Raw genomic sequence first — 228689 nt, forward strand, 5'->3', positions numbered from 1 at the left:
TCGGGCGTGATGGTGCGTGGTTCTGGCGCTGCCTGGGACCTGCGCAAGAGCCAGCCTTACGAATGCTATGCCGAGATGGATTTCGACATTCCGATTGGCAAGAACGGCGACTGCTTCGACCGTTATCTCATCCGCATGGAAGAGATGCGCCAGTCGACGCGTATCATGAAGCAGTGTGTGGACAAGCTGAACGCCGCCGATGGCAAGGGCCCGGTGTCCTCGCTCGACGGCAAGGTCGTTCCGCCCAAGCGCGGCGAAATGAAGAAGTCGATGGAAGCCCTGATCCATCACTTCAAGCTTTACACCGAGGGCTTCAAGGTTCCGGCCGGCGAAGTCTATGCCGCTGTGGAAGCCCCCAAGGGCGAATTCGGCGTCTATCTGGTCAGCGACGGCACCAATAAGCCCTACCGCTGCAAGATTCGTGCGCCGGGTTTTGCGCATTTGTCGGCCATGGATTTCCTGTGTCGCGGCCACATGCTGGCTGACGTCTCGGCCATCCTTGGTTCGCTCGATATCGTGTTCGGAGAGGTTGACCGCTAATGGTTTCGCGTCGCCTTGCGGACGAGTCGGTTCAACCGGCCCAGTTCGCGTTCAGTGCTGAAAACGCCAAGTGGGCGGAATGGAAGATCGGGCTTTACCCGGCCGGCCGTCAGCAATCTGCTGTTATTCCGCTGCTCATGCGGGCGCAGGATCAGGACGGCTGGGTCAGCCGCGCCACGATCGAGTCCATCGCCGATATGCTCGGCATGGCTTATATCCGCGTGCTGGAAGTCGCGACGTTCTACACGCAGTTTCAGCTGCAGCCGGTTGGCAAGCACGCGCATATTCAAGTTTGCGGCACGACACCGTGCCAGCTGCGCGGTGCGGAAGCGCTGATCGACATCTGCAAGTCCAAGATCCACCACGACCCGCACCACCTCAATGCCGATGGCACGATGAGCTGGGAAGAGGTCGAATGCGCCGGCGCCTGTGTCAACGCGCCGATGGTGACGATCTACCACGACACCTACGAAGACCTCACGCCCGAGCGCTTCGAAGAAATCGTCGACGCCTTCCACGCCGGCAAGGGCGACACCATCAAGCCGGGCCCGCAAATCGCGCGCCTGCATTCGTCAGCCGAAGGTGGCCAGACCACGCTGCTCGAAAAGCCGACTGCCAAGCGGGAGAAGTTCATTCCACCGGCTCCACCGCCGGAGGCTGCTCCCCCAGCGCCAGCCGCTGCACCGGCGCCGACCGCTGCAGCACCCGCTGCTCCGACCACGGCAGGCAAGCCCAAGGACGTTGCCGAAGAAAACGCTCCTGCGCTCAAGGGTACTCCTGCCAGTGCCAAGGTATCCGAGGCCAAGGCTGAAGGCGAGCGCAAGGCTGCCAGCGCTTCTGCCAAGGCCAATGGCAAGCCGAACAAGGCGATGCGCGAAGGCGCAACGGGTGCCGAGACCGATGCGGCCAAGGTCGATGGTGGCAAAGCGCCAGGCAAGGCAACGACTGAAGCTGCCGCCGATGGCGCCGCAGCGGCCGGTACCAAGAAGACCCGCACGATCATCGCGCCCAAGGCCAATCCGGCTGAAGTTGTGCCAACGGCCGAAAAGGGTGGCGCAGCTCCGCTGTTTGCCGCCCCCGCTGGTGCCCCGGACGACCTCAAGTTGATCTCAGGCGTCGGTCCCGTGCTCGAAGGCCGCCTCAATGCTCTTGGCATCACCAAGTGGAGCCAGGTTGCAGCGCTTACGCCCGAGCAGATCGACCAGGTCGAGGGCTCTCTGAACTTCAAGGGCCGCGTGGCTCGGGACAACTGGTTGCAGCAAGCCGACGTGCTCGCACGCGGCGGTGTTGACGAATATCGCAAGGTGTTTGGGAAGGATCCCCGATAAATGGCACTGGATCGCAGCAAGCTTACCGTCAAAGACTATGTCGTTGGTGCAGTGATTGTTGCGGTCTGCTTTATCGTGGTGTTTTTCCTGGCGGCATGGCTGGTTCCAGCTGCGCCGCAATGGATTTTGAGCGCGATCGCCGCTGTTATCGGCGTCGTGATCTGGACGAGAGTTGTGGGGCGGAATACGTAATGCTCGCTGACAAAGATCGCATTTTTACCAACCTCTATGGTCACCACGACTGGACGCTGGCTGGCGCGCGGGAACGCGGCGCTTGGGCTGGCACGCGTGAGTTCATCGATTCTGGTCGCGACTGGATCACCAACGAAGTCAAAGCCTCCGGCCTTCGTGGCCGTGGTGGCGCCGGTTTCCCGACGGCACTCAAGTGGACCTTCATGCCCAAGGTCAACGACGGCCGCCCGCATTACCTGCTAGTCAACGCCGACGAATCTGAGCCCGGCACTTGCAAGGACCGCGACATCCTGCGCCATGATCCGCACCACCTGGTCGAGGGCTGCCTCCTGGCTGCCCGCGCCATGGATGCGCACCTCGCCTTCATCTATGTGCGCGGTGAATTCATCCGTGAGCGCCAGCATCTTGAGCACGCGGTGCAGGAAGCCTACGACGCCAAGCTGATCGGCAAGGACAATATCCACGGTTGGGACCTGGACATTATCGTCCACCACGGCGCCGGCGCTTACATCTGCGGCGAAGAAACCGCGCTGATGGAATCGCTTGAAGGCAAGAAGGGCCAGCCGCGCCTCAAGCCGCCATTCCCGGCCGGCATGGGCGTCTACGGCAACCCGACCACCGTCAACAACGTCGAGTCGATCGCCGTTGTCCCGGAAATCCTGCGCCGCTCGGGCGCCTGGTTCGCTTCCATCGGTCGTGCCAACAATACCGGCACCAAGCTGATGTGCGTCTCTGGCCACGTGAACAAGCCTGCGACCTTCGAAGAGGCCATGGGCGTCACCTTCGAAGAGATCATCGAGAAGCATTGCGGCGGCATCCGCGGCGGCTGGGACAACCTGCTAGCCGTTATCCCTGGCGGTGCGTCTGTCCCTTGCGTGCCCGGAGCCAAGATCCGCAATGCGGTCATGGACTTCGACGGACTTCGTGAAGTGGGGTCTTCACTCGGAACCGCCGCCGTGATCGTCATGGACAAGCAGACCGACATCATCAAGGCCATCTGGCGCCTCTCGGCATTCTACAAGCATGAGAGCTGCGGCCAGTGCACGCCATGCCGCGAAGGCACCGGCTGGATGATGCGCGTCATGGAACGCATGGTCGAAGGCCGCGCCCAGAAGCGCGAAATCGACATGCTGTTCGAAGTGACCAAGCAGATCGAAGGCCATACCATCTGCGCCCTCGGCGACGCTGCGGCCTGGCCGATCCAGGGCCTGATCCGCAACTTCCGCCACGTCATCGAAGAACGCATCGACCAGTACACATATTCGTCCACCTCCGACGGCGCCGTACCGTCGATCGCGGCGGAGTAGGGACATGGCAAATATCAAAGTCGACGGCGTACTCGTCGAGGTTCCGGACTACTACACGCTGATGCAGGCGGCTGAGGCCGCTGGCGCTGAAATCCCGCGCTTCTGCTATCACGAGCGCCTGTCGGTCGCCGGCAATTGCCGCATGTGCCTTGTCGAGGTCAAAGGTGGTCCGCCCAAGCCGCAGGCAAGCTGCGCCATGTCGGTCAAGGACCTGCGTCCCGGCCCCAATGGCGAGCCGCCCGAAATGTTCACCAACACGCCGATGGTCAAGAAGGCCCGCGAAGGCGTGATGGAATTCCTGCTGATCAACCATCCGCTCGATTGCCCGATCTGCGATCAGGGCGGCGAGTGCGATCTACAGGACCAGGCCATGGCCTATGGCGTGGACAAGAACCGCTTTGCCGAGAACAAGCGCGCCGTCGAGGACAAGTATATTGGCCCGCTGGTCAAGACCTCGATGAACCGCTGCATCCACTGCACGCGTTGCGTCCGCTTCACCACGGAAGTCGCCGGCATTGCAGAAATGGGTCTGCTGGGCCGAGGCGAGGATGCCGAGATCACCACCTATCTCGAGCAGGCGCTGACCAGCGAGCTGCAGGGCAACGTCATCGACCTCTGCCCGGTCGGCGCGCTGACGAGCAAGCCCTATGCGTTCAACGCCCGTCCGTGGGAACTGATCAAGACCGAGTCCATCGACGTGATGGATGCCGTCGGATCGAACATCCGCGTTGACAGCCGTGGTCGCGAAGTGATGCGCATCCTGCCGCGCATCAACGAAGCCATCAACGAGGAGTGGATTTCCGACAAGACCCGCTTCATCTGGGACGGTCTCAAGAGCCAGCGGCTCGATCGCCCCTATGTGCGCAAGTCCGGCAAGTTGCAGGCAACGTCGTGGGACGAGGCTCTGGCTGCCGTCGCCGCGCGCATCAAGAAAGCCGGCAACAAGGTCGGCGCGATCGCTGGCGACCTGGCCGGTGTCGAAGAGATGTATGCGCTCAAGGCGCTGCTGACCTCTGTTGGCTCGGGCATGACCGACGTTCGTCCGGCCATGTCGGGCATTGATCCGTCCATGCCGCGCTCGGCCTATCTGTTCAATCCAACCATTGCCGGCATCGAACAGGCTGACGCCATCGTCATCATCGGCGCCAATCCCCGCAACGAAGCCGCGCTGATCAACGCCCGCATCCGCAAGGTGTGGCGCGCCAGGAACACCCCGATCGCTGTCATCGGCGAACAGGCAGACCTGACCTACGCCTATAGCTACCTGGGCGAAGGCTTCGAGTCGCTGGCCGACCTGGCCGCCGGCAAGGGCTCGTTTGCCGAGATCCTCGGCAATGCCAAGAACCCGCTGATCATCGTCGGCGAAGGCGCCGTTTCGCATGCAGCTCTGGGCAAGCAGGCGGGCCGCGACGTGATCGCTCTCGCCTCCAAGCTGGCCACCGGCGCCAATGTCGCCGAAGGCTGGAATGGCTTTGCGCTGCTGCACAACGCTGCCAGCCGCGTCGGCGGCATCGACATCGGCTTCGTGCCGCATGACGGTGGCGTCTGCTCGGCCGACCAGATTGCGCTGGCCGGCAAAGGCGAACTCGACGTGCTCTTCCTGCTTGGTGCCGACGAGTACGACACCGCTGCCATGGGCAAGGCGTTCGTGGTCTATATCGGCAGCCACGGCGACAAAGGCGCACACCGCGCCGATGTCATCCTGCCGGGTGCGACCTATACCGAAAAGTCGGCGACCTACGTCAATACCGAGGGCCGCGTGCAGGTGACCAGCCGCGCTGTGTTCCCGCCGGGTGATGCCAAGGAAGACTGGGCCATCATCCGCGCTCTGTCTGGCGCAATGGGCAAACCGTTGCCGTTCAACTCTCTGAACCAGCTGCGCGCCGCTATCTACGCCGAATTCCCACATCTGGCTCGTATCGACCAGATCGCTTCGGGTTCGGTGGCTGATGTGGCCAAGCTCGCCAAGGCCGCCATCAAGACCAAGTCGGCTAAATTCGTTCTGCCGGTTTCCGAATTCTATCTCAGCAATCCGATCGCCCGCGCCTCCGCCGTCATGGGCGAATGCGCTGCGACGGCCGCTGGCCTCAAGCAAGCTGCGGAGTAGGGAGCATAATGGACTTCGTACTCTCCGCACTCGACTACCTGCTCGGCATCCCGGTCCTCGGCTGGGGTGTGCAGGTTGGTTTTGTCTACAAGGCACTGCTGCTGCTTGTCGCGCTGCTGGTCTTCACGGCCTTCATCCTGCTGGCCGATCGCAAGATATGGGCGGCCGTGCAGCTGCGCCGTGGTCCGAACGTCGTCGGTCCCTTTGGCTTGCTGCAGAGCTTTGCCGACCTGATCAAGTTTGCGCTCAAGGAGCCGGTCATCCCCGGCGGCGCCGACAAGATTCTGTTCCTTGCGGCGCCGCTGATCACAGCGACACTGGCGCTCGCCGGTTGGGCTATTGTGCCTGTCGGTGCTGGCCTCGCCATCGCCAACATCAATGTCGGCATACTCTACCTGCTCGCAATCTCGTCACTCGGCGTCTACGGCGTCATCATCGGCGGCTGGGCGTCCAACTCCAAATATCCGTTCCTCGGCTCGCTCCGCGCTGCCGCGCAGATGGTGTCCTACGAAGTCTCCATTGGCCTGGTGATCATCACGGTGCTGCTGTGCGTCGGGTCGCTGAACCTCAACGACATCATCCTCGCGCAGTACGAAATGGGCCTGGCCCACATGATCGGCCTGCCGCAGCTGACCTTCCTCAACTGGTTCTGGCTGCCGCTGTTCCCGATGTTCGTGGTGTTCTACATATCGGCCCTCGCCGAGACGAACCGCCCGCCCTTCGATCTGGCGGAAGGTGAATCCGAACTCGTTGCCGGTTTCATGACCGAATATTCGGCCACGCCCTACATGCTGTTCATGCTGGGCGAGTACATCTCGATCCTCCTGATGTGCGCCATGACCACCATCTTGTTCCTGGGTGGCTGGACCTCGCCGATCGACCTGCCGCCCTTCACCTGGATCCCAGGTGTGGTGTGGTTCGTACTCAAGGTTTCCGCGGTGTTCTTCATGTTCGCCATGGCCAAGGCCATCGTACCGCGCTACCGCTACGACCAACTCATGAAGATCGGCTGGAAGCTCTTTCTGCCGCTGTCGCTTCTGATGGTCGTCATTGTTGCTTTCGTCCTCCAGCTTACGGGCTGGGGCTGGCATGGAGGGATGGCCTGATGCGCGCCGCCCAGTTCGTCAATACGCTGCTGCTCACGGAGCTGGTGAAAGCCTTCTTCCTGACCATGCGGTATTTCTTCACCGCCAAGCCGACGATCAACTATCCCTTCGAAAAGGGCCATGTGTCGCCACGCTTCCGTGGTGAGCACGCTTTGCGTCGCTATCCAAACGGCGAAGAGCGCTGCATCGCTTGCAAGCTGTGTGAGGCCATCTGTCCCGCCCAGGCCATCACCATCGAAGCCGGCCCGCGCCAGAATGACGGCACTCGCCGCACGGTGCGCTACGACATCGACATGGTGAAGTGCATCTATTGCGGCTTCTGCCAGGAAGCTTGCCCGGTCGACGCCATCGTAGAAGGCCCGAACTTCGAATTCGCCACCGAAACGCGCGAAGAGCTCTACTTCTCCAAGGAGAAGCTGCTCGCCAATGGCGACCGCTGGGAGCGCGAAATCGCTGCCAACCTGTCCGCCGACGCACCGTATCGCTGAGAGGGAAGAGCATGACCCTTCCACTGTTCTTCTTCTACCTGTTCTCGGCCATCGCCGTGGCCTCGGCCTTCATGGTGATTTCGTCCAGGAACCCCGTGCATGCCGTGCTGTTCCTGATCCTGACGTTCTTTAACGCCTCGGGTCTGTTCATGTTGGCCGGCGCCGAGTTCCTCGCGCTCATCCTTATCGTCGTCTATGTGGGCGCCGTGGCGGTGCTGTTCCTGTTCGTCGTGATGATGCTCGACGTCGACTTTGCCTCGCTGCGGTCCGGCTTCCTGCAATACGCGCCGATTGGCGCCATTGTCGGCATTGTGCTGCTCCTCGAACTGTTGCTGGTCGCTGGCAGCTTCGTGGTGTCGCCCGAGGTTGCAGGCGGTGCGGCTCTGCCCATCGATGGCAGCGTGGACAACATCCGCGCGCTCGGGCAGGTGCTGTATACGCGCTATGTGTTCCTGTTCCAGGGCGCTGCGGCAGTGCTGCTGGTCGCCATGATCGGCGCCATCGTGCTGACTTTGCGCCATAAGCCGAATGTGAAGCGCCAGGATACTTATGCGCAGGTCGCACGTCGGCCGGAGCAAACGCTGGAAGTCGTCAAGGTCAAGAGCGGGCAAGGGCTGTAGGAGGCAAACATGGGCTTGGGTATCGGGCTCGGTCACTACCTGACCGTAGCCGCAATTCTGTTCACGCTGGGCGTGTTCGGCATCTTCATCAACCGCAAGAACGTCATCGTCATCCTGATGTCGGTCGAGCTGATCCTGCTTGCCGTGAACCTCAATTTCGTGGCCTTCAGCGCGCAGCTCAATGACCTGCAAGGGCAGGTATTCGCGCTGCTGATCCTCACGGTGGCTGCGGCTGAGGCCGCCATCGGCCTCGCCATCCTGGTTATTTTCTACCGCAACCGCGGCTCGATCGCGGTTGAAGACGTCAACATGATGAAGGGCTAAGAACCACCGCTATGATTCAGGCGATTGTTTTCCTGCCCCTTATCGGCGCGCTGATTGCGGGCCTCCTGGGCCGCACCATCGGGCACCGCCCAAGTGAGTACCTGACCACAGGGCTGCTGCTGATCGCGGCTGTGCTGAGCTGGGTCGTCTTCCTGCCGGTTGCCTTTGGCGGCGGGTTGGTTGGCGCCGAGACGGACGGCCACACTGCCGTGCTCAAGGTTGAAGTCATGCGCTGGATCCAGGTCGGCGACGTGGATCTGCGCTGGATCCTGCGTGTCGATACGCTGACCGCCATCATGCTGGTCGTGGTCAACACCGTGTCGGCTCTGGTTCACGTCTATTCGATCGGCTACATGGCCGACGATCCGCATCGCAACCGCTTTTTCGCCTATCTCTCGCTCTTCACCTTCGCCATGCTGATGCTGGTGACGGCCGACAACTTCCTGCAGATGTTCTTCGGCTGGGAAGGCGTGGGCCTGGCGTCCTACCTGCTGATCGGTTTCTGGTACACCAAGCCATCCGCCACCGCGGCTGCAATGAAGGCTTTCATCGTCAACCGCGTCGGCGACTTCGGCTTTGCCCTCGGCATCTTCGGCGCCTTCATGGTACTCGGCCATGCTGACTTCGACGGCGCATTCCATGCGGCAGGAGAGTTTGCTACCACCGGCCTGCCGATCATGCAGTTCCTGGGCTGGCAGCTCGACGCCATGACCGTGATCTGCCTGCTGCTCTTCATGGGTGCCATGGGCAAGTCGGCGCAGTTCCTGCTCCACACCTGGCTGCCGGACGCCATGGAAGGCCCGACACCCGTGTCAGCGCTGATCCATGCCGCGACCATGGTGACGGCCGGCGTCTTCATGGTCGCCCGCCTGTCACCGCTGTTCGAGACCTCACCGACGGCCATGACCTTCGTGCTGGTCATCGGAACAATAACTGCCTTTTTCGCGGCAACCGTTGGCCTCGTGCAAAACGACATCAAGCGCGTCATCGCCTATTCGACCTGCTCGCAGCTCGGCTACATGTTCGTGGCGCTCGGGGCAGGGGCCTATTCCGCCGGTATCTTCCACCTGTTTACCCACGCCTTCTTCAAGGCGCTGCTGTTCCTAGGCGCTGGCGCGGTGATCCACGCCATGCACCATGAGCAGGACATGCGGAACATGGGCGGCCTCCGCCACAAGATCCCCGTGACCTATGCGATGATGATCATCGGCACGCTGGCGCTGACCGGCGTTGGCATTCCGGGCTCGGAATTCCTCGGTTTCGCTGGCTTCTTCTCCAAGGACTCGATCATTGAGGCGGCCTATGCCGTCGGCGGCAATGCAGGCACCTTCGCCTTCTGGTCGCTGGTCATCGCCGCTCTGTTCACCAGCTTCTACTCCTGGCGCCTGATCCACCTTACGTTCCACGGCACGCCGCGTCCGGCTGGGCATGGCCACGACGATCACGCTCACGATGACCACGCTGCCCATGCGCATGACGACCACACGCATGATGATCATGGCCATGACGACCACCACCATGGTTCGGCATACGACCATGCCCACGAGCCGCCGCGCGTCATGCAGATTCCGCTCTATGTGCTGGCTGTCGGTGCGGTCCTGGCGGGTGCGGTGTTCTACGGCATGTTTTTCCACGATGTGCAGCACATCGAGCACTTCTTCGCCGGTTCACTGGTCGTCGACCACGAGATCATCGAAGCGGCCCATCACGTCCCGCTTTGGGTCAAGTGGAGCGCCACCATCTCGATGCTCGTCGGTGCAGGCGTCGCCTATTTCATGTACATCCGCCGTCCGAACCTGCCGGGCAAACTGGCGGCCCAGAATCCGGGCCTCTACCAGTTCTTGCTCAACAAGTGGTACTTCGACGAGCTCTACAACGCGATCTTCGTCAAGCCGGCTCTGTGGATCGGACGCGCCTTCTGGAAGGGCTTCGATGACTGGCTGATCGACGAAAAGATCACCGAGGGCCTCGGCCGCCGGGTGCAAAACGTGACCTCCTGGGTCACCAAGCTCCAGTCCGGTTATGTCTACCACTATGCCTTCGCCATGCTGATCGGCATTGCGGCACTGCTGACCTGGGCCATTGCGGCCGGGGGACTGATCTGATGACCTTCGACAACACCATCCTCACAGTCCTCACCTGGCTGCCCATGGTCGGCGCCATCGTGCTGCTGTTCACGCCCAAGACCTCGCTCGACGTCATCCGCTGGTTGACGCTTGCGTTGACGGTTGTCACCTTCGTGCTGTCGCTCTGGATGTGGAGCGCGTTCGATCCGTCCAATGCCGGCTTCCAGTTTGTGGTCAATTACGCCTGGATCGGCGACACCATCGGCTACCGGGTCGGTGTCGACGGCATTTCGGTGCTGTTCGTAGTACTGACGGCGCTGCTGATGCCGTTCGCGATCCTGGCCAGCTGGGAAAGCATCGACACCAAGGTCAAGGAATACATGATCGTATTCCTGATCCTGGAGACGCTGATGATCGGCGTTTTCACCACGCTCGATCTGGCGATGTTCTACGTGTTCTTCGAAGGCACGCTGCTGCCGATGTTCCTGATCATCGGCATCTGGGGCGGCTCCAAGCGCATCCAGGCCAGCTACAAGTTTTTCTTCTATACCTTCATCGGGTCAGTCCTGATGCTCCTCGCCATCATGGCCATGTACTGGAATGGCGGCACCACCGACATTTCCAAGCTGCTGACCCATGATTTCCCCAAGGATTGGCAGCCTTGGCTATGGTGGGCATTCTTCGCCTCGCTCGCGGTCAAGATGCCGATGTGGCCGTTCCATCGCTGGCTGCCAGAGGCCCACGTGCAGGCGCCGACCGCCGGCTCGGTGATCCTGGCCGCCATTCTGCTCAAGCTCGGCGGCTACGGCTTCTTGCGCTTCAGCCTGCCGATGTTCCCGGACGCCTCGCTTCAGTTCGCCAACATCGTCTTCTTTCTCTCCGTCGCCGCCATCATCGTGACCTCGCTGGTCGCCCTGGTGCAGACCGATATCAAGAAGCTGATTGCCTATTCGTCCGTCGCCCATATGGGCTTCGTGACCATGGGCATCTTCGCCGGCAACGCCCTGGGCATCCAGGGCGCGATGTTCCAGATGATTTCGCACGGCATCGTCTCCGGCGCGCTCTTCCTCTGCGTCGGCGTCATCTATGACCGCGTGCATACCCGCGACATCGAGGCCTATGGCGGCCTGGTCGAGCGCATGCCGCGCTATGCCTTTGCCTTCATGGTCTTCACCATGGCCAACGTCGGCCTGCCGGGCACGTCGGGCTTTGTCGGCGAGTTCCTCACCATGATCGGCGTGTTCCAGGTCAATACCTGGGTGGCGTTCGGCGCCGCTTTCGGTGTGATCTTCTCGGCTGGCTATGCCCTCTGGCTCTACCGCCGGGTGATCTTTGGCGCACTGACCAAGGACAGCCTCAAGGGCATCCTTGATCTCAATCTGCGCGAGAAGGTGATCCTTTATCCGCTGATCGTGCTGACCATCGTCTTTGGTTTCTATCCGGCGCCGATCCTCGATACGACCGCCGCAGCCGTCAACAATCTCGTCTCGCACTACGCGACCTCGGTTGGGCTTGATCCGGCAGTCTCGCTGGCCGACGCGCGGGCACCGCTGGTTCTCGCTGAACCTGTTGCCGCCGAAGGCGAACACGCTGCTGAAGGCGAGCATGCCGCCGAAGAGCCGGCGGCCGCGCCGGCTGCCCACTAGGAGTATAGACCCGTGAACTCAGACGTTACCGATTTCGCGAGCCTGGCTCCGGCCTATCCGGAAATGCTCCTGGCCGTGGGCGCAATCGTGTTGCTGCTTGTCGGCGTAGTGATCAACAAGGAGCGCTCGCTTCTGGTCTCCTACGGCGCTGTTCTGCTGTTGCTCATTGCCGGCGCGCTGATCCTGTTTGCTCCGGCCGATGGCGTGCTGTTCAACGGCGTATTCATTGCCGACAGCTTTGCGCGCTACATGAAGGTCCTGGTGCTGGGCGGTTCGGCCTTCTCGCTACTGCTGGCGTTGCCGCGCGCCGAAGAGAACGGCACCCACAAGTTCGAATATGCTATACTCGTCGTGCTCGCGACGCTCGGCATGATGATGATGGTGTCGGCCAACGATCTCATGAGCCTCTATGTCGGCCTTGAGCTGCAGTCGCTGTCGCTCTATGTGCTCGCCGCCATCAAGCGCGACGACAGCAAGGCGACTGAAGCGGGCCTCAAGTATTTCGTGTTGGGCGCTCTCAGCTCCGGCATGCTGCTCTACGGTGCTTCGCTGGTCTATGGATTTACCGGCCACACCAACCTGCAGGAGATCGTTCTTGCTATCGCATCAGAAGGCCGCTCCATTGGCCTGATCTTCGGCGTGGTGTTCCTCCTCGCTGGCGTTGCCTTCAAGATTTCCGCCGTGCCGTTCCACATGTGGACGCCCGACGTCTATGAAGGCGCTCCGACCCCAGTCACTGCGTTCTTCGCCACGGCACCCAAGGTGGCGGCGATGTCGCTGATGGTCCGCCTGGTTATGGATACCTTCCAGGGCATCACGCATGACTGGCAGCAGATCGTCATCTTCCTGTCCATCGCGTCCATGGTGCTGGCTGCCTTCGCCGCCATCGGCCAGAAGTCGCTCAAGCGACTGATTGCCTACTCCTCGATCGGCCACGTTGGTTTCGCACTGGTCGGCCTGTCGTCTGGCACCCAGGTCGGTGTCGAAGGTGTCGCCATCTACATGGCCATCTATGTCGCGATGACAGTGGGCCTTTTCGCCTGCCTCCTGTCGTTCCGCACCGAGAACGGCTATGTCGAGAACATCTCCGATCTGGCCGGCGCGGCGCAGAACCGCCCGTTCGTCGCGGCCATCATGGCGATCCTGATGTTCTCGCTGATCGGCATGCCGCCGTTGGCCGGCTTCTTCGCCAAGTGGCACGCCTTCCTGGCCGCCATCGATGCCCAGCTTTATGTGCTGGCCGTCATAGGCGTTCTGGCTTCAGCGGTTAGCGCCTTTTACTACCTGCGCGTGGTCAAGGTGATGTACTTCGACGAGCCCGTGCACAAGTTCGAAGTCGTGCCGGCCGAGCTCAACATCATCATGGCGGTGAGCGGCTTCCTTGTTGTGACCTACTACTTCACGGTCGGCAGCCCGCTTGCAAGTTACGCGCACACCGCCGCCGGAAGCCTGTTCTAGGTGACGGACTTCTCTCTCGGACCCAAGGCGCGCGCGGCCGGATACCGGCTGCGCGGCTTTGACACCATAGGTTCGACCAACTCCGAAGCGCTGGCGGCGGCCGCTGCCGGCGACCATGGCGGCCTCTGGTTTGCCGCGCGCCAACAGACAGCGGGCAGGGGCCGTCGCGGTCGCCAGTGGGAAAGCCCCCACGGCAATTTGGCAGCGACCCTCTTGATGGTACCCGAGGCCGACCCCACTTTGGCAGCAACGCTGGGCTTCGTCGCCGGCGTTTCGCTCAACCGCGCGCTTTCGGCCATCCTTCCTGGTGGCATCGTCAAGATCGGTATCGACGGTGCCGACGGCGTGGGTGGCAACTCCCGTATTGCGCTCAAGTGGCCCAATGATGTGTTGGCCGATGGCGCCAAGTTGGCTGGCATCCTGCTCGAAGCCAGCAAGCTACCCGATGGACGCCACGCCATCGCCATCGGCTTTGGCGTCAACGCCGTTGCAGCGCCCCAGGGGTTGCCCTATCCGGCTACGAGCCTGGTTGATCTCGGCGTGGCCCGTGACGCCGAGGCTGTGTTCGAGGCGCTGAGCGACGCCTGGGTCGATACCTTTGGTCTTTGGGCCGATGGCCGGGGCATCGGCGATGTACTCAAGCATTGGCGGGCCGCTGCCGCTGGTATTGGCGCGCCTGTCGCCGTCAACCAGAACGGCGACGTGCTGCGCGGCATTTTCGAAACCATCGACGACGAGGGACGATTGATCGTTCGCGCCGACGACAACCGTCGCATCGCGATTACTGCTGGCGACGTGCACTTTGGGGCAACGGCCAGCGCCCGAAGCTGACCACAACTATTGCGCAGGCGACCGGCGACCAAAGATCGATCCGGCGTTGCGCTCGAAAGGACTGAACTGACCCATGGCTAAAAACCAAAGGGATGAACTCGTCTTCGTGCCGCTTGGCGGCGTTGGCGAGATTGGCATGAATATGGGCGCCTACGGCTTCGGCCCGGAGCGTTCGCGCAAATGGATCGTGGTCGATTGCGGGGTGACCTTCGGTGGGCCCGACCTGCCGGGGATCGAGCTGATCATGGCCAACCCCGAATTCCTCGAGGAACGCGCCGACGATGTGTTGGCGCTGATCCTCACTCACAGCCACGAAGACCACTACGGCGCCGTGCTGGACCTGTGGCCCGGCTTTGAAAAGCCGGTCTTCTGCACGCCCTTCACCGCGGCCATGCTGGCCGCCAAGCGGGCAGGGGACGGCATCGTCGAAAACGTCGACGTCACCATCATGCGTCCGGGCAAGCCATTCGAGATCGGCCCGTTCACCATCGAAGCGATCAACGTCGCTCACTCGATTCCTGAGTCCAACGCCTTGCTGATCAGCACGCCGATCGGCCGCGTGCTCCACACCGGCGACTGGAAGCTTGATCCCACGCCAGTGGGCAACGCTCCGACCGATGTCGCCCGCCTGCAGAAGATAGGCGAGGATCGCTCCACCCCGCTCGCCCTGATCTGCGACTCGACCAACGCACTCAAGGATGGCGAAAGCCCGAGCGAGGCTGAAGTCGCGGCCAATCTCGCCGCGATGATCGCCGAGGCGCCCAACCGCGTTGCCGTGACCACCTTCGCGTCGAACGTGGGCCGCGTCATCTCCATCGTCCGCGCCGCCGAGAAGGCTGGTCGCCAGGTCGTCATGTCGGGCCGTTCACTGCACCGCATCACCGGCATCGCCCGCGAACTGGGCATGCTGGAAGGCCTGCCGCCGCTGCTCGACCAGGACGCCTACAAGTCCATTGCCCGCAACAAGATCGTGCTGATCTGCACCGGCAGCCAGGGCGAAGCCCGCGCCGCCATCGCCCGAATTGCCCGCGGCGAGCATCCAGTGATCGATCTCAACGCTGGCGACCGCATGATCTTCTCGTCCTGGGCCATCCCCGGTAACGAGCGCGAAGTCATCGATATCCAGAATATGCTGATCGACAAGGGCGTCGAGGTCATCACGCAGAATGACGGGCTGGTCCACGTCACCGGCCATCCGCGCCGCGAGGAACTGCGCCGGCTCTATGAATGGGTGAAGCCAGAGGTGCTGGTGCCCGTGCATGGAGAAGCGGTGCATCTGACGGCCCACGCAAAGCTCGGCCGTGAATCAGGCATCGCCAATGTCATCGATGCGCGCAATGGTGATCTGGTGCGCCTGTTCCCTGAGCCCCTGGCTTTCCCAGCCGAAGTCCGCACCGGCGAGCTGTATCTCGACGGCCTCGTGCTTTGCACGCCCGAGGAGTCGGGCGTAAAGGGCCGTCGTCGTCTGTCTTTCGGTGGCCACGTCGTTGTCAGCCTTGCCGTCAATGGCGGTGGGCAGGTCGTGTCAGGCCCGGATCTGGTGATCGAGGGTCTACCGGAAACGGAAGACGAGTCGTTGAGTGACCTGGTAGAGGACACCATTGCCGGCGTGCTCAAATCCATGCCGCCCAAGCGCCGCAGCGACACCGAGGTGCTGAATTCGGCCCTGTTCAAGGCCATTCGCAACGAGGTCAATTCCTACTGGGGCCGCAAGCCGAACGTTTCGGTCTTCGTCCACCGGGTGTAGCCAACCAACGGGAGATTCCCGCGAAAGCGGGAATCTCCCTCGGGCTGCGACACTATGAAGGGAGATTCCCGCTTTCGCGGGAATGGCTCGGGGCGTATTGAAAGCGCATCGCAGCGTCAGGAAAAGCCATGCAGATCGGCTCCATCATCGCCGTCTTCTTCGTCGTCTGGTGGCTGTGCTTTGTCGCGGTACTGCCCATCGGCAACCAAAGCCAGGCCGAGGCCGGCAATGTCACTGCCGGGACAGACCCCGGCGCGCCGGTTGCACCACGCATGCTGCGCAAGCTCCTCTTGGCCACCGCACTCGGCATCCTGTTCACGGGACTGCTGTTCTGGGCCCTGACAAACGAAACCCTGCACCACTACTGGAACCGCTGACCCCCTGAGTATGGGGTGCCACCGGGCTGGCTTATGCTAGCGTGCGGACCTCGGAGGTGAATATGCGGGCTCTATCCACAGCATTGGCAGCCGTTGCGCTGACCGTTTTCACGACTGCGCCTGCATTGTCATGGGAGTTTGGCATCAGCGAAAGCGGCGACGTTTTTTGGACGATAGCCATGGACCAGACTGGTGAGACCAAGCTGGCTTTCTTCTGCAGCCAGGCCTTTCCGGGCGCCATCCTCACCCAGATTGCCATCGATCAGCCAGGTCCTTCCAGCACAGTGCCGGTCGAACTTGGGTTCGAAGTGGCCGGTCGGAACTATGGTCCGATTTCGGCCAATGCCGAGTCAGTGGATGGGAACCTTGTGGTGTCGTCCAACGGTGATACCGCGGCGATCGGGGAAGTCGCGCGGGCCGTCTATGCGCACGATGGCACCATCGTCCTGAACTACTACGAAAGCGTGTGGCGCTTCGAGGGGGCCGCCTACTCGGAATCCTTCGGGGCAATACTCGACGCCTGCGGTTAGGCCAATGCCTGTACGCTGCAGATTTCACCTCCTCATCGGACTGGTTGCCTTTGCATGTGGCGCCGTTCAGGCGTCTGCGGCCGAGTGGGACTATATGACCAATGGTCCGGGACAATATGACGGACATTCGACGGGCGTGCTGGACGATACCGGGACGGCGGTCATCGTCTTCAATTGCAACCTGGCGAATAGAGGCAGCATCACGTTTGAAATCGCCACAGGCACACTGGCTTTTGCCGACCAGGTGAACGCCGAAGTGCCTGTGGACGTCGATGACACGCGTTATGAGATTGTCGCCATGATGCTTGATTCGGACGGCAAGCAAATGGCCATGACCTGGGGTTCACAGAGCGCGGTCAACGACGCGGCCAATGCAATCTTCGAAAGCGCTGGCCCGGTTACCGTCGCCCTGGGTGAGCACGTCTATAATTTCGTCGGAGCTGATCGCAGCGAGAATTTCGCCCGCATGCTCGACACCTGCGGAGGGCGCTACTAGCGGCGCTTCTTCGGCTTGCCGACCGCATGGGCATGCGCCATTGCCAGCGCGGCAGCCAGATCATCCTCGGTGGCGTCGGCGAGCGTTATCGTGGTCCAGCCCTGGCGTTCCCAGGCATTGTCGATTGGGGAGAACACAGTTGGCGCCAGCATGCACTTGAACGCCTGTTCGTCCGGCGTGAATTTCAGGTTCGCCGTTAGCCCATCTGCGGCCAGCGTCGCATAGATGCGGTCGACCTTGAACGCTGCGCGATCGAAATGCGGCGCTTCGGTCGTGCCGGGCAGCGCGTGAGCTATGCGTTTCAGATCTGCCGCACTCTGGGGCATTTTGGGGCTCCGTCATTTCGTTCGACGACAGAAACAAAAAAGCGGGGCACAAGGCCCCGCTGAATTAAGTTTGTTCGACAATACGCTGGTCTTAGGCACGCTATACAGCGGCAGCCAACGCTCCTCCCTTGACGTTGTCGACGTCCGGCGGTTTGTGACCGCCTGTGCTTTATTGCGACGGACCCTAACAACAAGATTTGGCCCTGTCACGTAGATTCTGCATGCCTTCCATGCTTGCATCGGATGGACGAGTAGGATTTGAGTGGGCATCAAGAAATGCCTAGAGTCGTCGGCTGTTTTGCGGAGTTCACATGCGCCTGTCCCAATACTTTTTGCCGGTGCTGCGCGACGTTCCCAAGGAAGCCGAGATCGTTTCCCACCGCCTCATGCTGCGCGCCGGAATGATCCGCCAGCAGGCCTCCGGCCTCTATTCCTGGCTGCCGCTCGGGTACAAGGTCTTGATGAAGGTCCAAAAGATCATCGAGGAAGAGCAGAACCGTGCCGGCGCTATTCAGCTGCTGATGCCGACCATCCAGTCGGCCGATCTGTGGCGCGAATCCGGTCGCTACGACGCCTACGGCAAGGAAATGCTGCGCATCGAGGATCGCCACGAGCGCGAATTCCTCTATGGCCCGACCAATGAGGAGATGATCACCGACATCTTCCGCAGCTATGTGAAGTCCTACAAGGATTTGCCGCTGAACCTCTACCACATCCAGTGGAAGTTCCGCGACGAGGTGCGTCCGCGCTTCGGCACCATGCGTAGCCGCGAATTCCTGATGAAGGACGGCTACTCGTTCGACCTGACCAAGGAAGATGCGGTCAAGGCGTATGAGCGCGTGTTTGCGTCCTACCTCCGCACCTATGCCCGCATGGGCCTGACGGCCATTCCGATGCGCGCCGATACAGGTCCCATCGGTGGCGATCTCAGCCATGAATGGATCGTGCTGGCCGACACCGGCGAAAGCGCCGTGTTCTGCGATCGGCGCCTGCTGGAAAAGGCCATCCCCGGCAAGGACACCGACTTCCGCGACGACCTCAAGCCCATGTTCGACGACTGGACCTCGCTCTATGCGGCGACCGAGGAAATGGTCGATATGGCCGAGTATGAAGCAGCGGTGCCAGAAGAATTTCGCGTTTCGGCACGTGGCATCGAAGTCGGCCATATTTTCTACTTCGGGACCAAGTATTCCGAGCCCATGAAGGCCAGCGTCACCGGGCCCGAGGGCAAGGAAATCACCGTGCATATGGGCTCTTACGGGATCGGGCCGACTCGCCTCGTGCCTGCCTTGATCGAGGCGTTCCACGACGAAGCCGGCATCGTGTGGCCGGTGTCCGTTGCGCCGTTTGAAGCCGTGCTGATCAACCTCAAGGCAGGCAATGCCGAGGTCGATGCTGCATGCGACGCACTCTATGCCGAGTTGACCGCCGCTGGGCTCGATATGCTCTATGACGATCGTGATCAGGGGGCAGGGGCCAAGTTCACCACGGCCGACCTGATCGGCATCCCCTATCAGATCATCCTGGGACCGCGCGGACTGGCCTCTGGCGAAGCCGAGATCAAGCATCGCAAAACCGGCGAGCGTGAAACGCTGCCGATCGCGGCCGCCGTCGCGCGCCTCAAGGACTTGATCGAACCGCAGAGAAAGACCGACATTTGACCGATACGGCTGCGCCTGCGCTGAACAAGGGCACGCGCGCCTTTTCGCGCTTCGAATGGATTGTTGCTGGCCGCTACCTGCGCGCCCGCCGCAAGGAGGCGTTCATCTCGGTGATCGCCAGCCTGACCATGGTGGGTGTCGCTATCGGCGTGGCGACGCTGATTGTCGTCATGTCGGTGATGAACGGTTTCCGCGCCGAGTTGCTGACCAAGATTCTCGGCCTCAACGGCCATTTTACTGCCTTTCCGATCGAGCGCCAGTTTACCGACTACAAGGAAACGATCGCGTCTCTTCAGGAGATCGACGGCGTCAAGTTTGCCGTCTACTTCGTCGAAGGTCAGGTGCTGGCGTCCGGCAAAGGCAGTTCCACCGGCGTCACCGTCCGCGGCATGGACGAGGAAAACATCAAGAAGCTCGACCTCCTCTACAAAGCTAATATTGAGGGCGGATGGGATCAGTGGGACACGAGCAGGGGCGTGGCCATCGGCTATCGCCTTGCTCAGACCCTGGGCGTCTCCCTGGGCGACCAGGTGCAGATCATCAACCCGGATGGGGCCATGACCCCCTTCGGCACAACCCCGCAGATCAAGTCCTACCCGGTCAACGTCATCTTCGACCTTGGCATGGTCGAGTTCGACAGCTTCTTCATGTACATGCCGCTCGAGCCAGCGCAGGATTATTTCAAGATGTTCCAGGACGTCCTGAAGCCAGGCGCGGAACTGCCAAATCCAGGACCGCTTGATCCGCCACTGACCGACGAACAGATCGCAGCTGCCTATGAACGCGTCGGGCAGGCGACGGCCGCCGAAATCTTCATCGACGACCCAGATGCCACCAGCCTCATGCGCGAGCGTCTGCAGGCCGATCCGACGACACGTCCCATGGTGCTGACCGATTGGCAGCAGCGCAACGAGACGTTCTTCTCGGCCTTGCAGGTCGAGCGTGTCGTCATGTTCACCATCCTTTCGATGATCATCCTCGTCGCTGCCTTCAACATCATCTCCAGCCTGATCATGCTGGTGAAGGACAAGAGTTCCGACATTGCCGTATTGCGCACCATGGGCGCGACCCGCGGTGCGATCATGCGGATATTCTCGATCACGGGAACGACGATCGGCGTTATCGGCACGCTTGCGGGTACTGGGCTCGGCCTGATCGTTGCCGCCAATGCCGAGCCACTGCGCGCCTTTGTGTCCAACACGCTGGGCGTCGCAATCTTCCCGCCGGAAGTCTTCTTCCTGTCGTCACTGCCATCCAAGACCGACCCGGTCGAGGTGACGGTGGTCGTCTGCCTGGCCCTCGGGCTCAGCTTCCTTGCCACGCTCTATCCGGCCTGGCGCGCCGCCCAATATGACCCGGTCGAGGCCCTGCGTTATGAGTAAGCCGCATCTGGTCCTGACCGATGTCCATCGGCATTATGGGCAAGGCGATAAGATCGTCAGCGTGCTCGAAGCCGCCAACCTTACTGTCAAGAGCGGTGAACTGGTTGCGCTCGTCGCCCCATCGGGCGCCGGCAAGTCCACGTTGTTGCATCTGTCGGGCCTGCTTGAGAGCCCCCAGAGCGGCGAGGTGGAGATCATTGGCATACCCACAAGCAAGCTCGGTGACCGGGGCCGTACCCAACTCCGGCGTTCCACGGTGGGCTACGTCTACCAGTTCCACCATCTGCTGCCCGAGTTCACCGCACTGGAAAACGTCTCGATGCCGCAGCTGATCGCCGGCAAGTCGCAGCAGGAGGCCGACAAGCGCTCCATGGAACTGCTGGACCTGCTGGGCATCGCCCCGCGGGCCAGCCATCGCCCGGCGGAACTGTCGGGCGGCGAGCAGCAGCGTGTGGCCATTGCTCGCGCCGCCGCAAATCACCCCAAGGTCATCCTCGCCGACGAGCCCACCGGTAATCTCGATCCGGAGACCAGCGAGGTCGTTTTCGGCGCCCTGGCCGGCCTGATTAAGAACGAAGGCGCCGCAGCGCTCATCGCAACGCACAACCACGATCTCGCCCGGCGGGCCGATCGCGTCGTTACCCTGAAGAACGGATTAGTGGTCGATCACCAATTGTGATCGAACCGGATCGGCGTATGCTGTGTTCTCCTTGTCCAAGGAGAACGGCAATGACCCTGCTGATGATCATCGGGACTATGGCTATCGTAGGTGCGCTGACCGCCAAGAGCGGCGTCTGGCACTAGAGCGCCGCGGCAATCGCCTTTGCCAGCGCGGCCAGCTCCGCGTCGTCCGCCTTGCCGCCGCCATGGGCACCCAGTGCCACGCCTTCGTAAGCGGGGATCACATGGAAATGCAGGTGGAACACCGTTTGCCCTGCCGGCGCTTCGTTGAACTGCGCCACGCGAATTCCGTCCGCATTTGTTGCCGACTTGACCGCATTGGCCACCCGCTGGACCAAGGGTATCACCGCCGCCAGCGATGCCGGATCGGCATCGAGCAGGTTACGTGACGGCGCCTTTGGGATGATCAGCGTGTGGCCGCGCGATTGCGGAAAGATGTCCATCATCACCAGCGCGGTCTCGTCCTCGTAGACCTTATGAGCCGGGATCTCGCCACGCAGGATTTTGCCGAAGATGTTGGACGGATCATAGGTCATGGTTCACTCCGCCGGCTGCGAGACGTCCGGCTGGCCCTTCTGGAAGAAACGGAAACGGAAGTAGTTGAGCACCGCTAGTCCTGTCACGGTGACGGGCACGTAACGGAAGCCTCGGTGGATAAAGAACAGCGCGATGTTGACCGCCGTGTTGGCGCTCATCGCGCCCTTACCCATCGCCGACGTGAATGACGACGGCACGATGTGGCGGTAGATCAGCGCATCGGAGCGATAGTAGTCCAGGGCCTTTGCCGCAAACGCGCGCTTGGAAGCCGAGTAAGCCTTGAGCTCGTCCATCCCCATATCGCCATGAAACTCGACCTCCGAGCCCAGCGCCCAGACCTCGGGCGGCGCCAACCGGCTCTTGCCGATCTCGGCGAGCAGCTCTGTCAGGTCGCGAAACGTCACATAGTTGGCGTTCCAGCAATCCTCGCTCTTGGCACCATGGGACAGGATCAGCACATCCGCCCGTTCTAGCTTCTCGCGCATCGCCGCGTAGTCGCTGGCCTTGAAGTCCACTCCCGACTTCGCCGTTTCAACGATACCACCAAGCCTGGTCAGCTTTGCCACTATGGCTGACCCAAACGCCCCGCTTGCGCCGGTCACCAGGAACCGCCGTCCTTCGATCTGGCAGGTCGTGCCGGCGATCATGTCGAACACATTGGCAAACGACGAGAAGAAGTTGTGCGGATAGACGTGGTGCATGGCGTGGTAGTTGTTACCCACCCAAAATAGGCCCTGCTGCCCGCCGACGCGGTTCATCGACATGTGGTTGTAGTCCAGGCCCTCCTCACGCAGCGTCATCACCAGCATGACAGTACGGACAGCCGCCACCGCCGTAATGACGGGCCACGGTAAGACAACGAGAAAGATCAGCGTTCCCGCCAGCGAGGTCAGGTATTCGGGCAGGATGTGAAACCAGATATTGGCCCGGGCATAGGCCGGGTTGATCTGCATATCGAGGCCAAGGAACTTGTGATGCACCCAGTGCCAGGACGACAGCGTCCGCAGCAGCGGGATCTTCGAGCTTTCCCACTTGTGCAGCGTCCAATGCAGCGCGTCGAACAGCGCGGTCGAAACCACGAAGACAAGGGCGGCCTGCAGCAGGAAGACGATGATATCGACGATCATGAGTCTCTACATAAAGTGCCAGGGCAGGTGGGGGAAGTGGAGATGCTGCAACGCCCTCGTGGGTCGAGGCCCGCGAAGAGCTCGCACCTCACCATGAGGACTACTGATACTTCGCACTAACAACGGCCCTCATGGTGAGGTGCGCTTCTTCAGCGCCTCGAACCACGAGGGCGTGGCACTATCGATCCGTTCGCTCGCCCTTTCGAAACGGCGTGAACTGATCCAGCATCTCCTGATTGCGCTCCACCGATGCGCGCTCATGCTCCAGATAGTCCGCCACGGCCTCGCGCAGGCCGGGATGGGCGATCCAGTGCACTGAATACGTCGTTGCCGGCGCATATCCCCGGGCCAGCTTGTGCTCGCCCTGCGCCCCAGCCTCGACAACCGCAAGCTTGTGCGCGATGGCGTAGTCGATCGCCTGGTAATAGCAGAGCTCGAAATGCAGGAACGGCACCTCGCGGGTGCAGCCCCAGTTGCGGCCGTAAATCCTGTCCTTGCCAACGAAGTTGATCGCCCCGGCAATCGGCGTCTGCCCGTCATAGGCCAGCATCAGCACGATTCGGTCTGCCATGGTCTCGTTGAGCCGCGAGAAGAACTCGCGATTGAGATACGGCCGACCCCACTTGCGGGCGCCAGTATCCTCATAGAATTCGTAGAAGGCGTCCCAATGCTCCTCGCGAAGATCAGAGCCGCTGAGCCATTTGACCGTCAGCCCATCTGCCAATGCATCCCGCCGCTCGCGGCGGATGGTCTTGCGCTTGCGCGATGACAGCGTCTCGAGGAAGTCGTCAAAGCTGGCAAAGCCCTCATTGTGCCAGTGAAACTGAGTGTCGAAGCGCTTGAGCCAGCCATCGGCTTCAACCTCTGTGGCCTCCGCTTCCGGCACGAACGTCGCGTGGACCGAGGAGGCGCTGCGCTGAATGGCCAATTGCTGGGCCGTCGACAGCAGCGCGGCCCGGATCGCCGGATCGCCCGATGGCACCAGCAACTTTGGTGCGGTCACCGGCGTGAACGGCACCGAGCATTGCAGCTTGGGATAGTAGCTGCCACCGGCCCGCTCCAGTGCATCGGCCCAGCCGTGATCGAACACATACTCACCCATCGAATGCGACTTGAGAAACAGCGGCATCAGCCCGACGGCCTGCCCGGATTCTTCACTCAGCAGGACGTGTTGTGGTTGCCATCCGGTGCGTTTCGTCGCGCAGCCGGATTCTTCGAGCGCCAGGAAAAACGCATGATCCAGAAACGGGTTATCGGTTTTGCCGTCGGTCGATGGCACAAGCCCATTCCACACCGCAGCATCGATGCCGGCAGTGCTAGGATTGACAGTGGCGCGAAATGTAGGCTGGTCAGCCAAGGGAGGTCCCGGCGGGGTCAACAGGTCTGATAGAAATAGGACGGTTCGCCAGCCATTGTAAGGTTCCGATCGCGCCGGATCACGGAGATTTGGTGCCCCTGTGCTGCGCAGGCCCTGTCGAAATAGGCGGCACCGGTATCGGTGTACTCGATCTCCAGCACATTTGCGCCGAATACGGCGATGTAGTCGCTGCACTCGTCATAGACCTGGCACCCTTCGACGATGGCAAAGTCGAAACCAATAGCCCTGCCGCGATCCTCAAGTTCGGCACCATTCTTCTGCCCAAAGGCCAAGCCGAGCCGGTGCGCACGTTCGATCAGCGCTGACGCAAACGCCAGGTTGTCCTCCATGCTCAGCGCACCGTTTGAACGTGAATAGGTGTCGAGATTATCGGCTTCTATGGCGTCGTAGCCGTCAGCGGCACATTGGTCGATCCAGCCACCAACCACTGCCAGCAGGCCAGCCCGCTTGGCTTCGCTGCTGGTATCGAGCAGGATTTCCCCCGGCCAGTTCGGGTCCTCCGCCAACGCTTCATTGTTGTGCAGCAACAGGTCCGGATGGTTGGCCAGCCACCAGGCGGTTTCCTGAGGTTGGGTCTGGAAGGCATTGACGTAGCATATGTTGTAAAGCCCCTGCGCCGGTGGCGCCGTTCGGTCGCGGCTCACGATGAGTGTACCAGCAGGGGGCTGGTAGGCCCCACCGAGCTGCGAGTCGTACTGGCCGCGCGCGGGTGGAGGGACAACGTCCTGCACCGCCGCTGGGCCCGCCAGCAGCGCGGCGACCACAAGTGCCCAGCTAGGCAGGATCGAACCCCTCGAACACCAACTGGTCAACAAACGGCCGGGCCGCATCGGCTTCTGCCTGCGACCGGATGGTCCAGGCCGTCACCGGCTTGCCCAATGCCCGCCAGAAGATAATAGCCGGCAGCTCAAGCGCATCCTTTGCGCAGGAGATGAAGTCGAACTGAGTCTCGTGCCAATGCAGCAGGTGCCGCAGCGTGTAGCGTTGGTCGTCGGTGAGCTGCACGTCTTCACCTGCGTCGGCATAATCATACGTGATGATGCCGCGCTGACCGGTAAAGCCGAACTGGCGGATGGACGTCAGCAGGTTCGGATCAAACGACTCTATCGTCACCGGCCCGTCATAGGCCTTGAGGGCTTCTGCGACCGAGCGGGCCAGCAATTGCGTGCCCGTATTGTCGCGCTGATGCTTGAGCTCTATCTGCAGCAGCGTGCGACCGCCGATCTGCGCCAGGAACTCGGTGAAGCGCTGCGGCCGGTCACCAGCAACGCTGCCAAGCAAGGGCAGGGCGGTGATATCGGCCGCCGTGGTATCGGCAACAGCTCCAGCCTTGCCGAGCAGGCGACGCATGTCGTCGTCGTGGAATATCACCGGCACGCCATCACTGGTCAGCTGCACATCGCATTCGATGGCAAAATTGCCTGCAATGGCTGCCTCGAAGGCGCTGGCAGAGTTCTCAATGATGCCATTGCCGCGATTATGCAGGCCCCGATGCGCGATTGGACGGGGGAACAGAGCTTCGGTCATGACGGGCCTCGTCTTGGTTGAGGTGCCTGAGTGGCACCGGACTGTGACGATGGTGTTACGCGTCAGACTTCAACCACGGCCTCGATCTCGACGGCGGCGCCAAAGGGCAGCGAGGCCACGCCAAAGGCGGCGCGGGCATGCTTGCCCTTGTCGCCCAGTACGCCAACCAACAGGTTCGAACAGCCGTTAGCTACTAGGTGCTGTTCGGTGAAGTCGGGTGTCGAGGCGACCAGCACTGTCACCTTTAGGATGCGCTTGATCTCGTCGAGCGGGACGCCGCCCATATGGACGATTTGCGACAGCACGTTGATAGCGGCGAGTTCAGCAGCGTTGCCGCCCTGCACGACATTCATGTTTTCGCCCAACAGGCCGGTGACCACGCCGTTGGCGTCGGCAGAAATCTGGCCGGAGACATAGATGATGTTGCCGGTCCGGGTAACGGGAACGTAGCTGGCCACCGGCGCCTTGGGCGCGGGAAGTTCGTAGCCATACTCGCGGAGTTTCTCGATCGCACTGGTCATCTGGTCTCGCCTTCGCTTTGGTCGTCGTCTTGTTCTGCCGGCTTGGCCGGCGTCTTGTTGTAGAGCCTGCCCCGCACTACCGCCTCGCGGCCGAAGCGGGTACGCACCTTGTCCATCGCCCGCTCTGCCGCCGCCGCCTTGCGGGCAATCGCTGGCTCCAGCAAGTCCGCTGGATCGGTGCCATCGGCCGTATCGATACCCGATACACCGATTCCAATCAGCCGGAATGCGGTGCCGTCGACTTCGCGCTCGAGCAGCGACAGGCCGGTCTCGTAGATCACATTGGCTAGCTGCGTCGGGATCATCAGGTGCCGCGCCCGCGTACGCAAGCGGAAACCGGCGGATTTGAGCTTGAGCGTCACCGTGTCGCCGACAATGCCCTTGGCTTTGAGGCGTTCCGACAGGCGCTCGGTGACCTTCAGGAGTTCCGTGGAAAGCGTCTCCAGCGACGCAATGTCGGTGTTGAACGTCGTCTCCGACGAGACGGTCTTCATCTCGTCGTCGGAAGAAATCTTGCGGCTATCCTCGCCACGGGCCAGACGCGCCAGCCTGGCTCCGGTTTCGCCATAGCGCCGCATCAGGTTTTCAGGGGGCTCATCCTGCAGCTGTCCGATGGTGATGAGCCCATCCTTGCGCAGGGTCTCGGCGAACACCTTGCCAACGCCATAGATCAGACTGATCGGCTTGGGCGCGAGGAACGATAGCGTCTCCGTCTTGCCGATCACGGCAAAGCCCCGCGGCTTGTCGAGATCGGACGCCACCTTGGCGAGAAACTTGTTGTGGCTGAGGCCCACCGAGATGGTAACGCCGATCTCGGATTCGATGGCCCTGGCAAACCGGGCCAGCACCACGGCCGGCGGCGCCTTGTGCAGCGCCTCTGTGCCGGCGAGATCAAGGAAGGCCTCGTCGATGGAAAGCGGCTGTACCAGCGGCGTCAGCGCATCCATATGCGTGCGGATCTGTCGGCTCACATCCACATACTTGGCCATATTGGGCTTGATGATCACGGCATCAGGGCACAATTGCCTGGCTTTGAACATCGGCATCGCTGACCGAACGCCGGATTGGCGGGCGATGTAGCAGCAGGTGGAGACCACGCCACGCACGCCGCCACCGATGATCAGCGGCTTGTCGCGCAGGCTGGGATCGTCGCGCTTCTCGACCGAGGCGTAGAAAGCGTCGCAATCGACATGGGCGGTCGAGAGGGCGAAAAGCTCGTCATGGCTGCGCAGCCGCGGCGATCCGCAGGCGGGACACCGCAGGGGCGCACTGGGGCTCGATCCATGCTCCAGGCAGTCGCGGCAGAGCCAGGCGAGGGCCATCTTCTAGCCCGACGGATTGAGCCGATGCCAGACCCGCATGAATTGTTCGGGCGACAGCCCCATATTCGCGCAGAGGGCGAGCAGAATCGGTTCGTTTGAGGCAAAATAGTCGATGAGGCCGTGCTGCAGGGCAGGGGAACCCACTGACCGGCGCAGGGCATCTGGATCGAGACCGGCATATTGCATGAAGGCCAGCAGTTCCTCGGCGTTTTCCGCCAGATAGCCTAGGCAGGCATCGGCGAGCGAAGCTACGGAACTTTCGACTTTCTCGGAACGGGGCACAGCCGGGGCTCATTTGGTGTTTTGTAACAGATTCAATGCTAGCTGAATGATGCGGCAAAGCGAAGGGCCGCAGCGCCTTAGCGGCGCGAGGAAGGATCAATGCCCAAGACTGTAATGATCGTCGAGGACAACGAGCTCAATATGAAGCTCTTCAATGATCTCCTCGAATCGCGCGGCTACTCCGTCATCCAGACCCGCAATGGCATGGAAGCGCTTGATCTTGCTCGCGCCCACCATCCAGATCTGATCCTGATGGATATCCAACTACCCGAGGTTTCCGGGCTGGTTGTGACCAAGTGGCTCAAGGACGACGACGAGTTGGCCCATATCCCGGTCATCGCCGTCACTGCCTTTGCCATGAAGGGCGACGAGGAGCGGATTTTGCAAGGCGGTTGCGAGGGTTACATCAGTAAACCCATCTCGGTGCCTCACTTTCTGGAAACTATTGCCCGCTACATTGGACCAGCCTGAGCACCCAGAGCCGAGTATTCGGCCTGCGTGATCAAGCCGCTCGATGCCCGATGGTGGACGCCACGGGCCGGTGTACTGGTTCTGGGGCTCTGAGTGACCGCGCGCGTTCTGATCGTTGACGATATTCCCACCAATGTCCGCCTGCTCGAGGCGCGGCTGACGGCTGAATACTACGATGTCGTAACGGCGTCGTCGGGTCCGCAGGCGCTTGCCATCTGTGAGAGCCAGGACATCGACATCATCCTGCTCGATGTGATGATGCCCGACATGGACGGGTTCGAGGTCTGCAGGCGGCTCAAGGCCAATCCAAAGACCCATCACGTCCCTGTCCTGATGATAACCGCCCTCGACCAGCCCTCCGACCGCGTAAAGGGCCTCGAGGTCGGCGCAGACGATTTCCTGACCAAGCCGGTCGACGACATGCAGCTGATGGCACGCGTCAAGAGTCTGGTGCGTCTCAAATCCCTCACCGACGAACTACGCGCTCGCGCCATGACCGGGCAACAGATCGCTATCGAAGATGCCTTGCGCTCGATGGACAAGATTACAGCTAAGGGCGGCTCCATTCTGGTCGTCGATACCGATCAGCGCCATGCTGAGCGCATCAAGAGTTATCTCACGCCCGAGCACGACGTGGATATCTTGACTCAGCCGGCCGATGCCGTGTTCCAAGTCACTGGCGCGCATTACGAATTGGCGCTAGTCGCCATGGCATTGACCGATTTCGACCCGCTACGGGTCTGCTCCCAGATTCGCACGCTCGAGCACACGCGCAATCTGCCCATCATTCTGGTCGCCGACGAGAGCGACAAGCCCAAGGTGGTGCGAGCCCTCGATTTGGGGGTCAACGATTTCATCACCCGGCCCGTGGAGCGCAACGAGCTTGCCGCCCGCGTCCGGACGCAGATACGGCGTCAGCGCTACGCCCTGGAGCTTCGGCAAAGCGTCAACAATACCATGGCTTTGGCCGTGACCGACGACATGACCGGGCTCTATAACCGCCGCTATTTCGATCGCCATCTGGGCGTCATGCTGGGCAAGGCGCAGAGCCAGGATCGCGATATGGCGCTGATGATCCTCGACATCGACCACTTCAAGTCGGTCAACGATTCCTGGGGTCACGACATCGGCGATGCCGTGCTTAAGGAGTTCGCGGCCCGGTTGAAGCGGAACATCCGCGGCGTTGATCTTGCTTGCAGATTCGGCGGCGAAGAATTCGTCGTGCTGATGCCCGACACCGATTTCCGCCAGGCCGAAATGGTGGCCGAGCGGGTGCGGCAATCGATCTCCGACCGCGCGTTCGAGGTCGGTAACGGAAGGCCGCTATCCGTGACGGTGTCGGCCGGGGTGACGCTCAACGAGAGCAAGGCCGATACGCCGGAATCGCTGATCAAGCGGGCCGACGTCGCGCTCTATCGAGCCAAGCGCGAGGGGCGGAACCGGGTCGTGTTCGACGCGGCGTGATCGGAACGGCTGCCCTTGCGAAACCCGGCGCAATTGGACGCGTTAGGGTTATTCGTTATAATTAACAAAGGTTTGCCAGGCTGAAAGGCCCGGATTTCCTTGAGTTTCCAGCGACTGAGAGTAGGTTGCCTTCAACACCAGCACGCACCCCCAAAGAGTGCGCTGAAGGTTCCCTACGGCTCGTCTCAGGTCCGCCGCAACTCCTGAGTCCCGTAGGGCGGTTGGTCCGGAAGCGGACAGAGTGGCCTCTTCGACATGCCGCTCCGGACCAGCCACTCCACATTCGATGTGACGCCGCATACCAGGGCAAAATGCTCACATGCTGCGACGCCAGATCGCCTCAGGTTCCCGCTCCCGTTACAGAGCAACAAAAAGCCCCGCATCATCGATGCGGGGCTTTTCGATTCTCGGTATCGAGCAGGCGCCAGATTACTTGATCTTGGCTTCCTTGAACTCGACATGCTTGCGGGCAACCGGATCGTACTTGTTGTACGAGAGCTTCTCGGTCTGGGTGCGAGCGTTCTTCTTGGTGACGTAGTAGTAGCCAGTATCAGCCGTCGACACGAGCTTGATCTTGACGGAAGCGGCTTTGGCCATGGTCAGTCCTCACAATACAAAAGGCGCCGCGGAATCCCCGGCGCCGGAATTTGGCCGCAACCTACGGATTTTGGCCCGGAAGTCAAGCCGCAGTGTATTCTCACACCGTGCCACGCCCTCGTGGTTCGAGGCTCGTGAAGAACTCGCACCTCACCATGAGGGCTACGTTAAATTCGGCGCTCCAGTAGCCTCATGGTGAGGTGGGAGCGCAGCGACCCTCGAACCACGAGGCGTGGCAGAGTTAGTCCCGCTGCCCGGTGCCAAAGCCATACATGCCGTTGGCCCACTGCAGCCCGACGATGGCGCCCTTGATGGATGGCAGCATGGCCAGGGGCATGATCACGGCAAGCGGGATCAGGGTGTAGAGATAGGTCAACGGGTCGACGTGCCAGACCATGTCCATATGCAGCATTATGCCGACCAGCAGGTGGCCGACGATCATGATGGCGATATAGGGCGGGAAGTCGTCGGCGCGGTGCAGGTCGAGCTGCTCGCCGCAGGTATCGCAATGATCGGCGACCTTGAGGTAGGCCCGGAACATCTTGCCCTGGCCGCAATGCGGACATTTGCAGAGTGTGCCGCGCCACATGGCCTGACCGACGCTGCGTTGGGGAAGAGCCTTACCTGGCATCACATCACCTCTTCTTGCGGCCCTTTGGACCGTAAGACCTAGATGGGCGCTTCTTCTCCCGTCTCACAGATGACGGATTGACGCGTGCGCCTTCCGACAGGAGCTCGAACCGCAGGGCCCCAGCCACTGGGGCGGCCTCCAGCAGCCGGACGGTGACGCGATCGCCAAGCGCGAACTTCTCGCCAGTCTTGTCGCCGATCATGGCCTGCCGTTCTTCAACGTAGCGATAATAGTCCTGCCCCAGGGTCGAGGCCGGAATAAAGCCGTCAGCGCCGGTTTCGAGCAGGCGGACGAACAGGCCCGAGCGAGTGACGCCGGAAATGCGGCCTTCGAACTTGGCGCCGATCTTGGCGGCCAGGAACTGCGCCAGGAGGCGATCGGCGGTTTCCCGCTCAGCATTCATGGCCCGCCGCTCAGTGGCCGAGATGTGCTGGGCGATGCCGGGCAGCTTGAGGGCCTCATTCTCGGTCAGGCCATCGTCGCCGAGGCCCAAAGCCTTGATCAACGCGCGATGCACGATGAGGTCGGCATAGCGGCGGATCGGCGAGGTGAAGTGGGCGTAGCGATCGAGATTGAGCCCGAAATGGCCGACATTCTCGTTGTCGTAGATGGCCTGGGCCTGCGAGCGCAGTACCATTTCCGAAACCTGCTCGACGTTCCCCGCCTTGCGGGCCTGGCCAAGGATGCCATTGAAGTCGCTGGCGCGAACGCTGTCCGATTTCTTGATCGAGAGATCGAGCGAACCAAGGAAGTCCCGCAATGCCTGAAGCTTCTCGGACGATGGCTCGTCATGGACTCGATAGAGCAGCGGTGTCTTCTTCTGTTCCAGCGTCTCGGCGGCGGCAACGTTTGCCGCGATCATCATCTCTTCGATCAGCCGATGCGCGTCGAGACGTTCGGGAATGCGGATATCCTTCACCATGCCCTTGTCGTCGAGCACGATCTTGCGTTCGGGCAGATCGAGATCGAGCGGTCCACGCTGGTCCCGCGCCTTGGTCATGGCGTCATAGGCCGCATAGAGCGGGCGCAGGATGGGTTCTAGGATTGGGCCGGTCTTGTCGTCGGCATTGCCGTCGATCGCCGCCTGGGCCTGCTGGTAGCTCAGCTTGGCGGCCGAGCGCATCAGGATGCGATGGAACGTATGGCTGCGCTTCTTGCCATCGGCGCCGATAATCATCCGAACGGCCAAGGCAGCGCGCGGTTCGCCTTCCTTGAGCGAGCACAGCTCGTTGGAAATGCGCTCGGGCAGCATGGGCACGACGCGGTCGGGGAAATAGACCGAATTGCCGCGCAGATAGGCCTCGCGATCGAGCGCAGTCCCCGGCCGGACGTAAGCCGCGACGTCGGCAATGGCTACGGTGACGATGTGACCCTTGGGATTCGTCGGATCGGCGTCGGGCTCGGCATAGACCGCGTCGTCGTGATCCTTGGCGTCGAATGGATCGATGGTGATCAGCGGCACGTCGCGCCAGTCCTCGCGGCCCTTGAGATTGGTTTCTTGGGCTTCTTCTGCCTCGCGGATGACACTGGCTGGGAAGCGGTACGGGATTTCGAGATTGTGGATGGCGATCAGGCTGAGAGCGCCTTCCGACATTGGATTGCCGATGACGACAGTCACCTTGGCGCGCGGAATCATCAGCCGGCCGCTGAGCTTGACCTCGACCTCGACGAGATCACCATCCCTGGCATCCAGAAGGTCGCCCAGCGGAATGCGCATTTCCTTGTTTTTGCGATCGACCGGGATAAGCCGCGCACCGTCGTCGTCCATGCGGACGATGCCGATCTGGCCACGGCGCGGCTTGTCGAGGATCTTCATCGCCTTGGCGGTATAGACCGGGATATCGGCCTCGCCCGCGTCGATGCGGGCCAGGATGCGATCACCCGGCGCGGGTACGACGCGGGCATCGCGGCCCTGCAGCACAGCGACACGCGGCTTGTCGCCCTCTTCCTCGTTCCACTGTGCCGGGTAAGCGTGAAGATCGTCCGGATCGGCATCAGCAGGGATATCGAGCACGGTCACATGGGGCAGGGCGGCCGTGCGGCGTAAAGCCTTGCGGGTACGGGTGATGACGCCGTCGCCCTCAAGCTCTGCCAGCATCGCCTTGAACGGCCGACGCATGTCGCCGCGAATGCCGAACACCTTGGCAAGGTCGCGCTTGCCCTTGATGTCGGCCTGTTCGGCGAGGGCGGCAAGAAGTTGTTCGCGGGTGGGAAGTTCGGACGCCCGCGGCTTGAGGGCGCGCTTGGGGCCGGAGAGATTTTTGGGTTTTGAATTTGGTGGCTTGGCCATTGGGTCGTTTCTGAAAAGTTAGTGGATAGATAGGGCAATCCGGTGCGGATTGCCAATTTGGATTAGTGAGAGGGCGTTAAGCACCGGCGGGCATTGCACTGGCCGGAGCGCGGGCTGCGTGCTTCCTGAGCGCCACCATCAGATGGAGGCAATCGTGTACATTGTTCTTGGACTGCTCGGCGTGATCTGCACCGTTTTCGGCGCGGCCTTGTTTGGAATGCGGGTGTGGCTGGCATCGGTTGGCTCGTTCCCGGAGCCCTCGGCTACGCCCGGCTTCACACTAGGCCTCGGCCTTGTGTTTCTCTTCTTGGCCTTCAGGAGCTACAGGGCCCGTCGCGGCGTCTAGTCGGACCAGTCGAGCCCGGTGCTAGGATGGGCGGACCAAACGCCCGATTCTGAGGTTCATCCCATTGTCCGCCATTCCTTTCTTCGACGGCCACAACGACACCTTGCTCAAGCTGCTGGAGGTCGAGGGCACCGACAAGGAGCGGTCGTTCATCGAGGGTAATCCGGGTGGTCAACTCGATCTGCCGCGGGCGAAGCAGGCCGGCATGGCCGGCGGATTTTTCGCCATGTTCCCGCCGCCGCTGAAGAGCAACCTAGCCAAGGTCAGTGGCAGCACCGCCGGCCTCGATCCGAACCTGCCGCCGGAACTGGCGCAGACCGATGCATTGGCCGTCACCAATGGCATGGCATCGGTACTGTTCCGTCTGGAACGGGCGGGAGCGCTGGCGGTATGCCGTTCGGCCGCGGAGGTCCGTGCCGCGATCGACCGGCAACAGTTGGCCGCGATGTTCCACATCGAGGGCGCCGAAGCGATCGACACCGATTTCCGCTCGCTCGACGTGCTCTACGCGGCTGGCCTGCGATCCGTTGGCATCACCTGGAGTCGCGCCAATGCCTTTGGCACCGGCGTGCCGTTCCGCCACAATGTCGATCCCGACATCGGGCCGGGGCTGACCGATGCTGGCAAGGAGCTGGTCCGCGTCTGCAATGGCCTGGGCGTGATGATCGACCTCAGCCATCTCAATGCGGCGGGTTTCCGCGATGTCGCCTCCATCAGCACGCATCCGCTTGTGGCGACGCACTCCAATGTCCATGCCATCAGCCCGCATGCGCGCAACCTGGTGGATTGGCAACTCGCCGCCATCCGCGACAGCAAGGGCGTGGTGGGGCTGAATTACGCGACCGGTTTCCTGCAGCCCGATGGGGTCTTCCGCCCGGATACACCGATCGAACTCATGGTCCGCCATGTCGACGCGCTGGTGGAAGCCCTGGGCGAGGATGGCGTGGCCCTTGGCAGCGATTTCGACGGCGCGATGATGCCCGCCGAAATCAAGGACGTCACCGGTGTGCCCAAGTTGCTGCAGGCGTTGCTGGACAAGGGCTATGGCGAGGAACTGGTGCGCAAGATCGCACTGGGGAACTGGGTGGCGATGGTTGAGCGCGTGATGGGGTGAGGCGAACTACCCCCACCTGACCTCCCCCTGAAGGGGGAGGGACTGATCGAGTATCGGTTGCGATTTGGTCCCAACCCCAGCGCGGCTCCTCCCCCTTCAGGGGGAGGTTGGGTGGGGGCTCCCCTAGAACGGAACGTCTTCCGCCTTCACCGTCTTCTTCGGCGCCGCCTTCTTGGCAGCTGGCTTTTTCGCGGCGGTCGCCTTGGCGGCCGGTTTCTTGGCTGCGGCCTTCTTCGCCGGAGCCTTCTTGACCGTGGTGCCGGTGGCCTCGGCTCGCGCTGCGATCCAGGCAACAGCCTGATCCAGCGTCACATCCTCGGGCTTCACGTCCTTTGGAATCGTCGCGTTGATCTTGCCTTGGTTGACATAGGGGCCATAGCGGCCGGCGCGAACGGCGATAGGGCCGTTGTCGTGCTCGAAGGTCTGGATGGCGGCGATGGCCGCGCCGCCGCCGCGCTTGAAGCCGCCGGCAGCCTTCTGGGCCAGCAGATCGACCGCCCGGTTGATGCCGACGGTGAAGATTTCCTCGAAATCGGGCAGGTTGGCATATTTGCCGTCATGCAGGATGAACGGACCATAGCGACCCAGGCCCGCGACGATGGGCAGGCCACCATCAGGGTGCAGGCCCACATCGCGCGGCAGTGACAGCAGCTGCAGCGCCTTTTCCAGCGTCAGCGATGCAGCTTCCCAACCCTTTGGCAGGGAGCTTCGCTTGGGTTCCTTGCCGTCGCCGAGCTGGACATAGGGGCCGAAGCGGCCAGACTTGAGGAAGACCTCGTCGCCCGATACCGGATCGGTGCCGAGCACGCCATCGCCTGCGGCGGCTTCGCTGGACTGGCCGGAGGCCGCGTCCGAAAGCTGCATCGTGTGCTTACACTCGGGGTAGTTCGAGCAGCCGATGAAGGCGCCGAACTTGCCGAGTTTCAGCGAAAGCTGGCCGGTACCGCAGGTGGGGCAGCGGCGCGGATCGGACCCGTCTTCCTTGGGTGGGAAGATGCGGCTGGCAAGCAGCTCGTTGAGGGCATCGAGGACTTCGGAAACGCGGAGATCCTTGATCTCGTCGGTGGCGTGCGTGAAGTCCTTCCAGAAATTGCGCAGCACGACCTTGTAGTCGAGCTCGCCGGCCGAGACCTGGTCGAGCTGCTCTTCGAGGCCGGCGGTGAAGCCGTATTCCACATAGCGGGTGAAGAAGCTCTCGAGGAACGCCGTAACGATGCGGCCGCGATCTTCCGGATGCAGCGCCTTGCCCTCGAGACGGACATAGTCGCGGTCCTTGAGTGTGGTCAGCGTTGCCGCATAGGTGGACGGCCGGCCGATGCCGAGCTCTTCCATCTTCTTGATCAGGCTGGCTTCGGTGTAACGGCTCGGCGGCTGGGTGAAATGCTGCTCGATATCGACCTGCTGGAGGCTGGGCTTATCGCCCACGGCCAGCGGCGGTAGCTCGCGGCTTTCTTCATCCTCGTCATCCGGCTCGTCCGACTTGGCCTCAACGCCATAGAGCTTGAGGAAGCCGGGGAAGGTCACGACCGAGCCGACGGCGCGCAACTCGACAGCGCGGGCGGGGACGTTGACCGCGATATCGACGGTGGTGCGATCGATCTCGGCAGAGCGCATCTGCGATGCCAGCGTACGGCGCCAGATCAGGCCGTAGAGCTTGGACTGGTCGGCATCGAGGCTCAGCTGCTCGGGACGCTTGAACATGTCCGTGGGTCGGATCGCTTCGTGCGCTTCCTGGGCGTTCTTGGCCTTGGTCTGGTAGATGCGGGCCTTTTCGGGGAGGTATTCCTCGCCAAAATACTTGCCGATGACAGAGCGCGCCATGGCGATGCCCTCAGGGGCCATCTGCACGGCGTCGGTACGCATATAGGTGATAAGGCCGTCTTCGTAGAGCCGCTGGGCGATCTGCATGGTGCGATTGGGCGACAGGCCCAGGCGCGAAGAGGCATCCTGCTGCAGGCTCGACGTGGTGAAGGGCGCATAGGGATTGCGCTTGGTCGGCTTTTTTTCCACGTTGGAGACGTTGAACTGGCCGGCTTCGATGAGCTTCTTCAGTTCGGCGGCGTTCTCGCCGGTCTTGATGTCGAGCTTGTCGGTCTTCTTGCCGTCGACCGAGAACAAGCGGGCGAGGAAGCTCTTGCCGGACTGGGCCAGCTTAGCCTCGACGGACCAATATTCGTCCGCCTTGAACTTCTCGATCTCGGCTTCGCGGTCGGAGACGAGGCGCAAAGCCACCGATTGCACGCGCCCTGCCGAGCGAGATCCTGGCAGCTTGCGCCACAGGATCGGCGAGAGGGTGAAGCCGACGAGGTAATCGAGAGCGCGGCGGGCCAGGTAGGCATCGACCAGCGGCATGTCGATTTCGCGCGGTTTGGCCATCGCTGCGGTGACGGCGTCTTTGGTGATGGCGTTGAACACCACGCGTTGGACGGTCATGTCCTTCTTGATGGACTTCTTGGCCTTGAGCACGTCGAGCACGTGCCAGGAAATGGCCTCGCCTTCGCGATCCGGGTCAGTCGCCAGGATCAGGCCATCGGCGCCCTTGAGCGCATTGGCGATATCGGCGAGGCGCTTCTTGGAGGCGGTATCGACCTCCCAGGACATGGTAAAATCTTCGTCCGGACGGACCGAGCCGTCCTTGGCGGGGAGGTCGCGGACATGGCCGAAGGAGGCCAGGACTTCATAGCCCGAGCCCAGATATTTGTTGATTGTCTTGGCTTTAGCCGGACTTTCAACGACAACGACCTTCATGCCAATACCCGTTCCGCAACACTCGATAAGAAGTGGCGGAACATGGTGGAGCAGGGAACCCGTGTCAATGTGGGCAAATGGGCGGCCAATGCACTCTCTCTTAGAGAGAGAAAATTTCATTGATCGCATCAATCGCCATTCTGCGTCTTGCAACTGCCATACTAGATGTGCAGGAATGGTGCTGCGCGTTCTGCGCCCGCCCTTTCTGTGCATTGCTCCCTGATTGACCGGTCCGCGCCGTGGCGCCCGCCGTCCCTGAGCAACGCCGGGCGTTTCAGGAGGATTTTGATATGGAATATCGCAAGCTCGGTAATAGCGGCGCTATTGTTTCGGCCTACTGCCTCGGCACCATGACCTTTGGCGCGGAATCCGACGAGGCCACCTCGTTCCGGCTGATGGACGACTATGTCGCCGCGGGCGGCAACTTCATCGATACGGCTAATGTCTATAGCGCGGGCGTTTCAGAAGAGATCGTCGGCCGCTGGCTCAAGACCAAGCCGACCGGCCTGCGCGACCTGGTGATCACCACCAAGGGTCGCTTCCCTATGGGCGACGGGCCCAACCACCTGGGCCTGTCGCGCAAGAACCTGCGCGAGGCGCTCGATGCGTCGCTCAAGCGGTTGGGCGTCGAGCATATCGACCTCTACCAGATGCACGCCTTCGACGCGTTGACGCCATTGGAAGAGACGCTGCGCTTCCTCGATGACTCGATCGGTAACGGCAAGATTGCCTATTATGGCTTCTCCAACTTCCTCGGCTGGCAGCTGACCAAGGCGGTGTGGATTGCCAAGGCCAACGGCTACCAGCCGCCGGTGACGCTGCAGCCGCAATACAATCTGCTGGTCCGCGACATCGAGCATGAAATCGTGCCGGCTTCGCTGGATGCCGGGATCGGCCTCTTGCCATGGTCGCCATTGGGTGGCGGCTGGCTGTCGGGCAAGTACAAGCGCGACCAGATGCCCACAGGCGCAACGCGGCTGGGCGAAAACCCCAAGCGCGGCATGGAGGCGTTCGAGAAGCGCAATGCCAGTGCCATGACCTGGGAGGTCATCGGCGCAGTCGAGGATATCGCCAAGGCACGCGGTGCCACCATGGCCCAAGTCGCGCTGGCCTGGGTCGCCGCTCAGCCGGCTGTGACATCGGTGATCCTCGGGGCCCGCACGACCGAGCAGCTCGCGGACAATCTGGGTGCCGCCTCGCTGACCCTTGGCGGTGAGGAGATCGAGAGGCTTAGCGCCGCCAGCAAGCCGGAAATGTCGGACTATCCTTACGGCACCGGCGGTATCGGTCAGCGCAACCGCAAGATCGAAGGCGGCCGTTAACCGGCCCAATGCACGTTCGAGGCGGTTGGGCATTGCTCAACTGCCCCGAACAATGGTGTTTAGGCGCCGCATGACAGATCCGAGCCTCGCCTTGATTCCCGATTTTGATCTCTCGGCCCACAACACGCTGGCGCTGAGTGCCCGTTCGCACCTGGGCACCCGCATCACAGAGCCGGCCATGGTGCCACAAGTGATCGCCGAAGCAGCGGCGCTGGGCCTGCCGCTGCGTATCCTGGGTGGAGGCAGCAACGTGGTGCTGGCTCCCAGCTTTGACGGCATCACCGCACTGATCGCGATCAAGGGCCGGCGCGTGGTCGAGACGACGGAACAGGGCGTCCTGGTCGAAGCCGCCGCTGGCGAGACCTGGCACGAGCTGGTGACCTGGACGGTCGGGCAGGGGCTCGGCGGTATCGAGAACCTTGCCCTCATTCCGGGTACTGTCGGCGCCGCTCCGGTGCAGAATATCGGGGCCTACGGCGTCGAAGTGGCGGATGTGCTCGAGTCGCTGGTGGCTTACGACTGTTTCGACAAGCTGGAGCGCACCTTCCGCAAGGACGAATGCGCCTTCGCCTATCGCGACAGCATGTTCAAGCACGAGCCGGGCCGCTACGTCGTGCTGTCGCTCCGCCTGCGTCTGCCCACGCCATGGGTGCCCAAGCTGAACTTTGCGGGCCTGTCGGATATTGATGGCGAGCTGACGCCACAGGCCGTCATGGATCGCGTCGTAGCCCTGCGGAACTCCAAGCTCCCGGACTGGCGGGTCACGCCCAATGCCGGCTCCTTCTTCCAGAATCCGATCGTGTCGCCTGTTGATGCGCAGGCTGCGCTGACCGAGTTCCCCACGGCGCCAGCTTTCCCTCAGCCGGATGGGCAGTTGAAACTCTCAGCCGGCTGGCTGATCGAGAAAAGCGGCCTCAAGGGTTTCCGGCTGGGTCCTGTGGGGATGTCAGAGCGGCATGCGCTGGTGCTGGTCAATCATGGTGGCGCGGTGCAGGCAGACGTGGCTGCACTGGCCGAACATGTGAAGCGCACGGTGCGCGAGCGGTTCGGCGTGCAACTGCATGAAGAGCCGGTGTTCTGCTAGGCGTATTTCAACGCCACCAACTGCCCGCTCGACCATTCGATCTGCCCCGCCAGATCCAGCTCCAGGAGCAGCATCTGCATCGCCGAAGCTGACAGGCCCGACTGGCGCACCAACTCATCCACCTCGACCGGCGTAGAACTCAGCGCCGACAATAGGCGAGACTTGTCATCCTCGCTGGGTGGTGGCGTCTCTGGCGCCAGGTCTGGCTCCCAATCGCGGTCGAACAGGGCGCTGCGGCCGGGGTCGGCGCTACCCAGGGTCTCGATGATGTCGTCGGCGCAGGTGATCAGCTTAGCGCCCTGCTGGATCAGCGCATTGCCCCCCTCGGCACGCGGATCGAGCGGCGAGCCGGGGACGGCGAAGACGTCGCGGTTCTGTTCCAGGGCAAGGCGCGCAGTGATCAGCGAGCCACTGCGCTTGGCTGCCTCCACCACCACGATGCCAAGCGATAAACCCGAAACCAGTCGGTTACGCCTCGGGAAATCGCGGGCGCGCGGTTCCCAGCCAAGCGGCATCTCGGTCAGCAGCGCGCCGCCCTGGTCGAGAATATCGTGCGCCAGCGGAATGTTCTCATCAGGGTAAATCTTGTCGAACCCGCCGGCCAGCACGGCAATGGTGCCCGTTGCGAGCGTTGCTCTGTGGGCGGCAGTGTCGATACCGCGAGCGAGGCCCGAGACAACGGTATAGCCGCGTTCGCCCAGATCGGTCGCCAGCATGCGAGTCATCTTGATGCCGGCTGAGGAGGCGTTGCGCGCACCGACAATGCCGACCGTACGGTGCCAATCGAGGTTGGCCCCACCGGCCATGGTCAGTAGCGGCGGCGCGGCAGAGATATGGTGCAGGTGGTCGGGATAGTCTGGCTCGCAACTCGCCACCAGCCGCGCGCCGTACCGCGACAGGCCAGCGATTTCATCCTCGGCCTGGCTCTGGCTGGTGATCCGAACCGGCTTGCCGCCGCGCTTCATCAGCTCGGGCAGGGCCTCCAGCGCGGCCTCGGCCGAGCCGAACCTGTTGAGCAATTGGCGGAACGTGGCTGGCCCGACATTGTCGGTACGCAACAGCCGCAGCCAGGCGGTGCGTTGGGCCGGCGTCAGCAATGCGGCACCCGCTACAGGCGCCAAGGCTTAGGAGGCCTTCTTCTCGGAGCCGATCCTGGGCTCAGTGCCCTGTATCAGCCGGGCGATGTTCTCGCGGTGCTGGTAAAACAATAGCAGCGCCATGATCGCGGCGGCGCCGGCCAGCCATTCGTTGACGATGACATAGGCGAAGATCGGCGAGGTGGCGCTGGCCGTCAGCGCAGCCAGCGAGGAAAACTTGCGGGCAACGGCGATCAGCAGCCAGACGGCGCAGAAGATGAGACCCACCGGCCAGCTCAGCGCCAGCAGCGAGCCGATCGACACGGCGACACCCTTGCCGCCCTTGAAGTTGAGCCAGACCGGAAAGCAATGGCCGGCAAAGGCGGCGATGCCGGCCAGCATGGCGGCGTTTTCGCCCCAGTAGTAGCGCGCGATCAGCACCGGCACGGCGGCCTTGGCTGCATCGAGGATCAAGGTGGCCAGCGCCACCCAGCGATTGCCGGTGCGCAGCACATTGGTGGCGCCGATATTGCCCGAGCCGATGGTGCGGATATCGCCGAGGCCGGCGGCTCGCGTCAGAATAAGGCCGAAGGGTATGGAGCCGCAGAGATAGCCCAGGACGACGGCATAGATCAGGCTGACGGTCACGGCTTAGTCCTCCGCATGCGTGTGGACGGTTTGCCCGGCCACGATTGTGCGCATCACCTTGCCAGCAAGCCGCGCGCCTTCAAAGCTGGTATTGCGCGATCGCGAGCGGATTTCGCGCTCACTGACCTGCCAGGGATAGTCGAGATCGAACAGGATCAGGTCTGCTGGCGCCCCGATGGCGATGCGGCCCGAGGCGAGGCCAAGGATATCGGCGGGCCGGCTGGTCATGGCGCGCAGCACCGTCATGAGGTCCACGTCGCCGGAATGAACGAGGCGCAAGGCGGCGGCGAGCAGCGTCTCAAGGCCGATGGCGCCGTCCGAAGCCTCAGCGAAGGGCTGGCGCTTGACCTCCGTATCCTGCGGATCGTGGTCGGAATGGATGGTGTCGATAGTGCCGTTGCGCAGGCCCTCGATGACCGCCTGGCGATCGTCCTCCGATCGCAGCGGCGTCGACAGCTTGAAGAAGGTGCGGTAGCGGCCAATGTCGTTTTCGTTGAGCGCCAGGTTGTTGATCGAAACGCCAGCCGTAACATGCGGATTACGCTTCTTGGCCGCTGCCATCAGCTCGATCGAGGCGGCACAAGAGATTTGCGCGGCGTGATATCTCGTACCGGTAAGGGCGGCGAGCTGGAGGTCGCGGGCCAGCGGGATGGTCTCGGCCTCACGTGGAATGCCCTTGAGACCGAGAATGGTGGCGAACAACCCTTCGTTCATGACCCCGTCGCCCGTCAGGCTCGTGTCAGACACGTGGTGCACGACCGTCATGCCGTAATTGGCGGCATAGCTCATCACGGTGCGGAGCAGGGCGGTCGACTGGATGGAATGGCGGCCATCGGTGAGGCAGACGGCACCCGCTTCCTGCAGCAGGCCGAACTCGGTCATTTCCTGCCCAGCCAGCCCCTTGGTGATGGCGCCGGCCGGGAGGACATTGACCTTGCTCGTGGCCTTGGCGCGGCGGATCAGAAAGTCCACCAGCGCGCCATCGTCCACTACGGGGGCAGTATCGGGCATCATGACGAAGCTGGTGACACCACCAGCCGCTGCCGCATCGCCAGCCGATTGCAGCGTTTCGCGATACTCCTTGCCGGGCTCGCCGGTGAAGACGCGCATATCGATCAGGCCGGGCGCCAGGATCAGGCCCTTGGCGTTGATCACAACGGCATCGTCAGGCACGCCGATGGGGCCGCCGATGGCGATATGGGCAATGACGCCATTCTCGACCAGTACGGCACCCTTGGCATCGGTATGCGAGGCGGGATCGACGATGCGGGCATTTTCGATGAGAAGAGGCCGGGTCATTCTTCATTCCTCGCCGGCAGAAGTGCATCGAGCACGGCCATGCGGACGGCGACGCCCATTTCCACCTGCTCGTTGATGACCGATTGCACGCCATCGGCAATGGCCGGGTCGATCTCGACGCCGCGGTTCATCGGCCCCGGATGCATGACGATGGCGTCGGGTTTGGCGTGGCTCAGCTTTTCAGTGTCGAGGCCGTAGAAGCGGTAATACTCGCGCACCGAGGGGATCATGCGGCCATTGGCCCGCTCATGCTGCAGGCGCAGCATCATCACCACGTCAACGCCTTCCAGGCCTCGGCGCATGTCGGTAAACACCTCGGTGGCGAGGTGTTCGATACCCGCCGGCAGCAGGTTGCGCGGGGCAATGACGCGGGTGCGGACATTGAGCGCGCCGAGCAGCAGCAGGTTGGAGCGGACGACGCGTGAATTGGCGATGTCGCCACAGATGGCCACCGTCAGCCCGGAAATACGGCCCTTGTGGCGGCGGATGGTGAGGGCATCGAGCAGCGCCTGCGTCGGGTGCTCGTGCGCACCGTCGCCGGCATTGATCACCGCGCAGCCAACCTTCTGGCTCAGCAGTTCCACGGCGCCGGCAGCCGAGTGGCGAACCACGATGACGTCGGGCCGCATCGCGTTGAGCGTTGCGGCCGTATCGATCAGCGTCTCACCCTTGGAGACCGAACTGGACTTCACCGACATGTTCATCACCAGCGCGCCCAGGCGCTTGCCGGCGATTTCGAACGAACCCTGTGTCCGGGTGGAGGGTTCGAAGAACAGGTTGATCTGGGTCTTGCCTGTCAGGGTGGGGTGCGATTTCCGCTCCTGTCGCGACACCGGCACCATGGCTTCGGCGCGGTCGAGCAGGTCGATGATCTCATGTTGCTTGAGATCGGCGATCGACAGCAGATGCTTCTGGCTGAAAGGGGGAAAGTCGCCGGACGGACCGGCGGGCGTGTTGGTCTTGCTGGCGCGAGCTTGGGCCATGCGCTCCCATCCCTGATATTTGCTGCGGTCTAGCGGAGGGGGGCCGGGGATTCAACCGTTTGTTGACTTATCAACGACGAAGACGGTCGAGCGCGCCCTGCAGGATGTAACTGGCCGCCAGCTTGTCGACGACTTCGGCGCGACGATCGCGGCGCAAATCGGCCTCGATCATCATGCGGGTCACGGCGCTGGTGGAGAGGCGCTCGTCCCAGAAGGCGATGGGCAGTGTGATGCGCTGGGCCAGGCTGCGGGCGAAAGCCCGGGTCGACTGGACGCGCGGGCCTTCCGATCCGTCCATGTTCAACGGCAACCCGAGAATGATGGCGACGATGGCATTCTGCGCGATCAGCTCGTCCAGCCGGATCGCATCCTGCGTGAACTTGGTGCGCTTGATGATCTCGAGCGGCGTCGCCGAATAGCGCATGCCATCCGAAATCGCGACACCAATGGTCTTGGTGCCGAGGTCGAGGCCCATGATCCGGCCGGTTGGCGGGATCGATTCGAGGGGATTGGCGAAGTCTTCGGTCAATGGGGTCTCGCTTGCCACGGTCGGCTCGTCCTATAGGCTGCAGCCGGATTTGGCGACAGGAAACGATGGATGAAACTGACCTGGTTCGGCGGGACGACGGTGCGGATACACATTGGCGGATCGATTCTGGTGATCGACGCTGACCGTGCACCCGCCGGCATCGATGCGGCCGAACTTGTATCGGGTGCGGATACGGTGGTGCACGGCTTTGGTGCCGAGCTTGCCCTGGTCGATACGGCCGCATGGGCGCCTCGCAAGGCGCCGCGGGTGCTCGATGAGGCGGATCATCTGCCGGTCGTCGAGGTCTGGTCGGCCGGAGCCGGTGCAGTGCTCGTCGATGCGGTCGGTGAGCCGCCGCTGCTGCTGATTGCCGGCGAAGTACCGCCCCTGGCGCGCTGGGCGGAGAGTGCCGTCGTGGCGCTGTTCGGGGACGGCGCGGGCCTTTCCCGCATGGGTTTGGCGCTGCTGGCCGAAACCGCGCCGCGCCTCATTGCCTTGGCCGGAGACGAGGCCGCCATCGACGCGGCCATTAGTGCCATCCGTGGCGCCCTCGACGGGACCGGCGTCGTCTCGCTGGAAGCGGGGTTGGCTGTGGAAGTCTGATGCGTCGCATCAGCCATTTTCATTGTCTTTTTTGGCGCGCCGTTGCTAATACGCCATCAATACGCCTCGTATCGCTGGAGTTCTCATGTCCGTCGACGCCACCACCGTAAAGCGCATTGGTCGCCTGGCGCGCATTCGCATCGAAGAGGGCGAAGTTGCTGCCTACCAGGAAGAGCTCAATGCCATCCTGGGCTTCGTCGAACAGCTGGGTGAGGTCAATGTCGATGGCGTCGAGCCGATGACGTCGGTGACGCCGATGACGCTGCGCCGCCGCGACGACGTCATTTCTGATGGCGGCTACCCCGAACAGATCGTCAGCAATGCGCCGCTGAGCGAAGACAACTTCTTCATGGTCCCCAAGGTGATCGAATAGATGAGCGTCACGATCGCCATCGAGACCCCGCTGCAGGATGACGTTCGCGACCTCGTGGCGCGGCTCAACGATCATCTGCTGCCGCTGTCGCCGCTCGAATTCCAGTTCAAGATGACCGTGGAGCAGATGGCTGGCAGCGATACGACGCTGTTTGTTGCCCGCGACGAGAATGGTCGCGCCATCGGCATGGGTGCCCTCAAGGTGCATTCGCCCGAAATGGGCGAGGTCAAGCGCATGTTCACCGACCCCTCCGTGCGCGGCCAGCGCGTCGGCTCGCGCCTGCTCGATGCCATTGTCGGCTTGGCGCGTGACAAGGGCCTGTCCGTCGTCATGCTCGAAACCGGCACTGGCCCCGGCATGGCCGAAGCCCATCGCCTCTATACCCGCGCCGGCTTTGCGGTCCGCGGTCCGTTCCTCGATTATCCAGATAGCGAATGGTCGGCATTCTTCGAAATGCCGTTGCAGCAGGAGGTTGGCGTATGATTCGCGTTCTGGTTGGACTTGTCCTTATCGCCCTGTCGCTGCCGGCGGTCGCGCAGGAAGACTATGTCGAACCCCAGATCGACCAATCCAAGGTCTATGTCTCCGATCCGGCAGCCTGCCAGGCGCTGGAGCAAAATGGCGTCCAGGCTCTGTTCGAGGGCGAGGGCTTCACCATGCTCAGCTTCCCGCGCGGGATCGACGGCATGGAATTCAACTGCCACTTCTTCGACGTGAAGGAACGCAAGGGCAACCGGTTCCTGTTCGTCGACGCCGTCTGCGAACTGCCCGGCGAAGTCTATCCCGACACGCTGTCCATCAGCCCCTGGGACGAGACGCAAATCCAGGTGGTTTCCACCTATGACAGCATGATGGTGATGTCTGGCGGCATGGAACCGCCGGGCCCGACCACCAATCCCGGCGTGACCATGTACACCCGCTGCGACAATCTGAGCGAGATTCCCCGTTGACCGAACTGACGAAACTGAGCCTGGCCGATGCCCGCAAGGGCCTCACCGCCAAGAGCTTCACCGCCACCGAACTGACCGGCGCCTATCTCTCGGCGATCGAAAAGGCCAATCCCAGCCTCAACGCCTACGTGGCGGTGACTGGAGACCAGGCACTAACAATGGCCAAGGCCAGTGACGAAAAGCTGGCCAAGGGGCAGGGCGGTTCGCTCGAAGGCATTCCGCTCGGCATCAAGGACCTGTTCGGTACCAAGGGCGTCCATACCCAGGCTGCCAGCCACATCCTCGACGGCTTCAAGCCGGAATATGAGTCGACCGTTACGAGCAATCTCTGGCGCGACGGCGCCGTCATGCTGGGCAAGCTCAACATGGATGAGTTCGCCATGGGCTCGTCCAACGAGACCAGTTATTACGGCCCGGTTATCAACCCGTTCCGCGCCGAAGGCAGCAATGCCAACCTGGTGCCCGGCGGCTCGTCCGGCGGCTCGGCTGCGGCGGTTTCGGCTTGGCTCTGTGCTGGTGCCACGGCCACCGACACCGGTGGCTCGATCCGCCAGCCAGCGGCCTTCACCGGCACCGTCGGCATCAAGCCGACCTACGGCCGCTGCTCGCGCTGGGGCGTGGTGGCGTTCGCATCGTCGCTCGACCAGGCCGGGCCGATCGCCCGCACGGTGGAAGACGCGGCGATCATGATGACCTCGATGTCAGGCTTTGACCCCAAGGATTCGACCAGCGTCGATCTGGCAGTGCCGGATTTTGCGGCCGCTGTCGAACGCGGCGTCAAGGGCCTGACCATCGGCGTGCCGCGCGAATACCGCATGGACGGCATGCCCGACGAGATCGAAAAACTGTGGAGTCAGGGCCTCGAATGGCTCAGGGCCGAAGGCGCTACGGTCAAGGATATCAGCCTGCCGCACACCAAATATGCCCTGCCTGCCTACTACATCGTGGCTCCTGCCGAAGCCTCGTCCAACCTGGCGCGTTATGACGGCGTGAAGTATGGCCTGCGCGTATCCGGCAAGGATATCACCGACATGTACGAGCTCACCCGCGCTGCCGGTTTCGGCCGCGAGGTGAAGCGCCGCATCATGATCGGCACTTACGTGCTGTCGGCCGGCTATTTCGACGCCTACTACGTCAAGGCGCAGAAGGTACGGACGCTGATCAAGAAGGACTTCGAAGACGCCTTCAATGCCGGCGTCGACGCGGTGCTGACGCCCGCCACGCCGTCGGCCGCCTTCGGTGTCGGCGACGAGGCGCTCGCCGCCGATCCGGTTGCGATGTATCTCAACGACGTCTTCACCGTGACGGTCAACATGGCCGGTCTTCCGGGCATCGCTGTGCCTGCCGGCAAGGACGCCAAAGGGCTGCCGCTGGGCCTGCAGCTCATCGGCAAGCCCTTCGACGAAGAGACGCTGTTCGCAGCGGCGCGGGTTATCGAAAAAGCTGCTGGCGGGGATTTTGCGCCGAAGGCTTGGTGGTAGCGACGCCGTTCCGCGCGTGAGGCTACCCCCACCCTCATTCCCTCCCCACAAGGGGGAGGGAGGCCGCACCGAGGCCGCTAAACTCTCAGTCGACTACCTCCCCTAGATGGGGAGGGATCAAGGGTGGGGTGGGCAGCAAGCACCGGCCTGCAGTTTACCCCAAACTCCCACGCCACTTGATCCACAGCGCATTCCGCCTTATTTGGCGCCAATGCACAAATTGAAATTGGTTGTGACGTCGCCCCACGTGGCGTCCGGGCCGACAAGGGTTTCTCCGATGGCCGCTGACATTTTCTCCTCGCTCGACTGGTCCGAGCCGCCCAAGGATATGGGCAAGGCCCTGCAGGCTTTGTGGTGGCTCAAGAAGGGCGAGCTGCGCGTTGGTCCGGAATGGGAGCAGGCGCACAACATCGTCCAGGCGATGGAAGGCGTGCAGGCATTCGACTGGGTTCATGCATTGATGCACTGGATCGAAGCCGACATGGGCAATGCCGACTATTGGTACCGCCGCGCCGGCAAAAAGCGCGCCACCGCCAGTGTGGGCGCCGAGTGGGAACACATCGCTGCCGCGCTGAGCGAAGTCACGAAGCACTAGGCCGGAAATAGCCCCGCAAGATCAGCGCGCCGGCCACCATGTACCAGATGGTGTGCGGCCAGGCGGCGATGCGCTCCATGACGCCGCGGCCCAGGCCCAGGTAGATTTCGAGTGCATAGAGAATGAAGGCCAGCAGGGTGACCGCGCCCGTGGCCAGTGTGTATGTGGCGAAGGCCCGGTAGTCGCGCCACAGCACGGTCCCCATAGCTAGCATGCCGAAGCCGGCCACAAAGAGGGCCAGGATCGCGCCGACCATATGCAGTGGCAGGAAGACGTTCAGCGGAAACAGCCCGACAAGCATGCTGCCATCGCCGCCGCCAACGGCCAGCAGCCATAGCGCAGCCGTCGTCATCGCGCCGCGCGGCCAAAGCGTGCGGGTGAACCAGACGCCGAGCACGACCAGCACACCGTTCAGCACCATGCCGCCGTTGAAGACCCAATGCAGCGGCGAACAGTGCGGGACCCCGCCGTCCGGAATCAGGTCCCCACACGCTGTGAGGCCGAGATTGCTGATATCCTCGTGGATCATCGAATAAGCGGGCCACGCCTGCTGGGCGAGATACTGGGCAATGAAAAACTCGACGGTCAGCAGCCAGAACACGGCACCGAGGCGAATCTGGTTGGTCATGCTCGGCTCCCTTGCAGGCAGCAGTCAGCGGCGTGGCGCCGGATTTGTCAAATCACGCGGAAGAATCGGTAGCTCTACAGCTACCGATTGTCATACTCGCTCCGCACCAGCTCGAGACCGCGCCTTGTAATACGGTACGGCTGGCCGCCGGACGACTTGATCGCCTTCTTGGCTTTGAGCTTCCTAAACAGCGCCAGGCTGCAATTGCTCATCAGCCAGCCTTCGCGGTTGAAGAATTCGAGACCGGTGATCTTACCGGCGTCGTTTTTGAGCAGCGCAATGCGGCCGCCCTGCGCGAGTGCGTGCAGCACCCGCTGTTCGTCTCGGGAAATGTCCATTGTAAGTCGGATGCCTGTAGGCGGCGGATCATGGATCCGCGAACAAACTTGACCACCCGACGGCATCGCGCTCGGCGGGCAGCTGGTTCATTCATGCCCCGTCGCACGGACGGGGCTTCAGGCGAGCTCGGACTTGCTAAACATTCGGGTTTGATAGCGCCGGATAGACCAATTGCGCAAGCCGGGCGGTTGAAATCGCAGCCCGGTCGGTGCAAACCAGCAACAGCAAAACTGACTGGACCCTGCCGTGACCGCTCCCAAGCCGCCTGCCGAATGCCAAACCAAGGATGACGTCCGCGCCGAGATCGACCGGGTCGATCAGGCATTGCTCACCCTGTTTGCCGAGCGGCATCGCTATGTGACCCGCATGGCGCAGATCAAGACCGATCCGCACGAGGCCTATGACCCCGTGCGTATCGAGGCCATCATCGCCAAGGTCCGCGACCGCAGTTTGGGCCTTGATCTTGACGAGGATCAGGCCGAACTTGTGTGGCGGACCCTTATCGATTGGAACATCAATTACGAGAAGGGCATCATCGCGGCGCGGCGCCGCAGCTAGGCCCGTTGGGCCAAGGAGGCCCAGCATGCCAGGCATTTCCATTCGCAAGGCGGAAACATCCGATGCCCGCCGCCTCGCCGATATCGCCTACCGCGCCTGGGAAAGCGGCATCTATCCGCTGCTGACCGAGCAGGCGGGTGTCAAGGAAGCCGAGCAGCGCCGGCTGGCACAAGCGGTGAGCGAGACGCTGAGCCGGATCATCGTAGCCGAGGTCGACGGCATTGTCGTCGCCTGGTGTTCGCGCTCGTCGCGGCGTGCCTATATTCCGTTCCTCTTCGTCATGCCGGAACTGCAGGGCCACGGCCTCGGCTCGATGCTGCTGCGGCGCATGGAATCGATACTGGAACTGGAAGGCGCCGACCGCGTGCATCTCGAAACGCCGGCCGACAACGTGCGGGCTGTGCGGTTCTACGAGAAACAAGGCTATCGAATCCTGGCGCTGCGGCCCGACGGCCGCGCGGCGCACGAGCCCTTCATGAGCGTGCACCTGGAAAAGCAGCTGATGCCGTTTGAGGGCGATATCGACGACGAGGATTAGTCGTCTTAACAAACACGGTCGTCACCCTCGGGCCTGACCCGAGGGCTCTTCACTTATGAACGCACCGCAAGTGTAGACCCCTCGGGTCAAGCCCGAGGGTGACGCACGGTGGTTGGGCATTGCATCGCGCGCCGCTCATAAGTAAGCACTTACTCAACCTTGCCTCGCCTCAGGACGTCCAATTGACCCTCATCGACACGCGCACGCCCAATCCCAAGAGCTTCATCGCTGGCTCGACCGGTGACTGGGAAGTCATCATCGGCATGGAAGTTCACGCGCAGGTGACGTCCGAGAGCAAGCTGTTCTCCGGCTCGTCGACCGAGTTCGGCAATCCGCCCAATTCCAACGTTTCTTTCGTCGATGCGGCCATGCCCGGCATGCTGCCCACCATCAACGAGGAATGCGTGCGCCAGGCCGTGCGGACGGGGCTGGGCCTCAAGGCGCAGATCAACAAGCGCAGCGTGTTCGATCGCAAGAACTACTTCTATCCGGACCTGCCGCAGGGCTACCAGATCAGCCAGTTCAAGGACCCGATCGTCGGCGAGGGCATCGTGCTGCTCGACATGCCCGAAGGGCAGATCGAAATCGGCATCGAGCGCCTTCACCTCGAACAGGATGCCGGCAAGTCGATCCACGACCAGCACCCGAACATGAGCTTCGTCGACCTCAACCGTTCCGGCGTGGCGCTGATGGAAATCGTCAGCAAGCCCGATCTGCGCTCGTCCGAGGAAGCCAAGGAATATCTGGGTAAGCTTCGCACCATCCTGCGCTACCTAGGCACCTGTGACGGCAACATGGAGCAGGGCTCCATGCGCGCCGACGTCAATGTCTCGGTCCGCAAACCGGGCGGTGAATTTGGTACGCGCTGCGAGATCAAGAACGTCAACTCGATCCGTTTTGCCGGTCAGGCCATCGAATACGAAGCTCGCCGCCAGATCGATATCCTCGAAGATGGCGGCAGCATCGACCAGGAAACTCGCCTCTACGATCCCAAGACCGGCGAAACGCGCTCGATGCGCTCCAAGGAAGAAGCGCATGACTATCGCTACTTCCCCGATCCGGACCTGCTGCCACTCGAATTCGACGACGCGTTTGTTGCCAAACTGGCAGAGGGCCTGCCGGAACTGCCGGACGAGAAGAAGGCCCGCTTCGTTGCCGACTACGGCGTCACCGCCTACGACGCCATGGTGCTGACGCTCGATCGCGAAACGGCGGATTATTACGAGTCCTGCGTCGCCTTCGGCGGCAACAAGCGCGACGGCAAGGCCGTGGCCAACATCCTCAATGCCGACGTGGCGGCCTTTGCCAACAGCCAGGGCCTGGCTGTGTGGGAAACGCACCTCAAGCCGAGCCAGATCGCTGGCATCGTCGACCTCGTTGCCGCGGGGACGATTTCGTCCAAGGGCGCCAAGGACCTGCTGCAGGTGATCATCGCTGAGGAGCCCGAGGGCGAGCCGGCAGAGATCGTCGAGCGTCGCGGCATGAAGCAGGTGACCGACATGGGCGCCATCGAGGCCATTGTCGACGAGATCATCGCCGCTAATCCCGACCAGGTTGCCAAGGTTCTGGCCAAGCCGACCATGATCGGCTGGTTCGTTGGCCAGGCCATGAAAGCCTCTGGCGGCAAGGCCAACCCACAGGCGCTGAACGACCTGATGAAGAAGAAACTCGGCATCGAGTAGTCAAAAGAACGGCGCCACAGGGCGCCGTTCTGGTTTTCACATCCGCGTTGGGGGCTGGTCAGAACCCGGCCCCGGAACCGGTGCGGGCTGCCCCGGCGTTGGGTCTTCCACCGGTTGCGGCGTGTCGGGTAGTTCCTGCGGCTGCGGTGGCACTGGATCGACCGGCTGTGGCTGTGACGGTTCGGGCTGCGGTACGATTTCAGGGATCGGACGCGGATCGATATCGGGCCGATTGGGCTCTTGGCTCATGGGACGCTCCTTCGCATCAGGAACGCCCCATAGGGCCGTCTGTTCCGCTCAGGCTGCGGCGCGGCGCCAGAGCTTGCCGATACGGCCGTCGATCAGCAGCAGGCCGGCAAAGATCACGAACATCCCCAGGATCTGGATCGGCAGCACGGTTTCCCGCAGGATCGTCACGCCGAGGATGACCGCCGAGATCGGGGCGATGAAGGTGGTCGTGGCAAAGTTGGTGGCGCCGACGCGCGGCAGGATGCGGTACATGATCTGGAACGTGAAGGCGGTCGACACCAGGCCAATGGCAGCGGCGGCCAGCCAGGTTTCCGGGCGCACCATGATCGGCGTACCTTCGGTGATGAAGGCGACCGGAATGGCCACGATAGCCGCCCCGGTCAGCGCGATTGCGGCTAGGGCGGTGGGCTCGATCGCCTTGAAGCTGCGGGTGATGTTGAGCGATAGGGCGTAGCAGAGAGTCGCCAGCAGGCACGCACCGACGGCCCAGAGCTGCGACTGTCCACCCGAGGTCAGCGCGGGCGAAGCGAGAATCGCAGCGCCGACAAAGCCGACCGCGACACCGGCACTCTTGATGCGGCTGGCCTTCTCGCCGCCGACCCAGAAATGACTGACGATAACGGTCATGATCGGGGTCAGGGCATTGATGATCGCGGCGACGCCGCTGGCGAGGTTGGCCTGGGCCAGCGGGAACAGCGCAAAGGGGATGGCATAGGCCAAGACGCCCAGCGCGCCGAGCTTGAGCCACAGCACTGGATGGCGCGGGATGGGCTTGCGCAGCGCCACCATGACCGCCCAGCAGCCGACCGCACCGATGCCGACGCGAAAGGAGGTGACCCAGAGCGGCCCGATCTCGCGGATCAGCACGGCATTGAAGATGAACGAGCAGCCCCAGATGGCGCCAAGAAAGATGATCCAGAACCAGTCGCGACGATCCATGGGAGACTCCCGAGTTGAGCCGGGACGCTACGCCTGATGAGAACAAAGGTCGAACCGATTTTGACGATGGGTTCGATCAAATCTGGTGATGTCAGGCGTAGTTGATCTCGCCCGCGGCCAGCATCCGCAGGGCCTCGGGATAAAGCTGATGCTCCGCGACCAGCGTCCGCGCGGCCAGAGATTCTGCATCGTCACCGGGAAGGACAGGCACCTTGGCCTGCAGGATTACCGGGCCTTCGTCCATGCCATGCGTCACGAAGTGCACCGAGCAGCCGTGTTCGACGGCGCCATCGTCAAGCGCCTGCTGATGCGGGTGCAGGCCCTTGTAGAGCGGCAGCAGCGAGGGGTGGATGTTGATCATCCGACCCAGCCAGTGGTCGATGAAGTCATTGCCCAGAATGCGCATGAAACCGGCAAAGCAGACGATCTCGGCGTCCCAGCTCTCCAGCGTCTGGGTCATGACATCCTCGAACATGTCGCGGCTGGGGAATTTGCTCTGGGCGAGGGAGGCTGTGGCGATGCCATGACTGGCAGCAATGGCCAGGCCCGGTGCAGCGGCCCTGTTGGAGAAGACACCAACGATCTCTGCCGGATAGTCGGATGCCTTGGCGGCCTCGATCAGGGCTTGCATATTCGAGCCGCGACCAGAGATCAGGATGGCGACGCGTTTGCGGCTCACAGCGCCAGCTTGCCTTCGAAGGTTACAGGTTCGCCGCTGCGCACGGTGAGCGAGCCAACCACCGAGGCGATTTCCCCGGCGGCATTGAGATGATCCACCAGCGTCTGCGCATCATCGGGCGCCACGGCCACCAGCATGCCGACGCCGCAGTTGAAGGTGCGCAGCATTTCGCGCTCGGTCATGCCGCCGACATGGGCAAGCCAGCCGAAGACCTTGGGCACGGTGACGGCATTGAGATCGACATGTGCCGCCAATTCGTCGGGCAGCACGCGCGGAATATTGTCGATGAAGCCACCGCCGGTGATATGGGCCAGCGCCTTGATGCCGATGCCGGCCTTGAGGGCCGAGAGCAGCGGCTTCACATAGATGCGGGTTGGCGTCAGCAGGGCCTCGGACAAAGCCGTGCCCGGCTGGAAGGGCGCATCCATGAACCAGTCGAGACCGCTGAGCTCGACGATCTTGCGTACCAGGGAGTAGCCGTTCGAATGCACGCCCGACGACGCGATGGCGACCAGCGTGTCGCCTGCGGCGATATCGGGGCGGGGCAGGAGGGTGCCGCGCTCGGCCGCGCCAACCGCGAAGCCCGCCAGGTCATAATCCTTGCCGTGATACATGCCTGGCATTTCGGCGGTTTCGCCACCAATCAGCGCGCAGCCGGCAATACGGCAGCCTTCGGCAATGCCGGATACGATGGCGGTGCCCTGTTCGACGTCCAGCTTGCCGGTAGCGAAGTAGTCGAGGAAGAACAGCGGCTCGGCGCCTTGCACGATGATGTCATTGACGCACATCGCCACCAGGTCCTGCCCGATGGTCGAGTGATTGCCCGTATCGATGGCGATCTTGAGCTTCGTGCCGACGCCGTCATTGGCCGCGACCAGCACAGGATCGGTGAAGCCGGCCGCCCTGAGATCGAACAGACCGCCGAAGCCGCCGATTTCTCCATCGGCGCCGGGTCGGCGCGTGGAACGAACTGCCGGCTTGATCGCTTCTACAAGTGCATTACCAGCATCGATGTCGACGCCGGCCTGCTTGTATGAGAGCCCGTTTGATGTCAGGTTTTGCGGATCGGACATTGGCCTCGGACCATATTGGGGAAAGCGTGCGCAAAGCCTCGACCGGAAGACCAAGGCGGTTGCCAACTCCGGAGCCGGAAGCTAGACGGCCTGATAGCTTCTCCACCACACCGACGCAAGGCCCGCCAGGCACCATGACACTACGAAATCAAGTGCTGATCTGGACCGCGTTCCTCGTGGTGCTCATTCTGCTGCTGTGGCTGTTCCGCGGCATCCTGCTGCCATTCGTGGTCGGGGCGGCATTGGCTTACCTGCTCAACCCGCTGGTCAATCAGCTACAGAAATGGCGATTTAATCGCGGCTGGGCGACCGCGGTCGTGCTGCTGAGCGTCATCACCATCGTCGTCAGCCTGTTCTTCATGTTCGTTCCGTTGATCGGCCAGCAGATCATCGGCCTGATCCAGCGGCTGCCCGGCTATGTGACCGATTTGCAGGAACTGGTGGTCGTCTGGTCGCCAGAGATCAACGAATGGCTCGGACCCGAGCGCGCGGCGCAACTGCAAGCCAGCATCAGTGGCATGGCCAGCCAGGCGCTTGGCTTCATCGCTACGCTGCCGGCCGAACTGGTCAATATCGGGCTCACGGGGGCCGGCGTGATCGGCTTCACGCTCCTGACCCCCGTCGTCGCCTTCTACCTGCTGCTTGATTGGGAAGGCATGGTGCGCGGCCTGCAAGGCCTGCTGCCGCGCGACTCGCGTGGTGAAATAAACCAGATCCTCAACGACATCGACAAGTCGATGGCCGGTGTGATCCGCGGGCAGGGCGGTGTGCTGCTGATTGATGCGGCCTTCTACGCCACGGCGCTGAGCCTGATCGGTCTCAACTTCGGACTCGCCGTCGGCCTGATCGCCGGGCTGCTGAGCTTCATCCCCTATGTCGGCTTCGTGGTCGGCTTCGCACTGTCGCTCGGTATCGCCATCGTGCAGTTCTGGCCCAACTACTGGATGGTCGTGGCCGTCTGCGGCATTTTCCTGGGCTGGCAGTTCATCGAGGGCAATATCCTCTATCCCAAACTGGTCGGCGGCTCGATCAACATCAACCCGGTCTGGCTGATGTTCGCCTTGCTCGCCTTCGGCGCATTGTTCGGCTTTGTCGGCCTGCTGCTGGCCGTGCCGCTGGCCGCCATTGTCGGCGTGCTGGTGCGTTATGGCGTGGCCAAATACAAGGCCAGCACGCTCTATCTTGGGCAGAATGGTGGTCCCGGTGGCGACGCCAACGCAGCCTGAGGGCGACGGCCACAAGGGCCAGCTGGTCTTCGAACTTGGCCACACACCTGCCCATGGCGAGGCCGACTTCATGGTCGGCGAGGGCAATGCGCTCGCCCATGGCCGTATTCTCGCGTTTCCCCACTGGTCGGAACCCGTGACGCTGCTGGTCGGGCCGGCGAAGTCGGGCAAATCGCATCTGGCCCGCATTTTCGCCGATCGCAGCGGCGCTGGCTTTGCCGGCATCGACGATCTTGAAACCCTGGCGACGCAGGGCGGGCAGGGGCCCGTGATCGTCGAGGACGTAGATCGGCTCGACTATGACGAGGCCGGCCTGTTCCACCTGCTCAACCAATCGTTGCGCGACGGACGCCCGATCCTGCTGACGGCGCGAGAAGACGTTGCGAATTGGCCGCTGGCGACCGATGATGTGCGCTCGCGGGCCCGGCGGGCGACCGCGTTCACCCTGGAGCTGACGGACGACATTCAATTGTCACAGATGTTCGTGAAACTGTTCGGGGACCGGCAGATCAGGGTCGATCCCAAGATCATCGGCTATCTGGTGGCGCGCATGGAGCGCTCCGCCGAGGAAGTCGTGCTGCTGGCCGACCTCATGGACCGGCTGGCTCTGGGCAAGGGCACCGCCATCACCCGCAGCATTGCCGCACACGCTCTGGATCGCCGCCGCGCCGATCGCGGCGAAGCGAGCGGCCAACAGGATTGGGATATCGAAGACGATGAATGAAATGAGCGAGTTCAGCGAGACCGACGTTTCGGTCCCCGATATCGAAGCCTTGCGCAAGAGCCCGGCGCGCTTCGTCAATCGTGAGGTGAGCTGGCTGCAATTCAACATGCGCGTGCTGGAAGAGGCGGGCAACGAACACCATCCGCTGCTGGAGCGGCTACGCTTCGTCTCGATATCGGCCAACAATCTGGACGAATTCTACATGGTCCGCGTCGCGGGCCTGAAGGGCCAGGTGCGCGCCGGGCTCACCAAGCAGAGCGCCGACGGCCTGTCGCCCGCCGAGCAGCTCGAGGAAATCGCCACCCTGGCCCAGCACCTGCAACTCGAGCAGCAGGACCACTGGCAGGACCTGCGCGAAGAGCTGTTCGCCCAGAACGTGGTGATCCACGAGGCCGACGACCTGACGCCGGATCAGGTGAACTACCTGCAGAAGCTGTTCCGCGAAGAAATCTTCCCGGTGCTGACTCCCATTGCCGTCGATCCAGCGCATCCATTCCCGTTCATCCCCAATCTGGGTCTCGCACTCGCCTTCGAGCTGCGTCGCCCGGATAACGATATTCCGTTGACGGCCCTGGTCCGCATCCCCGGCAACCTCGACCGCTTCATCAACCTGCCCGGCGGGCTGGTATCGGAAGGCCGCAGCGAGGTGGTGACCATCGACACGCTGGTCAAGCTGTTCTTCCACAAGATGTTCCCCGGCCACGAAGTGGTCGGCTCCGGCGCCTTCCGGGTGATCCGCGACAGCGAAATCGAAATTGACGACGAAGCCGCCGACCTCGTGGTGGAGTTCGAGAGTGCCTTGCGGCAGCGCCGTCGCGGCCAGGTGATCCGCCTCGAAATCGAAAGCTCGATGCCGCGCGCGCTCAAGCGCCAGATCGCTGAGCAGCTCGGCGTCAAGGATGGCGACGTGTTCGAGGTGCAGGGCTTCCTCGGCCTCGCCGACGCCCGCAAGATTTGCGACGTCGACCGCCCGGACCTGAAGTTCACGCCTTATCATGCCCGCTTCCCAGAGCGCATCCGCGACTACAACGGCGACAGTTTCGCCGCCATCCGCGCTAAGGACATCCTGGTCCACCACCCGTTTGAAAGCTTCGACGTGGTGGCGCAATTCCTGATGCAGGCGGCACGCGACCCCGATGTCGTCGCCATCAAGCAGACGCTGTACCGCACCTCCGCCGACAGCCCGATCATCAAGGCGCTGGTGTTGGCCGCCGAAGCCGGTAAGTCCGTCACCTGCCTCGTCGAACTCAAGGCGCGCTTCGATGAAGAGGCCAATATCCGCTGGGCCCGCGACCTGGAGCGGGCTGGCGCGCAGGTCGTGTTCGGCTTCATCGAACTCAAGACCCACGCCAAGCTCAGCCAGGTGGTGCGGCGCGAAAAGGGCAAGCTGGTCAGCTATTGCCATATCGGCACCGGCAACTACCACCCGATTACCGCCAAAATCTATACCGACCTCAGCTACTTCACCATCGACCCGGCCATCACCCGGGACGTGGCCCGTGTGTTCAACTTCATCACCGGCTATGCCCGGCCAACCGAACTCGAAACCATCGCCGTGTCGCCGGTCAACCTGCGCCTGACGTTGCTGGACAACGTTGCGCGCGAGATCGAATTCGCCCGCAATGGTCAGCCGGCCAGCATCCTGCTCAAGATGAATTCGCTGGTCGATCCCGATGTGATCGACGCGCTCTATGACGCCAGCCAGGCCGGCGTGAAGGTCGATCTCATCGTGCGCGGCATCTGCTGCCTGCGGCCGGGCATTCCCGGTTTCTCGGAGAATATCCGGGTCAAATCGGTGGTTGGCCGCTTCCTCGAGCACTCCAGAATCTACTGCTTCGGCAATGGCGAGGCCATGCCCAACCCGCGCGCCAAGGTCTACATTTCCTCAGCCGACCTGATGGGCCGCAACCTGGATGGGCGTGTCGAAGTGATGGTGCCGATCCTCAACAAGACCGTGCACAAGCAGATCCTGGACGTGATTTTGGTTGCCTATCTGCGCGACAACCAGCAGAGCTGGGAAGTGCTGCCCGATGGTAGCTCACATCGTTTGCGCATCGGCGAAGGCGAAGAGGCCTTCAACGCGCATGACTACTTCATGACCAATCCGTCGCTGTCCGGACGCGGCAGCGCCGGCGGAGTCGAAGGTGACGAGGGTTCGGCTTGAATCAATTCTGGGGCGTCGACGCCGATCCGACGGCACAGGGGCGCATCAAAGGCGCCAAGCCTGTCGCCGTGCTCGATATCGGCTCGAACTCGGTTCGCCTGGTCGTCTATGAGCGCCACGCCCGGGCGCTGACGCCGCTCTACAACGAAAAGTCTGCCTGCGCCTTGGGACGCGGGGTCGGCCAGACCGGCCGTCTCGCTGATGCTAACGTCGCGCAGGCCCTGAACGCCATCAAGCGCTTTGCCCTGGTGGCCCGCATGATGCGCGTCGGCAAGGTCTATGTGCTGGCGACGTCAGCCGTACGCGACGCCGCCAACCGGCAGGAATTCGTGGACGCGGTCGAAGCGCTGATGGACAGCAAAGTCCAGGTGCTGAGCGGTGAGGAAGAAGCCCATTTCGCAGCGCTTGGCGCCGTGGCCGGCATTCCGGGATTCTCCGGTGTCGTTGGTGATCTGGGCGGCGGCAGCCTCGAGCTGTCGAGCATCCTTGGTGGCAGTGACACGGACGGCCAGTCGTTCGAGCTGGGTGTGATCCGCCTTCAGGACGACAGCAACGGCTCGCCCAGCAAGGCGGCCGGCATAGTCCGGGAACAGTTGCAAAAATCGTCGCTGACCAAACAGGGCAAAGGCGCGTCCTTTGCTGCCATCGGTGGTACCTGGCGCTCGCTGGCCAAACTGCACCAGATCGTGCGCGGCTATCCGCTGCACATGGTGCAGCACTACATCGTGTCGTCAGAGGACATGATCGGCTTTTGCAATGGCATCGTGGGCGCCGGTTCGCTCAAAAACTACCCGGGTGCCGACAATGTCAGCTCCTCCCGCCGCGAGCTGGTGCCATTCGGCGCCGCGGTTCTGGCCGAAGTCCTCAAGGCAGGCCAGTTCGCCAATGTGGTGTTTTCGGCCCTCGGCGTGCGAGAGGGCTATCTCTACGGCATTCTCGACAATCGCGAACAGTCGATCGACCCCCTGATCCAAGGGGCCGAGGAGCTTTCGGTGCTCCGCTCCCGCTCGCCGGCCCATGGTAGCGACTTGGTCGAATTCACTGGCCAGTTTTTGGCCGTGTCAGGGGCCACCGAAACGGCGGAAGAAGCCCGGCTGCGGACTGTGGCCTGCCTTCTCGCCGATATCGGCTGGCGGGCCCATCCGGACTACCGCGGCCCGCAAAGCGTCGACGCTGTGGCCTATGGCTCGCTGAGCGGCATCGACCACCCCGGCCGGGCCTTCCTCGCCCAGGTCATCGCTATCAGATATGACGGCCTCAAGAGCAAGTCAGCGGCCTCGTTGATGCCGCTCGGCAATGCCGAAATGACCCAGCGAGCCCGCCTGCTGGGCGCTCTGTTCCGCGTCGCCTATCCGATGACCGCCGCCATGCCCGGCATCCTGCCGCGCATCCGTTTCGAGGTGAGCGGCAACGACCTCGCACTGATCCTGCCTGGCGATCTGGCCTTTCTCGACGGCGAGCACCTACGCGGCCGGCTGGAGCAGTTCGTCGGTGTGGCAGGGCTGAAGACCGCTAAGGTGCGGGCGGAGTAGTTATTCAGCCGCAGCTGCCGCCTCTTTCACCGCAAACTCCACCACGCCCTTGCGCGTCGCGACCAGACCGACGCGGCCGTGCTTGATATCCAGGGCCTTCTCGCCGAACAGCTTGCGGCGCCAGCCCTTGAGGGCAGGGACGTCGGCTTCGTCGTCGAGCACCAGGGCGTCGATATCGTCTGATGTGGCAAGGATACGCGCGGCGACGCCATTCTGTTCGGCCACCGACTTCAGCAGCACGCGGATCAGGTCGCCAACCGCACCCTTTGGTGACGGGCCGCGATAGCGTTCCGGCATAACAGGCAATTCGGCCTTGCCCATATCCTCGACAACGCGCAGCAGCGTCATGATATCGGCGGCTGCCGAGCTGCGGCCGAAACCGCGCGGCACGGCGCGGAGCTTCTCGAAGGCATCTGCTGTCAACGGGCGCTGCATGGCCAGCTCGAACAGCACGTCGTCCTTGAGAATGCGGCTGCGCGGCTGATCGCTGTCCTGCGCGCGCTTCTCGCGCCAGGCGGCGAGCTTCTTGAGCGCTGCCAGGTCACGCGGGCGATTGATCTTCATCTTGAGGCGTTCCCACGCCTGCTCGGGCTGCACCACATAGGTATCGATGCTGCGCAGCACGCCCAGCTCGTCCTCGACCCAGTCCCAGCGCTTGGTCGCGTCTACCTGCTTGCGCAGCTCGCGGTAGATGTCGCGCAGGTGGGTGACGTCGGCAATGGCGTAGAGCCGCTGCTTCTCGGATAGCGGCCGGGCCGACCAGTCGGTGAACCGGGATGACTTGTCGAGTTCGACATTGGTGATGGCGCGCACCAGGTTGTCGTAGGACACGCTGTCACCAAACCCGCAGACGCTGGCAGCGATCTGGGTGTCGAAGATGTTGACGGGTACCTTGCCGGTGGCCTTGACGAAGATTTCGATGTCCTGCCGGGCCGCGTGGAACACCTTGGTTATGTTCGGGTTGGCCAGCAGATCGTAAAACGGCGTGAGATCAAAGCCGGGCACCAGCGGATCGATGAGCACAGCTTCGTCGTCGGTCGCGACCTGGACGAGACAGAGCTTGGGCCAATACGTCGTTTCGCGCAGGAACTCTGTGTCCACGGTCACAAAATCGAACTTCGCAGCGCGCTCGCAAAAGGCAGCGAGCACATCTGTGGAAACAATGAGGTCCATACCGGATTCCGTCTCAAATTCGTCAATATTGTTACTAGCAGGTGAAGCTGGTTCGCTCCAGACCGGATTTGTTGAGCTTTTGGACACGGTTAGCCGCGCCGGCACCGGGCAGGGTGGCGATGGGCCGTTCAGCTTGACAATCAGGGCCTCGCATGCGCTTTTCCGGCCCAAGATTCAGGCCTTTTCCAGAGCTTTCAAATGACTTCACATCGCTATCGCTCGCATACCTGCGGGGCCCTGACGGCCGCGCAAGCTGGTGAAACCGTCCGCCTCAGCGGCTGGGTGCATCGCATTCGCGATCATGGTGGGCTGCTGTTCATCGATCTGCGCGACCACTACGGCATCACCCAGGCCGTCATCGATCCCGATTCGCCCGCCTTCGCGCAGGCCGAAAAGGTGCGTTCGGAGTGGGTCATTCGCATCGACGGCGAAGTGAAGCTGCGCGACGCCGCGGCGGTGAACCCCAACCTGCCCACCGGCACGGTTGAGGTGTTCATCCGCGAGATCGAGGTACTGTCCGCGGCCAAGGAATTGCCGCTGCCGGTGTTCGGCGATCAGGATTATCCGGAAGACGTGCGCCTCAAGTACCGCTTCCTCGACCTGCGCCGCGAAAAGCTGCATGCCAACATCGTCAAGCGCACCAAGGTGATCGCGGCGATGCGCAATGGCATGACCGAGCAGGGCTTTACCGAATATTCGACGCCGATCCTGACGGCATCCTCGCCCGAAGGCGCGCGTGACTTCCTCGTGCCGTCGCGCATCCATCCCGGCAAATTCTTCGCGCTGCCGCAGGCGCCGCAGCAGTATAAGCAATTGCTGATGGTGGCGGGCTTCGACCGCTACTTCCAGATCGCGCCATGCTTCCGCGACGAAGACCCTCGTGCCGATCGCCTGCCGGGCGAATTCTACCAGCTCGACCTGGAAATGAGCTTCGTTACCCAGGAAGACGTCTGGAACACCACCCAGCCTGTCATCACCTCGATCTTCGAGCAGTTCGCCGAAGGCAAGGCCGTGACCAAGGACTGGCCGCGCATTCCCTATGACACGGCCATTCGCAAGTATGGCTCGGACAAGCCCGACTTGCGCAACCCGATCGAAATGCAGGCCGTCACCGAGCACTTTGCCGGTTCGGGCTTCAAGGTGTTCGCCGGCCAGATCGAAGCCGATTCCAAGGTCGAAGTCTGGGCCATCCCGGCCAAGAACAAGGCCGGCGCCGAGCCGATCGGCCGTGCCTTCTGCGATCGTATGAACGCCTGGGCGCAGGGCGAGGGCCAGCCGGGCCTGGGCTATATCTTCTTCAAGGATGGGCAGGGCTCCGGCCCGATTGCCAAGAACATTGGCGAGGAGCGTACCGCCGCCCTCAAGGCGCAGTTGGGCCTCGAGGATGGCGATGCCGTCTTCTTCGTCTGCGGTCGTCCCGAGAAGTTCTACAAGTTCGCTGGCGAGGCCCGCACCAAGGCCGGCACCGATATCGGCGTGGTCGACACCGAACGTTTCGCCCTGTGCTGGATTGTCGATTTCCCGTTCTACGAGTGGAGCGAAGAGGAAAAGCGCGTCGACTTCGCGCACAACCCCTTCTCGATGCCTCAGGGCGGGCTTGAGGCGCTGAACAGCCAGGATCCGCTGACGATCAAGGCCTATCAGTATGACGCCGTCTGCAACGGCTACGAAATCGCCTCCGGCTCGATCCGTAACCAGCTGCCCGACCTGATGGTCAAGGCATTCGAACTGACCGGCAAAAGCCGCGACGAGGTCGAGGAGCAGTTCGGCGGCCTCTATCGCGCCTTCCAGTACGGCGCTCCGCCACACGGCGGCGCAGCGTTCGGCATCGATCGCATCGTGATGCTGCTGTGCGGGGTCGCCAACCTGCGCGAAATCACGGCCTTCCCGATGAACCAGCAGGCCGAAGACTTGCTGATGGGCGCACCGAGCCCGGCATCATCAAAGGCCCTGCGCGAGCTGAGCATTCGGCTGAACGTACAGTCGTAAAATCTTGTAGTCGGCGTCTCCCTCCCCCTTGTGGGGAGGGTGGCCCGAAGGGGTCGGGTGGGGGGCTCGCCGCCAACGCGGTGTCGGGGGCCCACCCCCACCCTTGCTCCCTCCCCACAAGGGGGAGGGAGACGACTGCAACTCCAGCGTCCCCCTACCTCACCTCCTGCACATAGTCCTGCAGCCGATCGATGATCGGCCCTTGCTCCTCGTCGCGCCACTGCATGCGGATATGCCGCTCTTTGTCGCCGATCTCGACGAACAGCGAGAGGCCATCGTCATAGGGCAGGAAGGCCGAGCCGATATAGGTCCAGCTTTCGCCCACCGGATGCTCGCCGTGGTCGAAATCCTTGAATGCCTTGATCACCGCGTAGCGCCGGCCGCTCACCAGATGCTTGAAGTCGCGGGTGGGAAGTTCATAGGCCATGCTGTCTCGCAATCCCTGTCGTTTTCCGATGGTTAACCAGCATTAATGATCCGTTAAACGCTGATTGGTACCGATGAAGGGTGAAATTGGCCCTTTTCGGATTCGTTCATTGAAGTCCCGCTACTCCCATGTCCTGATGCTGCTGGGCGCCATTCTGGCGTTCCTGCCCATTGTGGCTGTGGACTATCTGCTGGACGCCTATGTTCGCGTCCGAGAGAAAACAACCACACAACAATACGTTGGCGCGATAACTTCGCAAATCGGTATCGGTGCGAACGACGCAATTGCCTCGCTCCGCACCATCCTGGCGGATAGCCCGTCGCTGTGCACGCCGACTTTCGTGGCCAATGTGCAGGTCGCAATCGAATCCAGCCTCAATATGAAGCAGGTGCTGGTCGAGAACGCTGATGGTGTCCAATATTGCGACGCTTTCGGCCGGACCGTCGTCTATTCGCCGATGTCGGAAAGTCTGCCTGTGCCCGGCCACACCGAAACGATTACGGTCGTGAAGCTGGGCGACATGGCCATGCCGGCGCTCAAGATCACCCAGGCCTTTGGCCAGACGCGCCGTGTGTCGGCTTTCGTGCCCCTGCTCGGACAAACCGAGGCGGCACTGGCGGAAGGCCTCGGCACCGGCGGCATGCTGCGGGTCACCTTGACCAACGGCACCGCCATCATGACCGTGGGCGACGCGACCGGTTTTGACCGTCGCACGTCCACGACCGAATTCGTCTATGCCCAGGGCTTTGCCGGCGAGCTGCCGCTCAAGGTCGAATATGCCATGCCCTTTGCCATGGCACGCGCCGGCTATACCGATCTCGATGTCGGCTTCACCATCATCGCCTGCCTGATGAGCGGCGCCTTCCTCATCCTGTCGCTGCACTATGTCCGCCGGTCACGCGTGCCGGCCTTCGACCTCGAACGCGCCATCGCTCGCGGCGAGATCAAGCCCTACTACCAGCCTGTCATCAACCTGCGCACCGGCCAGCTCGAAGGCTGCGAAGTGCTGTGCCGCTGGGAGAAAAAGAACGGCAAGGTCATCCCGCCCGGCGCCTTCATCGACTATGCCGAGGTGACCGGTCTTGCCATCCCGATGACGCTGTCGCTGATGCAGCAGGTCAAGGTCGATCTCGGCGATCTCTGCCAGCTGATGCCCGAGATGAAGGTCTCGATCAATCTGTTCGAGGGCCACTTCCGCGACGCCAGCATCGTCGAGGACGTGCAGGCAATCTTCGGCAATTCGCAAATCTCGTTCCGGCAACTGGTGTTCGAAATCACCGAGCGCCACCCGCTGGCCAATTCGACCGTGGCCGGCAGCGTGATCGCCGGCCTGCATGCTCTGGGCTGCCGCCTGGCGCTCGACGATGCCGGCACCGGCCACTCCAACCTCGCTTATCTGGCGACGCTGGGCTGCGACATCATCAAGATCGACCGCGTCTTCGTCGACATGGTCAAACCCGGTACGACGCAGGTTCCGGTGCTCGACGGCCTGATCGCCATGGCCACCGATCTCGATTGCGAAATCGTGGCTGAAGGCGTCGAGACCGAGGCGCAGGCGCTCTACCTGCGAGCCCGCGGCGTGCTGCAGGCCCAGGGCTTCATCTTCGCCCCGGCACTCAAGATTGGCGCCTTCCGCGAGCTGGCCATGGCCCTGCATGCCACCCAGGCGCCACGTAGCCGGATCGAAGCCATCATCGGCACCGACAACGAGATTATCGGCGAGGCCACAACCGTCGTCGGCAGCCGGGCCGCATAGTCGCTTTCGGCATCATAAGCTCTTTTCATCGCTCGAATTTGGTGGCACCAACGCGGACCCCCGCTTGTTCTTTCATCATATGAATGCGGGTTAGGAGGATTGCGTGTCCACTGACGTCAATGAACAGCGGAAAGCCCTGCGCGAAGCCGCGCTGCATTTCCACGAGTTCCCCAAGCCCGGCAAGCTCGAAATCCAGGCCACCAAGCCGCTGGGCAACCAGCGCGACCTGGCGCTTGCCTATTCCCCCGGCGTTGCCGCGCCCTGCGAGGAAATCGCGGCCAATCCGGAAACGGTGTCACGTTACACCTCCCGCCAGAACCTGGTCGCAGTGATCTCCAACGGCACGGCCGTTCTCGGCCTGGGCAATATCGGCGCGCTGGCCAGCAAGCCGGTGATGGAAGGCAAGGCCGTCCTATTCAAGAAGTTCGCCGGCATCGACGTGTTCGACCTCGAGATCGACGAGATCGACCCCAAGAAGTTCATCGATGCCGTAGCGCCACTCTGGCCGACCTTCGGCGGCATCAACCTTGAAGACATCCGCGCGCCCGACTGCTTCGAGATCGAAGAGACGCTGCGCGAGCGCATGCCTATTCCCGTGTTCCACGACGACCAGCATGGTACCGCCATCATCGTTGGCGCTGCCGTCCTCAACGGCCTGGAGCTCAAGGGCAAGAAGATCGAGGACGTCAAGATTTGCGCGTCCGGGGCAGGGGCTGCGGCCATTGCCTGCCTCAACGTGCTCGTGGCGCTCGGCGCCAAGTACGAGAATATCTGGGTCGCCGATAAGGATGGCCTGGTCACCCACAAGCGCAACGATGTGAATGACAAGTGGCGCGGCCAGTTCCGCCGCACCAGCGACGCCACGACGCTGGCCGAAGTGATCGACGGCGCCGACATCTTCCTCGGTCTGTCGGCTGCCGGCGCCTTGAAGCCGGAAATGCTGGCCAAGATGGCGCCCAAGCCGCTGATTCTGGCGCTGGCCAATCCGAACCCGGAAATTATGCCCGAAGTCGCCAAGGCGACGCGTCCGGACGCCATGGTTTGCACCGGTCGGTCGGACTATCCCAACCAGGTCAACAACGTCCTCTGCTTCCCCTTCATCTTCCGCGGCGCGCTCGATGTGGGCGCGACCACGATCAACGAAGAGATGAAGCTGGCCGCCGTCCGCGCGATCGCCAAGCTGGCGCATGAGCCGGGCTTGGAAGTCTCTCCCTCAGGCGCGCCGGCCGTCTTCGGGGCCGACCACATCATTCCCAATCCGTTCGATCAGCGCCTGATCCTGCGCATCGCGCCAGCCGTGGCGCGAGCAGCAATGGAATCGGGCGTGGCCAAGAAGCCGATCGCAGATTGGGACGCCTATATGGACGGGCTCAATCGCTTCGTCTTCCGCTCGGGCCTGGTGATGAAGCCGATCATCGATCGCGCCCAGGGCCAGAACAAGCGCATCGCCTTTGCCGATGGCGAAGACGAGCGCGTGCTGCGCGCTACCCAGGTGCTGCTGGAAGAAAAGATCGCCCGGCCGATCCTCATCGGCCGTCCCTCGGTCATCGAGGCGCGCATCGAACGCTTCGGCCTCAGCCTTAAGCCCGGCCGCGACTTCGACGTGATCAACCCCGAGGACGATCCACGTTATCGCGACTACGTCAGCGAGTTCCACGCGCTGGTCGGCCGCAACGGCGTGACGCCCGATACCGCTCGGCAGATGGTCCGCACCAATACCACGGTCATCGGTGCGCTCGCCGTGCGTCGCGGCGACGCGGATGCCTTGATCTGCGGCCTCCAGGGCCGCTTCATCCGCCACGTCCGCGACATCCGCTCGGTGATCGGCCTGCAGGATGGCGTTGCCGACGTATCCGCCCTGTCTCTGCTGATCATGCCGCGCGGCGCCTTCTTCCTCGCCGACACCTATGTGAACATCGATCCGTCGCCCGACGAGATCGTCGGCATCACCCTGCAGGCCCGCGACCATCTCAAGCGCTTCAATATCGAGGCCAAGGTGGCGCTGCTGAGCTACTCCAACTTCGGCTCGCGCGATGGCGACAGCGCCTACAAGATGCGCGAAGTCTATAAGAAGCTCAAAGCCATCGACCCCGGCCTCATCGTCGAAGGCGAAATGCAGGGCGACCTGGCGCTCAACCACGAACTGCGCGAGCGCTACATCCCCGACACCATCCTGGGCGGCGAAGCCAACCTGCTGATTTTCCCCAACCTCGACGCCGCCAACCTGTCGATGACGCTGCTCAAGGAAATGAACAACGCCCTGTCGGTCGGCCCCATCCTGATGGGCCCGAAATCGCCAGCCCATATCCTGGCGCCATCCACCACCAGCCGCGGCATCGTCAACATGGCGGCGATTGCGGCCACGGAAGCTATTGGAGCGCAGGAATGATCCGTCACAGCGTCATCTTCACCCTGAAGCATCCGGCCGGCTCGGCGGAGGAGGGGGCCTTCCTGCGCGATGCGAAGATCCTCGCCGCGATCCCAGGCGTCGAGAAGTTTGAGCAATTGCGTCAGGTCAGCCGCAAGAACGACTATGCCTTCGGCTTCTCGATGGAATTTGCCGACCAGGCGGCTTATTCGGGCTACAACGATCATCCGGACCATGTGGCGTTTGTCCGCGACCGCTGGATGCCCGAGGTGGAGCGGTTTCTCGAGATCGATTACGTGCTGATTTAGGATCGTGCCACGCCCTCGTGGTTCGAGGCTCGCGAAGAGCTCGCACCTCACCATGAGGTCTACTGGTATATAGAGGCGATCGCGACCACCCTCACAGTAGCCCTCATGGTGAGGTGCGCTTCTTCAGCGCCTCGAACCACGAGGGCGTGGCACGGCAACCCCATGTTAAACCCTTCTCACTCATAGTGGTCTGGTCCAAACTCGGTCCTGCCCATGCCCACCCGTCTCAAACGCCCCGCTATCTGGCGCCCGCTCGCCCTTACAGTGGCTTTGCTTGGCTTTCAGGGCTATCTCGGCTTTTCAGCGATCGGTGGTCAGTTCGGCATTGAGAACCGCACGCAGATCATGCTCGATATCGATCAGCTCAAGGGCAAGTCGGCTGCACTTCAGGCCGAGATCGACGCCTACCGACATCGTGCCACGCTGATGGATACCCGCCGGCTTGATCCCGATATAGTCACGGAACGGGCACGCGCCATGCTGAACATGGCCAATGCGGACGACGTGATCGTCATGGTCGACCCGCATACTGGTGAACCACTTTCCGGTAAATTCCGTGAATTAGCCTCAGATGAGTTAATGCAACTTATCGAAGCGGATTCAACGCTTTAGTCGGCGCCCATCGCTCCAGTGGAGCATTGCTTTCCGTCCATCGCTTGCACTATGATGCGCAACTGTGGCCAACTCGGGCCAAGCGGCAAATCCATTTCGATGCGGAGCGTTCCCCATGGCGCGTAAGGCTGTGGCCACCAAGGCCAAGACGCAATCCAATGTCCCTCAGTTTACCGGGGAACAAGACCTCGAAGCCTACCGCGAAATGCTGCTGATCCGGCGTTTCGAGGAAAAGGCCGGCCAGATGTATGGCATGGGTCTGATCGGCGGCTTCTGCCACCTCTATATCGGCCAGGAAGCCGTGGTCACCGGCATCACCATGGCCAGTGAGAAGGGCAAGGACGCCCAGATCACCGGCTATCGCGACCACGGACACATGCTGGTCATGGGCCTCGACCCCAAGGGCGTTATGGCCGAGCTGACCGGCCGCGAAGGTGGCCTCAGCCGCGGCAAGGGCGGCTCGATGCACATGTTCTCCAACGAACACCGCTTCTATGGCGGCAACGGCATTGTCGGCGCCCAGGCGTCGCTCGGTACGGGCCTGGCCTTCGCCGCCAAGTACAAAGGCGACGGTTCGGTGTCGCTGGCCTATTTCGGCGACGGCGCGGCCAACCAGGGCCAGGTCTACGAGAGCTTCAACATGGCCAAGCTGTGGAAGCTGCCGGTCGTGTTTGTCATCGAAAACAACAAATACGCCATGGGCACCTCGATCGAGCGTGCTTCGGCGACGACCGATTTCTCCCAGCGCGGCGCTTCGTTCGACATTCCAGGCGAACAGGTCGACGGCATGGACGTTCGCATGGTCTATGACGCTGCCCGGCGCGCCATCGAGCATGCCCGCTCGGGCAAGGGCCCGTATATCCTCGAAATGCTGACCTACCGCTATCGCGGTCACTCCATGTCCGACCCGGCGAAGTATCGCTCCAAGGACGAAGTGACCAAGTATCGGCAGGAGCGTGACCCGATCGAGCAGGTCAAGGCTCGCCTGATCGAGTCGGGCGCCCAGACCGAAGAGACGCTCAAGGCCATCGAAAATGACATCCGCGCCATCGTGACGGCAGCGGCCGACTTTGCGACCGAGAATCCGGAGCCGGATGCGTCCGAACTCTGGACCGACATCACCGTCAGCGCCTGAGGCCACCATGCTCATCCTTGCGGGTGTAATCGGGCTGTTCGCATCACTGTCCTGGATCGTCGCGGTGATCCAGGCGATCCGCATCGTGCAGCTAACGCCCAAGGGCGAAAAAATGGGTTCCTATTTCGCGCTCGGCTGGTGGAAGTTCGACCAGATCGCAGCCAAGGCCGGCCCTGCTTCGGTGCCGGTGCTGGAGACCTACAAGCGCGCCGTGATCGCCTTCCTGGTCTTCGTGATCCTGGGCGTGTTGCTCAGTGGCTGGATGGCCTCTCAAACGCCGCCGGCAACTGCCACCACCACCGGCCTGATCAACGATCCGCGGATCATTCCCGCTGAGTTTGCCTTCAATTCCGAATTCCGCCGCGTGGCTATGCCCGGCGCCTCAAATATCCTGGAGAGCTGATATGCCCCAAATCCTGATGCCCGCGCTCTCGCCCACCATGGAAGAGGGCACGCTGTCCAAATGGCTGGTCAAGGTCGGCGACAAGGTCAAGTCCGGCGACGTGCTGGCCGAAATCGAAACCGACAAGGCGACCATGGAAGTCGAGTCGGTTGATGAAGGCACCGTCACCGAGTTGCTGATCGAGGCCGGCACCGAAGGCGTCAAGGTCAATACCCCGATCGCCATGGTTCTGGCCGAAGGCGAAACCGCCGATGCTGCCCCGGTTGCCAAGACGGCAGCCGAGCCCTCTGAAGCGCCGGTCGTCGCCGCCGAAAAGGCCGCAGACGCAGCGCCATCGCAGGCGTCTGTTCCAGCCGCCCCCAAGTTCGAAGCCCAGAGCGATCCGGACCTGCCCGAAGGCGTCGAGATGGTCGAGATGACCGTGCGCCAGGCGCTGAACGAGGCCATGGCCGAAGAACTGCGCCGCGACAAGGACGTCTTTGTTATGGGCGAAGAGGTTGCCGAATACCAGGGCGCCTACAAGATCACCCAGAACCTGCTGCAGGAATTCGGCCCCGAGCGCATCATCGATACGCCGATCACCGAGCACGGCTTTGCCGGTCTGGCCGTCGGCGCCGCCTTTGCCGGCCTCAAGCCGATCGTCGAATTCATGACCTGGAACTTTGCCATGCAGGCAATCGACCAGATCATCAACTCGGCCGCCAAGCAGCTCTATATGTCGGGCGGGCAGGTCAAGGCGCCGATGGTGTTCCGCGGCCCCAACGGCGTCGCCTCGCGCGTCGGCGCCCAGCACAGCCAGGACTATTCGGCCTGGTACAGCCACGTGCCCGGCCTCACCGTCATCGCGCCCTATAGCGCCGCCGACGCCAAGGGCCTGCTCAAGGCGGCCATCCGCTCGCCCAATCCGGTGGTCTTCCTCGAAAACGAAATTCTCTACGGCTCGACCGGTCTCGTTCCCAAGATGGACGATTTCGTGCTGCCGATCGGCAAGGCCCGCATCGCCCGCAAGGGTGCCGATGTCACGATCGTCTCCTTCTCCATGGGCATGCGCTACGCCACCCAGGCCACCGAAAAGCTGGTCGCGGCCGGCGTCGACGTGGAACTGATCGACCTGCGCACCCTGCGCCCGCTCGACAGCGATACCGTCATCGCCTCGGTCAAGAAGACCGGTCGTCTGGTGACAGTCGAAGAGGGCTGGCCGCAGGGCGGCATCGGCGCCGAAATTTCGGCCCGCGTCATGGAACAGGCCTTCGACTATCTCGATGCCCCTGTCATCCGCGTCACCGGCAAGGATGTCCCCATGCCCTACGCCGCCAACCTCGAAAAGCTGGCGCTGCCGAACGTCGATGAAGTGATCGCGGCCGTCAACGCCGTGACCTACCGCTCGTAAGGAGAACCCGGATGCCGATCAATATCACCATGCCGGCGCTCTCTCCGACGATGGAAGAGGGCAAGCTCGCCAAGTGGCACGTCAAGGAGGGCGACAGCGTCTCTTCCGGTGACGTGATCGCTGAAATCGAAACCGACAAGGCCACGATGGAAGTCGAGGCCGTCGACGAGGGCAAGATCGGCAAGATCCTGGTCGCCGAAGGCACCGAGAACGTCAAGGTCAACGCCGTCATCGCCGTGCTGCTGCAGGATGGCGAAAGCGCCGACGCGGCGGCTGCGCCCAAGACAGAAGCACCCAAGCCTGCTCCTGCCGCTGAAGCACCCAAGGCGGAGGCCCCCAAGGCCGCCGCCGCGCCGGCCCCGGCCGCGACCAACAGCAATTCCGGCAGCAGCGCTCCTGCTGCCGCGCCCGCTCCGGCCAAATCGGAAGGCGGCAAGACCTTTGCCTCGCCGCTCGCCCGCCGACTCGCCAAGGAAGCCGGCATCGACGTTTCCGCGATTTCCGGCTCCGGTCCCAAGGGCCGCGTCGTCAAATCCGATGTCGAAGCCGCCAAGTCCGGCAAGACCCCGCTCAAGGCCGCTGCCTCGGCTCCTGCCGCCACGCCCGCCGCTGGCGGCGCAGCGCCATCAGGGCTGACCAAAGCGCAAGTGCTCGCCCTCTATCCGGAAGGCAGCTATGAGCTCGTGCCCAACGATGGCATGCGCAAGGTCGTCGCCGCACGCCTCACCGAATCCAAGCAGACCGTCCCGCACTTCTACCTGACGCTCGATTGCAAGATCGATGCGCTGCTGGCCGCCCGCGAGCAGATCAACGCCGCCGCGCCCAAGGGCAAGGACGGCAAGCCAGGCTACAAGCTCTCGGTCAACGACTTCGTCATGAAGGCCTGGGCCGTCGCCCTGCAGCGCGTGCCCACGGCCAACGCTACCTGGGCCGGCGACTCGATCCTCTACCACAAGCGCTCTGACGTCGCGGTTGCTGTGTCCGTGCCCGGCGGCCTGTTCACCCCGGTGGTCAAGTCCTGCGATACCAAGACGCTTCGCGAGATCTCCGAGGAGGTCAAGGATCTGGCCACTCGCGCCCGTGGCAAGAAGCTGGCGCCGCATGAATACCAGGGCGGTTCTACTTCGGTCTCCAACCTGGGCATGTTCGGCATCAAGGAATTCGCCGCCGTCATCAACCCGCCGCATGGCACCATCCTCGCCGTCGGCGTGGGCGAAGAGCGCGTCTATGCCGACGCCGGCCAGGTCAAGATTGCCAACTTCATGACCGTGACCCTCTCCTGCGACCACCGCTCCGTCGACGGCGCCCTGGGCGCCGAGGTGCTCGGCGTGTTCAAGGGCCTGATCGAAAACCCGGTGATGATGCTGGCCTAAGGGGCAGGGCGGATGAAAATCATTCTTGCTTACGGCGACAGCCTGACCTTCGGCGCCAATCCGCAACCCGGTGGTCCGCGCCATGCCTATGACGATCGCTGGCCTACGGCCCTCGAAAAGGGACTAGGCGGCAAGGCGCGCGTCATTGCCGAAGGTTTGGGCGGCCGCACCACAGTCTCCGACGACTGGTATGCCAATGCCGATCGCAACGGCGCCCGTATCCTGCCGACGCTGCTCGAGAGCCACTCGCCGCTCGACCTCGTCATCATCATGCTGGGCACCAACGACCTCAAGCCCGCCATCTGCGGCTCGGCGCTGGAGGCCTCGTTCGGCATGCGCCGGATGGTGCAGCTTATCCGGGGCCACTATGCGGGCAAGGGCGAAGCCGCGCCGCAGATCATCCTCGTGGCGCCGCCACTGCTCTGCGACAGCGACAATGCCGACATGATGGGCCATTTCGGTGGCTACGCCCATGGCCTCGAACAATCCAGCCAGTTCGCCACTCACTATGCGCGCCGCGCACAGGAGTGGAATACCGGCTTCTTTGATGCCTCGACGGTGGCAAAGGCCGATCCGCTCGACGGCGTCCATCTCGACGCGACCAACACTCGCGCGATCGGCGAGGGGCTCGTGCCGGTCGTCAAATCCATGCTCTCGCTCTGAGAGCCAATCGACTTTCTGGAGGCCCAAATGGCTGACCAATACGACCTTCTCGTCATCGGCGCCGGCCCGGGCGGCTATGTTGCCGCCATCCGCGGCGCGCAGCTCGGCATGAAGGTGGGCATCATCGAACGCGAGCACATGGCCGGCATCTGCTCCAACTGGGGCTGCATCCCGACCAAGGCGCTGCTGCGTTCGGCCGAAATCTACGGCCATATGAGCCATGCCAAGGACTATGGCCTGACTGTCGAGAAGTTCGGCGTGGACATCGACGGCGTGGTGAAGCGCTCCCGCGCCATCGCCGCGCAGATGAACAACGGCGTCCAGTTCCTCATGAAGAAGAACAAGGTCGACATCATCTGGGGCGAGGCGGTCATCACCAAGCCCGGCGAGGTCAAGGTCGCGCCAACCAAGAAGGCCATCCAGCAGCCGCAGGTGCCGCCGCCCAAGAATGCGCTGGGCGAGGGGACCTATAAGGCCAGGAACATCATCATCGCCACCGGCGCCCGCCCGCGCGTGCTGCCCGGCATCGAACCCGATGGCGACAAGATCTGGACCTATTTCGAGGCGATGAAGCCGGCTGCCATGCCCAAGTCGCTGGTGGTCATGGGCTCTGGCGCCATCGGCGTCGAGTTCGCCTCCTTCTACCGCTCGATGGGCGCTGAAGTGACCATCATCGAACTGCTGCCGCAGATCATGCCGGTGGAAGACGCCGAGATTGCCGGTCTGGCGCGCAAGCGTCTCGAGAAGCGCGGCATCAAGATTCTGACGGGTGCCAAGGTCGCCAAGGTCGAAAAGACCAAGGATGGCGTCACCGCCCATGTCGAACTCAAGGACGGCAGCAAGCAGCAGATTTCCGGCGACAAGCTGATTTCGGCCGTCGGCGTGCAGTGCAACATCGAAGGCCTCGGCCTCGAAACGGTCGGCGTCAAGACCGAGCGCGGCGCCATCGTCATCGACCACTATGGCGCGACCAACGTTGCCGGCATCTGGGCCATTGGCGACGTCGCCGGCCCGCCGATGCTGGCGCACAAGGCCGAGCATGAGGCGGTCATCACCGTCGAGAAGATCGCGGGCCTTAAGGTCCATGGCCTCGACAAGACCAAGGTGCCCGGCTGCACCTATTGCGAGCCGCAGGTGGCCAGCGTCGGCCTCACCGAAGCCAAGGCCAAAGAAGCCGGTCGCGAGATCAAGGTCGGTCGCTTCCCCTTCGTCGGCAACGGCAAGGCCATTGCGCTGGGCGAACCGGACGGACTGGTCAAGACCATCTTTGACGCCAAGACCGGCGAGCTGCTGGGTGCGCACATGGTTGGCGCCGAAGTGACCGAGTTGATCCAGGGCTTTGTGATCGCCATGAACCTCGAAACCACCGAGGAAGACCTGATACACACAATTTTCCCGCATCCGACATTGAGCGAAACGATGAAGGAAAGCGTTCTGGATGCTTACGGGCTCGCGCTGAATATCTAGCGCGGCCATCCCAAGGGCATCACACAAGGAGTTATCCACATGGTCAAGGCGATCCAAGTCGGCCTGGGACACTGGGGATTCAGCTGGACCAAGGAAGTTATCCCCAAAGTTCCCAACATTCACATGGTGGGCTACGTGGACAGCAATCCCGAGGCCATCAGGCGTGTCCAGACGGAACTTGGCATCGACGAGAAGCGCTGCTTTCTGAGCCTCGAAGAAGCGGCCAAGGGCGTCGAGGCAGATCTCGCCATCTGCACTTTGCGGACCGAAGCGCATTATCCGGTGGTCAAGCGCTGCCTGGAACTGGGCTTCAACGTCATCGTCGAAAAGCCCTTCGCCTCGACCATCGCCCAGGCCAAGGAGCTGGTCGCCATCGCCAAGGCCAATGGTCGCGTGCTGATGGTCAGCCAGAACTACCGCTTCCAGCCGGCACCGATTGCGGCCGCCGAGCTGATCGGCGCGCAGAGGTTCGGGCCAGTGAACCTGGTGTCCATCGATTTCCGCCGCCACGCGCCGAGCCAGGGCTATCGCTATTGGGACATGCCCGATCCGTTGCTGGCCGACATGTCGATCCACCATTTCGACCTGATGCGCATGGTGCTGGGCGACGAGCCCAAGCGCGTCTCCTGCCGCACCTGGAATCCAGATTCCAGCCCCTTCGGGCATCACCCCATCGGCGTAGCGACCCTCGAATTCGAGAAGGGCACCATCGTGTCCTACCGCGGCTCATGGATGAGCAGCGGCCCCGTGACACCGTGGGCTGGCGAATGGACCATGGATTGTTCGGAAGGCGAGATCATCTGGAGCTCGCGCGATCACTTCATGGGCAAGGCCGGGCCGGACAAGCTGAGCCTCCGCCAGCGCGACGGCGAAGCCGTGCCGTTCGCGCTGGAGCCGATCGAGCTCGCCGACCGCACCGGCACGCTGGGCGCCATTGCCAAGGTCATCGAGACCGGCTCAATTCCCGCGCGCTTCAGCTCGGGCGAAGATAATCTACATTCGCTTGCGCTGGTGCAGGCAACCATCACATCCGCATCACGCGGCGGCGAATGGGTCGAAATCGCGGAGATCATGCAATGATGCATGGTCCCAACCACGGTGTCGTTCCTACCCACGATGTCATTCCGGCGAAGGCCGGAATCCAAATCCGGTGGGTTCCGTTGACTCAGAGCATGGGGCTACCACCGGACATGGATCCCGGCCTTCGCCGGGATGACCCGGTGATTGACGAGCATTTGGAGCACAGAATATGAGCGTCGGAACACAAGAACTCCTGATATTCCTGGGCATCGGCCTCGTTGCCGGCTGGTTGGCCGGCCTCGTGCTGGGCGGCGGCGGCTTGCTGCGCAACCTGATCGTCGGCGTCATCGGTGCCTTTGTTGGCGGCTGGCTGCTGTCGGTGGCCAATATTTCGCTGCCTGTCGGCAATGTGCTGGTCAGCCAGATCATCACTGCCACGATTGGTGCTATTGTCGTGATTGCGGTCGCACGAGTCATCGCGCGATAAGGGCAGGGGCCTTGAAGCGGCGCGAGCGAGACGCGATATCTCGCGCGAGAGCTTCAGGGGACGAAACATGGCACTACCAGAACGGCAAACCACGGGCGGCGGCTTCACCATGGGTGGGAACAACAACAGGGCGATGATCTTTTTCGTCGCCATAGGCCTGCTGGCGGGGTGGCTTGCCAGCTGGATCGTCGGAGGCGGCGGCCTGATCACCTACCTCATCAGCGGTGTGATCGGTTCGTTCGTCGGAGGGTATCTGTTCACGGCGCTGCGGGTCGATCTCGGTATCCGCAACGATCTGGCCCGCCAGATCGTGACCTCGACGGTCGGCGCCATTATCGTCGTGATTATCGCACGGCTGATTGCATAAGGACTCCACTTCCGTGGTCACTCTGATCGACAATTCGGCGCTCAAGCCTCGCCATCCCGAAAAGGCCAACCGGCCCGACAGCGTGGTGCTGCGCAAGCCCGACTGGATCCGCGTCAAGGCGCCGGGCTCCCCGATCTACAAGGAAACCCAGCAAATCGTGCGCGAGCACGGGCTGGTGACGGTCTGCGAAGAGGCCGGCTGTCCCAATATCGGGGAATGCTGGTCCAAGAAGCACGCCACCATGATGATCATGGGTGAAATCTGCACCCGCGCCTGCGCCTTCTGCAACGTCCGCACCGGCATGCCCGGGCCACTGGATGCCAGCGAGCCCGAAAAGGTCGCCAGCGCCGTGCAGAAGCTCGGCCTGGAGCATGTGGTGATCACCTCGGTCGACCGCGACGACCTCGCCGACGGCGGCGCCCGGCATTTTGCCGACGTGATCCTGGCCATCCGCGCGAAGAATCCGCGCACAACCATCGAAATCCTGACGCCGGACTTCCTGCGCAAGGACGGGGCACTGGAGATCGTCGTGGCCGCCAAGCCCGACGTGTTCAACCACAACCTCGAGACCGTGCCATCCAAGTATCTCAAGGTCCGTCCGGGCGCCCGCTACTTCCACTCGATCCGCTTGCTGCAGAAGGTCAAGGAACTCGATCCGACCATGTTCACCAAGTCCGGCATCATGGTCGGCCTGGGCGAAGAGCGGAACGAAGTCCTCCAACTGATGGATGACTTGCGTTCGGCCGATGTCGATTTCCTCACCATCGGTCAGTACCTGCAGCCGACCAAGAAGCACTATCCGCTACAGCGCTTCGTGACACCGGACGAGTTCAAGTCCTACGCCACCGTCGCCACCGCTAAGGGCTTCTCACTGGTCTCGTCCAGCCCCCTGACCCGTTCGTCGCATCACGCCGGCGAGGATTTTGCCGCACTCAAGGCCGCCCGCATGGCCAAGCTGGGTCATTGATGAAACGCTTCTTCGAGCGGCACGTGCCGCACCTGCCGCAGCGCATGTTCGAGATCGTCGCCGACCTCGCCGACTACCCGCGCTTCATTCCCAATGTGAAGGGCATGGAGGTCCGGCCGGACCCGGCTGCCCACGGGGCCGACATCCGCCTCGCCAAGATGACGCTGTTCTTCGGCCCCATCACCCAAGCCTATACTAGCCGCGTGGTAGCCGATCCGCAGGCGCTGACCATCAAGGCCAAGGCGGTCGACGGCCCTTTCGCCTATCTCGACAGCGTCTGGAGCTTCGAGCCCGAAGGCATGGGCACCCGCGTCCGCTTCGAGGTCGACTTCAAGATTTCCAATCCGCTGATCGCAGCCGTGGCGGAGCCCGCTTTTGCCGCCAAGCAGGACGAGATCATGCAAGCATTTGCCGATGAGGCCGATCAGCGGTTCGGGGACTAGATCCGGGGCCACGCCCTCGTGGTTCGAGGCTCGCGACGGCTCGCACCTCACCATGAGGGCTACTGCTACTCCGAGCTAACAAAGGCCCTCATGGTGAGGTGCGCTTCTTCAGCGCCTCGAACCACGAGGGCACGATCGTCGCCTAGTCCTCGTCGCTGGTCAGCACCTGCACCACCAGCTCCAGCGCGGCCCTGACGCTGGCCTTGCGGATTTCCTCGCGGCCGATATCGCCGAAATTGTGCTCGATGACGACAGTGGCCAGTTCCGACGACACAGCGACATAGACCAGCCCGATCGGCTTTTTCTCACTGCCGCCGTCCGGACCGGCAATACCCGTCACGGCCACGGCATAGTCGACATGGGCAGTGTTGCGGGCCCCATCGGCCATAGCACGGGCGACTTGATTGCTCACAGCGCCATAATCGCGGATCAGCCGGGCCTGCACATGGATCATGCGCGACTTGGCGGTATTGGCATAGGTGACGTAGCCGCCATAGAACGCGGCCGAGGAGCCGGGAATGTCGGTTAGCGCCGTGGCAATCATACCGCCGGTGCAGCTTTCGGCAGTAACGATGGTTTCCTTGGTCCCCTTGAGGAGGTCGATGATCTGCTTTGCCGGATCGACGGCTTTCTCTGGTGCCTTGGCCATCAGTCGACCCTCGGCAGTTCAACACTTGCGCTTGCCATCGCCACGATACCTTCCTCCCGCCCGGTAAACCCGAGCTGCTCGCTTGTCGTTGCCTTGATCGCGATCCTTGTCGTCGCGATCTCAAGTGTTTCGGCAATGACCTCCCTCATCGCCGGCACGTGTTGAGCGATCCTCGGCGCTTCGCAGACGATTGTCACGTCAAGATTGACAATCCGCCCGCCGGCTTGCGCGACAAGACCTCCAGCATGCTTGAGAAACACCGTTGAGGCGGCACCTTTCCACTGCATGTCCGAGGGTGGAAAATGCACCCCGATATCGCCCTCGCCGATGGCGCCAAGAATGGCGTCGGTCAGCGCATGCAAAGCCACGTCTGCATCCGAATGCCCCTTAAGCTTGGCCTTGTGCGGAATGCGGACCCCGCCCAGCCAGACGGCATCGCCGGGCTCGAACGGATGGACGTCAAAGCCCGTGCCAACGCGGGTTTCCATGGGCAAATCTCCGGACAGGATGCGCTCGGCGCGAGCAAAATCTTCGGGGTGGGTAATCTTGATATTGTCGCGGTCTCCCGTCACCAAGGCGACGCGCAATCCTGCCCATTCGGCGATTTCGGCATCGTCGGTGAACTGCCGGTTGCGGATCGTTGAGGCCCGCATATGCGCCGAGAATATCTGGCCAAAGCGAAAGCCCTGCGGGGTCTGTGCTGCCAGCAGCTGCTTGCGATCTTCGGTCGTCGCTACCTGCTGCCCGTCGAGGCTGCGCTTGATCGTGTCCGTGACGGGCAATGCGGGCAGGGCGCCGTCGAATTCACCAAGCGCGGCAATGACATCGCCGATAACCTGCGGTGATGCGAATGGCCGCGCCGCATCCTGGATCAGCACGAAGTCGGGGCGAATAGGCGCCAGTGCCTTCAAACCCTCCAGCACCGACCCCTGCCGCGTCTCCGCGCCGATGACCGGCGGCATCATGCGCTCGTCGACGAGGCCAAGTTCTTCATATCGCGCCACGTGATCGGGATGGATGACCGCAACAACCCGAGAAATCTGCGGCAAAGCGAGGAATGCCTGGACGGTTTGCGCCAGAACGGGCTTGCCGCCAATCCTGCGATACTGCTTGGGATCAAGGGCGGCGCCAACGCTGGCCCGCTCGCCCTTGCCTGCGGCGACGATAATGACGGCTATAGATTTCTGACGCATGGAAGGCGGGAACTCGAGACTTGAAAACGTCATGTTTTCTTGGTCTAGCGCCGGTACCGGCATGCGGCAAGTGCAGGGCTGCCGCACCGTCGCTCTCGCCATTTAAGGTGTTGCGCTGGCAGTTGTTTTGACTATTGTGCAGGCAATCTTTTCGAAATGACCATTTCTGGGGCAGTTTGTGTCTGAAGGTGCCTTTAAGTTGAGCATCGGGAACCACGTGGTTCGCAACAATGCTTTCCTGGCGCCGATGGCCGGAATTACCGATGCCCCATTCCGCAAGGTCGCCGAGCGCTTTGGCGCGGGCATGGTGGTGTCGGAGATGATCGCCAGCAATGCTCTGGTGGTCGGCAATCAGGAAATGGCCCGTCGCCTGCGCAAGCCTAACACCTTGCCGCATATGGTGCAGTTGGCCGGCTGCGAGGCGGAATGGATGACGCGCGGCGCCAAGGTGGCGCATGACGCTGGCGCCGATATCATCGACATCAATTTCGGCTGCCCGTCCAAGCGTGTCACCAATGGCTTTGCGGGATCAGCGCTGATGCGCGTGCCGGACCATGCCATGACGCTGATCGATGCCGTGGTTTCAGCCACGCCGCTGCCGGTAACGGTCAAGATGCGGCTCGGGTGGGACGACGACAGCCTCAATGCCGCCGAGATGGCGCGCCGTGCTGTCGATGCCGGCGTTAAGATGATCACCGTGCATGGCAGGACCCGTCAGCAATTCTACAAGGGCACCGCCCGCTGGGAGCTGGTTCGCGCCGTGGTCGAGGCCGTGGATGTGCCGGTGGTGGTCAACGGCGATATCATCGACCTGGCAGCGGCTCGCGAGGCGTTGAAGCTGTCGGGCGCAGCCGCCGTAATGCTAGGCCGTGGCGCACAGGGCAAGCCTTGGGCCATTGGGCAGATCGGGGCAGGGCTGGCGTGCCAGGACGGGCCGGATGCGCCTGAGAGCGACGAACTGATCGCCATCATCTCCGAGCAATACGAGGACATGTTGAGCGAATACGGCATGGCCGTTGGCCTGCGCGCGGCCCGCAAGCACCTCGACTGGTATGCGGAGGCTGCCGGCATTGCGCTCGACAAGCCGACACGCACCGCTTTCCTCAATAGCGAGGCGCCGGCCGAGGTTCTCGGCATGATCCGCACCATCTTTTCCGGCGACTGGAAGGCAGCAGCATGAATTCGATGCAGAAGGCCGCTGCGGCCGACGCAATCCCTTCGATGTCGGTGCTGCAGGCCCTGCCGCAGCCCATCATCGTCTGTGGGGAAGATCACCAGATCGTCTTCGTGAACTACGCCGCCGAGGCCTTTTTTGGTGCATCGCTGAGCGTTCTGGCCCGGCAGAGGCTGGACGACCTGATTGCTTTTGGCTCACCGATCATCTCGCTGGTCGAGACGGTGGCGCTGCGCCGTGCGCCGATGACCGAATACCGTGTCCGCGTCGGCTCCTCCCGCTTTGGCGATGAACGTATCGCCGACGTCTTCGCCAGTCCGTTGTCCGACAGCGATGGCCGCGTGGCCCTGCTGATTCAGGAACGCACTATGGCCGACAAGATCGACCGGCAAATGGTGTCGCGGGGTGCGGCGCGCTCGGTGACGGGCCTCGCCTCGATGCTGGCGCATGAGATCAAAAACCCGCTTTCCGGCATCCGTGGCGCCGCACAACTGCTGGAACAGACCGTCAGCAGCGACGAAATCCCGCTGGCGCGGCTGATCCGAGAAGAGACCGATCGCATCGTCCATCTGATCGATCGGGTGGAGGTCTTTGGCGACGAGCGCCCGATGGAGCGCGAGCCGATCAATATCCACGTCGTGCTCGACCGGGTGAAACTGCTCGCCCGCAATGGTGTGGCGCGCGGCGTCGCCTTCTCTGAGGAGTATGACCCCTCGCTGCCGCCCGTTTATGGCAACCGCGACCAACTGATCCAGGTCTTCCTGAATTTGGTGAAGAACGCCTCTGAAGCCCTTGAACGGACACAGAAACCGGAGATCAAATTCTCCACCGCCTTCCGTCCGGGCATCCGCATCAGCGTGACCGGTGTTTCCGAGCGCATTTCGCTGCCGCTGGAAATCGTCATCGAGGATAACGGCCCAGGCGTCCCTCCTGACATCCTGCCCTTCCTGTTCGATCCTTTCGTCACCACCAAGCAGAACGGCTCCGGTCTCGGGCTGGCGCTGGTAGCCAAGATCGTCGGCGACCACGGTGGCGTCATCGACTGCGATAGCCGGCCGGGCCGCACAAAATTCCGAATTCTCCTTCCCGTTGCGAGCGGGGCTTTCCAGACACCTGTTGAAGAGGAAATGGCACCATGAGCCATGTCGTCCTGCTCGCCGACGATGACGCCGCCATCCGCATGGTGCTCAACCAGGCCCTGACCCGCGCCGGCTACGAAGTCCGCCCTACCGGCAATATCTCGACCATGTGGAACTGGGTCAGCCGCGGCGAGGGCGACATCCTGATCACCGACGTCGCCATGCCCGATGGCAATGCATTCGAGGTGATGCCCAAGATCAAGAAGCTGCGCCCCGATCTGCCAATGATCGTCATGAGCGCGCAGAACACCTTCATGACGGCCATCCGGGCGTCGGAAGTGGGCGCCTACGAATACCTGCCCAAGCCCTTCGATATCACCGAGGTTCTGTCGGTGGTGGCGCGGGCTTTGGCCGACGCCAAGAAGCCGACCACGGCCGAGCGCAAGGCCGAAGAGCCGGGCGAGACCATGCCGCTGGTGGGTCGTTCCACTGCCATGCAGGACATCTACCGTGCCCTGGCGCGGCTGATGCAGACCGACCTCACGGTGATGATCACCGGCGAGAGCGGCACCGGCAAGGAGCTGGTGGCCCGGGCGTTGCATGACTTCGGCAAGCGCCGCAATGGCCCCTTCGTCGCCATCAACATGGCCGCCATCCCGCGCGACCTGATCGAGGCCGAACTGTTCGGCCACGAAAAGGGGGCTTTCACCGGCGCCAATACCCGCTCCTCCGGCCGCTTCGAGCAGGCCGAGGGCGGCACGCTGTTCCTCGACGAAATCGGCGACATGCCGATGGACGCCCAGACCCGCCTGCTGCGTGTGTTGCAAGAGGGCGAATACACGATGGTTGGCGGACGATCCTCGATCAAGACCAACGTCCGCATCGTCGCGGCGACGCACCGCGATCTGAGCCAGATGATCCGCCAGGGCCTGTTCCGCGAGGATCTCTACTACCGCCTTAACGTCGTGCCGATACGCCTGCCGCCCTTGCGCGAGCGCGTCGACGACGTGGGCGATCTGGCGCTGCACTTCCTGCGCGTGGCGCAGCGCGAGGGCGAACCGGTCAAATCCATCTCGCCTGAAGCCATCAAGCTGATGCAGAACTATTCCTGGCCCGGCAACGTGCGCGAGCTGGAAAACCTGGTTCGGCGGCTCTCGGCGCTCTATGCCGACGAAAGTATCTCGGCCGAGATTGTGCAGAACGAACTCAACATCGCCGATCGTCCGTCTGCACCCGGCGTCGCGGGGCCGATGGATGTCTCGATGGCAGTGGAAACCCATGTCGGGCAGTTGCTGCGCGAATATGAGCCCAACCTGCCGCCGGCTGGCCTCTATCAGCGAGTCATCGATCGGGTAGAAGCGCCGCTAATCGCCATGGCGCTCAATGCGTGCGGCGGCAACCAGATCAAGGCGGCAGACCTGCTAGGCCTCAACCGCAATACGCTGCGCAAGAAGATCCGCACGCACAGCATCGAGATCGTCAAGCACAGCCGACGGAATGGGTGAGGGCCACAAGCCCATTCTCTGTGTCGGCGCGTTGACGCTCGACACAATCTTCCAGATGGCCGAGCTGCCAGCTGGCCCGGGCAAGTTCCTGCCGCTGATGGCGGTCGAGAATGCGGCCGGAATGGCCTCAAGCGCTGCAACCGCCATCGCCCGATTGGGCGGTCGGGCGGCGCTCTGGGCGTCCGTGGGTTCGGACGACAATGGTCGCCGTCTCATCGACGAGATCGTCGCCGAGGGCGTTGATTGCACGGCCGTTCGGATCGTCGAGGGCGCCAGGTCGGCCTTTGCCACCATATTGGTGGACGGCCAGGGGGAGCGGATCATCGTCCCGCGCTACGACCCCACTCTGCTCGCGCCGCCAGCGACCATGCCCGACGTCACAGCGCACTGCCACGCCGCTGTCATGACCGACGTGCGCTGGCCGCACGCTGCCGCCAAAGCACTGCAGGCCGCACGTGACGCTGGCATACCGGGCATTCTGGATGCCGATGTCGCGCCGCTGGATACGCTCAATCTCTTGTTGCCGCTGGCCAGCCATATCGTTGCGTCCGAGCCGGCTGCCGCCCGTATCACCGGGCTGGCGAATGCTGCTGACGCCGTCGTCGACCTCGCGCACCGCCACGGCGCCTTCATCGCGGTGACAGCAGGCCCCGATGGCGTCCATTGGTTTGACAGGGATTCTGGAGTCGCCATGCATGTTGCGGCGCCTCCCGTTGCGGTCGTTGACACGCTGGCGGCGGGCGATGTCTTTCACGGCGCCTTCGCGCTCGGCCTGGTTGAAGGCATGCCGATGTGGACCATCATGCGGTTCGCGGCCACCGCCGCGGCCCTCAAGTGCGAAACATTTGGTGGTCGACTGGGCGTACCTCGCCGGGCCGCCGTGCTGGCACGGATGGCCGATTAGGGCGCGTCGGTGATTTCCCGACGGTTGCGCCGTTCGCTGAGCGCGAGCGTCAGGCCAGCCGCGACGACGAGGAAGGCCCCGACATACACGGTGCTATCAGGCAGTTCTGCCCAGAACAGATAGCCGAAGATAAAGCTCCAGATCAGCGCACCATATTCTACCGTGCCCAGCACACTGGCCGGCACCCGCCGCGCCGCTTCGACGAGCGTGAACTGACCCAATCCGCCCACCAGACCCGCGGCGATACAGAGCGCGATTTCCCGCAGCCCCATACCCTGCCAGAACGGCAGCGAAACCGCGCCCATGATGACAAGCTGGATCGAACTTTGCGCGAAGACCTGGACCAGCGTGCGCTCGCTCCTGGAAATCGTCCGCATCAGGATCATCGCCACAGCCCAGCAGAGCGCCGCCAAGAGCACCAAAACCACCGGCCAACCGACGCTGAAGCCCGACGGATTTGCCGCAACCACAACACCGAAGAACCCGATGGAGGCAGCGCCGACACGAGCCAGCGTCAACTGCTCCTTGAGGAAGACTACCGCCAGGATGGTCGTCAGCACCGGCGCGAAATAGTAGAGCGTTGTCATCTCGGCCAGCTGGAGCTCGCGGCCGGCACTGTAATACATCACCCATGCCGCCATGGTCATAAGGCCGCGTCCCAAGATCAGCAGACGGTTCCGCGACCTCAGGAGCTCAGGAACGATGCCCGTCCCGCCAATGGCCAGGCACAGGGCAACGATGACGGCGCTGCGCACGAACAGGATTTGCGGCGCGGGCAGGGCCGTGATCACCCCCTTGATCATCGCGTCGTGCAGCGCAAACAGCGAATAGGCGCCGATGCCGAGGGCCATCCCCTTGAGGCTGGCGGCTTCGACGGTGGTTTCGGGGGCGGACACGGATGGACTCGAAGGAAGGAGCGGGGCACGGCCTGTGTGCGCCGGGTGCCGCGGGTTGTCCAGTGGAAGAAGATCGCGTTTGCGGCGCATCTGGGCCCTGCGCGCGTAGCGCTTCGGGCCTCAGTCGCGGAAAACGCTCCACCGGAGCATTTTCTCATCGCGACTGAGTGTCACATTTTGGCAACAATTGTCTTGAAGGGTCGGCGTTTATGGGTCAGACTCCGCCCTTCGTGGCGGAGATGGAGTGCCATCAGGCATTTATGAGTGAAGCGGCAACACTAGACGAGGGGGCACGGACGCCCAAAGGCGATGCGGGAAAGCCTGCTCGCTCGCCGTTTTTCAACGTCCGCAGCAATAATCCTCTGCGTGTGCTCGGCTTCGTCGTCGTGTTCGCCTCGGTGCTGATGTCGTCCATCTCATTCCTGATTCTGTCGGGAACGACCAATATCGAGCCATCGACCACGGTCTGGACGGTCATCTGGATCGTCACTGGCCTGCTGGTCCTGCTGATGATCGCTTTGGTGCTGACCGAAGCGACGCTGCTGATCCAGGCGCGGGTGCAGAAACAGGCCGGTGCCGGCATGCAGATCCGCATGGTGACCATGTTCGCGCTGGTCGCAGCGATCCCGGCAGCAATCGTGGCTGTCGTCGCCACCATCGCGCTCAATCAGGGGCTCGACCAGTGGTTCTCCGAGCGCACGCGCGCCATGGTAGAGAGCTCCCGCCTGGTGGCGCGCTCATACATGCTCGAACACGCCCAGGTGCTGCGCGACGATATCATCTGGACAGCGACCGAGCTGGAACAGGCGCATGGCACCTTCGAAGAAGACCGCGACCGCTTCCAGCGTATCCTGACCGCTCTGGCCGTAACCCGCTCATTGCCCTTCACGTCGCTCGTCAACGCCCAGGGCGAAACGCTGATGCGCGCCCAGATTGCGGTGCAGGGGGCGTATCCCAAGCTGCCCGAGGGGATCACCGAAGGACTGGTCGAAGGCATTCCTGCGGCCATTGCGCCAGGCCGGGTGAACCTCATCGGCTCAGTCATCAAGCTGCGCGGCTACGAGGACACGTACCTTTTCGTGGCGCGGCCGATGGAGGCCGAAGTCCTCGAATATATGCGACTGACCGACGAGAACATCACCGAATACCGCGAATATGCCTCCAATCGGCTGGTGTTCCAGATCACCTTCACCATCATGTATGTCGGCCTGGCCGTGGTGCTGCTGCTGGCCGCACTGTGGATTGGCATTGCCTTGGCCAACCGCTTCGTCGACCCCATCCGTAACCTGATGATTGCCTCCAATCGCGTCAGCGGCGGCGACCTTGACGTTCAGGTGCCGGTGCAGGAGGGCAGGGGCGACCTGCGTGACCTGAGCAACGGCTTCAACACCATGACGCAGCAGCTCAAGACCCAGCGCGAGGCGCTGCTGACCGCCAACGAGATGAACGAAAAGCGTCGTCAGTTCACCGAAGCTGTGGTGGAAGGCGTGTCTGCCGGCATTATCGGCCTCGATCCCTTTGGAACGGTGACGCTGGTCAATGCGCGCGCATGCGAGATGCTCAGTCGCAACGAAATCGCCCTGATGGGGGAGCGCATCGAAGCAGTCATGCCGCAGCTGACGCCGATTCTCGAGCGGGCCCGTTCGGCCCGCCGTGGCCAGGTGCGCGACCAGATCCACCTCGGCAACGAAACAGACCGTCGCATCTACCAGGTGCAGTTGACGCGCGAAGGCTCGATCACCGAGTCAAAGGGCTATGTGCTGACCTTCGACGACATTACCGACCTCGAATCGGCGCAGCGCACCAGCGCATGGGCCGACGTGGCGCGCCGCATCGCCCATGAGATCAAGAACCCGCTGACCCCCATTCAGCTGTCGGCGGAACGCCTGCGCCGTCGCTACGGCGAAAAGCTCGAAGGCGACCGCGACGTTTTCGACAAGTGCATCAACACCATCGTCCGCCAGGTCGGCGATATCGGCCGCATGGTCGACGAATTCTCGGCCTTTGCCCGCATGCCCGAAGCAGCGCCCGAGATGGCCGACCTGTCCGATACGGTGCGCCAGGCCGTATTCCTTGAAAGCGTGCGTCTGCCCGAGATCACCATCCATACCGAGCTGCCGGAAGACGCTATCCTGGCCTGGTTCGACAACCGCCTGATCTCCCAGTCGCTGACCAACCTGATCAAGAATGCCGTCGAGGCCTTCGAGTCGGTCGAACGAACCGAAGGCTGGCATCCGACCATCACGGTGCAGGGGCAGATTGAAGGCAACCACGCACGCATCGCGGTCTCCGACAACGGCAAGGGCTGGCCGAGTGAAAATCGCCAGCGGCTGCTTGAGCCCTATATGACCACACGCGAGAAGGGCACGGGCCTGGGCCTCGCCATCGTGGCCAAGATCATCGAACAACATGGCGGCATCGTCGAATTGATCGACGCAGAACCCGATCCAACTGGCCGGGTCGGTGCCTGCGTGACATTCACGCTGCCGTTGCAGTCCCCCATCAAGACGTCAGAGGCAGAAGAGCCGGCCGCCGCGGCCGATATATCTGTCCAACAGGAGGAACCGCTCGTACCAGCGGTGGTTCACAAGTAATGGCACTCGACATTCTCATCATCGACGACGAAGACGACATTCGCGACCTGATCGCCGGTATCCTGGAAGACGAGGGGTTTGAGGCCCGTCAGGCCCACGACGCCGATAGCGGACTCAACGAGATCGCGCGCCGCCGGCCAAGTCTGGTGTTTCTGGACATCTGGATGCAGGGCTCCCGCCTCGACGGCCTGCAACTGCTCGACGTGTTCCAGAGCCAGCACCCGGATATGCCCGTGGTGATGATTTCTGGTCATGGCAATGTGGAAACCGCCGTCTCGGCCATCCGCCGGGGCGCCTACGACTACATCGAGAAGCCGTTCAAGATCGACCGCCTGCTGCACATCACCCAGCGGGCGATGGAGGCGACTCGTCTGCGCAACGAGGTGGCGGAGCTCAAGGAGCGCTCGGCGACCAAAAGCGCCGACATGGTCGGCACCTCGCCCGCCCTGCAGCAGATACGCGGCACCATCGAGAAATCTGCACCCACCAATTCGCGCATCTTCATCTCTGGTCCGTCAGGCGCAGGCAAGGGCCTCGTCGCCCGCCTGATCCATCAGCGCAGCCCGCGGGCGGACTCGCCCTTCGTCGAGATCAACGCCTCGCTCTACGCGCCCGAAGAGGTCCCGGTGGTGCTGTTCGGCCGCGAGGCTCGCGAAAAGACAGGCATCCTAAAGGTCGAAGTCGGCGCCTTGGAAAAGGCTCATGGCGGCACGCTCTACCTGTCGGAGGTCACGACCCTGCCGCAAGCCACGCAGGCGGCGCTGCTCCGCACGCTGGTGGAAAACCGCTTCAACCGAGTCGGCGGCACCCAGGCCGTGCCCATTGATGTCCGCATCATCTCGGCCAGCTCGCAGAATGTCGCCGCGCAGATCGAGGCCGGCGAGTTTCGGTCCGACCTGTTCCATCGGCTGTCCATCGTGCCACTGCCGCTGACCCCGCTCAAGGAGCGCCGCGAGGACGTTCCGCCGCTGGTCAATGTCTTCATCGAACAGGTCTGCCGCATGCACAATCTGCAGCGCCTGACGGTCGGCGAAGATGCCATGGCCGTCCTGCAGGCACAGGAATGGCCCGGCAATGCGCGGCAGTTGCGCAACTCCATCGAGCGCCTGCTGATCCTGATGAAGGACCAGCAGCCCGAGGATGGTGTGATCTCCGCCGCCATGCTGCCATCCGATATCGGCGAAGTTCTGCCGACCGTTGGCGATACCGACGCCTCGGCTCACCTGATGAGCCTGCCGCTGCGCGATGCGCGTGAAGTGTTCGAGCGCCAGTATCTGCTGGCGCAGATCGAGCGGTTCGGCGGCAACATTTCCAAGACGGCCGAGTTCGTTGGCATGGAGCGCAGTGCATTGCATCGTAAGATCAAGTCTCTTGGGCTTTGAAAATGCTCTGAAAATTTACGAGGTGCCATGCAGTTGGCGCGGGTAGGCACCCCCTTCGATCTGTGCCATAGTGCTTAATGTGTGATGAATGACACTGGCGGGGACTGGGCGGCAGTCCTGCTGAATGGCAGCAAACGCAACGACAAAACAGCGACAAGCAATGCCGCGAAGAAGAGGCCTAAATGGCGAACGAAAAGCAACAAAACCTTCAGGACTCCTTTCTCAATCACGTTCGCAAGCAGAAGGTGCCAGTCACAATCTTTCTCGTGAATGGTGTGAAACTGCAGGGCGTGATCACCTGGTTCGACAATTTCTGTCTGCTGTTGCGTCGCGATGCACAGTCACAGCTGGTGTATAAACACGCCATCTCGACCATCATGCCTGGCGCACCAATCCAGCTGTTCGATCCTGAGCATAGCAACGACAGCGACTAACGAGACCATATGAGCGATTTCGACGACGACGAGGCCGTCCACAAGGGCGGCCCGCAGGCATTTGTGGATCACCAGCAGCATCAGACCCGCGTGGGTCTGGTCGTGCCCGACGTGCGCGGGCTGATGTCCCAGCACTCGATCGAGTCCCGCAAGTCCGAATTCGAAGGATTGGCCGGGGCGATCCACCTCGACATCGCCTTCTCCGAAGTCATCAAGGTCCGCGAAGTCAAGCCGGCCACCTTCATCGGCGGCGGCCATACCGAAACGCTGGCCAAGCGGGTGAAGGCTGAGGATATCGACCTGCTGGTCATCGATGCATCCCTGACAGCGATTCAGCAGCGCAATATCGAAAAGGAAACCGGCGCAAAGGTGCTCGATCGCACCGGGCTGATCCTTGAGATCTTTGGCGAGCGCGCCGCAACCCGCGAAGGCGTGTTGCAGGTCGAGCTGGCCCATCTCAACTACCAGAAAGGCCGGCTGGTCCGCTCCTGGACCCACCTGGAGCGCCAGCGCGGCAGCGGTGGCTATGGCTTTATGGGCGGCCCCGGCGAAACCCAGATCGAAAGCGACCGTCGCCAGATCACCGACCGCATCGTCTTGCTCGAAGACCGGCTGGATAAGGTCAAGAAGACCCGCGCCCAGCAGCGCAGCCAGCGCAGCGGCACGCCGGTCGTGGCACTTGTCGGCTATACCAATGCCGGCAAGTCGAGCCTGTTCAATGCGTTGACCGGCTCGGAGGTCTTCGCCAAGGACCTGCTATTTGCCACGCTCGACACCACCGTGCGAAAGATGGAACTGCCGCATGGCCGCGAGATCATGCTGAGCGACACCGTCGGTTTCGTCGCTGACCTCCCGACTGACCTGGTCGCCGCCTTCCGTGCCACTCTTGAAGAGGTGCTGGACGCCGACGTGATCCTGCACGCACGCGACATCGCCAACCCAGACCATCTGGCACAGGCGCTCGATGTGATGAAGGTGCTGGGCGATCTCGGTGTTTCGGCTGAAAAGACACCGATCATCGAGGTCTGGAACAAGGTCGACCTGCTCGCGCCAGAAGGTCTGCCGATCGCGGACTTGCTCGCCGTCATCAGTCCGACCGGCAAGGTCGCCGGTATAGTACCGGTTTCGGCGGTGACGGGGCAGGGGCTCGACGACCTCAAGCTGGCCATCGAGAAGGCACTCGGCGAGAAGAGCCGCACCTACCACGTGCATGTACCGCACACGGCCGGCGCCGATATCGGCTGGCTGCATTCACATTCGGAAATCATCTCGCGGGATGAACCCAATGAGCAGGGCTCGGGTTTCGTGGTGCGGATCGATCCGCGGCACAAGGCAGCCTTCCTCGAACGCTTCAACGGCCGGATCGAATTGTCGGAAGCTTGAGCGCTTCCATCAAGGACGCGATTTCTCGAGCCGAATTTCAGTACCGTCGACATCCGTTTCATTGCCCCAACCAAGGTGGCGATAGAAACCTGCCGCACGTGTTGTCTTGCCTGTCTTGAGCCATGCGACCTGATGGCGGGCAAACAGTGCATCCTCAGCCGCTTGGACGAGCTTCCTGCCGAGTCCCTTTCCCTCGTAGGAGGGCAATACGAACGCGGCAAAAAGCGATGCTTCGTCGACGTCAATCATCGAAAAGCCAACGACTTTCTCGGCATCCACCGCCACCCAGGCACACGGAGCGCTCAAGATCATCTCGGTAATCGACGCTTTCGTTATGCCAAACCCGGCAAGTTGAGTGACTGTCAGAACATTTTCAGTGACCGAGGTTCTGACATGAAAGATGCTGCCAACATCGTTTGGCTCTGCCGACCGAATTGAGACCGTACCAGGTTGCTTATCCGCGGCCCGGATTTCGTTCCAATACCCATCCAGCCGCTCCAAACCGGCATCCTTGGGCTCGATCCCATCCTCTCGGCAGCGCTCTTCGACATAGTGGAACCGGCGGGTGAACTTGAAATTGGCGTCCCGAAGCGCACCTTCGGCATCGACACCGGCCTTGCGGGCGAGATTGGCGATGGCGAAGAGTAGATCCCCGATTTCCTCATGTGTAGCCGCCTGATTGCCGCTCGCCTGGGCCTCGGCGACTTCGGCCAGTTCCTCCTCGACCTTGGCTTTCACCGCGGCAAAGTCCGGCCAGTCGAACCCGACCTTGGCGGCGCGTTTGGTGAGCTTTTCAGCGCGGGCGAGGGCAGGGAGAACATTGGGGACGTCGTCAAGGATCGACGGCGTCGTCTCGCCCTTGCGGGCGGCCTTGGCGGCACGCTCTTCGACCTTGATGGCCTCCCAGCGGCCCTTGGCCATTTCCGCGTCGCGCGCGGCCTGCTCGCCGAACACATGCGGATGCCGGCGGATGAGCTTTTCGGTGATGCCGTAGATCACGTCGCCGATATCGAAATGCCCGGCCTCCTGGGCCATCTGCGCGTGGTAGATCGGCTGCAACAGCAGATCGCCCAACTCCTCGCGCAGGTCGCCCATGTCGCCACGCTCGATCGCGTCGGACACCTCATAGGCTTCCTCGATCGTGTAGTGGCGAATGGAAGAGAAGTCCTGCTCCAGATCCCACGGACAGCCGCCGACCGGATTGCGCAGGGCGGCCATGATTTCGATCAGCCGGGAAATATCGCGAGAGGGTTGCATGGCTACGCTCGCTCTTCCCAGACGCGCGCAAGCTCGACCAGCGTCTTGACCGCCTTTTCCATGTCTTGGCGGCTGATCCATTCCAGCGGCGAGTGGAAGGCGTGGCCACCGGCGAAGATATTGGGGCAGGGCAGTCCCATGAACGACAGGCGCGAACCGTCGGTGCCACCACGAATGCTGCCGCGCTTCGGCTCCATGCCCGCCCGACGGATCGCTTCCTCGGCGTTGGCCACGATCTCCGGGTGCTTGTCGAGCACCTGCTTCATATTGCGATACTGTTCCTTGACCGTGAACTGATAGGACGAGCGCGGAAACTCCTGCATCACCTCGCGCACGATGGCTTCGAGCAAGGCTTCCTTCTCGACGAGCCCGGCAGTGTCGAAATCGCGAATGATGAAGCTCAGACTGGCCTTCTCCATCGACCCACTGACACCCACCGGATGGATGAATCCCTGACGCCCCGACGTCGTCTCGGGCCCCATGTCACTGGGCAGGCGGCTCAGTATCGTCCCGGCGATCTTGGCTGCGTTCTCCATGCGGCCCAGGGCAAAGCCCGGATGCATCGCAACGCCGGTTAGGCTGATCTCGACGCCGTCTGCCGAGAATGTTTCGTCCTCAACATCGCCCGCAGTTTCACCATCCACGGTATATCCGAACTGTGCGCCGAGCTTGCTCAGGTCCACCTTGTCGACGCCGCGCCCGATTTCTTCGTCTGGCGTGAACAGCAGCTTGATCGTGCCGTGCCGGATGTCCGGATTGTCGATCAAATATTTGGCAGCACTCACGATTTCAGCCAACCCGGCCTTGTCGTCTGCGCCGAGCAGGGTGGTCCCATCAGTCGTGACGATCTCATTGCCAAACTGGTTCGCGAGCTCGACATGGTCGCTGACCCGGATTACCCGCGTCGTATCGCCAACCAGCGTGATGTCGCCACCGGCATAATTCCGCACGATCTGTGGCTTGACGTTCAGCCCGGAAGAATCCGGCGCCGTATCCATATGCGAGCAGAAGCAGATGACCGGCACCGCTTTGTCCGAATTGGACGGCACGGTGCCATAGACGTAGCCATGCTCGTCCAGATGCGCATCGGCAACGCCGATCTCCAAAAGCTCCGACACCAGCAAGCGACCAAGGTTCTTCTGCTTTTCCGTCGACGGCTGGCTTGCCGACTCTGGATCGGACTGGGTGTCAATGACGACATAGCGAAGGAAGCGGTCAAGGACAGTATCGGTCAAGGCAAGGCTCCGCGAATTGGTGCCGGAACTCTATCGCAATCGGCTGGCGCCGATAGAGAGGAGGCGGCGTTTTTCCCGCGCCGTAGCCGATCCACACAGCATTCCACCATTCGCATAATATATATTATGGAACTATTTTGGATACAGAATCCCAAGGAATGCCTGGGTTTTCGCATTTATCGGCCGGCTGTCGCCTCGGCCACTGCGATATCGGCCATCGCGATCGCCGCTTCGCGCGTCTTGGCGGCGGCAACGAACCGGCCGTTGTGGCAGAAGCTGGCACCAGCCACGCCGCTGACCTTTTCGAGTTCGGGACCCGTCAGGCCGGCCCAGCTTGCCGGCAGATCGGCGCGCACATCGAAGCCGTCATCCGATGTGCGGATCGTGGTCAGGCACCAATCCTTGTCCCGCGGATGCACGACGAACAGCAGATGATCGGCACCGGCCTTCTGGATGGCCGGACGGAACGGCATGCCCATCGGCAGTTCCAGCACGCGACCCTGCCCGGTTACTTCAATAGCCCGCCGCACGACCGACTCGGCGCGAAGCTTGGCAGCCCGACGACCGACGCCGGCCTCGACGAAACTGCGTGCTACCGCCAGCGCGGCCTGAAATGCGCGGTCGTCCGCGTCCGGAGCGACGTCATCAAAGTCAGGCTTCAGCGTTTCGAGCAGCGACGACAATGACAGCCCAGCCAATGGACCGGACGGGCTGAGTGCACCATTGTCCACGAGGTCGATGGGCAGCACGAAGTTGCTGTCGAACGATGCATGCACGTCCTCGATATGAGGCGTCGGAACACCAGCTACCGCCAGATAGTCGCGACCATAGTGCTTCCAGATCAAGCCAAACGAGCTGTAAGGCTGCCCATCTTCACGCAGCGGCGCGCCACGCTGATGATGGTCGAAGATTCGCGCTTCGGCGTCATAGGCGCCACCGACATCGTAGATGATGCGGTCCGCGGCGGGCATAATCCACTCCGGCGCCCGGCTGCGCACGATCTTCGCCTGCGGGAACAGCCGCGTCAGGACAACGCTCGACAGCAGTTCGTCGGCATGGAAGCCACCGGAATGGGTGACGAGAAACTGTGGATTCATGCCGCAATACGCCCTATCTATCCCGCTTGACCGCCGACGCGGTGGCTCCAGATAGCCGCAGACGGCAGCCACCTCAACCCGGCATGCGCATCATGCACGAATCCGATGGACAATTTTGACCATTTGGTCAAAAGTACGTCAATGCCACTGAGCATTTGGGAGAATGGCCGTGCGCTTCGGATACAAGGCTTCGGCCGAACAGTTCGCCCCCACCAAACTGCTCAATTTCGCCGTCGAGGCCGAGCAAGCCGGCTTCGATTCGGTGTTTGTCAGCGATCATTTCCAGCCGTGGAAGCATACAGACGGCCACGCGCCGTTTGCGCCTGCATGGATGGCTGCCGTACTTGCCAAGACGGAACGCGTTGTTCTCGGCACGTCCGTGCTGACGCCAACCTTTCGCCTGCATCCATCCGTCGTCGCCCATGCTTTCGGCACGCTTGGCGCCATGTTTCCCGGCCGTGTGATCCTGGGCGTCGGTACCGGCGAATCGCTCAACGAGGTTCCATCCACCGGTATGGTCTGGCCCGAGCTCAAGGAGCGTTCCGCCCGTCTGCGTGAGGCCGTGACGCTGATCCGCAAGCTATGGAGCGAAGAGCGCGTCACTTTCGACGGCGAGTTCTACAAGACGCAGAACGCGACCATCTACGACAAGCCCGACGAGATGGTCCCGATCTATCTGGCTGCCGGCGGACCGCTCAACGCCAAATATGCCGGCCGCGCCGGCGATGGCTTCATTTGCACGTCGGGTAAAGGCGCCGAGCTCTATGTCGACCAGCTGCTGCCCAATGTGGATATCGGTCGCGCCGAGTCCGACCGGTCCGACAAGCCGTTCGAGCGCATGATCGAGGTCAAGGTATCCTTCGACACCGACCCCGAAGCCGCACTCAACAATACGCGCGGCTGGGCCGCTCTGTCGCTTTCGGCCGAAGAAAAGCACTCGGTGGAAGACCCTGAGGAAATGGAGCGGCTGGCCGCGCAATTGCCGATCGAGCGCATTGCCAAGCGCTGGATCGTCTCAAGCGACCCCGACGAGCATGTGGCCGCGATCAAAACCTATATCGACTACGGTTTCGACCACCTGGTGTTCCACGCGCCAGGTGACGACCAGAGCCGGTTTCTGCAGCTCTACGCTCGGGACATCCTGCCCCGGCTGCGAGCACTGTAGACGGCCCCTGCCCCACGCGGAAATTCATCATGTCGATACCGAGATACACCGTCTGGGGCGTAACAGGGCTGCCGGAGATCGATGCGGGTGATGATCTCATCGGCCTGATTGCCGATGCTGTTGCCGCCCAGGCCACTGACGATCCCGAGTTGGCCCTGCGTGACGGCGATATTCTGGTCGTTACCAGCAAGATCGTGTCCAAGGCCGAAGGTCGGCAGGTGCCCGCCGCCGATCGGGAAAAGGCCATTGCCGCCGATACCGTGCGCGTCGTCGCCGAACGCGTGCATCCGGGCGGCGTGACCCAGATCGTCGAGACGCGCCAGGGGCTGATCATGGCGGCCGCTGGCATCGACACATCCAACGTGCCCGACGGCATCGCGCTGCGGTTGCCGGAGGATCCGGATGCCTCCGCGCGTGCCCTCTGTACTGGCCTGCGCGAACGGCTGGGCGTGCAGCTTGGCATCGTCGTCACCGATACGCTGGGCCGGCCATGGCGAGTCGGACAGACCGACGTCGCCATCGGCGCCGCCGGCATCATCGTCACCGACGACCTGCGTGGTGGTGTCGATGCCAATGGCCGCCCGCTGCAGGTAACGATAACCGTGCTGGCAGACGAACTGGCCGGTGCCGCCGACCTGGTCAAGGGCAAGGCTTCCGGCATCCCGGTGGCCGTCGTCCGTGGCCTGGAGCGACTGGTGACAACAGTCGACGCCCCGGGTGCCCGCACGTTGGTGCGCTCGGTGGATGACGACATGTTCCGCTTTGGCTCAGCCGAAGCCTACCGCCTCGGCTATGATGCCGCGCTTGCCGAATTGCGCGACGGCGACCAGACCCCACCAAAACGCGTCACCCAACAGCAGGATTGATCCATGCGTCTCCCATCCAGCGTCGCCGGCCTTGCGCTTCTGGCACTATCGTCCGGCGCGGCCTTCGCCCAGGCCGCCTACCCACTGGCTTTTGACAATTGCGGCTTCACCGTTGATCTGGGCGCCGCACCCAAGCGGGTGGTCACTATAAAGTCCACCGCTACCGAAATGCTGCTAGCGTTGGGCCTGGAAGATAGGATTGTCGGTATCGCCTTCCAGGATGGTCCGGCTCCGGAGCCTTGGAGCGCCACAGCGGCCAACCTCCAGGTGCTTTCGGACAAGCTGCCCTCGCAGGAAGTGGTGCTCGAAGTCGAGCCCGACTTCGTCTATGGCGGCTGGGAAAGCAATTTCGCCGCCGACGGCGCCGGGGAACGTGCGACGCTGGCAGGTCTGGGCGTCAACACCTACGTCTCGCCGGCCGCCTGCCGTTCGATCAAGCCGGCCAAGTTGACTTTCGACGAGCTGTTTGACGAAATCGCCGAAGTCGGCCTTATCTTTGAGGCCACTACCGCAGCCGATACACTCATCGCCGCGCAGAAGGCAGAACTGGCCGCCATTGCGCCGGATACGCGCGGCCTGACGGCACTCTGGTACTCATCCGGCACCAAGGCACCCTATGTCGGCGCCGGCAGCAATGCTCCGGCCATGATCATGGAAGCGCTGGGCCTCAACAACATCATGTCCGGTGTAGACGACGGCTGGGTGGCAGCCAGCTGGGAAGCCGTCGTCGATGCCAATCCTGATGTGATCGTGCTGGTCGACGCCACCTGGAATTCCGCCGAGCAGAAGAAGAAACTGCTGGCCGAAAACCCCATCACCAGCCAGCTCAACGCCGTGGTCAACGAGCGCTACCTCATCCTGCCATTCCCGGCCTCCGAAGCCGGCGTCCGCAATGTCGGCGCAACGGCCGATATGGCCGCGCAACTCGCCGCGCTCAGCTTCTAGCCATGGCACCAGGCCGGCCCACGCGATTGCTGCTTGGTGCCGGCCTGTGGCTGTTGCTCGCTGCGAGCCTGGTCCTGGCGGTGACGTTCGGGCCTGCCGACATTGCGCCAACCGAAGTCTGGCAGACCATCGCCAACCATCTCGGTTTGCCCGTCGAGAAAACCGTCAGCCGCCTGCGCGACGCCATCATTTGGGAGCTGCGCCTGCCGCGCGTGCTGGTGGCGGCTGGCGTCGGCGCCGGCCTGGCCCTCTGCGGCGCCGTCATGCAGGCTATGACGCGCAATCCACTGGCCGATCCGTATCTATTGGGCCTGTCTTCGGGCGCATCACTCGGCGCTGTACTGTTCCTGCTATCAGGCGCCGCGCTGCTGATGCCGCTGGGCGCCTTCCTCGGCGCCGGTGCCGCCATGGCGCTGACCCTGCTGGTCACAAGCATGCTGGGTGGAGCGACGCCATCCCGCGCCATCCTGGCCGGCATCTCCATCTCGGCCTTGGCCGCCGCGGCGACGTCATTCCTCATCTTCTGGTCCGCCACCGGCGATTCCTACCGCGAAATCCTGAGCTGGCTCATGGGCTCGCTCAGCGGCGTGGTCTGGGTCGACGCCCTGATCGTCCTCGGCGCGACTCTGATCATCGGCCTGCCGGTGTTGTTGAGTGGCCGGTCGCTGGATGCGTTCGCCTTTGGTGATGCAGCCGCGGCCACGCTGGGCATCGATGTCGAGCGCCTGCGCTGGCTGCTGCTCGGCGCCACGGCATTACTGACCGGCGTGCTAGTATCGATCGGCGGTGCCATAGGCTTCGTTGGCCTGATCGTGCCCCATATTGTGCGGCTCGCAACCGGATCGCACCATCGCACTCTGCTGCCGGTCTCTATGCTGCTGGGCGCCAGTTTCATGATCTGGACCGATACAGCCGCGCGGAGCCTGTTCGAGCCGCGCGAATTGCCAGTCGGCATCATCACCGCCTTACTCGGTGCCCCGATCTTTCTCCTCGTCCTGCTGCGCTATCGGCGGATGACATGAGCACAGGATTGGCCGTCCGGGGCATCAGGGTCGAAATCGGCACGACAATCCTGCTCGACGACATCAGCCTTGCGGCGCCCGCCGGTTCGCTGACCGGACTGATCGGCCCCAATGGCGCCGGCAAATCGACGCTGATGCGCGCCGCCCTAGGCCTCGTGCCGCTGAGTCTGGGGTCGATCACCTTCGACAATGCGGACCTGCTCGGCATGCCCCGTCGCGACAGAGCCCGGATGGCTGCCTTTGTCGAGCAGAGCGGCACGACCGAGGCGCGCCTTTCCGCCCGCGAAGTGGTCGCGCTTGGCCGCATCCCCTTCCAGTCCGTCTGGCAATCCGCCCCCTCCCCCGCTGACGCTGCTGCGGTGGAGGAAGCGCTTGATGCCGTGGGCATGTCTGGCTTCGCTGAGCGTCCCTACCACACGCTGTCGGGTGGCGAACAACAGCGCCTGCAGATCGCCCGCGCCCTGGCCCAGCAGCCGCGTCTGTTGATCCTGGACGAACCCACCAATCACCTGGACGTGCATGCGCAACTGGCCGTGCTGGGTCTGCTGCGCCGTCGGGCACAGGCCGGCGTCACGGTCCTCCTGGCGCTGCACGATCTCAACCTCGCGGCCGCCTTCTGCGACACGCTCGTCGTGCTCGATCAAGGCCGCCTGGTCGCGTCCGGAACGCCGGAAACGGTGCTCACCCCTGCCCTGCTGCGATCGGTCTACCAGGTCGATGCTACCCTGCTCCGCCACCCCGTGACCGGTCGCCCGACGATCGTCTACGACTTGCCCTCGGAATAGCGATTGACATTCGAGCGGCGGCAACTCAAAATTTTGATCGACTGGTCAAATTTCTGATCGCGGCAGGCGGAGGGCACTATGGAATTCGGCATCACCTTCAAGGGTTTCATCGAAGCCGAACGGGCACGCTACCTGGTTCGTGCCGCCGAATATGCCGGCTTCAGCTATTGCTGGTTCTACGACAGCCACATCCTTTGGCGCGACTGCTACGCTGCCATCGCCATGTGCATGGAACACACCACCGACATGCGCTTCGGCCCGCTGGTGACCAATCCAGACGTCCGCGACTGGTCCGTCGCAGCCTCCATTTTCGGCTCCCTCTCAAAGCAGAGCGGCGGCCGCTTCGATCTGGCTGTTGGTCGTGGCGACAGCTCCATGCGCGTCATGGGCAAGAAGCCCGCGACGCTCGCCCGCGTTGCCGATTTCATCGCCAAGACCAAGGCGATGGTACGCGGAGAAGAAGTGACCTATGGCGAAATACCCGCCGCCGTGAAATTCCCATGGGCCGTGGGCCACGAGATGCCGAGCTGGATCGCAGCCTATGGCCCGCTGGCTCTCAAGACCGCCGGCGAACACGCCGACGGCGTCGTGCTGCAGCTTGCCGATCCCGGCCTCTGCAAGTGGTTCACCGACCAGTGCATCGACGCCGGCAAGGCAGCGGGCAAGGACATGTCAAAGTTTCGCTCGATGGCCGCCGCCCCCGCCTATTTTGGCGACAAGGCTCGCGCCATCGAAGCCACCAAGTGGTTCCCAGCCATGGTCGGCAACCATGTCGCCGACATCGTCGAAAAGTACGGCGCCGACAGCGACAAGGTCCCAGCCAGCCTCACCAGCTACATCGAGAAGCGCCGTGGCTACGACTATGCCAAGCACGGCCAGTCGGATAACCCGTTCCTCGATTTCATTACGCCCGACGTGGTCGAAAACTTCTGCGTCCTCGGGGAGCCGGAAGACCACATCGCCAAGATGCACGCCCTCAAGGAAGCGGGCGTCACCCAGTTCAACATCTACCTCGATAGCGGCGACGAGGAAGAAATCATCGCGGGCTATGGCCGGCATGTGATTCCGGCGTTTCGGTAGCCGATAGACGACTTCGTCACCGATGCCTCAGTCGTCCACCCTTCCCCTTGTGGGGAGGGAAGCGAGATAGGGGGGACCGATCCGAGAGCTCGGTGGGCGTGGCCACCCCCACCCTTGATCCCTCCCCACAAGGGAGAGGGTATCGACTGAGCAACCTCGGACCAAAGCGCACTACCACACCACCGGATGCGTCTCCCCCGTCGCCACGTTGACGAACCCCTCGGGCGCCAGGGGCGACGGCGCGACCAGAACCCAGCGCCATGGCGCGCAGGTCAGGGTGGCAAAGGCCAGTCGCTCGGGAAAGCCCGGCCACCAACGTGGCGAGAATGTCGGTTCATACATCCACTCTACGCTCGCGCCTTCGCGATAGAGCGTCTGCATCTCCGCATCCAGTTCATGCGCCGGACGGCAGGTCATCAGCCCGCCGACCTCGTAGCGCACAGTCGCAACCAGTTTGCCGCGCGTCACTAATGCCCAGCCGCCCTGCGTCTCACGCAGCGCGTTGACCGCCTTGGCCATAGCCGCGTCCGACGAGCCGACGACCCAGATATTGTGCTTGTCATGGCCCATCGAGCAGGCCAGCGCCGTATCCTCGGTGCTGGGCCCGGTCCCCAGCCAGAACATCCGCGACGTTTTCCCCTCGCCCGAAAACCGATCGACGATAGCGAACTTGGTGATGTTGCGGCCGGAGTCGCGCTGCACCACACCGTCCACCACTGGTAGCTCGGTCGTGATGAACGCATCGGACCAATGGAACGGCCGCAGCAGCGCGGCGCTGACTGTATGCCGGCCTTCAGGCGCGGCGATCGCAAAGTCGGCCGCCGCCAGTTCCCGATCGATCCTGACGGTTTGCGTCGCCCAGCTTGGCCAATCGATCTTTGGCACCGGCTTGGCATAGTCCCTGCCCCGCGACACCTGCTCGCCGTCTGCCCAGACCTCGGCGATCGACAGGCTCGCGACATCATCCAACAGCACCAGATCGGTAAAACGCCCCGGTGCGATCGAGCCCACCCACGGCGTCAGCCGCATATGCCGCGCCGGGTTGATCGTCACCAGTTGGATGGCGATTTCCGGCGACAGGCCCGCCTCAATAGCCAACCTGACATTATGGTCCGTCGCCCCAAGCTTCATCGTGTCCGAGCAGGACCGATCGTCGGTACAGAGAGCGAACTGGCTCCAGTCCTCCTGACCGTTGGCCAGCAGCCCACCCACGATCTCCTTGAGCGAATGCGGACGTATCTCCATGAACAGTCCGCGCCGCAGCTTGTCCGCCACTTCCTCGGGCGTCCACGCTTCATGGTCTGATGCCATGCCGGCCGCCGCAAAGGCATTGATATCGTCGATGGCGCGCATGCCCGCCGCATGCCCCTCCACCACACCGCGCTGTTCGAACGTCGCCCGGATCATCCCCCAAAGCCGCTCGTAGGACGGATTGTCCGGGTTCCACACCGCCGGCCAATCCATGACCTCATCGAGCCCAGCCACCATCATCTGGCTAGTCAGGAATTCGCGCTGCTCGTCATAACCGAAATGGCCCCCGCCCCACTCATAGGCTGTTGGCGGCACGGCCGAACCCGGCAGCGGGAATATCTTCATGGGCGACCCGGCGAGCCGTGCCGTCAGCCAGAATTCGAGGTTGTTCGGCCCGTTGACGTTGGAGAATTCGTGGCTGGCCTCGCAGGTCCAGGTGCAGCCATGTGGCAGCACCAGCGCCGCCTCCCATTCAGGCGTCAGGTGGCTGGACTCGATATGCTTGTGCACCTCGCCAAAGCCAGGCACCGCCGCCAGATGTGACCGATCCACCCGCTCATCAACGGAGCCGGGATACTTGCCCGCCGGGCCGACCCAGGCGATGCGGCGCCCAGAGATCACGATCTCCTGGTCATTATGCCAGCGCCGACCATTCACATCGAGCAAACGCCCGACCCGGACTGCGCGCGTCGCCGGACGCTTGCCCAGCGCCACAAGCGCCAGATGCTGGCGGATGCGGACCTCGTCGGCGGCATTGATGATGAGATCGTCAGGCAATTCTCTCACTCTGAACACCCACCGACGACGGAGTGCGTTTGTTGAAGCGTTTTATAAAACAATGCGTTGAACAACATTTCTAAGACGTCACCTGACAGCCATGCGTAGGGAGGGCTTGGTTTGGCGCTGAAACCGATTTATCAGCTTTGCACGTTCATCCGATCTTGTCTTGAGACCGTGCCCATTCCAAGCGGCGCGAACAAGATACCGAAGCACAATAATCTATACCGTACAATGAGATACCATCTCCAATTGAAGCGGTGCGAAAGGTAATGCAATTGACCAAGACCAAACTGATCCTGGATACCGACGGCGGCGTCGATGACGCTCAGGCGCTGCTGATGCTTATCGCCGGCGGCCGCGCGCCCGACGCCATCACCACGGTCTTCGGCAATGTCGGGCTGGACGCTGCCACGCGCAATATCCTGTCGACCCTGGCCGTCGTCGGTGCCACCATTCCGGTCCACAAGGGCGCCGGCCGTCCGCTGACGCAGCCCGTGATCGATGCCAAGTATATCCACGGCGAGGATGGCCTGGGTGGGGCACCGCGTCCGCTCCACACCGCGGACGTAGCCAGCGACGACGCCATAGGCTTCCTGCGCACGACCTTCCGCGAAGCAGGCGATCGCGGCGAAAAGGTCGATATCTTGATGATCGGGCCGCTGACCAATCTGGCCCTGGCTTTACGACTGGAGCCGTCCATCATCAACGGCATCGGTCAGCTCACCATCATGGGCGGCACCGTCTATGGCCGCGGCAACACGACACCGGCAGCCGAGTTCAATATCTATGCCGATCCCGAAGCCGCAGCGATCGTCTTCAGCGCCGATATCGAGATTGTCGTCGCCCCCTGGGAGCCCTGCGTCACCCACAATATGAGCGGTGCCGACGTGGACAAAGCCTTCGCCAACATCTCCAGCGGCCCAGAGAAAGCGTTCTCAGAAGCGCTGGCCCACCACGCGCGGCGCACCAACGAGAGCTACGGTGGCGGCGACGTCTTCCGCTTCGTCGACCCGCTGGCCGCCGCTATCGTCATCGAACCCGGCATCGTCATCAAGTCGATCCGTGCATCGGTCGACGTTGCACTGGCTCCTGGCATCACCCGTGGCATGACCGTGGTCGACCCCTCGGGTCGTCTCGGCACGCCAATGGTCACACTGGTCGAGGAAGCCAAGATCGACCGGCTCGTTGCCCTCTACACGGCCTCGATCGCCTACGTGCCCACCAGGAACTGACAGCCGGCGAATAAACCGGCCCACCAGTCACTTAGCCTAAAGATTGGGCTTGCGGTTGCATCGCCGCAAAAATAGGCTTCGGTAACTCGGACCTGTGGACGCAAAGGAAGCTGCTATGAAGAATGTCATCATTACCGTGTTGGCGGTTTCGGCCGCTGCCCTGCTGTCGGCGGTACCGGCCTCTGCCCAAGGCAAGACGCTGACCATTTCCTGGTGGGGCTTCAATGGTGAAAAGCTCGAAGCGATCGTGCTGGCGCCATTCCGCGCACAATGCGGCTGCGAGATCGTGTTCGAAACCGGCAATAATGGCGAGCGCCTGAACAAAATCCAGATTCGCAACGGCGCCGGCGTGGACGTAGCCTATTTCTCCGACAGCTTCAGCCAGCAGGGCATTGAGGCGGGTCTGTTCCAGAAAATCGACCCGTCCAAGCTGCCCAACCTCGCCGGCATCTACGACCTAGCCAAGGATCCGCAAGGCGGATATGGCCCCGCCTACACCATCGGTCGCGTCGGCATCGTCTACGACTCGGCCAAGGTGACGACCCCGATCACCTCATGGAACGATCTGTGGCGCGAGGACCTCGCGTCGTCCCTCTCCCTGCCCGGCATCACCACTACGGCCGGTCCAATGGTCGTGATGAAGGCCGGCGAACATGCCGGCGTCGATGCTTTCGCCGATCCGGATGCGGCCTTTGCTGCGGTCGATGCGCTCAAGCCGAATGTGGTCAAGAACTACAATACCGGCTCTGAGATGATCAACCTGTTCTCGACCGGCGAGGTTAGCGCCGCCATCGCGCAGGACTTCACGCTTGGCCAGATTCAAGCTGCGGTTCCAACGGTGGTCTGGGCCGACCTTGCCGAGGGTTCGATCGCCACACTCAACACCGTCAACATCCCGGTCGGCGCCGCCGAACCTGAGTTGGCGTATGAGTTCATCAACTTCATCCTGTCCCCGGAAATCCAGCAGCAACTGGCCGAACAGGGCGTCGATGCGCCGGTCGTGACGTCTGTCACCCTGACGCCGGAGCAAGCGGCCCTGTGGACCTATGGCGCCGACCTCATCGCCGGGCTGCAACGTATCGACTATGTCCAGATGAACGCCGCCAAGGGCGGCTGGGTCGATCGCTGGAACGAAATCTTCGGCATGTAGCCGCCGTGGCGGGGCTGCCATTGCTGCCCCGCCGTTCTCACGTCCAAGGCCCATTTCCATGAAACGCTTCGCCGGCTGGACCCTGGCCTCCCCTGCGACAGTTCTGGTCGTGGTTTTCCTCGTCCTGCCGGTCCTGGCGACCATCGTCACCACCTTCACCACGCCAGACGGTCCCTTTGCGACCTATGCTGCGTTCTTCGCCAGCAGCTTCCGCCGCACCGTCCTGTTCCGGACGATCCAGATTTCTCTCGTCACTACGGTCATTGCGTTAGTGGTCGGTTTCCTAACCGCCTACGTTGTTTCGCGTGCGCCCGGCTGGCTCAAGTCCATCCTCATCATTGCGGCCGTTTTCCCGCTCCTGACCGGCGTCGTGGTGCGCTCCTTCGCCTGGCTCATCATCCTGGGCAAGAACGGCATCCTCAATTCCACGTTGCTGAACCTGGGCTTGATCGGCGAGCCGCTGACCATGCTCTACACTCAGGGCGCCGTTATCGTCGCCATGGTCTACCTCTTCGTGCCGTTGATGATCCTGACCCTCGTCGGCGTCCTCGAATCCATCCCCGACGACCTCATTCAGGCCTCCGCCTCACTCGGCGCCAAGCCGATTGCCACCTTCATGCAAGTCACCCTGCCGCTGGCCGTACCCGGCCTTATCGTGGGCGCCGTCCTGGTCTTCACCGGAAGCTTCACCTCCTACGCCACGCCCCAGCTGCTAGGCGGCGAACAGGTGATGATGATGGGAACCCTGATGTACCAGCAGGCCATGGTTACCTTCGACTGGGTCGCCGCCTCGACCATTGCCGCTGTCATGGTCGTGATCACCATCGCCATCGTGCTTCTGATGACCCGCGTCGCCCGCCGCCTCAACCCGATGGTCACGTAATGACGCGTCAGATCCATCCGCTGCTGATAGCAGGCACCGTTCTCGTCTTCATGTTCCTGGTCGGTCCGCTGATCATCGTGCTCGGCGCCGCATTGAGCGACACAACCTACCTGACCTTCCCGCCGCAGGGCCTTTCGCTGCGCTGGTTCGAGAACATCTTCCAGATCGATGCTTTCCGTCGGACGATCCTCACCAGCTTGCAGATCGCGCTACTCTCGACCACGATCGCCCTGATCATCGGCATCCCGGCCGCCTATGCCCTTAACCGCTACCGCATCCAGCTGCCCGGCTGGCTCTCGACTCTATTCGTACTGCCCGTCCTCGTGCCGGAGCTCGTACTCGGCTTCTCGCTGCTGAAAAACCTGGCTGTTCAGTTCAACAGCCCGATCTACATCGCGCTGCTGTTCGGTCACGCACTCTTGGTTTTGCCCTATGTGGTGCGGGTAATCGGCGCTTCGCTGGCCTCGTTCGACTTTTCCATCGAGGAAGCAGCGATCAGCCTTGGTTCGCCACCGCTCAAGACGTTTTTCACGATCCTGCTGCCCAACGTGCGCTCCGGCGTCATCGCTGCCTTCATCCTGGCGTTCATCACCTCGGTCAACGACGTGTCGATCTCGATTTTCCTGACTGGGCCGGGATTGAGCACGCTGCCGATCCAGCTGCTGGCGCATATGGAGCAGTTCTTCGACCCCACCGTGGCATCGGTCTCGGTATTGCTGATGATCCTGACCGTGGCCGTGATGGCCATTGTCGAGCGCACGCTCGGCCTGACCTTCCTAGCCAAGTAGAACCATGACCCAGGCTCTCACACTGCACGAGATCACTGCCCACTACGGCACCACCCAGGTGCTGGAAAAGCTATCGTTGAGCGTCGCAGAGGGGGAACTCGTTTCGCTCCTCGGCGCCAGCGGCTGCGGCAAGACCACGACCCTCCGCCTGGTCGCCGGCTTCCTGCAACCGACATCGGGGACCATCACCCTTGGCGGTCGCGACCTGACCCGCCTGCCGCCGCATCAGCGCGACATCGGCCTCGTCTTCCAGAATTATGCCCTGTTCCCGCATCTGTCGGTGGCCGACAATGTCGGCTTTGGCCTCAAGCAGCGCGGCATTTCCGGTGACGCCAAGGCCAAGCGTGTCGGTGCCATGCTCGACCGCGTCGGGCTTGCACAACTGGCTGATCGCCTGCCGGCCGCGCTGTCCGGTGGCCAGAAGCAACGCGTTGCCCTCGCCCGTGCCCTGGTCATCGAACCGCCGCTGCTGATGTTCGACGAGCCCCTGTCCAACCTCGATGCCAAGCTGCGCATCGATATGCGCGTCGAAATCCGACAACTGCAGCGCGCCAATGGCACGACCTCGGTCTATGTGACGCACGACCAGGAAGAGGCGTTCTCGATCTCCGATCGCGTCGCCATCATGCATCAGGGCCGCATCATGCAGCTCGACACGCCGGAACGGCTCTATCAGCGCCCCGCCAACGCCTTCGTCGCCCGCTTCGTCGGCTTCGAGAACCTGATCCCCATGAGCGTGGTGGCGCGCGATGGCGCGAAGATCACCGCCGAAGCCGCAGGCGGTGTCAGGCTGACGCTGTCGCTTGAGCAGTTTGGCACCATCCCCGACCGTTTCGTGCTGGCTTGCCGGGCCGACGGCCTGGCCGTGACCGACAATGCCGGCATGGAGGGTGTTCCAGCCAATCTGGGACTTCGCACTTATCTGGGCCGCGCCTACCAATACCAGACAGAGACGCCAGCCGGTGCGCTGGTGGCCAATGGCCCCCTCACGCGGCCGCTGGAGCCCGGCACCTTGGCCAAGCTCGTGCCGGTGCCCGAGCAATGCACCATCCTCGCGCCGGAATGACAACGCTGCTGACGAATGCCTGGCTGCTGACCATCGACGACGCCATGACCCAGCACGCCAATGGCTGGCTGCAGATCGACGGCACAACCATCACCGCCCTCGGCTCCGGGGCACCGCCCACTGTCTCCGGTGCCGAGCTCATCGACTGTGGCGGCGATATCGTCATGCCCGGCATGATCAATACCCACTGCCATATGGGCATGTCGGTGTTCCGCGGCCTGGCCGAAGATATCGATGATCGCCTCTATCGCTACATCCTGCCACTGGAGCGCAAGTTCGTCACGCCGGAGATGGTCCGGATCGGCTCTGCCCTGGCCGCGCTGGAGCTGATCGAGGGCGGCGTCACCACCGTCGCGGACATGTACTATTTCGAAACCGAAGTCGCCAATGTCGTAGCGCAGGCTGGCCTGCGCGGCATTGTCGGCCAGACACTGGCCGACTTCGACCCACCCGACCACAAGAGCTTCGACGAGGGGTTTGCCCGTGTCGAGCAACTCGCATCCGAATTCGGCACCCACCCGCTGGTGACGCCGTCCATCGCCCCGCACGCCCCCTACTCCACCGGGCTCAAGGTGATGGAGCGGGTCGCCGACTGGTCGCATGTCCATCCTGACATACCGGTGCAGATGCATCTGGCGGAGAGCGCGCTGGAGGTCAACTGGGCGCGCGAGACGCACGGCAAATCCACCGTCGCCGTGACCCGCGATGCAGGCCTGCTCAAGCCAAACCTCATTTGCGCCCATTGCCTCCAACTTGACGATGCCGACATCACCATGATGTCCGAGCATCAGGTCTGCGTCGCCACCAACCCGCGCTCTAACGGCAAGGCCGGCCGCGGCATCGCGCCGGTCGATAAGCTGCGCAATGCCGGCCTGCCTGTCGGCATTGGCAGCGACGGCGCCATGAGCGGCAACACGCTCGACCTGTTCAGCCAGCTTGCCCCGGTCTCGATGTTTGCCAAGCTGCTTGGCGGCTCGCGCAAGCCGCTGCCGGCGATCGACGTGGTCCGCATGGCAACCATCGAAGGCGCGCGCGCTCTCAGCCTCAATCTCAAGACCGGCTCGCTCGAAGCGGGCAAGCAGGCCGACCTGATTCGTGTCAGCCTTGTTGCGCCCCGCCTGCACCCGATCTACGACCCCTATTCAATGCTGGTCTTCGCCGCCAGCCCGAGCGACGTCACCGATGTCATCGTCGCTGGCCGCTGGTTGAAGCGCGATGGCACCGTGCAGACGCTGGAGCCGAAGAAAGTCTTGCGCGACGCCATGCAGATCGCCCATGCCTTCCAGACCGAAATGAAACTGATCGACAGGGGCGGCCCATGACGTCAGCTTGTAAAACCTGCCGAAATCGGGCTGGCTCCGCGTCATGAACAGACGAGTCGTCATTGACACAGATCCCGGCCTCGACGATGCGGTCGCCATCCTCTTCGCGTTGAACAGCGGGCGTTTCGACGTTCTCGGCATCACTACGGTCGCTGGGAACATCGGCCTCGAGCGGACGACGCGCAATGCCGGCGGGCTGCTGGCGCAACTAAGTCTCAGCGACATCCCCGTGATCTCGGGCTCCAGCGAGGCCATGCTGCGCACCAATATAGACGCCCTGGTCATCCATGGCAGCGATGGCCTACGTGGCGTCACCTTCCCCGAGCCGCTGACGCCGCCGCGCACTGGCGCCGTGGCCTGGCTCGCCGAGACCCTGGTGAATGCACCGAGTGGCTCCATCGACATCCTGGCGCTGGGACCGCTCACCAATATCGGCCGGCTGATCAACGAGTATCCCGAGGCCGCCGCTCGGATCGGCCGGGTTATCTGCATGGGCGGCACCATCCATGAGCCGGGCAACGCCGGCCCCGGCTCGGAGTTCAATTTTGCCTCCGATCCCGAAGCGACGGCAATCGTGCTGCATGCCGCGATCAAGTGCGTGGTCATCCCGCTCGACGTGACACGCAAGGTCCGCGCTAGCGCTGCCTATGTCGAGGCCCTGCGCGTCACGCAGGCCGGGACCGTGGCAGCCGATCTGCTGCTGGCCTACATGCAGGACGGCAAGCAGAGCCGCCCTCTGCACGACCCCTGCGTCATGCTGTTGGCCTTGGCGCCAGAATTGTTTGACATCGAAATGCGTCGCCTGGCCGTCGATCTCAGCGACGGTGCGGATGCCGGTGCCTTGCTGGAGCGATCCACTGGCCAGCCGGTGTCCATTGCCATGCGCGTCGATGCGGATGGCGCACTCGACCTCCTGGCCAGCGGCTTCCGCTAGCGCAACTGCTGCTCGACCAGGGCCGTCCAGCAACGCGCACCCGTCATGATGGCGGCATCGTTGAAGTCGTAGCGCGAATTGTGATGCAGCGCGCCATCCACAGCCGGACCATTGCCTAGCCAGACGTAGCAGCCCGGCACACGCTTGCTGAACTCGGCAAAGTCGTCCCCGGCCGTGGATGGCGGAAAATCGGTAACGATGGCTCCACCTGTTGCGGTCTGTGCCGCTGCTAGTGCGGCGGCCGTGGCCGTGGTGTCGTTGACCACAGGCGGGATACGGCGCTGAAAGCTATAACTTGCGCTGATGCCGAAAGCGGCGGCGATGCCTGTCGCCAGCAGGCCAATTTCGGCTTCGAGCTGATCCCGCACGGCGGCTGAATAGGCACGAGCCGTGCCGCCGATGCGGACATCATCAGGGATGACGTTGAGCGCCCGGAAATCGCCCGCAGCAATAGCGCAGGCGCTGACGACAGCCGGCTGCAGCGGATCGACGCGGCGGGCAACGATGGTGTGGAGTGCGCCAAGGAACTGGGCAGCCGCCGTGATCGCGTCACGCCCCAGATGCGGCTTGGCGCCATGCGTGCCGACACCATGAAAGGTCACCTCCCAGCTATCGGACGATGCCAGTTGCGGCCCGGCAACCACGGCCATTTCGTCAGGCGCCAGACCCGGCATATTGTGCAGACCATAGACGGCGTCCGTTGGGAAGCGATCGAAGAACCCATCTTCGATCATCGCCCTGGCGCCACCGCGCCCTTCCTCGGCAGGTTGGAAGATGAAATGCACCGTGCCGGAAAACCGCTTCGTCCGCGCCAGATGCCGCGCGGCGGCCAGCAGCATGACGGTATGACCATCGTGGCCGCAGGCATGCATGGTGTTCGGCGTGGTCGATTTGTAGGCCGGCTCGCCGAGTTCGGGCATGGCCAGCGCATCCATATCCGCCCGCAATGCGATGCGACCGCTACCGTCACCTACCTTGAGCGTGCCGACGACACCGGTCTTGCCGAGCCCCAGATGCACCTCGATACCCGCCTCGGCCAGAAGCCTGGCGACAATCTCGCTGGTCCTGTGCTCCTCGAAGCCGAGCTCGGGATGGGCATGCAGATCACGCCGCAGTGCGATCATCGCCTCCAGCTCGAATGGATCGTTGTCGCCATGGGCCATCGGTTGCTAAGCTCTTGAAAATCCAGTCGTGCCAGCATCCCTCATTTGCCGGCGAAAGCCAAGGAAGAGCAGCCTTTGCCCCTCGAACCGCACCAGTTCTGGCAAATCATCGAGCCACCTGGCACGTTCGAAACTGCCCCACCGGAAGGGTTCGCCGATGGCTACCCGGCCACCCTGCCCGACGGCCGGCAGCTCCTGCTGCCGATCCGCGAACTCCCCGGCGATGGCCTGTCGGCTGTCGCCTCGCTCATCATCAACCAAGCCAGCTTTGCAGTGGAAGACGATTTAGCGAGTGCGCTGGCGCAATTGCTGCAGCCATTCGCACCCGAGGTGATCGTCGGCGTACCGACCCTGGGACTGCCGCTGGCAAACAACGTCGCGCGCCGGCTGGGCCATGGGCGCATGGTCGCCCTCGGGACTTCGCGCAAATTCTGGTATCGCCAGGACCTATCGGCCCCGATCTCCTCCATCACCAGCCCCGATCAGCAGAAAACGATCTTCCTTGATCCTCGCTCCCTGCCGTTGCTCGCGGGACGGCGGGTGGTCGTAGTCGACGACGTGATCAGTTCCGGCACATCCATGGCCGCCGTGCTGACGTTACTGGACAAGGCCGGCATTGAGCCCGTGGCCGTTGTTGCGGCCATGCTGCAGGGCAGCCGATGGCGCAGCGGACTGGCCCATTGGCAGGAACGCATTGTGGCGCCGTTAGCCTCGCCGCGACTGGCACGGACCGACACCGGACGCTGGTTGCCTACCGATTGAGGATCGTCCCGGTCAGCACGTCGATCTGCAAGCCATCGAAAGCCGGCGTCACGCTATCCGGCGTTTTGGCCTCGACCTGCCGGTAGTCCAGGTCGATATGCATATTGGTCAGCACCGCCTGCTTTGGCGCGAACCGCTCGATCCAGTCCAGCGTCTCGGGCAGGCTCAGATGGCTCGGATGTGGCGTGGGCCGAAGCGCATCAATGACCCAGAGATCCAGCCCCGAAATGGCTGAATAAGAGGCCTCAGGAAACCCCGATAGATCACACGAATAGGCGAAATTGCCGACGCGGAACCCCAGCGACGTGATGTTGCCATGCGTCTGCTCGAAAACCATGACGGAGATGCTGCCGCCAGGCCCGTCGATTTCGAGCACATCACCAGAGTCGATTTCATGGGCGTTGAGGATCGGCGGATAGTCGCTGCCCTTGGGCGCCTCAAAGCAATAGCCGAACGCTTCTCGGATACGCGCGCCAGCGGGCGCCGAGAAATACACATCCACCCGCTTGCGATTATGCAGTGCGAGCACCCGCAGGTCGTCTATCCCGTGCGTGTGGTCGGCATGCTCGTGGGTATAGAGCACTGCCTCGACGCGATCGACAAGGGCATCGAGCAGTTGCTCGCGAATGTCGCAGCCGGTGTCTATGACAATGCGCGTCGGCGCCTCGCTGCCCTCGGTCCAACCCTCAAGCAGCAGCGCGCAGCGGCGGCGGCGGTTGCGCGGTTCATCGGGGTCGCAGGCGCCCCAGACGTTGCCGATGCGCGGAACGCCGCCGGACGAACCGCAGCCCAGGATGGTCGCAATGATCCGTTGGGCCGCGGGCATAACTCAAGCCAGCCCAGTCTTGGCGAACAGTCGGGCGAAATTGGCGGTAGTTTCGGCACCCAGCTGCTCAAGGCTAATGCCGCGGACCTCGGCGACCTTCTCGGCCGTATGGCGCACGAAGCTGGGCTCATTGGATTCGCCGCGATGGGGTATCGGCGCCAGATAAGGTGCATCAGTTTCAACGAGATAGCGGTCGGCCGGAACGAATTTGGCGACGTCGCGGATTTCCTCGGCATTGCGGAAGGTGATGATGCCGGAGAACGAGATATAGCCGCCCAGGTCGAGCGCCGTGCGAGCCAGGTCTGCCCCGGCGGTGAAGCAATGCAGCAGAAACGGGAAGGCCCCCTGCCCGGCTTCTTCCCTGAGGATGGCGGCCATGTCGTCGTCGCATTTTCGGCTGTGGATAACCAGTGGAAGACCGGTGATCCGGGCAGCCGCGATGTGGCGGCGCAAGCCGGTGGCCTGCGCCTCGCGCGGGGCGTTGTCGTAGAAGTAGTCAAGCCCGGCTTCGCCGATAGCAACGCAGCGTGGATGGGCACTTAGCCGGACAAGATCATCCGTTGTGATATGGAGTTCCTGATCGGCATGGTGCGGATGCGTCCCCACCGAGCACCAGACGTTCGCGAAGCGTTCCGCGAGCGCGGCATAGGTGGAGAACTTTTCCACATGTGTGGATATCGTCACCATTCCGGTGACGCCGGCTGCAGCCGCGCGCGCCATTACCCCATCGATATCATTGGCCAAGGCCTCGAAATCGAGGTGGCAATGGCTGTCGATCAGCATGGCTACTCGGCCTTGCGTTCGATGCGGGCAAACACGCCCTGCGGCACCGGCAATTCGGTCCCCGGCACCAGCATGCTGGACGTCTTGCTGTCAGCGAGCAGGCGCTTGTCTTCCGGCACGGCGAGCTGGTCGAGCAGCCGCGCCGCCGACGCCGGAACGAAGGCGAGCATCGGGATAGTGAGGCGACGAACCGTGTCGGCCGTAACGTAGAGTACGGTCGCCATGCGCTCGGGATCGGTCTTCTTCAGTGCCCAGGGCTCCTGCCCGGCGAAATAGTTGTTGGCGGAGCTCAGCGCCGCGACGATGGCGCCGGTCGCTTCATGGACGAGCTGTTCGTCCATTGCCCGCTGTGCTGCCTCGATGGCCTCGCCCACTTCGGCGATGATCGCCTCGTCGGCCTCGGTCAGCGCGCCGGGCTGCGGCACCTTGCCGTCGCAGTTCTTGTTGATCATCGACAGCGAGCGCTGCGCCAGGTTGCCCAGGTTGTTGGCGAGGTCGGCATTGACGCGGTTGGTCAGCTTTTCGCGGCTATAGTCGCCATCCTGCCCAAACGAGACTTCGCGCAGGAAGAAGTAGCGCGCTGCGTCCTGGCCGAACTCTTCGATCAGCTCGAACGGATCGATCACATTGCCCAGCGACTTGCTCATCTTGTGGCCGTCCACCGTCAGGAAGCCATGGGCAAAGACGCGATGCTGCACCTCGATGCCGGCGCTCATCAGGAAGGCCGGCCAGTACACCGTGTGGAAGCGGATGATGTCCTTGCCGATGACGTGCAGGTCCGCGGGCCAGAACTTCTTGAACAGCTCGCTGGCCTCATCGGGGAAGCCGACGCCGGTAATGTAGTTGGTCAGCGCATCGACCCACACATACATCACGTGACCGGGCGCACCGGGAACCGGAATGCCCCAGTCGAAGGTGGTGCGGGAGATCGACAGGTCCTGGAGGCCGCCCTTCACGAACGAGATGATCTCGTTGCGGCGTTCCTTCGGGGCGATGAAGTCGGGGTTGGCCTCGTAGAGATCGAGCAGCTTCTGCTGATAGGCCGAGAGGCGGAAGAAGTAAGTCGGCTCTTCGACCCAGCTGACTTCGGCGCCCGAGGGGGCAAACTTCTTGCCGTCCTTGTCAGTCAGCTCGTCCTCGTCGAAGTAAGCCTCGTCGCGGACGGAATACCAACCCTTGTAGGTCGACTGGAAAATGTCGCCATTGTTGCTGGCGGCCATCTTGTTCCAGATCGCCTGGCTGGCCTCGTGGTGGCGCTGCTCGGTGGTCCGGATGAAGTCGTCATTGGAAATATTCAGCGCCTCCGCCAGCTTGCGGAACTCGGCTGAGTTGGTGTCGGCCAGCTGGCGCGGCGTCACGCCCTGCGCGGCGGCCGTCTGCACCATCTTGATGCCGTGCTCGTCGGTGCCGGTGAGGAAATAGACCTCGCGGCCCTCCAGCCGCTTGAAGCGGGCAATGGCGTCGGTCGCGATCATCTCATAGGCATGCCCGATATGAGGGGCGCCATTGGGATAGGAGATCGCGGTCGTGACGTAGAAGGGCTTGCTGGTCATTGGGGCTCGGCGGAAACAGGGGCAGTCAGTGAAGCATGCTTCCGGATCGCGTCGAAAATCGCGACGAGGGTCTGCTTCATGTCCAGATTGATTTCATCGGCCTCGGTGAGGAGGGCATGGGCCTTGTCCCATAGCTCGTTTGCCGAGGCAAGGCGCATCCGGTTGCCCTTCTGCATGGCCGCGTTGCGGGCCTCGTCAGCAATCCAGTCGTCGAGCATTTCGCGGGCGAAGGACAGTTCCGGGCTCTGCGTGTTGGCGCCGAGCGCATCGGCCAGCGACAGCGCGACGCTGGCAGGATGCTGACTTGGATTGAGCAGCCAGGCCTGCAGGGCGCCGAGAGCAGACTCCGGCTCCAGCGCCAGCGTCTCGAAGGCCCGGCGCGGACGGCCTCCGGAGAGGGCAACGGCTCGATCGAGCTCGGCCTGACCCAGCGACGGATCGTGCTCCGTCAATACCGCACGCACCAGATCGCTGGCGATCGGTCGCAGGGCCAGGTTGTGGCAGCGCGACTTGATGGTGGGCAGCAATTGGCCTGGGCGATGTGACACCAGCAGGAACGTCGTATCGGCCGGGGGCTCTTCCAGCGTCTTGAGCAGCGCATTGGCGGACGAGGGGTTGCAGTCGTCGATGCTGTCGATGATGGCGACGCGGTGCCCGGCCCGGCCGCGGGTGTGATGCAGCGAGTCCCTGATATCGCGGACGTCTTCCACCCGAATGACGGTGTAGTAGCCTTTGCCGTCCTTGGGCCTGCGGCGGAGCAGGAAGAGATTGGGGTGGGAAAGCGCCCCGACCTGTTCCTCGACCCGATGGCCGTCTTCATCGCCCGTGGCGGTCAGGATCGCTGCTGCGAGTTCGAAGGCAAACGTCGCCTTGCCGATGCCCTGCGGTCCATGCAGCAGGATGGCGCCGGGCAGCCTGCCACTGGCAATCTGGCTGCGGATAGCGCTGCGGGCGGCGTCATGCCCCTTCGCCCGCTGCCGGCGCTCCGGCGGCGTCGCGCCCTCGATGGCATCGGGATCAGTCACGCCTGCGAACCGCGCAGCAGCTCGGGGAACCGCTGGCTCACGGCCTCCCAGATGGCCGCCTCAAGCGATTCCTCCGACTGCGCCGCCGAGATGACGATGCAACGATCGGCATTGTCCCTGGCGATGGCCAGAAAGCCATCACGCAGCCGCTTGTGCCACTCGAGCTCTTCCTTCTCGAAGCGATCACCGGTCAAGGCGAGGCCATCTTCGACGGCGCGTTCGGCGACGCGCTTGAAGGCGTCCTCGGGATCCATGTCAAGAATGATGGTCAGGTCGGGCGCGTGCCCGTCGAGCGCCAGCGTTTCGAGCGCGGCGATAAGCTTATCGTCGACGCCCCCGGTCAGGCCCTGATAGGCGCGGGTCGAATCGTGAAATCGATCCGACAACACCCAGGTGCCGTTGCGCAGATTCGGCGCGATCAGCTGATTGACGTGGTCAAGGCGAGCGGCAGCGAACAGCACCGCCTCGGCCCCGGGGCCCCAGCTTTCCGAGCGGCCCTGCAGGATGAAGGAGCGGATGGCTTCGGCCTTGGCGGTCCCACCAGGCTCGCGCGTGCGTACGGCCTCGACCGCATGCCGCTGCAGGTTCTGCAGCAGGCGCTTGACCTGTGTGGACTTGCCGACACCTTCACCACCCTCAAAGGTGATGAAACGGGCGCGACTGGCTTTGGGCGCTTCGAGCATAGGAGCGTTGTATCCGAGTCTCAGAGCCAGCCAAGGGCCAGTTGCTTGAGCGCATCGGTGGCCTGGCGAACGATATCGCCCTTTTCGACGCTTTCGGCGGCATAGAGGGGCGCGACCTGCACCAGTTGCTCGTCGCAGAACACGCGAAGCTCGGCAACCTCATCGCCCTGCGCGACCGGCGGCAGCAAGGGTCCGCTATACACCACCTGCGCGTTGAGGCATTTGCGCGAGCCACGCGGCAGATAGAGCGCAACCTCGCCCTGCCCGACCAGCCCGACACTGCCGGTGACGCCGCCATAGACGTTTGCATAGGCCACGACCGCGCCATCCGGGTAGGCCGCGACGCGCTCGAAAGCGCGGGCGCCCCAGGTGATCAGCTTGCGTCCTTCCTCGGTGCGCTCGGCCATCGAAGTCAGCCCGTGGATGACGGCAACCAGACGACGACCGCCCTCTGCAGTGGAGATGACCGAACCATAGCCCGCAGCTTCGGTATGACCGGTCTTGAGACCATCGACACCGATCCCGAGCTCAACCAGCGAGTTGCGGTTGGCCTGCTTGATGCCGTTCCACTCCATCTCGGGCTCTGAGAAGTAGTGGTAATATTCGGGGAATTCGCGAATGAGATAACGCGCCAGATCGGCCAGGTCGCGGGCGGTGACATACATGTTCGGATCGGGCAGCCCGACCGGATTGGTGAAATGCGAGCCGGTCAGCCCGATTTCCTCGGCCAGTTCGTTCATCATCGCGGCGAAGCTGCTTTCCGATCCGGCAATGCCTTCCGCCAAGACGATGGCGGCGTCATTGCCCGACTGGATGATGACCGAGCGAACCAGATCCTCCACTTTGATCTTGGAATTGAGATCGGCAAACATGGTGGAACCGCCCGATGAGGCACCACCGGTGCGCCAGGCGTGTTCGGAGACAAAGAACTCGTCGGTGAGCTTGACGCGACCGCTGCGGATTTCATTGAAAACCACCGCAACGGTCATGAGCTTGGCCATGCTGGCCGGCTCCATCGGCAGATCGGCATCCTTCTGGAAGATCACCGTGCCGGATTGCTCGTCCATCAAAATGGCGAACTTGGCCTTGGTGTCGAAGTCGGCCTGCGCGGCGGCCGGCGCCACCAGCGAGAGCATTGCCGCCAGAATGAGCCAGATCCGTTTCACGTCGCGCCTATCCCGTCTATTGCCGGCATTCTTGCCAGCCATAAGAACTAATAGAGAATTATGTCATTGAGGCCAAGTTGCCGTGCCAGGTCGAGAGCGTCAATTCTGGCCACGCCGGGCTTCAAATGTGTGAGAGTGAGCCGTGTCGCCGGCTTGCCATTGACGGTGACTTGTTCTTCGTCGACCGAACCAAGCAACGCAAACTGTTCTGCCAGGGCCACCGCATTGGTCTGATCGGCGAAGATACCGAGGCCAAGCTTGATGTCGCGGGCGTCAACATCGACCGACTGCACCCACCCGTCGAGACTGCCAGTCTGCGCGGCCACGGCATTCACTGCGGCGAAGGCTGTACCGATATTGGCATCCTGCGCCTCGGGCGTCGTGTCGGCGTAGGAGAACAGACCACCAAAGAAGTCGCCTGCCATATCCGTCAGGCTGTTGGTGCCGTCGGCATAGCGGGTCGTGCTTTGCACCGGCGGACCGGAATAGCTGGCCAACAGCATGCGCGTGTCGTCGCCTTCCAGCGGCGCGCGGCCCACATACTCGGCCTTGATCGAGGCATGGCCATTGTTGACATAGCCCAGCATCTCGGCGGCGCGATGCGACAGATCCATGATGCGACCGGGCATGTAAGGCCCACGATCATTGACGCGGACAATCACCGAGCGGCCATTTTCCTGATTGGTGACGCGAACATACGACGGAAGCGGCAAAGTCGGGTGAGCGCCAGTAATGGCGTTAGCCGAGAATATCTCGCCATTGGCCGTCCGGCGGCCGTGGAAGTCGGCGCCATACCACGAGGCATCGCCGGTCGCGACATAGCCCGGTTGCTCGGCGGGCGTATAGACGCGGCCATTGACGGTGTAGGGCCGTCCAACCTGGTAGCGTCCGCCGCCCTTGGGTGGATTGGGATTGTTGGTCACGCGCGGCGAGGACGAGCCGTATTCGGAGCCGAAGGCCGCACGTTTCACAGTGGCGCCCAGACCACCCCCGCCGCAGGCTGCGATCATGGGTGCGACAAGGGCCGCGAGGGCGACAAAGCGGATGGCATGGCGCCAAGGGGTCGTCGTCACGGTACGCATTACTCTTACGCTGGTCACAGATGAGAATGCCCATGATATCGCGATCACGCGGCATTCGATCCTAAAGAACAGATTTCTGGTTTCGGTCAGGTTAAGGGGAACAAAGTGTTAGCGCCGCGAGTCGCATTTTCAGCAGCATGGCGGCCGAGAGCTGATTGCTGGAAAGCGTGACCGCAACCTTGCGCTAAGCGGGATATAAAGATATCTTTATGTCATCGGATAACCGATCGAACCGAGGTGAATGGCGATGAGCCCTTCTGACAAGCTGCCCCACATCCCCGACTGGAACGAAGTCCGTGCCACGTTGGCGCAGACGATGCGCGAGCGCATCCTGATCCTGGACGGGGCCATGGGCACCATGATCCAGCGGCTCAAGCTCGAGGAAGAGAACTTTCGCGGCGACCGGTTTAGGGATTGGAAGCTGCCGCTCAAGGGCAATAACGACCTGCTGATCCTGACCGAGCCGCAGCGGATCGAGGACATCCATCTCGAATACTATCTGGCCGGCGCTGACATCGTCGAGACCAACACCTTCTCGGCCACCTGGGTGGCGCAGGCCGACTACGCCTGCGAAGAAGCGGTTTATGATCTGAACTATCACGGCGTGCTGGTCGCACGTCGCGCGGCCAAGCGGGCCGAGGCCATCGACGGCAAGCGCCGCTATGTTGCCGGGGCGCTAGGGCCAACCAACAAGACCTCGTCCATGTCGACGGACGTCAACAGCCCGGGCCATCGGGCGATCACCTTTGACGAGTTGGTCGACGCCTATGGCGAGGCGATCCGCGGCCTGGTCGATGGCGGCGCCGATCTGCTGCTGTTCGAGACCATCACCGACACGCTCAACACCAAGGCCGGCATTTTCGCGGCGCAGCGGCTGTTCGAAGAGCGCGGCATCGACGTGCCGATCATGATTTCGGGCACCATCACCGACCTGTCCGGCCGCACCCTGTCTGGCCAGACGCCGACAGCGTTCTGGTATTCGGTGCGTCACGCCAATCCGCTGACCATCGGGCTCAACTGCGCACTCGGCGCCGACCTGATGCGCGATCACATTGCCGAGCTGTCGGCTGTCGCTGACACGTTCATCTGTGCCTATCCCAATGCCGGCCTGCCCAACGAATTCGGCGGCTATGACGAGACGCCCGAACTGATGGCGGCGCAGTTGGAAACCTTCGCCCGCGAAGGCCTGCTCAACATCGTGGGCGGCTGCTGCGGCTCGACGCCCGACCATATCCGCGCCATTGCCGAGATGGCCGAGCAGCACAAGCCGCGCCAGGTGCCGGAAATCGAACGCCTGCTGCGCCTGTCGGGCCTCGAAGGCTTCACGCTGACGCCGGAAATCCCCTTCGTGAATGTGGGCGAGCGCACCAATGTCACCGGCTCGGCCCGGTTCCGGAAGCTGATCACCGCGGGCGACTATAATGCCGCGCTCGAAGTGGCGCGCGACCAGGTGGCCAATGGCGCCCAGATCATCGACATCAACATGGATGAGGGCCTGATCGACTCCAAGCAGGTGATGATCGAGTATCTCAACCTGCTCGCCGCCGAACCCGATATCGCCAAGGTGCCGCTGATGATCGACTCCTCCAAATGGGAGGTGATCGAAGCCGGTTTGAAGTGCGTCCAGGGCAAGGCGCTGGTCAATTCCATCTCGATGAAGGAAGGCGAAGAGCAGTTCCTGCACTATGCCCGGCTGGTGCGGGCCTATGGCGCCGCCGTGGTGGTGATGGCATTCGACGAGCAGGGCCAAGCCGATACGCTGGAGCGCAAGGTCGAGATCTGCACCCGCGCCTACCAGCTTCTCACTGAGGTCGTCGGCTTCCCGCCGGAAGACATCGTATTCGACCCCAACGTCTTTGCGGTCGCCACCGGCATCGAGGAGCATAACGGTTATGGCGTCGCCTTCATCGAGGCGACCAAGATCATCACCGACACCCTGCCCCATGTGCATATTTCGGGCGGTATCTCCAACCTCAGCTTCTCGTTCCGCGGCAACGAGCCGGTGCGCGAGGCCATGCACGCGGTGTTTTTGTACTATGCCATCCAGAACGGCATGGACATGGGCATCGTCAATGCCGGGCAACTGGCGGTCTACGAATCCATCGATCCGGAACTGCGCGACGCCTGCGAGGACGTGATCCTCAACCGTAACCCTGAGGCTACCGATCGCCTGCTGGCTTTGGCCGAGCGCTATCGGGGTACGGCGGGCAAGGATGTTGCCGCCAAGGATTTGAGCTGGCGCGAGAAGTCAGTCGAAGACCGCATCGCCCATGCACTGGTCAACGGCATCACCGAATATATCGATGCCGACACCGACGAGGCCCGCCTCAAGTCCGCACGACCGCTGCATGTCATCGAAGGCCCGCTGATGGCGGGCATGAGCATCGTCGGCGACCTGTTCGGCTCGGGCAAGATGTTCCTGCCGCAGGTGGTCAAATCCGCCCGCGTGATGAAGCAGGCCGTGGCCTTGCTGCTGCCCTACATGGAAGCCGAGAAGAATGCCGACGGCAACGCCACCGGCCGCAAGAGCGCCGGCAAGGTGCTGATGGCGACGGTCAAAGGCGACGTGCACGATATTGGCAAGAACATCGTCGGCGTCGTCCTGAGCTGCAACAACTACGAGATCATCGATCTCGGCGTAATGGTGCCGACTGCCAAGATCTTGCAGACGGCCAAGGAGCAGAATGTCGACATCATCGGCTTGTCCGGCCTGATCACGCCGTCGCTCGACGAGATGGTCCATGTGGCCGCTGAGATGGAGCGCGAGGGTTTTGACATCCCGCTGCTGATCGGCGGGGCGACGACCAGTCGCGTCCATACGGCGGTGAAAATCCACCCACGCTACGAGCGCGGCCAGACCGTCTATGTCAACGACGCCAGCCGCGCCGTGGGTGTCGTGGGCAACCTGCTGTCATCAGACACCAAGGTCGCGTTCATCGAAGATATCCGCGCCGAATATGCCAAGGCGGCGGCGGCGCACCTGCGGGCTGAGGACGAAAAGCAGCGCATTCCGCTGGCCAAGGCTCGCGCCAACGCGTTCAAGGCCGATTGGGCGAGTTACACCCCGCCCAAGCCGAGCTTCCTTGGCACCAAGGTTTTCGAGGATTTCGATCTCAAGGAGCTGTCGAGCTTCATCGACTGGACCCCGTTCTTCCAGACCTGGGAACTCAAGGGCCGCTACCCAGCCATTCTCGAAGATGAGCGCCAGGGCGAGGCCGCACGGCAGTTGTTTGCCGATGCGCAGAAGATGCTGGCCCAGATCATCGACGAAAACTGGTTCAAGCCACGCGCGGTCGTTGGCTTCTGGCCGGCCAATGCCGTGGGCGATGACATCCGACTCTACACCGACGAAGGCCGCGCCGAGGAACTGGCCACGCTGTTCACCCTGCGCCAGCAGCTGACCAAGCGTGATGGCAAGCCCAACATGGCGCTCAGCGACTTCGTGGCGCCGGAGGGCATCGATCGCCCCGACTATATGGGTGGGTTCGTCGTCACCGCGGGCATCGAGGAAGTGGCGATCGCCGAACGCTTCGAGAAGCAGAATGACGACTATTCGTCCATCCTGGTCAAGGCGCTGGCCGACCGTTTCGCGGAAGCCATGGCCGAATACATGCACCTGCGCGTCCGCAAGGAGTTCTGGGGCTATGCGGCCGATGAGACGCTGAGCAATGATGACTTGCTCGGCGAAACATATCGCGGCATCCGTCCAGCCCCCGGCTACCCTGCTCAGCCCGATCACACCGAGAAGACGACGCTGTTCCGCCTGCTCGACGCCGAGAAGAATGCCGGCGTAACACTGACCGAAAGCTATGCCATGTGGCCGGGTTCGTCGGTATCGGGCGTCTATTTCGCTCACCCGGACGCGTACTATTTCGGCGTCGCCAAGGTGGAGCGCGACCAGGTGGTGGACTATGCCCAGCGCAAGGGTATGGCGTTGGCCGAGGTCGAACGCTGGCTCGGGCCGATCCTGAATTATATTCCGGGTCCGGCGATCGTCGCGGCGGAGTAGCGTTCTTAGCGCCCCCACCTAACCTCCCCCTAATAGGGGGAGGAATCCGGGCGGTGGCTCTGGCGTGATCGTGCCAGACACTCGATCAGTCCCTCCCCCTTCAGGGGGAGGTTAGGTGGGGGTATCCTTACTGTGGCACGCATTGAACCCATCCCCGTGACCGTCGTCACCGAACCCCGTCGCCTGCTCGCGCTCGACGCCGATACCGCCCTGCTCCGCCTGCCCGCCAATACCGGGCATGGCCACGAGGACGGCGGCAACTGCATAGCCTGCGCCACGCGGACCGATGTCCGGGCGCTGCTCTACGACATGCTGGAAGGCGCCAAACTGGGCTTGCGGCCGGCGTTCAAGCGCGTCGTGGTGGATGCGAGCGCCGTGCCGGATACGTCAGTGGTGATCGCGGCTTTGACCGGCAAGCTGCCAGCCCAGGCGCTGCGCGACCACACCGTCGCGCGGCTCTTCTATCTGGCCGGAGCCGCCTAGAGGTTCCAGCGCACACCGACTGATGCCGCGTTCGCGCCATCGCGCATATTGCCCAGGCTCTCCCATCCGCCTGAGCGATGATGGACGCGGGCAAAATACTCGAGGTCAGGATTGTTGGCGAAGGACACGCTGACTTCCGGCGCGAGATAGTACAGCAACGTGGAATCGCCACCCATTTCAATTTCGCGCGCGCGCTCGATGCCGATTGTGTCCGTTGTGACCGACAGTCCGGCCGTGACGCTGACGGAAACCTTGACCTGATGGGTCTGAATGAGCCCATCGGCGCGGAGGACCGGACCAACCCAAAGCTCACCAGAGGTCTGGTTACCCAAACGCAAGGCGGCGCCCAGCTCAACGCCCAATTTGAGGCCACCATCATGCCCTAGCGCGAACTGCTGGTAGCCTGCGCCCAAGACATAATTGTCCTCGTAACCCACCGTGAATGGGTTGAACGTGTATTCAAAATACTGATTGGTGTAGCGGCCGCCGAAAGCGAAAATGTTCTGCTCATCGGCAAAAGCGTGGCCCGTGGCGGCCGCGACGCAGCACGCCAACACACAGCGATAAATGTGTCTCAAAATTCAACCTCTCGCCGCCCCCGGCAAGAGGCCAATGGTTCGAGGCGTCGATAGTTCCCAGCTTAAGTGCTGATGTGATCGGGATATTTAATGAGCGGCGTATCGGTCCGCAGGTAGAGCGGATGCTTGGGCGAACCATCAGCATTGGTGCCGAAACACCAGAGCTCAACCCCGTCGGCCCGCAGCGCATCGACCACCGATCGTCCCCCAGCAGCCAGCGCCTTATTGAGCTTGCCGTGGCACAGCACCACCCTGTCCGCCCTTGCGGCCGCCGCGCGGATTGCGGGCAGATTGGCATCCGACACCGCCACCACGCCAGGCGCCAGCAGCACCTTGGGGTCGGTGGCGCGATAGTCTCCGACATTGGCCTTGACCATAGCTGAATAGCCCTCACGCTTGGCAAAGGTCCATTCCCGCGCACAGGTCGGATCGTTGACCGTGGCATCGGCCGTGCTCGGATTCATCCCGATGAACATGATGTAGCGATCGGGGAATGCATCGCCCGTCCAGCGGCGCATCAGCTGGCGATGTTCCCTGTCGCTGAATACGGCGTCACCCTTGACGCCAGGCATCAAGGGCAAGCGGACCTTGCCGCCTGGGTCGTGCCCGACGCCATCACTCATGCGGTGAGGTCGCTAGGCGGCACGAGACCGTTGATGAGCGAGGCGGTGGTGACGGTATTGGCCAAGAGGCAGGCAATGGTCATCGGGCCGACGCCGCCGGGGACCGGCGTGATGGCGCCTGCGACTTCCTTGGCCGAAGCGAACTCGACATCGCCCAAGAGGCGCGTCTTGCCCGCGCCGCGCTCCGGCGCATCGATACGGTTGATGCCAACATCGATCACCGTGGCGCCCGGCTTGATCCAGTCGCCCTTGATCATCTCGGGGCGCCCGACGGCGGCGATGACGATATCGGCCTGCCGGATGATGTCAGGCAAATCCCGGGTGCGCGAGTGCGCCATGGTCACGGTGCAATTCTCGCGCAGCAGCAATTGGGCAATCGGTTTACCGACGAGGTTGGAACGGCCCACCACGACGGCATGCAGCCCGGACAGATCGCCAAGCACATCGCGCAGCAGCATCAGGCAACCCAATGGCGTGCAGGACACCGGACCCGGTAGGCCGATGGCGAGTTTGCCGACGCTTGCCGGCGTGAAGCAGTCCACGTCCTTGGCGGGGTCGATCGCGTTGATGATCTTGAGCGGATCGATCTGCTGGGGCACCGGCAGTTGCACCAGAATACCGTGGATGGCCGGATCGGCATTGAGCTTCTGCACTAGGGCCAGCACGTCCGCCTCACTGGTGTCCTCGGGCAGTTCATACTTTTCCGAATGCATGCCCATTTCAACGGTCTGCTTGGCCTTTTGCGCCACATAGACCTGACTGCCGGGATCATTGCCCACAATCACCACGGCCAGCCCGGGTGTGATCCCGTGATCCGCCTTGAGGCGCGCCACATGGGCCGCGATACGGCCGCGCAGGCCCTGGGCAAAGGCTTTGCCGTCAATGATCGTGGCTGTCATGGGGGCTCCGGGTCGGAATGAACTGAGTGCGACGCACCAATAGAAAAAGCCGCGCCCTTCGTCCACAGCCCCTCGGCATTGGCCGCAAATAAAAGGACCGCAGTGACTGGGTCACTGCGGTCCTGGGGAATGCCGGCCTGCCGCGCTGTTGAGGGCTTGGGGGACAAGCGGCCTGCACAGCACTCCTCGCTCACCGGTTGCATGGGTCGCTTGCCGTGCCAGTGAACTGCATAGGAAGATGGTGGCGAAATGCGGCGAGAAAAGAGCCCATCACTGCCTTGTGAAATGGGCACCCGCTCAGCCCGTCAGTTGATGCCGCGTCGGGAAGCTGTCATTCAAAGAGGCTAGACGCAGCGCGACATGCAACGCGATTCCGCCGATGGCGGGCTCAATCCGGAGCCCGCATGATGATGAAAGAGAAACATGACCACGATCAGTCCGCCCCGTCTCGAAAAGCAGTCCTTCACCGACCCCGAGCAGGCATGGCAGTACCTGGCCGATCTCTATCATCGCAATACCGGCTTCATCCGCCAGCACCTGGCCGACCTCGCCAAGGGCGTCGTGCCAGAAGGCCGTGTGCGGGCCTGCTACCCGCAGGTTGAGGTGCGCTCCACCAGCTTCGGCAAGGGCGAGAGCACCCTGCCCTATGGCTACCTGCACACGCCGGGGCTGTATCGTACCACGGTGACAGCACCCGATCTGTTCAAGCAGTATTTCCAGGAACAGTTCACCGTCATCCTGAAAAACCACGGCGGCACGATCGACATCGCCGAGAGCGATACGCCGATCCCGTTGCATTTCGCGGTCAATCCAAGCGAGCGCATCGATGGCGAGGCGCTCAACGCCCTCAACATCCCGCTCCGCGACGTGTTCGATGCACCAGACCTCGGCAATACCGACGACGAGATCGCCAATGGCACCTTCGTGCCCCCCAAGGGCGGCCCCTACCCGCTATCGGCGTTCACCGCGCCACGGGTGGACTACTCGCTGTTCCGGCTGAGCCACTATACCGGCACCGATGCCAGCCATTTCCAGAACTTCGTCATCTTCACCAATTACGCGTTCTACGTCGAGGAATTCTGCCGCGTGGCCAAGCGCTACATGGCGGATGGGCATCCGCATTACGAGAGCTTCATCGAGCCGGGCAATGTCGTCACCGACAATGCGCTGAAGGGCGGCAATACGGCGGGCTCAGCGCCGGTGCGCGCGCCTCAGATGCCGGCCTATCACCTGACGGCCGATCGCGGGCGGGGCATCACCATGGTGAATATCGGCGTAGGCCCATCCAACGCCAAGACGATCACCGACCACATCGCGGTGCTGCGTCCGCATGCCTGGATCATGCTGGGTCACTGCGCCGGCCTGCGCAATTCGCAGGAGCTGGGCGACTATGTGCTGGCCCATGCCTATGTGCGCGAAGACCACGTGCTCGACGCCGACCTGCCGCTGACCGTGCCGGTCCCGGCCTTGGCCGAAGTACAGGTGGCGCTGGAGCAGGCGGTGGAGGAGATCACCCAGACCGAGGGCATCGAGACCAAGAAGATCATGCGCACCGGGACCGTAGCGACGTTTGATAATCGCAACTGGGAACTGCGCGACCAGGCCGAGATCACCCAGCGACTTAGCCAGTCGCGCGCCGTGGCGCTCGATATGGAAAGCGCAACGATCGCGGCCAACGGGTTCCGGTTCCGCGTGCCGTATGGAACGCTGCTGTGCGTGTCGGACAAGCCGTTGCATGGGGAACTCAAGCTCCCGGGCATGGCGTCGGACTTCTACCGCACGCAGGTCAACCGGCATTTGCAGATCGGGCTGCGGGCGATGGAAATCCTGCGCGATCAACCGGCGGAACGGCTGCATTCGCGCAAGCTCAGGAGCTTTGCGGAGACCGCGTTTCAGTGAGCGCGGCTTAGCTCGAAACAGACAACGTCGCCATCTTCCGGGTCGTGCCGCAAACCCGTTTGGCCAAAGCCGCAGCGGCGCAGCACCGCCTGTGACGCGACGCCGTCCAGCAACGTTTCGGCGCGAATTGCGGTCACTCGCTGATCGCGAAAGGCGCGCGCCGCAAGCAGCTCCACGGCCTCGCTGGCAAAGCCACGGCGCTGCGCCTCCGGGATGACGGAATAGCCGATCTCGACGCTGCCATCGTCACCCGGCGGCCCCTTGAAGCCGGCCGTGCCGCAGAGCATGCCGCCGCCGACGATAAACCACGTGTTGTAGCCCGTTTCGCCGGGGTACTGCTCGATCAGCCTGCGCACCCAGGCAAACATGGACGCGTCATTGTGTTCAGGCGGCCACGCAACCGGCGGCAGCGCACCGATAGCCGCAGCGAGCTCGTCACCACGCTCGGCAATATCGAGCAAAGACAAGTTCGCGGCGACAATGGTGACATTGCCGCCGCGTTCAATGATGAGATCGGTCTCTACCGGCAAGGGCCTAGCGGCCCTTGACCACCGAGTAGCCAGCATACTTGGCCGAGGTGCCGAGCTGCTCTTCGATGCGGATCAGCTGGTTGTACTTGGCCAGGCGATCGGAGCGGCTCAGCGAGCCGGTCTTGATCTGACCGCAGTTGAGCGCCACGGCGAGGTCGGCGATGGTGGAGTCTTCGGTTTCGCCCGAGCGGTGCGACATCACCGAGGTGTAGCCTGCGCGATGGGCGGTATCGACGGCATTGAGGGTTTCGCTGAGCGAGCCGATCTGGTTGACCTTGACCAGGATCGAATTGGCAACGCCCATCTTGATGCCCGAAACGAGGCGCTGGGTGTTGGTGACGAACAGATCGTCGCCCACCAGTTGCACCTTCTTGCCGATGGCGTCAGTCAGGGCCTTCCAGCCATCCCAATCGTCCTCAGCCATGCCGTCTTCGATCGTGATGATCGGGTAGCGGGCAGCGAGGTCCGCAAGGAACGCAACATTCTCTTCCGATGACAGCGACTTGCCTTCGCCGACCATCTCGTATTTGCCGCCCTTGTAGTATTCGGTGGCCGCGCAGTCGAGGCCGAGGAAGATGTCCTCGCCCGGCTTGTAGCCGGCCTTTTCGATCGAGCGCATGATGAAGCCCAGCGCGTCATCGGCCGACTTCAGGTTCGGCGCAAAGCCGCCCTCGTCGCCGACAGCGGTGTTGTGGCCCTCGGCCGAGAGGCCCTTCTTGAGGGTGTGGAAGATTTCCGAGCCGATGCGGACGGCGTCAGCCAGGTTCTCAGCGCCGGCTGGCAGGATCATGAATTCCTGCATGTCGATCGGATTATCGGCATGCTCGCCGCCATTGATGATGTTCATCATCGGCACAGGCAGAACATGGGCGTTCGGGCCGCCGATATAGCGGTAGAAGGGCAGCTCGCTGGACTCGGCAGCGGCCTTGGCCACGGCCAGCGACACGCCGAGAATGGCATTGGCGCCGAGGCGCGACTTGTTCGGGGTGCCGTCCAGCTCGATCATCGCCTGGTCGACGCCGAGCTGGTCGAGTGCGTCCATGCCCTGGATTTCGTCGAAGATCACCGAATTGACGTTCTCGACGGCCTGGGTGACGCCCTTGCCGTTATACTTCTTGCCGCCATCGCGCAGTTCGACGGCCTCATGCGCACCCGTCGAGGCGCCCGAGGGAACGGCGGCGCGGCCGAAGCTGCCATCATCGAGCACCACATCGACTTCGACCGTGGGATTGCCGCGGCTGTCATAAATCTGGCGGCCGGTGACGTGGATGATCGAAGACATGGAAAGCCCCTTCCCTGGCGGGATTGCACAGTGTTTGCGACTGTCTAGACGCAGAGTGTGACAAGGAAAAGGGGCTGTCGGCAAATAATTGCCGGGCCCGATCGCTACGCCGGCTCCGGCGCCTCGACCTGGCCATCTGATATCAGCCAGGTGACCGCCTCCTGCACCGCCTCGAGCGAGGTATAGCGCGGCACATAGCCGAGCAGCCGGCGCCCCTTCTCGATCGAGCAATTGGGCGAGCGGGCGACATGTTCCCAGGTTGCCTTGGCCTCATCGGCGTCCTGGGTCTTCGCCCATACGTCAAAGCCGGCAAAGCTGAGCTTGGGCGCATGGCCGAACCAGCGATACATCGCCTCGGCATAGCCGCGAAGGCTCACCGCTGCGCCGGAAACCGCGTGAAAGCTCTCGCCGATGGCGGAGGAGCGATTGTCTATGGATCGCATGACAACCTGTGCCACGTCGTCGGCATGCACGTGATGCACCGTCTCGAGGCCGAAATTCGGCAGCGCCAGCGTCTCGTTGCGGGCAATGGTGCTGAAAACGGCCGGATTGAAATGCCCCGCCGGATTGAGCGGCGCCCAACCGGGTCCGACGATATGTCCGGGATGGACGATGGTCGCCGGAAAGCCCTCAAGATGCGCGCGACGCAGCAGGTCGGCCTCGATAGCCGCCTTGGCGACACCGTATTCGCCGAACGGGTGCTTCTCGCCCGATTCCAGCGTCGGCACGACGGCGGCGGTTCCATGCGTCCAGATGGTACCGATATGGACGAAATGGCTCACGCGACCGGCCAGGGCATCGGCGAGCTGCCGGTTGCTGGCTTCGGTGAAGCAGATCAGGTCAATGACGATGTCGGCTTCAAGCGAAGCGATGGCTTGTCCAAACCGGCCAGCGGCCTCCTCGGCTGTGCGATCCAGCACGACCGCCTTCACATGCCGCCACACCGCGCTTTGCTGGTACGGCGAGGCGACGCCACGGCTGACGACGGTCACATCGTGGCCAGCCATCACCAGCCTTGGCACCAGATAGGTCCCGATATGGCCGGTAGCCCCGACAACGACAACCTTACTCATGCGTCTCATCCTTCTTGTGGCCATCGATATGCTTGTCGGCCAAGGCCCTCTCCGCCGCCTGCTGCAACTTCTCGGCCTTGGTGCGTCCGAACAGCACGCGGTTCTGCTGCGCCTGCGCGTCCTTGTCGGCGCGGGCCTTCTGCTTGCGGACGTTGCGAAGATTGATGATGTCGGCCATGGCGGGACTCGTGGTTCGTCCCACCATTCATAGCACAAGGTAGCGTCAGTAGATGAAGAGGCAATAGACCGGAATGATGTCGCCCTTCTTGGTCCGGACCTCGACCGCGTAGGCGAATTCATCTTCGAGCATCCGGGCGCCTTGCACGACGGCGCCGAACGAAATGTGTTCGGTGAACGCATCGTCGAACTTCACGTCGTCCGGGTTGGAAAGGTCCAGTGGAAACCAGGCATCCACGGTGGCCGCCTGGGTGAGGAAGCCAAAGCTGGTGGGCTCCTCAATCCGAGGTGTGCCTTCGTAGGTTTCGGGGCCTTGACGGTCGGATACGCATTCGAAATCGCCCAGCAGCGGCGCGGCATTCGCACTGACGATCGCGCCCGTCAGGATACTGGCAACAAGCAAGCTACGGATCATGAGACCTCTCCTCTTCGGTCGGACCATGGGCCGGCGCAGCCTGTCCGGCTACCCCTGTTCCGGGGGACGGGACAGTGCGAGATAGATGCTGTCGCACCATTCGTCGCCTAGCAGGAACGTGCGCTCGGCACGGCCTGTTTCCGCGAAACCGAGACGGGCCAGGACACGCAAAGATGCGACGTTGCGGGGATCGACATCGGCCAGCAGTTCGGTAGCGGTTGTGTTACGGAATGCGTAGTCGATGAAGGCACGCGATGCTTCTGTGGCAAACCCCTTGCCCCAGCAATCCTGCCGCAGCATGAAGCCAAAATCGGGCAGGCGCCCCGCCCCGACATCGCCGATGACGCGACCTTCATGCTCGATGATGAAATCCTCGCCGCCTGCGGCGGTGCGGGCGATCATCCGTTCCAGCCAGGGCCGCGTGACGTCCTTGCTGGCATGGGGCAGCGTCGACCAGTAGCGCATGGCCAGCGGGTCGGACATGATCTCAAACATGGCGTCGAGATCGTCCATACGCGGACGACGGAGCAGCAAACGATCGGTGGTAATCACGGGAGGCATGATGAAATCCTCACACGAGGCCGAGGGCGAGATGATATCTCGTGTAGGTCTCGAACCTGGCCACAGACACGAAGCCGACGCGCTCCAGTAGCGCGCTGCTCCGCAGATTGCCATGTGTCACCCCGGCGTAAAAATCGGACATGCCGGCATCACCTTGAGCAAAGACTATCAAGGCACGCAGCGCTGCGGAGGCATAGCCATGCCCTGTGGCATTTTCGGCCAACCAGTATCCGATGCCGTATCTGGGCGGATCGACAGCGATAAGGTCCACCCTGCCTATCAGCTGCCCTTTGAGCAGGATGCCAAAGCGCAGATGGTCACCGCCGTCGCCCGACAGCTCGGTTTTAAGGTCCGCGCGGGACAGCGCAACAAGATCCATGTAGTCGCCATGACGCGTAAGGTGCGTCGCGTTTTCTGCAACGAGGCGGTGGAGCAGAGGTGCGTCCGCAGTCGTCAGAAGTCGTAGCTGTAGATTAGGCCGGTCGGTTTGGAGCGAGCGGGCCGAAGGCGCACCTTTGGCCTGCACCATCTTGTTCTAGACCAACCGGCTCTGGTCCATCGCCGCGGCAATGAAGCTGGCAAACAGCGGATGTGGTTCGAATGGCTTGGATTTGAGTTCCGGATGGAACTGCACGCCGATGAACCACGGATGGTCGGTGCGCTCGACAATCTCGGGCAGCTTGCCATCGGGCGAAACGCCGGAGAACAGCAGGCCGTTCTTTTCGAGCAGCTTGCGATAGTCCATGTTCACTTCGTAGCGGTGACGATGGCGCTCGGAAATCCGAGTGGAGCCGTAGATATCGGCAACGCGGGAACCGCGCGTGAGCTGGGCAGGATAGGCGCCGAGGCGCATGGTGCCGCCGAGATCGCCTTCGGAGCTGCGCTTCTCGGTGTCGTTGCCCTTCACCCACTCGGTCATCATGCCGACGATCGGCTCCTTGGTCGGGCCGAACTCGGTGGACGAGGCATTCTTGATGCCAGCGGTGTTCCGCGCCGCTTCGACGCAGGCCATCTGCATGCCGAAGCAGATGCCGAAATAGGGCACGTCCTTGACGCGGGCGAAGCGGGCCGCCTCGATCTTGCCGGCTGAGCCACGCTCGCCGAAGCCGCCGGGCACCAGGATGCCGTGGACATGCTCAAGGTAGGGCGCGGGATCATCGCGCTCGAAGACCTCGGAATCGATCCACTGCAGGTTGACCTTGACCTTGTTGGCGATGCCGCCATGGGTCAGGGCCTCGGACAGCGACTTATAGGCATCCTTGAGGCCGGTATATTTGCCCACGATGGCAATGTTGACCTCGCCCTCGGGATTGTGGAGGCGGGTCGACACATCCTGCCAGGCGGCGAGGTTGGGTTCAGGCGCGTCCTTGATACCGAAGGTGGCCAGGACTTCGCGGTCGAGGCCTTCCTTGTGATAGGCCAGCGGCACATCGTAGATCGAGCCGACGTCGAGCCCCTGGATCACGGCGCTTTCACGCACGTTGCAGAACAGGGATAGCTTCTTCTTCTCGCCATCCGGAATTGGGCGGTCGCAACGCACCAAGAGGATATCCGGCGCGATGCCGATGGAGCGGAGCTCCTTGACCGAGTGCTGGGTCGGCTTGGTCTTGAGCTCGCCGGCGCTGGGAATATACGGCATCAGCGTCAGGTGCAGGTAGCAGGTGTCGCCGCGCGGCAGGTCGTTGCCAAGCTGGCGGATCGCCTCGAAGAATGGCAGGCCCTCGATATCGCCGACGGTGCCGCCGATTTCGACCAGCACGAAATCGAACTCGTCATTGCCTTCGATGACGAAATTCTTGATGGCGTCGGTGACGTGCGGGATGACCTGCACGGTGGCGCCGAGATATTCGCCGCGCCGCTCCTTGGCGAGGATGTCGGAATAGATGCGACCGGTGGTGATGTTGTCACGCTTGGTCGCGGCCCGGCCGGTGAAGCGCTCGTAATGCCCCAGGTCGAGATCGGTCTCGGCACCGTCGTCGGTGACGAACACCTCGCCGTGCTGGGTGGGCGACATGGTGCCCGGATCGATGTTGAGATAGGGGTCGAGTTTCCTCAGGCGGACCTTGTAGCCGCGCGCTTGCAGGACCGCGCCGAGCGCCGCCGATGCAAGACCTTTACCCAATGAGGAGACCACGCCTCCGGTGATGAATACGTACCGAGCCATGGGCGTTCACCTTAATCACATCAGCGTCGATTCGTAGAGCTGGCAAGCGGCTCTACACAAAAAGAAGAAGGGGATGTTTCCATCCCCCTCTTTGGTCTCGCCTCGCGGCGCTTAGTTCGTCGTCGGCGTAGCCGGCGACTCTGCCGGAGCGGCCGGTGTTTCGGTCGGGGCCTCGGGCACCGGCAGATCGCTGCTGGTTGCCGGGGCAGCCGCATCGGCAGCAGGCGCAGTTTCAGTGGCGGGAGCCACGTCTTCAGTCACCGGGTCAGTGCCGGCAGGTGCAGCCGGGTCACCAGCCGGAACCGGCAGGTCGGTGGTTGTGCCGCCATTGAGCGAATTGAGGGCATCGAGCACGCTGGTCGGCGCCGTACCGTCTTCGGTTGCCGTGGCACGATCGAGAATGCTCGATGTGCCGCGATCCAGTTCACTCAGAATCGTCAGGCCGATCGCCGTGGCAAAGAACAGGGTCGCCAGGATCGCCGTGGTCCGGGTCAGCAGGTTTGCCGAGCCGCGCGCGGTCATAAAGCCACCGCCACCGCCACCAATGCCCAGCGCGCCGCCCTCGGAGCGCTGCAGCAGGATGACTGCAATCAGCGCCAGGACGATCAGCAGATAGGCCACAATCAGGACATTCGCCATCGTGTCTCAGTCTAAAAAGCTATGCAAAAGATGGCGCGTCATACACGCCTCGCATGGCAAAGGCCAGAGCCCAGCCGGAATTTCCGGCCGGTCTCGGGTTTGCGGTTGAACTACACCGCGGAGATAATGGTGTAGAAGTCCTTTGCCAAGAGGCTGGCACCACCGACGAGCCCACCATTGACGTTCTCGACCTGCAGGATCTCCCGCGCATTCTGCGGCTTCAGCGAACCACCATAGAGAATGCGGACCGTAGCGCCCTTGTCGCCGAAGCGCTCGACCAGCTTGTGGCGGATCGAGGCATGCATCTTGGCGATGTCGTCATTGGTCGGCGTGCGACCGGTGCCGATAGCCCAGACGGGCTCATAGGCCACGATGACTTCATGCTGGCTGGCGGCATCGGGAATCGAGCCGGCGAGCTGACCGGCCACGATAGTCTCGGCCTGCCCGCTGTCGCGCTGCGCTTCGGTTTCGCCCACGCAGATGATCGGCTTCAATCCGGCGCCAATGGCAGCCTCGGCCTTGAGCCGCACCAGGTCGTCGGTTTCCGCGTGATTGGCGCGGCGTTCGGAGTGACCGACGATCACATATTGGGCACCCGCATCGGCCAGCATGCCTGCCGCAAGATCGCCGGTGTGGGCACCCGACGCCGCCGGATGGCAGTCCTGCCCGCCAGCCTGAATGCCGGCTGACGCACCCTGCCGGGCGACGGCCGCAAGGATGGTTGCAGGTGGGCAGATAACGACCAGGGCGCGCGGGGCTTCCCCCGTGGTGAGCATGCCGGCCAGGGCCGTCAACTCGTCGAGCGAGGCCCGGGTACCGTTCATTTTCCAGTTGCCCGCGATCAGCGGCGAGATTGTTGTCGTCACTCTTTGCTACTCCTGCCTCTTGCACCGGAACTGGGATTGCCCTAACCCCGGCAGTCAAATTGGATTACTAGTGCCTTGCCGCCATTGCGGTAAAGCCTGGGTTGCTGAACGGAACGTCTGAAATGCTCGATAGTTTGCGTGGTTTTGCAAAATCCTGGCCCGGCAAGATCATGGGCGGCTTCCTTCTGGTGGGTATCGCCGGATTCGGCATCAACAATGTGATCACCGATCTGGGCACCAATACCGTCGCGCGCGTTGGCAATGAGGAGATCAACTCCCGCCAGTTTCTGCGCGCCTATCAGAGCCAGCTCAACGAAGTCGCCCAGCAGATCGGCTCCGTGCCGACCACCGAGCAGGCAACCAGCCTCGGCATCCCCGGTATGGTGCTGCAGAATCTGGCGCAGGACGCGGCCCTCGATCAGATGGCCGACACTTTCGGCCTCGGTGTCTCGGACGACAAGCTGAGCGAAATGCTCCGCGCCGATCCATCCTTCCAGGGCACTCTGGGCACGTTCGATCCCAACGCCTTCACCCAGGTTCTGCAGATGAGCGGCCTCACCGAGGCCGAGTATTTCAAGGACCAGGGCGACGCCGCCCGGCGCCAGCAGCTGATCCTGAGCCTGTTCGGCGATACCGAGCTGCCGGCAACGGCATCGCAATTGATCAACCGCTACTCGGCCGATCAGCGCACGGTCGACTATTTCGTGCTCGACTCGTTCAACATCGAAACGCCCGCTGCCCCGACCGAAGCAGAGCTTGCGGCCTACCTGACCGAGCACCAGACCGAGTTCCGCACCGTCGAAACCCGCTCCGTGCAGATGCTGCGCCTGTCGCCCGCTGACCTCGCCAAGAACAAGGTCATTTCGGACGACGCCATCGCCGCCGAATATGAGCGCACCAAGGCCAACCTGACCAAGCCTGAGCGCCGCACCATCCAGCAGGTCGTACTCACGCCCGAGCAGGTCACCGCCTTCGAGGCCGGCCTCACCGCCGGCACACCATTCGAAACCCTGGTGACCGATGCCGGCCTCACCGCCACCGATCTGGGCACGCTGGCACAGGCCGACATCACCGATGCGAGCCTCGCCACCGCCGCCTTCGGCGTGGCGCAGGGCGGTTTCGTCATCATCGACGGCGCGACCGGCAAACGCGCGATCCACGTCTCCGCTATCGAGGCCGGTGGCGTGCCGACACTGGACGAAGTCCGCGACCAGATCGCGCAGAACCTGGCGCTGACCGAAGCCCGCAACGAGCTGGCCGACGTGCAGGACGGCATCGAGGAACTGCGCGCCGCCTTCCGGCCGCTGTCCGAAATCGCCGAGCGCTACAAGCTCGACCTCTATGAGGCCAATGTCACCGCCAACGGCACCGAGCTGGCCGTGCTGCCCGACCTGGCCGCCGAAGACACGCCGCGCGTTTCGCAGGCCATCTTCAAGGCCACCGAGGGTGCCCTCACGGCTGCCATCCCGCTGGCCGGCAACGGCAACCTCTATTTCGACCTGACCAAGGTGGAACCCGCCCGCGACCAGACCCTGGACGAAGTCCGTGATGCAGTGACCGAAGCAATGACCACCGAACGCACCAATGACGCGATCCTGGCGGCCACCGAAGAGGCAGTAAAGCGCCTCGACGCCGGTGAGGCGCTGGCCGATATCGCCGCCTCCTACAACGTGTTCCCGCAGCTCAGCGCCCCCTTCACGCGCTTCGGCGCCGCCGATGGCAGCATCGATGGCACGGTGGCCTCTGCGGTCTTTGCCGGTGACGCCACCCATCACGGCTCGGCTGTGAGCGGCAATGGCGAGTTCATCGTGTTCCAGGTCGTCGATCTCGTGCAGGCCGAAGGGCCGCTCGAAGCGGCGGCCAACGATCAGCTCGAGAACGAAGTGCGCATCGGCCTCTATGGCGATTTCGTTTCCGCCGTCCGCGACGAAGCCGGGCTGCGCATCAACCAGCAGGCTTTGAGCCAGGCGCTGGCACTCACCACCGGCCAGTAGTCACTGGCCGGACCACCCTCGAAACTGGACACAACACCGATGGGCGACGACGTCTTTCAGCGCTTCTCCGAGCAATATGCTGCTGGAAAGTCGCAGATCGTCTGGCGTCGCATCGTGGCCGACCTGGAGACGCCCATCGGCACCTATCTCAAGCTCGCCGAGGGCCGCAAGAACACGTTCCTGCTCGAATCCGTGCAGGATGCGGCGGTGCGGGGTCGCTATTCGATCATCGGTACCCAGCCCGACGTGATCCTCAAGGTCGAAGCCGGGTCCGCCGCCATCAACCGCTCGGCCCAGATCGACGAGACCGCATTCGAGCCCCTGCCCGATCTGCCGCTCGATGCGCTGCGCGGCCTCGTGGCCGACAGCAAGATCGATGTTCCCGCCGGTCTGCCGCCGCAGTCCGCCGGCGTCTACGGCTATCTCGGCTACGAGATGGTCCGCTACATGGAAGTGCTGCCCGACAGCAATCCGGACCACCTGCAGACGCCCGAAGCGGTATTGATGCGGCCATCGCTGCTGGCCATCTTCGATACGCTCAAGGACGAGCTCTATCTGACCGCGCCTGTTTACGTTCGAGACGGAGTCTCAGCGAAGCAGGCTTACGAGGCTGCCGAGGCGCGCATCGACGATGCCATCGGTCGGCTCGGTCGAGCCATGCCAACCACGCCTGCCCTGCCCGATCTTGAGTCTATCGCGGTCACCAGCAACACTTCGAAAGACCAGTATTTCGCGATGGTCGCCAGGGCCAAGGACTACATCACGGCCGGGGATATCTTCCAGGTCGTACTGAGCCAGCGCTTCTCGGCCGATTTCACCCTGCCCCCGACAGCGCTCTACCGCGCCCTGCGCCGCACCAATCCCAGCCCCTACATGTATTTCCTCGATTTCGGTGGCTTTGCCGTTGCCGGATCGAGCCCGGAAATCCTGGTGCGGGTGCAGGATGGCGAAGTCACCATCCGCCCCATTGCCGGCACCCGCAAGCGCGGCTCGACACCGACCCGCGACCAGGAACTGGCGGCAGAATTGCTCGCCGACCCCAAGGAACTGGCCGAACACCTGATGCTGCTCGATCTGGGCCGCAACGATGTCGGCCGCGTCGCCAAGACGGGCACCGTCAAGGTCACCGACAAGTTCTTCCTGGAATACTATTCCCACGTCATGCACATCGTTTCCAACGTCGTGGGCGTGCTCGATCCGAAATACGACTTCGTCGACGCTCTCTCCGCCGGCTTCCCCGCCGGCACCGTCTCCGGCGCCCCCAAGGTGCGGGCCATGGAGATCATCGACGAGCTCGAAAAATCCCGTCGCGGCATCTATGGCGGCTGCGTGGGCTATTTCGGCGCCGACGGCACCATGGATACCTGCATCGTGCTGCGCACCGCCATCCTCAAGGACGGCAAGCTCTATGTGCAGTCCGGCGCCGGCATCGTTGCCGACAGCGTGCCTGAACTCGAGCAGATGGAATGCGAAAACAAGGCCCGCGCCCTTTTCAGCGCCGCCGAGGAAGCGCTACGCTATGCCGGCGAGGCGAGGATCGGGCAATGATGGCGCAGCCAGTGTTTCAACATCGATGGCGGAACTGGTTCTGAGCACTGAACCCGTTTCCCACAGCCGCGCTGGAGCCACCAAATGACCCGCACGCTCGTCATCGATAACTACGACAGCTTTACCTACAATCTCGTCCACTTCCTGGGCGAACTCGGCGCCGATATCACGGTGCACCGCAACGACAAGATCACCCTCGACGAAGTCGCGGCCATGGCGCCCGACGCCATCGTGCTGTCGCCCGGTCCCTGCACGCCGAATGAGGCCGGCATCTGCCTGGCACTCATCGAGCGCTTCGCCTCCACCACACCGATCCTGGGGGTCTGCCTCGGCCACCAGGCCATCGGTCAGGCCATGGGCGGCGACGTGATCCGCGCGCCGCACCTGGTGCATGGCAAGACCAGCAAGATCCACCATACCGGCAAGGGCCTGTTCCGCGGCCTCAACAACGATTTCGAAGCGACACGCTATCACTCGCTGATCGTCAAGCAGGACACCCTGCCCGCGACGCTCGAAGTCACGGCCACAACCGCTGACGGCCTGATCATGGGCATGCAGCACAAGACGCTGCCAGTCCACGGCGTGCAGTTCCACCCCGAAAGCATTGCCAGCGAAAACGGCCATGCCCTGCTGCAGAACTTCCTGAACCTCGCCCGCGACTTCAACCAGAAGCGAGCAGCGTGATGGATATCAAGGCAGCCCTCCACAAGATCGCCGACCGCCGCGACCTGACCGGCGAGGAAATGCGCGGCGTCATGCGCGTCATCATGGCGGGCGAAGCAACGCCCAGCCAGATCGGCGCCTTCCTGATGGGTATGCGCGTCAAGGGCGAGACTGTGGTCGAGATCGCTGCGGCCGTCTCGATCCTGCGCGAGCAGATGGTCCCGGTTTCGGCCCCCGAACACGCCATCGACATCGTCGGCACCGGCGGCGATGGTGCCGGCACGCTCAATATATCCACCGCCAGCGCCATCGTGGTTGCCGCATCGGGCGTTCCCGTGGCCAAGCATGGCAATCGCGCCTTGTCGTCCAAATCTGGCGCATCGCAGGTGCTGGAAGCGCTTGGCGTCAAGCTCGACCTGACCCCGGAGCAGATAGGCGCCTCGATCGACAAGGCCAGCATCGGCTTCATGTTCGCGCCCAGTCACCACCCGGCGATGAAGCATGTCGGCCCGTCACGCGCCGAAATGGGCACGCGCACACTGTTCAACCTGCTTGGTCCACAATCCAACCCGGCCGGCGTCCGCCGCTACCTGCTCGGCGTCTATGACGAACAATGGGTCGAGCCCGTGGCCGCGGCCTTGCTGGCCAACCGGGCCGTCAAAGCCTGGGTTGTCCATGGCAGTGATGGCCTTGACGAAATTACCACGACAGGGCCGACGCATGTTGCCCAGATCGCGGGCGGGAGCCTCACCACGTTCGAGATCAGCCCCGAGCAGTTCGGCCTGCCCCGCGCCACGCTCGACGACCTGCGCGGCGGCGATCCGGCCGACAATGCGCTGGCCCTGACGGCCCTGCTCGATGGTGCGCCCGGCGCCTACCGTGATATCGTCCTGCTCAACAGCGCCGCAGCCTTGTTCGTGGCGGACCGTGTAGACACCATAGACACCGGCATTGCCCTGGCGCGCGCCGCCATTGATTCAGGCAAGGCCAAGCAGACCCTCGCCCACCTCGTGGCGGTATCCAACGGACGAGATTGATGACCGACATCCTCAAGCAGATCGAAGCCTATAAGCGCGAGGAAATCGCCGCCGCCAAATCCATGCGCCCCTGGGCCGAAGTGGTGGCGCAGGCGCATGATCAGCCGCCGACGCGGGGCTTCGTCAAAGCCATCAAGGCCAAGCGCGCCCAGGGCAAATATGCCCTGATCGCCGAGGTGAAGAAGGCAAGCCCGTCCAAGGGCCTGATCCGCGCCGATTTCAATCCGTCCGAGATTGCCCGGTCCTACGAACTGGCAGGCGCCGCCTGCCTCTCCGTGCTCACCGATCGCCCCAGCTTCCAGGGCTCGCCCAGCTATCTGATCGAGGCCCGCGCTGCCACTCAGCTCCCCGTGCTGCGCAAGGACTTCCTCTTCGAGACCTACCAGGTCGCCGAAGCCCGCGCCTGGGGCGCAGACTGCATCCTTATCATTCTCGCTGCCGTGGGTGACGACGTCGCCCGCTACCTGCTCGACGCCGCCGAAGAGTGGAAGATGGACGCGCTGGTCGAAGTGCACGACCAAACCGAGCTCGATCGCGCCGTGGCGCTTGGCGCGGAGTTCATCGGCATCAACAACCGCAACCTGCGCACCTTCGAGACCACGCTCGAAACCTCGGTGAACCTGGCCATAGGCGTGCCGAAAAGCACGCTGCTGGTCAGCGAGAGCGGCATCGTCAATCATGACCATGTCGTGATGCTCGACCAGCGCGCCGGCATCGGCACCTTCCTCGTCGGCGAAAGCCTGATGCGCCAGGAGGACGTCACAGCCGCTACCCGCGCCCTGTTGATGGGCGCCCCGCAGGCCGTCCGCTGATGGCCGCAGGCCTGACCCATCTCAACGCCAAGGGCGAAGCCCATATCGTCGATATCGGTGACAAGGCGGTTACGCGTCGCCGCGCGGTGGCCCAGGCCCGCATCGTCGCCCGGCCCGAAACCGTCGCCACCATCATGGCCGGCGGCCTCAAGAAGGGCGACGCTCTTGCTGTGGCCCGCATCGCCGGCATCATGGCCGCCAAGAAGACATCCGACCTGATCCCGCTCTGCCATCCCATCCCCCTGACCAAGGTCAGCGTCGAGATCGAAGCGGATGGCACCGAGGCGATCCTGATACACGCCACCGCCGAAACCACAGGCCAGACCGGCGTCGAGATGGAAGCGCTCGTCGCTGCCTCCACGGCTGCGCTCACGCTCTACGACATGGCCAAGGCCATCGACCGCGCCATGGTGGTGACCGACATCTGCCTGCTGGAAAAATCCGGCGGCAAGTCTGGCGACTTCGTCCGCGCATGAGCCTGCTCCCGGTCGACGACGCCATCGCCGCCATTCTTGACCGAGTGCCGACGTCGCAGGCGGAGACAGTACCGCTGACCGAAGCCATCGGCCGCGTCCTGCTCGAGCCCGTCATAGCCACCCACGACCAGCCCCCCTTCAATGCCAGCGCCATGGACGGCTACGCCATGCGCGCCGCCGATGTGGTGGACGGGCACCGCCTCGCCGTCATCGGCACCTCGCAAGCCGGCATGGGCTTCGAGGGCACCGTCGAGCCCGGCCTGGCCGTCCGCATCTTCACCGGCGCGCCGCTGCCAACCGGCTCCGATACCGTGATCATGCAGGAAGAAGCCCGCGCCGCCGACGGCTTCGTCAGCTTCACCGCCCCTGCCCGCCTTGGCCACAGCGTCCGCCCTAGGGGTAACGACTTCGCTACCGGTCAGGAACTGCTCGCTGCCGGCACCCGCCTCACCCCCATGCAGATCGCCGTGGCCGCCGCCGCCAATGCCGCCCACCTCACCGTCGCCCGGCGGCCGCGCATCGCCATCCTGGCCACCGGCGACGAACTCGTGCTCCCCGGCTCCCCCCTCGGCCCCGACCAGATCGTCGCCTCCAACAGCATCGGCCTCGCGCCGCTCCTCGCCCCCTATGCGGAAGAGATCGTCGACCATGGCATTGCCCGCGACGACCGCGATCACCTCCGCGCCAAGTTGACCGCCATCTTCGCCACCGAGCCCGACATCGTCATCACCACCGGTGGCGCCAGCGTCGGCGATCACGACATCGTCCAGCAGCTGCTCGTCGAACTGGGAGTCGGCGTCGATTTCTGGCGCATCAACATGCGCCCGGGCAAACCGCTGATGTTCGGCACCCGCGGCAAGACGCTGATCTTCGGCCTGCCGGGCAATCCCGTCTCGGCCCTTGTCACCGCCCATGTCTTCATCAAGCCGGCTTTGCGGCACTGGCTGGGCCATGCCGAACCGCAAGCCTGGCAGTTGCCGCTGGCCAGCCCGACGCCGCCCAACACCGCCCGCCGCCACTTCATGCGCGCCCAGCTCGTCCACACGCCCTCGGGCCCCGAGCTGCAGCCCATCTCCCAGACCGATAGCGGCCACACCTCGTCCCTAGCCCATGCCGACATGCTGATCGTCCAGCCGGAAAACGATCCCGGCCAGGCCGCCGGAACGATCGTCGAAGCCCGCCCCATCGACGCCTTCTGATATCGGCGGCATCTACTACGCGGTGTTTCTTGGGATATTGCAGAACATAACTAGAACAAGTATAACTGTTCTGCCTACGTTCCGATTCTCTCCCCGAGGGGCCCATGCTAACGCGCAAACAACACGAGCTGCTGATGTTCATCCACGAACGGATGAAGGAAAGCGGCATCCCGCCATCGTTCGACGAGATGAAGGATGCGCTCGATCTGGCGTCCAAGTCGGGCATTCACCGGCTTATCACGGCGCTGGAAGAACGCGGCTTCATCCGACGCCTGCCCAATCGGGCGCGAGCCCTCGAAGTGGTGAAGCTGCCGGACTCGATGAACCCGTCGCTCGGCGGCCGCAAGGCGCGCTTCGAGCCATCGGTGATCGAAGGCAATCTGGGCAAGGTGGCGTCACCGCCATCCCGCGTGACATCCATGGACGACTATGCCCGTCCGATCGCCATTCCGGTCATGGGCCGCATCGCGGCCGGTACGCCGATCGAGGCCATCCAGACCCATTCGCACACCATCATGGTCCCACCCGAAATGCTGGGATCAGGCGAACATTATGCGCTCGAAGTGCGCGGCGACTCGATGATCGACGCCGGCATCTTCGATGGCGACACCGTGCTCATCAAGAAGCAGGACGCTGCCTCGACCGGCGAGATCATCGTCGCTCTCGTGGATGATGAGGAAGCCACCCTCAAGCGCCTGCGCCGCAAGGGCAATACGGTTGCCCTCGAAGCCGCCAACCCGGCCTACGAAACCCGCATCTTCCCGCCTGATCGGGTCAAGGTCCAGGGTCGGCTGGTCGGGTTGCTGCGCAAATATTGATGTAGAAAGGCAAGGCCACGCACCAGCGTGGCCTTTTTGTTTGCCTAGTCCCGCGCATCCGGTGGCGGCACGTCTGAACTGACCTTGCACTCGATCAGCCACACATCATAGACGGCATGGTCGACCGCATTCAGCGCCGGGCTGTCGGCGAACATCCAGCCGGTGAAGATGCGCCTGGATGTGCCGGTCAGGCTGCGCTGGTCGACTTCAAGAAAGGCCGACACACGCTGGGTCTCGGTTGGCGGGCGGCTGTAGCAGGCCCGTGGCGTGATCTCGAGCGCGCCGAACAGCACCGTCTCATCGATATAGACATCGAAGCGGGTGATGCGGCCGGTGATCTTGTCGAGGCCGGCAAAGGTCGCCACCGGGTTGGCGATCGGCTGCGCCATAATGGGAACGACAAGGCCAGACACCGCCAGCGCTGCCGACAGCGCCAGGCCCTTCAGCATTGAAAACGGGGCGATGCGGCGCAAGGCGCCGTCCTTATTCCGGCGACCAGGCGTCGTAATCGCCGGTCACGCGCGGGCGCTCGCCGGATTTGAGCAGGCTGCCTTCCGGGCGATAGGCGGCGGCCGTACCGGTCAAGTTGGCCTCATGCGGCTTTTCCCAAGCCTTGGCGACATACTTGGCCTGGCTGGGAACGACGTCCGTGCGGTGGTGCATCCAGCCGTGCCAGCCCGCGCCAATGGTCGAGGCATCGGCATAGCCGGCATAGGTCACATAGCGCCGGTCGGCCTTGCGATCCTGGTAGTATTTGTTGCCGAACTCGTCGCTGCCGACATAGTCGCCGAAGCGCCAGATCCACAGCCGCGTCCCCCAGGTCTGCCCGCTCCACCAGGAGAAGATTTCAGTGAGGAACTGGGTGATACCGGATTTGGCCAATTGTCGATTCCGCCGTCGAGATATTCGAGTTGAGGCGGTTTAGCATGGTCGCTCCCGTCAGCATAGGGCCGCCGGGATGGTGTGATCCGGAAATCATGCCTGCAATCTCAGTCGCCCCATGACCTTGGCCGGTACGGTCAAGTCTGCGACAAGGCAACACGCACCTGGGAGGCAATGATGCAGGGTATCGAGCTGTCGCGCCACTTCTACGTCGATGTCGTCTGCCCATGGCTCGACGCAGCTGCCCCTAACCTCCAGCATGCGGCCGCGCTGATCGGCTACGGTTCAGAGCTCCTCGGCTTTGACGACGAGATGTCACAGGACCACAATTGGGGCGCCCGGGTGCATCTCTTCCTCTCGCAGGATGACTTCGATGTGCATGCCCATCGCTTGGTCGATGCTTTCACCACCGAGGCGCCCAGGCAGTTTATGGGCGAGCCGATCCAATGGCGCAGTCGGCCCCATCCCGCGGCCAGCGGACGCTGGGCCGCAGGCGCGGTAGAGCACGGCCTCGAAATTCACACCATCGAGGCGCGCCTTGCCGGGGGTCTGGCCCTTGAGTCCGTGGATTCGATCACGCCGCTGCAATGGCTCGGCCTGTCCGAGCAACGCCTTCTCGGCTTCACGGCGGGTGCCGTCTTTCATGACGATGGCGACCGCCTCGGCAAGGTCCGTTCGGCCCTGTCCTACTTTCCCCGCGACATCTGGCTGTACAAGATCGCCTGCCAGTGGCGCCGCATCGGCGAAGAGCAGGCCTTCGTGGGCCGCACGGGCATGGTGGGAGATGAAATCGGCTCCCGCGTCATCGCGGCCCGCCTGGTGCGTGATGTGATGCGCATGGGCTTTCTGCTTGATCGTCGCTATGCGCCCTACCCCAAATGGTTTGGCAGCGCATTCGCCAGGCTGCCCATTGCGACGACCCTGTCGCCCCTGCTGGAACGCGTCCTGGTGGCGCCCGACTGGCAGGAGCGCGGCGAGGCCCTGGCCGCCGCTTACCTCGCCTTGGCGAACCGCCAGCGGGCCGACGGCATCGGTGATGTGTTTGAGCCGGTCATTGGGCCGTATCACGAGCGTCCCTTCGCGACGATCAACGTGGACGAGATCGGCGCGGCGACGGCAAGACCAATCGAGGATCCCTTCCTCAAAGCCCTCCCCATTGTCGGCTCATTGGACCAGGTGACGGACCTGACGCCTGTGATCGAAGACCCGGCCGGCGCACAACGGATGATGCATGCTCTGCTTGGCCCTTCTTGAGGGGAAATAGTTTGATGGGGACCGATTCCATCGTTCGCCTCGCCCCTATGTTGCCAGCCCGGCTGGCGCATCTGGCGGACTGGTCCTGGCATCAGGTCACGCTCGGCCGCTCCGATGCGACCGTCTGGCGCGCCGACAAGGGTGACGATCGGGTGTTTCTCAAGATTGCACCAATCCACCTGCTGAGCGAGATGCCCGGCGACATTGCCCGGCTGCAATGGCTGGCCACCGCCACGACCATCAAGGCGCCCCGTGTTCGCGAGGCCTTTGATGCGGATGGCTGCCACTGGTTGCTGATGAGCGCCCTGCCCGGCAGCGACCTCAGTCAATTGTCGGACCGGCCCGATGATCTGATCCTAGCCTTGGCGAGCGGCCTTCGCGCCCTGCACGACCTCGACATCGCCACCTGCCCCTTCGATCACGCCCTCGATGCCAAACTTGCAGCCGGCGCTGCCAATGTCGCTGCCGGGCTCGTGGACGAAACCGATTTCGACGACGCCTTCGACGGCTGGACCGCAACGGCCGTGCTCGACTGGCTGCTGGCACACCGACCCGCCGCCGAAGACCTCGTCGTCTGCCATGGCGATGCCAGCCTGCCCAATCTTATGGCCGATGGCGCTAACCTCACCGGGATCATCGACTGCGGCCGGCTGGGCGTTGCCGATCGCTGGCAGGACCTAGCCATTGCCTGCCGCAGCATCATCTGGAATTGCGGCCAGGAGCATGTCGCCCCGTTCCTGGCAATCTACGGCGCAGCCTGGGACGAAGACCGCTACCGCTACTATTGCGCGCTCGACGAGCTGTTCTGATGGCGATGCGGCGGTTCCTCGGCACCTACTACGCCTATGTGTTCCTCTTCGACTTCATGCTGGCCTACGCCATCTACACGGCCTTGTTCGAGCTCAAGGGCATATCGATTGCCGAGATCGGCATGCTGCTGGCCTTCTGGTCGGCGTCGGCCATCGTGCTCGAAATGCCCTCCGGCGCACTGTCCGACCATTTCGACCGACGCGTGCTGCTGGTCATCGCGCCGCTCCTCAAGGCGTTGACCTTTGTCTGCTGGGGCGTCGCCAATGGCAATTTCTGGCTCTATGGCCTGGGCTTCCTGTTCTGGAGCGCCGGTCAGGCCCTGCAGTCAGGGACGCGTGAGGCCCTGCTCTATGAGCGACTCGCCGAAGCCGGCCGGAGTGACGAGTTCGACAATATCCTGGGGCGCGACGCGGCGGCGGAGGGCATTGGCATCGGTGCCGGCACATTGTTCGGCGGCCTCGTCGCCCACTTCAATATGGATTGGGCCATCTGGCTTTCCATTCCGCCTTTGCTGCTGGGCGCGGGCCTCGCGATCGGCCTGCACGACAATCGCCGAACTTACGCGGCAGACGACGGCGAAACCCCCACCACCTATCTCTCTCACTTTGCCGACGCTATCGGCGAGTTTCGGCGCCACGCCGACCTGCGCTTCGTCACGGTCTATATGGCCGTCGGCCTCATCACCTTCGAGCTGCTGGAGGAATTCGACCAGCTCTACTATTTGGCCGTGGCAGTGCCGATCTGGCTGTGGGGCGTGTTGGGCGGTGCGGTGGAACTGCTCTACGCGGCAGCCAGCGTCTGGGCACACCGCCTGTCCGGCCGCCCGTGGCTCGCCTGGGCCTTGCCGCTGCTGGGCGGCGCCTTGCTGGTCGCGGCCTCGCTCGGCGACAACCCGTGGTATGTGCTGCTGCTCGAACTGGCCTATGTCGCTATCGCCCCTGTAGCCGTCCTGGCTGAAGCCCGTTTCCACCGCATCATGGATGGCCGCAGCCGGGCGACGACCACGTCAGCGCTGGTGGTCGCCCAGAATGTGGCGGGTATCGCCGCCACGCTGATGTTCGGATTTGTTGCCGATTGGCTCGGTATCCTGCCAGCCTATGGCTGGGCCGGCTTGGCCATGTTGCCCATCGCACTCTGGGTGTGGCTCGGGCAGCGCCGGGGTATGCGCGCCATCGACTAGTGCCACGCCCTCGTGGTTCGAGGCGCTGAAGAAGCGCACCTCACCATGAGGGCTGTTCTTAACTCGGTATACTAGTAGTCCTCATGGTGAGGTGCGAGCTCTTGCGAGCCTCGAACCACGAGGGCGTGGCACGATGCGCCTATGGCGCTAGTACTAGCGCTAGTGGTCAAACCCACAGGTGCCACTATCTTGCCAAAATTTCTTCGCTTGACACCCCCTGACCGTCGCGATTCTGTCATCTGCGACCATGGTTACCACCCCGTTAAGGCGCATCGGCAACAGGCGATCATCAAGGATTCCCGTGGCCTTAGCGGCACTTTCTCGGCTCACATATCGCCACTTCACGCACCGGCTCAAGGCACATAAATCGCGCCTCGCAACACCGCGTTTTCCTTGCAGTTTGTCCCCGTAATCCACATATTAGGCCTACTAGTGGTTGTCGTGACGAGCACCCCTACCACTAGACCTTGTGATTTCTGGCGTTGACGCGTCGTTTGAATCGGCAGAGTGTTTTCGACGGCCCCCAGCACTCCCTGTTGTGGGCAAGTCCTCGGTAGGAGCGCTGGCATTTAGACCGGCGCGCATCGGGGCACAGGCAAGATTTTGGGTCCGCCACACGGGCCCGGTTGGTGAAGCGTCAACACAGATTTGGATGAGAAGCCGGGTTCCGGCTCGCGGGCATTTGTGTGCCCGTCATATTGGGGAATACGACGACAATGCGCATTGAACGCCGCTTTACGACCGCCGACCAGGATCGCTACGGCTCGATCGAATTCCGCTCGGCCACCAGCGAGATTCGCAATCCTGATGGCTCGGTGGTCTTCAAGCTCGAGAACATCGCCATCCCCTCGACCTGGAGCCAGGTCGCGGCCGACATCATTGCGCAGAAGTATTTCCGCAAGGCCGGCGTCGCCAAGGTTCTGAGGAAAGTCGAAGAAAACTCCGTGCCGTCCTGGCTGTGGCGCTCCGTCCCCGACGAAGCTGCGCTCGCCAAGCTGCCGGAAGCCGAACGCTACGGCTCGGAAATGGACAGCCGCCAGGTGTTCGATCGCCTGGCCGGCACCTGGACCTATTGGGGCTGGAAGGGCGGTTATTTCGCCTCCGAGGAAGATGCCCGCGCCTTCTTCGACGAACTCGCCTTCATGCTCGCCACCCAGCGCGTTGCCCCCAACAGCCCGCAATGGTTCAACACCGGCATGCACTGGGCCTATGGCATTGATGGCCCCGGCCAGGGCCATTTCTATGTCGACCCCTTCACCCACAAGCTGACCAGCTCCAAATCGAGCTACGAGCATCCGCAGCCGCATGCCTGCTTCATCCAGTCGGTCAATGACGACCTGGTCAACGAAAACGGCATCATGGACCTGTGGGTTCGCGAGGCCCGCTTGTTCAAGTACGGTTCGGGCACCGGCACCAATTTCTCGGCCCTACGCGGTTCGGGCGAAAAGCTCTCCGGCGGCGGTCGCTCGTCGGGCCTGATGAGCTTCCTCAAGATCGGCGATCGCGCTGCTGGCGCCATCAAGTCGGGTGGTACCACCCGTCGCGCCGCCAAGATGGTCGTCCTCGATATCGATCACCCCGATGTGGAAGAATACATCAACTGGAAGGTCAAGGAGGAGCAGAAGGTCGCCGCGCTCGTGACCGGCTCCAAGGTCGTCTCCAAGCACCTCAAGCTCATCATGAAGGCCGCCGTGAACTGCGAAGGTTCGGGCGACGACTGCTTCGACGTGGCCAAGAACCCCGCCCTCAAGCGCGAAGTCCGCGCCGCCAAGAAAGCCCTGGTGCCGGAGAACTACATCTTCCGCGTCATCCAGTTCGCCAAGCAGGGCTATACCGATATCGAATTTCCGGTCTACGACACCGATTGGGACAGCGAGGCCTACCTCACCGTCTCCGGCCAGAATTCCAACAATTCCGTCCGCGTCACCGATGATTTCCTGCGCGCCGTCGAAGGCGACAGCGACTGGAACCTGACCTCCCGCAAGGATGGCAAGACCGTCAAGACGCTGAGGGCCCGCGATCTCTGGGAACAGGTCGGCTATGCCGCCTGGGCCTCGGCCGATCCCGGCATCCAGTATCACACCACCATCAACGAGTGGCACACCTCGCCCGAAGCCGGTCCGATCAATGCATCGAACCCCTGCTCGGAATACATGTTCCTCGACGACACCGCCTGCAACCTGGCCTCGGTCAACCTGCTGCCCTATCGCAATGCCGATGGCTCGTTCGACACGTCATCCTACGAGCACACCGTCCGCCTCTGGACCATCGTGCTCGAAATCTCGGTGATGATGGCGCAGTTCCCGTCCAAGGCCATTGCCGAACGCTCGTTCGAATACCGCACGCTGGGCATCGGCTACGCCAATATCGGCGGCTTCCTGATGACCTCAGGCATTCCCTATGACTCGGCCGAAGGCCGCGCCATTGCTGGTGCCGTGACCGCCATCATGACCGGCGTCAGCTACGCCACCTCGGCCGAAATGGCCAAGGAGCTCGGCCCGTTCAAGGACTACAAGCGCAACGCCAAGCACATGCTGCGCGTCATCCGCAACCACCGCAACGCCGCCCACGGCAATGCTGATGGCTACGAGAACCTCAGCATCAATCCGGTGCCGCTCGACCATGCCAGCCTGATCGACGGCGCTCTCTCCGAGCGCGCCAAGGCCGCCTGGGACAATGCCCTCGCCCTCGGCGAGAAGCATGGCTACCGCAATGCGCAGGTCTCGGTGATCGCCCCGACCGGCACGATCGGCCTGGTCATGGATTGCGACACCACGGGCATCGAGCCCGATTTCGCCCTGGTCAAGTTCAAGAAGCTCGCCGGTGGCGGTTACTTCAAGATCATCAACCGCGCCGTGCCGCCGGCTCTGCGCACCCTCGGCTATGCCGAGCACCAGATCGCCGAAATGGAAGCCTATGCCGTCGGCCATGGCAACCTGAACCAGGCTCCGGGCGTCAATCCCTCGACCCTCAAGGCCAAGGGCTTCACCGACGACAAGATATCAGCGCTCAATGCCGCGACCGCCTCGGCCTTCGACATCAAGTTCATCTTCAACCAGTGGACCCTGGGTGTCGATTTCCTCAAGTCCCTCGGCGTCACCGAAGAGCAGATGAACGACTTCTCCTTTGAGCTGCTGCCCTTCCTGGGCTTCAGCCGCAAGGACATCGAAGCCGCAAACCTGCACGTCGTCGGCGCCATGACGCTCGAAGGCGCGCCGCACCTCAAGGCCGAGCATCTGCCGGTCTTCGATTGCGCCGCCCCCTGCGGCAAGATCGGCAAGCGCTCGCTCTCGATCGAGTCGCACATCCTGATGATGGCTGCCGCTCAGCCCTTCATCTCGGGCGCCATCTCCAAGACCATCAACATGCCCAATGATGCGACGGTGGAAGACGCCAAGGAAGCCTACATGCTCTCCTGGCGCCTGGCCCTCAAGGCCAACGCGCTCTATCGCGACGGCTCCAAGCTTTCCCAGCCGCTCAACTCCTCCGTTCTCGCCGCTGCTGACGAGGACGACGATGAGGATCACGTCGAAGAGCTGATGAGCATGAATGCGGCCGCCCGCGTGCCGCAGATTGCCGAAAAGATCGTCGAGCGCATCATCGAGCGCGAAGTGGAAGTCCGCTCCCGCGAAAAGATGCCCGATCGCCGCAAGGGTTACACCCAGAAGGCGGTCGTTGGCGGCCACAAGGTCTATGTCCGCACCGGCGAATATGACGATGGCCGCATCGGCGAGATCTTCATCGACATGCACAAGGAAGGCGCCGCCTTCCGCGCCATGATGAACAATTTCGCCATCGCGATTTCGCTGGGCCTGCAATATGGCGTGCCGTTGGACGAATATGTGGAGGCCTTCACCTTCACCCGCTTCGAGCCTGCCGGCATGGTCATGGGCAATGATCGCATCAAGAGCGCGACGTCGATCCTCGACTACGTGTTCCGCGAACTGGCCGTCTCCTATCTGGACCGGGATGACCTCGCCCATGTCAATCCGGACAGCCCGACCTCGCTCGGCAAGGGCGTTGCCGAGGACAAGGCCGCGCGCATCGCTGCGCCCGCCCCTGCCCCGGTGCCCGCCGAGCGCTTTGTCTCCCGCGGCATGACCCGTGGCCGCGTCGCCAACAAGAACCTGATGATCGTCTCGGGCGATCACCAGACCTACAATCCCGTCCAGGCGATGCAGACCTCAACCGTGACGGCGCTCCGCTCCGCCACCGCATTGAAGCAGGAAACCCAGCTCGCCCCGGCAGCGTTTGCTCCCGCCGAACTGAGCCCCATCCCAAGCCCACCCCCGGGCAAGGACACAGGCCTGCTCCGCGCCGAAGCCCAGATGAAGGGCTACACGGGCGACCAGTGCACCGAGTGCCATAACTTCACGATGGTGCGGAACGGCACGTGCCTGAAGTGCGATACTTGTGGGACGACGACTGGGTGTAGCTGAGGGTCGGAGTAGTAACAACAGAGAGCTCCTCCGCCGCAGAGATATCAAAATTCATGCCCGGGCCAAACGCCCGGGCATTGTCATGCCGGGATGCCAAAAGATGCTTGAGGTGATCTCAGACCTTGCTTCCATAGCGACCGCGTTAATCGCAATGGCAGCGTCTGGACTGTACTTAGTCGACAAGCGGAAGAAGCTGCGCCGGCTGGAGAGCTACTTAAAGGAACAGAAGACCAAGCCACTAGGCAGTGCCGATCAAGGCCAAAGAACCTTGCTTCACCTTGTAGCCAATTTAGGCATGACGGAGGGTGAAGTGATGGACGCGAGTTTCAGAAGAAAAAAAATACGACGATTGGTCGGCCAAGATGCTCGTGGTTACGCAAGCCACCTTCTTCTAGAGTATTATGAGGTGCCTAAAGAGAAGGGCTAGGCGGCAGGCACCATCGCGCCCTCCTGCTGCTGAATCTGCCTCTTGTGTTTCGCGCTGCTGTAGATCTGTTTTGGCTTTGCAAGCCCATCAGAAAATATCATGACCTCTTGCCCCAGACCGTGATTCCTAGCGCTATAGCCAATAGCAAATTGCTCCTGCACGTATTCACTATACAGGTCGCGAATGGCCTCGGCGTTGTCGTACGATGTAACCCAACGATGCGTAAGGCCGTCAATGGCAGATTTAAGAATTGCGTGATCCCACGATGAGTAGTTATTTTCGTAAAGGTAAGCACCCTTAACAAAATACGGCGGATCAATGTATACGAAGCAATCATCCTCAACGTGATTTAGGGATGATATAAATTCGGCTGCATCTCGATTGCTGACATGTATTCTCGACGAAAAAAATCCAATTCTGGCTATCTTGGATATCAAGGCGGACTTGTTGAATCTGCAATCAAGTTTATAGGTTCCGGCCTGATTCAAGCCGCCAATCATCCCGCCATTTAGGATGCCAGATTGGTTGGTCCTATTAAGGAAGAACGCCGCAAATCCCAACTCCACACGGTCGGAACCCATTGGATTGCGCTTCACTTCTCGTGCAGTTAGCCAGTTTTCAATCGTGACTGGTGTTTCCGCTATTCTAGAAATCAACCGGTCAGTTTGATGCACTGCACTATGCCAAAAGGCGAAAACAGCGGGATCGATATCGTTGATATAGATGTGCGAAACCCGTTCGGAAAACAGAAGGTCTAGCGCAACGCCAGCGCCCCCAGCAAACGGCTCAGCGTATCTTGACCCCAACAGCCCGTTTAGTTCCAGAATCTCGGTGAGGTACGGCCCAAGCTTGCCTTTTCCGCCTGGATATCGCAACGGCGACGCGTTTCTCATAGAGACCCTCGCAAGTCCGCCAGGGTTTTGGCGGTCGAGAGCAATCATGGCTTAGACTTTTCAATAGCTTCGAAAAGCTCGTGGAGATATGGGTGAAAACGATCCCATATGGTTAGTATTTCACTTCCTGCCGGTAGGTCTGCGTGATCATGAATGGCACGGTTTAGCTGGTCGAGCGTATGAAGTCGCCCATGCACACCATTGGCGACATCACGTGCCGCGGCCAGCTTCGGCGCACTGCCGGATGGATCAATCTGCCTTAAAGCAGTCGCGACCTTGTCCTTCAGTTTCACGCCGTAGTCGTGCCAAGTAGCGCCTGCCGTGGTATTCAGTGTAGGGACGCTCATCTCCTCCAAGAACAGCGTTGTCGCCTTCTCGAGGAAGACTCGAACAACCGCTGCGCAGACGAAAGGATTCTTCTGTACAGAGAGCTTTCGCAGCTCGGCATAAAACTTATTTAGGCCGGAGTTTGAGATCCGCAGTCCCTTGTCGGCCAAGTATTTTCTTGGAGCCGACGGCTTTGACTTCGACGATGTCGACGCTGGCGTGGTGGTTGCCGCTGGCTGCGTGGCGGTTGTCGTTGCAGCGGTGCCGCCTGTCGCGGCCGTCGTAGAAGCCGTTGTGGTAACGGGATCAGGCTTTTTTACATTTAGATGTACAAACTTCTCCAGCCACTCCCTTTGTTGGTCGGCAGTGCTAACCACCGTCTCTTTAAACGTACTCTCGGCCATGGCCTGCAACATAGCCAAAAGCAGCTTTAGGGCAGCCTCGTCGTCACCATTCTCCGGCACCAAACTGCCGTCTGTGCCAAATTGCAGACCCAAGAGCGTCGACATCTGGCTAGACAAAAGGACGCGTTCGACTGTGGTTGTCTTACCTGCAATTCGGTCCCGAAGATCCTCGGCGTCGGTTCCATGGCTTTCGACGAAAGCCAAAGAGGTCATCCACCTCGAAAATCTACCCTCGCTGGCATCACTCCGTGCGGTCGCTACGGCGTTCCAAGCCATAGTGCCTCGGCCACCCATACCCTTGTAATGCTTGCGCTTGATCCAAATTGCTGCATCAGTGCGGCTCAGCAACACGCACTCCACCTTCTTGATGTTCAGCGCAAGAAATGGATCGTGCAATTTTTTGAAGGTCTGGTGAACGGGCAGTCCCTCGGCCAGCGCAGGCGTCATCATCGTTTTAAGCGCAGTGATCCTACGGTTACCCTCGAGTGCGACATACTCGCCCTCGCGATCACCGTTTGTGACAATGAGGAGAGACGACGGATCAAGCCCCCTTTGGTCAATGATGTCTTGGGCCAACTCCGAGACTTTGTGTACCTTCTCGTCACCGAGGAGCATACGGATTGCGTCTCGCTCGTGCGATACTTTGGCGTGCCGAAAATTGGCCACATCAAGTGAAATTGCTGCAATGTCGACTTCCATTGGCCCCTCAGTCGAATCGTTGTCGGCCGAGGCAATATACACTTGCATTGGATGGAGCCCCGGTCCTTTTCGATCGTCAGCGCGCCAGCGAGCATCTCGGCCCCCAATAGCGCGTTGGAATCCCAACTCCGGCGAAAGGCCCGCCCCATGAACATCTCCGTCTTCGGCACCGGTGAAGTCGGCTCCGCCGTCGCCACCAAGCTCAAATCCCTCGGTCACGCCGCCGTCTTCGGCTCGCGCCATCCCGGCAGCGACCGCGACGGCATCCCCGTCCTGAGCGATGCCAATGCCGCCGCGCATGGCGAAGCTGGTGCCGCTCTACCTCGCCGGCAAGCTGCCGGTCGATTTGGGCAACCGGCGCTCCGCCATCGACAGCTGATCTCACCACGCTTGCCACAACCACCCCTCCACCCCACATACACATCGCGCCTGCCTTGGCGCTGGGGGATGACATGCGCTTTGCGGGGAACGTGATCTGGTTTGTCCTGGGCGGCTGGTACATTGCCCTGCTGTGGTTGCTGGGCGCGGCGCTGTTCGCGCTGTCCATCGTCGGCATCCCCCTGACCATTGCCGCCCTGCAAATGGCGTCGCTGTCGGCCTGGCCGTTCGGGCGCGAAGTGGTCCATGTCCGTGAACTCGACGGCCGGGGCGTGTCCGCGACAACGGCGGTGACCGGCACGATCGGCTTCATCGTCAACGTGATCTGGGCCCTGACCTTCGGCTGGGTGCTGTTCCTGGCCTACCTGGTCGCCGGCCTGCTCTGCTGCCTCACCCTCATCGGCATCCCCTTCGGCCTCCAGGCCTTCAAACTCGCCGGCATCTCCTTCTGGCCCGTCGGCCGCCGGGTCGTCACCTCGGAACTGGCGACACTGGCGCGCGAGCAAGCCGCCAAGGCCAAGTTCGCCAGCTATCGCGGGGCCACGACCTGACCCACACCCACCATGTCATTCCGGCGCAGGCCGGAATCCATCCTGAGATGACAGGGCGGACGGTGGACGCGGAATGTCCTCAGGATGGACCCCGGCCTTCGCCGGGGTGACACCGTGGGTGAGGCAAGCATAGAGGCTGATAGGTCCACCGCGCGCTCAACACCCAGCGTGTCATTCCGGCGAAGGCCGGAATCCATCCTGAGATGCCTCACCCCGTGACAGCGGCAAGACCTCAGCCTGCGCCGGGATGACATCGGAATTGGGGCGGCGTCAGAGACCGACATCACCAGACAAATCCCGCCAGTCCGGGTTCATCGCCTCAATGAGCCGCTCCTTCCAGGGACGGTGCCAGTCCTTGATGCGCTTCTCGCGTGTGATGGCCGCCGCGACATCCCCATGCACCTCGTACCAGACCAGCTTGTCGCAGCCATAGCGGTCGGTGAAGCTGCCCTCAAACACATGGTTCTTGTGCTGCCAGACCCGGCGCTCGGGAAAGCCGGTCACGCCGGTATAGATCGCGCCATGCTTGCGATTGGCCATGATGTAGACGAGGTAGGTCTTGCTCATGTGCCGAACAAAGCATGAACAATCCATATTTTCAACACTCACGGTGTCATTCCGGCGCAGGCCGGAATCCATCCTGAGATGATTGGACGCGTTGCGGCCGTGGAAAAACCTCAGGATGGATCCCGGCCTGCGCCGGGATGACATCGAGGTCATGCAAACACCAGCGTGAGCGACCCGTCCACTTGTCCCCGTCCCCCCAACACCGCGCTACACTGGCCATGTCACTGGGGGACGACAATGACGGCACCACTGGGTCCGCGCACCATCCGCGCCTATCGCCGCTTCGCCAAGCCGCTCGCCGCCTTGATGAAGGTCACGCGCGGCAAAGCCGCGGGTCCGGTCGGGGCGACCACGGTGGCCCGCTGCAATGCCCTCATCGTCGCCGCCAACAGGCTCTTCGCCCGCGAGCCCGATATCGGCCGCCTGCCGCCGCTGCCAGCCCATGCCACCCTGTCCGCGATCGATCTGGCGCTGGTGGTCGATGAACTCACCATCGCCACCCTGCGCTTCGAGGAACGCTATCCCGAACTCGATTCCCACAAGCCGCCGCCGCTGCCCCGCTGACGCCCAAAAAACTTATCCCCGCCCCTTGTCGCCATGGCATCATCGGTTCATTCCCGCCGCTCACGCGGTGCTGACGAGGCATCGGGCGGGGAGATGGGTGGATCGGGGTCGCCTGGTCCAGGCAGGGGGAACCCGGCAGCTGCGCTTGCGATACAGCGTACCTGATCCGAACCTGCCCAAAACCCCAGTCGTGTGAAGCGGCTTTCGCCTCTTCAATAACCAATGTGGCGGCGCAAGCCGTCGGGGCGAAAGCCGCTTTACACCGTGTAACCGCAGGCGCACGCGCCATGCGGACAATTGGCATGCGGCGGACTGGGCTGAGCGCCACAAGCAAAGCGACGGGCCGCAAAGGCCCGCCGCGCAATCGTCACGCCGCCTGGACGATCTCGACCAGTTCGACATCGAACACCAGGTCCTGCCCGGCCAGTGGGTGGTTGGCGTCAACCTTGACGATGCTGTCATCCACTTCGACCACCGTGATCGGCAGCAGGCCGCCATCGGCGGTTCGGGCCTTCAATTGCGTGCCGGGCCGCACATCGATGCCCGATGGCACCTTGGCGCGGTCCAGCGTCTGGATGGCCTCCTTGCGATGCGGGCCATAGGCCTGGTCGCAGGGGATGGTCACGGTGGACTTGCTGCCCGGCTCCATGCCGGCGACCTGGGCTTCGAGCCCCTTGATCACCTGGCCCAGGCCAATGGTGAATTCGAGCGGCTCCTTGCCCGACGAGCTGTCGAACTGCGTCCCGTTGGTCAGGCGGCCGGTATAATTGATGCGAACAACGTCGCCCATCTTGGCTTCCGTCATGGCTGTTTCCTTCTGTGAGTGCGGGCGGAAAAATCGACGCCCTTCCAGTCAAGGCCGCGCACATCTGCGCACGACAGCGAGGGTCTAATGTAGGGACTGAGCCCGGGATGTAAACCGCAGCGGCCAAATTAGGCCCTTCGCTCCGTCGGCTGAAAGCGGCCTAGATTATCCGCCGGGCACCCGCAGTCCCGTTTGCGTCCAGCGAAAGCCCGATTTGCCCGCTCCGGATTCGAGCACGTCGCAGTGGCCCGCCATCAGCAGTTCGCGCGGTCCTGTGCGCCGGGATGGTACGAGTGCGGACTGATTGGCCGCCCCAAGCCGAAACCAACCCGCAATTGCAGCCGCCCAGTATCGCCCTAGGCGGCTAGAGGTTTCTAGACCTGATAGAAGCCTGGTCCAGCACATGACTGACAATCGGTTCGGTCTCATTCCAGCTGTTCAGCTGTCGTCCGGCCTGGGCTGACAGCCTGGACATCTCTTGCCGTACCGGCGTCTGGGTCAACACCAAGCGGAGAGCTTGGGCAAATCCGTCGACATCGTCCACCGCGACAAGAATGCCTGCGCCCTTTGCAACAGTATCTGGCACAGCACCAGTGTTGCAGGTGACGATGGGAAGACCGTGCAACATGGCCTCACCCAGCACGATGCCGTAGCCCTCGTAGCGCGTGGCCAGGGCAAATAGCGTGGCCTGCCGATAGTGTTCAATCACCGCCTCGTCGCTCAGAAGGCCGGAAAGGATGATGCGATCCTCAAGGCCCAGATCCGCTATCTGCCGGCGCAGCGCTCGTTCAACTGATGCATCATGGGTCTTGCCAACAATCGCCGCCTGCCAATCAAGCTCCCTGATGCGGCCGAGTGCGGCGACCAGGACATCATGCCCTTTTCGCTCGGCCAATATCCCCACGGACAGGATCAGAGGCGGCGACTGTGGCCTGTGCTCGGGGTCAGCAGCACGAAAGCCGGGTGGCGCCACGGTAATCTTGCCGTCGGGGACATTGAACTGTTGCACCAGGATGCGCGCCGTGTGCGGGCTGGGGACCAGTACGGCCTGCGCCAGTTGCAGGTTATCAGCCTCGCGCTCCAGCAGAAATTGCGCCGGCGCCGGCGCCAACCCCGTTTCGAGCCCGAGCGGGTGATGGATCATGGCGATGATGGGTGCCGCGACAGTGCGCAGTCCAGCGGTGTCGATGGACCCATAAACCAGGCCATCAATGATCAAAGGCATATCCGGCGGGAGAGCCGCCATGGCGGCGATAGCGGCAGCAGTCTCATCGGCGCTCGGGTTTGGAAAGCCGGCGCCCAGTTCCAGATGGTGCATTGTGCGCCCACTACGGCGCAGGGCCTGCAGCAGCTCATACTCGTAGATATAGCCACCGGTTTTCTGCGTGGCATCGCCGGGAATGGCGAAGGCCGCGGCTGTGAACATGGGCGCTGGTTCGGTCATAGGGCTAGTTGCTCGCTGGCGAAGGTTTTGAGGATTCGGCGTTCGAGACTTTGCAGCAGCGCATAAAGCAGGCTTGCCGTAAGGGCTAGGAGCACGATGGCACTCCACAGCATGGCGTAGTTGGAGGTCGAGGCGGTCATTGCCATGAGGCTCCCCATGCCCGTGCCTGTCGCCAGCCATTCTGCAGTCGTTGCAGCCAGTAGTGCCGCGGGCACCGCCATGCGAGCCGAAGCGAAGAAGGCCGGCAGCATAGCCGGGATCTGTGCGTGGATCAGCTTCTGCCACGACGAAGCGGCGTAGCTCGCAAACAAATCGAGCACCGGCTGCGGTGTGCGGCGCATGCCTTCAAGACAAGCGGCGAGCGTTGGCAAGAAGATCATGACGGCGACGATCGTTATGGTGCCAACGGCGCCACGACCGAGTGCCAGCACCAGAAGGGGCGCTGTCGTCACAATCGGCACGGAGCGCAAGGCAATGGCGATCGGCAACATCCCTGCAGCTACAGCTGGTCGCAGCACCAGCACAATGGCAAGGCCGACACCCAGTCCGAGGCCGGCGACGTAGCCAGGCAAAGTCAGCGACAAGGTCTGCCAGAAAGTACCCAGAAGTGTTGCGCGGTTGGCATCGGCCGCAGGTTCGGTGAAGAGGAAGACAAGGACGTCCTGCGGTCGCTTGGCAAAGAATGGAGACAGGCCGAACACCTGCATCAGCCCAAGCCATAGAGCCAAGATGACACCGGCGAGAAGAGCCAGGTTCCCGAGGCCATGCATCAAGGCAGATGATCGAGATCGGATCGGATCCTGCCGATGGGCCGCCAACAGCAAGGGTGGCGCCCCTGCCCCAAGACGGCGACCGAGCCAGCCAAAAAGCCAGAAGGCCACTGCCGACACGCCGGCAGCCAGCACGGCGATGGCCCAGGTCATATCAGCGTCGAGCCCGCGCATTGCGCGAATGCTGAGCACGCCGAGGCCGCGTTCGGCTCCAGTGAACTCGCCCACCATGGCGCCCAGAAAGGCTGCGGGCGCGCCGATTTGCAGACCCGCCGTGAAGTATGGAAACGAAGCCATGGCGCGAACATGCACAAGTTCGGTCACCCGTCCGCGCCCATAGCTGCGCACGAGATCCAGCCAGCTGGCCGGCATGGCGCGGAGGCCAACCAGCAGACAAAGGTATGTCGTGTAATATGTCGCCAGTGCCGCCAGGGTGACCTGCGGGCCTTCGCCGACGCCGTATACGACGCGCAGAATGGGACCGGTGGCGACGAACGGCAGGCAGAAAGGAACCAGTACAATGCCCGATATCAGTTTCTCAACACGCGGCATTGCCAAGGCAACAATGGCCAGCGCCATAGCCGCCGCATTACCCAGAACAAACCCGACGGCGGCAGACCTGAGCGTGACCCCGAGGGCGCCCACCAGCAACGGCGCCTCCGCAACGAGTGTAATCACGACCGATGCCGGACCGGAAAAAACGAACATGCCCTGCGTCAGGCTGGCGAGGACCTGCCAGATCGCCAGTATGGCAACGACAGCCAGAGCGGTGGGCAGGACTGCAGCCAGGCGATGCCTCACGGCGTCAGCAATCCGGCACTGGCTGCGGCCAATGTGTCTGATATCGTAGCCACGAGCGCGCGCCTCGCGGTGTCGTCGCCACGTGGGCCTTTGAAATCGCCGATAACCCGCGCCGGGCGTGGCGAGAAGACGATCACGCGATCACTGACCTCGACAGCCTCGGAAATCGAGTGGGTGACCAGAAGCGTGGTGGTGCCGCGCCTTTGCCAGAGCGCTGGCAGCTCCTGATTGAGGCGGGCCCGGGTCAATTCATCGACGGCGCCGAAGGGCTCATCGAGCAGCAGGAGGCCCGGTTCGGTCACTAGGCACCGAGCCATGGCGGCGCGCTGGCGCATGCCGCCCGAGAGCTCTGCTGGCCTAGTATCGGCAAACTGGTTGAGCCCGACAAGATCGATGAGTTCGGATACCCGGCTCTCATCCCTTTCACGACGGGCCAGCTTCAAGGCAAGGGCGACATTCTGACGGACCGTCAGCCATGGCAGCAGTGCGGCGTCCTGAAACGCGAAGGCGAGGCCTGCCCTTCTGGTGACCGCGACAGGTGCTTCACCTCCGATCTGCACAGAGCCCGCGGACGGTTCTTCAAGTCCGGCGATCAGGCGAAGCAGGGTCGACTTGCCGCAACCGGAGGGCCCGACCAGGGCGGTCGTCTCTCCGGCGCTGAACCGCAGATCGATGGCGGCTATGGCGTTTATCGCCTTGCCACCACTGTGAAAGGTCTTTTCCAGTTCCCGACAGGTTACCTCTGGCGGCTGTGATGCCTCAGACTTGGGCATGCACTTCCTCAAGGATGGATCGGTCCCAAAGATCGGCAGTGACGCTGCGGCCGAGCAGGCCAAGGGTTTCCACATTCTGCTCGACGGTTTCATCGGTGAACCAGCCAAAGCCGAATTGATCGGTCAGCGCTGAGAACATCAGCGGCACTTGGCGCTCGGCCTGCAATTGCTGGGTCGGCAGATCCAGACCCTGGTCCGGATAGAGCTCAAGCGTCAACGAGGCAGCTGCCTTCGGGTCTGCCTTGTAGTCGTTCCAGCCGTTCACTTCGCCCCGCATGAGGGCAACGAGGTCGCTCCGGCGATTGGCAAGACTATCGTCGGTGGCGATATAGGTCTGCGAATGTACCGCATAGCCGTGATCGGCCATGAGCATGGTCACACTCTCCACCCCCTTGATGGCCATAGCCACTGGAAGGTCGGTTTCCCAGCACAGCAGGCAATCCACCTGGTCGGCAAGCAGCGGCGCAGCGTCATACTGGGTCGGCACGATCTCGATCTGGCTGATGTCGACATTGTTGATGGTGCAGAGGGCCTGCAGCACAGGCGTATTGGCAAGGGCCATGCCGATACTCTTGCCGACCAGATCTGCCGGGGTGTTGACCGGATTGGCGGGAAGCGAAGCGATGACGAAGGGATTTTTCTGCATGGCGACGCCAATGATCTTGAAAGGCGCACCCTGCTCCACCGATGCCGAGGCATAGTCTGCTGCCGAAATACCAACCAGGGCCTGCCCCGTGACGACGGCTGGGTCGACTGGCGCGTTGGGGCCGCCGGGATTGAGCGCCACGTTGAGCCCGGCGTCCGACCAGTAGCCCTTGGACTTGGCGATGTAGCTGCCACCGAACTGCACCGAATGGAGCCAGCTCAGCTGCAAGGCGACGTCCTTGGTCTCCTGGGCCAAGAGACGCGGTGACAGAGCGGAAAGGCCAAGCGTTCCAAGGCCGGCACCGACGAACTGGCGGCGAGAAAGACTGAGTTTGGACATGACGATCTCCAGGGGTTAGGCGGGTTTGGGAGGTTGCCGAAGCAGAACGAACAACCCAGGCAGGCTGGCAGCAAGGATGATGATGCCAAACGCGATGCTCGCCGCAAAGCCGGCGGCCGCAGTCGCGCCGGCCAGCGGGAACAGGGCAGCCGCGGCGCCCTCTCGGAAACCCCATCCCGCAACTGTCGTGGGGATGAGCATGGCGCACAGGATCAGCGGCACCAGAACGACAATGCTCTCCAGGCCAAGCGTGGTGCCAGTAGCCAGGGCACAGAGCGTGAAGCTGGCAAGGTTCAAGGCCACGATCAGGCACGCCAGAGGAAGCTGTTCTTTCCAGGCGCCTCTGGCAAAAAGGGCCGTTGCAATAGACGCTCCCAAAGGCCGTCGCCGATGTCGGCGGGCCAAGCGCGACGCAACCAGATAGAGCGCCACCACGGCCAGAAGCACGAGCGTTCCGGCCATCAGCTGCTCCGGCCCAAGCGCAAGTGCCAGTCCACGTGGATTGAAAAGCGCCCAAACAAGGGCGACCGTCAGAAGACCAAACATCGCGATCTGTCCTGCCAGTCGTTCAATAATGACCGCTTTGGCAGCGATGCCCAAACCGACCTCGTGCCGGGCCCGAACGGCACGCGCTGCATCACCCAGCACACCGCCGGGAAGCGACTGATTGACCAGTTGCGACAGGTAGTACTCGGCCACAGCATGGCCAAACGGAATGGTCTGCCCCAGCCGGGACGCAACACGATGCCAACGCCAAGCCGAAGCAATGGTCTGCAGGTTGACAGCGACGAAGGCCAGAAACAGGTTGCGCCAATCAGCTCCGGCCAGAAGTGCCAACGCACCGGGGCCGTCAGCGAGGCTCCACAACAGCCCGATAATCACCACGGGCGGCGCCAGCCGAAGCAGCAACGGCCACAGGGACCTTGCCCATGTGCGTCGTTCGAGTGCGGCCGCCGTCATGGTGCCACCACTTCCGAGGATAATGCCTCGATAAAGCGATCGCGAAAGGCACTCATCGGCCAGACCGGAGCCGAAGCGTCTGGCACAAGTCCTTCGGTAAAGCCCCATGCGTCGAACGCTGCCAGGGCCGCATCCGTGCCGACCAGGTGCACGGGCACGTCCTGCCCCTCGATTTGGGACACACTTTGGGCCGGCGGATGGTCGCCCAGAATGACCAGCAACCAATCACGGCCCGCATGGCGAGCGGCGAAGTCGAAGACGATCTCAAGCGAATAGTCGAGAGCGAGGCGATATTGTTCGCGCATGAGATCGCGATTGGCCCAGACGTCGCCTGCAGGCGGGCCGACATGCTGGTTGGCATTGAAAATCGTGCCGTCCCCCACCGCATTCCAGTCGACAACGCGCGGCACCGGCGTCCAGGGCGCGTGCGACGACAGCAGCGCCGTCATGGCGAAATCGGGCGTTTGATCTGCCGGTAGAATGCGATCGACCGTGCTCAAGGTGTATTGATCCGGCATCGTGGTCCAGTTGAACGCCTCGCCCTGGTAGTCGAGATCGACAGCCTCATAGATGGCGTTGAACCCCATAAACTGCGCCTCGGGCCACGGCAGCGTTATGGCCGGCATGATGGTAGTTGTCCGGTAACCCACCGTCTGCGCCAGATCGTAGAGTGACGGGCGCGAACTCGCCAGCATGGCCCGGTAGCGCGCCTGGTTGTCGATGGAGAGACCTGAGGCGACCGTCGCATGGGCGAGCCAACTCTGCCCACCGGCCACCGGCGATGTGAGCCACGCCGAACGCATGGCGAGCCCTGCGGCAGCCAGTTTGCCCTCTGCCTCCTGCAACCGGGCCAGATGGGTCGGGGCGTAAAGGGGCAGTCGATGGGCGGCCTGCCCATAGCTTTCGATGAAGATGACGAACACATCCCGCCCGGACAAACGCTCGAAGAGATTGGCGCGTCCGGCGAAGGGATCGGTCTGCGCCTCAGTCTCGAAAGCCGCAAGATCGGCATAAAGCGCCCGGTAGGTCGTGGTCCGATTCAGGGCAAGTTGCGTTGAAAAACTCTCGCCGGGCAGATCGAGCGGCAGGGTCCAGGCCTTCTGCGACGCGCCGACCTCCGCGACGATGCACAGGCATGCCGCAACGCCAAGAACGCCAGCACCAAGGCGTGCTCGCCTATCCGGTTCGAAACGGTTGATCCTCCCCGTACTCCACCAGAGCAGCGCTGCTATCCCGAACGGTATGAGGGCGATAGCCACCGCAAGGACGATCGCCAGTGGCCAACCCACCGAGCCTGCTGCCAGCCGTAAAGCCGCATCGGCGAGTGGCAGGTCCATGAGCGGGTTGAATGCGCGGTTGAACGCCGTGAAGGTCGCGAGATCAGCGAATTTGAGCACCGAAACGAGCGTCAGAACGACGACGAGCGCGGCCCGCGTGGCATAGCTCAGGATACTGCCCGCCGGTAGTGCCACCACCAGGGCAACGATCGCGAACCACTCCAGCGGCAGCTGCAGCAGCATGGTCGGGACCAACGCGTCAGGGTGGTTCGGTTGAACGAGAACGGCATAGATCGCGAGGCCGGCAATCAGGAGACTGACAATGCCAGGGCGCATCCGGGTCAAGAGCGATGCCTCGCCAACCAGACGACGTCACGGCCAAAGGAGAATGTGAGAAGCGAGGTGCCGACTGCAGCAATCGTCCAGGACAGCGGCCCGCTGATGACGGGCGCCAGCAACGCAATCAACACCGCTATCTGCACGACACAGATCGCCTTGCGGCTAAACCGTTCTGGCAGCGGTGCCAGAAGCCATGGCCAGGCCAGCGCCGCAGCCAGGAACAGATACCGCATTCCGCCGAGGATCAGAACCCATGGCCCGGCCTTGCCCGATTGCCAGCATAGGAGGGCGAGCAGGAGGCCAAAGACAGAGTCGATCTCCATATCGAAGCGCGCGCCAAATCCTGAGGTTAACCCCTGCCGACGTGCGAAGTAGCCGTCGACGCCATCAAGGCTGAGCGAGAAGATGGCGATAGCAAGAACGGTCCAAGCCAGTTGATCGCTGGCGGCCAAACCCCCAGGCACCGCCAACAGTCCGCACAAACCCGCGATGATGGCGCTTCTTGCGAGCGTGATGATGTTGGCAATGCCCAAGCGATCATGCGGATAGTGGCGCTGCAGGCCGTACCCCGCGGTGCCCGCCATAGCCGCAAAGGCCAGGAGCGCCGCAGCAGCACCCACGCCTGCATCCGTCAGCTTCAAGCCAAGTGCCAGCGCCGCTGGTGCAAGCATGAGACAGGCGACCAGGTACCGGGCGAACACTGACATGCGCCCTCGAAACCAGGCCTTGGGTATGCGTCGCGATGTTTCCGTTTCAATCATGCCGGACCATGTCGTCGAACTGCGACAATCATGTCATACTACGAAACACGGGCCCGTGCGGTTCAATGAAGCATGGAGACGGAAAGTGACCGATGCGGGTGCCTACAAGCCTCTCGCCAAAGTCTTTCATTGGCTGACTGTCCTGCTGGTTCTGCTGACTATTCCCGCAGCGTTGATCATGCTGACACCGGGGATCGAGCGCTGGCTTCAAGACCCGCTGTTCATATTTCACAAGAATATTGGCGTAGTGCTTCTGCTGCTGGTGGCCGTGCGACTGGCCTACCGCCTGCTTAACCCCCCGCCGCCACTACCCGACAGCATTCCCCATCTACAGCGGAATATCGCCGAGGCCACCCACTGGCTGCTCTATGGCCTGCTCCTGGCAATGGCGATCTCCGGCTTCATCCGCGTCGCAGCCGGCGGCTTCCCGCTTGAGGCCTTCGATCGGTTTGGCGTGCGGAACCTGGTGCCGCGGTCCGATAGCCTGGCGAACACAGCCAAGCAACTTCACGCCCTATTACGCTTCCCGCTCATTGCGCTGATTGCACTCCACATCGGCGCCGCACTTTATCATGGCCTGATCAAGCGAGACGGCATCGCCAAGCGGATGATGCCCTAGAGACCGCAAGAAGGTACAACGTGTAGGTTCGTTCTCCGAGCGTTCAGGTGCCCAAGGATACCAGCTTCAGTTGCTCATTGTCGACAAGTTCGCCCAGCCGTCTTGGCCTCCTGAGCTCAAACGTGCACCTCATCTGCACCTCGGTCCTTTCCACGCAAACTGGCCGCTCCCAAGGCCCCGTAGAAGCAGACCACCGCCACCACCACGATCCAGCCTGCCACTGAGCCGATGGAGGCGTGGCCGACAATCGTTTCAACAGATCGCATGGGATCTAAAGCAGCGCCCGCCTGAAGATCGGGAGATCCGATCTTGACCATCCAAGCGAGCAGCAAGATCAAGAACATCCAGATATAGTTCCGTCGTAACCGCCGCCGAAGCGCAAGTGCCAAACTGATCCGGAACTTGGGATGTCGCAAGTCCTGGGCCAACATGACCAGCCACGGTTCTGGGCCGCCCTGCGGATCGGCCTGGAAGAACTGGCCAAAGTAGTGCCGTTCAAACTGCCTGATGCGCATTCGATAGACATCATAGAATCGGTAGCGACGTCCTTCGACGAAGAGCATCAGCAGAATGATCAACATGGCGAACAGGATGAGCCCGTGATGAGCGCTCGGGTTGGACAGTGACACGGACAACAGGCCTGCCACGACGGTGATGGCCCAGTTGCTTGTGAGATCCAGTCGCGCGCGCCACGCATTCATGCGGGTCATCTCGGCCCGATAATAGTGGATCATCAGATTAGTGGCCTCGACCGAATTGGTCGGTAGCGTCGGTGCTATGATGGGCGGCAACTGCTCGGTCATGGCTCCACTCGATCGGCCGTTACGCCATCGCCTTCGCATTTTCCCATGCACACCGAAGTCGGCGCCAACCAAATGGTTGCCGCGGCAGTCACCAGCTGAGTGAAAAAATCCTGGCTACCTAGAGCGCCTTTCGTCATCAGCAACGTTGAGGTTTCGTTCTGGAGACAAATGCATGACAACCCCACAGCTTCTTGCCTTCGGCATCATCTTTCTCATGATGGTCGCATTCGTTTGGGGCCGGTGGCGCTACGACCTGGTCGCTGCAGGGGCCTTGCTGGCGGCCGTCACGGTGGGAATAGTCGCGCCAGAGGATGCCTTTTCCGGGTTGTCCGACGACATCGTCGTGATCGTCGGCAGTGCACTCATTGTCAGCGCCGCTGTTGCTCGCTCGGGCATCATGGAGGTTGCTGTCCGGCGGTTCGCGCCAAATGTGAGCACTCCACGTGCTCAATTGATCCTCCTGGTTGTGATCGTCACGGTGTTGTCGGCGTTCATCAAGAATATTGGCGCCCTCGCTATCATGATCCCCATCGCATTCCAGATGGCGCGTAATTCGGGAGTGTCGCCATCGCTGTTCCTGATGCCTATGTCGTTTGGTTCGCTTCTCGGCGGGCTGATGACTCAAATCGGCACGTCACCCAACATTATCGTTTCCCGCGCTCGAGAGGATCTCACCGGGATCCCCTTTTCCATGTTTGACTTTACGCCGGTGGGCGCCGCGTTGGCTCTCGCTGGTACGATCTTTCTGGCACTTTGCTACCGCCTGCTCCCGGAACGCGCAAATCAGAGCGCTTCAATGGACAAAGCTATTGAGATCAAGAACTACACCACTGAGGCTCGTGTACCGGCGGACTCGCCTAGCATCGGCCAGACTGTAGCCGAGGTGCAGCGGTTGGGTGGCGGTCAGGCCATGATAACCGGCATTGTCGCCGCCAACGGAAAGCGCCGATTGCCGCTTCCTGATTCCATTGTGAAGGAAGACGAGCTGCTCCTGCTGGAAGGTGAGCCGGATGCACTCGATAAAATCGTTGCGCAGGGAAAGCTCGCCTTCTCCAAGCGTCGAGATGCCAAGCTGGCTTCTGATAGCACCGGGGTCGTCGAGGCCATCGTCGGCGAGCAATCCAGCCTTATCGGCCGTAGCGCCCGCGAATTGACCCTGTTCGACATGACGGGCCTCAACCTGCTCGCCATCAGCCGCCGGGACAAAAGGTTCACCGAGCGCCTTGCCGAGATCAAGTTTCAGAACGGGGATGTCATTGTCCTTCAGGGAAACCTGAAGGAATTACCCGAGCTTTTGCGACAGTGGGACTGCCTCCCGCTGGTTGAGCGCAATCTAAAGCTTGGAACAGTCCGAAATGGCTTGGTGCCTCTCGTCATTCTGGCCTTGGCAATGGGAAGCACGGCACTAGGCCTCGTCTCGGTACCGCTCGCCTTCTTCGCGGCAGCACTGCTGATGGTTCTTACGCGAACTGTGCCAGTGCGCGACGTCTATTCACATCTAGACGCGCCCATTTTGATCATGCTCGCCGCGCTTATACCGGTCAGCGATTCCTTGCGAACCACGGGCGCTACGGACCTTATTGCAGGCTGGTTGTCGGGAACCGCGAGTGTGCTGCCATCCTTTGGGGCCATAGCCTTGCTTATGGTGACAGCCATGGCTGTCACGCCGTTTCTCAACAACGCGGCAACTGTGCTAGTCATGGCGCCGATTGCGGCAACCTTTGCTACGGACCTCGGCTATCAACCAGAAGCCTTCCTGATGGCCGTTGCCATTGGCGCGGGATCCGACTTCCTCACGCCCATCGGCCATCAGTGCAACACACTCGTTATGGGTCCCGGAGGGTATCGGTTTGGCGATTACTGGCGCCTCGGCCTCCCCCTCTCTTTCTTGGTCGTCTTGGTGGCAGTTCCAATGCTGTTGTTGGTCTGGCCGGTTTAGGAAAAGCCTAGGCCGGCCGCTCCACAGCACCACGACGCTGCAGCAAAGCGGCCACCGTGCTGCATAGCAATGCCCACGCCGCCCCAAGCGACCATCCGGCCAACACGTCGCTGGGATAATGCACTCCCATATAGAGACGGCTAACACCAACGATGACCGTCAGAAACAACGCTGCGGAAATGCTCAGGATCTGCAAGGGGCGCGTGGGTGCAAAGCGTGCCATCAATGCTCCAAGCGTCAGGAAAGTGACAGCCGACAGCATGGCGTGGCCGCTGGGAAAGCTGGCCGTGAATTGATGTGACATAGTGGTGAGATCGGGTCGGGGGCGGTTGTAGCTCATCTTGAGGAGCGTGCTGAGAATGGTGCCGCCGATCACTGAAACGAGCACAAGCAGTGCAGCTTCACGCATCTTGGCCAATAACAGGTAGCTGCATACCGCCAGGACTATGAGCCCAAGCAAGGAGAAACTGCCCAGCGCCGTGACGTCCCGAACCATCTCCTGTACCCATGCCGGCCCAACCACCTGGTCGATGTCGGCGGGGTCACGGAACAGCATCAGGATGGATCGGTCGAATGCCTCCATCTCGCCTTCGACCATTTCGTCGGCAATCTGCAGGAAGGCCAAAATCAGTCCGCCGATGATGGCGATTGCCGCCAGCAGGGGGGCTTCCCGGGTAACGAAGGCATGTGCCTTTTGGACATGACGTGAACTGACCAGTCGGTTGAACATTTTTCGACGCTTCCTGAACCAGAACGCAACGTACTGGAACCAGACACGTTCCGGACATGCACAGTTTGGTGCGGGGCCCGATTATCATGACTGTCGCTTCCTTCTACGTCATTCTCAATGCCAACGCGGGAACAGCCAGCGCCAAGGGCGTCACGGCTGATGCCCTTGGCGCGTTATTCGAACTCCACGGCCTCCAAGCAACCATCGATGCCCGCTCCGATGTCAGTCTGGAACTGCGCATCAACGATGCGATGGCCAGTGGTGCGGCGACCATTGTGGCTGCCGGTGGCGATGGCACGATCACGGCGCTCGCAGCAAAACTTGTCGACACCGACAAAAGCCTTGCCATCCTGCCGCTCGGCACCGTCAACGCGCTCGCAAAGGATCTGAGCGTTCCGCTTGACCTGCCGGCGGCCGTTGCAGCCCTGGCGACGGGACAAAGCCACCGCATCGATGTTGGCGAGGTCAATGGTCGTGTGTTCCTGCACAAGGTGGTCGTCGGGTTGATCCCCGGTGTCGCTGCCGGGCGCGAGCATATTCGGGGCAGGCAGGGTACGGCTGCCAAGATCGGCCTCTTGCGCTATTTCTTCCGTCGGCTGGCGAGAGCCAAGCGTATCCCGGTGGTGATCGATCCGATCGACGGCCTTCGGCGCATTGAGCGCGTTCAAGCCATCGCGGTGGCGAGCAATGCCTATGATGAAGGCCTCGGCCAGTTCTTCTCACGTCACAGCTTGGACCGTGGGACGCTGACACTGTACGTTCTGCGGCACTTTACGCTGCGCGATGTCCTACGCCTGACGACAGGGATGTTGCTGGGAAACTGGCGCAATGACGAGGCGTTGAGCGTCGAGAGCGTGCGCGCTGTCACCATCGATATGCGCAAGGACCTGATCAAGGTCATGTTCGACGGTGAGGTAGAGACTATGCAAACCCCACTCGAATTCACGATCAGACCCAAGGCTCTGTCCGTGATCGTACCCGCCGCTACGGCCGCATCGGCGGTGGCAGCATGAAGATCCTGCATATATCCGACCTTCATTTCGGCCATCACGACCCCGCACTCGCCGAGGGCTTCGCCGATGACATAAACGCGCAGGCGCCCGATCTGATCGTGGCGAGCGGTGATTTTGCCCAGATCGGCACGAAGGAAGAGTTCGAGCAGGCTCGCGCATTTCTCGACAAGCTGAACGCACCGGTATTCGCCGTTCCCGGCAACCATGACGTTCCGGCGGTCAACATCCTTCGTCGTTTCATCAATCCCTATGGCCTCTACCGTCGCTACATTTCGGACGACCTTGAACCGTTTCTCGAAATGGATGGCGTGGCCCTTGTTGGCATGCGTACGTCTCGCCGGGCCCGACTGGAGTGGAACTGGGGCCATGGCACCATTTCGCGGGGGCAGTTGGAAGACCTGGAGCAACGCTTCGACAAAGCCTCGCCAGATGCCGTTCGCGTCATCGTGGCGCATCACCCTCTGCTGTTCCCAACCCAGCCTATGCTGCAGAAAACCAAGCGGGTAAAACGCGCGGACGACGCGCTCGAGACCTTCGCAAGTCTGGGTGTCCGGTTGGTCCTGTCAGGCCACTTCCACCTGTCCTACGTGCGAAAGCACGAAAGCAAGGCCGCAGCGCGTGAAGGGCAACCGATGGGACTGAGCAAGTCTACGGTGGCACCGATCCTGATCGCGCAGGCATCGTCGGCTATCTCGACACGTCTACGCGGCGAACCCAATGCGTATAACCTGATCGACATTAATTCCGAGCGCATCGCGGTGACGGTACGGGAGTGGCGTGATGACGCCTGGCACACACGCGACAAGGCGACAGAGCCGGTATAGAGGCGGGTAGCATCGCTGGTCGCACGATTGCCGAGCCTAGATGACCAGGCGGCGCGCACTCTCTGCGTCGAAGAAGTGGCTGCGTGGCGCGAGGAACTGCAGGCCGATCTGCTGGCCGGGCGTAATTGCCACCCGGTCGTTGCGAACCAGTGTCACGCCCTGCCCCGCGGCCCGCGCCATCACATGGGTTTCGGCTCCCGTCGGCTCGACAATGCCGACGGTAGCCGTGAGGCCACCATCGGGGACGATCTCGATGTCCTCGGGGCGGATGCCGAAAATGACGTCCTTGCCGGCCAGCGCCGCCGGAAATGCGCGCACCTCGACCACAGAACCGTCATCAAGGCGCAGTCCCGGCCGTTCGCCGGCGACGAGTGTACCCCGGATGAAATTCATGGCTGGCGACCCGAGGAAGCCGGCAACAAAGACATTGGCAGGGCGGTCGTACAGTTCGAGCGGGGCGCCGGACTGTTCGACATGCCCGCCCTGCATTACCACGATCCGGTCGGCCATGGTCATCGCCTCGGTCTGGTCGTGGGTGACATAGACTGTGGTGATCTTGAGCTGCTGGTGCAGCGCCTTGATCTCGGCACGCATCTGCACGCGTAGCTTGGCATCGAGATTGCTGAGCGGTTCGTCGAACAGGAACACCTGCGGATCGCGCACGATGGCGCGCCCCATGGCAACACGCTGCCGCTGTCCGCCCGACAATTCGCGCGGATGGCGTTCCAGATAGGGTTCCAGGGCCAGGATTTGTGCTGCTCGCAGGACCTGCCGGTCGATATCGGCCTTGGCGACGCCGCGCAGCTTGAGCGAGAAGCCCATATTCTGCGCCACGCTCATATGCGGATAGAGCGCATAGCTCTGGAACACCATGGCGATGTCGCGATCCTTGGACGCGACATCGTTGACCACCCGCCCGTCGATGCGCAACGTGCCGTCGGTGATGGTCTCAAGCCCGGCCACCATGCGCAGCAGCGTGGACTTGCCGCAGCCCGAGGGCCCGACCAGCACCACGAATTCACCATCGGCGATCTCGATGTCGACGCCGTGGACGACCGGCACATTGCCGTAGGATTTATGAACGCCTTCGAGCGTGATCGCAGCCATGTCAAAACTCCAAATTCTCAGGCGACGCCGCCGCCTTCGTGATCCACGGCGCGGCGCTGGCCGGTGGAAAACATGATCAACGCAAAGACGGGTTCGGGTCCCAAGGCGCGCGCCCAATGCCGGACGTCTTGCGGAATGCGGATAACGTCCCCTGCCCCCAGCAACACCGTGTCGTCGCCCAGCTTGTGCTCGCAACTGCCCGAAACGATGTAGAGGAACTCCTCGCAGTTCGGGTGCGAATGCAGCGGATTGCGCTGGCCGGGATGGATGAAGCAGGTGCCAAAGGTCATCTCGGCGCCAGCCATGTTCTCACCGGTGATCTTCCAGTTGAGTTCGCCCCAGCTGGTGGGCACGCGCTCGCCATCAACCGCCCTGGATACAAAACTATCGGCACTCATTGCTCAAATGCTCCTTGCGCTCAGATCGCCTTGGTGACGCCTTCGGGGGTCTGGCTGTAGAAATCGAACAGCTTCATGATCTCGAGGGCCGCTTCGAGCGTGCCCTTGCCCAGCGGCCTGTTCTCCAGCACCGCCTCGCAGAAATGCAGCACCTCAGGCGCATAGCCGAGCGAGAACATGTTGTTGTTGTAGAGCTGGCCCAGCGAGAATTCGGGCTCGTAGAGCAAGGCCGCGCTCTCCTCGGGCTGGATCCAGCTCGATGCGCGCCCATAACTTGGCAGGTCCGCCTGCCGGTAGTGGGTCAGCTTGACCCCGTTCTCGACGATGGCGTGGCTCCACTCGCCGATGGCTTCCACTCGCTCGAACGGCGCCGCCCAGCTCTGCGCCGCCGAGAAATGCAGCGAGCCGATGGCGCCGGACTTGAAGCGCAGAACCGCGACGGTCCCGCCGGTATTGGCCGCCCATTCGAAGGTCGCCCGTTCGATCGGCCCGCCCAGGAAATGGATGATCGAGCCCGGATGATAGATGTGGTCAAGAAAGCTCTGCATGGCGACCAGATCGCGTCGCTCGCTCGGCTTTGGCAGGCTTTGCGGATAGCGCACGGTCAGCGCCGACAGCGTGCCGAAGCCAGGGGATTCGATGATATCCTTGAGCTTTTCGATGGCCGGGAAAAAGGTCTTCTTGAGCCCGGTCATGACCTTCATGCCGGTTTGCGCACTCAGCGCCTGCAGCGCTTCGACCTCGGCGCGGCTCGCTGCGGTGGGCTTTTCCATCCACACATGCGCTCCTGATAGCACGCAGTCACGGGCCAGTTCGGTCGCGCGAACGTGGCCGTCCTCGGTATAGTTGGTGACGATGAACACCACGTCCGGCTTCTCGGCAGCCAGCATCTGGTGATGGTCGGTATAGGTCCGTTCGCCGCCGAAGACCCGCGCGAAGCCTTGAGCTCGCGCCGCGTCGAGATCGCAGATCGCGGCCAGGTCGACCGGGGCATAGCGGAAAGTGGGGTAGACATTGCGATAGGCGTGGCCCCCTGCCCCGATGAAGCAGGCCTTGAGCCGCCGCTCATATTCGAAATTGTAGCGGATTTCCCGCGGGACGTGATGCGGCATCGGTCAGCCTTTCAATGCGCCTTGGGTGAGGCCCTCGGTGAAGCGCCTCTGGGTGATGAGGTAGAGCAGGATGATCGGCAGGAAGGTGATCACTGTCCCCGAGAAGACCAGTCGGAACTGCGAGGCATAGGTCGAAGCAAAGCGCACCAACCCCAGCGGCAGCGTCTGCACATCCGGACTAATCAAGACGATCAGCGGCAGGAAGAAATCGTTCCAGGTAGACAGCGCCGAGATGATCACCAGCGCCTGCAAAGCCGGCGTCGAGAGCGGCAGCATCACTTGCAGCAGGATCTGGAAGTGGTTGGCCCCGTCGATCTTGGCGGCCTCCACCAGCTCGTCGGGCACGCCGATGAAGAAGCTGCGCATCAGGAAGATGCCGAAGGGGATGCCGTTGCTCACCTGCGCCAAGGTGATGCCGACCAGTGAATTGATCAGCCCCAGGTTGAACAGCACCTGGTAGAGCGGGATAACGATCGCCTGGACTGGAATGGTGAGCCCGAAGATGATGGCGTAGAACATCCATTCTCGCCCGGGAAACCGTATCTTGGCCAGCGCGTAGCCCGCCGGGGCGCAGGTGATGAGTGTCAGCGCCACCACACCCGCCAGGTTCATCAGGCTGTTGACAATCAGTTCGCCAAAGCCGCCGATCTGCCAGGCATCGGCATAGTTCTGCCACATCAACTGCGCCGGCAGGGCGAAGGGATTGGCCTGTCCGATCTCGGCCTCGGTCTTGAGGCTGGACATCAGCAACCAGCCGAAGGGCCCCAGGATGATGATGAAAACGGGCAGCAGCGCCAGCGCGACCGGCCACTCGCGTTTGCGGACACTCATCGTGCAAGCCTCGCGCGCCAGCGGTTGAAGGCAATGGTGATGGCGATGGCCAGCACGCTGAGCAGGATGCACAGCACCGCCGCCAGGCCATGATCCTGCGCCGAAAAGGCGAGGCGGTAGATGTAGGTGGTGATCAGCTCGCTCTGGTAGAACGGCCCGCCATCGGTCATCACGAAGACCGTGGCAAAGCCCTTGAGCCCGTTGATCAGCGCCAGCGACACCACAAAGGTCATCACCTCGGCCAGTCCCGGAAGAGTGACATAGATCAGCTTCTGGAAGGCGGTAGCGCCGTCGATGTCTGCGGCTTCATAAAGCGAGTGGTCGATGTTCTGCAGGCCGGCGATGAAGAGCAGCATGTAGAGCCCGAAACCCTGCCAGGAACTGGCAACATTGACTGAGAACAACACCAGCAGCGGATCCGAAAGCCAGCCCTGCGTCCAGTTGCCGAGGCCCATCTGCTCGAAGCCGGTATTCAGCAGGCCATAGAAGGGATCGTAGATATTGGCCCAGATGACCCCTACCACCGCCAGCGACACCAGATGGGGCAGGAAGAACGCCGTGCGAAAGAATACATGCGTCCTCCTGAGCCGCCCGATGGCAAGCGCCAGTCCGAGCCCCAGTCCGACAGCCAGCACAAGGTGATAGAGCAGCCACAGGAAAGTGTGGCCAAGGCTTTGCCAGACGATCGGGTCGAACGCGGCGCGGCGGTAATTGTCGAGGCCGACGAAGCTGGCACTGGTGTTGAGCCCGCGCGAGTCGGTGAAGCTCAGCCACAGCGTCAGGGCGATGGGGGCGAGCGTGAACACTGCGTAGACCGCCAGCGCCGGCAGCATCAGTGGCAGCGCCGAGAGCAGACGATCCTGCCCGGCAGCACCGCCCGGTCTGCGCCGATGGACGACACGGGCGGCGTGGCCGTCCGTGTCCTTGCCGATGGTTGGAAGAGGAGTCATGAGAAAGTGGGCCCGCCAGGTTCACGCGTTCGGGGGAGAGGCGCTATTGCGCCTCTGCCATCTTGGCCTGGATCTGCGCCATGCCTTCTTCACCGGTGATCTGGGCGCTGATCAGCCCCTGGATGACCTGGAAGTAGGTATCGACCACGCTCGCCGGCAGATAGACGCTGGGATTGTAGCCGACCCCGCCGGCGGCCGTGCTGAAGATTTCAGCCAGGATCTGCGTGGGCGGATTGTAGTCCTTGATGGCACGCGGATAGAGCATGGTGCTGGCCGGATTTTCGGCCCGGCGCTTCATCACGTCTTCGGACAGGATGAAGTCGATCCATTTCATGGCCAGCTCCGGCTGCTTGGAATTGGCGGGGATCATCCAGCTCCAGCCAACGCCACCGGTGGGCATGGCCGCCCCGATATCGCTCGGCATTGAGGCATATCCGGCATTGGTGAGGTCATAGCCGGCATTGCGGGCATTGGCGGTGAACCAGGGCCCGGCGACGAACATCGCCGCGCGCTTGTTGAACCACAGGCGGGCCGCGCCATCGAGATCGAGCGCCGCCATTTCCTTGTCGATGTAGCCGGCATCCACCAGCTCACGCAGTCGCACCGCGCCCAGTGCGATCGAGGGGTCGGTCCAGTCCAGCTCGCCGGCGATAGCCTCGCCCACAACAGGGGTACCGCTGGCGGCCTGCAGCAGATTGCCAAACAGGTGCCCGGCGCTACCGGCAGTGCGCGGCCCGATGGCGATGGGGTTGATGCCCTTTTCCTTCATCTGGCCCATCAGCGTCAGGAAATCGGCATAGGTCGCCGGAATGGCCCACTGGTTTTCCGCGAACATGTCCTTGTGATACCAGATGCCCAGGGCATCGAGCCCATCCGGCACCTCGTAGATTTCGCCGCCGCGCTGCGACTTCAGCTCTTCATAGAGCCATGGATAAATCTGCTGGGCCCAGCCGCGCTCGGTGTAGGCAGCCGTCAGTGGCGCCACAAGGGCAGCGTTGACGACCGTGGACACGCGGGCAACGCCCGAATTGGTCAGCATCACGTCCGGGCCGGCATTAGACTGGATCGCCGCCTGCACGGCTCCGTCCGAGATATTGCCGGTCGGCGGCATGAACTCAACGGTGACGCCGGGATTGGCGGCCTCGAACTCGGCCTTGATGCCGTTCCAGAGTTCAGCGACCAGTGGCTCGGTGATCTGTTCGGGCCCCCACATCACCAGGGTCTGCGCCTGGGCAGCGGTGACGGTGCCGAGCGCGCCGGCAGCAGCGAATGCCGCAAGGGCAGACGCCATTAATACTCGTCTTTGCATTTCATCCTCCTGTTGGGCGTGCCGTTTTTCGGCACTGCGTCTTGGTGCATTCTGGATGCCGGCTTTGCGGCTAGGCTTTGTTCGCTTCTTCTTGGCGGAAGCGTTCGAGAACGGCGCGCTGAACGTCGGAAATGTGGATATCCATCAGCGCAGTGGCGCGGGCGATGTCGCGGGCACGGAAGGCCGCCAGGATCTCGTCGCGCTCCTCTGCGGCGCGCTTGGCGAAGTCCTTGCTTTCATTGGCAATGGTGCGGCCGATCTGGATTTGCAGGGCCAGTCGGTTGAGCGTTTCGATCAGCGCCGCATTGCCCGAGAGTTCGGCAATGGTCTCGTGGAACACCCGGTCGCGAGCGCCATAAACCGCCAGGTCGCCGTCCTCCAGCGCGGCCACGGCTTCGTCGAGAATGCGCTCGAAGGTCTGGATATGCCGGTCGCTCATATGGGGCACGGCGAGCTGGACGGCGAAGCATTCCAGTGTCTTGCGCAGCTCGTAGAGGTCCTCGACTTCCTTGCGCGAGAAGCTGCGCACATAGAAGCCGCGATAGGGCTTGATCTCGATCAGGCCTTCCTTGGCCAGGGTGCCTAGTGCCTCGCGGAACGGCGTCCGGCTCACCTGCAGCTTTTCGGTCAGCGCCTTTTCGTCCAACGGGGTGCCACTTGGCAGTTCGCCCGACACGATCATCCGTACGATTTCCTCGTAGATGCGCTCGCGCAGCGTCAGGTGGCGGGGTGCGTTCATGGTCGTTCCGGTCTCTCGTTGCGCTATTGCATACAATATTTTGAAGAGTATACAAGATGGAAAACGCCAGTTAAGAATTTTGCATGCTCAGAACAAGGCGCCGGTACAGGCGTCGCAGGATGGGAGGAACGAGGATGGCCAGGGTTTACGTGGTCGGGACGATGGACACGAAAGGGCCTGAACTGCGCTTTGCCGCCGAGGCGGTGCGCCAGGCGGGCGCCAGTGCCATCTTGCTCGATGTGGGCACGCAGGGCGTCGGCGGCGGCGCCGACATTTCGGCACTAGAGATTGCCGCCCACCATCCCGCGGGCGCCGCCGCGGTGCTGGGATTGACCGATCGCGGCCGGGCGGTCTCGGCCATGGCCCGCGCCCTCACCGCCTATCTCGCGACCCGAACCGATATCGGCGCCGTGCTGGGCCTTGGCGGCACCGGCAATACCGCGCTGGTCACCGAGGCGATGCGGTCGCTGCCCATCGGCATGCCCAAGCTGATGGTCTCCACCGTCGCCTCGGGCAACACCGCGCCCTATGTGGGGCCCAACGATCTAGCCATGATGTATTCGGTGGTCGACGTGGCAGGCCTCAACGCCATCTCGCGCAAGGTCATCGGCAACGCCGCCCATGCGGCTGCCGGCATGGCGCTCCATCCGGTCGTCGCTGCCGCCAGCGACAGGCCGGGCCTGGGAATGACGATGTTCGGCGTCACCACCGCCTGCGTCACATCAGTGCGGCAGATCATGGAGGCCAGCCACGAAGTCTACATCTTTCACGCGACCGGCGTCGGCGGGCAATCGATGGAAAAGCTCGCCGATAGCGGCCTCGTTGCCGGACTGATCGATGTGACCACCACCGAGGTACCGGACCTGCTGGTCGGCGGGGTCTTTCCCGCCACCGAGGACCGCTTCGGCGCCGCGATCCGAACGGGTCTGCCCTATGTGGGCTCGGTCGGCGCCGTGGACATGGTCAATTTCGGTGCCCGCGAAACCGTGCCCGCCCAGTTTGCCAATCGCAAGCTGCACGTCCACAATGCCCAAGTGACCCTGATGCGCACCACGCCGGAGGAGAACCGCGCCATCGGGAATTTCATCGTCGCGCGCCTCAACCGCATGGAAGGTCCCGTCCGGTTTCTGCTGCCTTTGCGTGGCGTCTCGGCCATCGATGCGCCGGGACAGCCCTTCTATGATCCGGACGCCGATGCAGCTCTGTTCGACGCCATCCGCTCAAGCTGGGTCGCTGCGCCGAACCGCCGCCTCGTCGAACTCGACCTTCACATCAACGACCCGCAATTCGCCGCCGCCTTAGCCGACAATTTCCGCCAGATCGCCAATGGATAGCCTGAATATGACCCGCCCGACCAAGCCCGAAATCCTCGCCCGCCTCCGCACCAAGATCGCGGCGGGCCGCCCCATTATCGGCGGCGGCGCCGGCACCGGCCTCTCCGCCATGGCCGAAGAGGCCGGTGGCATCGACCTCATCGTCATCTACAATTCGGGCCGCTATCGCATGGCCGGGCGCGGCTCGCTGGCGGGCCTGCTCGCCTATGGCAATGCCAATGACATTGTCGTGGAGATGGCACACGAAGTGCTGCCCGTGGTCCGCCACACGCCGGTTCTGGCCGGCGTCAACGGCACCGACCCGTTCATGCTGCCCGATCAGTTTCTCGACCGGCTCATCGCCCTCGGCTTTGCCGGCGTGCAGAACTTCCCTACCGTCGGACTGATCGACGGGGTGTTCCGGGCTAATCTGGAAGAAACCGGCATGAGCTATGACCTCGAGGTCGAGCTGATCGCCCGCGCGGGGGCCAAGGGTATGCTGACCACGCCCTATGTCTTCAGCACCGACGACGCCACCAAAATGGCCAAGGCCGGCGCTGATATCATCGTCTGCCATCTGGGCTTGACCACCGGCGGGGCCATTGGCGCACAGACCGCTAAAACACTGGATCAGTGCATCGCTGAGATCGACGCCTGGTCCGCGGCCGCCCGCAGCGTCAATCCCGATGTCATCGTCCTCTGCCACGGCGGCCCCATCGCCATGCCAGACGATGCAGCCTATGTCCTGGCCCGCACGTCACTGTGCCACGGCTTCTACGGCGCCAGCTCGATGGAGCGCCTACCCACGGAAACCGCCATCCGCGAGCAGGTCGCGCGCTTCGTCGCCATCAAGGACGACCCAGAAGATCGGCAGCGATGATAAGGCCGAAAGGTAAGGTCGTCTCTGAACTGCTGGCCCCGATGCGGCGCGGATGGTTTGGGCGAAGTGGCCGAAGCGGCGCGATCTCAATAGCCGCTACGCCTCCGGCCGGGCGGCGTTTTGTCATGCCGCGCCTTGGCGGCGATCAGCCCACCGCCGCCTTGCGCTCGGCGCTCGGGCTGTGGCCAAAACGCTCCAGGTAGCTCTGTGAAAAATACGACGCTGAACTGAAGCCGCTGGCCATGGCCACGTCGAGGATGGGCATGCGGGTCTGCCGCAGCAGCTGGCTGGCATGGGTGAGGCGGATGCCGATGTAGTGCCGGTTGGGCGAGGAGCCCAGATGCTTGAGGAACAGGCGCTCGAGCTGCCGCGGCGACAGCGCCACGCTGCGGGCGAATTGCGCGATGGTCAGCGGCCGCTCGATCGATCGCTCCATCAGCGCGATGACCCGCAGCAGCTTGGGATCGGCCACGCCCAGCCGCGTCCGCAAATCCATGCGCTGCCGCTCGCTGGCTTCGCGGATACGATGGTGGATCAGTTGGTCGGTCACCGCGCTCGACACCGCCTCACCGTGATCGCGCTTGATCAGCGACAGCATCATGTCGGCGGCGGCCACCCCGCCCGCACAGGTAAAGCGATCCCGGTCGATCTCGAACAGCTCGTCGCCAAAGTCGAGATCGGGGAAATCCGCCTGGATGCCGGGCCGGTTCTCCCAGTGGATGGTGCAGCGGAACCCGTCGAGCAGCCCCGCCTTGGCCAGCACGTAAGTACCGGTACACACCGCCCCCAGCGCCGCGCCGAACTTATTCAACCGCCTGATGACGGTGATGAGATCGCGGTGGTCGATCAATTGCACATCGACGCCGGCGCACACCACTACCGCGTCCATGTTGGGAGCATCGCGGAACGACCTGTCCACGCTGACCGCCACCCCGCTGGAGGCCACCGCACTTTTGCCGTCGGCCGAATAGAGTTGCCACTCATAGAGTTTCCGGCCGGCAGCCCGATTGGCCAGCCGCAGCACCTCGATCGCTGCCGTGAAGGCGATCAGCGAAAACTGATCGGTCAGCATGAAGCCGAAGACCTGCGGACCGGAACTCTGCTGCACCACGCCACCCCGACGAATATAATGTCGCAAAATCTAAAGGAGCTGTCGCCCCGCATCAAGACAAAGCCGCAAAAAGCGGGGACTTTGCTGCTCATCTCGGTTGAGGAGAGATCAGCATGCTCAATAAGGTGTCCACGCTGGAAGCGCTGGTCCAAGGCCGCAAACCCGGCCACAGCCTCGATGCCCCCTTCTACACCTCGCCCGAGGTGTTCGAAGCCGACATGGAAGCCATCTTCTACCGCCACTGGATCTATGTCGGCATCGAGCCGGACGTGCCAGAGCCGGGCGATGTGGCCACCGTCAATATCGGCAAGGCCTCGGTCCTCATCATTCGCGACGACGACAACGAAGTCCGAGCCTTTCACAATGTGTGCCGCCATCGCGGCGCGCGCCTGATCGACGAGGAAAAGGCCACCGTCGGCAACCTCGTCTGCCCTTACCACTCCTGGACGTATGGCCTCGACGGCCGCCTGATGCACGCGCCCCATATGGGCGCCGACTTCGATGCCTCCTGTAAGGGCCTCAAGCCCGTGCACCTGCGCTCGCTTGAGGGCCTGCTCTTCATCTGCCTCGCCGAAACGCCCCCCGAGGATTTCGACGACGTCGCCAGCCGCATGGCACCCTATATCGCGCCGCACAAGGTGCGCGAAACCAAGATCGCCTATCAGAGCGACCTGATCGAAATGGGTAACTGGAAGCTCACCATCGAGAACAATCGCGAGTGCTACCACTGCGAGGCCAATCACCCCGAACTGACGGTGCCGCTATTCGCCTATGGCTTCGGCTTTGCACCCGAAGAGATGGACCCGCTCGATCTCGAAAACGCCCAGCGCTACGACGCCTTGCGCAAGACCAGCCATGCCGAATGGGAAGGCATGGGCCTGCCCTCTCGTGAGATCGAGGAACTCGACAGCCGCGTGACCGGCTTCCGCACCGAGCGCCTGCCGCTCGACGGCAATGGCGAGAGCCACACCATGGACACCCGCGCCGCCTGCCGCATTCCGCTGGGCGCCTTCACCAATGCCAAGCTGGGCGGCCTGTCCTTCTGGACCCAGCCCAATTCCTGGCACCACTTCCTGGGCGATCACATCGTAACCTTCACGGCCCTGCCGCTCGATGCGGGACGCACCCTCGTGCGGACCAAGTGGCTGGTCAACAAGGACGCGGTGGAAGGCGTCGACTACGACATTGCCAACCTCATCGAGGTGTGGACCGCCACCAACCAGCAGGACGCGGCCTTGGTGGAAATGTGCCAGCGCGGCGCCGAAAACCCCGCCTACGAGCCCGGCCCCTACTCCCCCAATACCGAAATGCTGGTCGAGAAATTCCAGCGCTGGTACATCGGTCGCATGGCCGCATATCTGAGTTCGTAAAGCATGACATCGTCACTGGGCGACGCAAACCGGCTTGAGCTTGCCTCCAACCTTTGGGATAGCGAGGCCGACGATACGCTTGTCTGTCGCGCGGTGCGGCAGGAAACGCATGACGTCAAAACCTTCGTGCTGACCCCAGCGACGCCAGGACGGTTCAACTACCAGCCCGGTCAGTTCATGACCTATGCCTTCGATATCGGCGGCGAGACCATCCATCGCTGCTACACCATCTCGGCTGCACCGACACGGCCCAACGCCATCTCGCTCACGGTCAAGCGGGTGCCGAATGGACCGGTTTCCAACTGGCTGCACGACAATCTCAAGCCGGGCGTATCGGTCAAGGCGCTGGGGCCGATGGGAAGCTTCACCTGCTTCGCCCATCCAGCCTCGAAATACCTGTTTCTCTCCGGCGGCAGCGGCATTACCCCGCTTATGTCGATGGCGCGGACCTATCACGATCTGGCCGAGCCCAAGGACATCGTTTTCGTGCACTCGGCGCGCACTGTGACCGACATCATCTTCCGCGAGGAGCTGGAGCTGATGGCGCGGCTGTCGCCCAGTTTCAAGTTCGCAACGATCTGCGAAGCGGCCAACCCGCTCGCGCTCTATAGCGGCATGATGGGGCGGCTGTCGCTGGAGCAGCTCAAGCTGATCGCACCCGATTTCATGAGCCGCGAGATCTTCGTTTGCGGCCCGGCGCCCTATATGGCGGCGGTGCGGACAATGCTTGCGGCTGCGGACTTCGACATGACGCACCACCACGAGGAGAGCTTCAACTTCGAGACCCTCTCCGCCGCCGAGCAGGCCGAGGCCATCGAGGGCGAAGTCGCACTGGATGCGCCCGATACGGTCAAGACCTACTCGGTCGAATTCACCAAGACACGCCGCAAGATCGACGTGCCAGAAAATATGACTGTGCTCGAAGCGGCAAAGCGCGCCGGCATGCGCCTGCCCTCTTCCTGCACCCAGGGTCTGTGTGGCACATGCAAGTCCAAGAAGGTTTCGGGCACGATCGACATGCACCACCAGGGTGGTATTCGTCAGCGCGAGATCGACGCCGGCATGATGCTGCTGTGCTGCTCCAAGCCAACCAGCGATCTGGTGATTGAACGTTAGAACGGAACCGCCTTGTCCAACCCGTCCGGCTCGAAGTCACCCTACCTGCTTCTGTCGGCGCTGTTGGTCAGCGAGGCCCTGTTCGTCACCGGCTATGGGTTGCAGCTCATGCTGCTGCCTATTCGCGGCGGCATGGAAGGCTTCTCTGCCGTCGACCTGGGCCTGCTGGGCTCGAGCTACTACCTGGGCTTTGTCGCCGGCTGCCTGCTGACCCCTGTTCTGCTCAGCCGGGTCGGCCATACGCGCACCTTCGCCGCTTTGGTGTCGATTACCGCGGCCGTGTCCATCTGCTACCCCATGCTGGCGCAGCCGCAATTCTGGGCCCTGCTCCGCTTCATCACGGGTATCTGCCTTGCCGGCCTCTATTTGATTATCGAAAGCTGGATCAATGACCGGGCGACATCGTCAACACGTGGCACGATGATCTCGATCTACGTCGCCTTGAACTACATTGCGACTGCTGTCGGGCAGATGATGATTACGCTCTACGACGCCTCGTCCTTCATGCTCTTTTCAGTGGCATCCATCGTCATTTCCAGTGCCGTCGTACCCTTGGCCCTGTCGCAGTCGCCCGCTCCGCAGCCGCCAAGCCTGGTCCGGTTGCGGCCGCTGCACCTGTTCAAGCTGTCGCCCGCCGGCACCACCGCCATCTTCCTGACCGGCATGGCCATCGGCGCGCTCTGGTCGTTGGGCCCAGTCTTTGCGCTTTCCAAGACTGGAGATTTGGCGTCCGCCGCTCAGTTCATGAGTGCGGTGGTCATCGGCGGCGCACTTGCGCAGTGGCCGCTCGGCAAGTTGTCCGACCACTTTGACCGGCGCCACGTTCTGATCGGGATTACTCTCGCCGCCACCGTCGCCTCTGTCACCGTCGCCCTGCTGCCACAGCTCAGCGGAGGATGGTTGATCTTCGCTGCCCTGTTCGGCGCAACGGTTCTGCCAAGCTACGCCGTCGCCTCGGCGCATGTCTTCGATGTGGCCGACCGTAGCGAATACGTGCAGGTGTCCGGCGGGTTGCTGCTGCTCTATGGCGTCGGTTCGGCGATGGGCCCAATGCTCGCCGCCGTGGCGATACAGTGGTTTGGTCTCGCCGCGCTGGCGGCCTTTGTCGCCGTCGTCCAACTGGCCATTGTCACCTTTGTCGTTGTCCGCATGCGGTTGAACAAACTCCAGGTTGTCACCGACAAGCAGGCCTTCGACATGACCACGGCTGCGCCAGTCGTACCAGCGGGCTTTGGCGCACCATCAAGCGGCGAGCGCTTCGACGCCAGAGCAGACGACTAATGTGTTCCGGCGCCTGGTCGGGCCGGCTTGGCGCGGAGCGCCGCCACGATATTCTGGTTGAAGATACTCCCCACCAATTGCCCATCCGGCCCCCTGACGCACACGGATGGCGCTCCGGCCGACAACTGCTCGATTACGCCGCCCAGCAGGCTGTCTGACGCCACCGCATTCACGCCGCTGCCGATTTGGGGCGTCATGATATCCATGGCGCGCAGCACGTTGAGCGGATTCATGTGGGCTACGAAATCCTCGACATAGTCGTTCACGGGATTGGCGATGATCTCCTGCGGCGTACCGCATTGCACGATGCGCCCGCCCTCCATCAATGCGATGCGGTCACCGAGCTTGAAAGCCTCGTCGAGGTCATGGCTCACGAAGATGATGGTGCGCTTCAGCTTGGCCTGTAACTCAAGCAACTCGTCCTGAAGCCGTGAGCGGATCAGTGGATCGAGCGCAGAGAACGGCTCGTCCATCAGCAGGATCGGCGCTTCGGTCGCAAACGCCCGGGCGAGACCCACGCGCTGCTGCATGCCGCCGGAAAGTTGGCCCACATTGCGATCAGCCCAATCGGTCAGCCCGACCAGTTCCAGTTGCGCCCGCACCTTGGCATTGCGTTGCAGCTTGGACAGGCCATCCAGCTCAAGGCCCAATCCGACATTGTCGAGGACAGTCCGCCAGGGCAGCAGGCCAAACTGCTGGAACACCATCGCCACGGATTTGCGGCGCAACTGTAGGAGTTCCTGGCGCGTGCAGGCGGCGGGATTGACCGACCTGCCCTGGTCGATGACCTTGACCGCCCCCCGAACCACCGGATTGAGCCCGTTGACGGCCCGCAGCAACGTCGACTTGCCGGACCCGGACAGGCCCATAAGCACCAGGATTTCGCCTGTCTTGACGGTCAGCGAGCAGTCATGGACACCAAGGATCTGCTTGGTCTCCTTCTGGATCTCCTGGCGTGTCTTGCCCTGATCCATCAAAGGCAGTGCCAGCCCCGGATTGGTGCCGAACACGATATTGACCTTGTCGAAGATGACAGCGTCTTCCATGGCTCTAATCCTGCCTGATGCGCAGCATGCGGTCGAGGACAATGGCCACGACAACGATGATGAGGCCGCTCTCGAAACCGAGCGCGGTATTGACCGAATTGAGGGCTCGGACGACAGGAACGCCCAGGCCGTCGGCACCGACCAGCGCCGCCACCACCACCATCGACAGCGACAGCATGATGGTCTGGTTGAGGCCGGCCATCACCTGCGGCAGGGCATAGGGTAGCTCCACCTTCCACAGCTTCTGGCGCGGCGTACCGCCAAAGGCCTCGACAGCTTCCAGCAACGCCGGAGGCGTCGAGGAAATGCCGAGATGGGTCATGCGGATGGGCGCCGGCAGCACGAAGATCACCGTCGCGATGAGACCAGGCACCATGCCGATACCGAAAAACACAATGGCTGGAATGAGATAGACGAATGTCGGCAAGGTCTGCATGAGGTCGAGGATCGGCTGCAGGAACCGATACAGCCGAGGACGATGCGCCGTGGCAATCCCGATCGGCACGCCGATAGCCATGCAGACAACGCAGGCCGCGATCACCAGCGTCAGGCTCTCGGTGGTTTCTTCCCAATAGCCCTGGTTGAGAATGAACAGCATGCCGAGCAGCGTGAGCAGGCAGGTGGCCCAGCTCCGCTGCAGCCACCATGTGATCCCCACGAAGATGGCCACGATAATCAGCGGATGAGGCGTCTGCAGCAGCCAGAGCATGGCATCGATGAGCGCCTCGGCTGCCTCGGACATGGCGTCGAACACGCCGCGAAAATTGTCGCGCAGCAGAATGAAGAAGTCGCTCGCCCAGCGCCCCACCGGTATCTTGTATTCGGTCAGCCAATCCACCGTTCACGTCCCCCAGAAAAGCAGAACGGCCCGGTCGTTGCCGACCGGGCCGTGTGGGTTTTCTTAGCTGTCCAGCAGAGCTTTCACAGCGGCGGCGCCATCACCGCCATCGAGCGTCGTCACCCCGTCGACCCAGCCCAGGGCCGTGTCGGGATTGGCCTTGAGCCATTCCAGCGTAGCATCGGCCGGATCGGCACCATCATTGAGGATCTTGCCCATGATCTCGTTTTCCATCGGCAGCGAAAACTTGAGGTTCGTCAGCAGCTTGCCGACATTGGGGCATTCAGCAGCATAACCCTTTCGCGTCACGGTATCGACAACGCCTTCACCGCCGAAGAAGTCCTCGCCACCGGGCAGGTACTTGAGCGGGAACTTGGCGTTCATCGGATGCGGCTCCCAGCCTAGGAAGACAACGTCCTTGTTATCCTGCACGGCGCGGTCAACTTCGGCAAGCATGCCCTGCTCGGAGCTTTCCACGACCTTGAATTCACCCAGGCCATGCGTGTTGGCATCGACCAAGCTGATCAGGTAGCCGTTGCCTTCATTGCCCGGCTCGATGCCATAAATGGTGCTGTCGAGTGATTCCGCGAACTCGGCGATCTTGGAATAGTCAGTCAGGCCCTTGTCATACGTATAGGCCGGCACGGCGAGCGTATACTTGGTGCCTTCGAGGTTGGTAGCGACCTTCTCGACTTCACCGCTGTCCAGATACGGACCGATGGCGCCCTGCTGAGCCGGCAGCCAGGTGCCCAGGAACACGTCAACGTCGTCGCTTTCGAGCGATGCGTAGGTCACCGGCACCGACAGCACCTTGACGTCGACCTTGTAGCCCAGGGCTTCAAGGATGTGCTTGGTCGTCGCCGTCGTCGTTGTGATGTCTGTCCAGCCGACATCGGAGAAAATCACGGTATCGCATTCGGCTGCATAAGCGGTGCCCGCCAGCAGCGACAGCGCCAGCGCGCTGGTCAGAGTGAGGGTGGTCTTTCTCATATTCTGTCGTCTCCTGATTGCGGGTATTTGGTGCAGAGTCTTTTTCTTGATTGACGGCTCAATCAAAAGCGAGACAATCGCAAATGTAAACTCAAATTATGAGCAGGCCCCAAGAATGCCGAAAATCGGTGCAGGTGCGATCCGGCGGAAGGCGATGGTCGAAGCGGCTATTGTCGAGATTGGCGAGGCTGGCAGCCTCGACGTCACCGTCAGCCAGATTGCGCGCCGCGCCGGCATGTCGCCAGCCCTGGCGCATCACTATTTTGGCAGCAAGGACCAGATGTTTCTCGCCGCCATGCGGCACATTCTGAGGCTTTACGGCGAAAGCGTACGTCGCCGCATGGCCGACGCGAGCACCCCGATCGAGCGCATCCACGCCATCATCGATGCCAGCTTCGCCCCGGACCAGTTCCAGACCGAAGTTGTGGCGTCCTGGCTGACCTTTTATGTCCGCGCGCTGCAATCGGAAGAAGCGAGCCGACTGCTGCAGGTCTATGCGAAGCGGCTGCATTCGAACTTGGTTTTCGACCTGCGCCAGATCGTCGATGACGAAACTGCGCAGTCGATCGCCCAGGGATTGGCAGCGATGATCGATGGATTTTATATCCGCCACGCCCTGCAGGATTTTGCGCCCGCCCAACCGGAAGTGCGCAGCATGGTGATGGACTATCTCCAACTCTGCCTTGCCCGGAGCGCGCGTGTCTGACCGCCCTAACATCCTGATTTTCATGGTCGATCAGCTCAACGGCACGCTGTTCCCCGACGGGCCGGTGGAGTGGCTGCATGCGCCCAATCTCAGGGCCCTGGCCGGGCGCTCGACTCGATTCGCCAACACCTATACCGGCTCGCCGCTCTGTGCCCCGGGCCGCGCCAGCTTCATGTCGGGCCAGTTGCCACGCCGCACCCGTGTCTATGACAACGCCGCTGAATTTGCGTCCGATATTCCCACCTACGCCCACCACCTTCGGGCCGCCGGCTACGCTACAACGCTCTCGGGCAAGATGCATTTTGTCGGGCCCGATCAATTGCACGGCTTCGAGGAACGGCTGACCACCGACATCTACCCCGCCGATTTTGGCTGGACACCCGACTATGACAAGCCCGGCGAACGCATCGACTGGTGGTACCATAACCTCGGCTCGGTCAAGGGCGCCGGGGTGGCCGAGATCACCAACCAGCTCGAATATGACGACGAGGTCGCCTTCAACGCGGTGCGCAAGGTCTATGACCTTGGCCGACGGCTCGAACAGCGCCCCTGGATGCTGACGGTGAGCTTCACCCACCCGCACGATCCCTATGTCGCGCGGCAGAAATACTGGGACCTCTATGCCGACTGCGAGCACCTGTCCCCGCAGGTTGCGCCCATCGCCTACGAGGATCAGGACGCCCATTCACAGCGGTTGATGGATGCCTGCGACTTCCGGGCGCTCGATATCACCGAGGACGATATCCGGCGGTCGCGCCGCGCCTATTTCGCCAATATTTCCTATGTCGATGACAAGATCGGTGAGGTGCTGGAGGCCCTCAGGGGCACCAGACAGGTGGACAATACGATCATCGTCTTTGCCTCAGATCACGGCGATATGCTGGGCGAGCGCGGCCTGTGGTTCAAGATGAACTTCTTCGAAGGCTCAGCACGGGTTCCGCTGATGATCGCGGCTCCCGGCCTGCCTGCCGGTCGGATCGATACGCCCATCAGCACCATGGATTTGACGCCAACCCTTTGCGATCTCGCGGGAATTTCCCTCGACCGCATCGCGCCGTGGACGGACGGGGAAACACTGGTCCCGCTCGCCAATGGCCATGAGCGCACCAGCCCAGTGCGCATCGAATATGCCGCCGAGGGTTCGGTGGCGCCGATGGTCTGCCTTCGCGAAGGCCGCTGGAAGTATACCCGTTGCGCCGCCGACCGGGGACAACTATTCGATATCGCCAATGATCTCAACGAGTTGACCAACCTGATCGACGACCCCGCTTATGCCGAAACGCAGACGCGGCTGGCGGCCATGGCGGCGGAATACTGGGACCTTGGCGCCTATGATTCCGAGGTGCGTGCCAGCCAGGCGCGGCGCCATGTGGTCTACGGCGCGCTGCGCAATGGCGCCTACTATCCGTGGGATTTTCAGCCCCTGCAGCAGGCATCCGAGCGCTACATGCGCAACCACATGGACCTCAATGTGCTCGAAGAGAGCAAGCGTTTCCCGAGGGGCGAATAATGCGCGACGTACAACCGGCGGCCAGCCATTTCATCGACGGACGCTATGTCGAGGACGTGGGCGGGGATTCGATCCAGAGCATCTTTCCGGCCAATGGTGCGGTCATTGCGCGGCTCCACTCCGCCACACCTGCCATCATCGAGCAGGCATTGAGCTCAGCGGTGCGGGCGCAGAAGGAATGGGGTGCGCTGAAGCCAGTCGTTCGTGGCCGGGTTCTGCGCAACGCGGCCGATATCATCCGCGAACGCAATCAGGAATTGTCGGAGATCGAGACGCTCGATACCGGCAAGCCGATTCAGGAGACATTGGTCGCCGATGCCAGCTCGGGCGCGGATGCGCTGGAATACTTTGCCGGCCTGGCTGCCACGCTGACCGGTGAGACTGTCCCGCTCGGTGGCGACTTCGTCTACACCATCCGCGAGCCGCTCGGCGTCTGCGTCGGCATCGGCGCGTGGAACTACCCCACCCAGATCGCCTGTTGGAAAGCGGCCCCTGCCCTCGCCGCCGGCAATGCCATGATCTTCAAGCCTTCGGAGATCACTCCGCTCGGTGCGCTGAAGTTGGCCGAAATTCTGATCGAGGCCGGCGCTCCGCCCGGTCTGTTCAATGTCGTGCAGGGATATGGCAATGTTGGTGCGGCGCTGGTCACCGATCCGCGCGTAGCCAAGGTCTCGCTCACCGGCTCGGTGCCGACGGGCAAGAAGGTCTATGCCGCCGCTGCGGCCGGCATGAAGCACGTCACCATGGAGCTCGGTGGCAAGTCGCCGCTGATCATTTTTGAAGATGCCGATATCGACAGCGCCGTCAGCGCTGCAATCAATGCCAATTTCTACTCCTCTGGCCAGGTCTGTTCGAACGGCACCCGTGTCTTCGTCCATGACGCGGTCCGCCCGACGTTCCTCGATCGGCTCGTGGCTCGTACGGCCAATGCCATCATCGGCGATCCCCTGGACGAGACCACGCAGGTCGGCCCGCTGGTTTCAGCGGCCCAGCATGACAAGGTGCTGCGCCATATCGAGATCGGCAAGGCCGAGGGCGCGACGCTGTTGATCGGCGGTCGGGTGCCGCCAAGCCAGAACAGCGGCTTCTATGTCGAACCCACCGTCTTCGCCGATGTTACCGACGACATGACGATCGCCCGGGAGGAAATCTTTGGCCCGGTGATGTCCGTGCTCGGCTTCAGCGACGAATCCGACGTCGTCGCCCGTGCCAATGCAACCGAGTTCGGACTTGCCGCCGGCGTCTTCACCGCCGACCTCGCCCGCGCCCATCGTGTGATCGCGCAGCTCGATGCGGGCACCTGCTGGATCAACACCTACAACATCACGCCGGTCGAAGCGCCGTTCGGCGGGGTGAAGCAGTCCGGCGTCGGTCGCGAGAATTCCCGCGCCGCGCTCGACCATTATAGCCAGATCAAATCGGTCTATGTCGCAACGGGCCCGGTTGCGGCTGCCTACTAGGAGCGTCCGGCATGGAAGCTGATTTCGTCATCATCGGTTCGGGTTCAGCCGGCGGCGCCATGGCGGCACGCCTGAGCGAGGACTCCAGCAATACCGTCATCGTGCTGGAATTCGGCGGCTCCGATTTCGGGCCACTGATCCAGATGCCGGCGGCCCTGAGCTATCCGATGAACATGCCGCGCTACGACTGGGGCTTTCGCAGCGAGCCAGAGCCACATCTGGGCGGTCGCACGCTGGGCGTGCCGCGCGGCAAGGTGATCGGCGGTTCGTCCTCGATCAATGGCATGGTCTATGTGCGCGGCCATGCCGGCGACTATGACCACTGGGTGGAAAGCGGCGCTGCCGGCTGGGGCTATGCCGACGTGGTTCCCTACTTCAAGCGCATGGAAAACTGGCATCCCGGCCCGCATGGCGGCGATCCGGACCGTCGCGGCAAGATCGGGCCGCTGCATGTGACCCGCGGCAAGCGCGACAATCCGCTGTTCAAGACGTTCGTCGAGGCCGGCAAGCAGGCCGGGTTCGAACTGACCGACGACTATAATGGCGAGAAGCAGGAAGGCTTCGGGCCGATGGAACAGACCGTCTGGCAAGGCCGCCGCTGGTCGGTCGCCAATGCCTATCTCAAGCCTGCGCTGAAACGCCCAAACCTCCAACTGGTCAAATGCTTTGCCCGCAAGGTGGTGATCCAGAACGGTCGCGCCGTCGGTGTCGAAATCGAGCGTGGTGGACAGATCGAGGTCGTGAGGGCAAAGCGCGAGGTGATCGTCGCCGCCTCCTCGATCAACTCGCCAAAAATCCTGCTGCTGTCCGGCATCGGTGCCGGCGCGGAGCTGGCCGAGCACGGCATTCCGGTGGTGGCCGACCGTGCTGGCGTCGGCGCCAATCTGCAGGACCATATGGAGCTCTACATCCAGCAGGCCTCCATCCAACCGATCACGCTCTACAAATACTGGAACCTGTTCGGCAAGGCGCTGATCGGCGCGCAGTGGCTGTTCTTCAAGAATGGTCTGGGCGCCTCCAACCAGTTCGAAAGCGCGGCCTTCATCCGCTCCAAGGCCGGCGTCAAATACCCCGATATCCAGTTCCATTTCATCCCGATCGCCGTCCGCTATGACGGACAGGCAGCGGCCGAGGGGCATGGCTTTCAGGCCCATGTCGGTCCAATGCGCTCGGCGTCACGCGGGGCGGTGACGCTGCGCTCGTCAGACCCGAAGGCACCGCCGCGCATCCAGTTCAATTACATGTCCGACCCGCAGGACTGGGCCGACTTCCGCCACTGCATCCGCGTGACCCGCGAGATTTTCGGACAGAAAGCATTCGATCCCTATCGCGGCAAGGAAATTCTGCCAGGCGAAAAATACCAGACCGACGACGAACTGGACGACCATATCCGCCGCCACGCCGAAAGTGCCTACCATCCCTGCGGCACCTGCAAGATGGGCAAGGCCAGCGACCCCATGGCCGTGGTCGATCCGGAACTGCGCGTTATCGGCGTCGACGGCCTGCGCGTCGCCGACAGCTCCATCTTCCCGCGCATCACCAATGGCAATCTCAATGCGCCATCGATCATGGTGGGTGAGAAGGCCTCAGATCACATCCTGGGCAAGCGCCCCCTGCCTCCGGACAATAGCGTTCCGTGGATCAATCCGCGGTGGGAAACCTCGGATCGATAGCGGCGGTAGCGATAGGTAGCCATGCCGATCCCGATGCAGACGTCACCGACTTTGCTGCGCCACCTGGTGGCCGGCTATTTGCTCGACCCGCAGGGAAAATCGGTTCGAGTTATCGATATTGTGCTGACGCCCCAGCAGCCGGACCTATGGGACGTCCAGGATTTACTGCTGGCCAAGGCGCAGCATGATGGCCTGGCGCTTCGTGCCGGATCACCGCTGGCCCGCGATCAGGTGATTCCCCTGCCGTCCATTCCGCGTCCTGCAAGTGAAGATAGGCGCCCGCTGAAGGCCTGGGCGGTCAGCGTCTATATCGTTGCCCACGACGTCAAATTTGCTGGCTACAGCCGGGGCGTGTTCCACTGGCCGGACGAACCTGACGGCACGGCGCTAGAAGCCATACTGGACGTGCTGGTAGCCGACGCGCTCACGCCGATTTTCCTGGAACCGGCCGAGAAGATAATGGTCGAGTTACACAGCGTTACCGTTGAGCCCTCGCTCGTCCAACCAACCACCTACCTCTAAACATCAACACTAATCGCGCCCGCACCTCACGCTGTCGACACAATGACGACAGCTTTGGTAGAAACGTCCGCCGTTGATTTGACCCGGCCGGAGGATTCGACCATGCGGACAGACCTTTCCTCCACGCCCCGTATTGAGCGTTTCGTGCCGGTCGACCATTCCAGGGTCGACTTCACTGGCGGCTTTTGGGACAGCTGGACCGAGACCGTACGCAAGGTCACTGTGCCCAGCCAGCATCGGCGCCTCGACGAGGAGGGCTTTCTCGAAGTCCTCAACTTCCACCTGCCGCCCGCACCTCTGGTCCGCCCGATCCAGCCGAGCGGCCTGTCGATGCAGCACTTTTTCGACAGCGACTTCGGCAAGTGGATCGAAGCGGCCAGCTATACGCTGAGGGCGCATCCCAATCCCGAACTCGAGGCCAAGATCGACGATATCGTCGAGCGGCTCGAACAGGGGCAGATGGCGGACGGTTATCTCAACTCGTGGTTCATCCGCCGTGAGCCGAACAAGCGCTGGACCAACCTGCGTGACCTGCACGAAATGTACTCAATGGGTCACCTGCTGGAAGGAGCCGTCGCCTATTTCGAGGCCACCGGCAAGCGGCGCTTCCTTGATGTCATGATCAAGGCGGTCGACCACATCATCGATACCTTCGGTTGCGAGCCAGGTAAGCTGCGCGGTTACGAGGCCCATGAGGAAATCGAGCTTGCGCTGATCAAGCTCTACCGTGTGACGCAGGAGCCGCGACATCTTGCCCTGGTGCAGTATTTCATCGACGAGCGCGGCCAGTCGCCGGCCTATTACGACGAGGAAGCGCGCCGACGCGGTGACGATCCAACGGACTATGTCTACGCGGACTATTCCTACAGCCAGGCCCATATTCCGGTGCGCGAGCAGACCAAGGTGGTCGGCCACGCCGTGCGGGCCATGTATCTTTTTTCAGGCATGGCCGATCTGGCGGCGGAAACCTCGGACCTGACCCTGCTGGCGGCTTGTGACCGACTGTTCGACAACCTCACCAGCCGGCAACTCTATGTGACCGGCGGCCTCGGGCCTTCAGGCACCAATGAGGGCTTCACCCGCGAATACGACCTGCCCAACCACACAGCCTATGCCGAAACCTGCGCTGCAGTAGCCCTAGCCTTCTGGAGCCATCGCATGGCGCAGATCGACCTCGACAGCCGGTTTACCGACCATGTCGAGCTGGCCCTCTACAATGGCGCACTATCTGGCATCTCCCGCGATGGCGAGCACTATTTCTACGAGAACGTGCTGGAGAGCCACGGCGACAATCGGCGCTGGAAATGGCACTATTGCCCCTGCTGCCCGACCAATATCGCCCGACTGATCGATTAGGTCGGCAGCTATTTCTACACCAGCAAGCCGGGTGAACTGGCCGTACATCTCTACGGCCAGAACACTGCTTCTCTCGATATCGGCGGCGAGACCGTGCAGGTCGCGCAGCAGACGGCCTATCCCTGGGACGGCGATATCGCCCTGACGGTGACACCGTCCGTGTCACATCGCCTGAAGCTGCATCTGCGTATCCCAAGCTGGGCGCGCTCTGCGCAGTTCGGCGTCAATGGCGAAGCAATCGTCCCCTCCATCGCCAAGGGCTATGCCACCATTGATCGAGAATGGGCCCCAGGCGACGTGGTGCGCATCACCTTTCCAATGCCCGTCGAACGCCTCTACGCCAATCCCCAGGTCGGCGAGGATGCCGGGCGCGTGGCGCTGAAGCGCGGGCCAGTGGTCTATTGTCTCGAAGGCCTGGACAACGACGCTGCGCCGCAGCAACTGCGCATCGCTCCCGACGCGGAGATCACGGCTCGCTTCGATGCAAACCTGCTCGGTGGCGCGACGGTGCTCGAAGGCCCGGCCGAAATGGCGCAACTGGAGGGTTGGGGCGAAACGCTCTATCGGACGGCTCCGGCGCAGTATTCGTCAACGCGTTTCCGGGCCATCCCCTATCACCTGTGGGCCAATCGCGAACCCTCCAGCATGCTGGTCTGGATCCGCGAGGCTTGAGGCCTACTGGAAGCGATCGATCGAGAATGGCTTGAGGTCGATATCCGGCTTGCTGCCAGCGATCAGCGATGCCACGTGCCGGGCGGTCACGGCGCTCAGCGTCAGTCCGAGATGGCCGTGACCGAAGGCATGGACAATGCGATCGTCACCAGGATGCAGGCTGATGACCGGCAGGGAATCCGGGGTCGACGGGCGCCGACCCATCCACTCCTTGCCACCCTCGGGCAGACTGGGCACATAGCGCCGCATTTTGGTGCGCATGGCCTTGGCGCGCTCGAAGTTCGGTGGCGTCTCCGGCTTGGCCAGTTCCACCGCACCACCCACGCGCAAGCCGTCGACCAGTGGGCTGGCGACGAAGCCATGATCAGCAAAGCCGACTGGGATGGCGAGATTCCAGTCGAGGTCCGTGAAGGTGGTATTGTAGCCGCGCTCATTCTCGAGTAGCACCTTGGCACCCAGACCGCGAACCAGGTCGCGTGACCACACGCCCGAGGCGACGACCACCTTGTCGAACAGCAGTGCCCCATTGGTCGCATGGACGCGGACACCGCCCGGCTCCTGAGACAGGCGCTCGGCCTTTAGGGGCACGAGTGTTCCCTGTGAAAAGATGTGTTCCTGATAAGCTCGCAGCACAGTCAGAGGGTTGGACACGGCCCAGTAGATGGGCTGATGGACCGCACCGACAAACGCGCCTTCAAGCTGCGGCACACGCGCCCTCGCCTCGGCAGGGGACAGCCGCTCATAGTCGAAACCCAGAACCTGCTTGACGGACTCAACATCACGCAGGGCCGCGGCAACACTCGCCTCGCTGTCATGCACGGACAGGTAACCGGTCTTGCGGAGGTAGCCCGTATGCCCGATGGCCATGCCCAGCGCCTCGTGATCCTGCAGCGCCGTTTGCATCAATTGCGACAGTGCCACGCGGATGATCTTTCCACGCGCGGGCGTTGCTGAGCCCAGGAACGCAAGCAGCCACGGCAGCAGCGCAGGCACGTCCGTCCAGCGCACGGTCAACGGCCCAAGCGGGTCAAGCAGCCATTTGGGCACCGCCGACAGGATGCCCGGGCTGGCGATAGGCGCGATTTCCGGCAGGGCGATCAGCCCGGCATTGCCTGTCGATGTTGGAAGGCCCCTGGGGTCGGGCTCGTATGTGGTGACGTCGTGCCCATCCTGGATGAGACGGGCCGCAGCGGTGGCGCCAACGATGCCTGCCCCGATAACCGCAAGCTTTGCCATCAGGAGCGATCCGGGCCGAGTGCGATTCCAGTCACCGTCGCGCGCGCAATGTAGCTCTGAATTTGCGCGACGATCTGGGCGGCATGCGCGGCAGCCAGTTCATCGGCCTTGTCTGCGTCTCTGGCCTGGATGGCGCGAACCATCTCTTCGTGTTCGTCGACGTAACGACGTGGCAGGTTGTCGTCGAACGAGCGGTAGTAAAGCCGCAGAATGCGCCGGCCTTCGTCGAGCAGGCGCCCGAACAGTGTCGTGAAGTAGGCATTGCCGCCGGCCTCGGCGATGGCCATGTGGAAGTCCCGATTGACCTGGATCATGCCCAGCGGATCATGCTGCTTTACCGCCTCGCCATACTGGCTGGCCAGCTCTCGAATTTTCAGCAGTTGTTGATCCTGGCGATGCACGGCGGCGGACCGTGTGGTGACACGATACATCAGCGTCAGCGCCTCGAAATAGACCGGGAGCTGCTCGAAATCGATGGTGGCGACGACGGTATTGCGGTTGGGCAGCGTCTTGGCGAGACCCTCGGCGACCAGCCGCACCAGTGCCTCGCGGATCGGCGTGCGCGACATGTCGAAACGCTCGGACAGCGTCACCTCGTCGAGGGGACTGCCGGGTTCGAGCTGAAGCTCCAGGATAGATTGGCGCAGGGTGTCGTAGACAGTTCGTGCGCCAAGGCCGCGGACACGCGTCTTTGCTTCGGTTGCGGTCGATATGGCCTTGGCTTTCGTCATCGTCCCCTCATCAGGCCCGGTACTGCTGAACGGCTCCAGGGAGCTGGCTCCACGCCGCGTACCAGGACTTGAACTGCTCATACTGAACCTTTGCCCAGGCCCGCTGGCTAGGCGAGAGCTCGTCGGTGGCATTGAAGTGCAGCTTGTAGGCCGCTTCGCCCTGCAGTTCGAGCATGTACTTGTAATACAGGACCAAATCCGTGCCTTCGTCCCACGACGACAGCACCTCGATGGCCTCGCTGAGCTCGCGCGCCCTGCTGCGGGCATCGAGATCGCCGGCAGCTGCAGCCCTACACAGTGCAACCAGGTTGAGGACTTCACGTGGCAACGCATTACCGATGCCGGTGATCGCGCCGCTGGCGCCGGCTTTGACGAAGCAATGATAGACCCCCGTATCGACGCCGGCCATCAACACCACGCTCTTGTCAGCGCTAGTGATGTGTTCGGCCGCGTAGGTCATGGCCGCGGTCGAACCAAATTCCTTGAAGCCAACCAGGTTCGGGAAGTTTGCGCGCAGCGCGAAGAACAGGTCGGCCTTGGTCTCGAAGCCATAATAGGGGCTGTTGTAGATGATCGCCGGCAGGCTGGGCGCAGCGCCCAGAATGGCCTCGAAATGATGGCGCTGGGCCGCAGGCGAGGATCCGCGCGACAATACACGTGGAATGACCATAAGCCCGGCAGCACCAACCCTTTGGGCATGCGCCGCATGCGCTACGGCCGACGCGGTGTTGATCGCACCTGTGCCCACGATTACAGGCAAACCGGCCTCCACGAGTCGCTCGACGCCTTGCTGGCGTTGCGCGTCCGTCAGCAGCGGCCAATCCCCCATCGACCCGCAATAAACGACGGCCGACATGCCGACCTCGACAAGTTGCCTGGCTTTGCGCACCAGCTCATCAAAGTCCGGCGTGCGGTCCGGCAAGCATGGTGTCATGAGTGCGGGGATGACGCCGGTGAAGATGTCGTTGTTCATCGAAACTATCCTGATTGTGGGATCGCTCGGCGCACATTCACCGAATTGCGCTATCACTAACGCCGTTGTATGCTGTTTGTCGACAGGAATTGAGTTGAGCTTGCCTCGACCTTGCTGCTTCTCGCCTAAGACTGGTACTGACGAGACGTCCCGACGATCGGTGCCCATCTGGGATGCTGATCTATTTTAGAAACGAACGAGCCTAACTCCATGTCCCGTCATATCTTTACCTGCCTCGATGGTCACACCTGCGGCAATCCGGTCCGCTTGGTGGCCGGCGGCGGCCCGCTCCTAAAGGGCAATTCGATGATGGAACGGCGCGCCGATTTCCTCGCGAACCATGACTGGATCCGCAAAGGCCTTATGTTCGAGCCGCGTGGCCACGACGTGATGAGCGGCTCGATCCTCTACCCGCCGACGCGCGAGGATTGCGATATCGCAATTCTCTTCATCGAAACGTCGGGCTGTCTCTACATGTGCGGGCATGGCACGATCGGCACTGTGACCATGGCCATCGAAAACGGGCTGATGACGCCCAAAACACCGGGAGTGGTGAACCTCGACGTGCCCGCCGGAAAGGTGGTCGCCGAGTACACGATGAATGGCGAATATGTGGAGAACGTCCGGCTGACCAATGTTCCAAGCTTCCTTCACTCGTGCGACCTCGAAATCGACGCGCCTGGCCTGGGCAAACTCAAAGTGGACGTCGCCTACGGCGGAAATTTTTACTGCATCGTCGACCCGCAGGAGAGCTTCACTGACATTGCCGATGTGACGGTCGGCGATCTGCTGCGCTGGAGCCCGGCGTTGCGCACGGCGATGAATGAGCGCTACGAGTTCATCCATCCGGAGAACGACAACATCCGCGGCTGCACCCATATCCTGTGGACCGGCAAGCCGACCAGCTCGAAAAGTACCGCCCGCAATGCCGTATTCTATGGCGACAAGGCCATCGACCGCTCCCCCTGCGGTACCGGCACCTCGGCCCGGATGGCACAGTGGTATGGGCGTGGCAAACTCAAGGTCGGCGACGCGTTCAACCATGAGTCGATCATCGGCTCAGTGTTCAATGGCCGCGTGGAGCGGGCGGTGAAGGTCGGCGACTATGACGGCATTATCCCGTCGATCGCCGGCTGGGCCCGCCAGACCGGACTCAATACCATCTATGTCGACGACCGCGACCCCTTCGCCCACGGCTTCTCGCTGGTCTAGCCGAGGCGGACGATCTCCAGCTCGCCACCAGCTACGGTGGCTGAATCGCCAGGTGACTTGCCGAGCAAGGCTCGGGCGATGGGCGAGGCGAAGGAGATCGAGCCAGTTTTGGGATCAGCCTGGTCCTCGCCAACGATGCGGTAGGTCTGCACCCGACCGTCGTCGCGTTCGAAGGTCACCGTGGTGCCGAAGGCGACAATATCGCCTGCGGCAGGCGGCACGACCTGAGCGGTGCGCACGCGGTCGGCGAAGTAGCGCAGGTCGCGCAGTGGACTGGCAGCCTGTCGGCGCTTTTCGTTGACGTCCTCGATCAGCATGGCGGCATCGTACGCTGTCCGCGCATCGGCCAGCTGTAGCTCCAGCGCCGCAAGACCTTCGGCCGTGACCAGGTTCGGCCCCTCCGGCACTGGGCGATCTAGCAGCAGGGTCTCTGATGCTGTCTCGGCACTGTCTTCCTTGGTGAAGGCTACGCTCATTCGAATCGTCCTATGCTTCGCCCGCCCATAGCGAGGGGCGGCGTTGCAAACACTTCAGTCCTGCAATGCCACTCGGGCCATGAATCAAGCCAAACGCAGCATACAGACAACTTGCGGCGCAGGGACCGGTAATGCTCAGGTGCGGCGATTCATCAGTGAGACCCAGCATGACCAACCGCCCATTGAACAAGGTAAGCCTCAAGTGGGGCATGGTGGAGGAGCCTGGACTGTCGATAATAGACAGGTTCCTGCTGTTGGCCGACCTGGGCTTCGACGGCGTCGAACTCGACGCTCCCAACGACCTGCCCCTGGCCGAAATCATTGCGGCGCGCGATCGCAGCGGGCTGGCCATTCCCGGGGTGATCAATTCGGTGCATTGGAAGGCGCCGCTGACCGATCCTGATCCGGAGGTGCGCAGGCGCTGTCTCCAGTCGATCCGCACGGCGCTCGACAATGCGCGGGAGTACGGCGCCAGCACGATGCTGATCGTGCCAGGTGTGGTCAATGCCGCGACAAGCTATGCCCAGGCCTATGAGCGTGCCACTGTCGAGCTGAGCAAGGTGCTCGAGCACGCGGACAAGACCGGGGTTTCTATCGCTGTCGAGAATGTCTGGAACGACTTCCTGCTCAGCCCGCTGGAGGCGGCGCGGTTTGTGGATGGTTTCAACCACCCGCGGATCGGCTGGTATTTCGACGTCGGTAACGTGCTGCGCTACGGTCGTCCGGCGCACTGGATCGAAGCACTGGGCAAGCGCATCCTCAAGATCGACGTCAAGGAATTCAGCCTGGAGCGGATGAACACGCTGGGCCCTTGGAAGGGCTTTGACATGGAACTGGGCGAGGGCGATTGCGACTGGGCCGCGGTCAACCAAGCCCTTCGTCTGGTGGGGTATTCCGGCTGGGCCTCGATCGAGGTACCGGGCGGCGATCGCCACCGCCTCAGGGATTTGAAGGCACGGTTCGACCGGCTCGCGGCGCTTTAGGCGCCGCGGATGTCGCCGAGCATACGGCGGATATTGGCGAGGCCAGTTTCGCAGCCGGACAGCGTCGGCTCAGCGCCTTCATATTCGAGCGAGACGAAACCGTCATAGCCTGAGGCAACGACGGCTTCGAGAATCATCCGCGTTTCGAGATCGCCAAAACCAAAGACCGAGCCACGGATGAATTGCCCACCCAGGGTTTCGAGCCAGCCCGGGCCGGGCGACGTGCGGCGAACATAGAAGTCCTTGAGATGGACGAAGCTGGCATCGGTAAGGCTGGCGCGGGTGGCGACCACAGCGTCTTCATCGACGCAGAGGAAATTGCCGACATCGACGGTGAACTTGAAGTTGGGGCGATCGACAGCGTGCAACAGGCGTTGCACCCGGCCACTGCCGTTCATGAAGAAGCCGTGGTCCTCCACGCTGGTGGTGACGCCCTGCCCGGCCGCGAAATCGGCAATCTCCTGACAGGCATCGACGATGCCGGAGAAGTTGTCCTCGAAATCAGCGGCACTGGTCAGCCGCTGCGACCACAGGACGACGTCATGACGGAGGAAGCCGACTTCGAGTCGGTTGCACAGTTCGACGTGCCGTTTGACCTGATCGATCTGGGCCCGTCGCTCTGCATCGTCGACGAAAGCGAATTTGGCACCCATGCAGATGCCTGAAATCGGAATGCCGGTTCGTGCAGTCTCGGCCCGAATGCGACCCAGTGTCTCCGCATCTGCGACCAGATCATATTCGGCCTCATGGCCGGGCTGAGAAAACGAGAAAGTCGCGATCTCCAGATGTTCGGCGCCGTTGTTGCTCATCCAGTCGAACATGCTCTCGATCGTTAGCCCGCCATTGGCCAGCAGAGGACGGAAACTGTAGGATGACATGCCGAGTTTCATGCGAAGCGCTCCGGTACGACGAGAATATGTGGGTTGAGCCAACTGTCTGTCAGCATGGCACAAAATCCACCCTTTACGTACCAATAAAGTACCATTAATACCATTTACATACCAGTTCCTTTGATGCGGTGAGGCATTGCTGATGCGTGAGGAATCCCCTGATGTCGTGATCGTCGGCAGCGGTCCGACCGGCTCGGCCTATGCCAGGATCATCCGGCGCGATTGGCCGGAAGCGCGCATCCTGATGGTCGAGGCGGGACCGCAGATCCTGCCCAAGACCGGCGCCCACCTGGACAACGTGCTCGACCTCGATGAGCGCGGCGCGCTGGAAGTCCAGGCGCAGGGTGGCGACCGCACGCCGCGCCAGCCGATCAGCAAGGAAGAGTGGGAAGCGCGGCGCGCGGGCGGCTTCGATGCGTCGCAATTGCGCCGTTCGGGCCTGTTCATCGCCAACGATGCCGACCCGGTCGAAAACCTGTTTGCCGGTTTTTCGGCCGCCAATGTGGGCGGCATGGGTACCAAGTGGTCGACCGGCACCCCGACACCGTCGCAGGCGGAGCGTGTCCCATTCATCCCGGCAGAAGAGCTAGAAGCCGCCATCGGCGTCGCCGAATGGCTGCTTGGCACGAACAAGGACCCGCGCGCCGGCGACGTTACCGCGGCATCCCTCCGCGACAGGCTTGGATCCGTGTTCAATGCCGGCCGCACACCGGACCGCTTCGTGCAGCCGATGCCCTTGGCGGCAACACCGGAAGGCGACGACGTGCCGCTGCGCTATCACGGCACCGACGTCGTGCTCGGACCAATGGTCGACGAGCCGCCGGAGCTGTTCCGCATTCAAGCAGAAACGGCCTGCCGCCGCGTCGTGCACGAGGGCGGCAAGGTGACGGGCGTCGAACTCGCGACGCCGGGCAGCGATGACACCTGGTTCGTGGCCGCTGGCACGGTGATCGTCGCCTGCGACGCGCTGCACTCCCCGCAGTTGCTCTACGCATCGGACATCCGGCCCGAGGCGCTCGGGCGCTATCTCAACGACCACTACATCATCTCGCAGATATCGGAGATGCAGACCAATTTGCCGATGAAGGCGATGAACTGGATACCGGCGACCGACGACTTCCCGTATTCCGTTACCATTGCGCCGGCTAGCCTCAACACCATGCCGATTTCAGGCGATATTGTTGGACAGCCGGTCGGTATGGGCTTTTTCGTGCCGGGCGATATCAGCCCCGACAATTGCGTCACCTTTGACGATTCCCGTCTTGATTGGATGGGCCTGCCGGCGATTTCCATCCATTGGCGCCAGTCCGAAGCAGACAAGGCACGGCTGGAAACCGCCAAAGGCATAGCGCGCAGCATTTCCGACATTATCGGCCGCCCTGCCCCTGGCTTTGCCACCATCGTGCTGCCGGTCGGCAGTTCGTTGCATTATCAGGGCACCATTCGCATGGGCGCGGCCGACGACGGCACCAGCGTTTGCGATCGCAACAGCCGCGTCTGGGGTTTCGAGAACCTCTACGTCGCCGGCAATGGCGTGATCCCGACAGTGACCGCCACCAATCCGACGCTCTATTCCGTCGCCCTGGCAACATTTGGCGCCCGCCAGATCGCGCAAGCCCGCCGCAAGGCCTGACCTGAACCGGAGCTATCGATGACCGAACGCAAACTCAAAGTCATGGTTGTTGGCCTGGGCCAGATGGGCCGCAGCCACGCTATCGCCTACCACACCCATCCCGGCTTCGAGATTGTCGCCCTGGTCAACCGGTCGACGCCAAATCTGCCTGACGAGTTGACTGGTTACCCGATCCGCAATGACTTCGCGACCGCGCTGACCGAGTTCAAGCCCGACGTGGTGTCGATTGCGACCCACACCAACACCCATGCCGACTACGCCGTCGCGGCGATGGAAGCAGGCGCCCATGTTTTCGTCGAAAAGCCGCTGGCGGCAACAGCCGAGGATGCAGAGCGTGTCGTCGCCGCGGCAAAGGCCAACGGGCGCAAGCTGATCATTGGCTATATCCTGCGTCATCACCCGTCCTGGATGCGGCTGATCGAGGAAGCGCGCGGGCTGGGCGGGCCTTATGTCTTCCGCATGAACCTCAACCAGCAATCGAGCGGTACAGCCTGGGGCATCCACCGCCAGATCATGCAGACCACCTCGCCCATCGTCGATTGCGGCGTGCACTATGTCGACGTGATGTGCCAGATCACCGATGCAACGCCGGTGGAAGTGCGCGGCATGGGCGTGAAACTCGCCAAGGGGCTGACTGAAGGCATGTACAACTATGGCCATTTCCAGGTGCTGTTCGACGACGGCAGCGTCGGCTGGTACGAGGCCGGCTGGGGTCCGATGATGTCGGAGACGGCTTACTTCGTGAAGGACGTGATGTCGCCTGGCGGCTCGGTTTCCATCGTCATGGATGGTGGGGTGAGTTCGTCCGATATCAACGCTCACACCCAGACGTCGCGGCTGCTGGTGCATCACGCCGAAACCGATGGTAGCGACGCCTTCATCCGCAAGGACGACTGGCTCGACATGCATGACGAGCCGGGCCACCAGCAGCTCTGTGATCGCGAGCAGGACTTCGTCTATCGCGCAATCACCGAGGACTACGACCTCACGCGGCACATGAATGATGGCGTGACCTCGCTGCGCATCTGCCTGGCGGCGGACGAGAGTGTCCGCAGCGGTCTGCCCGTCCGGCTCTGATGGCATTGGCGGGCGCTTGCATGCCCGCCAACAATGTTACTCCCAGCATGTCGATTTCCGCGTCTACCGTTCGTCTATAGTGTGAAAACGCGCGGAGGCGGAACTATGGAAAATCGGTATGGCTGGGTCATCGTGGCAGCGGGGGCGCTGATTACCTGCGTAGCCATGGGCGCCATGTTCGCCCTGCCCGTCTACCTGCAACCGATGGCCGACGAGACCGGCTGGGGCCGGGCCGGCATTTCCATGGCGATGACCATCGCCTTCATCGTCATGGGCATTGCCGGCTTTCTCTGGGGCACGGTCACCGATCGCATCGGGCCGCGCCCGGTAGTCCTGATCGGCTCGATCATGCTGGGCGTGGGCCTGCTGACTGCCAGCCAGACCAAGGACCTGCTGCTGTTCCAGATCGCCTATGGCGGCTTGTGCGGCGCGTCGGTGGGCGCGTTTTTCGCACCAATCATGGCGACAACGCTGGCCTGGTTCGACAAACACCGCAGCCTGGCGGTGTCGCTGGTTTCGATCGGCGGCGGCGTTGCACCGATGGTGGTCACCCCGCTCGCAACACTGCTGATCGCGACCTATGGCTGGCGCAGCGCCATGCTGATGACGGCAATCGGCGTCTGGGTCATCCTTATCCCGGCCACCTTCCTCATCCGCCGCGCGCCCGCGGCATTGGCAACTGCGATGCCCGTTGAGACCGCAACTGCTGATGCCGTCCCTGCGCCGCGGTCCGATCTCGGCCCGATATTGCGGTCGCCGCAATTCATCGTTCTGGCAGCCGTCTTCGCGCTGTGCTGTGCCGCGCATTCCGGCCCGATCTTCCACACCGTCAGCTACGCCATGATCTGCGGCGCCACGGCATTGCAGGCGGCGAGCATCTATAGCGTCGAGGGCGTGGCCGGGCTCTTCGGTCGCCTGGCTTTCGGGCTGATGGCCGACCGTTTCGGCGTCAAGCGGATCATTGTCGGTGGTCTGGTGCTGCAGGCAGCCGGTATCTATGCCTACATTTATCTCAGCGAATTGAGCCACTTCTACATGCTGGCTGCGGTGCTGGGCATGGCCTATGGCGGCGTGATGCCACTCTACGCTGTGCTGGCCCGCGACTACTTCCCGCCGCGCGTTATGGGGACGGTCATCGGCGGCATCACCATGACGTCAAGCCTGGGCATGGCGATCGGCCCCATCGGCGGCGGTTGGATCTTCGATACATTCGGTGACTATCACTGGCTCTATGTCAGCTCGGCCGCCATCGGCCTGGGTGCAGCGTTGGTGGCGCTGACCTTCCCCGGCCCCACGCCGCCCGAGCGGATGACCCAGTTGCAGCCCGCCTGACTGGGCCGCCCTACCGGTCGTCACACAGTCAGGCTAGGCTATGCCAGACGCAGTAGAGGAGTTCCGTCCATGACCGTCCGTCTCAACCCGTATCTCAACTTCGTTAGCTCAGCCGAAGCAGCGCTGACGCTCTATCAGTCCATCTTCGGCGGTGAGCTAACGCTGTCGCGCTTCGGCGAGAATGGCATGGCCCAGGATCCTGCCGATGCAGACAAGATCATGCACGGGCAGCTGGAGACGGCCAACGGCTTCACGCTAATGGCCTCCGATGCCCCACCCGGCATGCCGCTGAGCGAAGGCAGCAGCATGTCGGTATCGCTTAGCGGTGACGACGAAGCCACCTTGCGTGGCTACTGGAACGGTCTGGTCGCTGGCGGCCAGGTAACTGTGCCGCTGGAGAAGGCGCCTTGGGGCGACACCTTCGGCATGCTGACGGACAAGTTCGGCATTGCCTGGCTCGTCAACATCAGCGGCACGCCGTCCTGACGCTCAGGCGGCCGGGCTGGTCTCGGCCGCCTTTTCGTCGTTGTCAGGTGCACTGGCATAGGCCGCGGACAAGTCGCGATACTGCCGCGAATTGAGTGCCAGGATCGTCACGATCACGCCTACGACGCCGGCGATCGTAAAGACCAGCGCGATACCGCGCGCCGGCCCGGTGCCGAACCACCCACCAATCGCATCGGCGCCGGCCCCATCCGTCATGAACGGAATGACCACGAACTGCGTAAGCGGTCCGATGAGGAAGGCCGTCAGCGGCGATGCCGCCTGCTCGATTGACTGGGCAAAGCCGAAGACGCGGCCCTGCCGCTCCAGCGGCACCACCTTCTGCAGCGTCGTGTGCTCGGCCGCCTCGGCATAGGGGCCCAGCAGCATCCAGACGAAGCAACCGGCCGCCAGCAGCCAGAACGATGGCTGGATGGTGAAAACGCAGCAGACAGACCAGGTTATGAGGTTGACCAGCAACAGCGTCCGCAGCGGATTCTTGCCCAGTCCAGTGCGGGCGATGATGATGCCGCTGAGGATGAAGGCGGTGGACAGCACGCCGAAGGTCAGGCCCCAGACCTGTACCGACACCAGCGACAGCCCATAGGCATCGAGCAGCGCCATGAAGATGCCGCCCAGGAAATTGTTGAAGGTGGCAAAGAAGATCAGCGCGAAGAGGCCTGGAACGGCCGCGATAACCGCGATCGTGCCCTTGATATCGACATTCTTGGGCGCCTCTGGCTCGCCCGGCTCGGGAGCAACCCGCCCCTCATCGATGTGGACGATAAACAGGTGAGCGAACGCCGCCAGCGTCAAGACTATCGCCAGCAGCAGCGTCGCCAGCATGCCGCCCCAGGCGACCAGAAAGCCGCTGATAACCGATGTGGTCAAAAACCCAATGCCGCCGACCATGCCGACCAAACCATTGGCTTTGTCGCGACTGTCCTCGGGGATGAGGATGGTCACTAGCGTCGGCAGCGCGATGGCGCGGATATTGCCGGCGATGACGCCCAGCATGATCAGGAAAACGAAGGCCCATAGGTACGGACCATAGGGATTGGTAAAAGCGCCCTCGGGCTCGAGCAGCACCATGACGAGTGAGATCACATAGAATACCAGGGAGACCAGGCTCGATCCCTGCATGACCAGCTTCTTTGCATTGTGGTCGACTATGCTGCCGAACCAGAAGCCGAAGGCGGCGGTGAAAACAAGGTAGATGCCGGCGATCATGCCGGTCGCGAAGACCGACTGCGTCTCGATATAGACCCAGAAGGTCAGCGCAAACCAGACGGTGAAATTGGTGATGTTGGCGACGAGATTGTTGCCAAGGATCTGATGAAATGGGTTGCTCATTGCCGCACTCTTGCTTGCGCAAAGGCTGGAGACTAACCGCAAACCGGCCAATCCCCAACCCTCGGGGCCAATCCCCTAGGTCGAACAAGGACGCGTGCGGCTCGTCATATCCGACAACGCAGGAATTCCGGCGCGACGTCGTTCACGCTCCCTCAACCATAAAGGTGCAGGCTGTCTGCCAGCAACGAATGGAGACCGTGATGGAAGACCAGATCAGGCAGCGGGCCTACCAGCTTTGGGAAGCCGATGGCTGCCCCGAGGGACAGGATCAGGCCTATTGGTTCAAGGCCATGGCCGAAATCGCTTCTGCCGCCATCGCCACGATCAAACCGCCGCGCAAACGGACGGTAAAGCCGAAGGCGGCCAAGGCCGCCTGATCAGCCAAGCCCTAGCGTAATCTAGAGGTCGAGCATTCGCGGCCAATAGACGTCGCTGTCAAAATCGTCCGGGATTGGCGACAGGCGGGAAATTGCCTGGGCAGCAAACTCGACCTGCAGGGCATAGTGCTTGATATCGTCAGGCATTGGCCGACCGGTGATGAACTCGCGTGCGCGCCATTCCTGGAGCTTGATTGATCGAAGTCGGCGCCGGGCTTCAGCCTCGACATCTTCCACCAGCACCGCCACCGACACAGTCCGCGAAACCTGCCGCAACGGCTCGGTCCACTCCCTGCCACCCTCGATAACCGCGAAACGCACCTTGGTCCCCTGCAACCTGCGGCCGGCCATTCTGGCGCCGCCCTTCATCAGATTGTCACGTCACTCTTACCGAACCGGTAATGATCCGCCTTGGCAAGCGGCGGGGCCATGCTAGTTTCGCAGTCATGACCATCCTCTATGTCATGGCTGCACAAGCCGAATATGGCCCCTTCCTCCGCGCCCGCATCCAGCCGCTCATAACGGGTGTCGGCCCGGTCGAAGCGGCAGTGGCGGTGACGCGCGCTCTGGCGGAGGCGCGGCCCCTGCCCGATCTGGTCGTATCGCTGGGGTCGGCGGGCTCACGCACGCTCGAACAATGCGGGCTCTACCAGGCGACCTCTGTGAGCTATCGCGACATGGATGCTTCGGCGCTGGGCTTTCCAAAGGGGCAGACGCCGTTTCTCGATCTCGACCCCGTACAACCACTTCGACCGCTGCTGCCCGGCCTAGCCGGCGCCACGCTGTCTACTGGCGCCAACATCGTCTCGGGCCCAGCCTATGACGATATCGAGGCGGACATGGTCGACATGGAGACCTACGCAGTGCTCCGGGCCTGTCAGGCCTTCGGCGTTCCGCTGCTGGCGCTACGCGGCATTTCCGACGGGGCGGCCGAGCTTGGTCACGTCAGCGACTGGACGCAATATTTGCATATCATCGACGAGAAGCTCGCAGCTGCGGTCGATCTGGTTGAAGCGGAAGTGAAGGCCGGTCGGCTTTAGTGCTGCGCAGCATTGCGGTCGCGGCGAGCACGGCTCCAGGTCGCCCATTTGCGGCTGCCGCGCAGGATCGCCGTATTGACCGGCCCCTGCAGGAACACCAGGTCGAGCGCCAGCAGCAGCAGGCCGAGCGGCAGCATCCAGATGCCGAGGACCGGCAGGAAGCTGAAGACACCACCCAGAAGCAGCAGGAAACCAACCGGGATGCGCACCCAGCGCGCTTGCGGTCGGCGGATCCAGGCCAACCAGCCTGAGGCGAAATTGGGTACGCGACGCTCTAGTCGATCGAACTGGCGGTTCAGGCGGGCGCTGCTCTTGGCCATGGATGGTCCCCTCGGATCAGTCTGTCGGTGAAGTGCAGATGGGAACGCCGCCGTACCGGTCCAAGCCCCTCGGCGGTCACAATGCCGCGCAATCGGCCTTGAAATGTCCGTCCGACGTACCGATGCGGGAACCTGTGGGCGTAGCCTGAGTTAAGCAGACACACATCAATCGGAGCGTCATCATGGCAACGGCAGCAAAACGGGCAATCAAGCGAGCGGAAGACACTGGCGAGGACTTGGCCGATAGCCTTTCCCAGCAGATCGCCGCCCTGCGTAAAGAGATCGCCTCGATCGCCGACGCCGTCAGCGATTATAGCGGACACACTTTCGACGACGTGCAGCACAACGCCGTCGCACTTGCCAAGGAAGTCCGGCATCAGGGTGCCGTGGTTGCTCGGCAGGTCAGCCGTCAGGCTAATGTCGCAGGTAAGGCCGTGCAGGAAAATCCCGTGCCGGTCATCGTCACGCTGGCGACCATTGCACTGCTTTCAGCCCTTTTCTTCACGCGCGACTGACACTCCTGACCGGTTAGCGTTTTGCTAACCGTTCGGCTCAGACCTTCCTTAAGTCTGTTGGGTCATTTTCGGTTTCAATTGCACAATTGCAACAGACCGGAGATGACCCATGCGTTTTTCGACCAAAGCAGTGCTGCGTGCTGCTGCCGTTGTCGTGGCCGCGTCGAGCCTCGGCGGATGCAGCTTTCTCGGCATGAACCTGGGCATGGCGCAGCTCAGCGAAAAAGAATGCCTGATGCGCGCCATGTATTTTGAATCCAACCGCTCGAGCTCCGAAGGCATGCTCGCCGTCGGTACCGTGGTAATGAACCGGGTGCAGGACGCGCGCTATCCTAAGTCGGTTTGCGGCGTGGTCGGGCAGAAGAACCAGTTTGCCCAGGGCGTGTTGACGCGGAAGATGACCGATAGCGGCGCGGTGCTGGCTGCGCAGGTCGCCGACCAGGTCATGCGCGGCGCACGACATCCCGGCGTGCAGAATGCTCAGCATTTCCATACGGCCGGGCTGCGGTTTCCCTACAACAACATGTATTACGTGCTCGAAGCGGGCGGCAACGAGTTCTACGAGAAGCGCACCCCCGGCACGTTCTAGTTACTTCGCCTGAACCAATGCGCGGCTGAGGAAGAAGCCATGGCCGTCTTCGCGTGCACAAGTGAGACCCTTGGTCTCGGACAGGCACTGGAACGGTCCAAGTGTCACGATGTGATTGTACTCGAACTTCTGGTTGAGCGAGCAGCAGCTCGCATCGCCGACGTCGTCAAGCACATAGCCCTCTTCCTGACCACCCAGGATGGCGCGGACATAGTTGGGCTGGACGCGATCGCACTGGATTTCGGCAAGACCATCCCAGGTCTCGTAGACCGAGGTGCCACCGGCCGGCGTATAGACGCAGCCGATATTGCCCGACGGCATGGTGAATTCCACCTGGCCTTCGTCATTGCTGTACATGTTCTGGATTTCGTACGCCTTGGCCGGCAGCCCGAATACCACGATCAATGCTGCCATACCGGCGAAGATCGTTGAATTGCGGACAAAGGCACGGCGCTGACGATTGGTATAGAGCATGGCCATGACCCTCATTGGCGTTGCGATGATGAGGGTATGTCAGGACCGTACTGAACGGGCGCTGGGGCGCCCATTCAGATTTCGTTTAGAATTGGGTCAGAAGTCGCCGCCGATGTCGAAATCGCCGCCGCCATCGTCGTAGTCGCCACCAGTATCCTGTTCGTCAGAACCCTGGTCCTGGTTCGAATTGTGTTCCTGCGCGTGGGCACCACCGGTCAGCATGCCGGCAATGGCACTGCCGAGGAGCACGCCACCGGTTACGCCCAGTGCGGTCTGCGCCGCACCTGCGAGGAAACCGCCGCCCTGCCCGCGATTGTCGTCCTGCTGACCCCGATCCCATGGGCCACGCCGACTACGCGCTGGCTGGCGTTGCGGCTCGTCGTTGAACAGGCCACCGAGGAAACCGCCACGCGGCCGGCTCTGCGCCTCAAGCTGCTCAATCCGCTCCTGCGCCTGCCGCAGCGCCTCTTCCTGCATCAGGATGGTCTGGGCCATATAGTAGGGCGCCGGCGGGAAGTCGCGGAGCCGCTGCTGGATCAGCGCCTCGGCGTCGCGATCACGCGGCTGGCTGTTGCGGGCAACATCCTCGATGCGATCGAACAGGCCATCGATGGCTTGCTGGTCTTGCTGGTTGGGCATTGTCGGCTCCATGAGCGTTCAGTCTGCCAGATGAAATGGGTGGGCGCTCCGGACGTTGCAATGCCCAGCTTTCCGATTTAGCGACGAGCGCTCGTGCGCAGCACATAGCCGATGACGATAGCCACGGCCTCGTAGAGCTCGATGGGGATCGTGTCGTCGATCTCGATGCCAGCAAGGGCCTGGGCCAGGACCGGGTTGGCCTCGATGATGACGCCGTTCTCCTCCGCCAGCGCCACGATTTTCTCGGCGACGAGGCCGTGCCCTTTGGCGACGACGCGCGGGGCCTCGCGCGATCCCTTTTCATATTGCAGCGCCACCGCAAGCGCGCGTTCCTTGGGCTGATCGCTCATGTGCTAGCATCCACGAAATGGCCCGAAGGCGCGGGCGGCGGCGCGGGTGGTTCGCCGTGCCGCACGATCACCGCTCCCGGCTTGAGGCCGACGGCAGCCAGGGTGTCGCGCAGCGCAGCCGCATCTGCCTCCAAGGCCTCCGATGTGCCGCGCTCGGCGGCCCAGAGCATGACGCCAGTATTGCCGCCCCGCAGCGACACCTGGGCGCCCACCTCACCCATTCCAGGCAGATTGATAGCGAACCGCATCTGCCACCCGCGCTCGGCCGCAGCCTCGCTGCCATTATGCTCATCGCGATGGATCTGCATTTGCAGCAGCGTCTGATGCTGCCCCACCAGCACCGGCACGTCCATGCTCCAGTCGGCAGTCTTGGCCACTGGATCGGGCAGCGAGGCGCCCTGATGCAGCCGAACACGGGAAAGAGCTGCCTCGGTGCGCTCCAGCAGCTGCTTGCCCACCTCTTCCGGCGCGACGCGCGGATCGATCGGCGGCGCATCGGACAGCCTTGCCCGCGGGACATGCCCACGGATGGGCGGGGGTATCTGCGCAGCCGGCGTCAGCGGCGCCTGCTGGCCCAACCAAGTCGTCAAGGTCTGTCGCAGGGCCAGCAGCGAGGCCTTCATGTCGGCCTGTGGGGTCAGTAAAGGCGTGCCACCCTTCGCCAAGCTGGCCTCCTGGAAAATGCCGGAGCGCAGGACGGCCTTTTGCAGTGACGCGGCATCGAAGGTATCGCTATCGATGGGCACACGCCCCGCCAGGACCTGCTGGGCAACCCGCACCACCGGCTCCGGCAACACCAACTTGCCGGCGATGCTGGTCAATGCCTGCGTCAGGCTGGTGACGCTATCCTGGCGCGGCAACGCGGCCTGAACCATCTGAGCGAGCGCGGCCTGTGGCGTCGCGGCCATGGGTGGAGCCGTCGGCTGTGCTGCCGCGACGATAGGTGCGGCGCCCGCAGTTGGTTGAGCAAGGAGCGTAGAGGTGGCAACGGCCGGAGGAGACGGCACCGGTGCGACCGCCTTTGGCGCGGCGGTCGGATAGGGCTGCTGCGGTAGCACCAGCGTTGGTGACTGTGGCGATGCGGTTGCGGGTGCAGTGGTCGTTGCCGCAACTGGAGGCGGCGCAATGGTTGGGCCCTGCGTGGCAGACGTCGCAGTTACAGCAGCTTGAGGCTGTGAGGAACTTGGCGCCACGGCGGTATGCGTGGGACCAGTCGGCGCCGGAGAAGTCGCTGGCTGAGCGGTTGGAGCCGCTGAAACAGTGCTGACCGATGGTTGGGGGGATAGCGCTGGCGGAATGGCAGGCTGACCGTTCACCGGCGGCGGGACAGGTTGCGGCGCAATCGTGACCGCTGGCGCAGTTGATTGACCCGCCGAAGTGGGCGCTTGGGACAACGTCGCTGGGGCTTGTGGGGCGGGATGAGCGGCGGGCCCTGCAGCAGGCACTGGCAAATTGTTGGGTTGCGCCGGAACGGGCGGTGGGGAACCGGCAGGCAGGGCGGTCGCCGTAGCCTGCGGCAGCGCAGGTCGCAGCGCCAGTTTGATCTGTGCGCCGCTGCCCTGCACCTCGAATTTCAGGGTCTCACCGGCTTTGGCCAGCGTCGGCAACAGCAGATTGAGCATCTGCCCGCCGATCTGCACCTGCGTACCGCCATTGGGCGCAGGGCCGATGACTTTGCCCTCGAGCATCTGGCCGGCCTGCAAGGCAAGCGCCTGCAGCGCGCCGCTGCGAGCCGCGGCAACGATTTGGGGAAGCTGACTGGGGATCGACATGACGTTCCGGCCCCTGCCGCACCACGCGGCACACTAGTCTAGCGCAGACACCAGCATCCGATGATTCCCCTCGGTTGGGAAACTTAACGTGGACTAACCGAATGCCAGCGTTATGCCGAAGACGCTGCCCAGCACGAACAAAGCGCTCCACAACAGAGCTAGCATCACGCCCCAGACGATCACCACGGCGCCCACGGCACAGGCGATGCCGATGCCGATCCATAAGCCGTCGCGCTCCAGCACACCCAAGGCCAGCACACAGATGGTGAAGGCCGGAAGCATGTTGCCGAGCGGAATCGGCAGGAAGAGGATGATCGACAGCAGCAGGCAGATTGCGCCGATCAGATATTCGGCCGGCGGCTTGGCCAGGAATTCGAAGCGCGGCCGCATCAGGCGCTCGGCCTTTGCCAGCCAGGGCGCCGTGAGGTCGACTACCTTCTCGAAATCGACGCGCGACAAGGATCTGTCGGTGATCAGCTTGGGCAGCCAGGGCCGCCGGCCAATCATCAACTGAAAGGACAGGAATATCAGTGGAGCCCCGAGGACTGCCGACACACCCGGCGGTACCGGAATGGCGTTCGGCACCGCAAAGATAAACATCAGCGCCCCAATGGCCCGATGCTCAAGCGCGTGCAGTAGGTCAGCGATCGAGATTCGCTCGCGGTCTTGACCTTTGGCGATGGCCGTCAGGATAGCGGAAAGGCGATCGGCGCCCTCGCTGGGCGGCACCTCGTGGATATCGATGGTCGGCTCGTCTTCGGCCATGCATTCATCCCGGTCGGTTCGCAATTTGGCATGCAACAGATATGACGGCTTGCGGCTCTAAGCTACCAAAACCACCATTACCAAATCGGTAGGCACCGATCACAGATCAGTCAGGGCGGATATCGGTATAGTTCTTGGTCGCCGGCTTGCCGCGGAAGGTGACCCAGAAAAAGTTGAGCGTATAGGTGCCCGCTGTTCGGAAAACACCTTCCTTTTCAAGGCGGCGGCCAGACGTTTTCATCTTCAACGCGAAAGTCCACTTGACGCCACCCACCTTGGACAGACGCACCGCCACATCGGTGTCCTCGCCGAAGAACTGAATCGAGCGATCATAGCCGCCCACCTGCTTCCAGGCCTCGCGCTTGAACACAAAATTGCCCCCCTGCACCACCGAACCGACGCGCAGGATGAAACGATTGACGACGTAGATCAGGTAGGTGAGGCCGTAGAAAAGGTTCACAAGAAACCGGCTCCACAGGCTCATGTCGTAGTAGACATAAGGCCCGCTGAGGCAGACCAGTTTGGGGTCCTGCGCAAACTCGCGATACACGGTATCGAGCCAGCCCGGTGGCACGATGGTGTCGCTATCGATATTGGCGATGAGATCGAAGCCTTCGCTCGCGGTAAACCCCGCGTCGCGGGCATTGACCAGCCCCTTCTTGGGCTCATCAACCACGCGCACCGTGGGAAAGCTGCGGGCAATCTCGCCGGTGCGGTCAGTCGAGGCATTGTTGACCAAGATGATTTCGGCAGCGGTGCCCGACCGGGCAATTTCGGCGACCACCGACTCCAGGCATTTGCCGATCAGCGCCTCTTCATTATAGGCCGGGATGACGAATGCCAGTTTCATTGCTGCCTCTTACCGGGCCGGGAACGGGCCTCAATCCGCTGCAAATAGCCTCTGAACCGGCGAACGGCAACAGAGGAGGCTGCTTTTTCGGCCCCATGCGCCGTTGTATGCCGTCCCGCGCCGATACTGCCGAAGCGCCTTCCGCCGTCGGGGAACTATCTGCTAGGGTTCGACAATAACGACCGTCATTCATTTTGAGTTCAGCGGGGATATGCGATGCAACGGGCCATGAGGACACGTTTTTACAGCATTGCGTTGGCGTTCGTCTTGGCCGCGGCCTCGCCTGCGGCGTTTGGCGCCAGTGAGGGCACAGCAGTCGGGGTTGATCCCGATGCGGTGGCGCGGATCAATTCGCAGGATCGAATCCTGGAAGCGGGCACCGACGTTTCCGTGGGCGAACTCATCGTCACTGGGCCTTCTGGCCAGGTCCAGATCGTGTTCGATGACGACACCAGGTTAGTGGTCGGCCCAAGCAGCTCGCTCAAGATCGAAACCTATCTGCTGGCCAGCAGCAATGTGGCGCAGAAGCTCACAATCAATGCACTGGGCGGCAGTTTCCGCTTCATCACCGGCAACAGCCCCAAGCCCGCCTATTCGATCAACACGCCAACGGCGTCGATCGCGGTGCGCGGTACCAAGCTTGACCTACTGGTGGGCTCAATCGGCACGGGCGTGATGCTCTACGAAGGCGCGCTACAACTGTGTGCGAAGTCGTCCGCCTGCGTTGAGCTGACTGATCGCTGCGAGATCGGGACGGCGGTGCGCGGCGGTGCCGAACTGATCATGCGTGCGAACCCAGAGCATCCGCCACTGGCAATGCAATTCCGCTATGCGCGCTTTCAAACGCCGCTACTGAATCCATTTCGCATTAATGGTGCGAGCAACTGCGTCGCTGCACAACAGGGCGGCGCGCCCAGCACCATCATTACCGAAAGCGGCGGGTCTGAAACAGAGACTCCAACGCCCAGACCCACTCCGACCCCTGTTCCCACACCAGGTAACTGACTAACCCGGTAGGCCCGCGTCGCGAAGTTGGACGCCAAGGCTCTCCAGCATGTCCCAGTACGCAGGATACGTCTTGCCGGTGCAGGCGGGGTCAAGGATCACTATCCCAGGGATCATCAATCCCGCCAGGGCGAAGCTCATGGCGATGCGGTGATCGTGATAGGTCTCGATCTTAGTCCGCGCATTGCGCCCGGCCAGCTTCGTTGCCAGTTGCGGATCTGAGGCCACCAGAAGATCATCGCCATCTTCCGTGCCAAGCCCCGGCAGGATCCGGTTGAGCTCATTGGCGACCGCACGGATGCGATCGGTTTCCTTGACGCGCAGATTGGCAATACCGACAAACCGCACCGGACGATTGTTGAATGCGGCAAGCACGGCCAGCGTCGGGACGGCGTCCTGCATCTGCGAGCCATCGATGACTTCGGGCATATTGGGAAACTGGGCAATAACCCCCTGTGCTGCCGCGTCCGGCTGGGTAAAGGCATCTGCGGCGACACCGAGGTCGATGCTGCCACCGGTAAGCGCCGCTGCGCCCCAGAGGTATGTTGCCGCTGAGGCGTCCGGCTCAATCAGGAAGTCGGTCGCAGTATAGCCGGTGGGTTGCACCTGCCAGGTGCCGGCATCGATCTGTTCGACCGAGGCACCGAAGCTCCGCATAGCGGCGAGCGTGAGGTCGACATAGCCGCGGGCGCCGATATCCTTGCCCGTGAGAGCCACTTCGATAGGCCCATCGCCAAGCGGCGCCGCCATCAGCAAGGCCGAGACATACTGGCTCGAAAGACCGGCATCGATCTCGACACGACCCGAGCCAAAATTGCCGCGGCCGTGAACCGTAACCGGTGGACAGCCAGTGGGACTTGTGGCGTCGATGCCCAACGATTGCAGTGCCGTCACCAACGGCCCGATCGGACGTAAACGCATTTCGTCGTCGCCATCGACAACAACTTCGCCGTCGACGGTCGCAACTGCAGCAGCAAGGAAACGCGTTGCCGTCCCGGCATTGCCCAGAAACAGCGGCTTCTCTGGCACTTGCAGCCGACCGGTGCTGGTCACAACGAAGCTCGTCTCGTCAGGCTCGTCCACCGTCACGCCCATTTGCCGCAAGGCGGCCGCCATGAGCGTCGTATCCTTGCTCTTGAGCGCACCGGTTAGCCGGCTGGTCCCATTGGCCAGCGCGGCCAGAAGCAAGGCGCGATTGGTAATGGACTTGGAGCCCGGCGGCGAAACACGGCCGATCAGCGGACGATTTGGCGGGATGATGGTGAGAGCAGGCGGGAGCGGATTTGGCATGATGCGCGGATCAATGCCTCACAGGCACGCTCCGCGCAACTGGATATAGATCAGGCCCCTGCCCGTGCCTCGGCAATCGCCTTGAGGTCGGCTGGCTTGAGCTGGACGCTTTCGCCGCAGCCGCATTCGCCGGTCTGGTTGGGGTTCTTGAAGGTGAAGCCCGAACTCATCTTGGACTGTTCGAAATCCATCACCGTGCCGAGCAGGAACATCGTCGCCTTGGGCTCGATATAGACCTCGACGCCCTTGTCACTGACATGATCGTCGCCCTTCACCGGCTCGGCGACGTAGTCGAGTGTGTAGGCCATGCCGGCACAACCGGCATTCTTTACGCCGACGCGAACGCCAAGCACCGGCTTGTCGGAATCTTCGATGATCTCGTTGATGCGCTCGGCAGCGGCATCGGTCAGCGACATGATCTTGAAGGCCATGGACAAACTTTCTATCGGCGTTTCACGATATATAGGACAAAACGCGTCAGATTACCACCAGTTCAATGCCACCTGAGCCTCTTCGCTCATGCGCGAAGCGTCCCACGGCGGGTCGAACACCATATTGACCGTGACGTCCTGCACGCCTTCAACGCCACGAGCGGCATTCTCAACCCAACCGGGCATCTCACCGGCCACCGGGCAGCCGGGAGCTGTGAGCGTCATGTCGATGGCCAGCTTGCGGTCGTCGTCGAGATCGACCTTATAGATGAGCCCCAGCTCGTAGATATCGACCGGAATTTCCGGATCGTAGACCGTCTTGAGCGCTGCGATCAGATCGGAGGTAATACGCTCCACCTCGGCCTCGGGCAGCGCACCGGAAACGTTGGGCGTGATGCGATTTTCCGGAATGGTCGGTGCGGGCGCGATCTTGGATTCGTCGATCTCGAATTCGTCGGTCATAGCAGTCCTCGCTTACGCGAAAAATTTCTGGGCGCGTTCGATGCCGTCAACCAGCGCGTCCACATCGTCCTTACCGTTATATAGGGCGAACGAGGCGCGGCAGGTAGAGGTGACACCGAAACGTTTGAGCAATGGCATGGCGCAATGCGTGCCGGCACGGACGGCAATGCCGTAGCGATCGAGAATGGTCGAGACGTCATGGGCGTGAGCCCCCTTCATCTCGAATGAGAAAATACCGCCCTTGCCGGGCGCCGTGCCGATCAGGCGGAGCGAATTGATGCGACTCAGGCGTTCATGCGCATAGGCAGCCACCTCGTGCTCGTGAGCCGCAATGGCATCGCGCCCGAGGTCGGTCATGTAGCTCAGCGCCGCGCCCAGACCGATCGCCTGGACGATCGGCGGTGTACCGGCCTCGAAGCGGTGCGGCGGTTCGTTGTAGGTGACCGTATCCATGGTCACGGTGTCGATCATCTCGCCACCACCCTGATAGGGCTGCATCTCGGCGAGCAGGTCATACTTGCCGTAGAGCACGCCGATGCCGGTCGGGCCGTAGAGCTTGTGGCCCGTCATGACGTAGAAGTCGGCATCCAGCGCCTGTACGTCCACCGTGGTGTGCACAGCGCCCTGGCTGCCGTCGATCAGCACCGGAATACCGCGGGCATGCGCGATCTCGATCACGTCCCTGATCGGTGTCACCGTGCCGAGCACGTTGCTCATATGCGTAACCGCGACCATACGGGTTCGATCGGTCAGCGCAGCGGCGAAAGCATCGAGATCGAAGCTGCCGTCGTCGCGGACATCGACCCACTTGATCACCGCGCCTTTGCGCTCGCGATGGAAGTGCCACGGCACGATGTTGGAGTGGTGCTCCATGATCGACAAGACGATTTCGTCGCCCTCGGCGACGCGTGGGCCAGCGAAAGACTGGGCAACCAGATTGATCGCCTCTGTGGCGGAACGGGTGAAGATGATCTCTTCCGAGCGCGCCGCATTGAGAAATTTCTGCGCGGCGTGGCGACCGCCCTCATAGGCCTCGGTCGCCCGGTTTGCCAGCGTATGCAGGCCACGATGCACGTTGGCGTATTCGTGCCGGAAGGCATAGTCCATGCGGTCGAGCACCTGCACCGGCTTCTGGGCCGAGGCACCGCTATCGAGATAGACCAGCCGATTGCCGTGGATGACCTCGGACAGGATCGGGAAATCGGCACGGACTTTGTCGAGCTCGAAGGTCATTGCGTTTGGTCCCGTTTTCTTCACCTCTCCCTTTGGGGGAGAGGTCGACCCTCTTGGGTCGGGGGAGGGGGCCTTCCCCAAAACACCGAGCCAACTAAAGGCCCCCACACCCGGCGCTGCGCGCCGACCTCTCCCCCAAAGGGAGAGGTGAAGAGGGCGTCACCACCTACTTACCCAGCAGCCAGCCGTCGATTACCCCGTGCAGGGCTTCAGCCAGGGCCTCATCCTCGATCGGATCGACGAGTTCCTCAAGGAAACCGCGGACCAGCATCGTCTCGGCTTCTCCCTTGGGGATGCCGCGGCTCATCAGGTAGAACATGCTGTCTTCGTCGAGCTTGCCGCAGGTCGAGCCGTGGCCGCAGACGACGTCGTCGGCATAGATTTCGAGCTCGGGCTTGCTGAGGATTTCCGCCTCATCCGACAGCATCAGGCCCTGATGCATGAACTTGGCATCGGTTTTCTGCGCATCGCGCGCCACGACTAGGCGGCCCTGCACCACCGATTTGCCGCGACCGCGGGCAATCGACTTGAACAGCGGCTGCGACGAGGTGTGCGGCACCGCGTGGCTGGCATCCATGGTGATGTCGGCATGCTGGCCGTCGGAGACCAGGTTGAGCCCGGTGATGAAACCATGCGCCCCGGCGCCCTCATAGCGCGGGAAGAGCTGCGTGCGGCTGAGGCCGGCACCGGCATGGATCACCAGCGTGCGTAGCTGTGCCCCTTCGCCAACGTGATATTCGTTGGTGGCGAAATGCGAGGTCCCGCGGGACGAGAGGTCGACCGTGACATGGGTCACGACGGCATTCTTGCCCAGTGCGATGTAGGTAGCATGGTTGCCGACATGAGCGGCGTCCGAACCCGAGAAAGTTTCGAGGATTACGGCAGAGGCACCGTCGGCCACGAAAATCTTGAGTGAGTCGGCGACGTGGCCGGCCTCGCCTTCGCTGCGACGGTCGATCTGGATCACCGGGTCGACGCTGCTTTCCAGCGTCAAGGTCAGGCTTTCCTTGGCGAGCGCGCCATTGAGATGCACCAGGACGTCGTCGCGGGTGCTGAGCATGCCCCCCTGCGCCTTCCCGACAATGACCCCAGCGGGGGCTGTCGAGGCGGATTGGATAACGCCATTGGCGATCATCAACTGGTAGGCACCGGCCACGCGCAAGGCCGGCGCGCTGGCCTCATTGGCGGCGACTGCTAGCGGCGGCACGGCCTTCAGCAGCATCTTGAGGTCGGTATAGTGGTAGCTCTCGACGCGCCGCGTCGGCAGACCGGCAACAGTGATGCGCTCAGCATCGGCATGGGCGCCGACGCTCTTGAGCTGATCGATCAGCGTGTTTTCGGCAGCGCCGAGGCGGACGGGGACAGGAAATGCCATGGCTCAAGCCGCCGTCGCGTCGAAGTCGGCATAGCCCTTGGCTTCGAGCTGCAGCGCCAAGTCCTTGTCGCCGCTCTCGACGATCCGGCCGTCGCTGAACACATGCACCACGTCCGGCACGATGTGGTTCAGCAGCCGCTGATAGTGGGTGATGACGAGCATCGAGCGGTTATCGTTGCGCAGGGCGTTGACGCCCTTGGACACCACCTGCAGCGCATCGATGTCCAGCCCTGAATCGGTCTCGTCGAGTACGCAAAGCGCCGGCTTGAGAAGGGCCATCTGCAGGATTTCGGCCCGCTTCTTTTCGCCGCCCGAGAACCCGACATTGAGCGGGCGCTTGAGCATCTCCGTATCGACATTGAGCTGCGAGCCCGCCTCTTTGACGGCGCGCATGAAGTCTGGCGTCGACATTTCGCCTTCGCCGCGCGCCTTGCGCTGGGCGTTGATGGCCGCCTTGAGGAAAGTCATGGTGGCGACGCCGGGGATCTCGATCGGGTACTGGAAGGCCAGGAACACCCCGGCGACAGCGCGCTCAGCAGGCTCCATCTCGAGGATATCAACGCCATTAAGCAGGATTTCGCCCTCGGTGACCTCGTAGTCTTCCTTGCCGGCCAGAACGTAGCTCAGGGTCGACTTACCCGAACCATTGCGCCCCATGATCGCGTGGACCTGTCCGGCAGGGATGGTGAGATTCACCCCTTTGAGGATTTCGCGCTCTTCGATGCGAGCATGCAGGTTGCGGATTTCAAGGATCGGGGTGGTCATATCAGTCTCCAGAAAATCTTTGGCGCCGGGCGCCGAATGGATAGGTGGCGCCTCAGGCGCCCGGTTCGCCGTCCCAATAGTCGACGGCCTTGCCGTCGCGGATCAGGTGGCGGAGAGAAGATTTGTCGGTCGGATTGCCGGTCGTGCGGCTGAACACGCCGAACTTGCCGGAATCCGGATACTCGCAAACCTCGGTCGCGGCCATGGTCGAGACGCCGATATAGCGGAGCGTCTGGCTGCCGGTATTGATGATCTGGTGCGCCGTACTCTGATCGCCTGCAGGTGCTACCAGCACGTCGCCTGCCTTGAAGACATGGCGGTCCGAGCCAAAGCGGTAGGTCCCTTCGCCTTCCAGCACTATGAACAACTCATCTTCCTGATGGTGATTGTGGAACGGACAGCTCGACTTGCCTGGCGGCACTTCATTGTAGCTGGCGCCAAGATTGCGCAGACCCGTCAGCCGACCGAACGAAATGTCGGCTGACTTATACAGGCTACCCTGCTCCCACGCATCGAGCGTGAGATCAGCAAGGCGAACCACCGGGCTGCGCGGCGCGTCAGTCATTAGCCGACGCTGCCTTCGAGGCTGATGGCGATCAGCTTCTGCGTTTCGACCATGAATTCCATCGGCAGGTGCTGCAGCACGTCGCGGACGAAGCCGTTGACGATCAGCGCCACGGCGTCCTCTTCGCTGAGGCCGCGCTGCTGGCAATAGAACATCTGGTCGTCGGAAATCTTGGATGTGGTCGCCTCGTGCTCGAACACCGCTGTGCCGTTGCGGCTCTCGATATAAGGCACGGTGTGTGCGCCACACTTGTCGCCAATGAGAAGGCTGTCGCACTGGGTGAAATTGCGGGCGTTCTTGGCCTTGGCGTGGGCCGAGACCTGGCCGCGATAGGTGTTGTCCGAGAAGCCGGCGGCGATGCCCTTGGCGATGATGCGGCTGGAGGTGTTCTTGCCCAGATGCAACATCTTGGTGCCGCTATCGACCTGCTGGTGACCGTTCGAGATGGCGATCGAATAGAACTCGCCACGCGAACCGTCGCCACGCAGGATGCAGCTCGGATATTTCCAGGTGATGGCCGACCCGGTTTCGACCTGCGTCCAGGAAATCTTGGAATTGTCGCCACGGCAATCGCCGCGCTTGGTGACAAAATTGTAGATGCCGCCCTTGCCGTCCTTGTCGCCGGGATACCAGTTCTGGACGGTGGAATACTTGATCTCGGCGTTTTCCAGCGCGACCAGTTCCACCACGGCGGCATGCAGCTGGGCTTCATCTCGCATCGGCGCGGTGCAGCCTTCGAGGTAGCTCACATACGAGTCGGCTTCGGCGATGATGAGCGTGCGCTCGAACTGGCCGGTCTTCTTCTCGTTGATGCGGAAATAGGTGCTGAGCTCCATCGGGCAGCGAACGCCCTTGGGGATGTAGACGAAGGAGCCGTCGGTGAAGACGGCAGAATTCAGCGTCGCGTAGTAGTTGTCCGAGACCGGAACCACGGAGGCCAGGTACTTTTGCACCAGCTCGGGATATTCGCGGATGGCTTCCGAGATCGAGCAGAAGATGATTCCGACCTTGCTCAGCTCTTCGCGGAAGGTGGTGACGACGGAAACCGAGTCCATCACCGCGTCGACGGCCACGTTCGGGCGCTCGACACCAGCAAGGATTTCGCGCTCGCGCAGCGGCACACCGAGCTTGTCATACATGGCGATCAGCGCGGGATCGACCTCGTCGAGGCTCTTTGGCGCCGGCGACGATTTGGGCGCGGCGTAGAAGTACATGTCCTGCAGGTCGAGCTTGGGATAGTGCACCTTGGCCCAGGTCGGCTCGGTCATGGTCAGCCAACGCGCATAGGCTTCCAGGCGCCAGTCGAGCATCCACTGGGGCTCGTTCTTCTTGCGGGAGATGAAACGGACGGTATCTTCGCTCAGGCCCTTGGGAGCCATGTCGGATTCGATATCGGTTTCGAAGCCATACTTGTACTTGTCGACATCGAGCGAACGGACGGAGTCCACGGTGGCGCGATCGATGTTTTCCTTGAGCGTCGGGATATCGGCGTAGTCATTGGCCATTGCGGCGTCTCCTATTGCCCGACAGCGATTCAAGGTCGCCGCGAGCCGTCTAAACTGTTGCGGCCTAGGCCGCCTGCCCCTGCCGCGCCCGCTGGCGCTCAAGGATCGATTGGTAACCGGCGACGAATGCATTCACGTCGTCAACCGTGGAATTCCAGCCCATGCTGATGCGCAGTGCGCAATCCGCCAGTTCGGGCGCGACACCCATGGCAGCCAGCACATGGCTCGGACCAACCTTGCCGGACGAACAGGCAGAGCCGGATGACACCGAGAGACCCATCAGGTCCAGAGCCATCATCGCGGTGGCATTCTTGACGCCCGGGACAGCAAAGTTGGTGACATTGCCCAGCCGGGTGGCCCCAAAAATCGCTACACCGGGAATCGCCGACTTGAGGTCGGCCTCCAGGCGATTGATCAGCCGCGGAACGTCGGCGGTCGCGTAGCGAGCACCAATGGCAGAAGCTGCTGCACCGAACCCGGCAATCAAGGCAGTCGCCTCGGTACCGCCACGGCGCCCCTGCTCCTGCCCGCCACCTGGAATAAGGCGAACCACATCGGCATGCGCCTTGACCAGCAGCGCACCGATGCCAGCAGGCGCGCCGATCTTGTGGCCGCTGATGGCCATCATATCGGGGGCTGAGGTGGCAAAATCCAGCGGCAGCTTGCCGAAGGCCTGCACGGCATCGATGAACAGGGTGTGACGGGTGGGACCAACAATCGCACTGATCCTGCCGATCGGCTGCACGACGCCGGTCTCGTTGTTCACCCAATGCAGCGCGACCAGAAGATTGCCTTCGGCGCCGAAAATAACGTCGGCCAGTTGATCAAGATCAATGCTGCCGTCCGGCAGCAGGCCGATGGTGATGACAGGGAGGCCGGTTGCTTCCGCCGCTTTCGTCACGGCAGCATGTTCGCCTGCGCTGACGACGATAGCGGTGGAGGCGAAGGCCTTCGCCCCACCGACGATTGCCTGGGTGATGGCTTCGGTTGCCGAGCCGGTGAACACCACCTGCTTGCGCTCAGCGCCGGCAAGCGTCGCGACCTGGCCACGGGCCGTATCGATGAGATTGCGCAATGCACGGCCATGGCCATGCACCGATGAGGGATTGCCCATCAGATCGAGGGCAGCGACGAGCGCCGACCGCGCTTCAGGCAAAAGCGGGGACGCGGCATTGTGATCGAGATAGATCGCCGGTCTCGTCATCGGATTCCCATGTGGCGCATGCGCACCGATCATACCATCCATGCCCGTGGCGGAGCGCCGTTGCGCCCTCCACCTCAAACACTTCTTGAAATCTGCAGCCCAACTTCATTACAAGGGGCGCTCTTGCAGGCCGCACAACGGCCTAAAACCGAGTTTCGAACAATTCTAAACTAGATTTTGTGAGCCATGTTTTAGGAGCCTGTACCGGCTTAGTCAAGCCGCACGGCGCTCGATGGCACCAGCGAAATCCCACCAACAGAGCCGAAGCGGCCGAAAGAAAAGAGACCATGCCAGAAGTGATTTTCAACGGACCCGAGGGTCGTCTGGAAGGCCGCTACCAGCCCGGCAAGGAGCCAAACGCTCCGATCGCGATTGTGCTGCATCCGCATCCACAGTTCGGCGGGACGATGAACAACCAGATCGTCTACAATCTCTTCTACATGTTCGCCCAGCGCGGCTTTGCGGTGCTGCGCTTCAACTCGCGCGGTGTCGGCCGCAGCCAGGGCATGTTCGATCACGGTGTCGGCGAGCTCAGCGACGCAGCATCAGCGCTCGACTGGCTGCAGGTCATCAATCGCGAGTCGCGCGGCTGCTGGATTGCCGGCTTCTCCTTCGGCGCCTGGATCGGCATGCAGTTGCTGATGCGCCGCCCAGAGGTGGAAGGTTTCATCTCGGTGTCGCCGCCGGAAAACCTCTATGACTTCTCGTTCCTGGCGCCCTGCCCGTCGTCCGGGCTGATCATCCATGGCGACAAGGACCGTGTGGCACCGCCAACCTCGGTCCAGAAGCTGGTCGACAAGCTCAAGACCCAGAAGGGCATCACCATCGAGCAGCAGATCGTCGACGGTGCGAACCACTTCTACGAAGGCAAGATCGACGAACTGACCACCCGCTGCGCCGATTATCTCGACCGTCGCCGGCAGGAGATCGCCGCCGGCGGCGGGCGCTAAGTCAAGGGCGCATAACTGCGATCATTCCTACCACGCCATCCCACCCACGGCGTCATTCCCGCGAAAGCGGGAATCCACTCTTGGCGGAAGTCGCATGAAGAATGGATCCCCGCTTTCGCGGGGAGGACGCCGAGCGGAGGTTGGTCCCAATACCAAATCGACCCGGATCGCACCCGATGACCAAGTTCAAATCCGACTTCCTGCGCGTTCTCGATGAGCGCGGCTTCATCCACCAGATTTCCGACCCGGAAGGCCTCGACGCTCTGGCGCTCAAGGGGCCGATCACGGGCTATGTCG

The 228689-nt window shown here is 62.6% G+C and carries 222 protein-coding genes and 3 pseudogenes (2 of these 225 only partly in view); 122 read left to right on the top strand and 103 right to left on the bottom strand.

What is annotated here, in order from left to right; genetic code table 11:
* The 17 genes from IM737_RS01965 to IM737_RS02045 all read left to right on the top strand — a co-directional run.
* Positions 1-540 carry the end of an NADH-quinone oxidoreductase subunit D gene (locus IM737_RS01965; protein WP_236897898.1) on the top strand. The gene continues 657 nt to the left of window position 1, outside the view, so 540 of the gene's 1197 nt are visible here — the last part of the coding sequence; the start codon falls outside the window, past its left edge; it ends in the stop codon at positions 538-540.
* Entirely contained in the window at positions 540-1868 is a 1329-nt protein-coding gene (gene nuoE, locus IM737_RS01970) for an NADH-quinone oxidoreductase subunit NuoE (protein WP_236897899.1), read from the top strand. The genes IM737_RS01965 and nuoE overlap by 1 nt, the downstream gene beginning before the upstream one ends.
* On the top strand, positions 1869-2060 hold the full coding sequence (locus IM737_RS01975; protein WP_236897900.1) for a hypothetical protein: 192 nt from the start codon (positions 1869-1871) through the stop codon (positions 2058-2060). It begins immediately after the preceding gene.
* Positions 2060-3367 (top strand): NADH-quinone oxidoreductase subunit NuoF, encoded by a 1308-nt coding sequence (gene nuoF, locus IM737_RS01980; protein WP_236897901.1) that lies wholly within the window; start codon positions 2060-2062, stop codon positions 3365-3367. Before IM737_RS01975 ends, nuoF begins: the two co-directional genes overlap by 1 nt.
* 4 nt (positions 3368-3371) lie before the next feature.
* The gene (gene nuoG, locus IM737_RS01985; protein ID WP_236897902.1) at positions 3372-5474 is read left to right on the top strand and encodes an NADH-quinone oxidoreductase subunit NuoG; all 2103 of its coding nucleotides are present in this window, start codon (positions 3372-3374) and stop codon (positions 5472-5474) included.
* Between the two features lie 8 nt (positions 5475-5482).
* Positions 5483-6580, top strand: coding sequence for an NADH-quinone oxidoreductase subunit NuoH (gene nuoH, locus IM737_RS01990; RefSeq protein WP_236897903.1), 1098 nt, complete (start codon positions 5483-5485; stop codon positions 6578-6580).
* Entirely contained in the window at positions 6580-7068 is a 489-nt protein-coding gene (nuoI, locus tag IM737_RS01995) for an NADH-quinone oxidoreductase subunit NuoI (RefSeq protein ID WP_236897904.1), read from the top strand. Before nuoH ends, nuoI begins: the two co-directional genes overlap by 1 nt.
* 11 nt (positions 7069-7079) lie before the next feature.
* On the top strand, positions 7080-7688 hold the full coding sequence (locus IM737_RS02000) for an NADH-quinone oxidoreductase subunit J (protein WP_236897905.1): 609 nt from the start codon (positions 7080-7082) through the stop codon (positions 7686-7688).
* A gap of 15 nt (positions 7689-7703) precedes the next feature.
* Entirely contained in the window at positions 7704-8012 is a 309-nt protein-coding gene (gene nuoK / locus IM737_RS02005; RefSeq protein WP_236899836.1) for an NADH-quinone oxidoreductase subunit NuoK, read from the top strand.
* 11 nt (positions 8013-8023) lie between these two features.
* Positions 8024-10117 carry an NADH-quinone oxidoreductase subunit L gene (nuoL, locus tag IM737_RS02010; RefSeq protein ID WP_236897906.1) on the top strand — a complete coding sequence of 698 codons (2094 nt, stop codon included), beginning with the start codon at positions 8024-8026 and terminating at the stop codon, positions 10115-10117.
* Positions 10117-11724: an NADH-quinone oxidoreductase subunit M gene (locus IM737_RS02015; protein ID WP_236897908.1), complete on the top strand. Its 1608-nt coding sequence runs from the start codon at positions 10117-10119 to the stop codon at positions 11722-11724. Before nuoL ends, IM737_RS02015 begins: the two co-directional genes overlap by 1 nt.
* Before the next feature lie 63 nt (positions 11725-11787).
* On the top strand, positions 11788-13182 hold the full coding sequence (gene nuoN, locus IM737_RS02020) for an NADH-quinone oxidoreductase subunit NuoN (protein WP_236899837.1): 1395 nt from the start codon (positions 11788-11790) through the stop codon (positions 13180-13182).
* The gene (locus IM737_RS02025; RefSeq protein WP_236897910.1) at positions 13183-14013 is read left to right on the top strand and encodes a biotin--[acetyl-CoA-carboxylase] ligase; all 831 of its coding nucleotides are present in this window, start codon (positions 13183-13185) and stop codon (positions 14011-14013) included.
* A 73-nt stretch (positions 14014-14086) separates the two neighbouring features.
* Entirely contained in the window at positions 14087-15760 is a 1674-nt protein-coding gene (locus IM737_RS02030; protein WP_236897912.1) for a ribonuclease J, read from the top strand.
* Positions 15761-15888: 128 nt separating this feature from the next.
* Positions 15889-16137: a DUF1467 family protein gene (locus IM737_RS02035; protein WP_236897914.1), complete on the top strand. Its 249-nt coding sequence runs from the start codon at positions 15889-15891 to the stop codon at positions 16135-16137.
* A 179-nt stretch (positions 16138-16316) separates the two neighbouring features.
* Positions 16317-16667: a hypothetical protein gene (locus tag IM737_RS02040; RefSeq protein ID WP_236897916.1), complete on the top strand. Its 351-nt coding sequence runs from the start codon at positions 16317-16319 to the stop codon at positions 16665-16667.
* A gap of 136 nt (positions 16668-16803) precedes the next feature.
* Entirely contained in the window at positions 16804-17163 is a 360-nt protein-coding gene (locus IM737_RS02045; RefSeq protein ID WP_236897918.1) for a hypothetical protein, read from the top strand.
* Here IM737_RS02045 and IM737_RS02050 read toward each other — a convergent pair.
* A complete protein-coding gene (locus tag IM737_RS02050; RefSeq protein WP_236897920.1) occupies positions 17160-17489 on the bottom strand; it encodes an MmcQ/YjbR family DNA-binding protein in 330 nt (109 codons plus the stop codon). The genes IM737_RS02045 and IM737_RS02050 overlap by 4 nt on opposite strands.
* A gap of 311 nt (positions 17490-17800) precedes the next feature.
* On the opposite strand from IM737_RS02050, the gene proS reads away from it, so the two are divergent.
* The 3 genes from proS to IM737_RS02065 are packed head-to-tail and all read left to right on the top strand — an operon-like array spanning position 17801 to position 21211.
* On the top strand, positions 17801-19150 hold the full coding sequence (gene proS, locus IM737_RS02055; protein ID WP_236897922.1) for a proline--tRNA ligase: 1350 nt from the start codon (positions 17801-17803) through the stop codon (positions 19148-19150).
* The gene (locus IM737_RS02060) at positions 19147-20532 is read left to right on the top strand and encodes an ABC transporter permease (protein ID WP_236897923.1); all 1386 of its coding nucleotides are present in this window, start codon (positions 19147-19149) and stop codon (positions 20530-20532) included. The genes proS and IM737_RS02060 overlap by 4 nt, the downstream gene beginning before the upstream one ends.
* On the top strand, positions 20525-21211 hold the full coding sequence (locus IM737_RS02065) for an ABC transporter ATP-binding protein (protein WP_236897924.1): 687 nt from the start codon (positions 20525-20527) through the stop codon (positions 21209-21211). The genes IM737_RS02060 and IM737_RS02065 overlap by 8 nt, the downstream gene beginning before the upstream one ends.
* 121 nt (positions 21212-21332) lie before the next feature.
* Here IM737_RS02065 and IM737_RS02070 read toward each other — a convergent pair whose 3' ends face one another.
* The 8 genes from IM737_RS02070 to IM737_RS02105 form a co-directional block, all read right to left on the bottom strand.
* Positions 21333-21749 (bottom strand): HIT family protein, encoded by a 417-nt coding sequence (locus IM737_RS02070; protein WP_236897926.1) that lies wholly within the window; start codon positions 21747-21749, stop codon positions 21333-21335.
* A gap of 3 nt (positions 21750-21752) precedes the next feature.
* Complete coding sequence (locus tag IM737_RS02075; RefSeq protein ID WP_236897927.1) at positions 21753-22877, bottom strand: hypothetical protein; 1125 nt, start codon at positions 22875-22877, stop codon at positions 21753-21755.
* Positions 22878-23055: 178 nt separating this feature from the next.
* Positions 23056-24255, bottom strand: a complete 1200-nt coding sequence (locus tag IM737_RS02080; RefSeq protein ID WP_442874159.1) for a GNAT family N-acetyltransferase — start codon at positions 24253-24255, stop codon at positions 23056-23058.
* Positions 24252-24899, bottom strand: a complete 648-nt coding sequence (locus tag IM737_RS02085; protein ID WP_236897928.1) for an endo alpha-1,4 polygalactosaminidase — start codon at positions 24897-24899, stop codon at positions 24252-24254. The genes IM737_RS02080 and IM737_RS02085 overlap by 4 nt, the downstream gene beginning before the upstream one ends.
* A 130-nt stretch (positions 24900-25029) precedes the next feature.
* Complete coding sequence (locus IM737_RS02090; protein ID WP_236897930.1) at positions 25030-25782, bottom strand: glycerophosphodiester phosphodiesterase family protein; 753 nt, start codon at positions 25780-25782, stop codon at positions 25030-25032.
* A gap of 62 nt (positions 25783-25844) precedes the next feature.
* Entirely contained in the window at positions 25845-26303 is a 459-nt protein-coding gene (locus IM737_RS02095; RefSeq protein ID WP_236897932.1) for a RidA family protein, read from the bottom strand.
* Complete coding sequence (locus IM737_RS02100; protein ID WP_236897934.1) at positions 26300-27625, bottom strand: DNA polymerase IV; 1326 nt, start codon at positions 27623-27625, stop codon at positions 26300-26302. The genes IM737_RS02095 and IM737_RS02100 overlap by 4 nt, the downstream gene beginning before the upstream one ends.
* Before the next feature lie 3 nt (positions 27626-27628).
* The gene (locus IM737_RS02105; RefSeq protein ID WP_236897935.1) at positions 27629-27907 is read right to left on the bottom strand and encodes a DUF3572 family protein; all 279 of its coding nucleotides are present in this window, start codon (positions 27905-27907) and stop codon (positions 27629-27631) included.
* A 99-nt stretch (positions 27908-28006) separates the two neighbouring features.
* On the opposite strand from IM737_RS02105, the gene IM737_RS02110 reads away from it, so the two are divergent.
* Both IM737_RS02110 and IM737_RS02115 read left to right on the top strand, forming a co-directional pair.
* Positions 28007-28378: a response regulator gene (locus tag IM737_RS02110; protein ID WP_236897936.1), complete on the top strand. Its 372-nt coding sequence runs from the start codon at positions 28007-28009 to the stop codon at positions 28376-28378.
* Positions 28379-28471: 93 nt separating this feature from the next.
* Entirely contained in the window at positions 28472-29842 is a 1371-nt protein-coding gene (locus tag IM737_RS02115) for a PleD family two-component system response regulator (protein WP_236897937.1), read from the top strand.
* A 429-nt stretch (positions 29843-30271) separates the two neighbouring features.
* Here IM737_RS02115 and rpmG read toward each other — a convergent pair whose 3' ends face one another.
* The 3 genes from rpmG to rnr form a co-directional block, all read right to left on the bottom strand.
* Positions 30272-30439 (bottom strand): 50S ribosomal protein L33, encoded by a 168-nt coding sequence (gene rpmG, locus IM737_RS02120; RefSeq protein WP_236897938.1) that lies wholly within the window; start codon positions 30437-30439, stop codon positions 30272-30274.
* 241 nt (positions 30440-30680) lie between these two features.
* Complete coding sequence (locus tag IM737_RS02125; RefSeq protein WP_236897939.1) at positions 30681-31070, bottom strand: DUF983 domain-containing protein; 390 nt, start codon at positions 31068-31070, stop codon at positions 30681-30683.
* 4 nt (positions 31071-31074) lie between these two features.
* Entirely contained in the window at positions 31075-33360 is a 2286-nt protein-coding gene (gene rnr, locus IM737_RS02130) for a ribonuclease R (RefSeq protein ID WP_236897940.1), read from the bottom strand.
* A 410-nt stretch (positions 33361-33770) separates the two neighbouring features.
* Between rnr and IM737_RS02135 the strand changes: the two genes are divergently transcribed.
* Positions 33771-34820 carry a dipeptidase gene (locus tag IM737_RS02135; protein WP_236897941.1) on the top strand — a complete coding sequence of 350 codons (1050 nt, stop codon included), beginning with the start codon at positions 33771-33773 and terminating at the stop codon, positions 34818-34820.
* A gap of 123 nt (positions 34821-34943) precedes the next feature.
* On the opposite strand, the gene topA is transcribed toward IM737_RS02135, so the two are convergent.
* Positions 34944-37568, bottom strand: a complete 2625-nt coding sequence (gene topA / locus IM737_RS02140; protein WP_236897943.1) for a type I DNA topoisomerase — start codon at positions 37566-37568, stop codon at positions 34944-34946.
* Positions 37569-37858: 290 nt separating this feature from the next.
* Here topA and IM737_RS02145 point away from each other — a divergent pair, with 290 nt between their 5' ends.
* The gene (locus IM737_RS02145) at positions 37859-38890 is read left to right on the top strand and encodes an aldo/keto reductase (RefSeq protein WP_236897945.1); all 1032 of its coding nucleotides are present in this window, start codon (positions 37859-37861) and stop codon (positions 38888-38890) included.
* 70 nt (positions 38891-38960) lie between these two features.
* Positions 38961-39974 (top strand): UDP-N-acetylmuramate dehydrogenase, encoded by a 1014-nt coding sequence (gene murB, locus IM737_RS02150; RefSeq protein ID WP_236897947.1) that lies wholly within the window; start codon positions 38961-38963, stop codon positions 39972-39974.
* Here the strand turns inward: murB and dprA are convergent.
* The 5 genes from dprA to ruvX form a co-directional block, all read right to left on the bottom strand.
* Positions 39971-41095, bottom strand: coding sequence for a DNA-processing protein DprA (gene dprA / locus IM737_RS02155; RefSeq protein WP_236897950.1), 1125 nt, complete (start codon positions 41093-41095; stop codon positions 39971-39973). The genes murB and dprA overlap by 4 nt on opposite strands.
* A gap of 3 nt (positions 41096-41098) precedes the next feature.
* Positions 41099-41698 (bottom strand): glycerol-3-phosphate 1-O-acyltransferase PlsY, encoded by a 600-nt coding sequence (gene plsY / locus IM737_RS02160; RefSeq protein ID WP_236897952.1) that lies wholly within the window; start codon positions 41696-41698, stop codon positions 41099-41101.
* Between the two features lie 3 nt (positions 41699-41701).
* Entirely contained in the window at positions 41702-42997 is a 1296-nt protein-coding gene (gene pyrC / locus IM737_RS02165; protein WP_236897954.1) for a dihydroorotase, read from the bottom strand.
* Positions 42994-43980, bottom strand: a complete 987-nt coding sequence (locus IM737_RS02170) for an aspartate carbamoyltransferase catalytic subunit (RefSeq protein WP_236897956.1) — start codon at positions 43978-43980, stop codon at positions 42994-42996. Before IM737_RS02170 ends, pyrC begins: the two co-directional genes overlap by 4 nt.
* Before the next feature lie 70 nt (positions 43981-44050).
* Positions 44051-44527, bottom strand: coding sequence for a Holliday junction resolvase RuvX (gene ruvX, locus IM737_RS02175; protein ID WP_236897958.1), 477 nt, complete (start codon positions 44525-44527; stop codon positions 44051-44053).
* 51 nt (positions 44528-44578) lie between these two features.
* Here ruvX and IM737_RS02180 point away from each other — a divergent pair, with 51 nt between their 5' ends.
* The 6 genes from IM737_RS02180 (at position 44579) to IM737_RS02205 (ending at position 48511) form a co-directional block, all read left to right on the top strand.
* The gene (locus IM737_RS02180; protein WP_236897960.1) at positions 44579-45112 is read left to right on the top strand and encodes a hypothetical protein; all 534 of its coding nucleotides are present in this window, start codon (positions 44579-44581) and stop codon (positions 45110-45112) included.
* Positions 45113-45197: 85 nt separating this feature from the next.
* Entirely contained in the window at positions 45198-45485 is a 288-nt protein-coding gene (gene gatC / locus IM737_RS02185) for an Asp-tRNA(Asn)/Glu-tRNA(Gln) amidotransferase subunit GatC (RefSeq protein WP_236897962.1), read from the top strand.
* Positions 45486-45968, top strand: coding sequence for a GNAT family N-acetyltransferase (locus tag IM737_RS02190; RefSeq protein WP_236897964.1), 483 nt, complete (start codon positions 45486-45488; stop codon positions 45966-45968).
* The gene (locus IM737_RS02195) at positions 45965-46435 is read left to right on the top strand and encodes a hypothetical protein (protein ID WP_236897966.1); all 471 of its coding nucleotides are present in this window, start codon (positions 45965-45967) and stop codon (positions 46433-46435) included. Before IM737_RS02190 ends, IM737_RS02195 begins: the two co-directional genes overlap by 4 nt.
* A complete protein-coding gene (gene gatA, locus IM737_RS02200; protein WP_442874160.1) occupies positions 46432-47916 on the top strand; it encodes an Asp-tRNA(Asn)/Glu-tRNA(Gln) amidotransferase subunit GatA in 1485 nt (494 codons plus the stop codon). Before IM737_RS02195 ends, gatA begins: the two co-directional genes overlap by 4 nt.
* A 277-nt stretch (positions 47917-48193) precedes the next feature.
* Entirely contained in the window at positions 48194-48511 is a 318-nt protein-coding gene (locus IM737_RS02205) for a hypothetical protein (protein ID WP_236897968.1), read from the top strand.
* Here IM737_RS02205 and IM737_RS02210 read toward each other — a convergent pair.
* Positions 48498-49139: a DUF998 domain-containing protein gene (locus tag IM737_RS02210; protein WP_236897970.1), complete on the bottom strand. Its 642-nt coding sequence runs from the start codon at positions 49137-49139 to the stop codon at positions 48498-48500. The genes IM737_RS02205 and IM737_RS02210 overlap by 14 nt on opposite strands.
* 80 nt (positions 49140-49219) lie before the next feature.
* Positions 49220-49477, bottom strand: a complete 258-nt coding sequence (locus IM737_RS02215) for a YjhX family toxin (RefSeq protein ID WP_236897972.1) — start codon at positions 49475-49477, stop codon at positions 49220-49222.
* 247 nt (positions 49478-49724) lie between these two features.
* Here IM737_RS02215 and IM737_RS02220 point away from each other — a divergent pair, with 247 nt between their 5' ends.
* From IM737_RS02220 to gatB, 3 genes are all read left to right on the top strand, one after another.
* Positions 49725-50036, top strand: a complete 312-nt coding sequence (locus IM737_RS02220) for a chorismate mutase (protein ID WP_236897974.1) — start codon at positions 49725-49727, stop codon at positions 50034-50036.
* A 25-nt stretch (positions 50037-50061) separates the two neighbouring features.
* Positions 50062-50574: a GNAT family N-acetyltransferase gene (locus tag IM737_RS02225; protein ID WP_236897976.1), complete on the top strand. Its 513-nt coding sequence runs from the start codon at positions 50062-50064 to the stop codon at positions 50572-50574.
* Positions 50575-50756: 182 nt separating this feature from the next.
* The gene (gatB, locus tag IM737_RS02230; RefSeq protein ID WP_236897977.1) at positions 50757-52256 is read left to right on the top strand and encodes an Asp-tRNA(Asn)/Glu-tRNA(Gln) amidotransferase subunit GatB; all 1500 of its coding nucleotides are present in this window, start codon (positions 50757-50759) and stop codon (positions 52254-52256) included.
* 36 nt (positions 52257-52292) lie between these two features.
* Here the strand turns inward: gatB and IM737_RS02235 are convergent, their stop codons facing one another.
* From IM737_RS02235 to purM, 4 genes are all read right to left on the bottom strand, one after another.
* Complete coding sequence (locus IM737_RS02235; protein WP_236897979.1) at positions 52293-52505, bottom strand: hypothetical protein; 213 nt, start codon at positions 52503-52505, stop codon at positions 52293-52295.
* 48 nt (positions 52506-52553) lie between these two features.
* Positions 52554-53444, bottom strand: a complete 891-nt coding sequence (locus IM737_RS02240; RefSeq protein ID WP_236897981.1) for a DMT family transporter — start codon at positions 53442-53444, stop codon at positions 52554-52556.
* 91 nt (positions 53445-53535) lie between these two features.
* Positions 53536-54075 (bottom strand): phosphoribosylglycinamide formyltransferase, encoded by a 540-nt coding sequence (gene purN, locus IM737_RS02245; protein WP_442874185.1) that lies wholly within the window; start codon positions 54073-54075, stop codon positions 53536-53538.
* 44 nt (positions 54076-54119) lie between these two features.
* Entirely contained in the window at positions 54120-55196 is a 1077-nt protein-coding gene (gene purM, locus IM737_RS02250; protein WP_236897986.1) for a phosphoribosylformylglycinamidine cyclo-ligase, read from the bottom strand.
* A 152-nt stretch (positions 55197-55348) separates the two neighbouring features.
* Here purM and IM737_RS02255 point away from each other — a divergent pair, with 152 nt between their 5' ends.
* Genes IM737_RS02255 through IM737_RS02270 form a run of 4 tightly spaced genes read left to right on the top strand, consistent with a single transcriptional unit; the run spans position 55349 to position 60842 of the window.
* Entirely contained in the window at positions 55349-56422 is a 1074-nt protein-coding gene (locus IM737_RS02255; RefSeq protein ID WP_236897988.1) for an AI-2E family transporter, read from the top strand.
* Positions 56400-57146, top strand: a complete 747-nt coding sequence (locus IM737_RS02260) for a hypothetical protein (protein WP_236897990.1) — start codon at positions 56400-56402, stop codon at positions 57144-57146. Before IM737_RS02255 ends, IM737_RS02260 begins: the two co-directional genes overlap by 23 nt.
* Positions 57139-59310 (top strand): RNA degradosome polyphosphate kinase, encoded by a 2172-nt coding sequence (locus IM737_RS02265; RefSeq protein ID WP_442874161.1) that lies wholly within the window; start codon positions 57139-57141, stop codon positions 59308-59310. Before IM737_RS02260 ends, IM737_RS02265 begins: the two co-directional genes overlap by 8 nt.
* Positions 59307-60842: a Ppx/GppA phosphatase family protein gene (locus IM737_RS02270; RefSeq protein WP_236897994.1), complete on the top strand. Its 1536-nt coding sequence runs from the start codon at positions 59307-59309 to the stop codon at positions 60840-60842. Before IM737_RS02265 ends, IM737_RS02270 begins: the two co-directional genes overlap by 4 nt.
* Here the strand turns inward: IM737_RS02270 and rnd are convergent, their stop codons facing one another.
* Positions 60843-62015 carry a ribonuclease D gene (rnd, locus tag IM737_RS02275; RefSeq protein WP_236897996.1) on the bottom strand — a complete coding sequence of 391 codons (1173 nt, stop codon included), beginning with the start codon at positions 62013-62015 and terminating at the stop codon, positions 60843-60845. It abuts the gene before it with no gap.
* Positions 62016-62213: 198 nt separating this feature from the next.
* Between rnd and aspS the strand changes: the two genes are divergently transcribed.
* Positions 62214-64004 carry an aspartate--tRNA ligase gene (gene aspS, locus IM737_RS02280; RefSeq protein WP_236897998.1) on the top strand — a complete coding sequence of 597 codons (1791 nt, stop codon included), beginning with the start codon at positions 62214-62216 and terminating at the stop codon, positions 64002-64004.
* Positions 64005-64158: 154 nt separating this feature from the next.
* Here aspS and IM737_RS02285 read toward each other — a convergent pair whose 3' ends face one another.
* On the bottom strand, positions 64159-64431 hold the full coding sequence (locus IM737_RS02285; protein ID WP_236898000.1) for a DUF3601 domain-containing protein: 273 nt from the start codon (positions 64429-64431) through the stop codon (positions 64159-64161).
* A gap of 109 nt (positions 64432-64540) precedes the next feature.
* Here IM737_RS02285 and IM737_RS02290 point away from each other — a divergent pair, with 109 nt between their 5' ends.
* The 15 genes from IM737_RS02290 (at position 64541) to IM737_RS02360 (ending at position 79190) form a co-directional block, all read left to right on the top strand.
* Positions 64541-66187, top strand: a complete 1647-nt coding sequence (locus IM737_RS02290; RefSeq protein WP_236898002.1) for an EAL domain-containing protein — start codon at positions 64541-64543, stop codon at positions 66185-66187.
* A gap of 103 nt (positions 66188-66290) precedes the next feature.
* Complete coding sequence (locus IM737_RS02295) at positions 66291-68576, top strand: NADP-dependent malic enzyme (protein WP_236898004.1); 2286 nt, start codon at positions 66291-66293, stop codon at positions 68574-68576.
* Positions 68573-68863 (top strand): Dabb family protein, encoded by a 291-nt coding sequence (locus IM737_RS02300; protein WP_236898006.1) that lies wholly within the window; start codon positions 68573-68575, stop codon positions 68861-68863. The genes IM737_RS02295 and IM737_RS02300 overlap by 4 nt, the downstream gene beginning before the upstream one ends.
* Positions 68864-69076: 213 nt before the next feature.
* A complete protein-coding gene (locus IM737_RS02305) occupies positions 69077-69475 on the top strand; it encodes an FtsB family cell division protein (protein WP_236898008.1) in 399 nt (132 codons plus the stop codon).
* A gap of 115 nt (positions 69476-69590) precedes the next feature.
* Positions 69591-70610 (top strand): pyruvate dehydrogenase (acetyl-transferring) E1 component subunit alpha, encoded by a 1020-nt coding sequence (gene pdhA / locus IM737_RS02310; protein WP_236898010.1) that lies wholly within the window; start codon positions 69591-69593, stop codon positions 70608-70610.
* Positions 70611-70617: 7 nt separating this feature from the next.
* A complete protein-coding gene (locus IM737_RS02315; protein ID WP_236898011.1) occupies positions 70618-71013 on the top strand; it encodes a hypothetical protein in 396 nt (131 codons plus the stop codon).
* Position 71014: 1 nt separating this feature from the next.
* On the top strand, positions 71015-72403 hold the full coding sequence (locus tag IM737_RS02320; RefSeq protein WP_236898012.1) for a pyruvate dehydrogenase complex E1 component subunit beta: 1389 nt from the start codon (positions 71015-71017) through the stop codon (positions 72401-72403).
* A gap of 11 nt (positions 72404-72414) precedes the next feature.
* Entirely contained in the window at positions 72415-73776 is a 1362-nt protein-coding gene (locus IM737_RS02325; protein ID WP_236898013.1) for a pyruvate dehydrogenase complex dihydrolipoamide acetyltransferase, read from the top strand.
* A gap of 12 nt (positions 73777-73788) precedes the next feature.
* Entirely contained in the window at positions 73789-74439 is a 651-nt protein-coding gene (locus IM737_RS02330; RefSeq protein ID WP_236898014.1) for an SGNH/GDSL hydrolase family protein, read from the top strand.
* A 27-nt stretch (positions 74440-74466) separates the two neighbouring features.
* Positions 74467-75906, top strand: a complete 1440-nt coding sequence (gene lpdA, locus IM737_RS02335; RefSeq protein WP_236898015.1) for a dihydrolipoyl dehydrogenase — start codon at positions 74467-74469, stop codon at positions 75904-75906.
* A 39-nt stretch (positions 75907-75945) separates the two neighbouring features.
* Positions 75946-76986 carry a Gfo/Idh/MocA family protein gene (locus IM737_RS02340; RefSeq protein ID WP_236898016.1) on the top strand — a complete coding sequence of 347 codons (1041 nt, stop codon included), beginning with the start codon at positions 75946-75948 and terminating at the stop codon, positions 76984-76986.
* A gap of 169 nt (positions 76987-77155) precedes the next feature.
* Entirely contained in the window at positions 77156-77413 is a 258-nt protein-coding gene (locus IM737_RS02345) for a GlsB/YeaQ/YmgE family stress response membrane protein (RefSeq protein WP_236898017.1), read from the top strand.
* 133 nt (positions 77414-77546) lie between these two features.
* A complete protein-coding gene (locus IM737_RS02350; protein WP_442874186.1) occupies positions 77547-77780 on the top strand; it encodes a GlsB/YeaQ/YmgE family stress response membrane protein in 234 nt (77 codons plus the stop codon).
* Positions 77781-77793: 13 nt separating this feature from the next.
* Positions 77794-78747, top strand: a complete 954-nt coding sequence (lipA, locus tag IM737_RS02355; protein WP_236898019.1) for a lipoyl synthase — start codon at positions 77794-77796, stop codon at positions 78745-78747.
* On the top strand, positions 78747-79190 hold the full coding sequence (locus IM737_RS02360; RefSeq protein WP_236898021.1) for a type II toxin-antitoxin system RatA family toxin: 444 nt from the start codon (positions 78747-78749) through the stop codon (positions 79188-79190). Before lipA ends, IM737_RS02360 begins: the two co-directional genes overlap by 1 nt.
* A gap of 142 nt (positions 79191-79332) precedes the next feature.
* Here the strand turns inward: IM737_RS02360 and IM737_RS02365 are convergent, their stop codons facing one another.
* Entirely contained in the window at positions 79333-79839 is a 507-nt protein-coding gene (locus tag IM737_RS02365; RefSeq protein ID WP_236898023.1) for a CinA family protein, read from the bottom strand.
* Positions 79839-81032 carry a bifunctional 2-C-methyl-D-erythritol 4-phosphate cytidylyltransferase/2-C-methyl-D-erythritol 2,4-cyclodiphosphate synthase gene (locus tag IM737_RS02370; protein WP_236898025.1) on the bottom strand — a complete coding sequence of 398 codons (1194 nt, stop codon included), beginning with the start codon at positions 81030-81032 and terminating at the stop codon, positions 79839-79841. The genes IM737_RS02365 and IM737_RS02370 overlap by 1 nt, the downstream gene beginning before the upstream one ends.
* Positions 81033-81279: 247 nt before the next feature.
* On the opposite strand from IM737_RS02370, the gene dusB reads away from it, so the two are divergent.
* Genes dusB through IM737_RS02390 form a run of 4 tightly spaced genes read left to right on the top strand, consistent with a single transcriptional unit; the run spans position 81280 to position 85694 of the window.
* Positions 81280-82212, top strand: coding sequence for a tRNA dihydrouridine synthase DusB (gene dusB / locus IM737_RS02375; protein WP_236899840.1), 933 nt, complete (start codon positions 81280-81282; stop codon positions 82210-82212).
* 5 nt (positions 82213-82217) lie between these two features.
* Positions 82218-83345, top strand: coding sequence for a two-component system sensor histidine kinase NtrB (locus IM737_RS02380; protein ID WP_236899841.1), 1128 nt, complete (start codon positions 82218-82220; stop codon positions 83343-83345).
* On the top strand, positions 83342-84790 hold the full coding sequence (gene ntrC, locus IM737_RS02385) for a nitrogen regulation protein NR(I) (RefSeq protein ID WP_236898026.1): 1449 nt from the start codon (positions 83342-83344) through the stop codon (positions 84788-84790). Before IM737_RS02380 ends, ntrC begins: the two co-directional genes overlap by 4 nt.
* Positions 84783-85694, top strand: a complete 912-nt coding sequence (locus IM737_RS02390) for a PfkB family carbohydrate kinase (protein WP_236898027.1) — start codon at positions 84783-84785, stop codon at positions 85692-85694. Before ntrC ends, IM737_RS02390 begins: the two co-directional genes overlap by 8 nt.
* On the opposite strand, the gene IM737_RS02395 is transcribed toward IM737_RS02390, so the two are convergent.
* Positions 85691-86590, bottom strand: a complete 900-nt coding sequence (locus tag IM737_RS02395) for a DMT family transporter (RefSeq protein WP_236898028.1) — start codon at positions 86588-86590, stop codon at positions 85691-85693. The two genes, IM737_RS02390 and IM737_RS02395, sit on opposite strands and share 4 nt — an antisense overlap.
* 260 nt (positions 86591-86850) lie before the next feature.
* Between IM737_RS02395 and IM737_RS02400 the strand changes: the two genes are divergently transcribed.
* The 4 genes from IM737_RS02400 to hflX all read left to right on the top strand — a co-directional run bounded on the left by IM737_RS02400 (position 86851) and on the right by hflX (position 92383).
* On the top strand, positions 86851-89184 hold the full coding sequence (locus IM737_RS02400; protein WP_236898029.1) for a sensor histidine kinase NtrY-like: 2334 nt from the start codon (positions 86851-86853) through the stop codon (positions 89182-89184).
* Positions 89184-90566, top strand: a complete 1383-nt coding sequence (gene ntrX, locus IM737_RS02405) for a nitrogen assimilation response regulator NtrX (RefSeq protein WP_236898030.1) — start codon at positions 89184-89186, stop codon at positions 90564-90566. The genes IM737_RS02400 and ntrX overlap by 1 nt, the downstream gene beginning before the upstream one ends.
* 182 nt (positions 90567-90748) lie before the next feature.
* A complete protein-coding gene (gene hfq, locus IM737_RS02410) occupies positions 90749-91000 on the top strand; it encodes an RNA chaperone Hfq (protein ID WP_236898031.1) in 252 nt (83 codons plus the stop codon).
* A 9-nt stretch (positions 91001-91009) separates the two neighbouring features.
* On the top strand, positions 91010-92383 hold the full coding sequence (hflX, locus tag IM737_RS02415; RefSeq protein ID WP_236898032.1) for a GTPase HflX: 1374 nt from the start codon (positions 91010-91012) through the stop codon (positions 92381-92383).
* Positions 92384-92392: 9 nt separating this feature from the next.
* On the opposite strand, the gene mazG is transcribed toward hflX, so the two are convergent.
* The 3 genes from mazG to IM737_RS02435 all read right to left on the bottom strand — a co-directional run bounded on the left by mazG (position 92393) and on the right by IM737_RS02435 (position 95972).
* On the bottom strand, positions 92393-93601 hold the full coding sequence (gene mazG, locus IM737_RS21000; protein ID WP_336886228.1) for a nucleoside triphosphate pyrophosphohydrolase: 1209 nt from the start codon (positions 93599-93601) through the stop codon (positions 92393-92395).
* A 41-nt stretch (positions 93602-93642) separates the two neighbouring features.
* A complete protein-coding gene (gene pepT / locus IM737_RS02430; RefSeq protein ID WP_236898034.1) occupies positions 93643-94875 on the bottom strand; it encodes a peptidase T in 1233 nt (410 codons plus the stop codon).
* Between the two features lie 176 nt (positions 94876-95051).
* Entirely contained in the window at positions 95052-95972 is a 921-nt protein-coding gene (locus tag IM737_RS02435; RefSeq protein WP_236898036.1) for an MYG1 family protein, read from the bottom strand.
* A 169-nt stretch (positions 95973-96141) separates the two neighbouring features.
* On the opposite strand from IM737_RS02435, the gene fgd reads away from it, so the two are divergent.
* From fgd to IM737_RS02465, 6 genes are all read left to right on the top strand, one after another.
* Positions 96142-97137 (top strand): glucose-6-phosphate dehydrogenase (coenzyme-F420), encoded by a 996-nt coding sequence (fgd, locus tag IM737_RS02440; protein ID WP_236898038.1) that lies wholly within the window; start codon positions 96142-96144, stop codon positions 97135-97137.
* 29 nt (positions 97138-97166) lie between these two features.
* Complete coding sequence (cofE, locus tag IM737_RS02445; RefSeq protein ID WP_236898040.1) at positions 97167-98003, top strand: coenzyme F420-0:L-glutamate ligase; 837 nt, start codon at positions 97167-97169, stop codon at positions 98001-98003.
* Positions 98004-98006: 3 nt separating this feature from the next.
* Positions 98007-98948, top strand: coding sequence for a putative F420-0 ABC transporter substrate-binding protein (locus IM737_RS02450; protein ID WP_236898042.1), 942 nt, complete (start codon positions 98007-98009; stop codon positions 98946-98948).
* Positions 98949-98950: 2 nt separating this feature from the next.
* The gene (locus IM737_RS02455; protein WP_236898043.1) at positions 98951-99970 is read left to right on the top strand and encodes a putative F420-0 ABC transporter permease subunit; all 1020 of its coding nucleotides are present in this window, start codon (positions 98951-98953) and stop codon (positions 99968-99970) included.
* Positions 99967-100755, top strand: coding sequence for an ABC transporter ATP-binding protein (locus IM737_RS02460; protein ID WP_236898044.1), 789 nt, complete (start codon positions 99967-99969; stop codon positions 100753-100755). Before IM737_RS02455 ends, IM737_RS02460 begins: the two co-directional genes overlap by 4 nt.
* Positions 100756-100833: 78 nt before the next feature.
* Complete coding sequence (locus tag IM737_RS02465) at positions 100834-101835, top strand: TIGR03842 family LLM class F420-dependent oxidoreductase (protein WP_236898045.1); 1002 nt, start codon at positions 100834-100836, stop codon at positions 101833-101835.
* Between the two features lie 171 nt (positions 101836-102006).
* Here IM737_RS02465 and IM737_RS02470 read toward each other — a convergent pair whose 3' ends face one another.
* Complete coding sequence (locus tag IM737_RS02470; RefSeq protein ID WP_442874162.1) at positions 102007-103863, bottom strand: adenine deaminase; 1857 nt, start codon at positions 103861-103863, stop codon at positions 102007-102009.
* Between the two features lie 278 nt (positions 103864-104141).
* Here IM737_RS02470 and IM737_RS02475 point away from each other — a divergent pair, with 278 nt between their 5' ends.
* The 7 genes from IM737_RS02475 (at position 104142) to IM737_RS02505 (ending at position 111241) form a co-directional block, all read left to right on the top strand.
* Positions 104142-105098, top strand: a complete 957-nt coding sequence (locus IM737_RS02475; RefSeq protein ID WP_236898048.1) for a nucleoside hydrolase — start codon at positions 104142-104144, stop codon at positions 105096-105098.
* 115 nt (positions 105099-105213) lie between these two features.
* Positions 105214-106248 carry an ABC transporter substrate-binding protein gene (locus tag IM737_RS02480; protein ID WP_236898050.1) on the top strand — a complete coding sequence of 345 codons (1035 nt, stop codon included), beginning with the start codon at positions 105214-105216 and terminating at the stop codon, positions 106246-106248.
* A gap of 58 nt (positions 106249-106306) precedes the next feature.
* On the top strand, positions 106307-107131 hold the full coding sequence (locus IM737_RS02485) for an ABC transporter permease (protein ID WP_236898051.1): 825 nt from the start codon (positions 106307-106309) through the stop codon (positions 107129-107131).
* Positions 107131-107919 (top strand): ABC transporter permease, encoded by a 789-nt coding sequence (locus tag IM737_RS02490; RefSeq protein WP_236898052.1) that lies wholly within the window; start codon positions 107131-107133, stop codon positions 107917-107919. The genes IM737_RS02485 and IM737_RS02490 overlap by 1 nt, the downstream gene beginning before the upstream one ends.
* Positions 107920-107923: 4 nt before the next feature.
* Complete coding sequence (locus tag IM737_RS02495; RefSeq protein WP_236898053.1) at positions 107924-108985, top strand: ABC transporter ATP-binding protein; 1062 nt, start codon at positions 107924-107926, stop codon at positions 108983-108985.
* Positions 108961-110307 (top strand): amidohydrolase family protein, encoded by a 1347-nt coding sequence (locus tag IM737_RS02500; RefSeq protein ID WP_236898054.1) that lies wholly within the window; start codon positions 108961-108963, stop codon positions 110305-110307. Before IM737_RS02495 ends, IM737_RS02500 begins: the two co-directional genes overlap by 25 nt.
* Before the next feature lie 43 nt (positions 110308-110350).
* Positions 110351-111241 carry a nucleoside hydrolase gene (locus IM737_RS02505; RefSeq protein WP_236898055.1) on the top strand — a complete coding sequence of 297 codons (891 nt, stop codon included), beginning with the start codon at positions 110351-110353 and terminating at the stop codon, positions 111239-111241.
* On the opposite strand, the gene IM737_RS02510 is transcribed toward IM737_RS02505, so the two are convergent.
* Positions 111238-112404 carry a M20 aminoacylase family protein gene (locus tag IM737_RS02510; protein WP_236898056.1) on the bottom strand — a complete coding sequence of 389 codons (1167 nt, stop codon included), beginning with the start codon at positions 112402-112404 and terminating at the stop codon, positions 111238-111240. The two genes, IM737_RS02505 and IM737_RS02510, sit on opposite strands and share 4 nt — an antisense overlap.
* 45 nt (positions 112405-112449) lie before the next feature.
* On the opposite strand from IM737_RS02510, the gene IM737_RS02515 reads away from it, so the two are divergent.
* Positions 112450-113166 carry a phosphoribosyltransferase gene (locus tag IM737_RS02515; RefSeq protein ID WP_236898058.1) on the top strand — a complete coding sequence of 239 codons (717 nt, stop codon included), beginning with the start codon at positions 112450-112452 and terminating at the stop codon, positions 113164-113166.
* On the opposite strand, the gene IM737_RS02520 is transcribed toward IM737_RS02515, so the two are convergent.
* Genes IM737_RS02520 through IM737_RS20910 form a run of 7 tightly spaced genes read right to left on the bottom strand, consistent with a single transcriptional unit; the run spans position 113156 to position 120275 of the window.
* Complete coding sequence (locus IM737_RS02520; RefSeq protein WP_236898060.1) at positions 113156-113992, bottom strand: MBL fold metallo-hydrolase; 837 nt, start codon at positions 113990-113992, stop codon at positions 113156-113158. The genes IM737_RS02515 and IM737_RS02520 overlap by 11 nt on opposite strands.
* Before the next feature lie 3 nt (positions 113993-113995).
* Entirely contained in the window at positions 113996-114775 is a 780-nt protein-coding gene (locus tag IM737_RS02525) for a TatD family hydrolase (protein WP_236898061.1), read from the bottom strand.
* Positions 114776-114777: 2 nt separating this feature from the next.
* Positions 114778-116328 carry a methionine--tRNA ligase gene (gene metG, locus IM737_RS02530; protein WP_236898062.1) on the bottom strand — a complete coding sequence of 517 codons (1551 nt, stop codon included), beginning with the start codon at positions 116326-116328 and terminating at the stop codon, positions 114778-114780.
* Complete coding sequence (locus IM737_RS02535) at positions 116325-117353, bottom strand: AAA family ATPase (protein WP_236898063.1); 1029 nt, start codon at positions 117351-117353, stop codon at positions 116325-116327. The genes metG and IM737_RS02535 overlap by 4 nt, the downstream gene beginning before the upstream one ends.
* A complete protein-coding gene (tmk, locus tag IM737_RS02540; protein ID WP_236898064.1) occupies positions 117350-118036 on the bottom strand; it encodes a dTMP kinase in 687 nt (228 codons plus the stop codon). Before tmk ends, IM737_RS02535 begins: the two co-directional genes overlap by 4 nt.
* 20 nt (positions 118037-118056) lie before the next feature.
* Positions 118057-119202 carry a D-alanyl-D-alanine carboxypeptidase family protein gene (locus IM737_RS02545; RefSeq protein WP_236898065.1) on the bottom strand — a complete coding sequence of 382 codons (1146 nt, stop codon included), beginning with the start codon at positions 119200-119202 and terminating at the stop codon, positions 118057-118059.
* Between the two features lie 47 nt (positions 119203-119249).
* On the bottom strand, positions 119250-120275 hold the full coding sequence (locus IM737_RS20910; protein WP_272906541.1) for a septal ring lytic transglycosylase RlpA family protein: 1026 nt from the start codon (positions 120273-120275) through the stop codon (positions 119250-119252).
* A gap of 250 nt (positions 120276-120525) precedes the next feature.
* Here IM737_RS20910 and metH point away from each other — a divergent pair, with 250 nt between their 5' ends.
* Together metH and IM737_RS02560 are read left to right on the top strand one after the other, a co-directional pair.
* On the top strand, positions 120526-124293 hold the full coding sequence (gene metH / locus IM737_RS02555; RefSeq protein ID WP_442874163.1) for a methionine synthase: 3768 nt from the start codon (positions 120526-120528) through the stop codon (positions 124291-124293).
* Between the two features lie 132 nt (positions 124294-124425).
* Positions 124426-124776 (top strand): hypothetical protein, encoded by a 351-nt coding sequence (locus IM737_RS02560; protein ID WP_236898068.1) that lies wholly within the window; start codon positions 124426-124428, stop codon positions 124774-124776.
* Here IM737_RS02560 and IM737_RS02565 read toward each other — a convergent pair.
* From IM737_RS02565 to IM737_RS02575, 3 genes are all read right to left on the bottom strand, one after another.
* Positions 124773-125354 (bottom strand): hypothetical protein, encoded by a 582-nt coding sequence (locus IM737_RS02565; RefSeq protein ID WP_236898069.1) that lies wholly within the window; start codon positions 125352-125354, stop codon positions 124773-124775. The genes IM737_RS02560 and IM737_RS02565 overlap by 4 nt on opposite strands.
* 62 nt (positions 125355-125416) lie before the next feature.
* The gene (locus tag IM737_RS02570; protein ID WP_236898070.1) at positions 125417-125977 is read right to left on the bottom strand and encodes a DUF1643 domain-containing protein; all 561 of its coding nucleotides are present in this window, start codon (positions 125975-125977) and stop codon (positions 125417-125419) included.
* Positions 125974-126876 carry a bifunctional methylenetetrahydrofolate dehydrogenase/methenyltetrahydrofolate cyclohydrolase gene (locus IM737_RS02575; RefSeq protein ID WP_236898071.1) on the bottom strand — a complete coding sequence of 301 codons (903 nt, stop codon included), beginning with the start codon at positions 126874-126876 and terminating at the stop codon, positions 125974-125976. The genes IM737_RS02570 and IM737_RS02575 overlap by 4 nt, the downstream gene beginning before the upstream one ends.
* A gap of 423 nt (positions 126877-127299) precedes the next feature.
* Between IM737_RS02575 and IM737_RS02580 the strand changes: the two genes are divergently transcribed.
* Positions 127300-128775: an AMP nucleosidase gene (locus tag IM737_RS02580; RefSeq protein WP_236898072.1), complete on the top strand. Its 1476-nt coding sequence runs from the start codon at positions 127300-127302 to the stop codon at positions 128773-128775.
* Here the strand turns inward: IM737_RS02580 and IM737_RS02585 are convergent.
* From IM737_RS02585 to tpiA, 10 genes are all read right to left on the bottom strand, one after another.
* Positions 128769-129305, bottom strand: a complete 537-nt coding sequence (locus IM737_RS02585) for a GNAT family N-acetyltransferase (RefSeq protein ID WP_236898073.1) — start codon at positions 129303-129305, stop codon at positions 128769-128771. The genes IM737_RS02580 and IM737_RS02585 overlap by 7 nt on opposite strands.
* A gap of 4 nt (positions 129306-129309) precedes the next feature.
* Entirely contained in the window at positions 129310-130587 is a 1278-nt protein-coding gene (eno, locus tag IM737_RS02590) for a phosphopyruvate hydratase (RefSeq protein ID WP_236898074.1), read from the bottom strand.
* 104 nt (positions 130588-130691) lie between these two features.
* Positions 130692-131660: an NAD-dependent epimerase/dehydratase family protein gene (locus IM737_RS02595; RefSeq protein ID WP_236898076.1), complete on the bottom strand. Its 969-nt coding sequence runs from the start codon at positions 131658-131660 to the stop codon at positions 130692-130694.
* Complete coding sequence (locus IM737_RS02600; protein WP_236898078.1) at positions 131653-131838, bottom strand: DUF4169 family protein; 186 nt, start codon at positions 131836-131838, stop codon at positions 131653-131655. The genes IM737_RS02595 and IM737_RS02600 overlap by 8 nt, the downstream gene beginning before the upstream one ends.
* Before the next feature lie 45 nt (positions 131839-131883).
* Positions 131884-132252, bottom strand: coding sequence for a hypothetical protein (locus IM737_RS02605; protein ID WP_236898080.1), 369 nt, complete (start codon positions 132250-132252; stop codon positions 131884-131886).
* Between the two features lie 48 nt (positions 132253-132300).
* Positions 132301-132813: a GNAT family N-acetyltransferase gene (locus IM737_RS02610; RefSeq protein ID WP_236898082.1), complete on the bottom strand. Its 513-nt coding sequence runs from the start codon at positions 132811-132813 to the stop codon at positions 132301-132303.
* Positions 132814-132823: 10 nt separating this feature from the next.
* Positions 132824-133342, bottom strand: a complete 519-nt coding sequence (locus IM737_RS02615; RefSeq protein WP_236898084.1) for a GNAT family N-acetyltransferase — start codon at positions 133340-133342, stop codon at positions 132824-132826.
* 6 nt (positions 133343-133348) lie between these two features.
* Positions 133349-134977: a CTP synthase gene (locus IM737_RS02620; protein WP_236898085.1), complete on the bottom strand. Its 1629-nt coding sequence runs from the start codon at positions 134975-134977 to the stop codon at positions 133349-133351.
* A 111-nt stretch (positions 134978-135088) separates the two neighbouring features.
* Complete coding sequence (secG, locus tag IM737_RS02625) at positions 135089-135616, bottom strand: preprotein translocase subunit SecG (RefSeq protein ID WP_236898086.1); 528 nt, start codon at positions 135614-135616, stop codon at positions 135089-135091.
* A 110-nt stretch (positions 135617-135726) separates the two neighbouring features.
* Positions 135727-136482 carry a triose-phosphate isomerase gene (gene tpiA, locus IM737_RS02630; RefSeq protein WP_236898087.1) on the bottom strand — a complete coding sequence of 252 codons (756 nt, stop codon included), beginning with the start codon at positions 136480-136482 and terminating at the stop codon, positions 135727-135729.
* A gap of 122 nt (positions 136483-136604) precedes the next feature.
* Between tpiA and IM737_RS02635 the strand changes: the two genes are divergently transcribed.
* The 8 genes from IM737_RS02635 (at position 136605) to lexA (ending at position 145029) form a co-directional block, all read left to right on the top strand.
* Positions 136605-138476, top strand: a complete 1872-nt coding sequence (locus IM737_RS02635; RefSeq protein ID WP_236898088.1) for a peptidylprolyl isomerase — start codon at positions 136605-136607, stop codon at positions 138474-138476.
* A gap of 39 nt (positions 138477-138515) precedes the next feature.
* Positions 138516-140024, top strand: coding sequence for an anthranilate synthase component I (trpE, locus tag IM737_RS02640; protein ID WP_236898089.1), 1509 nt, complete (start codon positions 138516-138518; stop codon positions 140022-140024).
* Between the two features lie 84 nt (positions 140025-140108).
* Entirely contained in the window at positions 140109-140708 is a 600-nt protein-coding gene (locus IM737_RS02645) for an anthranilate synthase component II (protein ID WP_236898090.1), read from the top strand.
* Positions 140705-141724 carry an anthranilate phosphoribosyltransferase gene (gene trpD / locus IM737_RS02650; protein WP_442874164.1) on the top strand — a complete coding sequence of 340 codons (1020 nt, stop codon included), beginning with the start codon at positions 140705-140707 and terminating at the stop codon, positions 141722-141724. Before IM737_RS02645 ends, trpD begins: the two co-directional genes overlap by 4 nt.
* Entirely contained in the window at positions 141724-142536 is an 813-nt protein-coding gene (gene trpC / locus IM737_RS02655; protein ID WP_236898094.1) for an indole-3-glycerol phosphate synthase TrpC, read from the top strand. The genes trpD and trpC overlap by 1 nt, the downstream gene beginning before the upstream one ends.
* A complete protein-coding gene (moaC, locus tag IM737_RS02660) occupies positions 142536-143012 on the top strand; it encodes a cyclic pyranopterin monophosphate synthase MoaC (protein WP_236898096.1) in 477 nt (158 codons plus the stop codon). Before trpC ends, moaC begins: the two co-directional genes overlap by 1 nt.
* Complete coding sequence (locus IM737_RS20915) at positions 143009-144211, top strand: molybdopterin molybdotransferase MoeA (protein WP_272906542.1); 1203 nt, start codon at positions 143009-143011, stop codon at positions 144209-144211. The genes moaC and IM737_RS20915 overlap by 4 nt, the downstream gene beginning before the upstream one ends.
* Before the next feature lie 104 nt (positions 144212-144315).
* Complete coding sequence (gene lexA / locus IM737_RS02675) at positions 144316-145029, top strand: transcriptional repressor LexA (protein WP_236898098.1); 714 nt, start codon at positions 144316-144318, stop codon at positions 145027-145029.
* 44 nt (positions 145030-145073) lie between these two features.
* Here the strand turns inward: lexA and IM737_RS02680 are convergent, their stop codons facing one another.
* Together IM737_RS02680 and IM737_RS02685 are read right to left on the bottom strand one after the other, a co-directional pair.
* A complete protein-coding gene (locus IM737_RS02680) occupies positions 145074-145502 on the bottom strand; it encodes a DUF2155 domain-containing protein (protein ID WP_442874165.1) in 429 nt (142 codons plus the stop codon).
* A 10-nt stretch (positions 145503-145512) separates the two neighbouring features.
* Positions 145513-145896 (bottom strand): NADH:ubiquinone oxidoreductase subunit NDUFA12, encoded by a 384-nt coding sequence (locus IM737_RS02685; protein WP_236899845.1) that lies wholly within the window; start codon positions 145894-145896, stop codon positions 145513-145515.
* A gap of 192 nt (positions 145897-146088) precedes the next feature.
* On the opposite strand from IM737_RS02685, the gene IM737_RS02690 reads away from it, so the two are divergent.
* The 5 genes from IM737_RS02690 to IM737_RS02710 all read left to right on the top strand — a co-directional run bounded on the left by IM737_RS02690 (position 146089) and on the right by IM737_RS02710 (position 154021).
* Positions 146089-147165 (top strand): DUF4037 domain-containing protein, encoded by a 1077-nt coding sequence (locus IM737_RS02690; RefSeq protein WP_236898099.1) that lies wholly within the window; start codon positions 146089-146091, stop codon positions 147163-147165.
* 14 nt (positions 147166-147179) lie between these two features.
* Entirely contained in the window at positions 147180-147974 is a 795-nt protein-coding gene (locus tag IM737_RS02695; RefSeq protein WP_236898101.1) for an APH(3') family aminoglycoside O-phosphotransferase, read from the top strand.
* Positions 147974-149155, top strand: a complete 1182-nt coding sequence (locus IM737_RS02700) for an MFS transporter (protein ID WP_236898103.1) — start codon at positions 147974-147976, stop codon at positions 149153-149155. The genes IM737_RS02695 and IM737_RS02700 overlap by 1 nt, the downstream gene beginning before the upstream one ends.
* 716 nt (positions 149156-149871) lie before the next feature.
* Positions 149872-153594, top strand: a complete 3723-nt coding sequence (locus IM737_RS02705) for a vitamin B12-dependent ribonucleotide reductase (RefSeq protein WP_236898105.1) — start codon at positions 149872-149874, stop codon at positions 153592-153594.
* A 100-nt stretch (positions 153595-153694) separates the two neighbouring features.
* Positions 153695-154021, top strand: a complete 327-nt coding sequence (locus IM737_RS02710; protein ID WP_236898107.1) for a hypothetical protein — start codon at positions 153695-153697, stop codon at positions 154019-154021.
* Here the strand turns inward: IM737_RS02710 and IM737_RS02715 are convergent.
* A complete protein-coding gene (locus IM737_RS02715) occupies positions 154018-154962 on the bottom strand; it encodes a DNA adenine methylase (protein ID WP_236898109.1) in 945 nt (314 codons plus the stop codon). The two genes, IM737_RS02710 and IM737_RS02715, sit on opposite strands and share 4 nt — an antisense overlap.
* Positions 154959-156644, bottom strand: coding sequence for a hypothetical protein (locus tag IM737_RS02720; RefSeq protein WP_236898111.1), 1686 nt, complete (start codon positions 156642-156644; stop codon positions 154959-154961). Before IM737_RS02720 ends, IM737_RS02715 begins: the two co-directional genes overlap by 4 nt.
* Before the next feature lie 152 nt (positions 156645-156796).
* On the opposite strand from IM737_RS02720, the gene IM737_RS02725 reads away from it, so the two are divergent.
* Positions 156797-157273 carry a YccF family protein gene (locus IM737_RS02725; RefSeq protein ID WP_236898113.1) on the top strand — a complete coding sequence of 159 codons (477 nt, stop codon included), beginning with the start codon at positions 156797-156799 and terminating at the stop codon, positions 157271-157273.
* Between the two features lie 270 nt (positions 157274-157543).
* Here the strand turns inward: IM737_RS02725 and IM737_RS02730 are convergent, their stop codons facing one another.
* The gene (locus tag IM737_RS02730; RefSeq protein ID WP_236898115.1) at positions 157544-157840 is read right to left on the bottom strand and encodes a GIY-YIG nuclease family protein; all 297 of its coding nucleotides are present in this window, start codon (positions 157838-157840) and stop codon (positions 157544-157546) included.
* A gap of 237 nt (positions 157841-158077) precedes the next feature.
* On the opposite strand from IM737_RS02730, the gene IM737_RS02735 reads away from it, so the two are divergent.
* A complete protein-coding gene (locus IM737_RS02735; protein ID WP_236898117.1) occupies positions 158078-158404 on the top strand; it encodes a hypothetical protein in 327 nt (108 codons plus the stop codon).
* A 367-nt stretch (positions 158405-158771) separates the two neighbouring features.
* On the opposite strand, the gene IM737_RS02740 is transcribed toward IM737_RS02735, so the two are convergent.
* From IM737_RS02740 to IM737_RS02775, 8 genes and pseudogenes are all read right to left on the bottom strand, one after another.
* Complete coding sequence (locus tag IM737_RS02740; RefSeq protein WP_236898119.1) at positions 158772-159209, bottom strand: FKBP-type peptidyl-prolyl cis-trans isomerase; 438 nt, start codon at positions 159207-159209, stop codon at positions 158772-158774.
* A 364-nt stretch (positions 159210-159573) separates the two neighbouring features.
* Positions 159574-160653, bottom strand: coding sequence for a glycosyltransferase family 4 protein (locus tag IM737_RS02745; protein ID WP_236898121.1), 1080 nt, complete (start codon positions 160651-160653; stop codon positions 159574-159576).
* Positions 160650-162224 (bottom strand): ABC transporter permease, encoded by a 1575-nt coding sequence (locus tag IM737_RS02750; RefSeq protein ID WP_236898123.1) that lies wholly within the window; start codon positions 162222-162224, stop codon positions 160650-160652. Before IM737_RS02750 ends, IM737_RS02745 begins: the two co-directional genes overlap by 4 nt.
* Positions 162221-162877: pseudogene (locus IM737_RS02755) on the bottom strand (ABC transporter ATP-binding protein); the annotation flags it as partial. The pseudogene IM737_RS02755 and the gene IM737_RS02750, both read right to left, overlap by 4 nt.
* Before the next feature lie 106 nt (positions 162878-162983).
* A complete protein-coding gene (locus IM737_RS02760) occupies positions 162984-163982 on the bottom strand; it encodes an ABC transporter substrate-binding protein (RefSeq protein WP_236898127.1) in 999 nt (332 codons plus the stop codon).
* Between the two features lie 15 nt (positions 163983-163997).
* Complete coding sequence (locus IM737_RS02765; protein WP_236898129.1) at positions 163998-164942, bottom strand: lysylphosphatidylglycerol synthase transmembrane domain-containing protein; 945 nt, start codon at positions 164940-164942, stop codon at positions 163998-164000.
* Positions 164939-166555, bottom strand: a complete 1617-nt coding sequence (locus IM737_RS02770; protein ID WP_236899846.1) for a sulfatase-like hydrolase/transferase — start codon at positions 166553-166555, stop codon at positions 164939-164941. The genes IM737_RS02765 and IM737_RS02770 overlap by 4 nt, the downstream gene beginning before the upstream one ends.
* 5 nt (positions 166556-166560) lie before the next feature.
* Positions 166561-167319, bottom strand: coding sequence for a CDP-alcohol phosphatidyltransferase family protein (locus IM737_RS02775; RefSeq protein ID WP_236898131.1), 759 nt, complete (start codon positions 167317-167319; stop codon positions 166561-166563).
* An 85-nt stretch (positions 167320-167404) separates the two neighbouring features.
* On the opposite strand from IM737_RS02775, the gene IM737_RS02780 reads away from it, so the two are divergent.
* A complete protein-coding gene (locus IM737_RS02780) occupies positions 167405-167938 on the top strand; it encodes a cytochrome b (protein WP_236898133.1) in 534 nt (177 codons plus the stop codon).
* A gap of 116 nt (positions 167939-168054) precedes the next feature.
* Here the strand turns inward: IM737_RS02780 and IM737_RS02785 are convergent, their stop codons facing one another.
* Positions 168055-168741 carry a DUF2270 domain-containing protein gene (locus IM737_RS02785; protein ID WP_236898135.1) on the bottom strand — a complete coding sequence of 229 codons (687 nt, stop codon included), beginning with the start codon at positions 168739-168741 and terminating at the stop codon, positions 168055-168057.
* Between the two features lie 172 nt (positions 168742-168913).
* On the opposite strand from IM737_RS02785, the gene IM737_RS02790 reads away from it, so the two are divergent.
* Positions 168914-170680: an SLC13 family permease gene (locus IM737_RS02790; RefSeq protein ID WP_236898138.1), complete on the top strand. Its 1767-nt coding sequence runs from the start codon at positions 168914-168916 to the stop codon at positions 170678-170680.
* A gap of 7 nt (positions 170681-170687) precedes the next feature.
* On the opposite strand, the gene IM737_RS02795 is transcribed toward IM737_RS02790, so the two are convergent.
* A complete protein-coding gene (locus IM737_RS02795; protein ID WP_236898140.1) occupies positions 170688-171410 on the bottom strand; it encodes a phosphatase PAP2 family protein in 723 nt (240 codons plus the stop codon).
* An 86-nt stretch (positions 171411-171496) separates the two neighbouring features.
* Between IM737_RS02795 and IM737_RS02800 the strand changes: the two genes are divergently transcribed.
* Both IM737_RS02800 and IM737_RS02805 read left to right on the top strand, forming a co-directional pair.
* The gene (locus IM737_RS02800) at positions 171497-172423 is read left to right on the top strand and encodes a diacylglycerol/lipid kinase family protein (RefSeq protein ID WP_236898142.1); all 927 of its coding nucleotides are present in this window, start codon (positions 171497-171499) and stop codon (positions 172421-172423) included.
* Positions 172420-173247 carry a metallophosphoesterase family protein gene (locus IM737_RS02805; protein WP_236898144.1) on the top strand — a complete coding sequence of 276 codons (828 nt, stop codon included), beginning with the start codon at positions 172420-172422 and terminating at the stop codon, positions 173245-173247. Before IM737_RS02800 ends, IM737_RS02805 begins: the two co-directional genes overlap by 4 nt.
* Positions 173248-173283: 36 nt before the next feature.
* On the opposite strand, the gene IM737_RS02810 is transcribed toward IM737_RS02805, so the two are convergent.
* The 7 genes from IM737_RS02810 to IM737_RS02840 form a co-directional block, all read right to left on the bottom strand.
* On the bottom strand, positions 173284-174354 hold the full coding sequence (locus tag IM737_RS02810) for an ABC transporter ATP-binding protein (protein ID WP_236898145.1): 1071 nt from the start codon (positions 174352-174354) through the stop codon (positions 173284-173286).
* Between the two features lie 17 nt (positions 174355-174371).
* Positions 174372-174752, bottom strand: coding sequence for a cupin domain-containing protein (locus tag IM737_RS02815; RefSeq protein WP_236898147.1), 381 nt, complete (start codon positions 174750-174752; stop codon positions 174372-174374).
* Between the two features lie 20 nt (positions 174753-174772).
* Complete coding sequence (locus IM737_RS02820) at positions 174773-175864, bottom strand: Gfo/Idh/MocA family protein (RefSeq protein ID WP_236898149.1); 1092 nt, start codon at positions 175862-175864, stop codon at positions 174773-174775.
* Between the two features lie 3 nt (positions 175865-175867).
* Complete coding sequence (locus tag IM737_RS02825) at positions 175868-176695, bottom strand: carbohydrate ABC transporter permease (protein ID WP_236898150.1); 828 nt, start codon at positions 176693-176695, stop codon at positions 175868-175870.
* A complete protein-coding gene (locus tag IM737_RS02830) occupies positions 176692-177645 on the bottom strand; it encodes a carbohydrate ABC transporter permease (protein ID WP_236898151.1) in 954 nt (317 codons plus the stop codon). Before IM737_RS02830 ends, IM737_RS02825 begins: the two co-directional genes overlap by 4 nt.
* Before the next feature lie 43 nt (positions 177646-177688).
* Positions 177689-178936, bottom strand: a complete 1248-nt coding sequence (locus tag IM737_RS02835; RefSeq protein ID WP_236898154.1) for an ABC transporter substrate-binding protein — start codon at positions 178934-178936, stop codon at positions 177689-177691.
* 88 nt (positions 178937-179024) lie between these two features.
* The gene (locus IM737_RS02840; RefSeq protein WP_236898156.1) at positions 179025-179693 is read right to left on the bottom strand and encodes a GntR family transcriptional regulator; all 669 of its coding nucleotides are present in this window, start codon (positions 179691-179693) and stop codon (positions 179025-179027) included.
* Between the two features lie 134 nt (positions 179694-179827).
* Here IM737_RS02840 and IM737_RS02845 point away from each other — a divergent pair, with 134 nt between their 5' ends.
* On the top strand, positions 179828-181027 hold the full coding sequence (locus IM737_RS02845; protein WP_236898158.1) for a Tm-1-like ATP-binding domain-containing protein: 1200 nt from the start codon (positions 179828-179830) through the stop codon (positions 181025-181027).
* 7 nt (positions 181028-181034) lie between these two features.
* Positions 181035-181886: a phosphoenolpyruvate hydrolase family protein gene (locus IM737_RS02850; RefSeq protein WP_236898160.1), complete on the top strand. Its 852-nt coding sequence runs from the start codon at positions 181035-181037 to the stop codon at positions 181884-181886.
* A gap of 145 nt (positions 181887-182031) precedes the next feature.
* Here the strand turns inward: IM737_RS02850 and IM737_RS02855 are convergent, their stop codons facing one another.
* The gene (locus tag IM737_RS02855) at positions 182032-182994 is read right to left on the bottom strand and encodes a GlxA family transcriptional regulator (RefSeq protein ID WP_336886229.1); all 963 of its coding nucleotides are present in this window, start codon (positions 182992-182994) and stop codon (positions 182032-182034) included.
* Between the two features lie 116 nt (positions 182995-183110).
* Here IM737_RS02855 and IM737_RS02860 point away from each other — a divergent pair, with 116 nt between their 5' ends.
* From IM737_RS02860 to IM737_RS02870, 3 genes are read left to right on the top strand one after another with little or no spacing between them, the layout of a single operon-like run.
* Complete coding sequence (locus tag IM737_RS02860) at positions 183111-184367, top strand: aromatic ring-hydroxylating oxygenase subunit alpha (protein ID WP_236898162.1); 1257 nt, start codon at positions 183111-183113, stop codon at positions 184365-184367.
* Between the two features lie 3 nt (positions 184368-184370).
* The gene (locus IM737_RS02865; RefSeq protein WP_236898169.1) at positions 184371-185483 is read left to right on the top strand and encodes a hybrid-cluster NAD(P)-dependent oxidoreductase; all 1113 of its coding nucleotides are present in this window, start codon (positions 184371-184373) and stop codon (positions 185481-185483) included.
* A gap of 12 nt (positions 185484-185495) precedes the next feature.
* The gene (locus tag IM737_RS02870) at positions 185496-186764 is read left to right on the top strand and encodes an MFS transporter (RefSeq protein ID WP_236898171.1); all 1269 of its coding nucleotides are present in this window, start codon (positions 185496-185498) and stop codon (positions 186762-186764) included.
* Here IM737_RS02870 and choV read toward each other — a convergent pair.
* The 3 genes from choV to choX form a co-directional block, all read right to left on the bottom strand.
* Positions 186761-187810: a choline ABC transporter ATP-binding protein gene (choV, locus tag IM737_RS02875; protein WP_236898173.1), complete on the bottom strand. Its 1050-nt coding sequence runs from the start codon at positions 187808-187810 to the stop codon at positions 186761-186763. The two genes, IM737_RS02870 and choV, sit on opposite strands and share 4 nt — an antisense overlap.
* Positions 187811-187814: 4 nt before the next feature.
* A complete protein-coding gene (gene choW / locus IM737_RS02880; protein ID WP_442874187.1) occupies positions 187815-188618 on the bottom strand; it encodes a choline ABC transporter permease subunit in 804 nt (267 codons plus the stop codon).
* 93 nt (positions 188619-188711) lie between these two features.
* The gene (gene choX, locus IM737_RS02885; protein WP_236898177.1) at positions 188712-189638 is read right to left on the bottom strand and encodes a choline ABC transporter substrate-binding protein; all 927 of its coding nucleotides are present in this window, start codon (positions 189636-189638) and stop codon (positions 188712-188714) included.
* 115 nt (positions 189639-189753) lie between these two features.
* On the opposite strand from choX, the gene betI reads away from it, so the two are divergent.
* The 6 genes and pseudogenes from betI (at position 189754) to IM737_RS02915 (ending at position 197537) form a co-directional block, all read left to right on the top strand.
* Positions 189754-190344, top strand: a complete 591-nt coding sequence (gene betI / locus IM737_RS02890) for a transcriptional regulator BetI (protein ID WP_236898179.1) — start codon at positions 189754-189756, stop codon at positions 190342-190344.
* Between the two features lie 22 nt (positions 190345-190366).
* Entirely contained in the window at positions 190367-191854 is a 1488-nt protein-coding gene (gene betC / locus IM737_RS02895) for a choline-sulfatase (RefSeq protein ID WP_236899848.1), read from the top strand.
* Complete coding sequence (gene betB / locus IM737_RS02900) at positions 191854-193314, top strand: betaine-aldehyde dehydrogenase (RefSeq protein ID WP_236898181.1); 1461 nt, start codon at positions 191854-191856, stop codon at positions 193312-193314. Before betC ends, betB begins: the two co-directional genes overlap by 1 nt.
* An 11-nt stretch (positions 193315-193325) precedes the next feature.
* Positions 193326-194987: a choline dehydrogenase gene (betA, locus tag IM737_RS02905; protein WP_236898183.1), complete on the top strand. Its 1662-nt coding sequence runs from the start codon at positions 193326-193328 to the stop codon at positions 194985-194987.
* Between the two features lie 21 nt (positions 194988-195008).
* Positions 195009-195509 (top strand): hypothetical protein, encoded by a 501-nt coding sequence (locus IM737_RS02910; protein ID WP_236898185.1) that lies wholly within the window; start codon positions 195009-195011, stop codon positions 195507-195509.
* A 102-nt stretch (positions 195510-195611) separates the two neighbouring features.
* Positions 195612-197537: pseudogene (locus tag IM737_RS02915) on the top strand (glycoside hydrolase family 127 protein).
* A 3-nt stretch (positions 197538-197540) separates the two neighbouring features.
* Here IM737_RS02915 and IM737_RS02920 read toward each other — a convergent pair.
* From IM737_RS02920 to IM737_RS02930, 3 genes are read right to left on the bottom strand one after another with little or no spacing between them, the layout of a single operon-like run.
* On the bottom strand, positions 197541-198773 hold the full coding sequence (locus IM737_RS02920; protein WP_236898187.1) for an NAD(P)/FAD-dependent oxidoreductase: 1233 nt from the start codon (positions 198771-198773) through the stop codon (positions 197541-197543).
* Positions 198773-199504 (bottom strand): GntR family transcriptional regulator, encoded by a 732-nt coding sequence (locus IM737_RS02925; protein WP_236898189.1) that lies wholly within the window; start codon positions 199502-199504, stop codon positions 198773-198775. The genes IM737_RS02920 and IM737_RS02925 overlap by 1 nt, the downstream gene beginning before the upstream one ends.
* 10 nt (positions 199505-199514) lie before the next feature.
* Positions 199515-200477, bottom strand: coding sequence for a dihydrodipicolinate synthase family protein (locus IM737_RS02930; RefSeq protein WP_236898191.1), 963 nt, complete (start codon positions 200475-200477; stop codon positions 199515-199517).
* Positions 200478-200687: 210 nt separating this feature from the next.
* Between IM737_RS02930 and IM737_RS02935 the strand changes: the two genes are divergently transcribed.
* The gene (locus tag IM737_RS02935) at positions 200688-201689 is read left to right on the top strand and encodes a 4-hydroxyproline epimerase (RefSeq protein ID WP_236898193.1); all 1002 of its coding nucleotides are present in this window, start codon (positions 200688-200690) and stop codon (positions 201687-201689) included.
* Here IM737_RS02935 and greA read toward each other — a convergent pair.
* Positions 201686-202165, bottom strand: a complete 480-nt coding sequence (gene greA / locus IM737_RS02940) for a transcription elongation factor GreA (RefSeq protein ID WP_236898195.1) — start codon at positions 202163-202165, stop codon at positions 201686-201688. The two genes, IM737_RS02935 and greA, sit on opposite strands and share 4 nt — an antisense overlap.
* A 167-nt stretch (positions 202166-202332) precedes the next feature.
* Between greA and IM737_RS02945 the strand changes: the two genes are divergently transcribed.
* Positions 202333-203148 carry a sugar phosphate isomerase/epimerase family protein gene (locus IM737_RS02945; RefSeq protein ID WP_236898197.1) on the top strand — a complete coding sequence of 272 codons (816 nt, stop codon included), beginning with the start codon at positions 202333-202335 and terminating at the stop codon, positions 203146-203148.
* On the opposite strand, the gene IM737_RS02950 is transcribed toward IM737_RS02945, so the two are convergent.
* Positions 203145-204038, bottom strand: a complete 894-nt coding sequence (locus IM737_RS02950) for a sugar phosphate isomerase/epimerase family protein (RefSeq protein ID WP_236898199.1) — start codon at positions 204036-204038, stop codon at positions 203145-203147. The genes IM737_RS02945 and IM737_RS02950 overlap by 4 nt on opposite strands.
* A gap of 142 nt (positions 204039-204180) precedes the next feature.
* On the opposite strand from IM737_RS02950, the gene IM737_RS02955 reads away from it, so the two are divergent.
* The 4 genes from IM737_RS02955 (at position 204181) to IM737_RS02970 (ending at position 208566) form a co-directional block, all read left to right on the top strand.
* Positions 204181-205671 carry a GMC oxidoreductase gene (locus IM737_RS02955; RefSeq protein WP_236898201.1) on the top strand — a complete coding sequence of 497 codons (1491 nt, stop codon included), beginning with the start codon at positions 204181-204183 and terminating at the stop codon, positions 205669-205671.
* An 18-nt stretch (positions 205672-205689) separates the two neighbouring features.
* Entirely contained in the window at positions 205690-206748 is a 1059-nt protein-coding gene (locus IM737_RS02960; protein WP_236898202.1) for a Gfo/Idh/MocA family protein, read from the top strand.
* 105 nt (positions 206749-206853) lie between these two features.
* Positions 206854-208080, top strand: coding sequence for an MFS transporter (locus tag IM737_RS02965; RefSeq protein ID WP_236898203.1), 1227 nt, complete (start codon positions 206854-206856; stop codon positions 208078-208080).
* A gap of 69 nt (positions 208081-208149) precedes the next feature.
* Positions 208150-208566, top strand: coding sequence for a VOC family protein (locus tag IM737_RS02970; protein ID WP_236898204.1), 417 nt, complete (start codon positions 208150-208152; stop codon positions 208564-208566).
* 3 nt (positions 208567-208569) lie between these two features.
* On the opposite strand, the gene IM737_RS02975 is transcribed toward IM737_RS02970, so the two are convergent.
* A complete protein-coding gene (locus tag IM737_RS02975) occupies positions 208570-209916 on the bottom strand; it encodes an MFS transporter (RefSeq protein ID WP_236898205.1) in 1347 nt (448 codons plus the stop codon).
* 200 nt (positions 209917-210116) lie between these two features.
* On the opposite strand from IM737_RS02975, the gene IM737_RS02980 reads away from it, so the two are divergent.
* Positions 210117-210293: a DUF2934 domain-containing protein gene (locus IM737_RS02980; protein ID WP_236898206.1), complete on the top strand. Its 177-nt coding sequence runs from the start codon at positions 210117-210119 to the stop codon at positions 210291-210293.
* Positions 210294-210314: 21 nt separating this feature from the next.
* Here IM737_RS02980 and IM737_RS02985 read toward each other — a convergent pair whose 3' ends face one another.
* Positions 210315-210614: a hypothetical protein gene (locus tag IM737_RS02985; protein WP_236898207.1), complete on the bottom strand. Its 300-nt coding sequence runs from the start codon at positions 210612-210614 to the stop codon at positions 210315-210317.
* Between the two features lie 125 nt (positions 210615-210739).
* Here IM737_RS02985 and IM737_RS02990 point away from each other — a divergent pair, with 125 nt between their 5' ends.
* Positions 210740-211333: a 5'-methylthioadenosine/S-adenosylhomocysteine nucleosidase gene (locus IM737_RS02990; protein ID WP_236898208.1), complete on the top strand. Its 594-nt coding sequence runs from the start codon at positions 210740-210742 to the stop codon at positions 211331-211333.
* On the opposite strand, the gene IM737_RS02995 is transcribed toward IM737_RS02990, so the two are convergent.
* Positions 211330-211653, bottom strand: coding sequence for a hypothetical protein (locus tag IM737_RS02995; RefSeq protein WP_236898209.1), 324 nt, complete (start codon positions 211651-211653; stop codon positions 211330-211332). The genes IM737_RS02990 and IM737_RS02995 overlap by 4 nt on opposite strands.
* Before the next feature lie 182 nt (positions 211654-211835).
* Between IM737_RS02995 and IM737_RS03000 the strand changes: the two genes are divergently transcribed.
* Together IM737_RS03000 and IM737_RS03005 are read left to right on the top strand one after the other, a co-directional pair.
* Positions 211836-212168 (top strand): hypothetical protein, encoded by a 333-nt coding sequence (locus IM737_RS03000; RefSeq protein ID WP_236898210.1) that lies wholly within the window; start codon positions 211836-211838, stop codon positions 212166-212168.
* 220 nt (positions 212169-212388) lie between these two features.
* A pseudogene (locus IM737_RS03005) lies at positions 212389-212742 on the top strand (cell wall hydrolase); the annotation flags it as partial.
* Positions 212743-212757: 15 nt separating this feature from the next.
* Here the strand turns inward: IM737_RS03005 and IM737_RS03010 are convergent.
* The 6 genes from IM737_RS03010 to IM737_RS03035 all read right to left on the bottom strand — a co-directional run bounded on the left by IM737_RS03010 (position 212758) and on the right by IM737_RS03035 (position 217607).
* Positions 212758-213231: a hypothetical protein gene (locus IM737_RS03010; RefSeq protein WP_236898211.1), complete on the bottom strand. Its 474-nt coding sequence runs from the start codon at positions 213229-213231 to the stop codon at positions 212758-212760.
* 96 nt (positions 213232-213327) lie between these two features.
* A complete protein-coding gene (locus IM737_RS03015; RefSeq protein ID WP_236898212.1) occupies positions 213328-213870 on the bottom strand; it encodes a DUF2076 domain-containing protein in 543 nt (180 codons plus the stop codon).
* 77 nt (positions 213871-213947) lie between these two features.
* Positions 213948-214220: an EscU/YscU/HrcU family type III secretion system export apparatus switch protein gene (locus IM737_RS03020; protein WP_236898213.1), complete on the bottom strand. Its 273-nt coding sequence runs from the start codon at positions 214218-214220 to the stop codon at positions 213948-213950.
* Positions 214217-215992: a flagellar hook-length control protein FliK gene (locus IM737_RS03025; RefSeq protein WP_236898215.1), complete on the bottom strand. Its 1776-nt coding sequence runs from the start codon at positions 215990-215992 to the stop codon at positions 214217-214219. The genes IM737_RS03020 and IM737_RS03025 overlap by 4 nt, the downstream gene beginning before the upstream one ends.
* A 93-nt stretch (positions 215993-216085) precedes the next feature.
* Entirely contained in the window at positions 216086-216757 is a 672-nt protein-coding gene (locus IM737_RS03030) for an exopolysaccharide biosynthesis protein (protein WP_236898218.1), read from the bottom strand.
* 106 nt (positions 216758-216863) lie between these two features.
* Entirely contained in the window at positions 216864-217607 is a 744-nt protein-coding gene (locus IM737_RS03035; protein ID WP_236898220.1) for a glycosyltransferase family 2 protein, read from the bottom strand.
* 216 nt (positions 217608-217823) lie between these two features.
* Between IM737_RS03035 and IM737_RS03040 the strand changes: the two genes are divergently transcribed.
* On the top strand, positions 217824-218612 hold the full coding sequence (locus tag IM737_RS03040; RefSeq protein WP_236898222.1) for a FecR family protein: 789 nt from the start codon (positions 217824-217826) through the stop codon (positions 218610-218612).
* Here IM737_RS03040 and IM737_RS03045 read toward each other — a convergent pair whose 3' ends face one another.
* The 9 genes from IM737_RS03045 to IM737_RS03085 all read right to left on the bottom strand — a co-directional run bounded on the left by IM737_RS03045 (position 218613) and on the right by IM737_RS03085 (position 227442).
* Positions 218613-219902 carry a 3-phosphoshikimate 1-carboxyvinyltransferase gene (locus IM737_RS03045; protein WP_236898223.1) on the bottom strand — a complete coding sequence of 430 codons (1290 nt, stop codon included), beginning with the start codon at positions 219900-219902 and terminating at the stop codon, positions 218613-218615.
* A 50-nt stretch (positions 219903-219952) separates the two neighbouring features.
* On the bottom strand, positions 219953-220333 hold the full coding sequence (locus IM737_RS03050) for a HesB/IscA family protein (RefSeq protein ID WP_236898225.1): 381 nt from the start codon (positions 220331-220333) through the stop codon (positions 219953-219955).
* A 51-nt stretch (positions 220334-220384) separates the two neighbouring features.
* Complete coding sequence (locus tag IM737_RS03055) at positions 220385-220795, bottom strand: SUF system Fe-S cluster assembly protein (RefSeq protein ID WP_236898227.1); 411 nt, start codon at positions 220793-220795, stop codon at positions 220385-220387.
* Positions 220796-220807: 12 nt separating this feature from the next.
* Entirely contained in the window at positions 220808-222028 is a 1221-nt protein-coding gene (locus IM737_RS03060) for a cysteine desulfurase (protein ID WP_236898229.1), read from the bottom strand.
* A 166-nt stretch (positions 222029-222194) separates the two neighbouring features.
* Entirely contained in the window at positions 222195-223403 is a 1209-nt protein-coding gene (sufD, locus tag IM737_RS03065; protein ID WP_236898231.1) for a Fe-S cluster assembly protein SufD, read from the bottom strand.
* Between the two features lie 3 nt (positions 223404-223406).
* A complete protein-coding gene (gene sufC / locus IM737_RS03070; protein ID WP_236898233.1) occupies positions 223407-224168 on the bottom strand; it encodes a Fe-S cluster assembly ATPase SufC in 762 nt (253 codons plus the stop codon).
* Between the two features lie 52 nt (positions 224169-224220).
* Positions 224221-224733, bottom strand: coding sequence for a cupin domain-containing protein (locus IM737_RS03075; RefSeq protein ID WP_236898235.1), 513 nt, complete (start codon positions 224731-224733; stop codon positions 224221-224223).
* On the bottom strand, positions 224733-226238 hold the full coding sequence (gene sufB, locus IM737_RS03080) for a Fe-S cluster assembly protein SufB (protein WP_236898237.1): 1506 nt from the start codon (positions 226236-226238) through the stop codon (positions 224733-224735). The genes IM737_RS03075 and sufB overlap by 1 nt, the downstream gene beginning before the upstream one ends.
* Before the next feature lie 64 nt (positions 226239-226302).
* The gene (locus IM737_RS03085) at positions 226303-227442 is read right to left on the bottom strand and encodes a cysteine desulfurase family protein (RefSeq protein ID WP_236898239.1); all 1140 of its coding nucleotides are present in this window, start codon (positions 227440-227442) and stop codon (positions 226303-226305) included.
* A 287-nt stretch (positions 227443-227729) separates the two neighbouring features.
* Between IM737_RS03085 and IM737_RS03090 the strand changes: the two genes are divergently transcribed.
* Together IM737_RS03090 and tyrS are read left to right on the top strand one after the other, a co-directional pair.
* Positions 227730-228392, top strand: coding sequence for an alpha/beta hydrolase (locus tag IM737_RS03090; protein WP_236898241.1), 663 nt, complete (start codon positions 227730-227732; stop codon positions 228390-228392).
* 176 nt (positions 228393-228568) lie between these two features.
* Positions 228569-228689, top strand: the beginning of a protein-coding gene (tyrS, locus tag IM737_RS03095; RefSeq protein ID WP_236898243.1) for a tyrosine--tRNA ligase. 1130 nt of this gene lie beyond the right edge of the window; 121 of the gene's 1251 nt are visible here — the first part of the coding sequence; its start codon is at positions 228569-228571; its stop codon lies beyond the right edge, outside the window.

This window comes from Devosia sp. SL43 (assembly GCF_021729885.1).
Taxonomy (GTDB): domain Bacteria; phylum Pseudomonadota; class Alphaproteobacteria; order Rhizobiales; family Devosiaceae; genus Devosia.

Bases quoted from the DNA above. Each gene is read 5' to 3' on its own strand.
- IM737_RS02500 (WP_236898054.1), top strand. From the start codon at position 108,961: ATGCACCATCCTCGCGCCGGAATGACAACGCTGCTGACGAATGCCTGG.
- IM737_RS02240 (WP_236897981.1), bottom strand. From the start codon at position 53,444: ATGGATCGTCGCGACTGGTTCTGGATCATCTTTCTTGGCGCCATCTGG.
- IM737_RS02195 (WP_236897966.1), top strand. From the start codon at position 45,965: ATGATTCGCGTTCTGGTTGGACTTGTCCTTATCGCCCTGTCGCTGCCG.
- purN (WP_442874185.1), bottom strand. From the start codon at position 54,075: ATGCAAGCCCTGATCGAGGCCGCCAAGGCATCCGACTATCCGGCAGAG.
- IM737_RS02340 (WP_236898016.1), top strand. From the start codon at position 75,946: ATGGTCAAGGCGATCCAAGTCGGCCTGGGACACTGGGGATTCAGCTGG.
- IM737_RS02495 (WP_236898053.1), top strand. From the start codon at position 107,924: ATGACCCAGGCTCTCACACTGCACGAGATCACTGCCCACTACGGCACC.
- IM737_RS02360 (WP_236898021.1), top strand. From the start codon at position 78,747: ATGAAACGCTTCTTCGAGCGGCACGTGCCGCACCTGCCGCAGCGCATG.
- nuoE (WP_236897899.1), top strand. From the start codon at position 540: ATGGTTTCGCGTCGCCTTGCGGACGAGTCGGTTCAACCGGCCCAGTTC.
- gatC (WP_236897962.1), top strand. From the start codon at position 45,198: ATGTCCGTCGACGCCACCACCGTAAAGCGCATTGGTCGCCTGGCGCGC.
- IM737_RS02910 (WP_236898185.1), top strand. From the start codon at position 195,009: ATGCCGATCCCGATGCAGACGTCACCGACTTTGCTGCGCCACCTGGTG.
- IM737_RS03075 (WP_236898235.1), bottom strand. From the start codon at position 224,733: ATGACTGACGCGCCGCGCAGCCCGGTGGTTCGCCTTGCTGATCTCACG.
- IM737_RS02075 (WP_236897927.1), bottom strand. From the start codon at position 22,877: ATGATCGTCGATATCATCGTCTTCCTGCTGCAGGCCGCCCTTGTCTTC.
- IM737_RS02970 (WP_236898204.1), top strand. From the start codon at position 208,150: ATGACCGTCCGTCTCAACCCGTATCTCAACTTCGTTAGCTCAGCCGAA.
- IM737_RS02350 (WP_442874186.1), top strand. From the start codon at position 77,547: ATGATCTTTTTCGTCGCCATAGGCCTGCTGGCGGGGTGGCTTGCCAGC.
- IM737_RS03060 (WP_236898229.1), bottom strand. From the start codon at position 222,028: ATGACCTTCGAGCTCGACAAAGTCCGTGCCGATTTCCCGATCCTGTCC.
- IM737_RS02745 (WP_236898121.1), bottom strand. From the start codon at position 160,653: ATGACCGAACCAGCGCCCATGTTCACAGCCGCGGCCTTCGCCATTCCC.
- IM737_RS01975 (WP_236897900.1), top strand. From the start codon at position 1,869: ATGGCACTGGATCGCAGCAAGCTTACCGTCAAAGACTATGTCGTTGGT.
- ntrX (WP_236898030.1), top strand. From the start codon at position 89,184: ATGGCACTCGACATTCTCATCATCGACGACGAAGACGACATTCGCGAC.
- nuoL (WP_236897906.1), top strand. From the start codon at position 8,024: ATGATTCAGGCGATTGTTTTCCTGCCCCTTATCGGCGCGCTGATTGCG.
- trpC (WP_236898094.1), top strand. From the start codon at position 141,724: ATGACCGACATCCTCAAGCAGATCGAAGCCTATAAGCGCGAGGAAATC.
- IM737_RS03035 (WP_236898220.1), bottom strand. From the start codon at position 217,607: ATGAAACTGGCATTCGTCATCCCGGCCTATAATGAAGAGGCGCTGATC.
- IM737_RS02730 (WP_236898115.1), bottom strand. From the start codon at position 157,840: ATGAGCAAGACCTACCTCGTCTACATCATGGCCAATCGCAAGCATGGC.
- purM (WP_236897986.1), bottom strand. From the start codon at position 55,196: ATGTCCGATCCGCAAAACCTGACATCAAACGGGCTCTCATACAAGCAG.
- IM737_RS02835 (WP_236898154.1), bottom strand. From the start codon at position 178,936: ATGGCGTCTGCCCTTGCGGCATTCGCTGCTGCCGGCGCGCTCGGCACC.
- IM737_RS02760 (WP_236898127.1), bottom strand. From the start codon at position 163,982: ATGTCCAAACTCAGTCTTTCTCGCCGCCAGTTCGTCGGTGCCGGCCTT.
- IM737_RS02040 (WP_236897916.1), top strand. From the start codon at position 16,317: ATGGACCAGACTGGTGAGACCAAGCTGGCTTTCTTCTGCAGCCAGGCC.
- sufC (WP_236898233.1), bottom strand. From the start codon at position 224,168: ATGACCACCCCGATCCTTGAAATCCGCAACCTGCATGCTCGCATCGAA.
- IM737_RS02190 (WP_236897964.1), top strand. From the start codon at position 45,486: ATGAGCGTCACGATCGCCATCGAGACCCCGCTGCAGGATGACGTTCGC.
- IM737_RS03030 (WP_236898218.1), bottom strand. From the start codon at position 216,757: ATGGCCGAAGACGAGCCGACCATCGATATCCACGAGGTGCCGCCCAGC.
- sufD (WP_236898231.1), bottom strand. From the start codon at position 223,403: ATGGCATTTCCTGTCCCCGTCCGCCTCGGCGCTGCCGAAAACACGCTG.
- aspS (WP_236897998.1), top strand. From the start codon at position 62,214: ATGACTTCACATCGCTATCGCTCGCATACCTGCGGGGCCCTGACGGCC.
- IM737_RS02095 (WP_236897932.1), bottom strand. From the start codon at position 26,303: ATGACCAGTGCGATCGAGAAACTCCGCGAGTATGGCTACGAACTTCCC.
- IM737_RS02800 (WP_236898142.1), top strand. From the start codon at position 171,497: ATGACTGTCGCTTCCTTCTACGTCATTCTCAATGCCAACGCGGGAACA.
- IM737_RS03090 (WP_236898241.1), top strand. From the start codon at position 227,730: ATGCCAGAAGTGATTTTCAACGGACCCGAGGGTCGTCTGGAAGGCCGC.
- rnd (WP_236897996.1), bottom strand. From the start codon at position 62,015: ATGGACCTCATTGTTTCCACAGATGTGCTCGCTGCCTTTTGCGAGCGC.
- IM737_RS02030 (WP_236897912.1), top strand. From the start codon at position 14,087: ATGGCTAAAAACCAAAGGGATGAACTCGTCTTCGTGCCGCTTGGCGGC.
- metG (WP_236898062.1), bottom strand. From the start codon at position 116,328: ATGACCAGCAAGCCCTTCTACGTCACGACCGCGATCTCCTATCCCAAT.
- IM737_RS03055 (WP_236898227.1), bottom strand. From the start codon at position 220,795: ATGACCGACGAATTCGAGATCGACGAATCCAAGATCGCGCCCGCACCG.
- IM737_RS02770 (WP_236899846.1), bottom strand. From the start codon at position 166,555: ATGCGCCCTGGCATTGTCAGTCTCCTGATTGCCGGCCTCGCGATCTAT.
- IM737_RS02315 (WP_236898011.1), top strand. From the start codon at position 70,618: ATGCTCATCCTTGCGGGTGTAATCGGGCTGTTCGCATCACTGTCCTGG.
- IM737_RS02215 (WP_236897972.1), bottom strand. From the start codon at position 49,477: ATGGACATTTCCCGAGACGAACAGCGGGTGCTGCACGCACTCGCGCAG.
- IM737_RS02600 (WP_236898078.1), bottom strand. From the start codon at position 131,838: ATGGCCGACATCATCAATCTTCGCAACGTCCGCAAGCAGAAGGCCCGC.
- IM737_RS02725 (WP_236898113.1), top strand. From the start codon at position 156,797: ATGCGCTTTGCGGGGAACGTGATCTGGTTTGTCCTGGGCGGCTGGTAC.
- moaC (WP_236898096.1), top strand. From the start codon at position 142,536: ATGGCCGCAGGCCTGACCCATCTCAACGCCAAGGGCGAAGCCCATATC.
- betI (WP_236898179.1), top strand. From the start codon at position 189,754: ATGCCGAAAATCGGTGCAGGTGCGATCCGGCGGAAGGCGATGGTCGAA.
- IM737_RS02065 (WP_236897924.1), top strand. From the start codon at position 20,525: ATGAGTAAGCCGCATCTGGTCCTGACCGATGTCCATCGGCATTATGGG.
- greA (WP_236898195.1), bottom strand. From the start codon at position 202,165: ATGAGCGTAGCCTTCACCAAGGAAGACAGTGCCGAGACAGCATCAGAG.
- IM737_RS02145 (WP_236897945.1), top strand. From the start codon at position 37,859: ATGGAATATCGCAAGCTCGGTAATAGCGGCGCTATTGTTTCGGCCTAC.
- IM737_RS02820 (WP_236898149.1), bottom strand. From the start codon at position 175,864: ATGCCGCATCACGTCCCGCGGGAAATCCGCTACAATTTCGAATATGAG.
- IM737_RS02810 (WP_236898145.1), bottom strand. From the start codon at position 174,354: ATGGCTGCGATCACGCTCGAAGGCGTTCATAAATCCTACGGCAATGTG.
- IM737_RS02995 (WP_236898209.1), bottom strand. From the start codon at position 211,653: ATGGCCAAGAGCAGCGCCCGCCTGAACCGCCAGTTCGATCGACTAGAG.
- IM737_RS02830 (WP_236898151.1), bottom strand. From the start codon at position 177,645: ATGACTCCTCTTCCAACCATCGGCAAGGACACGGACGGCCACGCCGCC.
- IM737_RS02000 (WP_236897905.1), top strand. From the start codon at position 7,080: ATGACCCTTCCACTGTTCTTCTTCTACCTGTTCTCGGCCATCGCCGTG.
- IM737_RS02505 (WP_236898055.1), top strand. From the start codon at position 110,351: ATGAACAGACGAGTCGTCATTGACACAGATCCCGGCCTCGACGATGCG.
- IM737_RS02740 (WP_236898119.1), bottom strand. From the start codon at position 159,209: ATGACGGAAGCCAAGATGGGCGACGTTGTTCGCATCAATTATACCGGC.
- nuoG (WP_236897902.1), top strand. From the start codon at position 3,372: ATGGCAAATATCAAAGTCGACGGCGTACTCGTCGAGGTTCCGGACTAC.
- IM737_RS02265 (WP_442874161.1), top strand. From the start codon at position 57,139: ATGAATGAAATGAGCGAGTTCAGCGAGACCGACGTTTCGGTCCCCGAT.
- IM737_RS02345 (WP_236898017.1), top strand. From the start codon at position 77,156: ATGAGCGTCGGAACACAAGAACTCCTGATATTCCTGGGCATCGGCCTC.
- IM737_RS02980 (WP_236898206.1), top strand. From the start codon at position 210,117: ATGGAAGACCAGATCAGGCAGCGGGCCTACCAGCTTTGGGAAGCCGAT.
- IM737_RS02945 (WP_236898197.1), top strand. From the start codon at position 202,333: ATGACCAACCGCCCATTGAACAAGGTAAGCCTCAAGTGGGGCATGGTG.
- IM737_RS02180 (WP_236897960.1), top strand. From the start codon at position 44,579: ATGAAACTGACCTGGTTCGGCGGGACGACGGTGCGGATACACATTGGC.
- betB (WP_236898181.1), top strand. From the start codon at position 191,854: ATGCGCGACGTACAACCGGCGGCCAGCCATTTCATCGACGGACGCTAT.
- IM737_RS02460 (WP_236898044.1), top strand. From the start codon at position 99,967: ATGAGCACAGGATTGGCCGTCCGGGGCATCAGGGTCGAAATCGGCACG.
- IM737_RS02015 (WP_236897908.1), top strand. From the start codon at position 10,117: ATGACCTTCGACAACACCATCCTCACAGTCCTCACCTGGCTGCCCATG.
- IM737_RS02720 (WP_236898111.1), bottom strand. From the start codon at position 156,644: ATGCGCGGCGGCATTGGCATCGCTCAGGACGGGGATGCCGTCGCGGTC.
- IM737_RS02710 (WP_236898107.1), top strand. From the start codon at position 153,695: ATGCTTGAGGTGATCTCAGACCTTGCTTCCATAGCGACCGCGTTAATC.
- pyrC (WP_236897954.1), bottom strand. From the start codon at position 42,997: ATGACCCGGCCTCTTCTCATCGAAAATGCCCGCATCGTCGATCCCGCC.
- hflX (WP_236898032.1), top strand. From the start codon at position 91,010: ATGAGCGATTTCGACGACGACGAGGCCGTCCACAAGGGCGGCCCGCAG.
- IM737_RS02225 (WP_236897976.1), top strand. From the start codon at position 50,062: ATGCCAGGCATTTCCATTCGCAAGGCGGAAACATCCGATGCCCGCCGC.
- IM737_RS02305 (WP_236898008.1), top strand. From the start codon at position 69,077: ATGCCCACCCGTCTCAAACGCCCCGCTATCTGGCGCCCGCTCGCCCTT.
- lexA (WP_236898098.1), top strand. From the start codon at position 144,316: ATGCTAACGCGCAAACAACACGAGCTGCTGATGTTCATCCACGAACGG.
- IM737_RS02645 (WP_236898090.1), top strand. From the start codon at position 140,109: ATGACCCGCACGCTCGTCATCGATAACTACGACAGCTTTACCTACAAT.
- IM737_RS02510 (WP_236898056.1), bottom strand. From the start codon at position 112,404: ATGGCCCATGGCGACAACGATCCATTCGAGCTGGAGGCGATGATCGCA.
- IM737_RS02575 (WP_236898071.1), bottom strand. From the start codon at position 126,876: ATGACAGCCACGATCATTGACGGCAAAGCCTTTGCCCAGGGCCTGCGC.
- cofE (WP_236898040.1), top strand. From the start codon at position 97,167: ATGTCGATACCGAGATACACCGTCTGGGGCGTAACAGGGCTGCCGGAG.
- IM737_RS03085 (WP_236898239.1), bottom strand. From the start codon at position 227,442: ATGACGAGACCGGCGATCTATCTCGATCACAATGCCGCGTCCCCGCTT.
- IM737_RS02400 (WP_236898029.1), top strand. From the start codon at position 86,851: ATGAGTGAAGCGGCAACACTAGACGAGGGGGCACGGACGCCCAAAGGC.
- IM737_RS02690 (WP_236898099.1), top strand. From the start codon at position 146,089: ATGCAGGGTATCGAGCTGTCGCGCCACTTCTACGTCGATGTCGTCTGC.
- murB (WP_236897947.1), top strand. From the start codon at position 38,961: ATGACAGATCCGAGCCTCGCCTTGATTCCCGATTTTGATCTCTCGGCC.
- IM737_RS02990 (WP_236898208.1), top strand. From the start codon at position 210,740: ATGACCATCCTCTATGTCATGGCTGCACAAGCCGAATATGGCCCCTTC.
- topA (WP_236897943.1), bottom strand. From the start codon at position 37,568: ATGAAGGTCGTTGTCGTTGAAAGTCCGGCTAAAGCCAAGACAATCAAC.
- IM737_RS03010 (WP_236898211.1), bottom strand. From the start codon at position 213,231: ATGCTCTATACCAATCGTCAGCGCCGTGCCTTTGTCCGCAATTCAACG.
- IM737_RS02635 (WP_236898088.1), top strand. From the start codon at position 136,605: ATGCTCGATAGTTTGCGTGGTTTTGCAAAATCCTGGCCCGGCAAGATC.
- IM737_RS02525 (WP_236898061.1), bottom strand. From the start codon at position 114,775: ATGCTGATCGACAGCCATTGCCACCTCGATTTCGAGGCCTTGGCCAAT.
- IM737_RS02615 (WP_236898084.1), bottom strand. From the start codon at position 133,342: ATGGTGCAGGCCAAAGGTGCGCCTTCGGCCCGCTCGCTCCAAACCGAC.
- IM737_RS02465 (WP_236898045.1), top strand. From the start codon at position 100,834: ATGGAATTCGGCATCACCTTCAAGGGTTTCATCGAAGCCGAACGGGCA.
- metH (WP_442874163.1), top strand. From the start codon at position 120,526: ATGGCGATGAGCCCTTCTGACAAGCTGCCCCACATCCCCGACTGGAAC.
- IM737_RS02370 (WP_236898025.1), bottom strand. From the start codon at position 81,032: ATGCGTCAGAAATCTATAGCCGTCATTATCGTCGCCGCAGGCAAGGGC.
- secG (WP_236898086.1), bottom strand. From the start codon at position 135,616: ATGGCGAATGTCCTGATTGTGGCCTATCTGCTGATCGTCCTGGCGCTG.
- mazG (WP_336886228.1), bottom strand. From the start codon at position 93,601: ATGGCCGCCCTGCGCAATCCGGTCGGCGGCTGTCCGTGGGATCTGGAG.
- IM737_RS02090 (WP_236897930.1), bottom strand. From the start codon at position 25,782: ATGACCGAAGCTCTGTTCCCCCGTCCAATCGCGCATCGGGGCCTGCAT.
- hfq (WP_236898031.1), top strand. From the start codon at position 90,749: ATGGCGAACGAAAAGCAACAAAACCTTCAGGACTCCTTTCTCAATCAC.
- lpdA (WP_236898015.1), top strand. From the start codon at position 74,467: ATGGCTGACCAATACGACCTTCTCGTCATCGGCGCCGGCCCGGGCGGC.
- IM737_RS02455 (WP_236898043.1), top strand. From the start codon at position 98,951: ATGGCACCAGGCCGGCCCACGCGATTGCTGCTTGGTGCCGGCCTGTGG.
- rnr (WP_236897940.1), bottom strand. From the start codon at position 33,360: ATGGCCAAGCCACCAAATTCAAAACCCAAAAATCTCTCCGGCCCCAAG.
- IM737_RS02865 (WP_236898169.1), top strand. From the start codon at position 184,371: ATGACATCGTCACTGGGCGACGCAAACCGGCTTGAGCTTGCCTCCAAC.
- IM737_RS02715 (WP_236898109.1), bottom strand. From the start codon at position 154,962: ATGATTGCTCTCGACCGCCAAAACCCTGGCGGACTTGCGAGGGTCTCT.
- nuoH (WP_236897903.1), top strand. From the start codon at position 5,483: ATGGACTTCGTACTCTCCGCACTCGACTACCTGCTCGGCATCCCGGTC.
- IM737_RS02365 (WP_236898023.1), bottom strand. From the start codon at position 79,839: ATGGCCAAGGCACCAGAGAAAGCCGTCGATCCGGCAAAGCAGATCATC.
- rpmG (WP_236897938.1), bottom strand. From the start codon at position 30,439: ATGGCCAAAGCCGCTTCCGTCAAGATCAAGCTCGTGTCGACGGCTGAT.
- IM737_RS02960 (WP_236898202.1), top strand. From the start codon at position 205,690: ATGACCGAACGCAAACTCAAAGTCATGGTTGTTGGCCTGGGCCAGATG.
- betA (WP_236898183.1), top strand. From the start codon at position 193,326: ATGGAAGCTGATTTCGTCATCATCGGTTCGGGTTCAGCCGGCGGCGCC.
- IM737_RS02775 (WP_236898131.1), bottom strand. From the start codon at position 167,319: ATGATTGAAACGGAAACATCGCGACGCATACCCAAGGCCTGGTTTCGA.
- IM737_RS02050 (WP_236897920.1), bottom strand. From the start codon at position 17,489: ATGCCCCAGAGTGCGGCAGATCTGAAACGCATAGCTCACGCGCTGCCC.
- IM737_RS02955 (WP_236898201.1), top strand. From the start codon at position 204,181: ATGCGTGAGGAATCCCCTGATGTCGTGATCGTCGGCAGCGGTCCGACC.
- IM737_RS02930 (WP_236898191.1), bottom strand. From the start codon at position 200,477: ATGAACAACGACATCTTCACCGGCGTCATCCCCGCACTCATGACACCA.
- dusB (WP_236899840.1), top strand. From the start codon at position 81,280: ATGGCCGGAATTACCGATGCCCCATTCCGCAAGGTCGCCGAGCGCTTT.
- IM737_RS02735 (WP_236898117.1), top strand. From the start codon at position 158,078: ATGACGGCACCACTGGGTCCGCGCACCATCCGCGCCTATCGCCGCTTC.
- IM737_RS02170 (WP_236897956.1), bottom strand. From the start codon at position 43,980: ATGGCCCAAGCTCGCGCCAGCAAGACCAACACGCCCGCCGGTCCGTCC.
- IM737_RS02210 (WP_236897970.1), bottom strand. From the start codon at position 49,139: ATGACCAACCAGATTCGCCTCGGTGCCGTGTTCTGGCTGCTGACCGTC.
- trpE (WP_236898089.1), top strand. From the start codon at position 138,516: ATGGGCGACGACGTCTTTCAGCGCTTCTCCGAGCAATATGCTGCTGGA.
- IM737_RS02765 (WP_236898129.1), bottom strand. From the start codon at position 164,942: ATGACGGCGGCCGCACTCGAACGACGCACATGGGCAAGGTCCCTGTGG.
- IM737_RS02700 (WP_236898103.1), top strand. From the start codon at position 147,974: ATGGCGATGCGGCGGTTCCTCGGCACCTACTACGCCTATGTGTTCCTC.
- IM737_RS02380 (WP_236899841.1), top strand. From the start codon at position 82,218: ATGCAGAAGGCCGCTGCGGCCGACGCAATCCCTTCGATGTCGGTGCTG.
- IM737_RS02795 (WP_236898140.1), bottom strand. From the start codon at position 171,410: ATGTTCAACCGACTGGTCAGTTCACGTCATGTCCAAAAGGCACATGCC.
- IM737_RS02490 (WP_236898052.1), top strand. From the start codon at position 107,131: ATGACGCGTCAGATCCATCCGCTGCTGATAGCAGGCACCGTTCTCGTC.
- nuoF (WP_236897901.1), top strand. From the start codon at position 2,060: ATGCTCGCTGACAAAGATCGCATTTTTACCAACCTCTATGGTCACCAC.
- IM737_RS02125 (WP_236897939.1), bottom strand. From the start codon at position 31,070: ATGCCAGGTAAGGCTCTTCCCCAACGCAGCGTCGGTCAGGCCATGTGG.
- ntrC (WP_236898026.1), top strand. From the start codon at position 83,342: ATGAGCCATGTCGTCCTGCTCGCCGACGATGACGCCGCCATCCGCATG.
- tmk (WP_236898064.1), bottom strand. From the start codon at position 118,036: ATGCTCGAAGCGCCCAAAGCCAGTCGCGCCCGTTTCATCACCTTTGAG.
- choV (WP_236898173.1), bottom strand. From the start codon at position 187,810: ATGGAAGACGCTGTCATCTTCGACAAGGTCAATATCGTGTTCGGCACC.
- IM737_RS02815 (WP_236898147.1), bottom strand. From the start codon at position 174,752: ATGAGTGCCGATAGTTTTGTATCCAGGGCGGTTGATGGCGAGCGCGTG.
- IM737_RS02860 (WP_236898162.1), top strand. From the start codon at position 183,111: ATGCTCAATAAGGTGTCCACGCTGGAAGCGCTGGTCCAAGGCCGCAAA.
- IM737_RS02850 (WP_236898160.1), top strand. From the start codon at position 181,035: ATGACCCGCCCGACCAAGCCCGAAATCCTCGCCCGCCTCCGCACCAAG.
- IM737_RS03040 (WP_236898222.1), top strand. From the start codon at position 217,824: ATGCAACGGGCCATGAGGACACGTTTTTACAGCATTGCGTTGGCGTTC.
- IM737_RS02570 (WP_236898070.1), bottom strand. From the start codon at position 125,977: ATGAGTGATGGCGTCGGGCACGACCCAGGCGGCAAGGTCCGCTTGCCC.
- IM737_RS02840 (WP_236898156.1), bottom strand. From the start codon at position 179,693: ATGAACGCACCCCGCCACCTGACGCTGCGCGAGCGCATCTACGAGGAA.
- IM737_RS02610 (WP_236898082.1), bottom strand. From the start codon at position 132,813: ATGCCTCCCGTGATTACCACCGATCGTTTGCTGCTCCGTCGTCCGCGT.
- IM737_RS02205 (WP_236897968.1), top strand. From the start codon at position 48,194: ATGGCCGCTGACATTTTCTCCTCGCTCGACTGGTCCGAGCCGCCCAAG.
- IM737_RS02300 (WP_236898006.1), top strand. From the start codon at position 68,573: ATGATCCGTCACAGCGTCATCTTCACCCTGAAGCATCCGGCCGGCTCG.
- nuoI (WP_236897904.1), top strand. From the start codon at position 6,580: ATGCGCGCCGCCCAGTTCGTCAATACGCTGCTGCTCACGGAGCTGGTG.
- sufB (WP_236898237.1), bottom strand. From the start codon at position 226,238: ATGGCCAATGACTACGCCGATATCCCGACGCTCAAGGAAAACATCGAT.
- IM737_RS03015 (WP_236898212.1), bottom strand. From the start codon at position 213,870: ATGCCCAACCAGCAAGACCAGCAAGCCATCGATGGCCTGTTCGATCGC.
- IM737_RS02595 (WP_236898076.1), bottom strand. From the start codon at position 131,660: ATGAGTAAGGTTGTCGTTGTCGGGGCTACCGGCCATATCGGGACCTAT.
- IM737_RS20915 (WP_272906542.1), top strand. From the start codon at position 143,009: ATGAGCCTGCTCCCGGTCGACGACGCCATCGCCGCCATTCTTGACCGA.
- IM737_RS02805 (WP_236898144.1), top strand. From the start codon at position 172,420: ATGAAGATCCTGCATATATCCGACCTTCATTTCGGCCATCACGACCCC.
- IM737_RS02325 (WP_236898013.1), top strand. From the start codon at position 72,415: ATGCCGATCAATATCACCATGCCGGCGCTCTCTCCGACGATGGAAGAG.
- IM737_RS02935 (WP_236898193.1), top strand. From the start codon at position 200,688: ATGTCCCGTCATATCTTTACCTGCCTCGATGGTCACACCTGCGGCAAT.
- IM737_RS02110 (WP_236897936.1), top strand. From the start codon at position 28,007: ATGCCCAAGACTGTAATGATCGTCGAGGACAACGAGCTCAATATGAAG.
- IM737_RS02950 (WP_236898199.1), bottom strand. From the start codon at position 204,038: ATGAAACTCGGCATGTCATCCTACAGTTTCCGTCCTCTGCTGGCCAAT.
- choX (WP_236898177.1), bottom strand. From the start codon at position 189,638: ATGAGAAAGACCACCCTCACTCTGACCAGCGCGCTGGCGCTGTCGCTG.
- IM737_RS02070 (WP_236897926.1), bottom strand. From the start codon at position 21,749: ATGACCTATGATCCGTCCAACATCTTCGGCAAAATCCTGCGTGGCGAG.
- IM737_RS02605 (WP_236898080.1), bottom strand. From the start codon at position 132,252: ATGATCCGTAGCTTGCTTGTTGCCAGTATCCTGACGGGCGCGATCGTC.
- IM737_RS02450 (WP_236898042.1), top strand. From the start codon at position 98,007: ATGCGTCTCCCATCCAGCGTCGCCGGCCTTGCGCTTCTGGCACTATCG.
- proS (WP_236897922.1), top strand. From the start codon at position 17,801: ATGCGCCTGTCCCAATACTTTTTGCCGGTGCTGCGCGACGTTCCCAAG.
- IM737_RS02435 (WP_236898036.1), bottom strand. From the start codon at position 95,972: ATGAATCCACAGTTTCTCGTCACCCATTCCGGTGGCTTCCATGCCGAC.
- IM737_RS02285 (WP_236898000.1), bottom strand. From the start codon at position 64,431: ATGGCCTATGAACTTCCCACCCGCGACTTCAAGCATCTGGTGAGCGGC.
- IM737_RS03000 (WP_236898210.1), top strand. From the start codon at position 211,836: ATGGCAACGGCAGCAAAACGGGCAATCAAGCGAGCGGAAGACACTGGC.
- IM737_RS03045 (WP_236898223.1), bottom strand. From the start codon at position 219,902: ATGCCAAATCCGCTCCCGCCTGCTCTCACCATCATCCCGCCAAATCGT.
- IM737_RS02845 (WP_236898158.1), top strand. From the start codon at position 179,828: ATGGCCAGGGTTTACGTGGTCGGGACGATGGACACGAAAGGGCCTGAA.
- pdhA (WP_236898010.1), top strand. From the start codon at position 69,591: ATGGCGCGTAAGGCTGTGGCCACCAAGGCCAAGACGCAATCCAATGTC.
- IM737_RS03050 (WP_236898225.1), bottom strand. From the start codon at position 220,333: ATGGCCTTCAAGATCATGTCGCTGACCGATGCCGCTGCCGAGCGCATC.
- eno (WP_236898074.1), bottom strand. From the start codon at position 130,587: ATGTCTTCGATCATCCACGTCACCGGCCGCCAGATTTATGACAGCCGC.
- IM737_RS02100 (WP_236897934.1), bottom strand. From the start codon at position 27,625: ATGGCCCTCGCCTGGCTCTGCCGCGACTGCCTGGAGCATGGATCGAGC.
- IM737_RS02790 (WP_236898138.1), top strand. From the start codon at position 168,914: ATGACAACCCCACAGCTTCTTGCCTTCGGCATCATCTTTCTCATGATG.
- IM737_RS02695 (WP_236898101.1), top strand. From the start codon at position 147,180: ATGGGGACCGATTCCATCGTTCGCCTCGCCCCTATGTTGCCAGCCCGG.
- IM737_RS02485 (WP_236898051.1), top strand. From the start codon at position 106,307: ATGAAACGCTTCGCCGGCTGGACCCTGGCCTCCCCTGCGACAGTTCTG.
- IM737_RS03025 (WP_236898215.1), bottom strand. From the start codon at position 215,992: ATGTCGATCCCCAGTCAGCTTCCCCAAATCGTTGCCGCGGCTCGCAGC.
- IM737_RS02825 (WP_236898150.1), bottom strand. From the start codon at position 176,695: ATGAGTGTCCGCAAACGCGAGTGGCCGGTCGCGCTGGCGCTGCTGCCC.
- IM737_RS02390 (WP_236898027.1), top strand. From the start codon at position 84,783: ATGGGTGAGGGCCACAAGCCCATTCTCTGTGTCGGCGCGTTGACGCTC.
- IM737_RS02320 (WP_236898012.1), top strand. From the start codon at position 71,015: ATGCCCCAAATCCTGATGCCCGCGCTCTCGCCCACCATGGAAGAGGGC.
- IM737_RS02920 (WP_236898187.1), bottom strand. From the start codon at position 198,773: ATGGCAAAGCTTGCGGTTATCGGGGCAGGCATCGTTGGCGCCACCGCT.
- betC (WP_236899848.1), top strand. From the start codon at position 190,367: ATGGTCGATCAGCTCAACGGCACGCTGTTCCCCGACGGGCCGGTGGAG.
- IM737_RS02520 (WP_236898060.1), bottom strand. From the start codon at position 113,992: ATGCCCGCGGCCCAACGGATCATTGCGACCATCCTGGGCTGCGGTTCG.
- IM737_RS02965 (WP_236898203.1), top strand. From the start codon at position 206,854: ATGGAAAATCGGTATGGCTGGGTCATCGTGGCAGCGGGGGCGCTGATT.
- IM737_RS02705 (WP_236898105.1), top strand. From the start codon at position 149,872: ATGCGCATTGAACGCCGCTTTACGACCGCCGACCAGGATCGCTACGGC.
- IM737_RS02235 (WP_236897979.1), bottom strand. From the start codon at position 52,505: ATGAGCCAAGAGCCCAATCGGCCCGATATCGATCCGCGTCCGATCCCT.
- IM737_RS02975 (WP_236898205.1), bottom strand. From the start codon at position 209,916: ATGAGCAACCCATTTCATCAGATCCTTGGCAACAATCTCGTCGCCAAC.
- IM737_RS03020 (WP_236898213.1), bottom strand. From the start codon at position 214,220: ATGAGCGATCAGCCCAAGGAACGCGCGCTTGCGGTGGCGCTGCAATAT.
- nuoN (WP_236899837.1), top strand. From the start codon at position 11,788: ATGCTCCTGGCCGTGGGCGCAATCGTGTTGCTGCTTGTCGGCGTAGTG.
- IM737_RS02925 (WP_236898189.1), bottom strand. From the start codon at position 199,504: ATGACGAAAGCCAAGGCCATATCGACCGCAACCGAAGCAAAGACGCGT.
- IM737_RS02785 (WP_236898135.1), bottom strand. From the start codon at position 168,741: ATGACCGAGCAGTTGCCGCCCATCATAGCACCGACGCTACCGACCAAT.
- IM737_RS02580 (WP_236898072.1), top strand. From the start codon at position 127,300: ATGACCACGATCAGTCCGCCCCGTCTCGAAAAGCAGTCCTTCACCGAC.
- IM737_RS02480 (WP_236898050.1), top strand. From the start codon at position 105,214: ATGAAGAATGTCATCATTACCGTGTTGGCGGTTTCGGCCGCTGCCCTG.
- IM737_RS02330 (WP_236898014.1), top strand. From the start codon at position 73,789: ATGAAAATCATTCTTGCTTACGGCGACAGCCTGACCTTCGGCGCCAAT.
- IM737_RS02035 (WP_236897914.1), top strand. From the start codon at position 15,889: ATGCAGATCGGCTCCATCATCGCCGTCTTCTTCGTCGTCTGGTGGCTG.
- IM737_RS02620 (WP_236898085.1), bottom strand. From the start codon at position 134,977: ATGGCTCGGTACGTATTCATCACCGGAGGCGTGGTCTCCTCATTGGGT.